Raw genomic sequence first — 190,218 nt, 5'->3', positions numbered from 1 at the left:
AAAAGCGGACCAAACTTGGTTCAAGGTCAAACGAATCTTGACGAGTCGCTTGCCTCGATATGTCGTGACTGGCTGTCACGCGAGAACAAGCGCCCACATCAATTACCTGATCGATTGTTAAAGAGCGCCTTACTTTGCCGTTATCGAACCCAAGTGCTTGTCAGCGCTTGTTTTCTGGGCCGCCGTAAGGAGTGGCGTATTTTAAGGATCTGGGCGAGGATGTCAACGTCTTTCTTGTCGAATCCAGCCTGGCGCCGTTGCTGCTTATCGGTGCCGATCCTTGAAGAACTGGGAAGCGATTTTACTGGCCTCACCGCCTTGCGTCAACCGATTTCTTCAATCAAATCAAACGCTTGGAATTCCTCTTGCCACCTCCGAAAACCTCTCTCGGCGGCAGCGGATGCGTACTTTACGGACCCGCCGCCGAGTTGGCAAGCCCTTCATGACAACTTTTTGACCGCCCGGTCCGGCACGTCATCGCCAGAAACCCGAACGCCCGCGCAGGGCGGGCGTTTCAGCACTGTTCAGCGATTCGGCTCGAGCTGCTCAGCGATTCGGCTCAAGCTAGCTTAGCCAAGCGTGACGCGCGCATAGCGCTTCTTGCCGGCCTGGATCACATAGCTTTTGCCCGTTTCGAGCATTGCATCCTTGGCAGCCACTTCGCCGTCGACCTTGACCCGGCCGTTGCCGAGCATGTCCTTGGCCTGGGCGCTGTTGTTGGCCAGGTTGGCGCGATTGAGCACGGCGGCAATGGGTGCCTGTGCCGCGCCTTCAAAATCGACTTCGACTTCCGGCAAATCATCCGGCAGCTCGCCCTCGGCCAACTGATTACCCGCGGAGCGGTGCGCATTCGCGGCGGCCTCCACGCCGTGATAACGCGTGATCAGCTCTCGCGCCAGGGCCATCTTGATGTCGCGCGGGTTGGCGCCGCCATTGATCTCCTGGCGGATCGCCTCGATCTCCTCGTTAGATTTCAGCGACAGCAGCTCGAAGTAGCGCCACATCAGGCTGTCCGGCATCGACACGATCTTGTTGAACATCACCCCCGGCGTGTCATCGACACCGATATAGTTGTTCAACGACTTCGACATCTTCTGCACACCGTCGAGGCCCTCGAGCAACGGCATGGTGATGACCACCTGCGGTTCCTGGCCGAAGTGCTTCTGGATCTCGCGGCCCATCAGCAGGTTGAACTTCTGATCGGTGCCACCGAGCTCGATGTCCGCCTTCAGTGCCACGGAGTCGTATCCCTGTACCAGCGGATAGAGGAACTCGTGAATGGAGATCGACTGCCCGGCGCGGTAACGCTTCTCGAAATCGTCGCGCTCCAGCATGCGCGCCACGGTGGACTGCGCCGAAAGCTCGATCATGTCGGCCGCCGACATCTCGCCGAACCACTCGGCATTGAAGCGCACCTCGGTCTTGTCGGGATCGAGAATCTTGAAGACCTGCTCCCGATAGGTCTGGGCGTTGGCCTTGACCTCTTCCTCGGTAAGCGGCTTACGCGTCACGTTCTTGCCGGTGGGATCCCCGATTCGGCCGGTGAAGTCGCCAATCAGAAAGATCACCTCGTGACCGAGATCCTGGAACTGGCGCATCTTGGTCAGCAATACGCTATGCCCCAGGTGCAGATCGGGGGCCGTAGGGTCGAAGCCTGCCTTGATGCGGAGCTTGCGACCGGATTCGAGCTTTTTCACCAGCTCATCTTCGATCAGAATCTCCTGCGTACCGCGCTTGATCAACGCCAGCGCCTCATCGACCTCGGCCATCGTATTCGTCTCCCTTACCAACGCTATCGAGCTTGAAAGGCGGCAATCTTAGCACGAGTCTTTGACCCCCGTTGAGCCACGCACCGGCGCAAGTCATCGTGCTACGTTACGGATTCATGCCGCTAATTCGTGCGATCGATTCACGCGATCGATTCACGCGATCGATTCACGCGATCGATTCATGCGATCGATTCACAACAACGAGGGAGAGGGTCATGTCACTGTTCGTGGGCTTGATGTCCGGTACCAGCCTGGACGGCATCGATGCGGCACTGGTAGAGATCGCCGATGACATCGATCAACGCCCGCGGCTGATCGATGCGCTGTGTCTGCCGCTGAGCGACGCACTCGGGAGCGCCCTGCTCGGACTGACGCAGGCATCGCAGGTGAGCTTTGCCGAATTAGGCGCCACCGAAAGCGCATTCTGCGACCGTCAGGCCGAAGCGGTACGCCGGTTGCTGGCACGTCACGACCTGACGCCGGAAGTGATTACCGCCATTGGCAGTCACGGACAGACCATCGAGCACGCTCCCTACGCAGCCGCCCCTTTTACCTACCAGCTCGACAACCCCAGCCGCCTGGCCGAGCTGACCGGATGCCAGGTGGTCGCCGACTTTCGCCGTCGCGACATGGCGGCGGGCGGCCAGGCCGCGCCGCTGGCGCCGATTTTCCATCAGGCGCTGTTTACCGATCCCGTCCGCACCCGGCTGATTCTCAATCTGGGCGGTATCGCCAACCTGACGCGGCTCGGACCTTCGGAAGCATCGCTGCCGGTCGTCGGCTTCGACACCGGCCCGGCGAATCTGCTGATCGATGCCTGGCACGCCCGGCACCGACCAGGCCCGATCGATGAAGACGGTCGCTGGGCCGCCAGCGGCAGCATCGATGAACTCTTGCTCGAACGTCTACTGGACGAGCCGTACTTTGCCGCCGCACCACCCAAGAGCACCGGGCGGGAGCAGTTTCATCTCGGCTGGGTGGAGAAACGCTTGCGCGGGGACGAAGTGCCGGCAGACGTACAGGCCACCTTGGCGGAGCTGACCGCGATCAGCGTGGCGCAGGCCGCGCGTGAGTTCATCGATGACGGCAATACCGACCTGATCGTCTGCGGCGGCGGGGCTCATAACCGCCATCTCATGCAGCGTCTGGCAACGCATCTGCCCGGCGTCACGCTATTGCGTTGCGAAGATTTTGGCTGGTCGGCCGACTGGCTGGAAGCAGGAGCCTTCGCCTGGCTGGCCTGGCGGCGGATTCACCGACTACCAGGCAATCTGCCGGAAGTGACCGGGGCCAGCGGCCCTCGAGTACTGGGCGGCATCTACGCCCCCTGACCGACCTCCGGCGACGGCTGCCGCTACCTTCTACTGCAAGACCCGCTGATTCTGGATCCGGTGGCTCTGAATTCTCTGGTTCTGGACAAGTCAGACCACTATCTATCAGCGTCGTCGATCAGCGAAAACCGGGCACCATCGTCTCCCCGATCTCCGGGACGCCGCCGCTCACCATATCGAATCAGCATGCGCAGATCGTTGGCTGAATCGGCGTGGGCCAGTGCCAGCTCTTCGCCGATATCGCCACGCCGGAACAGCTCATAGAGCGACTGATCGAAGGTCTGCATGCCCTGCTCGCGGGAGCGCCGCATCAGATCCTTCAGTTCAGCCACCTCCCCGCGCCGGATCAGTTCGCTGATCAATGGCGACTTGAGCAGGATCTCGGTCGCCACGCAGCGCCCGGTGCCGTCCAGGCGTGGCAGCAGTCGTTGAGCGACCACCGCACGCAGGTTGAGCGAAAGATCCATCCATATCTGATCCTGCCTCGACGGCGGAAACAGGCTGAGGATGCGTTCGATCGCCTGATCGGCGCTGTTGGCGTGAAGCGTCGCCAGACATAGATGCCCGGTTTCGGCGAAGCTGAGCGCCAGCTCCATGGTATCGCGGCTGCGAATCTCGCCGATCATGATCACATCCGGTGCCTGACGCAGCGCATTTTTCAGCGCAACCTCGTAGGACTCGGTATCGATGCCCACTTCGCGCTGATTGATGATGCCGCGCTGATGCGGATGCATGTACTCGATGGGATCTTCGATACAGATGATATGGCCGCCAACCGTACGATTGCGGTGCTGGATCATCGAGGCCAGCGTCGTCGACTTGCCGCTGCCGGTTCCACCGACCACCAACACCAGTCCGCGCCGAATGGAGGCCAGGGTGCCGGTCACTGGCGGCAGGCCCAGCGATTCGAGATCGGGAATATCGAACGCGATGCGACGAACCACCATGGCCGGCTGGCTGCGCTGGAAGAAGGCGCTGACGCGAAATCGTCCCTTCCCGCTCAGACTCAGGGCGAAATTGGCTTCGTGCTCGTCCTCGAACGCTTCCCGGCGCCCCTGAGGCAAGGCAACGGCCACCAGCTCGCGTACCTGCTCCGGCTGTAGCGGCGCGTCGCCTAACGCTACCAGTTTGCCGTCAAGCTTCAGACAGGGCGGCGCGCCAGTGGAAATCAGCAGATCCGAAGCCTGCTTGGCCAGCATGATGTCGAGTAATTGTTCAAACCATTGAGAGGGAGTCATGACATGTCCTGAAAACCGGAATCGGGGGCCCGATTCACTGATCGAGCCCGGCGCGCGATTTGGCGTGGGCTTCCTGGCGTGTCACCAAGCCTTCGGCCACCAGGTGGGATAACGCCGCATCCAGCGTCTGCATTCCCAGGCTGCCGCCGGTCTGAATCGCCGAATACATCTGCGCGACCTTGCCCTCCCGAATCAGGTTGCGGATCGCCGACGTGGCCACCAGGATTTCGTGGGCGGCGACACGCCCACCGCCGTCGCGCTTGAGTAGTGTCTGAGAAATCACCGCCTGCAGAGACTCGGACAGCATCGAACGCACCATGCCTTTCTCGTCCCCCGGGAACACATCGATGATCCGGTCGATGGTCTTGGCCGCCGACGTCGTGTGCAGGGTACCAAACACCAGGTGGCCGGTCTCCGCCGCGGTCAGCGCCAGTCGAATGGTTTCCAGGTCGCGTAGCTCGCCCACCAGAATCACGTCCGGATCCTCGCGTAGCGCCGAACGCAGGGCGGGCGCGAACCCCTTGGTATCACGATGGACTTCGCGCTGATTGACCAGGCAGCGCTTGCTTTCGTGGACGAATTCGACCGGATCCTCGATGGTCAGAATATGTTCCTGGCGATTGCTGTTGATGTAGTCGATCATCGCCGCCAGCGTCGTCGACTTGCCGCTTCCGGTCGGCCCCGTGACCAGCACCAGGCCCCGCGGCAGCATCGCCAGGCGCCGGAAAACATCGCCCAGCCCGAGGTCGTCGAGCGTCAACACGGTGCTGGGAATGGTCCGAAACACCGCGCCCGCGCCGCGCCCCTGGGTGAAAGCGTTGACCCGAAACCGCGAAACTCCGGTAACCTCGAACGAAAAATCGGTTTCGAATACGGCCTCGAAGTCGCGTCGCTGACGATCGTTCATCACGTCGTAGATCAGACGACGCACCTGGCTGTCGTCCAGCGCCGGAACGTTGAGTCGGCGCATATCGCCGTCAACCCGTATCATGGGCGGCAATCCGGCCGAAAGGTGCAGATCTGAGGCGTCGTGCTTTGCCGAGAACGCCAGCAGTTCGGTAATATCCATGGGCTTTTATTCGCTCCCCTGCGTAAGGTCACTAATCAGTATGGCAGAAGCATCGGTGTCCGAGTCCTTATCCCGTGCCCGCGAGCGCCTCGTAGCGGCGCTGTCTGCTGCCGGTCGTCCGGATGATGCCGCGCATCTGCTTGCTGTCAGCAAAACCAAGCCAGCGGACATGCTGCGCCAAGCCTATATTGCCGGTCAACGCGCGTTCGGCGAGAACTACCTGCAGGAAGCCTTGGACAAGCAGCAAGCACTGGCCGACCTCGACGATATCGAGTGGCATTTCATCGGCGCGCTGCAATCGAACAAGACTCGCGAGGTGGCCGAGCACTTCGATTGGGTGCATGGCGTCGACCGGGAGAAGATCGCACGCCGGCTTTCCGAACAGCGTCCGGCCGAGCGAGGCTCCATCAATATCTGCCTGCAGCTCGATGTCAGCGGCGAAGCCAGCAAGGCGGGTGTCGAGCTGCAGGCGTTGCCGGCGCTTGCCGAGTCGGTTCTGGCGCTGCCCAATCTGCGTCTGCGCGGGCTGATGGCGCTACCCGCGCCCAGTGACGACCCCGAGCAACAGCGCCAGGCCTTCCGCCAGGTCGCCGATGCGTTGGCGATGCTCCGAGAGCGTTTCCCCGAGGCGCCGCTGGACACGCTCTCGATGGGCATGAGCGGCGACCTGGAAGCGGCCGTCGCGGAAGGCGCTACCCTCGTGCGTCTCGGCACCGCCATTTTTGGCAGCCGACCGCCAGCCGGGAGTTGACCTTACCGATGCCTTCCCCTTTTCGCCGCCGGACCCCCGAACGTTTCCATAGGACTCAGCCATGACCGACTCGCCTCAGGCCAGCCGTATCGTCTTTATCGGTGCCGGCAACATGGCCAGCGCCATCTTCGGCGGCATGCTCGACAGCGGTTATCCCGCCGAGGCCATCGTCGCCACGTCGCGCAGCCAGGAGAAGCGCGATGACATCAGCCAACGCTACGGCATCCGCACGATGCAGGATAATCTGGCCGCCGTGCAGGAGGCGGACGTCGTGATTCTGGCGGTCAAGCCACAGATGATGCGCGACCTGTGCCTGTCGCTGAGAGAGGCCGTTCAGGTACGCCGCCCGCTGGTCGTCTCGGTGGCGGCCGGGCTCGATGCCGCGACGCTGGATGGCTGGCTGGGCGGCGGTCTGGCTCTGATTCGCTGCATGCCCAATACGCCCTCGCTGGTCGGCGCCGGCGTCAGCGGTCTCTATGCCAACGATCGCGTCAGCGATGGCGAGCGCCAGCTTGTCACCGAACTTCTGACCTCGGTAGGCCTGGTCGAATGGGTCGATCAGGAAACCCAGATCGAAGCGGTCACGGCCATTTCGGGCAGCGGCCCGGCCTACTTCTTTCTATTCATGGAGTCGCTGGAGGCCGCCGGTATCGAACTGGGCCTGCCGGCGGAAAGCGCCCGCCGCCTGGCATTGCAGACCGCCTTCGGGGCCGCCAAGATGGCGCGGGAGAGCGAGTTCGACCCTGCCGAACTACGCCGTCGCGTCACCTCCCCCAATGGCACTACCGAGCGGGCCATCAACGCTTTCGAGGAAGCGGGCCTGAGGGATATCGTGGGCCGCGCGACACAGGCCTGCGCCGAACGCGCCCGCGAACTGTCTCGTGAATTGTCACGCGAGTGAAACCAAGATCGAACCCAGTCGGACTGGAACCCGCCGAATCACTAGGAGAACGTAATGGGCAGTAATCTCGGAAGCGCCGGCTTGATGCTGGTCAACACGCTAGTCAACGTCTATTTGTTTGTGTTGATGCTGCGCTTTTTGCTGCAATTCTCGCAGGCGGACTTCTACAACCCTCTGAGTCAGGGAATCGTCAAGGCGACGCAGCCAGTCGTCGCCCCGGTACAGAAAATTCTGCGCCCTGTCGGCCGGATCGATATCGCCACCCTGTTCGTGGGGTTTCTGCTGAAAGTGCTCGTGATCATCGCGATCTTCCAGATCGCCGGCTTCGGCATGCCGCCGCTTCAGGGGCTGCTGCTGGCCGGTATCGCCGGTGTTCTCAACGCGATTCTCAAGATCTACTTTTTCGCCCTGATCATCATGATCATCCTGAGCTGGGTGGCACCTCGAGCCAGCCATCCGGGGGCGCTGCTGGTCATGCAGATCGTCGAACCGATCATGGCGCCGGTGCGCCGTGTGATCCCGCCGCTGGGCATGATCGATCTCTCGCCGATCGTGGTGTTCATCATCATCAACCTGCTCGACAGCGTCGTGGTGGGTTCGCTTGCCCGCGCCGCCGGCTTGCCGGGTGCGCTGATCGGTTTCTGAATCGTCGCGATCGCGGCCCCGTGGCTGTTGCGGCGTCAACTGCCGCAGCGCCATCAGGGCCGCGGTTCCATCGCCATGGCGGCGTCGTGATTGCCGCGGCGGCGCTCGGGCGCACCCGAGAACGTCCTCGGTGACGTGCCCCTGCTGAACCTGGAGATTACCCCGCTTCATGTCCGCTTCCTTCCCGTCCGATTCGGTCGGCGTGGTCACACCGCAAATCGCGACGTTCGAGTCGCCGCTGGCGCTGGCCTGCGGCAAGACCCTAGAGCGCTTCGAACTGGTCTACGAGACCTACGGCACGCTGAATGTCGAGCGCAGCAATGCGGTGCTGATCTGCCATGCCCTGTCGGGACATCACCATGCCGCGGGTTACCACACGGCCGATGAACGCAAACCCGGCTGGTGGGACGCCTACATCGGTCCCGGCAAGGTGATCGACACCGATCGCTTCTTCGTCATTTCGCTCAATAATCTGGGCGGCTGCCACGGCAGCACCGGCCCCGCCAGCCTCAATCCGCAGACCGGCCACCAATGGGGCCCGACCTTCCCGGTCATGACCGTGGCGGACTGGGTCCACAGCCAGGCTCGCCTGGCCGATCAGCTGGGCATCGAACGCTTTGCCGCCGTGGTCGGCGGCAGTCTGGGCGGCATGCAGGCGATGCAGTGGACGATTGCCTATCCGGAGCGTGTCGCCAACGTCGCGGTCATCGCCGCCACTCCGCGTCTATCGGCGCAAAACATCGCCTTCAACGAGGTGGCGCGTCAGGCGATCCGTTCGGATCCGGATTTCCACGATGGCTGGTATGCGGATCACGAGGCGATCCCCAAGCTCGGGTTGAAGCTGGCCAGGATGATCGGCCATATCACCTATCTGTCGGAACACTCGATGGGGTCGCGCTTCGGCCGCGACCTGCGCAGCGATCAGCTGAACTTCGGCTACGACGTCGAATTCCAGGTCGAATCCTATCTGCGCCATCAGGGCGATACGTTCTCGACCCGCTTCGATGCCAATACCTATCTGTTGATGACCAAGGCGCTGGATTACTTCGATCCCGCCGGACAGCACGGCGGTGATCTGGCCGCGGCGCTGGCCCCGGTGGCCTGCCCTTATCTGGTGGTCAGCTTCACGACCGACTGGCGTTTCGCCCCGGCACGCTCGCGGGAGCTGGTCAGAGCGCTACTGCGCGCCGGCAAGTCGGTCAGCTATATCAACGTCGACTCGCCCCACGGCCACGACGCCTTTCTGTTGCCCAACGAGCAATATGAAGCCGTATTCGGCAGCTACATGCGGCGCATCCACGCCGATATCACCGGGGAGACAGCCTGATGCGCGCGGATCTCGAACTGATCTACGACTGGATTCCCGAGCATGCCCGTATTCTCGACCTCGGCTGCGGCGATGGCACGCTGCTGGCGGCACTGGCGCGCCACAAGAATGTCACCGGCTACGGCCTCGAGATCGATCCCGACGGCATCGCCGCCTGCCTCGGCCAGGGCGTCAACGTGCTCGAACAGAACCTCGATGACGGGCTCGGCAACTTCGTCGACGATGCCTGCGATCTGGTGATCATGACCCAGGCGCTGCAGGTGTTGCGCCGCCCCGACGCCATGCTCGACGAGATGCTGCGCGTAGCGCCGGAGTGCATCATCGCCTTCCCCAACTTCGCCTACTGGAAGCACCGCCTGCACCTGACGTTCCGCGGTCGCATGCCGGTGTCACGCTCGCTACCGCACGCCTGGTACGACACGCCCAACATTCACCTGTCGACGTTTCAGGACTTCGCCCAGCTGTGCCGCGACAAGGGCGTCACCATCGTCGACGAGGCGGTCGGTAGCGCCGATCACGAAGGCCACTGGACCTCCCGCTGGTGGCCCAACCTGTTCGGTGAAACCGCGATATTCCGGGTTCGCCGCGGACGTTAGCCCTGGGCTTCATCCGAGGATGACCAGCGGCGTTCGATATCCACGTCAAGTTGGCGATCCAGCGTGATCGCCACGGGCCGGTCCGGCGCGAGAGTCACGCGGCAGCCGTAGGCCACTATCTCCACGCCACGCTCGGCCACCGCCTGCAGTGTCCGCGCATAGGCCGGATCGAGATGCGCCGCGGGTGCCACGTCATCGATGCCGGTATGCGCCGCGCAGAACAGCAGCACGCTGCGCTGCCCCCGGTCGGCGAGATCGGCGAGCACATCGAGATGGCGTCGGCCCCGCTCGCTGACGGAGTCGGGGAAATAGCCGTGCCCATCGTTTTCCTTGAGCGTGACCTGTTTGACCTCGACGAACGTGTCGCTTCCTTGCGCGTCTCTCAAGCGGAAATCGAGCCTGGCGCCTTCGACGTTGACCTCGCGCTTGAGCTCGGCGAAACCCGCCAGCTCGGGAATGACGCCCGCGAGCAGGGCTTCCTCGACCAAGGCGTTGGCCCGCCCGGTGTGCACCGAGACCCGATCCACACCTCCCTTTCCGTCTGGCAGTTCGATCAGCTCCCAGGTCCAGCCGAGCTTGCGCGACGGGTTGGTGCTCGGTGAAAGCCAGACCCGGCAACCGGGCGCGTTGACGGCTCGCATCGAGCCGGTATTGGGGCAATGGGCCACGACTTCGCAACCATCCTCGAGCTCGATATCAGCCAGGAAACGTTTATAGCGTCGCAGCAGAATGCCGGGGACGAGAACGGGATAATTCATGCAGTGCCGATCCGTTGAGCGGGAAGTGGGATAGAGACGCGATGCCAACGGTGCGGGCCCGCGCCATGGCGGCCCGATCCACTGTCGATCCGCCGATGACGCGAACGCAAGATGAGAAAAATAAAGTGCCCGTCGGGTTGCAATGCGGCAACTTTTTCGCTAAATAAGCATGGCTTCGGGCAGTGGCAGTCGCTGCCCACGGCCGATACCCGGCCAGATGACACGCGTCACGACACTTGCGTAACGAGGCAGCCCCCATGCCAGTAGCGGAAAAGAAAGCGGAAGCGCCCAGTCAATTCACCCCGTACCAGTCGGCGCCGGGTGAAGAGTATATGAATGAAAAGCAACTTGCGCACTTCCGTGAGATCCTGATGGGCTGGAAGCAGGATCTGATGGAAGAGGTCGACCGCACGGTTCGCCATCTGCAGGAAGAGGCCAACAACTTCGCCGACCCTGCCGATCGCGCCACGCAGGAAGAGGGGTTCAGTCTGGAACTGCGCACGCGCGATCGCGAGCGCAAGCTGCTCAAGAAGATCAACGAAACGATCGAGAAGATCGACGAAGATGACTACGGCTTCTGCGAAGCCTGCGGCGTCGAAATCGGCATTCGCCGTCTCGAAGCCCGCCCCACGGCCACGCTGTGCGTGGACTGCAAGACACTGGCCGAGCTCAAGGAGAAGCAGCTCGGCGGCTGAGCGACCTCGATGGCGGTCGTCACACGGCGGGCACCTTCAGCGGTGCCCGTTTTGCGTTCTGCAGGGCCATTTCCAGAGCCGTTCTCCGTGCGCCGCGCCAGCGGTTTCCCGCCATCAGCATCGCCATGCGTCGAATCACGAGCCATGCCATGACCGTTCCCCTCGCGTCGACTCCCAACTATATCGGCCGCTTCGCCCCCACTCCCTCGGGCCCTCTCCACATGGGTTCGCTGGTGGCGGCGGTAGGCAGCTGGTTGGATGCTCGAGCCGCAGGCGGCCGGTGGCTGCTGCGACTCGAGGATATCGACCCGCCGCGCTGTCCGCCGGGCGCCGCCGATCAGATCCGGCATCAACTGGAAGCCTTCGGCCTGACCTGGGACGGGGAGATTCGCTACCAGAGCGAGCGCAACGACGTCTACCAGGCCGCGCTGGATCGGCTGATCGCTGCCGGCATGGCTTATCCCTGTGGCTGTTCACGTCGGGAGTGGCAGCATGAGGGGTACTACCCTGGCTGGTGCCGGCAAGGCTCGCGACATCCTGCACGGGCGCAAGCCTGGCGCCTGCGTACCGACAGAGGCATCCAGCCCGTAACGTGGCAGGACCGGCTGTTCGGCCACCAGTGCCTCGATCCGACTCGCCAGGGCGATGTGGTCATCAAACGCAAGGAAGGACTCTGGGCGTATCAGTTGGCCGTGGTGGTCGATGATGCGGACCAGAATGTCACCGACATCGTCCGCGGTTTTGATCTGCTCGATAACACGCCATGGCAGCGCCAGCTCCAGGTCGCGCTCGGCTATCCAGAACCGCGCTATCTGCATCTCCCGCTGATTCTTGGCGACGACGGTCAGAAGCTCTCCAAACAGAACCTCGCGACCGCCATCCCCGATGATGGCGAACTCGCTCGGCCGCTGCTTCATCAAGCGTTGCAGCTGCTCGATCAGCGCCCCCCTCGCACACTACGCCTGGCGCCGGTTGCCGATCAGCTCGCCCACGCCTGCCGAAACTGGTCGCCGGAGTCGATGAGCGCAACCTCCGGCCGGGCTCAAGACTGAAACGGCGCGGCAACAACCCGTTTGGAATCTCGCCCTCGCGATGGCGACATCTTATTTTCACCTTGCCCCGAGGCAGACGAAGCCGAGTGAGCCAATGGCTCGAGAGCGCTTTTCCCACTCGGCGGAAAGCCCCTCGCCCATTCGGCTGAAGACTATTGTCTAAGCGCAACCTGCGCCGTTTTGCGTCACCCTGTCGCCATCGCACGGGGTGCACCACAAGCATGCATCGGCGGCTCCGCATGCCCCGTCATGAATCAGCACAATCGGCCACACCAGGAACCAGAGCGAACCTGGCACGACGAAAAAACCGTATCTATTTGTATTTTATTTAAAAAATATGGAGTGGCACGGCAAGTGCAGTAACTAAGACAAGAAAAACAACAGCGGGCGCCGATCAATCCCCAATAACAATCCTCGATCGGATGACCCCTAAGTGCCGACACAATCACAATATGGCACTCAACCTGGAAGGCAGATCGTCAACGGCCCCACAATAAAAATCTTGGCCGAAGGCACGAACGAGAGCGCGAACAACAACAATCGCTCTCGAGCCGAAGCAAAATCAGGACGCGACGCTCTTCATCGACGGGGCAACAATAACAAGCCTCCCCGAGGTCTGAAGACTTCTCGGAACAACGACAACAACCGAGAAAGGGCATTGCCTGTCGTGGTTGGATTATTGTTTTGAATACGAGGTGGTCGCTACACAGCAAGGCTGACAATGACAAGCCAAAAGCTGTAATCGCCGTTAGCGACTGTGTTGCGTATTCAAGGCGATGCGCCATCACGAACAAAAAGAAGCGGCATGGACGTTGCGAAGCATCTTTAGAGGGGAGGCCTACCGGGTCTCCCCTTTTACTATGGCCACTATTCACTATGGCCACTGCGTACTATGGCAACTGAGTACTATTGCCACCTGAGTACTATGGCCACCTGTGGCAATCCCGGTCTCGCGATGACGCCGATATCCGGGCTTTTTCAAGGCCCCAAACCCGCATCAGCCATACCCTTTTCCGCTTCCCCGTCATGACCGTTGCCTTTGCAAGGCTTCGGGGCTCCGCTACACTGGAGTTTTGCTACCTCGCGAGTCGACTTCGCCGCATGTTCAAAGGATTTTCCCGTTTTCTCCAGCGTCCCGGTGAGCGTTTGAAGACCCTCTTCAACCCGGAATCCGCACAGGCTGGCGAAGACGCAACGCCTACCCGAAAAGTCCTGCCTCGCGACGAACACAACGTCTCGCGCCAGAATCTCAGTGAAAGCGCACTCAAGGTACTGTATCGACTGAACGGTGCCGGCTATGACGCCTATCTGGTCGGCGGCTGCATTCGCGACTCGCTGTTGGGCAATCGGCCCAAGGATTTCGATGTCGCCACCAACGCCACCCCCGACGAAGTGCGCCAGCTGTTCCGCAACTCTCGCATCATCGGCCGCCGGTTTCGTATCGTCCACGTGCGCTTCGGACGTGAGGTCATCGAGGTAACGACCTTCCGTGGGCGTCACGGCGAAGAGCACACCGGCAATGTGAGCCAGCAGTCCGACGACGGCCTGCTGCTTCGCGACAACGTCTGGGGCAGCGTCGAAGAAGATGCGATTCGTCGCGACTTCACCGTCAATGCGCTCTACTACAGCGTCACCGACTTCGCCATTCACGACTGGACCGGCGGCCTCCAGGATCTCGATGATCGCGTTCTGCGGATGATCGGCGATCCGGAAACCCGTTACCGCGAGGACCCGGTTCGCATGCTGCGCGCCGCACGCTTTGCCGCCAAGCTCGACTTCCGGATCGCTCCAGAGACCGAAGCACCGATTCGTGAACTGGCACCGCTCCTCTTGCAGATTCCGCCGGCGAGACTGTTCGAGGAAGTGCTCAAGCTATTCCTCTCCGGTCACGCCCTGCAAAGCTTTCGCGTGCTTCGCGAACGTGGGCTGTTCGCCATGCTGTTCCCCGAGAGCGACGAAGCCCTCAACGAGCAGCCGTGGGCGGTCAAGCTCGTCGAGCAGGCGCTGGCCAATACCGATGCGCGAATCGCCCAGGAGCGTCCGGTGACGCCCGCGTTCCTGTTTGGCGCCCTGCTATGGCCTTGCGTCCAGCAACGCACGCCGCGAATCGCCCACGAGCAGGATCTGCCGGAGATTCCGGCACAGCAGGCGGCGGCGCAGCAGGTCATCAGTCGCCAGTTGCAGCACACCTCGATTCCCAAACGCTTCAGCATGCCGATGCGTGACATCTGGGAGCTGCAGCAGCAGCTACCCCGTCGTCGCGGCCGCCGGGTTTTTCAGACGCTGGAGCACCCGCGTTTCCGTGCGGCGTACGATTTCCTGCTGCTGCGAGAGGAATCCGGTGAATTGACGCCGGGCCTCGGTGAATGGTGGACCGAATTTCAGAAAGCCGACGACGACGGCCAGCGTCAACTGATGGCGGATGCCGATGGCGGTCCTCCTGCCGACGGCCCGAACGGCAAGCCTCGTCGACGACGCCCGCGCAAACGCCGGCGCCCGACCAACAAGCCGACTCCCCCGACGTTGGATGACTGAACGCCAGCCTGCTGCCCTGGCCTATATCGGCCTGGGCAGCAACCTCGATGCACCACGCGATCAGCTCGAGCGAGCGCTGGCGACGCTGGCATCGCTACCGTTAAGCGAATGCGTCGCCTGCTCGTCGCTCTATTCGAGCTCCCCGGTCGGCCCTCAGGATCAGCCAGACTTCATCAACGCCGTCGCTGCCATTCTCACCCGCCTCTCGCCATTGGCACTGCTCGATCAACTGCAGGCGCTGGAGCAACGTCATCGGCGGGTACGCGATCGTCATTGGGGCCCGCGAACGCTGGATCTGGATCTACTGTGGTACGACGGTCTCTCTCACCACTCTCCACGCCTGACGCTCCCCCATCCTGGAATATCCCGCCGCCGGTTCGTGCTTGAACCGCTGGCCGAAATCGCTCCGACGCTGACTCTGGACGGCGAGCTGCCACTGACACTGGCAGGCAGGCTCGAGGGCCAGACGTTGACCCGGCTGGGAGAGTGACTCCGGCGTAACGGCATCTCGCGTACCGGGCATGGGAAAAGACCGGGTATGAGAAAGGACCGGGCATGCCGCCAACGTCGAGTTGCGTCTTGTCGACAACCCATTACACTCTGCTCCGCATCGTCTCTTCGGGGGCGACAAACCGGCGTCCGTCGCCCTGCCGCGTCGGGTCCATCGTCGGCGTCTGCGAGCGAGGCTCGCTGTTCTTGGGAGAGAGAGCATGAAGCGCGTCACCCTCAATACGCTACGCGACTGCAAGGCGCGCGGAGAGGCTTTCAGCTGCCTGACGGCCTATGACGCCACCCTGGCACGCTGCGCCGACGCAGCCGGTATCGACGTGCTACTCGTCGGCGATTCGCTGGGCATGGTGCTGCAGGGTCATGCCAGCACCCTGCCGGTAACCCTGGAAGACATCCGTTATCACACCGCCTGCGTGGCGCGCGGCAAGCAGCGCAGCCTGCTGATGGTCGATCTGCCATTCATGAGCAACGCCGATACCGGCCAGCTGCTGCGCGACGCCGGCGAATTGATGCGTGCCGGCGCCGAGCTGATCAAGATCGAAGGCGAAGCGTGGATGGCCGACGGCATCCGTGAACTGTCGCGTCGCGGCGTGCCGGTCTGTGCCCATCTCGGCCTGACGCCGCAGAGTGTCCATCAGCTGGGCGGCTTCAAGGTCCAGGGCAAGGCGGACGACGACGCCCGACGGATCGTCGATGACGCCCGGCAGCTGGTCGAGGCCGGCGCGTCCGTCATCCTGCTCGAGTGCGTGCCCAGAGCGGTCGGCCAGGCGGTGCGCGATGCCGTCGATGCGCCCGTCATCGGTATTGGCGCAGGGCCGGACGTGGACGGACAAATTCTGGTCATGCACGACACGCTGGGCCTGAACAGCGGCTACGTACCGCGCTTCGTGCAGAATTTCCTGAGCGGTCAGGAAAGCATCGAGGCGGCCTTCAGAGCCTATGACGAAGCGGTCAAATCGCGCCGCTTCCCGGCCGAGGAGCACTGTTTCTGATGCAGACGCTCCACGAGATCGCGCCGCTGCGTGAAACCCTGCGTGAGCACCGGATGGCCGGCCGGCGCATCGCGCTGGTGCCGACCATGGGCAATCTGCACGAAGGTCATCTGGCTCTGGTCGATCGAGCACGGCAGTTGGCCGACGTGGTCGTGGCGACGCTGTTCGTCAACCCGCTGCAGTTCGGCGCCGGCGAGGACTTCGGCCAGTATCCGCGCACCCTGGAAAGCGACCGCGACCAGCTGACGGCGCACGGCTGCGATCTGCTGTTCGCTCCCAGCGTCGAGACGCTCTATCCCCGTGGGCTGGCAACCCAGACCCAGGTTCACGTGCCGGACGTCTCCGAGGGACTCTGTGGCGGCAGCCGTATCGGTCACTTCGACGGCGTCGCCACGGTGGTCTCCCTGCTGTTCCATCTGGTCCAGCCGGACATCGCCTGTTTCGGCGAGAAGGACTTCCAGCAGCTGGCGGTGATTCGCAAGCTGGTCGCCGATCTGCACTTCCCCATCGAGATCGTCGGCGTGCCGATCGTGCGCGCCGCGGACGGCCTGGCGCTATCGTCGCGCAACGGCTATCTGACGCCGGATCAACGGGCACTCGCCCCGGTCCTGCAGCAAACGCTGGCGCGCTGTCGGGAGGCCCTGAGTCGCGGCCAACCGCCCAGTGCCGCCCTTCACGAGGCTTCGCAAGCCTTGCAGGAAGCCGGCTTCCGACTCGACTACCTCGAACTGCGTGGTCAGGATCTCTCGCCTTTCGAACTCGGTGGGGATACCCAGGCCCAGCTGCTGGCTGCCGTCTATCTCGGCTCGACACGGCTGATCGATAACGTTGCTGTCGCGCTTCCGTCAACCGGAGCCGATCGTCGACATGGCTGACCTTCGACATGCCTGACAGTCGCTGGCGTCCAGCTCGCCCTGCCGATGTCGCCGCTATCGTTCACTGGATCGAGACGCCAAAGGCGCTCGAACGCTGGGCCGGACCGGGGCTCACCTGGCCCTCCGACGGCACGACGCTGTGGCAGGAGATCGACGCCAGCGAGAACGCCTCGTTCTGTCTCGTCGCCAACGATGCCCCGATCGCGTTCGGCCAACTCGTGGACAAGGGCGAAAGACGCGCGCATCTGGCTCGAATCAGCGTATCGCCCGACCACCGTCGCCAGGGTCTGGGCGAGCGCCTATGCCAGCATCTCATTGCTGAAGCGCATCGGCGTGGCGCTGACACGGTGACGCTCAACGTCTTCGTCGACAATCTCGCCGCGATCGATCTCTATCGCCGGCTGGGTTTCGTCACCCGTGGCCCGATCGACACCCGTGGCATTCAGCCCATGCAGCTGCGACAATTTATCCACGATGTCGACAATATAGATCCATAGCCCTTGGCGGCCTTTCGACCCGCCGCCAGCTCGTCAGCGAAAGAGACCCGATGAATCAATTGAGACCGGACCCGTTCTCTCCGTATCAGTTCTACACGGCCGAGCAGTGGGCCGCATTTCGAGCCGACACGCCGCAGACGCTCTCCGCCGAAGAGCTTCGACGACTGCGTTCGCTCAACGATCCGATCGATCTGGGCGAAGTGCGGCGGATCTACCTGTCCTTGTCCCGGCTGCTCTCTTCCTACGTCGAAGCGAGTCAACGGCTCTACGCCCAGCGCAAGCGATTCCTGGATATCGACGATACTCAGAAGACGCCCTTCATCATCGGCATCGCCGGTTCCGTCGCGGTGGGCAAATCGACCACGTCGCGTATTCTCAAGGAGTTGCTGGCGCGCTGGCCGTCGAGTCCTAAGGTCGATCTGGTCACCACCGACGGCTTTCTCTATCCCAACGCCGTGCTGCGCGACAAGGATCTGATGGCCCGCAAGGGCTTTCCGGAGAGCTACGATATCGGCGCCCTGCTGCGCTTCCTGTCCTGGATCAAGGCCGGCGCTCGCAACGTGCAGGCGCCGCTCTACTCGCACCTGACCTACGATGTGCGCGAGCACGACTATCAGACCGTCGACTGCCCCGACATCCTGATCGTCGAGGGCATCAACGTGCTTCAGGTCCGCGACCTGCCGGAAGACGGCAAGATGGTCCCGTTCGTATCGGACTTCTTCGACTTCTCGATCTACATCGATGCCGAGGAGAACCATATCCACGACTGGTATCTGGAGCGCTTCAAGCTGCTGCGACAGACCGCTTTCCAGGACTTGGATTCGTTCTTCCATCGTTACGCCCAGATCGGGGAGACGGAAGCGGTGGAGATCGCCGAAGGGCTGTGGCGGGACATCAACCGGCGCAATCTGCGCGAGAACATTCTGCCGACTCGCCCCCGCGCCGATCTGATCCTGCGCAAGGGCCGCGATCATCTGGTCGAGCAGGTCGCGTTGCGTAAGGTCTAAAACCCGGTTGGATTCATGGTGGAACGGCCATTGGTCCCATCACGAACAGCGTTTTGTAATTTTTCGTCCAGATGGAGAACTTTTTCCGCCGCTGACCTTCTGAGTGGACTCATCGTTCGTTCACGCTAGGGAAGGCAGCAATGTTGGTATCCGTACAGGCACTGAGAGCCCTGGCGGCATGGATCGTCGTTTTTCACCATTTCATGCAGGTGTTTTTCAGCTTCGATGCCAATAACTGGGTCGAGTATCTGTTCTCCACCCGCGGGCAAGTGGGTGTGGATATCTTCTTCGTCATCAGCGGCTTCGTGATCACTGTCTCGAGCCGCGGCAAAAAGCTGACGATGCCGCAGTTCCTGTTGCATCGCGTCGTCCGGATCGTTCCCGCCTACTGGCTCTACACCGCCATCACCGCGCTGGTCATCTATTTCGCCAGCGATGTCATGCCCGAGTACGGCATGGGCCTGAAGCAGCTGGTTCTGTCGCTGTTCTTCATCCCCACGGAGAACCCGGCCGGTTACGGCTACTATCCGATCCTGCCGGTAGGCTGGACGCTCAATTTCGAGATGCTGTTCTACGTCGTCTTCGCCGCCTCGCTGGTGCTCAAGCGCGAGTGGCGACTATGGGCGGTGGTAGTGGCCATCGTGGTGATCAATACGCTCTTCGCCCACCAGCCCTTCCTCAGCAATTTCTACACGGATCCGATCATTTTCCAGTTCCTTTTGGGGATGGGGATCGCCGTCGTCCATGGTCGTTACGGGATCCCCGGCGGCCGCTGGTGGCCGATCGGCTTGGCACTGGCCAGCCTCGCGACGATTCTCTGCTTCAACGACCCTTCCGGCGCCACGCGCTTCTTTGCCTGGGGCTTGCCCAGCGCGTTGCTGGTGATCGCCTTCATCGGCCTGGAATCGCGCATCGGCGATAATCGTGTCGTCAAGGTGATGGGGGACTGGTCCTACTCCACCTACCTGTTGCACGTGATCGTGCTGTGGTCGGGCAACTACGTCCTGACCGAGCAGTTCGGCCTCAGCCCTTACCTGGCGCTGGCGATCTGTCTGCCGATTATCGCGCTCTGCTCCTGGCTGAGCTTCGAATTCGTGGAGAAGAAATTCTCGCATCGGCTCAAGCGGCATCTACCGGCGCCACGCCCACGAACTACCGCGGCGTGAGCTAATTCATAGAAACGCCCATAAAAAAACGCCCGGCCTGCGTGATGCAGGCCGGGCGTTATTGATGGAGCGCTGGCGGTTACCGCCAGAAAATCACTCTTCGGTGACGAGCGTCGCTTCGAAAGCGGCTTTCTCTTCCGGGGTGATCTCCTTGATCGACAGCTTCACGCGATTGCGGTTGTCGATATCCAGCACCTTGACCGTCAATTCCTGACCTTCGCTCAGGAAGTCTTTCACGTCGTTGACGCGCTCCGGCACGATCTGGGAGATGTGCACGAGACCGTCGGTACCCGGCATGAAGTTGACGAAGGCGCCGAAGTCGGCGAGACGCACGACCTTGCCGCGATAGAGCTTGCCGATCTCGGCTTCGGCGGTGATGCCGAGCACGGTGTCGATGGCGCGCTTAGCCGCGGAGCGGTCTTCGGCGTAGATGCGCACGGTGCCGTCGTCATCGATATCGATCGAGGCGCCAGTCTCCTCGCAGATGCCGCGAATGGTCGCGCCACCCTTGCCGATGACATCGCGGATCTTGTCCGGCGAGATCTTGATCGTCTGCATCGCCGGCGCGTAGTCGGAGACTTCGTTACGGCTCTCGGCGATCACCACGTTCATCTGATCGAGGATATCGATGCGCGCCTGATGTGCCTGCTGCAGCGCGGTCTCCATGATCTCTTCGTTGATGCCTTCGATCTTGATGTCCATCTGTAGCGCGGTCACGCCGTTGACGGAACCCGCCACCTTGAAGTCCATGTCGCCGAGATGATCTTCGTCACCCAGGATATCGGTCAGCACGGCGAAACCATCGTCGTCCTTGACCAGACCCATGGCGATACCCGCTACCGGCGCCTTGATCGGCACGCCGGCATCCATCAGCGCGAGTGACGCGCCACACACGGACGCCATCGAGCTGGAACCGTTGGATTCGGTGATCTCGGAGACGACACGGATGGTGTAGGGAAAGTCGTCATCGTTGGGCAGCATCGCCTGGATGCCGCGACGCGCCAGACGGCCGTGACCGATCTCGCGACGCTTGGGACCGCCCATGAAGCCGGCCTCGCCCACGCTGTACGGCGGGAAGTTGTAGTGCATCAGGAAGCGATCCTTGCGCTCACCTTCCAGCGATTCGATCAGTTGGGCGTCGCGCAGCGTACCCAGCGTGGCGATGACCATCGCCTGCGTCTCGCCGCGGGTGAACAGCGCCGAACCGTGGGTGCGCGGCAGCACGCCGACCTTGATGTCCAGCGGCCGCACGGTCTTGTGATCGCGGCCGTCGATGCGCGGCTCACCGGCGACGACCCGACTGCGCACGGTTTTCTTCTCGAGACTGGCCAGCGCGCCACCGACTTCGTCGGCACTGAACTGCGCCGCGTCACCGCTGGCCAACTGCTCGATAGCCTTGGTGCGGATTTCGGCCAGCGCGTCCTGACGCGCCATCTTGTCGGTGATGCGATAAGCTTCACCCACGGCGGTTCCGAAAGACGCCGCCATGGCCTGCTTGAGCTCGACGTTGTCGGCGGCCGGCTGCCAGTCCCACTTCGGCTTGCCCGCTTCGCTGACCAGCGACTTGATCGCATCGACCGCGACCTGCATTTCCTGATGCGCGAACAGCACGCCGCCCAGCATCTCGTCTTCGGTCAACTCCTTGGCTTCGGACTCGACCATCAGCACGGCCTTGTCGGTACCGGCCACGACCATGTTGAGCTCCGACGTGGCGAGCTCTTCGACGGTCGGGTTGAGGAAGTAGCCGCGTGACTCGGTAAAGCCCACACGAGCCGCGCCGATCGGGCCACTGAACGGCAGACCGGAGATCGCCAGTGCCGCGGACGTGCCGATCATCGCGGCGATGTCGGGATCCTGATTGCGATCGGCGGACAGCACGTTACAGATGACCTGGACTTCGTTCATGAAGCCTTTCGGGAACAGCGGACGAATCGGCCGATCGATCAGACGCGAGGTCAGCGTCTCTTTCTCGGTCGGGCGCCCTTCGCGCTTGAAGAAGCCGCCGGGGATCTTGCCCACGGCATAGGTCTTCTCCTGGTAATGCACGGAGAGCGGGAAGAAATCCTGGCCGGGCTTGAGCGTCTTGCGGCCAACGACGGTACACAGAACGACGGTGTCGTCCATGGTGACCAGCACGGCACCGGTGGCCTGACGAGCGATACGGCCAGTTTCTAGCGTGACGGTACTCGAACCGTACTGGAATGTGGTCTGAACCGGGTTCACGGGCTTTCCTTTACTTGTCGAATTCATTGGGTCGTTTTGACTCGGCGCTTATTCTAGGCGTTCGTCGCGGACAGGGCTACCGATCAGCGACCTTGGTCCCATCCTCTCCATCGGCGAAAACCGCAGCCCAAAACGCAACGACCCCCACTCGAAAGCAGGGGTCGTGGATCTCTTCGGGGTTCAAGACCGCCGAGCGGCGGCCCTGAAATCGCAGGCGGATCAGGCCTCGCGCTTGCCGTCGACCAGACGCTTGAGTTTCAGCGGATTGCTCTGCTTGATCGCTTCCGGCAGCAGCGCGTCCGGCAGGTCCTGATAGCAGACCGGGCGCAGGAAGCGGAAGATCGCCGCCGTACCCACGGAGGTGGTGCGCGAGTCGGAGGTCGCCGGGAACGGACCGCCGTGAACCATCGCATCGCACACTTCCACCCCGGTCGGCCAGCCGTTGACCATCACGCGGCCCGCCTTGCGCTCGAGTACCGGCAGCAACGCCTTGGCGGCGTCGAGATCGGCATCGTCCATCTGCAGCGTCGCGGTCAGCTGACCTTCGAGATGCTCGGCCACCTGCTTGAGCTCGGCGGCATCGGCACATTCGACCACCAACGACGTGGCACCGAAGACTTCGTCCTGCAGCGACTTCTCGTTCAAGAAATCGTTGGCAGAAGTCACGAACAGCGCGGTCTGGCACTGGTTCGAACCATCGCCCTTCTCACCGCGAGCGACTTCCTTCGCCTTGCCGGTACCGGCCAACGCGTCAACGCCGTGCTGATAGGCCTCCGCGATGCCTGGCGTCAGCATGGTCTGGCCTGCGCTGCCCTTGACCGCTTCACCCGCGGCGGCGACGAAGGCATCCAGCTCCGGACCCTTGATCGCGATGACCAGGCCCGGATTGGTGCAGAACTGCCCGGCACCCATGTTGAGCGAGCCCACGAACGCCTTGCCCATCTCTTCGCCGCGTGCCTTGAGTGCTGCCGGCAGCGGGAAAACTGGGTTGATCGAGCTCATCTCGGCATAGAACGGGATCGGCTCGGGACGCGACTGCGCCGCCTTCCACAGAGCCAGACCGCCGCTGCGCGAACCGGTGAAGCCGGCTGCCTTGACCCGCGGATCGGTGACCAGCGCGGTACCGACTTCACGGCCGGAGCCGTACATCAGCGAGAACACGCCTTCCGGCAGGTCGCACTTCTTGACCGCGGCCTGAATGGCACGGCCAACCAGCTCGCTGGTGCCGGGATGCGCACCGTGTGCCTTGACGATGACCGGGCAACCGGCTGCCAACGCGGAAGCCGTGTCGCCGCCGGCCACGGAGAACGCCAGCGGGAAGTTGCTGGCACCGAAGACGACGACCGGGCCCAGCGCGATGTGACGCTGACGCAGGTCGACCCGCGGCATCGGCTGACGATCCGGCAGCGCCGGGTCGACACGCACGTCGAGCCACTCGCCGGCACGCACGGTCTTGGCGAACAGGCGCAGCTGGCCACAGGTCCGGCCACGCTCGCCCTGGATACGCCCCTGGGGCAGACCCGATTCGGCCACGGCACGCTCGATTAGATCATCACCGATCGCTTCGATCTCGTCGGCAATGGTCTCCAGGAACTTGGCACGCTCCTCGAGCGAGGTTTCGCGATAGCTGTCGAAGGCGCTCCACGCCAGTTCGCAGGCACGCCCGACTTCTACCTGGGTGCCGCCAGGATAGGCCGGCTCGAGACGCTCGTTGGTGGCCGGATTGATTGCCTGAATCGGGTCACGGCTGCCTTTCGCGGTCTGCTGACCGATCAGCATTTCACCTGTCAGATTCATCTTGCCTCCTGCAGTGGTGGTGGATACGGATTCTTCTTCAGCCTTGGCCGAGCGCAAATTGCGCTCTACGTGCCACGGACCGAGTCTTGCGAGACATTTCTTTTGTTGCGAAACGTTTTCTGGCAACGCTCTCATGCACAGCGTTGTCTGGCACAGCTCGATTATGTCTTACCCAGCGTAGACCGTAAAAATCGACCTTAGAGATCGACCGTAGAGATCGAGCGTAAAAATCGACCGAGGAAATCGATCGTCGAAATCACGCTCGATCCGATCGGTTCGCGCCAAACCATGAGTAGTAGATGGGGATGCGCCACTCCCGTTTCAACGAACCAGCGCCGGACGATTGGGATCGAACTGCCAATCATCGATCAGATACTGCATGGCCATGGCATCGTTGCGGCCGCCAGCCGGCAGACTGCGATAGAGTGCGTTGGCCTGCTCGATCTGTTCCATATCGATTTCGATCCCGAGCCCCGGGGCATCCGTCACAGCGACCTTGCCATCGACGATCTGTGGCGGATTGCGGGTCAGACGAGCGTCGCCCTCCTGCCAGATCCAGTGCGTATCCAGCGCCGTGGTGCGACCGACGGCGGCGGCACCGACCTGAGCGAACATCGCAAGCGAGATATCGAAATGGTTGTTGGAGTGCGAACCCCAGGTCATGCCGTGATCCTGGCACAGCTGAGAGACCCGCACCGCGCCCGAGAGCGTCCAGAAATGCGGGTCGGCCAGCGGAATGTCGACCGAGCGCAGCATCAGCGCATGGGCCATTTCGCGCCAGTTGGTGGCGACCATGTTGGTGGCCACCGGCAACCCGGTGGCGTGACGGAATTCGGCCAGAATTTCGCGACCCGAGAAACCCTGCTCGGCGCCGCACGGATCTTCTGCGTAGGCGATCACGTCGTGCAGGTTCTTGCAGAGCCGGACCGCCTCGTCGAGCGACCAGGCTCCGTTGGGGTCGATGGTCGTACGCGCCTCGGGAAAGGCCTCGTGAAGCGCGGTAACCGCCTCGATCTCCTGCTCGCCCGGGAGTGCGCCGCCCTTCAACTTGAAGTCCTTGAAGCCATAACGGTCGTGGGCCGCCTCGGCGAGTTCAACGATGCGCTGCGGCGTCATCGCCGCCTCGTCGCGCTGGCGATACCAGTCATGGCTGACGCCGTCGGTACTGTGCCGCCCCGTTTCGCGATGATCCGTACCGCGACGATAGCCGAGCGGCGTCGCATGACCATCGCCAATGAAGAACAGATAACCCAGCACCTCGACGCTGTCGCGCCGTTTGCCGTCGCCTAATAGCTCGGCAACGGGCACGTCGAGGAACTTGCCGAACAGATCGAGCAGCGCCGCCTCGAGCGCCGCTACCGCGTTGACACGCAGTTCGAAGGTCCAGGATCCCTTGCCGAAATCCTCGAAATCGGCACCGCGACCGGCGGAATGCAGCGACGCCACCATCGAACGCAGTTTGCCGATGGGCTGGCCGACGACCCGCGAACGGGCCTGTTCGAGTGACTGCTGGATCGTCTCGCCGCCCGGCGCCTCGCCGACGCCGGTATTACCCGCACTATCCTTGAGGATGATCAGGTTGCGGGTGAACCAGGGAGAGTGCGCGCCACCGATGTTGAGCAGCATGCTATCGCGGCCCGCGACCGGGATGACCTGCATTTCCGTGATGGTGGGCGTAGCGTGGCTCGACATGGGGAGTCTCCGTCAAGGCGATGCACGTTCGACGGCCGAAGTGGCGTCAGCGTACATCCCGCCAGCGTGCAGGGCGGCCAAAAAGCCGCCCACAGGATTGGAATAGCCGGGAAGGCCGGTTTTATAGCGCGCCGGCTTTTTCGATCAGTTGCTTGAGCGTCGCTCGCTCTTTCTCGCTGGGCATGGTCAGCGGGGCGCGCACATCGCCTGCCGGGTAACCGACCAGATCGGCGCCGGCCTTGATCAGGCTGACGGCATAGCCTTTCTGGGTATCGCGCAGGGTGACGAACGGCACGAAGAATTCACGCATCGCCTGACGAATGAACTCGCTGTTGCCCTTTCGCAGTTCCTGATAGAACTTCACCGCCATCTCCGGCACGAAGTTGAACACGGCAGAAGAGTAGGTGCTGACACCAATCGCCAGATAGGCTTCGGCGATGATCTCGGCCGTGGGCACGCCGCCGACGTAGGCGAGGCGGTCGCCCAGCGTCTTGATGATGATATTGAGCGCCTGCATGTCGCCCTTGCCGTCCTTCAGACCGACCAGATTCGGGCAGCGGTCGGCCAGGGCCTGGACCGCATCGACGTTGAGATAGCCGTTGGCGCGGTTGTAGTAGATCACGCTGAGATCGGTGGAATCGCAGACGCTGGCGGCGTACTCGACGATGCCGGACTGCGGACATTCGGTGAGATACGGCGGCATCAGCAGAATGCCGTCGGCGCCGGCTTCCTGAGCGGCCTGGCAATGCGCCTTGGCGAGCTCGGCGCTCTGACCGGCGCTGGCGATGATCGGCACGTGGCCACCGATGGTCTCCACGGCGACTTTGACGATTTCGCGATACTCTTCGATCGTCATGTTGAAAAATTCGCCGGTACCGCCAGCCACGAAAAGAGCGGAGACCTCGTACTCCTTCAGCCACAGCAGACGGCGACGATAGCTCTCGACGTCGAACTTGCCGTTGGCGTCGAAATCGGTCACCGGAAACGACAGCAGACCGTCGGTAATGGAGGCTACAACCGCTTGTTTGGAAAAGTTCACCTAGAGTCCCTCGTCGTGGATTAACGTCAATCTGCCATGCAATCGCTCGACCGCCTGATCTACTGGACAGGCAGGAAAAGGCCGGCATTCTGTCAGCCATGTTGTCATACATCATACTGGAAATGCCGTTAGACCTTAGCCGCATTTCGTGTGACGACCGGCCCAAGACCCTGACACTTCTGATGATGGCCGTCTGCCGGGCCGCGGTGAGCCGAACGCGGGCAACCCGGAAAACCGCAGTGGCGTGCCGGCAACGCTACTGCGGTATGCTAATCGACACTCTCTTTTTGCCGGGACCCTGCCGATGTCCAACGCTTCCGACCACACTTCCGCTCAACGGCCACTGGCCGAGATCGTGACCTGGAACGCCACTACGCTGTCGCGGCGCATCCATGATCGATCGGTCTCCTGCCGCGAGGTGATGAGCGCCTATCTCGACCACATCGACGCCGTGAACCCCATCGTCAACGCCATGGTCTCCCGCCGCGAACGTGTCCCGCTGCTCGACGAGGCCGACGCCGCCGATCACGAGCTCGCCGCCGGGCAGTCGCGTGGCTGGATGCACGGCTTCCCCCAGGCGATCAAGGATCTCTCCGACGCCATGGGGCTGCCGACCGTTCAGGGTTCGCCGCTGCTCGTCGGTCAGATTGCCAGCCATGACAGCCTGATGGTCGAGCGCATGCGCGCGGCCGGCGCGATCGTCATCGGCAAGACCAATACGCCGGAATTCGGCCTGGGTTCGCAATCCTACAATCCGCTATTCGGTGCCACCCGTAACGCCTTCGACCTTTCGCGAACCGCTGGCGGGTCCAGCGGTGGCGCGGCGGCGGCGCTCGCCATGCGAATGCTGCCGGTCGCCGACGGCAGCGACATGATGGGCTCGTTGCGAAACCCCGCGGCGTTCAATCACGTGATTGGCTTTCGCCCTTCGTTCGGTCGAGTGCCAGATCTCGCCGCCGATCCGTTCGGTCAGCAGCTTGCCACCAACGGTCCGATGGGCCGCACCGTCGAAGACGTGGCGAGGCTGCTCGACACGCAATCCGGTTTCGATTCGCGCGTACCGCTGTCGCTGGGAGAACCCCTGTTTCCCGAGGGCAGCGATATTGCTGGCGTACTCGAACGCGACGTTCGCGGTGTGAAGATCGGCTGGCTGGGCGACTGGCAAGGCCATCTGGCCATGGAGTCCGGCGTTCTCGCCCTTTGCGAAGCGGCGCTGGCGCACTTCGGCCGACTTGGCTGCGATGTGGAGGAAGTCGATCTGCCCTTTGCCCCCGAAACGCTGTGGGAGAGCTGGACCACGCTGCGCCACTGGGCCGTCGCCGGCAACCTGGGCGCGCACTACGCCAACCCCGACAGCCGCGCCCGGCTGAAACCCGAAGCCCGGTGGGAAGTCGAACGCGGCTTGCGGCTCTCGGCGCAGGACATTCACGCTGCCAACGTGCAGCGTGGCGAGGCCTACCGCGCCTGGAGCGCCCTGTTCGAGCGCTTCGACTATCTCGCCATGCCCAGCGCCCAGGTCTTTCCCTTCGACGTGGAGACACACTGGCCACGCGACATCGCCGGGCACCCGATGGACAGCTACCATCGCTGGATGGAAGTGGTGGTTCCCGCCTCGATGCTCGGGGCGCCGACGATCAGCCTACCGGCGGGACGCAACGACGCAGGCCTACCGATGGGCTTCCAGCTGATCGGCAGGCCCCGCAACGACCGGGGCGTGCTGCAGCTGGCGCGCGCCTTCGAACAGGCCAGTGGCGATCTGGCGATACTGCCGCCCACGCTTGGCATGTAACCGGGCCCGATTCAGGAGGCCAGAAGCTCATCGGGAAGCGCCTGCAGCGCATCGTAAGCCGCCAGCACCGAGGCCCGCTGAGCTGCCACGCCAGCCTGGAAGGCGGGCCCGTAGATCGTTTCGTCGGGATATTCGGTGATCAACGTCATCGGCACCCGGTGACGATCGTCTTCCGAGATCAGACACGGAAAGCCGTTGATCATTTCAAAGCCGGTGTCACCGGCATGTCTCTCGAACAGCGCGATCTGACGGTCGTTGAACGCGCGCAGGTCCGGCACTTCGTTCAGCGCCAGCGTGACCGCCTCGATCAGCGCCCGTGACGCGTCGGCCCAGCCAGGCGTATGTCGCAACACCAGAAAGAACCCCTTGGGCAGTGTCCACATCTCGAACCCACGTGGAATGTACCCCGACAGCGGCCGCGTCCATTCATGCGCCGGGTAGCCGTGCAGGTTGATATGCAACAACGCGTTGGTCAGGCGCTCGGCCTCGACGCGGATTGCCTTCTCGTGAAGCGCTTCGCCTTCCCGGTACTCCAGATCATCGCCCAGCGCCGTATACCGCGCGGCGTGATGCATGTGCCGGGAGTTATCGGCGATCAGCCGTTGATGAAGCGCATAACCGTCCGGGTTCTCCAGCGGGCAGAGCGTGAAATGCGCCCCGTCTCGTGCCGCGAGAACCGCCGCCGCCTGCAGCGTGCCCGCAGGCGAACTGGTTTCGTTGGCGTGCTGACCCGCCGAGATGATCATGGCGCGATCGCTCCCTGCGAGATAGCGCCCTTCGAGCCGGCGCCCGGCCACGGACATCGCGTGGAACCCGCTACCGCCAAGTGTCGCCAACTCCTCGCCGATCTGAACCTGAGACAACGGACGCGCGACGGCGACCAACGGCTCGCGGTGAGACGAGATCGACTCGCGATCGTATGGCCGGGTTTCCACCTTGACGGCGTACGCCGTACCGAACCGGATCTCCGGCACGATCTGCCCCGGCTGGAGATGACGATCGCCCAGCGGTCGTCCGGACCGCCGCTGGAAGACTTCCAGCAGCGAGAAATAGAACTCCTCGTGCAGGGCTTCCCGAAGCGACAGCACCTCGTCGGCATAGCCGAGAGGCTCATCGGCGATCGGCAGCGTCGCGGTGATATTGAGCTCCTCGAAAAAGGGCTCCTCGAAAAAGGGCTCCTCGAGATAGAGCTCCTCGAGATAGCGCTCCCCGCTCCCATTCCGCGTTTCCCATTCAGCCTCGCGGATGGCCGTCATCGCCTCGGCGAAGAGCTGCTCGTAGACGGTTGTCAGATGGCTGGCGGCACCCTCGACGATCTGCCAGCCGCAGGGGGACAACGCCTGTTCATCCGCGAAGTCGAGATGCAGGCGGTTGGGCGCCAGCACTTCCAGAGGCTCGTCGCGGCCATCGGCGTAGCGTAGTCGCAGGCGATAAATCGGGACGGCTTCGCTGATCTCGCCGGCCTCGAAGTGAAAATCGATGCCGGGGTAGAGCGCCGACAACGGATAGCTCTCCAGCAGGAAACGAGAGGACTTGGCCCCCGGATGTCGGGGATAGACGATCTCGACGCTGGTCAGGCCTTCGGTCGCGATCTCCTCGCGGAAGGCGCAGACCAGCGGCTTGTAGGCCGAGCGACAGCGTGCCGCGATGCCTCGGCTCGCCAGCGCGGCCTCGGCCGCCCGCCGAGTCTCGCGGTCATCGAACGTCCAGGTTTCCAGTCTTCGCCCGGTGAATTCGGCAACGAGCCGATCGAGCGTCGCGGGATAATGTTTTTCGAACAGGATCAACGGTTGGTCCTCCCCGTCGGGTCGAGCAGATCTCGCAACCAGTCACCCAGCAGATTGAGGCCAAGCACGGTGCACAGGATGGCAAGCCCCGGGAAGACCGAGATCCACCAGGCGGTCTGCAGGTAGGTACGGCCTTCGGCAAGCATACCGCCCCAGGAGGGTATCGTTGGATCGACACCCAAGCCCAGAAACGTCAGAGAACTCTCGAGCAGAATGTTGTTGGCAACGTTCAAGGTCATCAGCACGACCACCGGTCCCATCAGGTTGGGCAGGATATGGCGCAGGATAATGGCACCGTTCTTCACGCCGATGGCTCTTGCCGACAGAATGAATTCACGCTCCCGCAGTGTAAGCACCGAACCCCGGACGAGCCTTGCATACTGCACCCACTGACTGACGATCAGCAGAATGATCGTGTTGGTCAAAGAGCCGCCGAGGATGGCGACAAAGGTGATGGCAAGCAGAATGAACGGTAACGCGAGCTGGATATCGGCACAGCGCATCACGATCACATCCCAGATTCCACGGTAGTAACCCGAGACAAGCCCCATCACTACGCCAAACACCACCGACCCGATCACCGAGAAGAAGCCGACCTTCAAGGAAACCCAGCCACCGACGGCGACTCGCGCCAGCACGTCACGCCCCAGCGCATCGGTGCCGAAAAGATGCGCAGCATCCTGGAACGGCATCACCAGCCGCGAGGAGAGACTGATCTGCCCGGGGGGCGCAAACAGCCACGCGGAGAAGACCACACAGAAGACGACCCCGCCCAACAGCAGAAAGCCGAGCACGAACTCCAGCGACGCGAAGCGGTGCAAGCGAGGTGGCGCAGCAAAAGCCATGATTTATTTCGTCCGAATTCGAGGGTCGACAATGCCGTAGGCGATATCGACGAGAAGATTGATGCCGACGATCAGCAACGCCAGGATCATGATCACCGACTGCAATACCGGATAGTCGCGGGCCGCGACCGCGTCGAAGGCCAGCGTGCCCATGCCCGGCCAGTTGAAAACTCTCTCGATCACCACGATTCCACCCAGCAGACCACCGAACTGCAGGCCGAAATAGGTAATCAAGGGGATCGCGCAATTGCGCAGGGCATGCTTGTAGAGCACCTTTCGCTCCGACAGCCCTTTGGCGCGTGCCACCATGATGTACTGTGAGTTCAACGTATCGAGCATCGTGGTCCGCACCAGCCGCACGTTGGTCGCGGTCAGAATCACGCCCATCGTTACGGCGGGCATGATGAAGCTCGCAAAGCCGGACATGCCGGAAGGCGGCAACCATTTCAAGGTGATCGAGAACAGCAGCACCAGCATCGTCGCCAGCCAGAAATTGGGGAAACTCAGGCCCAGCAGCGAAAAGATGCGGATCAGTTGGTCACTGCCACGCCCCCGCGCCACGGCAGCGCGGATACCCAACGGAATCGAGACGGCGATCGAGACGAACATCGAGGCGAATGCCAGCGAAAGCGTCGCGGGCAGCGCCTTGTCGACCAGCAGATTGACGGGGGTACCGCCGACGAAGCTGTTCCCGAGATCCCAGGTGACCAGTCCGCGCAGCGAATCGAGGTACTGGACGAGAAACGGCTGATTGAGCCCAAGCCCTTCACGGATCCTGTCGAGGTCTGCCTGGGTGATGTTGGTCGCACCCTGAGCGATCATCAGCGCGGGATCCCCCGTCATTCGGATCGCCACAGCCACGATCAAGCTCACCGCAATCACGACGAAGATCGCCTGCGCGAAGCGCTTTACGATAAATCCAGTCACATCCTAGCCTCCGTCGAATGAAGAGAGCCTCGCTTTCGTGGAAAGCGAGGCACGAAAAGCGCCTTATTCGACTTCGACGTCATTGAGTCGCATACGATTGTCCGGCGCCGGCACGAAGTGTTTAACGCGTTTATTGACGCCATAGATCGCATTGAGGCTGTAAAGCGGCAGTTCCAGTGCCCGGTCCGCAGCATAGTGAGCGATCTGCTGTAGAATCCGTTCGCGCTCCTTGGGATCAGTCAGCGAGCGTTGGCTCTCCAGCAACTCGTCCATCTTCGGATCGCTATCGTAGGGATTCCATTTCTGACCGCTGTGATACATCGCATAGGCGGTATTGTCGAAATCGAAAGTCCAGCCGCCCCATGACTGCTGGAACATGGCGCCAGTCTTGCCTTGGGGAATGATGTCGTTGAGCAGCGTATTGGTCTCGACCGGATGGATCGAGGCGGTGATCCCGACCATCGACAGATAGGCGGCAACCGCCTGGGTCACCTCGGCGAAAGTGGCATCGTTGCCACGGATATCGATCTGTACCTGCGCCCCCGGCTTGACCCCGGCCTCCTCGAGCAGCTGCTTGGCCTTGTCGGGATCATAGGGCAGCGGCTGCATCCCCGGGTCGAAGCCGAAGGAGCGCTCACCCTGGAACGAGGCGATGACCTGCGCTTGACCACCGAGTATCCCGTCGACGATGGATTTACGGTCGACCGCCATGATCAGAGCCTTGCGCACACGCTCATCGGCGGTAATGCCGTCGGCAGTATTGAAACGCAGCGCATAGACGGTTGGCCCTGAAGTCGTGATCAGATCGAGATTGTCGTCGTCTTCGATCGTCGGGATCATTGCGATCGGGATGGTCGGCGGGATGACGATATCGACGCCACCCGACTGCAGCTCGGCCACGGCGGTCGAGGGCTCGGAGATGAAGCGATAATCCAGCTCGGATAGCTTGGGACCATCGCCCCAGAAGCCATCGTAGGCCTTCAACTTGATATCCACCTTCGGCTCGTAGGAAACGAACTGGAATGGACCGGTGCCGACAGGGTGGGTGTTGAAGTACTTCTCGCCATGCTCCTTGATATATTGCGGCGGCACGATCATCGCGCCATAGCCCGCGAGCTTGGTCAGCAGTACCGGATCAGGCGCCTTGAGATGGAAGTCGACGGTGTTGTCATCGATGATCTCGACGTTCTCGATCGCGGTATAGTTCGACTGTTGCGGCCCCTTGGCTCCCTCCTCCCCTAGCAGACGACCGAAGGTGAACTTGACGGCCTCGGCATTGAACGGCTCGCCGTCATGGAACGTCACCCCTTCGCGCAGCTTGAAGCGAATGCGCATGCCATCGTCCAGAACGTCCCAGCTGGTAGCCAGCGCAGGCACCAGTTTCATATCCGGCCCCCGGTAAGTCAGACCGTCGAACAGATTGGTACCGACGGAAGCCCAGTTAACCAAGAACGTATCTACAGGGTCCCAGGAGCCGGGATCCTGCGGGGATGAGACCGTCAATGTGCCGTCCGCGAAGACCGGCGAGGCAAGAGCGCCGCTGACGAGCAGAAGGCCTAAGGCCGACACAGTGACTGTCTTGAAGGACATCGTTGGCGACATCGAGATATCTCCCTTGCTGGATTGGTGTTGTTTTTGCTGTCGAACACGCTCTTCTTTCAAACGCGTTCCTGCGCGATGAAATGGCCATTGGCGATTTCACGTAACGGGTTTAGCGCTGGCGGAGCACCCACCGGATGAATCGACGAGGGGATTTCGCCGGTCAGCGCCACACGCTGACGTCGAGCCGACGGATCCGCCAGCGGAACGGCGGATAGCAGGCGCTGGGTGTAAGGATGTGCCGTACGTTCGAATACGTCGGCCCGCTTGCCGATCTCCATGATCTGGCCCAGATAGAGTACAGCGACCCGATGACTCATCTTCTCGACGACCGCCATGTCGTGGCTGATAAAGAGATACGCCAGTCCCTCTTCTCGCTGCAGATCCATGAACAAATTGATCACCTGGGCCTGAACCGAGACATCGAGCGCCGACAGTGCCTCGTCGGCGATGATCAGGCGAGGCCTGGAAGCCAGGGCGCGAGCAATACAGACCCGTTGACGCTGGCCTCCCGAAAATTCATGCGGGTAACGGCTCGCCATATCCGCAGACAAGCCGACCCGCTCCAAGAGCTCGCCGACACGGCGACGAGTCGGAGTGCCGCGATCGAGCAGACCATGGGTGAGAATTGGCTCGGCGATGGAGTCACCGACCGTGCGTCTCGGATCGAGGGAAGCGAACGGATCCTGGAAAATGTATTGCACCTCGCGACGCAGACGCTGGCGCTCGGCGAGCTTCATCTTCGACATCGGCTTGCCATCGAACCAGACTTCACCGTTGGCCGACTCCTGCAACTGCTGGATCGTACGTCCGATCGTGGACTTGCCCGAACCACTCTCACCCACCAACGCCAGCGTCTCACCAGGATAGATCTCGAAACCGACTTGGGAGACGGCGAAATTACGATGGGTGGTACGCCCCCAAAAGCTCTTCTTCACGTCGAATTGAATCGACAGATCCTCTACACGCAGCAATGGCGGCACCGTGTAGTCGGCCGTGTCTTGCTGTCGATCGTCACCCTCTTGTACCAGTTCGCCATTTCGCAGCACGGTCAGCGGTGTCCGCCTGGGATGCGTGAAGCCCTGCATCGCCCCCAGCTTGGGCACGGCAGACAGCAGCATTCGCGTATAGGGGTGCTTGGGGCGGGTGAATATCTCCTCGACCGGCCCCGCTTCGACTTTCTCGCCCTGCCACATCACGACGACATCGTCGGCCATCTCGGCGACGACGCCCATGTCATGGGTAATGAAGATCATGGCCATGCCGAGCTCGGCCTGCAGATCTTTCATGATATTGAGGATCTCCGCCTGGACGGTGACGTCCAACGCCGTGGTCGGCTCGTCGGCGATCAACAACTTCGGCCGGCAGGCCAGTGCCATCGCGATCATCACGCGCTGACGCATGCCACCCGAAAGCTGATGGGGATAGCGCGCAAGCAGAGCTCTCGCATCCGGCAGGCGAACCAACGCCAGCAGACGCTCGGCTTCGGCCATGGCTTCGGCGCGCGAGCGTTTCTCATGGAGAATCAACACTTCGCAGAGCTGATCGCCGATGGTAAATACCGGATTGAGCGAGGTCATCGGTTCCTGGAAGATCATGGCGATCTCCTTGCCACGAATCCGACGCATCGCTTCCTGATCGCACTTCAGTAGATCGATGTCTTCGCCAGCCCCCGATGAGAACAGAATACGGCCGCTGGGGAAGCTGGCGCCCGCCATATCGGCAAGCCGCATGATCGACATCGACATCACCGATTTTCCCGAGCCGCTCTCGCCCACGACTGCCGTCGTTCGACCCGGGAACACGTCGAACGACAAGCCTTTGACCACGGAAGCAGTGCCAAAGCTGACACTCAACTCGTCGATCCGAAGGATCGGAGGCAATTCCTGCTTATTCATGGCATCCCTGAAAGTCGAGGTCTCTCACCCAGCCTGGTTGACGAACAACCGGCCGAAGTTTTGGTAGTTGGGTCTGTCGCGAGGGCGTGAAAGCGAAGGCTGGGAGAGAAAGGCGAGCGGAGACGAACGGTTTCCGACTCGGGTAACCGAATATCCGAGGAGAACTTTTTCTCGAGTTCTGACATGGACGCTGCCTGGTTGTTGTTATCGAGCTGTTATCGAGCGGTGCTCCGCCTAGCCACACAATATCCAAAAATTAGCGCCAAATTGCCAACACTGTCTCTCCATCTCATCTTGGTCTCACAGGAGCGCGCGTCGTCGCGCGATGGAAAGGGAGCGCAAAGCGCTCACTTTACGCTCCCTCACCCACCCCGTTCAGAACACGAACGTCAGCAGCAAATTGAACACCAGCGCGGCGATGAAACCCAGCGGCGCGGCGCGGAACAGCAGCTTGGGCAGGAGTCCTGAACGCGCTTCGTCTGTGGGGCAGGAGCCGAGAATCAGGCTGCCACCGGAGGAGAACGGCGAGATCGAGGTGGCCTGCGCGCCGACCACGATGGCGATGAAGATGATCATCGGATCGATCGATAGCGTGCCGGCCAGCGACGGCACCAGCGGGAACAGCGCCGGCGTGACCACGCCCAGGGTGCTGGCGAACAGCGACATGAACGCGGCCACGATGCCGAACGCGACCGGAATCAGCGCCGGCGGAATATTGGTCCCGATCCAGGAGCCGAGCAGATCGATGGTGCCGGCCTTGATCGCCACCGAGATCAGCATGCCGACGCCGCAGATCATGATGACCGTGCCCCACGGCAGCGAGGCGATCGCCTTACGCTCGTCGCCCAGTTTCATTAGCAGCGCGATGACCGAGAACACGCTGGCGATCAGGCCGATATCCACCTTGGAATTGACGAACGTCACGGCGGTGTTGTCGGGCAGAATCAGGCTGGTGATGGGCGGCAGCAGCACGGTGGCCATCATCACCAGGGTCAGAATCAGGGTGGAACGCTGGTCAGGACTCAGCGGGCTGGGACGTTCGACATGCGCCAGCGAGACCATCGCCGTACCGCGCTTGCGGCTGAAAAGAATCAGGCCGGCGAGGACGACGATCGGCACGATCATGGTGCTGGCGAAGATGCCGAAACTGTTGATGAAAGCCTGATTATCGGAGATGCCCGAATTGGTCATCAGCGTGCGGAAGATGATGCCGCTCTGGCTGGAAACGAAGTTGGCGCCTGCCAGCGCGCCGTAGTTGACCGCCATGGCACCGACGATCAGGTTCAACCCGGTGCGGCTGCACAGCAGCAGCGTGATCGGCGCCATGAACGCCAGCACGGTGTAATACCCGGCACCGAGTGCGGAGATCACCACCGCCGCCAGGAAGATGGCGAACGGCAGCAGATGCGGGAAATGGCGGCAGCGATACATCAGATGTTCGGCCAGCTTCTCCAGCGTGCCGTTGACGATCGCGAAACTGTAGAACAGGCACACCGAGAAGATGATGAAGAATATCTTCAGCGGCCACATCGTGATCACTTCCTTAGGACTCAGACCCAGCCCGAAGCAACCGATCAGGTAGGCGAAGGCGATCGCGAACAGCCCGATATTGATCCGGGTGCGATACCCCAGAATGATGGATACGATGATCGCCCCCACCACCAATAGACTCATCATAAGTCGGTTCCCTTTTTCTGCTTGTCGTGCGCACTCGTCATGCGTGCTCGTTCTCTGACCTATCGGCGCTCAGCTCGCGAGCTCGATCTTGAACAGCCTGGCCGGGTTCTCCACCAGAACCTGCCGACGCTCGTCGGCGTTCGGCAGCAGCGTCTGCATCAGCGCGAACTGGGCGTCGTAATCGGTCTGGTCCTCGAATCGCGTATGCGGCCAGTCGCTGCCCCAAAGCAGTCGCTCGCTATGGCCATAGGCATCGCGTAGACGTTCGATCGACCTCGATGCCTGGGCCGGGTTCGAGCGGCTGCGATACGTTGCCGACAGTTTGACCCAGACATCCTCGCTCGAAAGCAGGGATAGCAGCGCTCGATGGTTCGAATTGACCGGATCGATCTCTCCCGCGGGCAAACCGAAATGATCGATCACCACCGCCACGCCGGCTTTCAGAATCTGAGGCACGATCCGGGCCAGATCGTCCATCCCGCGCTGGATTTCCACCGACCATCCCCGGCTCGCCAGTTTGGCGAATAGCGCTTGCCACGGTGCGCTACGATAATCATCCAGGGGCTGACCGATCAGATTGAGCCGAATGCCGACGACCCCCGCCTCGGCCAGCTCGTCGAGTACGTCATCGCTCACCTCGCGCTCCACCACGGCGGTGCCGCGCAGACGCTGAGGGAAGCCGCGTAGTGCAGCCAGCATGTGGCTATTGTCGGTGCCCAGAAAACTGGGCTGTACCAGCACGCCATGGGAGAGGCCGCAGCGATCGAGATGCTCGAGGTATTGCTCGAGAGTCGCGTCGTAATCCGGGCTATAGCGGCGATTCCCGGCCAGCTTCAGGCCCTGATGGAAGATGTGCGCGTGAGTGTCGATGCCGGTCAATCCGGCGTGGGGGAGTTGCGTCATGGACGGCCTTTTCTGATTGGCATGAACACCTCGCGGCGAGCGATACGCTCTATCTTGGCAAAGAACCGCCCCAAAAGAACTATTCATATAGTCGTATAGATACATCGATCATACACGCTTTGGTCGTACGCTTAACTCCGTACGACTAAAGATGAGAAGTTTGGTGATACAGTTGTTTGAAATAACATGGAGGGAACATTCATGAAGGGAATCAGCTCCATGACGGACGAACGTCTGCCGCTCTATCAGCGACTGCGTGACGATATGCTGGCGAAGATCGCCGCCGGAGAATGGACACCTGGCGGCGCGATACCCACCGAAGCCGAGCTGACCAAGCATTACGGGGTTGCCGTCGGCACGCTGAGGAAGGCTGTGGACACCCTGGTCCAGGATGGATTGATGAAGCGCAGCCAGGGGCGAGGCACGTTCATCCTGCGGCCCAACTTCGAAGGTTCGCTATTCCGCTTCTTCCGGCAGGTCGATGCCAGGGGCGATCGCCGAGTTCCCGAGAGCCGGATTCTCGATCGCCAGCTGGAATCACCCGCTCAGGACATCGCGAATGCGCTGGGGCTGGAGCGATCGGAGAAGGTCATTCGGCTGGAGAGAGTCCGGCAGTTCGACGGAGCGCCCCTCTACCACGAGGATATCTGGCTGCCGGCGGCGCGTTTCGAGGCCTTGATCGAGATCGAGATCGACGATTTCGGCAATCTGCTCTACCCGTTCTACGAATCACGGTGCGGTCAGTTGATCGGCTCGGCGCGGGAAACGCTGAGCGTCGAGACCGCCACCCCCGATATCGCCAGGATCCTCGATCTCGAGTCCGGCGAACCCGTAGTGCTGATCGAGCGACTGGCACTCGGTTACGACCGCACGCCGCTGGAATACCGCCGCTCACGGGGCGCCGCCAGCACCTTCCGTTATCAGGTCGATATTTCCTGAACCACCATGGTGGATAGCTATTCCATCGACGGCGTCGAGCGTAAGGGAACGTAACCGACGGTTCGAGGTCGATGAGAGGTCGGGATGGCCGCGGGATCACGCCATCCCGATCTTCATCCCAGCCGCAGGGGCCGTCACCGTGTTCCGATCGTTCTTTCCCAAGCCGTCGCTTTTTTTCCCCAGCGCCCTGATCTGGGCGCTGATCGCCGCCATTGTGTGGGAAACCGGCGCCAGCGCCTGGGGTGCCGCCATCGGCCTGCCGCCTCTGGCGACAGACGCCTCGCTGCCGGTCGGTGTCTCCCGCTTCTGGTCGTCCTCGTTTCTGTGGTTCTACGTCTACTACGCGCTCTGCGTGGGGCTGTTCGCCACGCTGTGGTATCGACTCTGCCCTCATCGCTGGCAGCACTGGTCGATTCTGGGTAGCGCCCTGATCGTTTTCCTGACCTATTTTTCGGTCCAGACCAGCGTTGCCATCAACGCCTGGTATGGCCCCTTCTGGGACATGGTCCAGCAAGCGCTCGGCGGGGGTAGCGACGTGACCGCACTGGATCTCTATCGAGAAATGCTGACCTTCGCGGGGATCGCCTTCGTTGCAGTGACTGTCGGCGTGTTCAATCTGTTTTTCGTCAGCCACTTTATCTTTCGCTGGCGCACGGCGATGAACGACTACTACATGGCCCACTGGCCGCAGCTTCGGCACGTGGAAGGCGCGGCCCAGCGCGTGCAGGAAGACACCATGCGCTTTTCCACCACGCTGGAGGGGCTAGGGGTCAACCTGCTCAAGGCGGTGCTGACCCTGATTGCCTTTTTGCCGCTGCTGGTGACGATGTCATCCCATATCACCCAACTGCCACTGATCGGCCATGTCTCCAACGCTCTGGTCTGGGCAGCGATCGTCTGGTCGGTTTTCGGCACGCTGTTTCTGGCACTGGTGGGAATCAAGCTGCCAGGGCTCGAGTTTCGCAACCAGCGCGTCGAGGCGGCCTATCGCAAGGAGCTGGTCTACGGCGAGGACGACGCGTCACGCGCCGAGCCGGCCACGATGAGTCAGCTCTTCTCGCGGGTGCGTCACAACTATTTCCGGCTTTACTGGCACTACGCCTACTTCAATATTGCCCGTATCTTCTACCTGCAGGCGGACACGCTCTTCGCTTTCGTCGTGCTGACGCCGTCGATCGTCGCCGGCAAGCTGACGCTGGGCCTGTTGCAACAGGTACTCAACGTCTTCGGTCAGGTACGCGAATCGTTCCAGTATCTGGTCAATTCCTGGTCGACGATCATCGAGCTGCTGTCGATCGTCAAACGGCTACGGACTTTCGAATCGGTGATCGACGACCACGAAACGATTCACGTCAGCTCGGTAGCAGGAGACAGCGACTAATCAGGGATGTGCAGCGTGATCACCGGACAGGAAGCAATATGCGATACCTTGTGCGACACGCTGCCGACCATCAGGCTCTTGAGATTGCTCTGGCCGCGACTGCCCATGACGATCATGTCGACGCCAAGATTGGTCGCCAGCTGCACGATCACCTGGGCCGGTCGCCCTTCCTCGACGTGATAGGTCACTTCGTCGGAACCGCCACTGACGGCCCGCCAGGCTTCCGCGAGCAGGCGCTCGCCCGTCAGACGCCCCTTCTCCGGCGTGTAGTCGGCCGGTGATGCACCGACCATGGCGCCCAACGCATCCGTGGCGACCGGTATCTCGGGAACATGCAGCAGGTGAATCCGGGCCTGGGTCGCCTGCTGGACCAGCACAGCGTGTGCCAGGGCCTTGCGCGCGCTGGCGGAGCCGTCGATGGGTACCAGTATCTGCTGAGTCATGATTGCCACCCCTCCGTCGATGATTCGATGCGCGCTGATCGCTGTCGCATCGCCGCTACCTGACTTCAGCGTAGCCGATCTCGGCGGGGGGGTGGTGGTGCTACGGCGCTGGCACGGCGTCTCAGCTCGCCTCGGCTTGCGCGTACTTGGCGGCCGCCTGGTCGACATGGATACACGCCACCTCGACCCGGTCGTTGACGTGCTCCAGCGGCGGATCGATCTGGGTGCACTCCTCGGTTGCCAGATGGCAGCGTGGTGCGAACGGACATCCCGGCGGCGGCGCCAGCGGCGACGGCGGTTCGCCCTTGAGATGCACGCGCTCGCGGCGCCGATTGGGGTCCGCCACCGGCGTGGCCGAAAACAGCGCCTGGGTGTAGGGATGTCGCGGCGTCGTGAAGACCTCCTCCGCCGGCCCGGTTTCCACCGGCTGGCCGAAATACATCACGATCACGTCATCGGCGATGCGTCGAACCACCGACAGATCATGCGAGATGAACACGTAGGCCAACCCGAACTCTTCCTGCAGATCCGCCAGCAGGTTGAGCACCTGGGCCTGAATCGACAGGTCCAGCGCCGAGACCGGCTCGTCGAGCACCAGAATCTTGGGGTTGAGCATCAATGCACGGGCGATGGCGATACGCTGGCGCTGGCCGCCGGAGAACATGTGCGGGTAGCGATCGGCATGTTCCGGGCGCAGCCCGACCTTGGCGATCATCTCCAGCGCCGCCTGGCGCCGCTCTTCCGCGCTCATTTCCTTGCGGTTGAGCCTGAGCGGTTCTTCCAGCATGGTCGCCACGGTCTTGCGCGGATTGAGCGAACCATACGGGTTCTGGAAGATGATCTGCACCTCGCGACGCAGTGCGTCCGGGGGGCGCTGCCCCTCCTTCAACGAGACCTCATGCCCACTGATCGTCAGCTTGCCGCTGGTGGGCGGCTCGATCATCGTCAGCACACGAGCGAGCGTCGACTTGCCACAGCCGGACTCGCCGACCACGGCCAGCGTCTGCCCGGGATAGAGCTCGAAACTCGCTTCGTTGAGCGCCTTGACCGTTGCCGCCTTGGAGAACGGTCCGCCCTTGACCTGATAATAGCGCGTGAGATTGACGGCACTCAGTACGGCATCGCGGCTCATGGGCGCACCTCTCTATGCGGGCTGGATTGCGGGGTGTCTCGCGCCACGCCCGCCGCAGCCGGCGACGGCGAAATCCCATCTTCCAGTGGATAGTGACACAACGTACGGGCGGGATCGTCCGCGGCCGGTACCGGCTCCACCTCGCGGCAGTGCTCGGTGGCGTACTGGCAGCGCGGATTGAACAGGCAGCCGGTCGGGCGATCGTGTTGGCCGGGAACGACGCCGGGAATGGTCGGCAGGCGGTCCTGATTGCCGGCACGCTCCGGCAGCGCCGACAGCAGCGCCTCGGTATACGGATGACGCGGATTGGCGAACAGTGACTTCACATCCTGCTTCTCGACCTGGCGGCCGGCGTACTGCACCACCACGTGCTTGGCGGTTTCCGCGACCACACCCATGTCGTGGGTGATCAGGATCAGCGCCATGCCGGTATCTTCCTGCAGCTTGAGCAGCAGCTCGAGGATCTGCGCCTGGATGGTGACGTCGAGTGCCGTTGTCGGCTCGTCGGCGATCAGCAGCCGCGGATTGCAGGAGATCGCCATGGCAATCATCACGCGCTGGCTCATGCCGCCGGAAAGCTGATGCGGATAGGCCTTGATCCGTCGCGCCGGGTCGGGGATGCCGACCTGCGCCAGCAGATCCAGCGCCCGCTCGTGGCGCTCCTTGCGCGAACCGCCCAGGTGCTGCTTGATCATCTCGTCGATCTGGGTACCGACGGTGAAGCAGGGGTTCAGACTGCTCATCGGTTCCTGAAAGATCATCGACATCTCGCCGCCGACGATGCGCCGGCGCTGGCGCGGACTCAGCTGCTGCAGATCCTGGCCGTCGAAGGTCATCCTGTCGGCGGTGACCTGCGCCGTCCACGGCAGCAGGCCCATGGTGGCGAGCATCGAAACGGACTTGCCCGAGCCGGACTCGCCCACGATCGACCATACTTCGCCGCGGTCGACGTTGATATCGACGTCTTCCACGGCGGCAAACAGGCCGCTACTGGTCTTGAAGCGAACGCTGAGGCCTTCAATATCGAGTAATGCCATAAGTCAGAACCTCCGGCGTTAAGAGCGTTTCATTTTGGGGTCCAGCGCGTCGCGCAAACCGTCACCCATCAGATTGATCATCAACACCGTCAGCAGAATGATCAGCCCTGGGAATGTGACCGCCCAGTAGGCGCTGCCCATGAACTCGCGCGCATTGGCCAGCATCGCGCCCCACTCCGGCGTCGGCGGCTGAACGCCCATGCCGAGGAAGCCCAGTGCCGCGATATCCAGAATCGCGGTAGAGAACGAAAGCGTCGCCTGCACGATCAGCGGGGCCATGCAGTTGGGCAGCAGCGTGTTGAACATCAGGCGCAGATGTCCGGCGCCGGAAAGTCGGCTGGCGATGACGTACTCGCGATCCTTCTCGCCGATCACCGCCGCCCGGGTCAGACGCACGAAATACGGCAGCTGGACCATGGCGATGGCGATCATCGCGCTGGTCAGGCCAGGGCTGAGAATGGCGACAAGGCCCAGCGCCAGCAGCAGACTGGGGAACGCCAGCACCACGTCCATCACGCGGGTGATCACGGTCTCGACCCAACCGCGGAAATAACCGGCCAGCAGACCGAGGAAAATGCCCACGCCCATGGAGAGCACGACCACCATGGCGCTGATCGAAAGCGAATAACGCGCCCCGTAGATCAACCGCGAGAGCACGTCGCGACCGACAGCATCGGTGCCGAGCAGATAGCTCCAGTTGCCTTCGGCATGCCACACCGGCGGGACCAGCAGCGCCGAGCGGTCCTGCATCGCCGGATCGTGCGGCGCGACCCAGGGCGCGAACAGTGCAACCAGCAGGATGAAGACAATGAAAAGCAGGCCGACCAGCGCACCGCGACTGGCACTGAAGTCGCTCCAGAAAGACGCCAGCTGGTAGCGAAAGGTACCGGGCGCGGCGGGGGTAGAAATGGTACTCATGATGAAAGCCCCCTGTTAGTGGCGAATACGCGGATTGATGACGCCATAGGCGAGATCGACCAGCAGATTGACGATCATCACGATGAACGCGATCAGCACCAGGCCACCCTGTACCGAGGGGTAGTCGCGTCGCGAGATCGCATCGATCATCCATTTGCCGATCCCCGGCCACGAGAAGATCGTCTCGGTCAAAATCGCCCCCGCCAGCAGCAGGCCGACCTGAAGGCCGATCACCGTCACCACTGAGATCAGCGCATTGCGCAGGGTGTGCACCATGATCACCCGGAAATTCGACAGCCCCTTGGCGCGTGCGGTGCGCACGTAGTCCTCGCCCAGCACCTCGAGCATCGAGGAACGGGTCTGGCGTGCGATGACCGCCAGCGGAATCGTCCCCAGCACGATCGACGGCAGAATCAGGTAGTGCAGCGCGGAAAGAAACGCGCCCCAGTCCCCGGCGATCAGGCTGTCGATGGTCATGAAGCCGGTTACCGGCTCGATGAAATACATGTACGAGATACGCCCCGACACCGGTGTCCAGCCAAGGATGGTGGAGAACAGCATGATCAGCAGCAGGCCCCACCAGAAGATCGGCATCGAATAGCCGGTCAGACTGATACCCATGATGGTGTGATCGAGCGTCTTGCCGCGCTTGACCGCCGCCAGCACGCCGGCCGGCAGGCCGATGATGACGGCGAATGCCAGTGCGAACAGTGACAGTTCGAGCGTGGCCGGAAAGCGGCTCATGAACTCGTCCATCACCGGGGCGTGAGTCACCAGTGAATTACCCAGATCACCGTGCAGCAAACCCTTGAGGAAATCGAAATACTGGACGATCAGCGAACGATCGAAGCCCATTTGGGACTTGAGCTGGGCGTAGCGCTCGGCGGATATGCCGCGCTCCCCCGCCATCAGCAGAATCGGGTCGCCCGGCAGCAGGCGAATGAAAGAGAACGCAACGATGGTGACGCCAATGAACGTCGGCACCAGCTGCGCCAGTTTGACCAGGAAAAATTTGAACATGTTTGGAGGTCTGACTATTCACGCGATAAGACGCGGGGCGGCTACCAGAGCCGCCCCGCGTCCTCGCTAGGAGAGAATCACTCGATGTCGACGCCTTCGAAGCTATGGCCGCCGAGCGGATCGATCTTGTAGCCGGTCACTTCCTTGCGGATCGGCATGAAGACCGTGGAGTGCGCCAGGGTGTCCCACGGTGCCTGCTCCTTGAAGATCTCCTGCGCCTGCTTGTAGAGCTCGGCGCGATCGTCCTGGTTATCCAGGGTCCGAGCCATCTTGATCAGGTCGTCGAACGGCTTGTAGCACCACTGCGAGCGGTTGGCACCGCCAACGCCATCACAGCCGAGCAGCACGCCCATGAAATTGTCCGGATCGCCATTGTCGCCCGTCCAACCCAGGATCACCGCGCCATCGCGCTTGGTATCAGAGGAGCGCTTGAGGTATTCGCCCCACTCATAGGTGACGATATTGGCATCGACGCCGACCTTGGCCAGATCCGACTGCATCAGCTCGGCGGTACGCCGCGCATTCGGCATGTACGGACGCTGAACCGGCATCGCCCAGATGTTCATCTCGAGGTTCTCGACGCCCGCGTCCTTCAGCATCTGCTTGGCTTTGTCGGGATCGTACTGATCGTCCTTGACCTCGTCGGCGTAGCCCCACATGGAAGGCGGAATCGGGTTCTTGGCCACTTCGCCAGCGCCCTGGAACACTGCATCGATGATCGCCTGCTTGTTGATCGCCATGTTCAACGCCTTGCGCACTTCCGGCTTGTCGAACGGCGCCTGCTGAGTGTTATAGGCCAGATAAGCGACGTTCAGCCCGGCTTCCTGCAGTACGTTGATGTCGTCGTTCTGTTTCATCTCTTCGACATCGGACGGATTCGGGAACGGCATTACCTGGCACTCACCCGCCATCAGCTTCTGGTAGCGAACCTGAGCGTCGGAAGTGATGGCGAAGACCAGATTGTCGATCGGCTGTTGACCACGGAAGTAGTCCGGATTCGCCTTGTAGCGAATGGCCGCATCTTCACGATAATCGACGAACTGGAACGGGCCGGTGCCGATCGGCTGCTGGTTGGCCAGCTCCGGCTTGCCCTCGTCGAGCAGTTGCTGCTCGTACTCCTTGGAATGGATCGAGGCGAAATCCATCGCCAGGTTGGCAACGAACGGGGCTTCCGGCCGGTTTAGCACAAACTTCACGGTATGGTCGTCGACCTTGTCGATCGACTTGATCAGATCGCCCATCGACATCGAGTTGAAATACTCGAAGCTGCCGTTGGCGAGCTTGTAATACGGGTTTTCCTTGTCCATCTGACGCTCGAACGTCCAGATGACGTCGTCGGCGTTGAGCATGCGGCTCGGCGTGAAGAAGTCAGTGGTCTGGAACTTGACGTCATCGCGCAGGTGGAAAGTCACTTCCAGGCCGTCATCCGAGACTTCCCAGCTTTTGGCGATGGCCGGCTCGACTTCGGTGGTACCCGGTTTGAACTGAACCAGACGGTTGTAGATCGTCTTGCTGGACGCGTCGAAGGTGGTGCCAGCAGTGTAGAGGGAAGGATCGAAGCCTTCCGGCGAACCTTCGGAGCAGTAGACCAGCGTTTTGGCCATGACCGGGGTCGCGCCCAGCATCATGGCGGCGATGCCAGCCGCAAGCAGCGTCTTCTTCATCATCAATCTCCTGCACAGCAGCACGCTGTTATTGTGGTGTCGGCTTGTGGCCGATTGTCATTGTATTGCCGGCCGGTCAGGCGGCCAGCAGTCGGCACAGATTAGAGCGTGAAGTAGCGTTTAATCAATTGGGCGATAGCGTGGGACAAGGTGGTTGCACCGACGAGCCGTTCAGTCTAGACGCCTGCCAAGGAGCCGCACCAGCCACCCCGGGCAGGGAGAGACGGCGCTATCGAAGCCCCGGCGCCATCGAAAGCCCGGCGCTATCGTTACTGTTGAATTTGCTCGCCGGCGGCCAGCCATTCGTCGACCTGGTCCTGGTTTTCGTCGAGCCAGGTCTGTGCACCCGCCACCGGATCGTGCTGAGACTCGATCTCCGACATCAGTTCGCCGAGGCTTTCGTCGCTCATGTGCCAGGCATCGAGCACGGCGGTCAGCCACGGATCATCCTTGGAAAAGCCCTCGCGGGAGAACCAGTAGATGGTGTCGCCGTCGCCGTAGACCTTATCGGGATCTTCCAGATACTTCAGATCATAGTCGGCGAACGCCCAGTGCGGGTTCCACAATGTCACCACGATCGGCTTTTTGTTCTGATAGGCGCTATCGAGCGCGGACATCATCGCCGGTTCGGAGCTATTGACCTGATCCAGCGGCAGCTCGTAGGTGTCGATGGCATCGTCGGTCATTCCAGCGATCGCGGAACCGGGGCCGATACCCAGGATCGTCGGGCTACCCTGATATTCGAACTCGTCAGCGTGTTTCGCGAGCTCCGGGATGGTATCGATATCGACATAGCTCGGCACCACCAGCCCCAGCCCGGTCTTGTCGTACCAGGCAGCGTGAACCTCGAGCGTATCTTTGTAGGGCGCCAGGAACTCCTTGTCGGTGTACGGCAGCCAGATCTCCAGGGATAGATCAATATCGTTGCTCGCCATTCCAGCATAGAGTGCACTCTTGCCGACATCGGAAAGCTCGATGTCATACCCCTGATCGTCGAGGATCAATTTCCACAGGTTGGCGACGGCCACGTTTTCCGCCCAGTTGTTGGTACCGATGACCAACGACTTTTCCTGCGCTTGTGCCTGAGCGGTAGATGCCAGGGTGAATAGCGCCGCCGCGAAAGGGTAAAAGGCCTTTCTCATAAATTCGTATCCCTGTTTATTGTCTGAAACCAGAAATCAGCGTTATGAGTATCCGGATATCAGCGGGACAAAGCCACTGCTAACGCCATTCCTCAAGTTTCACGACCGGATGACTGCTAACGCGCCGTGATCATGGCCACCCAGCGGGCTGACTAGGGTGAAAGCCACGCTTGTCCTTGCGGGAGAACTCATGAATATCCAGCTCAAACGACTCTACATCGATGCAGCTCAGAACGACGGCTACCGCGAGCTGGTCGATGGCATGTGGCGGCGAGGCATCCTGCTCGATGCCCCATGACTTTCGTCTAACAGGCGTCAACGAGTCAGGAGTTTATGCTGACCCTCTCTTTGTATGACAAAGGTTTTAGCGCACGTTTAATGTCTTTGCGTGCCTTTGCTTTGTCATCGCCTTACGCACCCGCCGAAGAGCCCGCTCATGGAACAAGACGTCACTCTCTCGCTTCGAGACGCCGAAGCGCTAAGTCTGCGCATTCTCGACAATGCCGGATTCAACGAAGCCCACGCCGGTGCGATAACGCGCAGCGTCGTTGCGGCACAACGCGACGAGTGCCATTCCCACGGCCTCTATCGTCTTGTCAGCTGCGTGGAAACCGCCAGGAAGGGAGGCGTCGATACCCAAGCCGAGCCGGAGGTCATCGACCAGGCGCCCGGCATCGTGAGAATCGACGCCAAGCGCGGCAACTCGCTGCTCTCCTTCGAACGCGGCAAGGCGCTCCTCAAGGAAAAAGCCGAGCGTAACGGCATCGCCGTACTCGCGATCAACAACTGTTTCCACTTCTCCGCGCTATGGCCCGAGGTCGAAGCCCTCGCAGCGATGGGTCTGGTGGGTCTGGCCATGAATCCCACCCACGCCTTCGTCGCCCCGACGGGTGGCAACCGCCCGCTGCTTGGCACCAACCCTATCGCGTTTGCCTGGCCGCGACCGGGCAAGCAGCCTTACACCTTCGATTTCGCCACCAGCGTCGTCGCCCGTGGCGAGATCGAACTGCACAGGCGCGCCGGAGACTCGATTCCCGAAGGCTGGGCGCTGGATGATCGGGGTAACGCGACCACAGACCCGCTGACCGCGCTCGACGGCGCCATGCTCGCCTTCGGTGGCCACAAAGGCTCGGCGCTTTCGACCATGATCGAGCTCCTCGCCGGCCCTTTGATCGGCGACGTGCTGAGCCACGAGACGCAGCCCGCCAACGACGACGGCACCGGCAAGCCCTACCACGGCGAAATCATCCTCGCCCTCTCCCCCGCCACGTTTTTGGGCGACCGCGCCGACGATCACTTGGCCCATGCGGAAGTTCTATTCGAACGCATCATCGATCAGGGCGCCCGCCTGCCCTCGCAGCGCCGTTTCGAAGCGCGGGAACGCAGTCGCGTCAATGGCGTCACCATCCCGGTTCAACTGTATGAAGAGCTGCAGAAGCTGGCCTGAGCCGACATACGCCGAGACGAACGGTAGTAGACAGCCGCAGGCCCGTGTCTGCCGAGATCGATAGCGCACCACGTACGATTTCACCGATGCGTGTGGCTGGCACGCCAATAGAGGTCGCCAAGGCATTCTTGGTCAATCCCAAAGGCTCGATGAATTCTTCCAGCAAAATCTCGCCGGGATGGAGTTTGGGGAGCCGTTCGTCGATCATGATTCATCTCCCTAGTCTTGGTCGAGGCTAGTGATAATCGACAATTTCAACGTTATAGGCGGTACCACTCTCAAACCGAAAGCAGATTCGCCACTGACCATTGACGCGAATACTGTGCTGGCCGCCGCTACCTCCGCACAGCGCCTCCATCCTGGCGCCGGGCGAATGGTTCATCCCGGCCGTTTATCAAGCGCCAGCCACCCTGCCAAAGCGATCATCGCCGTGCCACTCACCCCATCGAGCCAGCGCTGACGAAGAAGACTGATGCTGCCCTGCCCCAGCAGTCGCCCTACGCTGGCATAGATCACCGCGCAGCCGAACTCGATCAGGATGTAGATCAGCCCTGCCAAGATGATCGCCGGGACGAACGAGCCTCCATCGGCGTGTAGAAACTGCGGCAGAAAGAGCGCGAACAGTACGTAGGCCTTGGGGTTGGTAAGGGCGACCAGCGCTTCCCGCCGGATCAACGGCCAAGCCTGTACGGACTCGATACCCTGGCTCGTCGGCACGGCTTTTGGCCGCCATGCCGTCATCAACGCACGCACTCCCAGATAGAGCAGATACACCACGCCCGCCCACTTCAGCACGTTGAAGAAAATCGCCGAGGTCGCCAGCCAGTGACCCAACCCCACCGCCACCCCAATAATCATCAACGTGAAGGCCGCAAAACGTCCGCACGCCGCCGTCATCGCTGGCGCAACGCCGACCCGAAAACCATTGGAGAGCGACAGCAGTTGGTTGGCGCCCGGCGTCATTGCCATCAAAACGGATGCGCCGACCAGCAACGGCCAGTCGATGACGGTTAGCGAGTGGGGAAATAGTGTCGCCGTCACTGCGGCGAGACTGGTCAGCGCTGCAGGAAACCATACTTGTCCAAGCACGACGCGCTCCCATCCAAGAGATGGTTAGCAGCGTCGGTCAATTTCCAGGGGATAACAACTGCGTTTGCTGGCAAGCGGCATGAAGATAACCAAGGTTTGTCGGATACCGAAATGAAAATCGAGCCCGACTTCGAGCGAACTTGAATGTTCGCTATCAAAAATTACGTTATCGCTCGGCATCGCCCCATCACCACCCCAAAACGCGGGTACTGAAAGTCGTCATAGTGCCCCGCGGCGAAGCTTTCCGGCTGCCGCTTACTCCATAGCCGGCTGCAACACCATGATACAAACCGTAAATATTGATGCATTTCTCACGGGTGAAAATCTCGTCGTCGAATCGGCAGAGACCTAACCAGTGGCGCTTCAGGCGATTGCCCGCCACTCATACGATCGGCACGACCATGAAACGAAAGGGTCTCTAATACTTTTTGCCTACTTCAAAATGTTCGATTTCGCGCCACAATGATCTTAACCGAACATTAGTGAGCAGATCCGAACATGGCCAACGAAACCTACGACCTGATTGTCATCGGCGGCGGCATCAACGGCGCCGGTATTGCGCGCGACGCGGCAGGCCGTGGACTTTCGGTGCTGCTCGTCGAGGCGGATGATCTCGCCAGCCATACGTCTTCGGCGTCGACCAAGCTGATCCACGGTGGCCTGCGTTATCTCGAGCAGTACGAATTCAAGCTCGTGGCCAAGGCGCTTTCCGAGCGCGAGATACTGCTCAAGGCTGCACCGCACATCATCTGGCCGATGCGTTTCATCCTGCCTCATCAGAAGCATCTACGGCCGGCCTGGATGATCCGAACCGGGCTTTTCCTGTATGACCACCTGGGCGGACGACAGACGCTGGCTAGCTCACACGGCATCAAGTTCGCCGATCATGCGGCCGGCGCTCCGCTGAAGTCAGAGTTCACGAAGGGCTTCGTCTACTCGGATGCCTGGGTTCAGGATGCTCGGCTGGTAGTGCTCAACTGCATGGATGCGGCCAATCACGGTGCGCGGATCATGACGCACACGCGTGCCGAAACCGCGGTCCGTAACCGTGACGAATGGACCATCACTCTGCGGACCGCCGAGGGCGAGACGATCCAGGTTGCCGCTCGCGGGCTGGTCAATGCGGCCGGCCCCTGGGCCGTGCGTTTTCTCGACGAGGTCGCCTTGCAGGATCACCCGTATTCGCTGCGCCTGATCAAGGGCAGCCACATCGTGGTGAACAAGCTGTTCGACCACGACTACGCCTACATCTTCCAGCAGCCGGATGGCCGCATCGTGTTCGCCATCCCCTACGAGCGCGATTTCACGCTGATCGGCACGACCGACGTCGAGCACGAAGGCGCTCCCGGCGAAATCGCCATCGAGGAAGACGAGATCGGCTACCTCTGCGAATCCGCCAATCGTTATTTCGAACGGTCTATTGGTCCCGACGATATCGTCTGGAGCTACTCGGGCGTGCGCCCCTTGCTCGACGATCGCGAGGACAACGCCAGCGAAATCACCCGCGATTACCGCATCCAGCTCGACACCGCCGGCGGCGCCCCACTGCTCAATGTCTTTGGCGGCAAGCTAACGACCTATCGGCGGCTGGCCGAAGACGCCGTCGACCAACTGGCGCCCGAGCTCGGCAACCAGGCAAAAGCCTGGACCGGCAAAGGCCACCCTCTACCCGGCGGCGAAGAAGCGAAACCCCAGCACCTGTTCGAGTCGCTACAGGCCAGTCATCCCTTCATCCCACTGGGCATGGCCAATCGCATGGTCTTCAACTACGGCACCCGGATCATGAACATCGTCGGTGACGCCAACAGCCTGGACGATCTTGGTGAGCATTTTGGCGCCGACCTGTATGCCGCCGAAGTCGACTATCTGCGCGATCACGAATGGGCACACACGGCCGAGGACATTCTCTGGCGGCGATCCAAGCTCGGGCTGCGCCTCAAGGATAGCGAACGCTCCCGGCTTGCCGATTATCTGGCGCAATCGTTCGCAACGCCGATGGAGATGTCAGCGTACCCGGAGTGATTCCGGTAACCCAGGGAGACGGCCATCGATACAGATGGTGTCACCCAGAAGCAGGAGACGCAGGAGTTGGGCAGTTAGCCACATCGCCTTTGTGGCGCATGCATACCAGGCCTTACCCGGCCATCACATCAACGCAAGTAAGGAATACCATGGGAGTCATAGAAACAATTGTGTTCCATGAGATAGCCGGTACGGCCTGCATGACGCTGCTTGGCTGCGGCGTGGTGGCCAACGTGCTACTCAAGAAGACCGGCGGTCACAATGGCGGCCCGTTACTGATCTTCTTCGGCTGGGGACTCGCGGTTTATTGCGGCGTGTGGATTGCATTCGATACCGGCGCTCACCTCAATCCCACCATTACGCTCGCCCTCTGGCTGGGCCCGGCCACAGAGTATGCGAAGGGTATTCCCATCACCCTGCCCAATACGCTGGCCTACTTCGCTGGCGAATTCATCGGGGCGTGGCTGGGCGCGGTGCTCTGCTACCTTACCTACAAGAAGCAATACGACGACACCGAGGACGCCACCACCATACTGGCGACATTCTCGACCATACCCACGATCCGATCGCGCTTCTGGAATTGCGTGACCGAGGCCATCGGGACGTTCGTACTCGTTTTTGTCATCATCATGTTCGGTCATACGCCCACCGGGTTGGGGCCATTGGCCGTGGCGTTGCTGGTGGTTGCGATCGGCGCATCGCTGGGCGGCCCGACGGGCTACGCGATCAACCCCGCCCGCGACATGGGGCCACGGATTGCCCATGCCATGTTGCCGATCAGGAACAAGGGCTCCAACGACTGGGGCTACGCATGGGTACCCTTCGTGGGCCCGATCATTGGCAGCAGCCTCGCCGCACTCGTTGCAACGGTCTACTGACCCGTTGCCACCGGTCTATCAAGAGGCACGTCGACTCACTATTCAGGACTCACCCTTCAGAAGGATAGATTTCCCATGAGTGACAAGAAGAAATACGTTCTCGCCATCGACCAAGGCACCACCAGTTCCCGCGCCATACTGTTCGACCACGACGGTCGGATTGCCGGCACCGCCCAGCGCGAGTTCGAGCAGATTTTCCCGCGGCCGGGCTGGGTCGAGCATAATCCCCGCGACATCATGACCAGCGTTCTGACCACGCTGACCGAAGTGATCAACAACACCCAGGTCGATGTCGAAGAGATCGCCGGTATCGGCATCACCAATCAACGTGAAACCACGGTGATCTGGGACAAGAACACCGGCCAGCCGGTCTACAACGCCATCGTCTGGCAATCGCGGCACTCGGCCGAGATCTGCGACGAGCTGCGTGAAGCCGGCCACGCCGACATGGTTCGCGACAAGACCGGTCTGGTGATCGATGCCTATTTCTCGGGCACCAAGATCAAATGGATCTTCGATAACGTCGATGGCGTAAAAGAGAAGGCCGAAAAAGGCGAGCTGCTGTTCGGCACCATGGACTCCTGGCTGATCTGGAACCTGACCGGCGGCGCGGAACACGTCACCGACGTGACCAATGCCTCGCGCACGATGATGTTCAACATCCGTGAGCGCCGCTGGGATCCGGAGCTGCTCGAGATGTTCGGCGTGCCGGAATCCATGCTGCCCGAGGTCAAGTCTTCCAGCGAAGTCTACGGTCACGTGCTGCCGAAGTTCTTCTTCGGCACCCAACTGCCGATCGCGGGTATCGCCGGTGACCAGCAGGCAGCTCTGTTCGGCCAGGCCTGCTTCAAGCCCGGCATGGCCAAGAACACCTACGGCACTGGCTGCTTCACGCTGATGAATACCGGTACCGAAGCGACGGCTTCGGAAAACGGACTCCTGACGACGATCGCCTGGGAGATCGACGGCAAGGTCGAATACGCCCTGGAAGGATCGATATTCGTGGCCGGCTCGGTGGTCCAATGGCTGCGCGACGGGCTGCGCATGCTGGGCAAGTCCTCGGATTCCGAAGCGTATGCCGAGCGCGCCGGCGACAACGATGGCGTCTATCTCGTGCCGGCGTTCACCGGTCTTGGAGCGCCCTACTGGAACTCCAACGTGCGCGGGGCGATGTTCGGCCTGTCGCGGGGCACCAGCAAAGAGACCTTCATCCGTGCGGCGGTCGAATCCATGGCCTATCAGAGCGCGGACGTGCTCAAGGCCATGCAAGCCGATGCCGGTCTCGATCTGACCGAGCTGCGTACCGACGGCGGCGCCATCGCCAACAACTTCCTGGCCCAGTTCCAGGCGGACATTCTCAACGTGGACGTGCTGCGTAGCGAGATCAGCGAAACCACGGCGCTCGGCGCCGCCTACCTGGCCGGTCTGGCCCTCGGCTTCTGGGAGTCGCGCGAACAGATCTCCGAGCAATGGGCCATCGAGCGACGCTTCGAACCCGTCATGGGCGATGACCGGCGTAATGCGTTGTATGACGGCTGGAAGCGTGCGGTGCAGGCGACCATGGCCTTTCACGTCGCCTCGTAAAAGTTTTCGCGTCTAACGAACTTTCCCGCGTTTGTTGGGCAAGAGACAAGGCCCGAGCCCTTTGTTTGATAGGGCTCGGGCCTTTTACTTTTATCCCGAGCCTCTAGCTTTCATGACGTGCTCGGCGACGAGAGCTCCCTCAAGACCCCACGTCTCCAAGATATCGCGTTCTCGAGACATCACGCTCTCAAGACACAAGCCCCCAAGACACCTCGCCCTCAAATCCGGATAATGGCCACATCCGCCCCGGCTCAGAACCGGAGGTGCAGCCACTTACCAACGCGGTCCTTCTCCATGGAAATCAAGGTCAACTATCTCGACAACCTGCGCCAGGAAGCGCTGTTCGATGACTTCACCGTCATCACCGATCAGCCGATCCGCTACAAGGGCGATGGTTCCGCGCCGGGGCCGTTCGACTACTTCCTGGCGTCCTCGGCGCTGTGCGCGGCCTACTTCGTGCGGGTCTACTGCAACGCCCGCGAGATACCGACCGAGAACATCAGGCTTTCGCAGAACAACATCGTCGACCCGGAAAACCGCTACAACCAGATCTTCCGGATCCAGGTCGAGCTGCCGGACGATATATCCGAGAAGGATCGCATCGGCATCCTGCGTTCCGTCGAGCGTTGCTCGGTCAAGCGGGTGATCCAGAACAACCCGGAATTCCAGATCGAGACGGTCAAGAGCATCGACGAGGATGCCCAGGCGCTGCTGATGGCGGGGACTCATGTCAAAGACGGCGAGGGCGAATCGACCTGGATCGAGGGCAAGGATCTGCCACTGGAGCAGACCATCGCCAACATGACCCAGATCCTCGCCGATCTCGGCATGAAGATCGAGATCGCCTCCTGGCGCAACATCGTGCCCAACGTGTGGTCGCTGCACATTCGCGACGCCGCCTCGCCGATGTGCTTCACCAACGGCAAGGGTGCGACCAAGGAAGCCGCGCTCTGCTCCGCGCTGGGCGAGTTCATCGAGCGCCTCTCCTGCAACTTTTTCTACAACGATCAGTTCTTCGGCCCGGAGATCGCCGGTAGCGACTTCGTCCACTATCCGACCGAGAAGTGGTTCCAGCCGGGTCCGAATGACGAACTACCGGCCGAAGTTCTCGACGACCATTGCCGGGCGATCTTCGATCCGGAAGGCGAACTGCGCGGATCGCATCTCTTCGACACCAACTCCGGACGCACGGATCGCGGCATCGTCTCGCTGCCCTTCGTGCGCCAGTCGGATGGCGAGACGGTGTGGTTTCCGTCGAACCTGATCGAAAATCTGTACCTGAGCAATGGCATGAGCGCGGGCAACACCATCGCCGAAGCGCAGGTGCAGTGCCTGTCGGAGATCTTCGAGCGCGCGGTGAAGAAGCAGATCATCGAGCAGGAAATCGTGCTGCCGGACGTGCCCGAGACCGTGCTGGCGAAATATCCCGAGATTCAGGAAGGCATCGCCGCCCTGGAGGCACAGGGCTTTCCGGTACTGGTGAAGGATGCCTCTCTCGGCGGCCAGTTCCCGGTCGCCTGCGTGACACTGATGAACCCGCGCACCGGCGGCGTCTTTGCCTCGTTCGGCGCACACCCGAGCCTGCAGGTCGCGATCGAGCGCAGCCTCACCGAGCTATTGCAAGGCCGCAGCTTCGAGGGCATGAACGACCTCCCGCCGCCCACCTTCAACTCCCAGGCAGTGTCCGAGCCCAACAACTTCGTCGAGCACTTCATCGACTCCTCCGGCGTGATCTCGTGGCGTTTCTTCAGCGCCAGCGCGGATGTGGAATTCGTCGAGTGGGGCTTCTCGGGTTCGAATGATGAGGAGGCCGCCAGCCTGTTCGGCATTCTCGAAGCCGAGGGCCTGGAAGCCTACGTGGCGATCCATGAAGACCTGGGCGCGCCGGTCTGCCGGATTCTGGTGCCGGGCTACTCCGAGGTGTACCCGGTGGAGGATCTGGTGTGGGACAACACCAACATGGCGCTGGCTTTTCGCGAGGACATCCTCAACCTGCACGCGCTGGATGATGAACGACTGGCCGACCTGCTGGAGCGCCTGGACGAGAGCGAGCTCGACGAGCAGATGAAGATCATTACGCTGATCGGCATCGAGTTCGACGAGAACACCGTGTGGGGCCAGCTCACGATTCTCGAACTGAAGCTGCTGATCAATCTGGCACTCGGCAGGCAGGAAGACGCCCTGGATCAGGTCGAGATGTTCCTGCAGTTCAACGACAACACCGTCGACCGCGGCCTGTTCTATCAGGCACTACTCGCCGTGCTGCAGATCACCCTCGACGACGATCTCGAGCTGGACGATTACCGTCACAACCTCAAGCGCATGTTCGGCGAGGAAACGATGACGGCAACCGTCGGTTCCGTAGAGGGCTCGGTTCGCTTCGCCGGTCTGACACCAACCAATGTGCAACTGGAAGGCCTGGATCGGCACCAGCGCCTGCTCGAAAGCTACCGGAAACTGCACGTGGCGCGGGCTGCTCGAAGCAACTGAGTAGTGGCAACCCGGCCGTCAGCGATCGGCCGGGTGATTCACGCCGTCGGTGGCCTCGACTTCGCCCAGGTCGTACGGATTGACGCCTTCCAGGCAGCCGATGTTGTAGCCGTACTGGTCGGGATTCGAACGTCGCTGGTGATGAGTGTAGATCCCGCAGTTGCCGCAGAAGTAGTGTTTCGCGGTCATCGTGTTGAACTGATAGCAGCGCAGCACGTCTTCACCGGCGATGACGTGCAACGCGTTCAACGGCACGCCCGAGGTGATAGCTCCCTTGCGTTTGCATAGCGAGCAATTGCAGCGATGCGGCTCGACCACGCCATCGGGTAATTCGAGCTCCAGTACCACCGCACCACAGTGGCAGCTCAAACGATGTCGCGGCTGGATGTCGGTATTGCCGATGCGTTTGATCATGGCCGGTTCTCCTCGTTCCTGGCACGTTCAGCATAGCGCGATTCCATTCCTCGGCCGGCCCACATACGTTCGTTGGATCTTCACATCTTCGTCATTAGCGCCCCCTAATCTGTCGTCACTGGCACTATCGACAGCGACCGAACGGGGACCGACCATGACGACGGATCGAAAGCATTTTTCCAGGCGTGACTTTCTGACGACCAGCAGTCGTCTCGGTATCGGTCTTGGATTGGCCGGCACCGGACTGCTGGGCGCGCCGGCAATCATTCTGGCAGAGGGACGCCGCCCAACCCTCGAAGGTGGCGTGATGAGTGGCGACGTGCTGCCCGATCGCGCGATGCTGTGGGGGCGTGCCAGCATGCCATCGCGGATGCTGATGGAGGTCGCCGACAATCCCGAGTTCCGCGGCGCGCATCAGCTCCCTTGGGTCGATGTGCTGCCCACCACCGACCTGATCGGCAAGATCGACGCGACCGGCCTGACAGGCATGGATACCGTGCACTACCGGGTGCGCTTTGCCGCACTGGGCGATTCACGCGCGATGAGCGAGCCGGTGATCGGGCGGTTGCGACTGCCGCCCTCCCAACCCAGAGACATTCGCTTCGTCTGGTCCGGTGACGTGGTCGGTCAGGGCTGGGGCATCGATGAATCTCGCGGCGGCATGCGCACCTGGGAAACGATGCGTCAGGCCCGGCCGGATTTCTTCATCCACTCCGGCGACACGGTATACGCCGACGGGCCGCTGGAAGCGCAGACCGAGCTCCCCGATGGGAGTGTGTGGCGTAATATCGTCACGCCAGCCAAACAAAAGGTCGCCGAAACCCTCGATGAGTATCGCGGCCAGCACGCCTACAACCATCTCGACGCCAATTTTCGTCGTTTCGCCGCCGAAGTGCCGATGCTGGCGCAGTGGGACGACCACGAGACGCTCAACAACTGGTATCCGCAGGAGCTTCTCGACGACGACCGCTACCGGGAGAAGAACGTGGCGCTGCTCTCCGCCCGCGCGCGCCAGGCCTTTCTGGAATACATGCCGATCCGGATGTCGTCTTCTGCCCCGCAACGGATCTATCGGCGTTTTTCCTACGGGCCAGGGATGGAAGTGTTCATGCTCGACATGCGCAGTTATCGCGGCCCCAACAGCGCCAATCTGCAAGACAAGGAATCATCGGCCGCCGCGTTCCTGGGCGAGAATCAGTTCCGCTGGCTGCGGCGAGCGCTGAACGACTCCACCGCGACCTGGAAGATCATTGCCGCCGACATGCCCATCGGCATGGTGGTGCCGGATGGCGAGTTGTTCGAAGCGATCGCCAACAATGGTCCCGGCCAGCCGCTCGGGCGGGAACTGGAACTCGCCCGACTGTTGCGGGCCATTCGTGACGACGATATCGCCAACGTCGTCTGGTTCACCGCCGACGTTCACTACACCGCTGCGCACCACTACGCTCCGGAGCGCGCGAGTTTCAAGGCGTTCAAGCCGTTCTGGGAATTCGTCAGCGGCCCACTCCACGCCGGCACTTTCGGCCCCAGCGAGATGGACGCCACCTTCGGTCCGGAGGTGACATTCTCCAAGGCCCCGCCGGAGGGCCAGTCGAACTTGCCACCCTCGGCGGGCTATCAGTTCTTCGGCCAGGCCGATCTGGACGCCGAAAGCGAAACGCTGACCGTTCGGCTGAAAGACAGTGACGGCAGGACGCTGCATATCCAGGTGCTGGAGCCCGAGACCCGTTCCGCCAACGCCTGAGGACAGCGGGCGGTCGGCGGCAATGTCACACCAGCTTGCCCGGGTTCATGATCCCGAGCGGATCGAGGGCGGTCTTGATCGCGCGCATCACGGCCCAACCTTCGCCGTGTTCGGCTTCCATATAGGCCCGCTTGCCGGTGCCGATGCCGTGCTCGCCGGTGCAGGTGCCGCCGGCGGCCAGGGCGCGCTCGATCAGGCGCTGGTTGAATGCCGCCAGCGTCTCGAGCTCTTGTTCGCTATGGCGATCCACGGCGACGACCAGATGAAAATTGCCGTCACCGACATGGCCCAGCAGCGGCGCGATCAGGCCACTTTCGGCGACATCCGCCTGGGTCGCTTCGATGCAGTCGGCCAGCTGGGAGATCGGCACGCAGATATCGGTGGCCAGGAACTCCATCCCGGGGCGCAGCGCCTTGGCCGCGTAGGCGGCATCGTGACGCGCCTGCCATAGCGCCTGGCGATCCTCCTCCTTCGTCGCCCAGGCGAAGTCGCTGCCGCCGAACTCCTGGCACAGTTCCGCCATCGCTTCGGCCTGTTCCTTGACGCCGGCGTGGGTGCCGTGGAATTCCAGAAACAGTGTCGGCTTCTCGGCGTAGTCGAGCCGGGAGAACGCGTTCACCGCGCGCATGGCGAGTGCGTCCATCAGTTCGATTCGCGCCATGGGAATGCCGTACTGAATCGAGGCGATCACCGCATCGATGGCGCCGGCAACGTTGTCGAACGCCACCGTCGCCGAGGAGATCGCTTCCGGCAGGCCGTGCAGCTTCACATTGAGTTCGGTGATGATGCCGAGCGTACCTTCGGCGCCAATCATCAGATGGGTGAGATCGTAGCCGGCCGCGGACTTGCGCGCGCGGGTGCCGGTCTCGACGATACGGCCGTCCGGCATCACCACGGTCATCGATAGCAAGTTCTCGCGAATGGTGCCGTAGCGCACGGTATTGGTGCCGCTGGCGCGGGTCGAAGCCATGCCGCCCATGCTGGCATCCGCCCCGGGATCGACGGAGAAGAACAGCCCCGTCGCGCGTAGGTGAGTATTCAACTGGGTGCGCGTCACGCCCGGCTGGACGGTGGCGTCCATGTCTTCCGGGCGAACCTCGATCACCGCATTCATCTGCGAAAGATCGACGCATAGCCCGCCATGATCGGCGATCACCTGGCCTTCGATGGACGTGCCAACGCCGTAGGGAATTACCGGCACCCAATGCGCCGCGCAGGCCCGCACCACGGCGGAGACTTCCTCGGTGGAGTGCGGAAAGCAGACCGCATCCGGCGCGGCCGGATGATGCCAGGACTCGTCATGCCCGTGTTGCTCGCGAATCCCCGCCGCCGTCGTGATGCGATCCCCCAGGATGGGTTCGAGCTCGGCGATCAGTGCCTGAAGCGTTTTGGCATCGGGGCGTGAAGGCAGTTCGGCAGGATTCGCGTCGGGGAAAGACATGAAGAACACCTCAGTAGACCGGGAATGACCGACAGTGAGCAAGCTATCGACCTTCCCAGCATACCGGATTTTATCCGCGCTGCGTGGCGCCCGCTCCTGCCGATGTCAGTTCGTGACGGTGTCCCTGATGGCTTCGGTAGCTGGCGCACCCGCCTTGCCGAACACTTCCCGCAGATGCTCGCGATACTCCGCCGTGTGCCGTTCGACATCCGGCATTTTCATCACATCGTTGGCGATGAAGGTGGGCAACCCTTCCAGGCCGACGAAGGTCTGCGATTTGTGGAATGCGAAGTAGACGCCGTCGACGCCACGCCCTTCGAAGAAGTTGTCCGACTCATCGAACGCTTCCCGCGGCGCGTTCCAGGTCAACGAGAGCATGTAGCGGCGGCCCTGCAGCAGCCCGCCGCTGCCGTACTGCTTGCTCGGGTCGTGACGCGAACGCCCATCGTTGGCGTAGAGCGAACCGTGGCCCGCGGTGAAGACTTCGTCGATGTAGCGCTTCACGCTCCAGGGCGTGCCCATCCACCAGCCGGGCATCTGATAGACGATCACATCCGCCCACAGATAGTTCTGCACTTCGGCGTCGACGTCGTAGCCCTGCTCGATGATCGTCTCGTGGACTTGGTGACCCAGTTCGCGCAGTTGCTCGACGGCAACCTCGTGGAACGTATTGTTGAGCTCACCGCCGGAATGGGCAAAGGGCTTACCGCCATTGATCAACAGTATCTTCATGATATCGCCTCTCGATAAATAATGATGGAGCAGCCTTGCACTGCCACTGATCGATGCAACGATTGTGACGCCTGCCAGCAAAAGAAAAACCCGACTGGCGACAAGTCACTTTTGATTTAAAATCAATAAACATATCGAAAGGCCATCGACGCGCCATGAAAAGTACCCTGGAAGAGCAGCAGGCATTCATCGCCGTGGTCGACAGCGGCTCGATCACCGCCGCCGCCGAGCGGCTGGAGATGACCGTCTCCGGCGTCAGCCGTGCGCTCAACCGGCTGGAGCAGAAACTGGCGACGACACTGCTGCGGCGAACGACGCGCCGGCTGGAGCTGACCGAAGAAGGCGAAACCTTCCTCGCTCATTGTCGGCGCATACTGGCTGCCGTGGAAAACGCGGAAGAGGCGATCGTCGGCCACCATGATCAGCCCAAAGGCCGACTGCGCATCAACGCCGCGCCGAGCTTCATGCAGTTCGTGATCGTGCCGATCATCGGCGAGTTCCGGGCCCGCTATCCCGGCATCACGCTGGAACTCGATACCCACGACCGCTTCATCGATCTGCTCGAGCAGCGCGTCGACCTCGCCATCCGTATCGGCGAACTGACCGACTCTTCGCTGCACGCCCGACCGCTCGGCCATAGCCCGTTACGGCTTCTCGCCAGCCCCCGCTATCTCGAGCGCCATGGCGTGCCTCGCTGCGTCGAGGATCTCGCTCACCACAGTCTGCTCGGTTTCAGCCAGCTCGACCATCTCAACGACTGGCCGCTGCTCGATGCCCACGCCAAGCCGTTTCACGTGAAACCTTCGCTATCCGCTTCCAGCGGTCCGACACTGCTGGAACTGGTGACGGCCGGCGAGGGCATTGCCTGTCTCGCCGACTACATGACCCTTCGCCCCCGCCAGCTCGGCACGCTGATCGACATACTACCCGAGCAGACACAGTTCCAGACTCAACGCATCAACGTCGTCTATTATCGTCAGACCGCGCTCTCCCGGCGCGCTCGGCTGCTGATGGATTTTCTTGCACAGCGGCTGCCGGGAGACTATCTGAATCTCTGATGTTCGTCGTCGAGCACATTGCGATGCCCCTGGCACCTTCTGGCAATTTATATCGATTCCTCCTTAACCTGGATCGAATCCCCGGGCCTTGCTTAAACAGTATCTTGTCGAACATGAGCATGTGATGCGCCAAGGCAGGCGCCACGTTTTACGAAGGAGCGTACGATGCCCCACCCCGATTGGCGGCGCGCGCTACATCGGCTCCGCACCGAGTGGGCAACGCCGGCGGAAGAGCCTCGGACACTCGCGCGGCGCCTTGAACAGTTGATCGAGCTGGAACTCGATCGACTGCCAAGACCGGCCCAAGGCGAGACTTTGTTGCGCTGGGCGACGCTGGCGGAGATCGCCGGGCTGGATCTCGCGCTGATCAAGCTGTTCGAAGGCCACACCGATGCCCTGGCGATACTCGCCGAGCTGAGCGACGCCGATCGTTTCCCTCGAGAGGCCGTGTGGGCCGTGTGGGCGGCGGAACCACCGTTTGCCCGCGTCGAAATCATTCCCGATGAAACGACGACCGGCCCGCTGTCGGACCGCCAGCGCGTGCGTCTGCGCGGACGCAAGGCATGGTGCTCGGGTGCCGCGACGGTTTCTCACGCGATGGTCACCGCCTGGCATGAGCAAACCCCTTATCTGGCCGCCGTCGATATGCGTACGCCCGGCGTTCAGGTGACGCAGACCGGCTGGCACGCCGTGGGCATGGCCGCCACCCAGAGCGTGGACGTGGATTTCGACGCTGCCGAGGCGATTCTCGTCGGTCCCGCCAGAGGCTATCTACAACGCCCCGGTTTCTGGCAGGGCGGTATCGGCATCGCCGCCTGCTGGTGGGGCGCCGCCGCCAGGCTCGGCGAGATACTGCGGGCGAGCGTCGCCAAGCGGGACGACCCGCACGCCCTGGCGCACCTGGGCGCGGTCGATGTCGCCCTGCGCCACGGTGAAGCGCGCCTGCGGGACGCCGCCGGCTGGGTCGACGAGCATCCCCACGCCGACGCCCGCTATCTGGCGTTATCGGTACGTGGCGCCGTCGACGCCGTCGTCGAGGAAGTCATTCATCATGTCGGGCGCGGCGTCGGTGCCGGCCCCTACTGTCGCGATCCGGCCTTTGCCCGGCTGATGGCCGACCTGCCGGTATTCGTCCGCCAGTGCCACGCCGAGCGCGACCTGCAGGCGATCGGAGACTATCGCCGACAGGATCACGAGGAAATATCGGAATGGAATCTATGGCCATGATCGAAGACGAGCGGCGGATCGAAGGGGATGGCACGCCGCTGGACACCTGGCTTGGCTGGCCGGAGCTGGCGACATTGCCCACATTCGATCTGGAAGCGCGAATGGCCAAAGGCCGGCGCGTGGTGGTGGTAGCACCGCACCCCGACGATGAGATCCTCGGTTGCGGCGTCCTGCTGCAGCAGTGTCACGCCCTGGGTCGCGAGCTTCTGATGATCTCGGTGACCGACGGCACCGGCAGCCATCCGGATTCGACACGCTGGCCACCCGAGCGGCTGGCCGCCACGCGCCCCGAGGAGAGCCAGCGCGCGCTGGACCGCCTGGGGCTCGACGACATCGAGACGATTCGCCTGAGACTGCCCGACACGCAAGTCGCCGCGGAAACGGCGGAACTCGCCTTCCGGCTGCACAAGGTGCTGCGTGACGACGACGTCATCGTCACGACATGGCGCGGGGACGGTCATGCCGATCATGAAGCGGTCGGCGAGGTCTGCGCCAAGCTGCTGAAGGAGAGCCAACGTACCCTGCTCGAGATGCCGATCTGGATGTGGCACTGGGCAACGCCGGACGACCCCCGCGTCCCGTGGCATCGCGCATACCGGCTGCCGTCGACACCCGCCGAAATCGAGCGCAAGCAACGCGCCATGCTCGAACACGTCAGCCAGTGCGAGCCCGATCCCTCGACCGGCCGGCCACCGATTCTTTCTGCCCAGGCGCTTGCACGCCTGATGCAGGATCACGAGGTGCTGCTGGTATGAGCGCCCGAGACATGAATGAACCTGGCATGAGCGAACCTGGCATGAACGACGACTTTTCGACCGGCGTTGCCGAAGCCGGCACGAAAGAGGCCGCCAAGGCCGATGCCAGGCTCGAGCTTCACGCGCATTTCGAGCGTCTGCACGCCCATTCCAGCGATCCGTGGCACTACGACGCCTCCTGGTACGAACAGCGCAAGCGCGCCCTGACGTTGGCAATGCTGACGCGCGCGCGTTATCGCCGCGCGTTCGAACCCGGCTGCTCGGTGGGCGTGCTCAGCGCCGACCTGGCGCCGCGTTGCGATGAACTGCTCGGCTGGGACGTCAGCGCCAGCGCCGTCGCTCATGCTCGCCGCCGGCTCGCGCCCTGGCCCCACGTAAGGGTCGAACGACACGAGTTGTCGAGCGCGCCATCCGAGGCGCTTCCCGCTGGAGCATTCGACCTCATCGTCTTCAGTGAACTGGGGTATTACCTGGAACCCGCTGCCCTGCAGGCAACGATCGAGGGTCTCAAGCGCGCTCTGCACCCATCCGGCGAGCTGATAGCGTGCCACTGGCGCCATCCATTGGCTGACGGCCGAATGAGTGGCGATACCGTGCATGAACGATTGCATGAGATCCTCGAACTGCCCCGGGTCAGCACCCTGACAGAGCGCGATTTCCGACTGGACCTGTGGTCTGCCGGGGCCACGCCATGATCGGTGTCGTGGTACCGGCCCATAACGAGGAGACCTTGCTCGACGCTTGCCTGGAGTCGCTGCAGGCCGCGGCGGGGCATCCGGCGGTCATTGGGGAAGGGGTTCGTATCGTCGTGGTGCTGGACGCGTGCAGCGACGGATCCTACGCGGTCGCGCGCCAACGGGGCGTGACGACGCTCGACGTCGACTTCACCAACGTCGGCATGTCGCGCCATGTCGGCGCGCAATGGCTGATCGGCCGCGGCGCGCGCTGGCTGGCCTTCACCGATGCCGACACCATCGTTCAGCCCGACTGGCTCGCCCAGCAGCTCGCCAGTCGCGCCGATGCCGTGTGCGGCGGTATCCGGCTGGAGGGCTGGGATCAGTTGCCACGGGAGCTGCGCCGCCGCTTCGTCGCCTATCGACGCGCGCTGCCCGATGGCCGACACATCCATGGTGCCAATCTCGGCGTCGCCGTCGGCGCCTATCAGGCGGTCGGCGGTTTCGCCCCGCTCGCCTCCCAGGAGGACGTGCATCTCGTCGCCGCCCTGCAGCAACATGGCTACACCATCGACTGGCGCGAGACCCTGAAAGTCCTGACCAGTACGCGCCAGGACGCCCGCGCCCCGGGCGGTCTCGGTGAGCGGCTGCGGGCCCTTCAGCTGTAGCCGTTGCGGGCCGGCCCCGTCACCAAGACAACAATAACGACAACCATGACGACAGCGCCAGGTCGTCGATTCGCCTAATCGTCCAAGGCAGCCCATACTCGAAATGAAGGCACGCCCTGACGGCTTCTACGCGCCGTCATGACTCGTGATACCGATCGTCTCACCGCTCAAGTCTCACTACTTACGTCTCACCCCGCTCGAGCTGGCCACCACCAGCCTCTTTTCGCCCTCGACAGGTTTGCCCGGAGATACCGCTGTGAGAATTCAACTAGGTTGCGAGATGATCTATCAGTTTGCCGCGCCCACGCCGATGATCGCCATGCTCAACGTGCACCACTCGCGGTTTTCGAGCCTGGAGCAGCCCGATCATCTGACGACGACCCCCATCGTTCCGTTATCGAGCTATCGCGATAGCTTCGGCAACTGGTGCACTCGGCTGGTGGCACCTGCGGGCACCTTTTCACTGGGCACCAATACCGTGCTGCACGATGACGGCGGTTACGATGCGGTCGATGTCACGGCGCAGCAGCATCCGGTAGAGACCTTACCGTCGGACGTGCTGCTGTACCTGCTGGGTAGTCGCTACTGCGAAACCGATCTGCTCAGCGAAATCGCCTGGCAGCGCTTCCAGGGTACGCCGCCGGGATGGCAACGCGTCCAGGCGATCTGCGATTTCGTCCACGACCATATCACCTTCGGCTACGAGCACTCGCGGCCTACCCGCACCGCGGCGGAAGCCTACCGGGAACGCGTCGGCGTCTGCCGCGACTACACCCATCTGGCCGTCACGCTGTGCCGCTGCATGAACATCCCCGCCCGCTACTGCACCGGCTATGTCAGCGATATCGGCAACCCGCCGCCCTATGCCGACATGGACTTCGCCGCCTGGATGGAAGTCTATCTCGGCGGACGCTGGTGGACCTTCGACCCGCGCAACAACGCGCCCTGCATCGGCCGCGTGCTGATCGCCCAAGGCCGCGACGCCACCGACGTACCGCTGACCCACACCTTCGGCCCCAATACCCTGGGCGGATTCAGCGTGTGGATCTACCAGCTGGCGGAGTGAGCGAGAAGCCATGGCCTGAGCGGAAACCAAGGAAAGGACTTGGAAAAGAAAGCGGCAGCGCACGGCTTGGTCGGATCTATTCAGAGGTAGGCGCAAGTCTCTTTGCCAAATAAAGCCTCGTAGACCTCAACGGCGCTTTCGTACCTGACGAAGTGTCTCTTAGGGACGCTTCGAATGGCGGGACGCTCCGCTTTGAAGCCTTCCGAATTACCCTTGGTATGTTTCGCCACTTGAAACGTCGAAATATCCGGAAGCGGCTCACCGGGCATACCACTGAACACCAGGAAAGGACCCAGGTCGAGGGTGTCGGAATCGAATTGAACCCACACAACTACACCTGACGGCTTGACTCCCAACGCTGTATGGACATTCTGCTTGGCGGTCTTGGCCGCACGGCTGGAAGCCTTGAGCTGGAGATGTCGAACCACACCATTCTCCTCGATGATCAGATCGTACCCGCTGTTATCAACCTCAGGCTTAGCGACTTCGAGTCGACAGCCGCGCTCGAGCCAGGAATGCTTGAGCAGCTCCCCGACAAACAGATGCTCGATCAGTCGCTCCCGGTATGACGAGTGAAGAAAATGCTGTTCCATTATTTCCAATCCAAGGTTAGCAACCGAGTATTGATAGATACTGCTCTCGCTACCTAAACACCTTGAAACGCCCTGGTGTTATAGATCGCCTGCCGGGTGGCATCTATCAGAATGACTTCATCCCTCCGAGGATGCAGCGGATTGATCACAGCGATATCTTCAAGGCCACCGGGTACGGCGCAACTGGGGAGCAGGAGAACCAGATTGCGATTGGCGCGGAGCCATGCGCTTCCCAGAGTTCTTGTAGAGGCGGGATGCGGGTAGTGGTTCCAGTCGTCCGGTAAATCGGCCAGTGTCCATCGATCGACCGCGTCATCAGGGACTTCGAAGATACCGATACGATAGCTGACCGGCACCAGTCGTGGCGACGGCAGATAATTTCCCATTTCGAGCATCGCCACGCTGACCGAAGTGCCGAGATAGAGAACCGGATCCCCGGGTTCATTCCAGCGCCCGCCCTCTTCGAAGCTAGCGCCGCGCCCGTTGAGAACCGGCAGCCAACGAGCAGGACCGATGCGGTAGAGCCGCATCAGCTGAACTCGCCGAACTCGATGGCACGGAGCGCACCGCGCACCATTTTCCGGCCGTGAAAGGTATCGCAGAGCGCGATCGGCGCATCGCCCGCCAGTGCCGTGATCGGCGTGCGCAACCATTCGAGCGCCATCGCCCGATCTTCGAAAACACGGTGGGCGTAATTCAGAAGGCCCAGAAGATCGAGTACCTCTTCGGATTTGGTGCGCGTCAGGGCCGTGCGCTGATAGGTCCGATGCAGGTTGCCCGATGTCGTCTCGAGTATCGTGATGAACAGCTCGCGAAACTCTGGATGGTCTCCGAGATCGGCAATCGCCTGGCGCACCAGGCTGCCCGGTACACCCTGTCGCACCGTACGAATCACGACCGCTGGCTCTTCCGAGATGCCTTCGAAGAGGGGACGGATTGCCGCCGAGGACCGTTCTTGTCGTTCCATAGCGCACTCCCGGCCGCGAACGGCTAAAACATCATATTGAAGCATTATCAACCTCAAAATGATGCTCGTCAATTCGCAGCGAAGCGGCCCATCCATCGATAGCACTCATTCGACCAACTCTTACTCGACCAACTCTTACTCGACCAACCCCTCCAGCACCTTGCCGTCCAGCGAATCGGGCGAGAGCCCTAGCAGTCGGGCAAAGGTGGCGCCGGCACTATCCATGCGCTGGATGCCGCGAGTGGTATCGAACGGCAGTTCGACACCTGATCGAATCCCGGCGCCGTGGAACAACGCGACACCGTGATTGGAGGCAAACGCGGTGCTGGCGGTGGGTACCTGCGGGCCGTGATTGGCACCGGGCGTGGTGAGTTCGGCCACGGTATCGCCGCGCTGGTTGGTCCCCCAGACGAAGCCCTGCGCATAGGCGAACAGCACGTCGCCCATGCGTTCCCCCCAGTAGCCGAGCGGGCTGGCATCCTGTTTCTTGAGTGCCAGCGCGACCACGTTACGCTCGCCGCTAGCCGTTTCGACATACCAGGTGGTCAGCGCCTTGAGGATTCGCGTCTGTACCTGCTCGATCCCGGCGGCGGCAACCAGGTCGCGATTGACGAATATCTCCAGTCCGCCACGTTCGTCCTTGAGAAACGCCTGGCTCGCGGCAACGTCGGGCCGGCCCTCGGCGTCGATCGTGCACAGGTCGAATTCGGCCAACCGCCTGTGGATATCACAGAGGTGGGAGTTGGGAACGTCACCATGGTCGGAGGCGAGCACCAGCGTGGTATCGTCATCGCAACCGGCCAGCGCGCGTTCCACCGCATCGTCGAGGATCCGGTACGAGCGCCGGATCACCTCGAGATAACGCGCTTGATCGCCGGCTGTGTAGAACTTGGATTCGGGATCGCACTGGGCGAGACAGGTGTGATGCGTCTCGTCGTTGAGCCGGAAGACGGTGGCGAAGAGCGAGAAGCCTTCGTCGTTGAGCAGGGTCAGCGCGCTATCGACCAGCCAGTCGAGCTGGTAGCGCCCCTCTTCGAAGCTGGTTTCGAAGTAGCGGGTATCCGGGTCGGCGGAGACCGCCCACTTGGAGATGAACGGGCCGTGTCGCTCGATCAGCCGGCGCGCCAGGCCCGGCCGGCCGCTGCTGCCTTCCGGCGCGGTAATCTGCGACTGCAGCAGGTCGATCCTGCCGCTGGTGACGTCGAGATCGAGCAGCTTGAAGCGCACCGCCGCCGGTTTGCCCTCAATGGCATGCTCGTCCGCCAGCGCCAGCCAGTCGCTCCATTCGCCGACGCTCAGGCTCGCTTCCGCTTTCGCGATCTCGAGACGCAGATGCTCACCGTCGAGGCGCAACGTTACCGCTACCGGCTCGCCGCGATGGGCGGGAATCAACGCGACGAAGCCGCCATCCGTGCGCTCGATGGCGAAGCGATTGTGCTTCTGGTGGTGAGCCAGCGTGCCGGTGGGCGGCCAGCCCAGCGCTTCGGTCGACGGCATCGTAGTCCACTGATCGAGGTGCGTGCTGTGAAGGCATGCCGGCGCCAGCTCCATCGGCGCGGGGCCGCTGCCGCTCCAGAACGGGGCGAAACAGAGATCATTCTCGCCCGCGGGGACGAGACTTTCCGGGAAATGGACCAGCGCCGCACGCTGGCCGGCATCGCGAATCAGTTCCAGCAGGTGCTGCGTGCCGCTGGGCGGCATGCGCTGGCCGACCCAGCTGGTGCCGGGCGCTTGGCCGGTCAGGAACGTCACGAAGTTGGTATCGCCCCAGGTCGAGATATAGGGCATTAACCGCGTCGAACCGCCTTCGTCGCGCAGGCGCTGAATGTTCGGCAGCACGCCCTCGGCGCAGAAGCGCTCGACGAGTTCGGGGATCAGGCCATCGACGCCCAACAACAGAATTTTCTTGGCTTGATTCATCTAGGACTCCGCTGACGATCGATGGGCGTTCAAGCGATACGGTAGTGATCGATAACCGACCGATCGATCTCGATACCGAGACCGGGTTTGTCGAGCACGTCGACGCAGCCGTTGGCGTTGAGCTGGAACTCACCGCCGATCAATTCCTGACGGAACGGGTGCGCCGATTGATCGTATTCGAGCATCGGTTCGTCCGGCGTCAGCGAGAGCGGCTGCGGCGGCAAGGTGGCGAGCAGTTGAACCGCCGCAGCCAATCCGACACCGGATCCCCACACATGCGGAATCATCGGCACGTGCCAGGCCTGGGCCAGCGCGGCGATCTTGCGCCATTCGGTGAGCCCGCCGGCAGCACCGATGTCCGGCTGAATCACGTCCAGCGCGCCTTCGCTGATCCAGTCGCGATAGCCATATTTGGAGTATTCGTTCTCGCCGGCGGCGATCCAGGTACGCGAAACGCCCTTGAGTTCGCGATAGCCGTGGCGGTTTTCGGGGCTCAACGGCTCCTCGAACAGATGCACCCGCGTCTCTTCGAGCTCCATCAGGATCCGTCGCGCCGCCGGTACGCTGTAGGCGCAGTTGGCGTCCATCATCAGCGCGATGTCCTCGCCCACCGCATCGCGCACCGCACGCATATCGCGAATGTCCGCTTCGATGCCGAAGCCGGTCTTGATCTTCATCGCCCGGTAGCCGTTGGCCTGATGGCGCAATGCCTCCTCGACCACTTCCTCCGGATAGTTCCCGCCCTCGCGACGATAGAAGCCGGTGGCGTAGGGGCGGATCTCGTCGCGGAACGCGCCGCCCATCAGGCGGTGGATCGGCTGACCTAGTGCCTTGCCGGCCAGATCCCACAATGCCGTATCGATCGCGGCGATGCCGAACAGCGCCGCGCCCTTCTGGCCGTAGGGGCGGGTGTGGTTGTACATCGTCTCCCACAGCACTTCGCGCTCGAAGATCGAGCGTCCGATCACCAGCGGCTTGAGCGCATGCTCGACCATCGCCTGGGCGACCTGCGGCGGCTGCAGGCCGTGGTTGACGCACTCGCCCCAACCCACCAACCCTTCGTCGGTGTGGATTTCGACCAGCATGGCGGTGCGCTGATGCACCCAACCCTGAGAGAAGGAGAAAGGCTGCTCCAACGGCGCGGCGAGGACGTGAGTCTTGACTTCGGTGATCTTCATGCAGGATCCCTTATTCGGAAACGGATTGAGTGGAGGAGGCCTCGCGGCGAGCCGCGACCGTCGCCCGCCAGTCGAGCACGCCCGCCGCCACCGTCCAGATCAGAAACAACGCGATCAACACGAACAGCGTGGTGGCGATACCGCTATGGGTGAAGAACGAGAAGAAGTCGCCGCGAGAGATCAGCAGACCTCGGCGCAGCGAACTTTCCAGCGCCGGCCCCAGCACCATGCCGATGACCAGCGGCGCCAGCGGATAGCCACCGCGACGTAATACGTAGGCGAGAATCCCGGTCAGCGCCGCGACCACCAGATCCAGCGGATTGCCGCGCACCGACACCGCACCGATGAAGCTGAACATCACGATGCCGGCCATCACGAAGCCCAATGGCAGCTTGAACAGGTAGCGAAACAGCCCGATGGAGGGCTTGCTGAGGATCAGCATGGCGACGTTGACGATGATCAGCACCACGAACAGCGCGTAGACCGTCTGCGCCTGGTCCGCCATCAGCCGTACCCCCGGCGTGATGCCGTGGATCACCATGGCGCCCATCATCATCGCCGTGACCACGTCGCCGGGAATGCCCAGCGCCAGGGTGGGAATGAAGGCGCTGCCGGTCACCGCGTTGTTGGAAGACTCCGAGGCGATGATGCCATCCGGCTCGCCCTTGCCCAGATTGGCCCGCCGCGGCGACAGCTTCTGGGCCGCGGCATAGCTGATGAAGGCCGCCGCGGCCGCGCCGGTGCCCGGTAGCGCGCCGACGAAGCTGCCGATGAACGAACCCCGCACCAGTTCGATCAGACGCCGGCCGATCTCGCGCAGGCTGGGAAAACGCAGCCGAGCCTCGGGGATAGTAGTGGCCTCCTCGTCACGTGCGGAGAAACGCACGAAGACTTCCGACAGCGCGAAGGCGCCTACCACCACCGGAATCAGATCCAGTCCCGAGCTGAGCGCATAGGTGCCGAAGGTGAAGCGGTCGGCGCCGGTGATCGGGTCACTGCCGACCGTCGAGAAGAAGAAGCCCATCATCCCGCACGCCAGCCCCTTGAGTAGACTGCCGCGGGAAATCCCGACGATGCAGAGCATCGCCAGACAGACCAGCGCGAAGACCTCGATCGAGCCGAAATTGACGGCGAACTTGGCCAGCTGCGGGGCGCAGAAGATCAGCAGTACGCAGGAGAACACGCCGCCGAAGAACGAGGCGAAGGTCGCCCATCCCAGCGCTTCGTCGACCCGGCCCTGCTGGGTCATGGGGTAGCCGTCGAACGTCGTCGCCGCCGACTGCGGCGTGCCTGGCGTATTGATCAGAATCGCCGTGATCGAACCACCGTAGACCGAACCGCAGTAGACGCCGATCAGCAGCGCCATGCTGGTGATGACGTCCATGCCGAAGGTGAACGGCAGAAAGATCGTCAAGCCGACGACCGAGCCCAGCCCGGGCAGCCCGCCGATGATGATGCCGGCCCAGGTGCCGATCACGATGGCGAGCAGCGCCTGCCAGGTGAAGGCGTCGCCGACCGCCGCCAGAATCACGTCCATGTCAGATCACTCCATTCGTGAGCAGCGCCGGCAGCCGGATCAGCAGCACATGGTGGAACAGAAACCACAGCCCGCCACCGATCACGATCGTGCCCACGAGCAGCGGCAACGGCCGTCGGATACGAAACAGCCACAGCGTCAGTGCCACCAGTGGCAGTGCCGGGATCAGGAAGCCGAAGCTGGCCGTGGCGATGGCAGCGATCAGCACCGCCGCCATCAGCAGCGGCAACGACGACAGCGTCACGTTTTTTACCGGCACGCGGCGAACCAGCTCGCCGATCAGTATCGCCAGTGCTATCGCGCACCAGATCGTCAGCACGATGCGTGGCACCAGCATGGCGCTTTCCGGCCCCTGCCATGCCGAGACCGAAAGAGCGCCACCGGCCAACAGCAGCGCCAGCGCGGTCAATACGCGGGGGTGGATCAAGGATGCGAACATGAATCGCGACTCCTGAGAGATCGAGAGAGCCATCGCTCGAGCGAACAATAGAGCGAGAGAACGACTTACTGCGTTAGGCCCGCATCCTTCAGCACCTGCTTGTTGGCCTCGAAGCGCTTTTGCACGAACGCCTCGAAATCATCCGGCCCGAGATAGGCGATACCCGCCTTGGCCTTGTCGGCGAAGGTCTTGAACTTGTCCGACTCCACCGTCGCCTTACACGCATCGGCGTACTGTTGGGCGCGTTCATCCGAGATGCCCTTGGGCGCGACGACACCCTGCCACACGGCGAAATCCAGCGCCGGCAGGCCAAGCTCCTCGATCGTCGGCACGTCGTCGTAGCCCTCGACGCGATGGTCGGCAAACACCGCCAGCGGGCGGAGATCGTAGTTTTCGAGAATGGTTTCGGTATCGGCCATGATCTGGATCTCGTTGCCCGCCAGCGCATTCATCGCCGGACCCGAACCGCTGTAGGGAATGTGCTCGGCTTTGAGGTCGCTGTTGACCACGGTTGCCGCCATGGCGAGATGCGGCAGCGTCCCCGGGCCGGAAGAGCCATAAAGAAACGGCTGATCCTGGGACTCCTTGACCAGCTGCTTGAACGAGGAGATGTCGGAGGATTTCGAGACCATCAGGAACATCGGATTGGAAACGGTGCGGCAGATGTAGGTGAAGCTGTCCGGACCGTAGGGCAGCTTTTTCAGCGAGGGCTGAATCGTCAGCGCCCCGGCCGGCTCGTAGCCGATGATGTTGGGATTGCCCTCGCTCTTGGCGACTTCTGCCGTACCGACCGTAGCGCTGGCCCCGGCGACGTTGCGCACCACCGAGGTAACGCCCAGCTGCTGCGAGAAAGTCGGCTCGAAGCTGCGCGCGACGATGTCAGTGGCGCCACCGGCTGCGAACGGCACGATGATGTCCAGATTGTCGGCGGCCACGGCCGACTGGGTCGCGCCGATCAGCGCGAGTGCGGCCAGCGAATAACGCAATGATGTCATGGTTAGCTCCATTTTTCGTAGCGCTGCGAAAACGGCGGAAAACAAGCGCTTTAGCAGAATTCGATAGACCTCTGAGCGCTGATCTTGATCTTGATCGAGTTGCTGCCTCGCCTAAGCCTTTCGATGCATAACGCCTGCTCTGCGAATCGAGCTAAAATCGTAGCGCTACGATTTTTGACGGACAATCATTGCCATTCGTCCATTCGTCGTAGAATTAGACCAAAAGACGAGAGCCGTTGACGAGACGAAACCTCGCCAATGACCCGGTACACTACCGAGCCAAATCGAAACATCATCGAAACAGCAACGCAGGGAACGTCACGTACCGGCACCAGTTCGCAAACCGATGACGCTGACGTTTTAAGGATCGAAAGTGGCCAGAAACAGACGCAGTTCACAGCGCGTGACCATGGGCGAAGTCGCCCAGTTGGCCAACGTTTCACCGAGCACGGTATCGCTCTACCTGCGCCGACCTGGCGAGGTCTCCCCCCACCGCGCCGACAAGATCCAGGCGGCCATCGACCGGCTCGGCTATCTCCCCAATACCATGGCCGGCGGGCTGGCCTCTTCTCGCTCCAACGTGATTGGCGTACTGGTGCCCACCATCACCAACTCGTTCTTTTCGGAGACGCTCGAGACGCTGGAACGTCATCTGCGCAGCGCCGGTTATCAACTGTTGATCGGCAACACCGAGTTCGACGATTCGCGGGAAGAGGAGCTGATCCGCTCGATCCTGAGCTGGAACCCCGCCGGCCTGGTGCTGACCGGCTTTCTGCATAACCGCAAGTCGCTGTCGCTGCTCGCCCACAACGACACGCCCATCGTCGAGATGTGGGACTACGGTCAGCCGGGACTGGACATGGTGGTGGGGTTTTCGCATCACAGCTGCGGTCGCCTGGTGGCCGAGCACATGCTGCGTCAGGGCCGCCGCCGGATGGCCTTCGTCAGCACCAACTTTCAGCGCGACGTGCGCGCAGGGAATCGTTACCACGGCTTTCGCGACACCGTCGAAGCCGCCGGCGGCACGGTCGAGCTTCGCGAGCTGAGCGGGCGCAGCCATGCCGAAGAGACCGGCCGGCTGACTCAGACGTTGCTCCAGGAACATCCCGAAATCGAAGCCATCGCCTGTTCCAACGACATGGTGGCGCTCGGGGTGATGATGGAATGCCAACGCCAGCACTGGGCCATTCCCGACCGTATTGCCCTTGCCGGCTTCGGCAATCTGGACTTCACCACCAGTACCGTGCCTCCGCTCACCACCATCGAACCGCCGCGCCGGGAAATCGGCCAGCACACCGCCCGATTGCTGCTGTCACGGCTCAAGGGGGAACTGCCGGAGAGCGACAGACGCCTCGATCTCGGGGTGAGGCTGGTGGAAAGGCAAAGTGTCTGAGCGATCTCGGTCCGAAGGCCGCTTCCCGAAGCACCGCCGCAGCGCGAGACGCTCAGCCGGTTGCGAACGGTAGAAGCGATTCGGGCTACTGGGTGGAGAGATGGCCCGTCATCGGCCATGCTGATAGCCTCGAATTCAGCAAGGAGGCCTGCATGAAACCCTACACGCTCTGGACAATAATCGGCACTTCCACGGCCATCCTCTCGGGTGTGGCGACCCGCCAGGCGCTCAAGCAAGCGACCCGTCGTCACGCTTTCGAACCGCCAATCAACCCGGACGATCCCGACGTACGCTGGCGCGAGGCGCTGCTGTGGGGCGCCGCTTCCGGCGTTGCGGTGGGCGTGGGCCGGATCCTGGGCTGGAAGATGGCCTCCAGCGGCCTGCGTCGCGCTCGCCGGACTCGTCGGGGCCAACGCCTACTTTCGCGTATCGAAGACTGAAGGTTTGCCCCACGGCGGGTGCCGCAAGCTCACGATCGTGAGCCGCGAGGACCCGCCATAGTGGCGTCGGGCACTACAACAATACCGCTACAGCAACCACCTAATGTCGGGCGAGCGCCCCCACCAGCGACTCGGTCAGACGTTGGAGCGAAAGCAGTCCGCCAAAAAGCCAGACGGGCTCGATTTCGCTGACGCGGCCTTCGCGAACCGCCGGCAAGTGTTGCCAGATACGATTCCTGGAAAGCTCGGTGCCGACCGATCTCGGAAACGGCTTGATGATCACGATGTGCGCATCCGGTCGGGCCGCGAGGCGATCGAGGGAAATGCTGGCGAAACCCCAGGCGTTGGTCGGCCCGGCCCAGGCGTTCTCGAGCGGCGTCTTTTGGATGATCGTATCCACCATACCGCCTTCGCCGAAGACACGGACGTGCTGAGAATCGCTGAACTGAATCACGTAGACAGGAGTATCGGCGTTCTCGAGGGCCACCGCTGCGGATTCCAGAATGCGTCTGGTGCGACGGATCAGCAGCGCGGCTCGGTCAGTGGTATCCGACACACGAGCGATCTCCCGCGTCATCGCGACCGTCGCTTCGTAGTAGGGCCGCCCGGACGAAAAGTTGTCGATGAGGCGGACCGGCATCATGCGACTCAAGCGCTCGTTGTCGCGCGAGAACAGCGCACTGCTGATCAACAGATCCGGTGGGTTCTGAGCGAGCAGCTCGAGATTGGGCTGGTCACGCAGACCCATATCGAGCGTCTCGGCGGGAATCGCCGGAGACTGGACCCAATCGTTGTAGCTGGAGATATCCGCGACCGCGTAGGGCGTGATCCCCAGTGCGATCAGCGTCTCGGCGACACTCCAGTTGGTGGCGGCAATACGCGGCGTCTCGGGAGCGGCGGTCGCGAGCGCCGGTAGCCAGAGAATGGCTGCCATCACCACCGTCAGGAGGAAGGACAAGCGGCGCCTTCGGCGACCGGACGGCCGCCGAGAACATGCAGGCGTCGACATTTACCAGTGATAGCGCAGCGTGGTCAGTACCGATCGGCCGTCGCCGTAGTAACTGCTGTTACTGAACGTATCGATGTAGGAGACGTACTCGCGATCGAAAAGGTTGGTCGCGTTGACCGCGAGATCGAGGCTCGGCGTCAGCGCGTAATTGGCCATGGCATCGACCAGGGTGTACGAACCGGTCTTCTCGCTGTTGGCATCATCGATGTAGGTGGAGCCGACGAAGCGAGTCCCCAGGCCAAGGGTGACATCGCCACGCCTCATGTTGCCCGGGATCGTGTAGTCCGCCCATACCGATGCGATGTGTTCGGGAACGAGCGAGGGTCGGTTCCCCTTGTTACCCCCAATGCCATCCTCTTCGATCTCGGAATCCCAGTAAGAGTAAGCCGCCGTCATGTTGAGCCGATCGCTCAGCGCCAGCTTGCTCTCCAGTTCGATGCCGCGGACATTGACCTTGCCGATCTGGCGGTAAAGATTCTCGCTCACCTGCGAAGCGACATTGGTCTGCGTCAGGTCGAAGACGGCAAGCGTGAACAACGCATTGGTGTTGGCCGGCCGATATTTCATGCCGACTTCGTACTGTTTGCCTTCCTGCGGATCGGGGCTGCCCGAAATCAGATTGCGACTCGTCGGCGGCTGGAACGATTCGGCGTAATTCGCGTAGAGCGACAGGTCATCCAATGCCTTGTAGGTCAGCCCGGCACGCTTGGTGAAAGCGTAGTCGTTGGCCTCGTCGGAGGCGGTCCGCGTATTGACGTCGTCGTAGCGCCCGCCAAGCGTCAGGATCCAGCGCTCCGCCAGGGTCAGCTCCTCCTGCAGATAGAATCCCTGAGAAGCCTGCTTCTGTCGGAAGTCCGGCTGCTCGGTGAGTTCGACACACGCCTCACCGCAGTATTGCGGGTCGTAGATATCGATGCCCCCGGCAGTGCCGTAGAGACTCGTCTCATGCACGTCGTCATGGGTGTAATCGAAGCCGGCCAAGGTGCGGCTGCCGATGCTGTCGAAATCGGTGTCGTACTGGAGCTGGTTGTCGATCGTGTATTGATCGCGCTCGCCGTCGACCACGAAGGCCGTACGGCCGTTGGCGGGATCGGGATCACTGAGGTAGACGTGGTCGTAGTCGAGATCCAGATGGGTGTAGCGCGCATTCTGCCGGACGGTCACGCCATTACCGAAATCATGCTCGAACAGATAGCCGATATTGCGCTCGATCCGGTCCATATCGTTGTAGTCCGGCTCGCCGAGGAACGTATCCGGATCGATACCCGAGCCGCGCGGAATGGAGTGGGCGGCGTTCGTCTTGCGCTTGTTGAAGTCCGCCAGCAGCGTCAGCGATGTCGCATCATCGGGCCTGTAGGTCACCGCCGGGGCGAAATAGAAGCGGTCATCCTGCGTATGATCAGCGCTGAGCTCCGCATCCTGCCACTTGGTCGTGACCCGATAACTCCACTTACCCGCCTGATCGATCGGGCCGCCGAAATCCGCACCCGTTTCCGTGTGCTCATCGCCGAGCGTGGTGTAGACCTCTCCAAACTCGTAGTCCAGCGGCCGCTTGGTGATCGCGTTGACCATACCGCCGGGGGCATTCAGCCCGAACAGAGTAGAAGTCGATCCCTTGAGAACATCGATCCGCTGCAGGCCGTAGGGTTCGAGCTTGCCCCCGGTGAAATTGACCGTTCTTCGTGACATCCCATCGCGATAAGTTCCCAGCGACGTGGCATTGAAGCCGCGAATCATGAAGTAGTCGTAGCGATCGTCGGATGCATATTGATCGACCGTCACACCGGCCGTATAGGAGAGCGCCTGCTCGAGGTTCTGCACGTTGCGAGTACGCATTTCCTCTTCCGTCACGACCGAGACGGAATTGGATAAGTCGAGGAGCTCGGTGTCGGTCTTGGATCCGGTCGTCGTACGCTCGGCAACGATGGAGGAATCGGGGCCAACGGCGCTATCCGCGATAGCCGCTGCCTCGACCGTCACCGTATCCAGCTGGGTGGAGTCACCGCTGGATTGGGCCAGCGCCGACGATGCCAGCAGCAGGGAACCCGAGGAGAGCAACACGAGCGACAGCGTTCGGCTGGAGACGCAGCAAGATTCGGACAAGACCTGGGCGCGGGCCTTGCTCGATGAGCATGACGACTTTTTCATTATGTTCCCTTAATGACGCGTCGAAGGCGTCGATTTATTAGTCAGTACCGATGACGAATTGTGAAAACCTTAGTCGCGAGTGTCAACGATTATGATAAATATTCGTATTCGCATAAAAGACATGGGTATCCGCGAATCCGACCTCAGAGAACATGCGGACCGGCATGACAGGTTCGGCTTAAGAGGACGTTCGAGACGCGAGCGCCGCGATTCTTGAGACATATCTCCCATGATCGGCCGGGGGCACTGTTGCTGATCGACATCGACAACTTCAAGCCGGTCAACGACCTGCATGGTCATGCGGCGGGGGATCGGCTGCTGGTGACGTTGAGCGAACTGATTCGAGAGATTCTGCCCGAAGGCGCCCTGGCGGCGCGTCTGGGCGGCGACGAATTCGCGATTCTGCTGAGCGACAGCCCTCGCGAGACCGCCACGAGGCTGGGCGAGGAGCTGCGAGCTCGCTTTCATGCAGTCGCCTCGACGACTGTTGTCACCCCCCTGGCCGTGACGCTGAGCATCGGCGGCAGCGTATTCGATCTGCCACCGAATGATCTGGGCGCGCTGATCGATCATGGCGACGCCACGCTATACGAGGCCAAACGCGGCGGCCGGGATCAACTGCGCGTGCTGGACCAGACCAAGGCCACCGGCGCGAGAGCGGACAAATCGACCCCCGCGCGCTTCATGTCGAGCTGACGGCGCCCCGTTACAACGCGCCGTCGGCGATCGCTCTGGCCAGGGTCGGTGACAGCGGCAGACGGGGCAGCAGCGTTGCCTGATAGGCGTGATAGAGATCCGCCTTGCCGCTCCACACTTCGCTGGACGGGTTATTGTGGCGATCGAGCTCCTGCCACCAGCTACCGCGTTCGCGATCGATCAGGAAACGATCGATGTAATCCCAGAAACAGCGATACCAGGTTTCGTAGGTGGCGTCGCCGGTACGCTTGAGCAGCGCCGCCGAGGTCGCGGCGGCTTCGGCGAGCGTCCAGTGCATGCGCTCGTGCACTACCGGCTGGTTATCCCAGTTGTGGGTATAGACCAGGCCCGGTTGGCCATCGACGTGCCAGGCCAATTTGATGGCGCTATGGAAAAGCCCTTGGGCATCCTCGAGCAACCAGCCCGGTGTCTCTTCGCCATGGCGCAACAGCCCGCCTTCAAGGTGCAGCATCAGCCGCGACCACTCGAAGGCATGGCCCGGCGTGGCGCCGTAGGGGCGAAATTTATCCTTGGGGGTATCCTGATTGTAGCCGCGCCACTCGTTCCACTCGCTGTCGAAGTGCTCGACGACGCGATAGTCGTTGGGTCTGGCGTGGGCGTGGATGATCCTGTCGACGATGGAGAGCGCGCGCCTGCGCCATTTCGGCTCGTCGAGAACGTCGGCCAGCTGCAGGAAGGCTTCGGTGGCGTGCATGTTGCTGTTGCCGCCGCGATACGCTTCGTCTTCGCGCCAGTCACGCGAGAACCCCTCGCGCATGCGCCCTTCGTCTTCCGCCCAGAACCGGGTTTCGATCACGTCGACGATGTCGTCGAGCAGCGGCTTGGCCTCTTCGTCACCTGCCTGCCAGGCGCTGGCGGCCGCGAGTGCCACGAACGCGTGGATATAGGCCTGCTTGGTCTGCGTTTCACCCGACTTGGGCCGCTCGCCGTACCAGCCGCCATGCTCGCTATCCCGCAGATCGCCCTTCAGCGCTGCGACGCCGTGCGCCACCAATGGCGCCATACCCGGCTCGCCGCGCATCGCTGCCAGCGCGAAACAGTGCGTCATGCGGGCGGTAATCATGGTGTCGGGGTTGGCATCACCGGGCAGTCGGCCATCTTCATCGAGCGCGGCGAAACCACACTCGGGATGGCGCGAAGCGCGATAGAACGCCAGCAGACGCTGGCCTTCACTTTCCAGCCAATGAAGATGCGCCGGCCGATCCAGCCAGCTGTCCTGGCGTGGCGGCAAATTGGAAGTCGTACCTGGCATGCTTTCTCGAGCCTCCTCAGCCCTGTCGTCTGTCGACGATATCCTCAACGAGGAACCGTATGGATCGTGCGCCTATTCACCCCGCCCGTGACGTAAATGTCCATTCCACCTTCGCCGCTGCTACCCGGGAGAGATCACCCATTGACCACCACCCCGCCGTTGGGGTGAATCGTCTGACCGCTGATGAAGGACGAATCCAGCGAGGCCAAGAAGACGTAGCACGGCCCCAGCTCGGACGGCTGCGCGGCGCGCCCCATCGGGGTATCGGAGCCGAAATCCTCGAGCATCTGCGGGTCGTGGGCGCCTAGCGTGGCGGGCTGTAGCGGTGTCCATACCGGTCCCGGCGCGATCGCATTGACGCGAATGCCACGTCCCACGACCTGATTCGACAGCGACCGGGTAAAGCTGACGATCGCCCCCTTGGTCGCCGTGTAATCCACCAGAAAATCGGGCCCGATATAGGCGTTGACCGAGGTCGTATTGATGATCGCGTCATCTTCGCCCAGATGAGGAAGCGCGGCCTTGGTGAGATAGAACATGCCATGCATGTTGGTGGCGAACGTCTCGCGCCACTGTTCGTCGTCGAGCTCGGTGAGATCGTTACACACCTGCTGCGTGCCGGCGTTATTGACCAGAATATTGAGCCCGCCGAAGGTCTCGACGACACGTTCGAGCGCAGAGCGGCAAAACGCGGCATCGCGGATGTCACCGGCGATCAGCAGACACCGGCGTCCTTCCGCCTCGATCAGGCGCTGCGTTTCCTTGGCATCATCGTCTTCGCTGAGATACATGACCGCGACATCGGCACCTTCGCGGGCGAAATGAATGGCTGCAGAACGGCCGATACCGCTATCGGCGCCGGTAATCAGCGCGATCTTGTTTTCGAGCTTGCCGCTACCGCGATAGCCGGGGCGAATGAATTCCGCTGGCGGCTGCATCAGGCCTTCTTTACCGGGTAGCGACTGTTGCTGCGCATGGATTTCGGTTTTCTTGACCATCGTTGGCCGCTCCTTGGCTCGGGTTGGGTTGTGCACTGGACAAGGCAAACGAACTGAATCGAGTCAGCCGTAAAGCAGACGTCACTCGTTCAGGCCGACTTGGTGCAGATGGCTCGCCTGCCAATGGCTTGTCCACCGATGAATAACAGTCTTAGTTGAAGGGTACGAGCTCGGCAAGTCGTGGCCGGCCGGCCCCCTGCAAGCCTGGCTCGAGACAGCCGAGGCGTGCCCGATCAGGTCCCGGCCACACCAAAGGACCAGCCGACCGCAGCCGTTGCAGCCATGGCCATCAACCCCCATACAGTGACCCGCACCACGGCCACCCGCGGGCGCGAACCACCGACTTTCGCCGACAGTATCCCCAGCAGGCCGAGCGCCACCAACGAACCGGCGGCAACGACCACCGAAATGGCGTGCCGTGGCGCCATCAGCGAAGCGATGATCGGCAACCCCGCGCCGGCGAGAAAGGTCAGTGCCGACGTCAGCGCCGCCTGCATCGGACGTGCCGCGTTGATCGTGCTGAAGCCCAGCTCGTCACGGGCGTGCGCGGCCAGGGCGTCGTGATGCATCAGCTTCTCGGCCACTTCATGCGCCAGCGCGGTGGACAAGCCTCGCGCCTCGTAGATTTCCGCCAGCTCACGGGTTTCGAACTCGTAGTTGGCGTCCAGCTCACGCCTTTCGCGCGCCAGATCGGCATGCTCGGTATCCTTCTGCGAGCTGACCGAGACGTACTCTCCCGCCGCCATCGACATCGCCCCGGCGACCGCCCCGGCGGCGCCCGCGGTCAACACGCCGGCCAGCGTCGCGCCCGCCGCCGCCATGCCGATGATCAGGCTGGCAATGGAGACGATACCATCGTTGGCGCCCAGCACCGCCGCCCGCAGCCAACCCACACGATCAGAATAGTGACGCTCCTTGGGTATGGACATGCCTGGCTCGTGTCCCCGCTCCGGTCTCATGAGTCTCTCGTCACTCCTCTCGTCATCTGCTGGCTTGGCATCTGCTCTTCTCAGTGCTTCATTTCGGTTTCCCATCCTCGCGCTTCCCTGGTTCTCCGCGCTGACTCGATCCTCGAATCGCCACCCTGCCTCTGAAGCTTAGGCCAAGCCAATGGATCGAGGGGCGTCTCTCTAACCCCGGTGCATCGCGATGACCGCTGTGCGTTACCTGATCAGTAGGCACTGCGCTAATCACCCGGCACGGCATCGACCTTTGGATCTCCTGTATTGCGGGGATCCAGCCAGCTTATCGCTGCTTATTCGGCCCGGCACATCAGCGGTCATGCGCATGAGAGCCACCGTCAATATGGCAAAAACTGTTTATCTGCGCATTAGTATCCTGGTCCCGAGCCGGCCCCTTTATCTCATTGCCGACAACAGCATTTTTTAAAAACCCGAATCGCCGTGTCCTGATCACCGTCAAAAAGAGCGCCGCCTTTATCACAGCTGACAGCTAGTAATATTTAATACTTTGGTATGTAGGACAAAGCTTACACAGCAGAGTAAATCTTCATAGGTCATTGTAAAAAATGCGATTTTGAAGAGTAATACCGGAGTTAGTTCAGACCTTTGTCTAACTAGACCATGGTTACAATGAAAGTTTACGAATTAATCGAAATAATGGCGCCCATCGCCGGTGATCAAAAACAACGACTCACGCCTGGCGAGGTGTCGAAGCGAACACATTATTGGCAGCACCGGGTTGCATAGCGTCAGTGAATGCGGATTACGAACTCAGGCTCCCAATGAATCTGGCACTGTTTCAGCGAACGAATAAGTGTTCAGCGCGACATTATCGCCAAGCTATTTTCAAGAAAAAGCCGGCTGCGGATGTTCAATTCACGAGCGGCCAATGCAGCAACAGGTAACAAGGGAACGCAACATCGCCACATCGATAACTGATAAAAACCGGATTCACTCATATCCCTTTCGGGTATCTATCAAGATGTGAGTACGCCGAGCATGACGCTTTGGCAGAGCCTCTCGCGTGTCATGGACACACCGGCGGCAGGTTTCTTCCAGAGCGCCTTGCGTAGCCGAATGATCCATACGGCTGCCAAAAACAGCAATCAACGACAGCAATCAACGACAGCAATAACGATAGCAATCAACGACAAGACCACGAGGGACACCCATAATGATTGCCTCACAATCCGTGCTACGCCGGCCGCTCCTCGCCGCCGTCATCGGCGCTTCCTGCGTCATGCCGGCCCTGGCTCATGCCGATATCAATCCCAACTTTTTCGGCTACGCCCGTTCTGGCATCGGTTCGACCTCCGGCGGCGGCAGCCAGACCTGCTTCAAGTCGGCGGGCGCGCCGGCCAAGTACCGCCTGGGTAACGAATGCGAGACCTATGCTGAGATAGGGCTGGGCGCACAGCTTTACCAGCAACAGGATACGACGTTCGACTTCGCCAGCCGCGTTGCCTATGTCACCGCGCAGGACAACGATGACGAGTCGCTCAAGGACGATGACAACAATATCGCCCTGAGGGAGATGTACGTCTCGGGCACCAACGTCGTCAGCGGGCTACCCGGCGCCTCACTCTGGGCCGGTAAGCGCTTCTACAAGCGCCATGATATCCACATGAACGACTTCTACTACTGGGACGTTTCCGGTCCTGGTGTGGGGATCTCGGATATCGATGTCGGCACCGGCAAGCTGAGCTTCGCCTGGACACGCAGCTCCGGCAGCGATGACGGCGACGGCCTGTTCCCCGATTCCGGCCAGCAGATCTCCGATGACACGATCGATGCGCGCTGGAGCGACATTCCCGTCAATCCCGGCGGCTCGCTGGAGCTCGGCGTCGACTATGGCCGTTCCTCGCTGTCCGATTGGCAGAAAGACTATTACGACGATCAGGGCGTCGATTACGACGACGGTGACAAGGGCTGGATGGGCACCATCGAGCACACCCAGAGCGGCTGGTTCGGCGGCAGCAATACCTTCGCGGTCCAGTACGCCACCGACGGCATCATCACCCGCGATGGCAACGCGGTGGGTCGTGGTAGCGGTGCGCTGCGCCAGGAAGGCAGCATGTGGCGCGTGCTCGACAGCGGCCAGATCTGGCTGGCGCCGGACAAGCTCGACATGCTCTACGCCCTCATTTACGAGGACAAGGACATGGACGACAACACCGGCCGCAAGTGGTTCTCAGCCGGTGTCCGCCCGGTCTACTACTGGAGCGACATCATGAGCACGGCGGTCGAGCTGGGCTATGACCATATCGAGCCGCAGGGTGGCGTGAACGGCTATGACAGCGGTGATCACCATCTGACCAAGCTGACCCTCGCTCAGCAGTGGTCAGCCGGACGCGGTGCGATGATTCGCCCGACCATCCGCCTGTTCGCCACTTACGCCCAGTGGAATGGCGATGCCTACACCGATGCCCGTCAAGCCGACTCGCTCGACACCACCGCCGGTCCCAACAACGTCGACATCGACGACAACAATGGCCTGACCTTCGGTGCGCAGATGGAGGTGTGGTGGGGTAGCTGATCCCCACAATCGCGAGAGCCATGCTCGCGCTGTTTCGATCCTTTGGGCTCCGGCGGCTTACTGCCCCGGAGCCGTTTTCGTCTCCAGCAGGAGTTGCCGAATGTTGCGTTCGTATCGACTGATCGTGCCGTTGAGCACGATACTCATCGCCCTGGCGGGGTGTAGCACACCGCTGATGGCTCCCCACTCTCCGACCCTCCCGGCGCAGGAAGGGCAGCAGGCCCTGGCGCGCACGACGGACTGTTGCAGTTCTCTCGCCAGTTTGCCGTACCGGCCCATCACGGCGCAGGAGACGTTGACGCTGAACTTCACGCCGCAGTCCCCGGCTCATGATTTCGGCGATGGCAAAAGTTTCTTCCAGGCCTTCGAGCTACCCCGGAACAACGGGCCGATAGCCTTGAGCGTCTCCAGCTCGATTCGCGACGGCCAGGTCTTCGCACCGACGATCCTGGTGCTCGACGCGAACTTCCAGCCGGTCAGAAAAGTATCGAGCGATTCACTTAGGGTCCGTCGTCCCACCGGCTTTACTGCCGCGCGCCTGGGGGGAGAATTCAGTTTGACGCCGGGGGCGGATGCCCAGTACGTCGTCATCTATACCAGTACTGAAGATCGCCAGGCATCGACGCCCTACGAGTCGGAAGAGAAAGCCTACGCCCGGGTGAGAGGTCTCGCCGAACCTGCCGGCCCGGACCCTCGCGCCACGCACGCCGCGACTGGCGAAGTGTCGCTCGAGATCGCCTCGCTGACTCGCGACACCGGCATGGCGCCACTGCTTGGCAGCAACCCCGCGCAGATGCCTCAGACGTCCGGCTCCCGCCCGCAGCCCAGCGCGGCCGCGCCGGCCACAGCGACGGCTCCGACCACAACGACCAATGCGCCGGATTTCGATTACCGCCGCATGATCGACGCTGCGCTCAAGGCCGGCGACGTCGAACTCGCGCTGGACCTTGCCGAACGGGCCGAGCGCAGCGGCCATCCCGGCACCCGCGCCTGGCTGGCTGAACGCCTGCAGGCCAAAAAGCCCTGACAGGTTCATGATGGCCTCACGCCGTGGTGCTGCAGGACGCACCACGGCGGATGCGCTTGAAGGCGGTGCGCGAGCCGCAGGCTTAAGTCAGCCCTAAGCTGAAGCCGTCTAGGATGGATGCTGGCTCGTCCATCAGAGGTCACATGTCGTGAGCATCACGCCCACCAACCGATATTCGGCAAAAGCCCGTCACTTTCACTGGACGGTTGCCGCGCTGGTCGTACTGGCCTACACGCTCATCCTGTCGACGGATCTCTTCCCGCGCGATACCGGCATACCGGCTTCTCTGCTCCAGAGCCATTTCTGGGCGGGTATCGGCGTGCTCCTGTTGGCGATCCCCCGATTGCTCGAACGCCTCCGGAATTCTCCGCCACCCGTTTCGCCGCCACTGCACCCGAAGCTCGAACTGCTGTCGCGCATCACCCACTGGGCGCTCTACGTGTTTCTGTTCGCGCAGCCGCTGCTGGGCATCTCGACAGTATGGCTAAGTGAAGGCGCTATCCCGATCCCCGGTACGTCGCTGGCGGTCCCTTCGCCCTTCGGCGTGTTGCCGCATGTGGGCCACTCGCTGGAATCGATCCACAAGACGCTGGGAACGGTGTTCTACTACGTGATCGGCTTGCATATCGCCGCGGTGGTCTGGCATCAGTTCATGCGCAGGGACAACCTGCTCAAGCGGATGTGGTGAAGTGATAGGGTGCAGTGACGTGATGTGATCGAGTGATGGGCGGCGCGAAAGCCCTCGCGCCGCCGTAGCGAATCACTCGAGGATATGAAAACCGTCGAGATAACGCTCGTTGAGGGAAAGACCTAACCCCGGCACGTCGTCGGCAAGGTCGAGATGTCCCTCGACCGGCTCAGGGTCGCCTTCGAACAGGTAGTAAAAAAGCTCGTTGCCGATCTCGACATCATTCACCGGGAAGAACTCCGACATCGGTGATGCCAACGACGACATCGTCAGATGGTAGTTGTGCATCTGCCCGGCATGCGGGACCACCGGCACCTCGAACGCTTCCGCCATGGCGTTGATCTTGCGCGCCACGGTGATGCCGCCTACCCGGTTGGTGTCGTACTGGATCACAGAAACCGCACGCTTCTCCAGCAACTGACGGAAACCGTGCACGGTGAACTCGTGCTCGCCGCCGGAAATCGGCATCGGCGCGATGCGGTTGAGCTCGGCGTATCCGTCGATATCGTCTGCGATGACCGGCTCCTCCAGCCAGCGCAGCTCGAACGGCGCCAGCCTGGGCAACATGCGGCGGGCGTAGTCGAGATTCCAGCCCATGTAGCAGTCGGCCATCAGGTCGATATCCTCGCCGATCACCTCCCGCACCGCCGCGACGCTCTTGAGGTTCTCGCGCATGCCTTTCGGCCCGTCCTTGGGCCCATAGCCGAAACGCATCTTCATCGCCTGGAACCCCTGATCGAGATAGCCCTGCGCCTCGGCCTGCATGACGTCGAGATCGTCATGGTAGAGCTTGGAGGCGTAGCACGGGATCTTCTCCTTGGTGCGCCCGCCGAGCAGCTTGAACACCGGCTTGTCGAGCGCCTTGCCCATCAGATCCCAGAGCGCGATATCGACACCGGAGATCGCCGCCATGCCGATGCCGCGCCGGCCCCAGGCCAGCGTGGCGCGGTACATGCGTTGCCAAAGGTATTCGTAGTCGAACGGATCCTGGCCCACGATCAGCGGCGCCAGATGCTGATCGACGATTGTCTTGGCGACCCTAGGGGCCAGCGCCACGTTGCCGAGCCCGACCAGACCGCTGTCGGTTTCGATCTCGATCACCGCCCAGCCGTGGAAGCGAAAGCTCTGCATCGCATCGCCGCGATCCCACAGCGCTCCATGGCGTTGGTGCAGAAATGCGCTTTGGGCGCCACCGTCTCGCCCTTCCATTCGAATACGCGGGCGCGGACTCGAGTGATTTTCATTGCATGACTCCTGTTCAGGGGATGTCGTTGGCCTTTTTCCCTCAACCCACGAAGGCGTTGGCGATCAGCAGCGCCACCAGCCCGGTGGCCCAGCCCAACGTCGTCGGCACCGATAGCACCAATAGCTGATGCTTGGCGGTCTTGACCCCGAGCAGGCGATTGACGACCCAGAAGTAGCTGTCGTTGAAGTAGCTGAAGAATAGCCCGCCGAGACACGCCGCCTGAGCCGCCAGCACCATGTTGACGTCCGGCATCGAGGCCAGGATCGGCGCTGAGATCGACGCGCCGGTAATCATCGAGACCGTGCCGCTGCCCTGCACGAAGCGCACCAGCGTGGCGATGATGAACGGGATCAGCACCGCCGGCAGCGCCAGTCCGGCAATGCTCTCGCCGATGTAGTCACCGGCACCGCTGGCCCGCAGCACGGCACCCAGCGCGCCCCCGGCACCGGTCACCAGCAGGATGATACCGGCGCTTTCGACGCCTTTTTCCAGATGCGCCAGGACCTGATCCTTGGGCATCTTCGGCACCAGACCGTAGACCGCCACCAGCACGCCGATGCCCACCGCGATCACCGGGTTACCGATGAACTGGACGATCTGAACGACGATACCCGGCGCATCACTGTCGCCCACCACCGCCGTCACCAGCGTGTTGAGGAAGATCAACAAAATCGGCAGCCCGATCGGCAGCACCGATTTGAACAGCGTCGGTAGCTCGCTTTCCTCCAGGTGCGCCGCAAGCGGATCGTCTTCGGTGTCGCGTTTCAGCGATCCCGGCACGTCACGCTCGATCATCGCCTCGATACGCGGCCCCATGAAACGGGCGTAAAGCACCATCACGATCAGCGCCGGCGCGGTGAAGACCAAGCCCCAGGCAATCATCAGGCCGATATCGACACCGAAGATACCGGCGACGCCCAGCGGCCCCGGCGTTGGCGGTACCGCGCTATGGGTGACCGCCAGCCCCGAGGCCAGCGCGATGCCGAGCGTGAGCACCGAGCGCCCGCTGTTGCGCGCCAGTGCCCGCACCAGCGGATTGAGTATCACGTAGGCGGAGTCGCAGAAGATCGGGATCGAGACGATATAGCCGGTAATCGCCATTGCCCAATCCTCGCGATCCTTACCGAGCAGCTTGAGGATCGAATAGGCCATGCGCTGGCCGGCACCGGAGACCTCGAGAATCCTCCCCATCATCACCCCGAAGCCGATGACCAGACCGATGGTGGAAAGCGTCTTGCCGAAGCCGGTGGTGATCGAATCGATTACCGCATTGGGCGACATGCCGCCGATTAGGCCGGCGATCGACGCGGCGATGACCAGGGCGAGTAGCGCATGAACGCGGGTCCTCAGCACCAGCGCGATCATCACGAAGATGGCGATACCCAGGCCGATGATGAAAGGGCCTGGTCTACCCATTTTCACGGCCGCGACTGAGCCGGTTTTTCCGTGAGACCAGGAGCGAGTTTCAGCCTTGGTGGTTCCAAGGGTTATACGAGCGACGACGTATCACGGGAAAATCGGCCAGTCCCTTCGGGTTGCGCTTCAAATACGCTCATGCGGCGTTGCGCGACTGGATAAGGGCAAACCATTGTCTGCGTCCCGCGCCTTGCCTGAACGTATTTGAAGCAGCAACGCGGCTCGTGGGGAATGGGTACACCAGGCCCCATGGGCCAGCGACAGTGGCGTCTGTCATGGCATGAACTCCTTGTGGGCATTATTGAGTGTTGTTGCCTGCTGAAGGAACGGATCTATTCGGGTCCGGCACGTCTTGTCAGAGAACGGATCAGTTATCGAGTTCGTCCTCTAGATAGGCGTGGATGATCGCGTCGAAATCGCTGTCGGCCTGAAAGCCGAGATTCAGCGGCCGTTCCACCGCCAGCCCGCCCGGCCAGCTAGCGACGATGGCATCGATACCGGCATCCGGCTCGAAGCGCACGAGATCGCGGACGGCGGTGCCAGCCTGGCGCTCGAGCGCGTCGAGCATCTCGTTCACCGTCACCGTGATGCCGGGCAGGTTGAGCGTGCGCCAATCGCCCAGCGCCTCTCCCTCGAGCGCCAGCGCATGGACCAGATTGGCCACCACGGCGCGGGGCGAGGAGAGCCACAGCGGCAGGCCGGCATCCACCGGGCAGATCGCCTCGACGCCCGCAAGCGGCTCGCGAATGATCGAGCTGGCAAACGACGAGGCCGCCTGATTGGGTTTGCCGGGGCGCACCACGATGGTCGGCAGGCGACAGACACGGCCATCGACGAAGCCGCGCCGGCTGTAGTCGTTGACCAGCAGCTCGCCTATCGCCTTCTGCGCGCCATAGGAGGAGCGCGGCTGCGGGCCGATCGCCTCCGGCACCGGCTGAGAGAGCCCAGGCCCGAACACCGCCAGCGAGCTGGCGAACAGGAATTTCAGCCGCTTCGGATGGGCCCGGCACGCTTCCAGCAGCGTGCGCGTGGCGTCCAGATTGACCCGCATGCCGAGCTCGAAATCGGCTTCCGCCTGAGAACTCACCACCGCCGCCAGATGGCAGACGTCGCCGGTGTCGTCGCCAAGCGCTTGCTCGATCAGTGCCGGATCGGCGACGTCACCGGTGAGCGACTCGACCCGATCGTCGCCCACCGGGCACGGCGCCAGGTCGATCGATGTCACCCGCGTGATGGCCTGCCCCTCGATCGACGCCCCTCCCGCAAGCAGCTGTTGGATCAGTCTGGCCCCGAGAAAACCGGCGCCTCCCGTTACGATCACATGCATGGCGTTGCTCCTTTGCGGCGCTGCCTTCATTCACTGAACGGCGCTCAATTGACCAAAGGCGAATTGCGCTGACCTTTGCGATTTAACATCTTGTCTGACAAATTAGCCGCACAGGCAATACCGCCATTGGTCGGAGAGCGTCGCCAATCGCCATCATGGCGGCGTCCGCCGAGTCGGATCTTCGACGAACGCATAAGGCGTTTTCAGCGTGAGTGAAAACACATGAGTGAAACCCAGGAACAGCCGTCACGCGGCCCGCAGCTTTCCGAGCAGGTGGCCCAGCGTTTGAGCGATGCCATCCAGGCCGGCGAATGGGGTCGCGGCGCGCGCCTGCCCACCGAAGCGGCACTGGGCGAGCGTTACGGCATCAGCCGCTCGGTGGTGCGCGAGGCAATCTCGATGCTGCGCAACGGCGGCCTGGTCACCTCGCGCCGAGGTAGCGGCAGTTTCGTTGCCGAATCTCCCACGGTGTCGCTGCGCCTGGAGATTCCCGATCCCGACATTCAGTCGGTGATCGAGGTGCTGGAACTGCGCCGACCGCTGGAGGTGGAAGCCGCGCGGCTGGCCGCCGAACGGCGCACGCCTTCTCAGCTGCGCCGAATTCGCAATGCGATGGTGGATATCGACGAAGCCGTCGAAGCGGGGCTTTCCGGGGTCGATCAGGATCTCGCCTTTCATCGCACCATCGCCGAAGCGGCCAACAACACGCATTTCACCGCCGTGCTCGATTTCTACAACCGCTTTCTGCATCACGCGATCCGCGTGACGCGCACCAACGAGTCACTGCGCGAGACCTTCATGCTGCAGGTGGTCGGCGAGCATCAGGCCATACTCGACGCCATTGCCGCTGGCGATGCCGAAGCCGCCGCTCGCGCCGCCGCCATTCATCTGGAACATGCCGAAACGCGCCTGCGTCAGGCGCCTACAGACCTTCTCAAGAGCGTGCTCGAGCGCGTGGAAGCGCAGCGCAGCTCGGTGGCCGTCACGCCCTCGGAATCGGAATCGACAGAACACACGGGAGACAACCCGCAATGAGCATTTCACAACGACCACGGGTCGGGGTCATCGGGCTGGGCTCGATGGGAATGGGCATGGCAACCTCGCTGGTGAACGCCGGCTTCGAAACCTGGGGCTGCGACCTGCGCGAGGAAGCGCGGGCGAGCTTCGGCGAGGCCGGCGGCCATGCCGTGGCCACCCCGGCGGAGATGGCCGCCGAGGTCGAGATCGTGCTGACCGTAGTGGTCAACGCCGAGCAGACCCGAGCGGTGCTGTTCGGCGACGGCGGGCTGCTCCCGGGGCTCGCGCCGGATAGCGTGGTCATCTCGTGTGCAACCTGCGCGCCGGATGACGTGCAGGCGCTGGGCATCGATCTGGCGGCCCACGATATTCACCTGCTCGATGCGCCGATCTCGGGCGGTTCGGTCAAGGCCGCCGCCGGTCAGCTGACGATCATGGCTTCCGGCCCCGCGGCTTTGTTCGAGCGTGCCGAAAACGTGCTCGACGCCCTCGCCGCCAAGGTATTTCGTCTGGGAGACGGGCTGGGTCAGGGTTCGCAGGTCAAGCTGGTCAACCAGCTGCTCGCCGGAGTGCATATCGCCGCCGCCGCCGAGGCGATGGCCTACGGCATTCGCGGCGGCTGCGATCCGCGAACGCTGTACGAGGTGATCACCCAGAGCGCCGGCAATTCATGGATGTTCGAGAATCGCGTGCCGCACATCCTGGCCGGCGACTACACCCCGCACTCGGCGGTGGACATCTTCGTCAAGGATCTCGGCATCGTCCACGATACCGCCCATCGCAACAAATTCCCGCTGCCACTTACCGCCCAGGCCTTGAGCCAGTTCACGCTGGCCTCGGCGCAAGGTCTCGGTCGGGAAGACGACATCGCCGTGGTCAAGGTCTATCCGGGTATCACGCTTCCCGGCACGGCCGCCAACGATGCCGGATTCGATTTCGATGGCGGTCCCAATGACCACGGAGGTGCTTGAGCGATGGCGAACTCTCTTTCAAAAGCGGATGAGCGACGGCCCAGCATGCGGCCCATCTTCGGCTGTATCGCCGATGACTTCACCGGCGCCACGGATCTGGCGAGCATGCTGGTCAGCGCCGGCATGCGCACGCTGCAGACCATCGGCATCCCCGAGGCTCCGCTGGAAGCGGGCGTGGACGCGGTGGTGGTGGCGCTGAAATCACGCACGATTCCTGCCGAAGACGCCATCGAACAGTCGATTCAGGCGCTGGACTGGCTGCGGGAACAGGGCTGCGAGCAGTTCTACTTCAAGTACTGCTCCACCTTCGATTCGACGCCGGCGGGCAATATCGGCCCGGTCACCGAGGCGTTGATGGACGCACTGGGCACCGACTTCACCATCGCCTGCCCGGCGCTGCCGGCCAACCGCCGCAGCGTGTTCAACGGCTATCTGTTCGCCAACGGCGTGCCGCTCAACGAAAGCGGCATGCAGGATCACCCGCTGACGCCCATGACCGATGCCAACCTGGTGCGCGTGCTCGGCGCGCAGACGACGCGCAATGTCGGACTGATCGACTACGCCACGCTGCGCCAGGGCGACGCTGCCTTGAGCGCGCGCATCGACGCGCTCAAGGCCGAAGGCATCGGCATCGCGATCTGCGACGCCATCGATAACGACGACCTGTTCATACTGGCGCGAGCCTGCCGCGATCTGCCGCTGGTGACGGCGGGTTCCGGCCTGGCGCTGGGGTTGCCGGCCAATGTCGCCCAACGCCTCGGCCACACCGAAGATGCGGCTCGACTCGAGCCCGTTGCCGGGCGTGAAGCCGTGTTGAGCGGCAGCTGCTCGCGGGCCACGCTGGCTCAGATCGAACATGCCCGGGCGCACATGCCGAACTTCCACCTCGATGCCCTGGCACTGCACGATGACTATCAAGGCGTCGTCGATGCCGCGCTGGCGCATGCCGAGGCACATTTCGACGCCGATCCCGGTAATCACGACGCGCCCGGCCCGGTGCTGATCTACGCCAGCGCCTCGCCGGAGGAAGTGCGCCGGGCGCAACAACGGCTCGGCGTGCAGCAGGCCGGCGAACTGGTCGAGCGCGCCATGGCCGAGATCGCCGCCAAGCTGGTCGGTCGTCTCGGCGTGCGCCGGCTGCTGGTCGCCGGGGGCGAAACCTCCGGTGCCGTGGTCAGCGCGCTCGACGTTCAGGGGCTGCGGATCGGCGACAGCATCGACCCCGGCGTGCCGTGGACGACCACCCTGGGTACCCAAGAACCGCTGGCGCTGGCGCTCAAGTCGGGCAACTTCGGCGCCCCCGATTTCATGACCAAAGCCTGGAAACTGATGCCATGACCGCGATCCACACCTCGACATCCGCCACCGAAAACCGCCTGCGCGAAGAGATCGCCGAGATCGGCCGCTCTTTTCGCAACCTGGGCATGGCGCCGGGGACGTCCGGCAACATCAGCGCCAAGCTCGAAGACGGCTGGCTGATGACGCCGACCAACGCAAGCCTCGGCGCACTCGATCCGGCGGAGATCTCCAAGCTCGACTGGGACGGCAACCTGCTGGCCGGCAAGCCGCCAACCAAGGAGTCGTTCCTGCATCGGGCCTTCTACGAGCAGCGCCCGGATACCGGCGGGATCATTCACCTCCACGCAACGCACTCGGCGGCGGTCTCGTGTCTCAACGGGCTCGACGAACACTCCTGCCTGCCGCCGATCACACCCTACTTCGTGATGCGGGTCGGCCGTCTGCCGCTGGTGCCCTACTACCGCCCCGGTGACGCGGCGCTGGGTGATGCCGTGCGCGACTACGCCTTGGATCACGCCGCGGTGCTGCTGGCCAATCACGGCCCGGTGGTCGCCGGCAAGACGCTGGAAGCGGCGCGCAACGCCATCGAGGAGCTGGAAGAAACCGCCAAGCTCTATCTGCTGCTGCGCCAGCACGATGTGCGCACGCTGAACGAGAAAGAGATCGACGAACTGCGCGACGCCTTCGGGGCCCAGTGGTAGCCGCGCATTCATCTGCCTATACCGCCACTGTTAACAAGGTCATTGAGGAAATCAGGCCATGCCGCGTTTCGCTGCCAATCTCAGCATGATGTTCAACGAAGTTCCGTTCATGGAGCGCTTCGCCAAGGCCGCCGCCAACGGCTTCGAGGGGGTCGAATTCCTGTTTCCGTACGACTTCGAGCCCGAAGCGATCGCCGCCGAGCTCAAGCGCCACGGGCTCGAGCAGGTGCTGTTCAATCTGCCGCCGGGTGACTGGGCTGCCGGGGAGCGCGGGTTGGCAGCCCTGCCCAGGCGCGAAGCGGAGTTCCGGAATAGCGTTGATACCGCCATTCGCTATGCCAAGGCGTTGAACTGCCCACGCCTGCACGCGATGGCCGGTCTCATTTCCGAATCGGTACAGGAATCAGCAGCTGGCTCAACCTCGGAAAATGTTTCCCGTGAAACATTTTCCAGTAACCATCAGATTTATCTGGAAAATCTTCGCTTTGCCGCACGAAAGCTCGCCGAGCACAACCTGACGCTGCTGATCGAGCCGATCAACACTCGCGACATGCCGGGCTACTTTCTCAACCACCAGGCCGATGGCCACGCGATCGTTGCCGAGCTGAACGAGCCCAACGTCAAAGTGCAAATGGATTTCTACCACACCCAGATCATGGATGGAGATATCTGGAAGACCTACCAGCGCTATCGCGACGGCGTGGGCCATATTCAGATCGCCGGCGTGCCCGAGCGGCACGAACCGGATAGCGGCGAAGTGAACTACCCGTGGCTATTCGAACAGCTCGACCGCGACGGCTATGCCGGCTGGCTCGGCTGCGAGTACAAGCCGCGCGGTGACACGGAGGCAGGATTGGGGTGGTATCGCGCCTGGCAGCAGCGCTGACAGGCGGGGATCAATCGCCCTCGATCAGCCGGATCCCGTCGTCTTCGATGACGATCCGGCGCTGCTTGTAGAGTCGGCCGATGGCCTGCTTGAAGGCGTTCTTGCTGACGCCGAGCCGGGCCTTGATGGCGTCGGCCGAGCTCTTGTCACCGAGGGCCAGGAACCCTTCGTTGGCACTCAGCGCTGCCAACACCTTGTCGCCGACCACGTCCAGACGCGCCTGCCCCGGCGGCAGCAGCGACAGATCCAGACGGGCGTCTTCACGCACACGGCGAACATAGCCATCCATGCGATCCCCCCGGCGTAGCGGGCGCGACATGTCGTCGTGATACAGCAGCCCCCAGAAGCGACTGTTGACCACCGCCTTGGCGCCCAGGTCGGTGAGATCGGCGATGGTCAGCGACACTCGATCGCCCGCCTTCAGGCCTTCCGACTCGTCCTGCAGGAACTTGTCGATCTTCATGCTCGCCACCGGGCGCATGCGATCGTCGACATAGATCATCACCAGCACCCGCTTACCCGCGTCCGGGCGGAAGCGCTGCTCGCCGAACGGCAGCAGCAGATCCTTGGGTCGCCCCCAGTTCAAGAACGCACCGATATCGGTGACCTGCGTCACCCGTAGATACGCGACATCCCCCACGTTGACCTGAGGCTCGGCAGCGCGTGGCGATTCGGCGGGGGTGTCATCCCGAGGCGTGCGGGTCATAGGGCGTTCTCAGCTGGCAAGCGGTGAATGAGGTGGCGCCATTATGGGGTGAGCGACGGAAACGAGCAAAACGCGCTGCAGTGAATGGACCACCGGAGGCGGAGCGCAACCGGCCTTTCTTGCCGAGTCTCCCATCACGCGGGAAGAAGGTTTACACTTCAGCAGCAACGCATACCTTAGACCTTCGTATTAATCCCATCGATAGTCGAATTCACTAGGCGTGATTAGCAGCCTAAAGAGTTGGCTCCCATAATGTCGTCACAGGTTGAGGCCGAGAGGCCATTAAAAAAGACATTATTGGAGGCAACATCATGAAAAATCGTATTCTCGCCGCTATCGCCATCGCCGTCGCTCTGCCCACCGTCGCTCAGGCCAACAGCGTCGTCGAACAGCGTCACTTCGATCAGCAGAGCGAAGCGCTCAGCATCGAGCAGACCGCGCAGTATCACGCGCTGCCGACTCGCTACACCGTCGACACCGTCGATGGCGGCCACAGCAATGCCGCCGATCAGTCTCTGAAGAACGTGGCCGGGTCCACTCAGCTGGGCACCGACGTGCAGCCGTCTCGCAACACCCTGATCGGTGAAGGCCAGAGCGCCGCTGCCGGCCAGGCGCTGCAGAACGCCACGCAGACCGTCAGCAATGACAAGGGCAACGTCGAAGTGAACTTCGCCAGCCTGTAAGTCTTGCCTTCGGGCACCATCACAGCGCTAGACCATCAAGGGAGCCATTGGCTCCCTTCTTGGTTTTATATCCTGCAAAAATGAACTATTTCAGGTGCTACAACCACCATCATTTTTGTCGATAGTTTATTTCGCGCCATTCGATTTTTGTTAGACGGCTAACAGACCGATAATGACATCACCGGTTGAGGCCAAGAGCCCAACACCAAAACAGATGATCATTGGAGGCAACACCATGAAAACTCGCATTCTCGCCGCTATCGCCATCGCCGTTGCTCTACCCACCGTCGCTCAGGCCAACAGCGTCGTTGAACAGCGCCACTTCGACCAGCAGAGCGAAGCGCTCAGCATCGAGCAGACCGCGCAGTATCATGCGCTGCCGACTCGCTACAGCGTCGACACCGTCAACGGTGGCCACAGTGCCGCGGCGGACCAGGCTCTGCAGCAGGTCGCCAACGCTAGTCAGCTGGCAACCGACGTCGAAGCGTCCCACAGCAGCTTGATCGGCCAAGGCCAGAGCGACGCCGCCGCCCAGGCACTGCAGAACGCTACGCAGACCGTCAGCAATGACAACGGCAACGTCGAAGTGAACTTCGCCAGCCTGTAAGTCTTCGCCTCCGGGCACCGTCAAAGCGCTAGACCAAAAAGGGAGCCATCGGCTCCCTTTTGGTTTTATATCCTGCAAAAACGAATGGGTTCAGACGCTACAACCACCATCATTCCTGTCGATAGTTTATTTCGCGCCATTCGATTTTTGTTAGACGGCTAACAGATCAATAATGACATCACCGGTTGAGGCCAAGAGCCCAACACCAAAACAGATGATCATTGGAGGCAACACCATGAAAACTCGCATTCTCGCCGCTATCGCCATTGCCGTCGCTCTACCCACCATCGCCCAGGCCAACAGCCTCGTGACCGAACGTCACTTCGACCAGCAAAGCGAAGCGCTCAATATCGAGCAGACCGCGCAGTATCACGCGCTACCGACTCGCTACAGCGTCGATACCGTCAACGGTGGTCATAGCGCGTCTGCAATTCAAGCGTTGGAGAACGTGGCCGATGCCACTCAGTTGGCTACCAATATCCCGGCGAGCCACAACGCCCTGATCGGCCAAGGCCAGAGTGAAGCCGCCGCCCAGGCGCTGCAGAATGCCACACAGAATGGCGGCAACGACCGCGGCAATGTCGAGATGGACTTTGCCAGCAACAGCTAAGCTGCTGATTGACGGAAAATGAGGGCCTGCGGGCCCTTTTTTGTGGCAGATACACGGCTATCGGCGGATCGTGACATTATCCATTCAGCACATGGCTCTTGTTCGCCCTCGAACTCTCTGCTGGTGGGCGGCTTCGTTCGAGACCGAAAGCACAAGAGAATTCGGCCGGGGCCGAACGGCACTCGAGCCGAACGACACCAGGATTAACGACACAGCCCCGATCGGTATCGCCGATCGGGGCTGTATTATAAGGAACTCACGTATCGTCTTTCTCGCGAGATGGCGACCTCAGGTCGCCAGCGGTTGCTGCGGTCCGAAACACTCGTAGCGCCGGTTCTCGGCCGGTACGCCCTGCGCAGCCAATAGCTGATCGACCTGCTGCATCATCACCATCGGGCCGCAAAAATAGTAAGTCGCCTGCCGATCGCCGACCCAGGCCTTCAGATCCTCGGCTTCGATTAGGCCCCGCTTGTCGAAGTCGGTATCCTCGGCACGAGGTTCATCGAAACAGAGGTGAAGCCGGAAATTGGCGTGCTCTGCCGCCAACGCTTCCAGCTCCGGCCCGAAGGGCCGTACGCCGCCGTGCCGCGACGCCTGGACGAAAATGATGGGGCGAGCCGTAGACTTTTTGAGCGCGGCGTGCGCCATGGAGATCAGCGGCGTAACGCCGACACCACCGGCAATGAGTACCAGCGGTTGCGCCTCCGCCTCCGGCAACTGCAGCGTGAACTCGCCACAGGGCGGAGACAGTTCGACCCGATCCCCGACGGCAAGGAAATCGTGAATCCAATTCGACGCATTGCCGGCCGGTACATCTTCGCCCTCGCCCGCCTCGCGTTTGACGCTGATGCGAAAGGCTGCCTCACCGGGCGCGTTGGAAAGGCTGTAATTGCGCATTGAGAGCCGACCATCCGCGGTATGAAGCCGGATCGAGACATACTGCCCCGGCTGGTGTTCGGCCAGCGGCTGACCATCGACGGGTTCGAAATAGATCGATACGATGTTGTCGCTCTCGACCTGGCGCCGGGCCACCACGAACGGCTTGAACCCCGACCAGCCATAGCGTTCGTCCTGCCCGGCGTAGATGTCTTTTTCCCGCTGAATGAAAACATCCGCCAGTTGCCCGTAAGCCGCTGCCCAAGCATCGATGACGTCATCCGTCGCGGCATCTCCCAGCACTTCACGGATCGAGGCCAGCAGATTTTCGCCCACGATGGGATAGTGCTCCGGCTGAATCGTCAGCGAGGTGTGCTTCTGGGCGATGACCTCGATCGCCTGCCCCAGTACGACGGGATTATCGATATGCTGGGCATAGGCGAGAATCGCACCGGCCAGCGCCCGCTGCTGAGTACCGGAACGCTGGTGCGCCGGATTGAAGTAGGTTTTGACCTCGGGATTGTGTTTGAACATCCGGGCATAGAAATGCCGGGTCAAACTCTCTCCGTGGGCCTGTAGCACGGGAACGGTCTGTTTGATAATAGCGGTCTGTGCGGGGGTGAGCATGGCGTACTCCTGGCGGAAAATGCGATCGAGATGGCTCGGGCACCAAAAGGGTATGTAACATACCTTTTTAAATAGGAGTATCATTTACCAAATTTAACTTGTCAAGGTATCATGAAGCTCACTACGCACACCGACTATGCGCTGCGCCTGCTGATCTATCTGGCAGTGAGAAGCGACGAGATGCCCGCCACGGTCCAGGCGGCGGCAACGCATTACGGTATTTCCAGCAATCACCTGGCCAAGGTCGCCCAGACACTGGTGCAACTGGGCTACGTCACCAGCCTGCGCGGTCGTGGTGGTGGATTACGCCTGCAACGACCCGCCGAGGAAATCAACATCGGGGCGCTCGTCCGTCAAACGGAGAATCTGGAACTGCTCGAATGCTTCGGGCCCAACTCCAGCTGCCCCATCGAACCCGGCTGCCGCCTCAAGAACGTATTGTGGAAGGCACAGCAGGCATTTCTGGAAATTCTCGACGGCTATGTCCTGGCGGATCTGGCCGGTAACGAGCAGGAATTACGAATATTGCTGTCGGCGCGACCTGCGCAAAGCCCCTGACGAAGAAAAGCAGGCACATCTTGCATTGAGAAAGCCCCGAAACAACCGTCAAAGAAAACCGCCGCTCAATCAGTGGCGTGAGGGCGGTTATAGGGTTCTTTAACCACATGTAAATGATTGTTTTCCAAGTATTTTTTATAATGTCGACAATCTAAGTATACCTCCGATATACCTTTCAGCCTCGTAAGCTAACCGTGTGGCTGCTCATCGCACGGCCACTCAGCTACGTTCGTCTATGGGCACTGTGTGCCCCAAAACGATCGCCCATGGGCTTTTCAATCGCTGCCAAGGGTATCGATATATGCCAATTCAAGTAAGAGAAGCTAGCAAGGCGGATATCGGCGAGATCTTCGCCATCCGCACCAGCGTAGCCGAGAACCATCTCTCGCTTGAGCAGCTCGCCGAAATGGGTATCACACTAGAGACCATCGCCGCCATGCTCGACCAGGGCCCTAGTCTCTGGGTTGCGGAGTTTGATCGAGTACCCGTGGGCTTTTCGATGGTTCGCTATGAAACCGGGAGCGTATTTGGTCTTTTCGTCCGAGCCGATTACGAAGGGAGAGGTGTGGGCCGCTTACTTCTTGAGAAAGCCGAGCGCCATCTATTCGCCAAATTCGACGAGATCTGGATGGAAACCGAGATCGGCAGTCGAGCCTATGCATTCTACGAGCGTGCCGGCTGGCTTCCCGTTGAGAAGCGGTGTCGTGGCTTGATGAAGTTCGTCAAAGCCCGATCCGCGGCGGGTGGCCGGTGAGTGACAGTATTCGGTCAAAAGCGGAAATCTCTCTATGGCAACACCTAGCCCCAAGCTGACGTCATCTACTGGATGATGCGTGCTACAGACTCCAAGGCGGTGGGCGTCTCCCATCCCCAAGCCATCTTCTAAAAAACACGACTCTTCCTCGTCACTGGTCCTACGAACTTGTAGCGCCCCGCCTTCTGAGTGACGCGCTGCGGTTGAGTCCATGCTACCGCTCTTCCCTATGCGGCGGTTTTCGTTCGCTTATCGAAATCATTGATCCAATCTCGTAGCTTGCTTGCGTCGGCGATGATCTCGTCGATATCGGGCAGGTGGGTGGGAGTTTCGTCTGGCTGGGAGTGCTCAAAGGCGGAATACTTCGACATTAGATCGTCGATGACGATGCAATCCGCTGGCTCGATGGCTGCCAGTTTCTTGAGTACCCCCATCGTTTTGATCTCGCGGCGGAAGCGCCCAACGATGTTCGCACACAAGTGAACTTCCACTGTGCGCTCCACCAAAATGCGGAAGGTGCTGCAGGCATCCTTCAATGCCATCTGCCTGAGCTTTGGCTCCAGCCGCTTAGCGGCGCCCATCTCACTGATGAGCTGGCCAAGGCCAGGTTTGGGCTTCAGTGAGAACGTGTTGACCAATGACGGTACGCCCGTCTGGTGACCTTCCCGCCCGATCGCAATGACCTTGCAGCGAGCCTTGAAACCTTTCCCGATGCGCTTCTCGTGAGCGTCTTGCAGTAGGGCCAAGAGAGACAAACGATGGGTGAAAACGATGACTTGGCGACTCTCTGCAAGCTCGGCGATCCGCGCGGCCACTGCCTCCTCGAACCGCTGGTCAAGCGATGAGATGGGGTCATCGAATACGATAGGAATGGAACGATCGCTTCCGGTAGCATCGGCTAAGAACGCGGCCAAGGCAATGAGCCGCTGCTCGCCCTCGCTCAACACCTCGCAGTTTTCGACGCGCTGTTTGGGAGCTAGAAGTTCCGCGCAGAACGTGAACCTGCCTTTCCCTTGAGACTTATGTTTCATTACCACGGGCAACCCTTTGCCACCCAACTTCCCCATCTCGGCGTTGAAGCGATCGCAGAAACCTTGGGCCAACTCTGCACTGGCGATCTCGTTGTTCTTCGTTGTTAGCGTTTTCGTTGACGTCAAACGGATGGCCGCATCAAACTTCGCGACCGCAGTCAGGCGCTTGACCTCGGCCTTAATGGCGGAAACGTTTGCAGCTAGCCACTCTTTACCACGTAGGTCGAGCAGCCGCTCCTGACTGGCTCTCCTGCCTTCCACGTCAATTAGCCTAGCAAGCTGATCACGTTCCAGCTCAAGATCTGCGATCCGTTTGGCATGAGCGACGTGCCAAACCGACCAATCCACGCTGGGGACGTCTGCCAAGTCTGACGCTACCTTCAAAGCAGTGGTTCGCGCGTCCACGGCCACTCGCAGTGATTCGCCAACCGCAACGTCCAAGCCAATGGTTTGGCTTACGGTGGCCCACACCTGCTCGTCGGGCACTGACTGCAATGCCTTGACCTGGTCGTTTAGGTACGTTTCGGCGGCCGCTGCATCGGCTTGGAGCTTGTTCTGGATAAACTCGGAGAACCCGAGCATGCGCGCCTTGGCGTCAGCGCCGAGTTCCTGTTGGCACAACACGCACCTCGCTCCTTCTTCGACGTTCGGGTGCTCGTGATCCGGGTAGGCCGAGGCCGTTGAATACGCCTCTGCAGCTACCCATAAGCGGCGCCAAACCTCTTCTCCAACGCCTCTTAGTGGCACCTTGTCGAAGAACGCCATGGCGTGCGTACTAGCGGCCTCTCGCTTGCCGATGGCATCTGCTCGAGCAGCGATGATTGCATTGACTTGGTCGACGGAGGTCGCCGCTTCTCGATCCAGCGCCGATTGCTTGTGCTTGGCGAGCTGATCCAGTTGCTTGACCACCTTGGTATGGAGCACGGACGGGTTGGGCTGTGCCAAGGCCGCCTCCAATGTCACCCGTTCCACGCGTTCCTGATCGGACACGCCGCAAGCCGCGTCAATGGCCGCGTCTTGGGCTTTAAGCTTCAGAAGCTCCCGAAGCGTCGCAGCCGCCTTCGATTGGGACAAATCTGCATTGAGTTGCGGCAGCTGGTTCACCAGCAGATCCGCGCGCTGGCGCAGGTTGGCGCCGACGCGATCGGAAATCTCGATGAGACGCCCCATGAACACCATGGGCCGAGGCATGTGGGTTGCAGATGTCGCTTTGTCACCAAATTCTACGGACGTCGCGGAGTCGAACACAGGGATCGCTTTCAGCTCGGGTAACGGGCCCTTGCCCATGTCCCACGTCAGCTCTGACGCTTGAGACGCTGGCCCTTTTTGATCCATGGCCCTAATTTTCACCGCTGCAGTTGGGTTCTCGGTGGCGTCCAGAAAAACGTGGCCATACATGGGGCCTGCTATGCGCGCCCCGCACAAGTGTTTGGTCAAGCGCGCGTAGCCGGATTTGCCGGATCCGTTGGGGCCATACACGACCGCCAGGTCCGCCTCTCCTAGCTCGAGATGGGCTTGGTCGCCCAACGCGTTGACACCGCGGATGTCGAACAATCGTTCAAGTCGCAGTCCGCCGCGCCCTGGGGTGCCAGCAATTGCGCCGGGTACCAGTGGAGCGGAATCTTGGCTCAACTCCTTTGCGGCTTCTTGCAGGCAGTGATCTGCTAGCGCGTCGATGCCCGTCACGTCTGGCATGCGCCGGTAGGTGATCAGATCATGCGCGGCCGCCCGCAACCAACTGGCTTTGCTGTTCAACCACGCCTCAATCTCAATCGGCGCGGAGTCTTCATTTTGGCTCGTCATTGCTCCCCCCAGAGAAAATTTTCAGGCCAGTGGGCTCAAAGCCTGTCACGGGTTGTTGTTACTATGTTGCACCGCTTTTTGCGGGATTTCCCTGCAGGTCAATCCGGATCTGGGGGTGGGTCTTAAGCCGAGATCCAACTAGCTTGCCATACTCGCCCTTCGATGGCAGTGAGTCGGGTTTTACCGTGTATGACTCACTGGACCGAATGAATTGCATTTAAAATCGAGGGCAGCCCCCTTCCTAAGTCTGCTCTGGGTCGGAACCCGTCAGCCTTCTCAACCCCTGTCAGGAATACCTTTCGTATCAATCTGCCACACTCCGTTTCATTTCTCTATCCAACATCCCCCACCTTTCGTCGGGCTGGTTGCAAAACGCATTATTTCGCATCATTTTTCCGGCCCCATAATCGCCCTGCCGCCCCAGTAGCGGCGCGGCTTGGAGCCACCTGCGACGCTGCATCAAAATCGACCCATTTAGCGCGCAGGCGGGGCGGGGAGTCGACAGCGCGCCGGCAGCTTGCGGCGAGATAAGGGCAGGATGGTGGCCACAGGGACGTGGCCACCCATTCGCCGCTGTTACCGCGACAGCGACTCGATGATTTTGCAGTCGGCCACCGTATCCGCCTGGCAGCATTGCTCGAGCCGGTCGAGTTCCCGTTCCAGCTGCTGTAGATCCTTCAGCCTCGACCTGACCCGCTCCAGTTGCTCGTGGATGATCGAGTCGACCTGTCGGCACGGTGCGTTCTCGTCATCGGCGAGTCCAAGCAGCGATTTCACATCCTCCAGGCTCAGGCCCAAGTGACGCGCGCGCTTGATGAAGATCAGGCGATCTCGCTCACGATCCGTGTAGAGCCGATAACCGCCCTGTGTTCTGGTCACCGGCGAGAGTAGCCCCGCGCTTTCGTAATAGCGGATGGTCACCGCCTTGGTGTCGGTGGCCTTGGCAAGCTGACCTATGGTTATCCGGGACTCCATGATGCTTGACCCTATAGCGGCTAGAACCTTCATGCTATCAGCCAATCATTCGAGGAGGCACTGGCATGGATTCCTGCTGCGAGAACAAGGCTGGCGAGCTGGCGCAATTGCGAGGCGCGCAGGCCAAGGTGCTGTACTGGGTACTCGGTATCAACGGCTCGATGTTCGTGATCGAGTTCGTGGCGGGTTGGCTGATCGGGTCGACGGCGCTATTGGCAGACTCGCTCGATATGTTCGGCGACGCCACCGTCTACATACTGACGCTGTACGCGCTGAACCGAAGTGATCGAACGCGGGCCGGTGCGGCGTTGGTCAAAAGCCTGTTCATGTTCGTCTTTGGTTTGGCGGTCATTGCCGAGGCAGTTCACAAGAGCGTGGTAGGCAGCGTGCCAGAGGCCGGCGCGATGGGGATCATGGGGCTGCTGGCGCTGGCCGCCAACACGGTCTGTTTCATCATGCTGCTGCGCTACCGCTCGGCGGATCTCAATATGCGTTCGACGTGGCTCTGCTCGCGTAACGATCTCATCGCGAATACTAGCGTGGTGCTGGCAGCGGTGGCCGTCGGCATGACCGGCACGGTTTGGCCGGATGTGGTGGTTGGCCTGGCCATCGCTGCGCTCTTCCTGCATTCGGCCTGGCAAGTTTCGACCGAGGCGATTGTCGAATGGCGAGTTACAGGGCAGGCCAAGGCAGATGCTTCTTCGCCGCCTTCTGAAACGGTAAGCACCGGGAATTGCTGTGAATCGAAATCGTCATGCTGTGACTAATGGGGATTCCAACGCGTCACGGAGGGCATCCGATCTGTTGCGAATACCGGGTCGAGACGATGACGGGCGAAAACGACCACTGAATGGAAATCTACTCGATCAGTTTGAGCTCGAGGACATGGCGAATGCGCTCGCCATCCCACTCGTAGCCCAAATGCCGGCCCTGCCGCGTGGCGGACATGACCGGCGGACGTAGCACCGCCGCGCATTCGCCATCGGGGTCGCGCACGCTGGGGTACACGATGCCGTTCCCGCTGGCTTCCCAGACTTGCCGGCCGAACGCCTGCCCTGCGCTCCAATCATCGGGATCTAACAGGGGTGCGGCGCTTGGCTCGCCACGTAGGTCATGCAGCGTGCCAACCAGGTCCGAGAGATAAACTCGCTGCTGTAGCTGCATGGGCGGCTCGCTGGAGTCGTGCAGGAATCGTTCAGCGTGGTAACGCGTCTCGGCGATGGCTGTGGCCTCGCTCAAAGCGCAGTAGTAGACCCCGAAAGCCCCATCGCTGAAACGTGACCCCTGACCCGTGAAGTGGCAAAAAGCTGCCATGACGGGCGTCCAGCCTAGACCGTAGCGGCGATCTTCCTCTCGGACCATGTGAATCGCGCCGGCTTCCTCCCGTAACCGGGTGGAGGTCTGGCCTTCCAGCCGATTGAGAAGATTCCAGTCGCCAGGCGCGGCGACACGCTCGAATAGGTCGATAGGCGGAAACCGGGAAGGCACGACGCGATAGCTTGGCCGCCAATGTACGGTCGAGAGTGGAAACGTCATGCGTGGCTGCCACCGCGTGCGGCATCGAGGTACTGACGCACCACGTAGAGATCGGACACCAACCCGCTACGCAGTCGTTCGAGAGGCGCCTGCCCTGAGAACAGTGGATTGCTGTTCGGCCGGCGCAGCCAGCTATCCGCTGCATCGCTGCGCGGCAAAAGGATCTGCAACGCCTTGTAGATTCCCAGGATCAAAGACATGCGCTCTAGCTGGTTTACGTCCAAGGTGGCCTTGCCGGGCTGCTTCTGCCAGCGGCGATAAGTCGAACCCGGCACGCCAAGCAGCAACGCGGCCTCCTGCTCCTTCAACTGCCAATCTCGAGCGATGTTGGGATAGGTGCGCATGGCCGCCGCGCTCATATCCTGGCGCTGGTCGCGTGACATCTGAGTGATAGCCATATCGCCTCCTCGTGCCATTTGGCGGTTTTTATAGATTATCCGCCACTTGAACACAATTGTCATTATGGAACCATTGCTCGCGCGCCATGCGGCACAATGATCACGGACTGAAACGGCAGGCAAAGAAAAGCCGCCGTTCGAAGCGTTTCGAACGGCGGCTTTCGCAGGATTCTTGGCGCGCCCAGTAGGATTCGAACCTACGACCCCTGCCTTCGGAGGGCAGTACTCTATCCAGCTGAGCTATGGGCGCGTATGACGGGAGTCATGCCGGTTCGCGTCGATGACCTAGGATGGCCCGCAAGCGGCGCGGCCATCCTACCCGCTCGGTCAATGGCTGTCCAGACATGCCACGCCTGGCGGGGTGAGCGATGTTCGAAGCTCTCAATTCGAATGATACCGGTTGGCGGTAATACCCTCACACGTCTCAGCCGATAGGGCGCTGAAGATAGCGTCGGGCCAACCCTAGCCCAGCAGCGATCGCAACCCCGCAATCGCGCTTTGACCACGCTCCTGCTTCCTCTCGGGGTTCTCCTTGTCGGCGCGCCCTTCCCATTCCAGGTCGTCCGCTGGCAGCTCGTCGAGGAATCGGCTCGGCGTGCAGTCGAGCAGCTCGCCGTAGGCCTTGCGCTGGCGGGCGAGCGTCAACGTGAGCGTGCGCCGGGCGCGGGTGATACCGACATACGCCAGGCGACGCTCCTCCTCCACGGTGCCGGATTCGATCGAATTGCGGTGTGGCAGCAGCTCTTCCTCTAGCCCCATCAGATAGACATGAGGGAATTCGAGGCCCTTGGAGGCGTGCATCGTCAGCAGCTGAACGCGGTCGGAGTCGTCCTCTTCGGCCTGCTGCTCGAGAATGTCGCGCAGTACCAGGCGCGAAATCGCCGACTGCACGTCGTCGGTTTCCTCGGAGGCTTCGCCATCCTCGTCGTCGCGATGCATCGATTTCTCGAGCTGGTCGATCAGCGTCCAGACGTTGGCCATGCGACGCTCGGCGATGGTAGGCGCGCTGGCGTTCTGATACAGCCAGGCTTCATAGTCCATGTCGCGGATCATCTCGCGAATCGCGGCGATGGCGTCGCCCTGATCCATGCGTTTGCGCACGCCGTCGATGAAGTGAGCGAAACGCCCTAGCCGCTCGACGGCGCGGGTTGGCAGCACCTGCTCCAGCCCCATCTCATGGCAGGCGGAGAACATCGAGCCGCTGCGTTCGGAGGCGTAGTTGGCGAGCTTTTCCAGCGTGCCGGGGCCGATCTCGCGGCGCGGCACGTTGACGATGCGCAGGAAGGCGTTGTCGTCGTCAGGGTTGATCAACAGCCGCAGGTAGGCCATCGAATCCTTGATCTCGTTACGCGAGAAAAACGAGGTGCCGCCGGAAAGCTTGTAGGGAATCTGATGGTGCTGCAGCTTGAGCTCGAGCAGCCGGGCTTGGAAGTTGCCACGGTAGAGCACGGCGAAGTCGCGCCATTCGGCGCTCTCCTTGATGCGCCGCGTCAGAATCTCGCCGGCCACGCGTTCGGCCTCGGCCTCTTCATGACGATTGACCACCACCCGAATCGGATCGCCCGGCCCCATGTCCGACCACAGCGTCTTCTCGTAGACGTGCGGGTTGTTGGCGATCAGGGTGTTGGCGGCGCGCAGGATCGTGGCGGTGGAACGGTAGTTCTGCTCCAGCTTGATCACGTTGAGCCGCGGGAAATCCTCGCCCAGCGTCACCAGGTTTTCCGGCCGGGCACCGCGCCAGGCGTAGATCGACTGGTCGTCGTCGCCCACCACGGTGAACGTGGCGCGCTCGTCCATCAGCATCTTGACCAGCTGATACTGGCTGACGTTGGTGTCCTGATACTCATCGACCAGCATGTACTGGATCCGCTTGCGCCAGCGCGCCAGCGCGTCGGGATCGGTCTTGAGCAGCACCACCGGCAGCATAATCAAGTCGTCGAAATCGACCGCATTATAGGCCTTGAGATGACGGTTGTAGGCTTCGTAGATGCGCGCGGCGTACTGCTGGTCTTCGTCTTCGGCGTGGGAAATCGCCGGCCCCGGCAGCACCAGATCGTTCTTCCACTGGGATATCTGACTCTGCACCCCGTTGATCTGCTCGGCGTCGGTGTCCGCCTCTTTCTGCATCAGATCGCGCAGTAGCGCCTTGGCATCTTCCGGGTCGAATAGCGAGAATCCCGGCCGGAAACCCAGCGCCTTGAGCTCGCGACGGATGATGTTGAGCCCCAGGTTATGGAAGGTGGAAACGGTCAGGCCATACCCTTCGCGCCCCTTGAGCATCTGCCCGACGCGCTCCTTCATCTCCCGCGCGGCCTTGTTGGTAAAGGTGACGGCGGCGATCTTGCGCGCGCTCATCCCGCACTCCTGAACCAGATAGGCGATCTTGGTGGTGATCACGCTGGTCTTGCCGGAACCGGCGCCCGCCAGCACCAGGCACGGGCCGTCGATGAAGCGCACCGCCTCCTGCTGGCGCGGATTGAGTTTGGCGAGACGTTGGCGAATATCGGACATGAGGGCAGAATCGCAGAGGTGAAGAAAGCTTCGAGAAAGAGAACGTCAAAATCAGAACGACAACATCAGAACGACAGAGCGGGAATGATACACCTCATGCAGATTATACGAGACGATTTACGCGGCCCCGACATTGCCGCCATGCTGGAAGCCCACCTCAGGGAGTTCGAGCCGCACTCCCCGCCGGAGAGCCGCCATGCGCTGGATCTCGATGGCCTGCGCCGCCCGGAAATCCATTTCTATAGCGCGTGGGAAGAGAACCAATTGCTCGGCTGCGGCGCGTTCAAGCGGTTGAGCGACGAGCACGGCGAGATCAAATCGATGCGCACCGATCCCGCTCATCTACGCAAAGGCGTGGCGCGAGCGATTCTCACGCATTTGATCGAGGAAGCGCGGGCGCTCGGGATTCGTCGATTGAGTCTGGAAACCGGCCCGATGGCGCATTTCGCCCCGGCCCGAAAACTTTATCAGGCGTTTGGATTCGCTGTCTGCGAACCCTTTGGCAGTTACCGGGAAGATCCCTACAGCGTGTTCATGACGCGCACGCTCTAAAAGCGGGCCGTAACCGCCGCCCGAACGAAAGCCGCCCATCGTGACGATGGGCGGCGCGCTTTTTGTTGGGCGTTGACCGAAACGGATTCGCCTCGGCCTGCTCAGCGCTAGGCGTAGTCCTTGGCGTAGCGCAGCGCCTGCTCCACCCCGCGAAGCTCCGCCAGCCCCTTGAGCCGGCCGATCGCAGGATAGCCCGGCGTCGATGCCTTGTGATTGTCGTCGAGCACTTTCTGGCCGTGATCGGGCCGCATGGGCAGCGCGCGGTGATCGCCGGCCTGGTGCCGACGGCTCTCGATCGTGAGCAGCTGATCCACGATCTCCACCATGTCGATGTTACCGCCCAGATGATCGTCCTCGAAGAAGCTGATGCCGTCTTCCAGGGTCTTGGTCGCTCGCAGATGGGTGAAATAGATCCGGTCGGCGAAGCGCTCTATCATCCGAGGCAAGTCGTTGTCGAGCCGCGAGCCGTAACTGCCGGTGCAGAACGTCAGCCCATTGGCCGGGCTATCCACCGCGGAGAGTATCCACGCCGCATCTTCCTCGGTGGAAACGATGCGCGGCAGGCCGCAGAGCGAAAACGGCGGATCGTCCGGATGGATCGCCAGGCGCACGCCGCATGCTTCGGCGACAGGCACGATCCGCTCGAGCAGACGCAGGAAATGCTGCCGGAAGGTATCGCGGCTCATCCCGGCATAACGCTGGATGTGACTCTTGAACTCTTCGAGCGAGTAGCTGCCTTCGTTAGCGGGCATGCCAGCGACAAGATTATGAACCAGATGCTGGATCTGCGCTTCGCTCATCGACCGGTAGCGCTGCGCCGCCCGTTCACGCTGTTCGTCGGTGTAGTCAGCGGCGGCATCGGGGCGCTCGACGATGAAGAGATCGAAGGCGCAGTAGTCGACGAAGTCGAACAGCAGCGCCTTACTGCCGCTGGGTCGCTCGTACTCTAGCTCCGTTCGCGTCCAGTTGAGCACCGGCATGAAATTGTAGCAGATCGTGTCGATACCGCAGGCGGCGAGGTTGCGAATCGTTTGGGCGAAATTGTCGATGTACGTCTCCGCCTCTCCCTCGTTGAGCTTGATGTCTTCGTGTACGGAGACGCTCTCCACGACCGACCAGGTCAGGCCATGGGATTCGATCAGCGCCTTGCGTTCCTCGATCTTCTCCACCGGCCATACCTCGCCGATGGGCATCTCATGCAGGGCGCTTACGATCCCCGTTGCCCCCGTCTGACGAACGTCATCGAGAGAGATCGGATCATTCGGGCCGAACCAACGCCAGGTGTGTTCCATCGAGTACTCCATTCGAGTGTCAGTGATTTTCTTCATGACTCGCCTATCGAGTCGCTCATTCACCCATGATCAGATTGGGTAGCCAGAGCGACAGGAACGGCAGATAGGTGACCAATAGCAGGACGCAGAGATTGCAGATGAGAAAGGGAATGATCGCCCGCACCACTTCCATGACCGGCACCTTGCTGATGCTGGAGGCGACGAAGAGACAGATACCCATCGGCGGCGTGGTGAGCCCGATCATCAGGTTGAGCACGGCGATGATGCCGAAATGCACTGGATCGACGTTGACCCCCACGGCAATGGCGAGCAGCGTGGGAAAAAGGATCACGAGTGCGGCGATGGTCTCCATGAACGTCCCCACGATCAGAAGCAGTACGTTCAGGATCAAGAGAATCAGAAACTTGTTCTCGGTAATGGAAAGAATATAGCTCGCGATCGCCTGCGGTATCCGCTCGCTGGTCAGAACCCAGCCGAACAGATTGGAGACTCCGATCAGCAGCATCAGCGATGCCGAAAGCTTGGCGGCATCGAAGATGAGTTCGACGATGCTTTTGAGCGTAAGCCCCTTGTAGACAAAGAGGCCAACGACCAACGCATAGAGCACGGCAACCATCGAGGCTTCGGTCGGTGTGAAAACGCCTCCGGTAATACCGAAGAGAATGATGAAGGTCAGTAGGACGGCCCAAAGCGCGCCCTTAAAGTCGTGGAGTAGCTTAGGAAAGCCGACCCAGCCGTGTCGTGGATAGCCTTTCTTGATCGCAATCAGATAGCACGTGAGCATCATTCCGGCGGCCAATAGCAGCCCAGGAATGGCACCGGCAAGGAACATCCTTCCAATGGAAATTCCTGTCAGCGAACCAGCGATTATCATGGGCAAGCTAGGGGGGATAATCGGCCCAATCGTCGAGGATGCCGCCGTGACGGCCGCAGCAAAGGGCCTGTCGTAACCATTGCGAGCCATTCCCGGGATCATAACCGAGCCGATACTGGCAGTGTCGGCTACCGCCGTTCCCGAAATTCCGCCAAATATGAGTGAGCCTCCGATATTGGCAAAGCCCAGGCCACCGCGAATGTTGCCGAACAGAGAATTGCTAAAGTCTATGATTCGACGGGTGATATCGCCCCCATTCATCAACCCCCCGGCTAGAATAAAGCCTGGCAATGTCAGTAGTACGAAAGAATCCATTCCCGAAAATATTTTCTGCGGCACAACGGCCATCGGTACGCCTGCCATAAAGATATAGAAAGCAGAAGACAGGCCCAAGCAGATGATAATAGGGGCGCCTAGAATCAGAAGCCCGAAGAAAATGGCAAACAGGCCAAGTGTTTCCATTTAAGACGCCCTCCACGTAACCAAACTATAACCTTCCTTGAAAGCTTCTCGCAGGGAATGGAATGCTAGATTGGCCAACAACAAGAACATCGCAAAATAGACATATTTCATTGGCAATCCCAATGCCGGTGAACTTTGAAACCTGCCTATCTGGACTAAGACGAAAACGGTCGTCAATGTGGCTAGAGACACCACGCCAGTCAATGTCGCCATGATCAATCGATGAATCGACTGGCCTCGAGGGCCAAGCCGATGCTGATAAAGATCAAGCGAGATGATATCCCCGTCACGCCATGCCAACCCAATAGCCGATGCCACGAGATAGATAAAGCAGTAACGCGATACCTCTTCTGTCCAGGATGGCGTACTGGGAAGGATAAATCTTGAAAATACCTGTAGAAAGACGCTCAATGCGATTGCGATAAAGCACAAAATACTGAGGTATTTGAAGACTCCATCTAAAGCACCCATCGTGCGTAGAGCGCCACGCACGATGATGTGTTTCGGGACGGTATCATGAGACATCATGGCCGACTCCACGAAGGCGAAAACTCATTTCACTTTCAGCATCTTGTGATACAGCTCAAGCGTCTCTCCTTCGAGATTGGACTCAACAGCTTCTCGAGCCTTATCACGGAAAGCGTCCTGGTCTACTTCGACAAATTCCATTCCGTGCTCTTCAAGACTGTTACGCAGACGCTTCTGATCTTTCTTAAAAAGTTCCTGATAGTCGTCGTGCATAGTATCAGCAGCATCCATGACGATCGTTTGGAGCTCATCAGGCATGCTTTGCAGTTTGTTTTTTCCGATCACAACGTAGATCCAGCTGCGCACGTGGTCGGTCAAATTCACATAATCTTGAACTTCATAGAGGCTCGCGCTTTCGATCAGGCTCAAAGGGTTTTCCTGTGCCTCGATCGTTCCTTGCTGCAGCGAGGAGAACATTTCGCTGAAAGCCATCGGTGTCGCCTTGGCCCCCAAGGCCTGCCACACCTTCACGTGCAACGGTACATTCGGCAGCCGCAGGATGATGCCGTTGAGATCCGATGGCTTTTTGATAGGGCGATTCGAAGTCAATTCTCGGGGGCCCCGCTCGAACCAAGTCAATGGCACCAGCCCGACCTTGTTCTCGATCTGCGCTTCGATCTCCTTCCCGATCTCGCCACCAGCGACCTTTTTCAGTGTTTCTTCATTCTCAATGGCATACGGAACACCCAATAAAGCGGCCTTCGGAGCTCCCCAGTTCTGCAACGGCTCGCCAGTAATCGTCATATCAGCCGTACCCAACTGGATACTGCTTATCATCTCGCTTTCACTGCCAAGCTGTTCATTGGGAAAGATTTGAACGTCGATGCGTCCGTCGGAGCGTGATTCCACCTCCTTTTCGAACGCCAGCGCAGCCTTGTTGTAGATGTGGTTCTCGTTAGCGAGATGCCCGAACTTCAATGTGTAATCCGCAGCGTTTGCCGACGTCGACAAGGCCGCAAGCGAAGCTGTGGCGATCAATCCAGCGATAGCGATCTTCATCGAACCCCCTTCACTCTTTCGTTTGTTAATGACAAACTATATTCTTTAATGGCAAACACAGTTTTAGCCTTGGCTTTCTCGAGATCAATGCTCCGATAGGCAAATAGACGAAGGGCTAAGTCGGGATCAAAGGCGAAAGATGAGATTGTGACCGACAGCTTACTGACCCGGCGGCACGCCGTTGTAGAGCGAGTGTCGGCGACATGGACTGGAGAAAGAATCAGCGTGAGAACATCTAACGGCCCAATGGGCTCATCTCAGGGCTCGGCGATGCCTAGCGTCGATAAAGCGCTACGTGCGCTGCTGACCCTGGCGGGCGCCGGGCCGGCAGGTATGTCACTAAATGAACTAGCCGCGGCGCTCAGCATCAACAAGAGCAGTCTGCACGTGACCTTGTCCGCCCTGAAATTCCGGGGCTTCATCAGTCAGCACAACGAGACAGGGTTTTACGGTCTGGGGAGCTCGATTCACACGCTACATCAGAGCTATATCAATAACTTGGATATCATCGGGATACTGAGACCTGCAGTCCGCCAGCTTTCGGTGACACTAAACGAGGTTTGTCATGTTTCGATTCTGGACGACAAGGAAATCCTCTACCTGGAGCGCATCGAGTCACGCAAACCCATTCAGGCAGGCACGAGCGTCGGCATGCGTATACCGGCGGCCAACACCGCGATGGGACGCATCATGCTTGCGCACCGCTACAGCGGATTCAGCGAGTTCAACGCGCAATTCGGTGAAGGCTATAGCCGACCTTGTGCAAACGCCCCGGAGTCCACCGAAGGAGTTTGGCGACGCGTTTGCGAAGCCAGGCAGGCGGGTTATGGCTTAGATATGGAAGAGAATGTTCCCGGCGTCGTCGCCATTAGTATCGCGGTACTGGATCATACGGGTCCCGTGGCTGCGGTCAGTGTCGCAACACTCGCCAACGAGATAACTCGCGAGGGGTTGTTGGCCTATGAGCCGGCGCTTAGAGAGACGCTTGCTAGCGTCGTTCCGTCACCCTATTGGCTTTCGCAGCCAAAAGTTGATACGTAGTCAAGGATCCACCGCGCCGACGAAATCCATCTGACGCCACGCCTCGTAGACGATGAGCGCGCAGGCGTTGGAAAGGTTGAGACTGCGGCTGTCCGCCAGCATGGGAATGCGCAGACGCTGTGCCGGTGGCAGGGCATTCAGCATTTCTTGCGGCAGCCCGCGGGTTTCGGGTCCGAAGACCAGCGCGTCGCCTTCACGATAATGGATATGGTTGTAACCGTGACGGCCGCGGGTCGAGACACCGAAGACGCGTTCCGGCCCTACGGTTTCGAGAAAGGCAGCCCAGTTGGCATGGACCTGGACTCGCGCCCATTCGTGATAGTCGAGCCCGGCGCGGCGCAGACGCTTGTCGTCGAGTTCGAAAGCCATCGGTTCGATGATATGCAGGCGAAATCCGGTATTGGCGCATAGCCGGATGATGTTGCCGGTATTGGGCGGGATTTCCGGTTCATAGAGCACGATATCAAGCATGGCGGCCGGCTCGGATGCGGGTAACTCTCGCATCATACGCAATCGGCACAGCTTTCTATAGCGCCCCGCTCTCTACAACGCCCGAGAAGGGCGCCGGCATCTTCTGTAACAACTGGGAGACGGCGCCGCTTTCCACCGCGCCTCTAACCCGGCGCGGTCGTAGCTCGTAGCTCGTAGCTCGTAGCTCAGTAAGGTCTAGAAACCGACGCTGACGCCCAGCACCGGACCGCTATCCAGCGTGCGGCCGTTGTCATTGTCGAAATCGGTACGCATGTAGCGGTAGCCGCCGTAGACGTAGGTTTGCGAGATCAGGTTCACCCGCGCCTGGGCGCCGTATTCGTAGCTCTTTTCCACGTCGCCGCTGGTCAGGCCGTCCGGCGTGTAGAAACCGTAGGCACCGATCGAGGTCAACGGGATCGGGGTATCGACGAAGGCGGAACCGCCGAGCCCCAGACCGCCACCGTTACCGTAGTAGGTGTCCTGGTACTGATAACGGCCACCGACGGAGAGATCGATACCCGGCAGCCACGGCGTGAACATCAACGAGCCCGAGTAGGCCTTGGCATTGTGGCCGCTGTCATCGGTATTCAGGTAACCAACCCCGGCCCGCAAGGTGGGAAAGATGGTCTGACTGGCTTCGACACCGAAAGACTCGTCGCCGCCGTTGGCGGAAACGCTCAGCGCCATCGCCTGCTGACTGGCAAAGACGAAGCTCGCCGTGGCAAGGGCAAAGCCCCATGGCTTCATTCCGCGGTTCTTGATCATGATAGGTCTCCCGGCATTCGTGCCAAATCGCGTTGGACTAACGGCGTAAGCGTGGCATAATTTCCGCGTTTATCAAACGGTGTTTTTAAACCATTTGTAACGCCACTCGCCAACGATCTTGCTGCGGCTAATCGTAGCAGGCGCGAGCATCGACCATCAGCGCCGGGAACCGACGGCCGGGTGGAGCGATAGATCAAGGAGTGTTGGTAACGCCGTACCGGTCGCGGTAGGCGCGGATCGCTTCCGCGTGCTGGGCGACGGAAGAGCCGTCTTCGCCGCCGCGGGGTTGGCGGGTTTCCAGGTAGGCAAGCAGTTGATCGAGGTTGACGATGCTCACAACCGGCATATTATACGTCGCCTCGACTTCCTGGATCGCGCTGTGTGGCTTGAGGCCATCGGCGTCCTGGCCCCGTTCCTGACGATCGAGTGCGATCACGACTCCAGCAGCATTGGCACCGGCGTTCTGGATGATCTGCATGACTTCGCGGATCGCCGTCCCGGCGGTGATGACATCATCGATGATCAGGATGTTGCCGCGTAACTCGGCACCGACGATATTGCCGCCCTCGCCGTGAGTCTTGGCTTCCTTGCGGTTGAAAGCAAAGGGCATGTCGCGCTGATGATGGTCGGCCAGTGCAACGGCTGTACTCGCCGCCAGCGGTATACCCTTGTAAGCTGGACCAAATAGTACATCGGCCGCGATGCCGCTGTCGGCAATGGCGCTGGCATAGAACCGTCCCAGGCGGGCCAGGGCACGGCCGGAACGGAACAAACCGGCATTGAAGAAGTAGGGACTGACACGACCGGACTTGAGCGTGAACTCACCGAAGCGCAACACCCCTTCGGCGATGGCGAATTCGATGAACTCCTGTTGATACGGCTGAATCTCGACGCTCACCCCAGGCCTCCCTATTGCCTCATGTTTGATGACGGCCGCTACCGTTTTGATCAAACGCAGCAGTCATTTACCTAAACCTTTCAAGCTCGGGTATCATACACGCGCGACAAAGAAGGAACACTGTATGAAAATCGCCAGCATCAATGTGAACGGAATCCGAGAGGCCGTCGAGCGGGGCTTTCTCGACTGGCTGGCCGAACAGGATGCTGACGTCGTCTGCGTGCAGAACCTGAAGGCCAAGAGCTTCGAGCTCGATGACAGCATTCTCTATCCGGAAGGCTACGAAGGCTACTTCCTGGACGCCGAACAGGATGGCTTTTCCGGGGTCGGGCTCTACTGCCGCAAGATTCCCAAGGCCATCATGTACGGTCTGGGTTTCGAGCAGTGCGACAACGAAGGCCGCTTCCTGCAGGCGGACTACGATCGCTTCAGCATCGCGACATTCCTGATGCCAGACGGTGACGATCCGGCCATCAAGCAGACGTTCATGACCCAGTATCTGGAGTACTTGAACAAGATGGCTCGCAAGCGTCGCGAGTACATCATCTGCGGCACCTGGCACATCGCGCACAAGACTCTCGATCTCGCCAACTGGGCCGACAATCAGACGACGCCCGGCTTCAAGCCCGAAGAACGTGCGTGGATGGATCAGGTGTTCGGTCCGACCGGCTTCATCGATACCTTCCGTGAAGTCAATCGGGATGCCGACCAGTACACCTGGTGGCCCAAGCTCGATCAGGAAGTGCCACGCTCTCGTCAGGAAGGCTGGCGCCTCGATTATCAGATCGTCGGCCCCAACTTCCGGCGCAACGTGAAAAACGCCTGGATCGATACCGACGCGACCTTCAGCGAGTTCGCCCCGCTGATCGTCGAGTACGATCTCGAGCTGTAATCGCCCGACCCAGCCGCACGCCAGCAGCCGTCAGCGATTCGCAACGAAAACACCCCGCCAACCGGATAACGGCTGGCGGGGTGTTTTCGTTGGGCTTTCGGCTGGCGCCATCACCCTATGGGCGATCAACCATCAGCCGACACCGCCTATAGATCGCCGAAATGATGCTGCAGCAGCGTCAGCGCGACCACGGGGGCGGTTTCGGTGCGCAGAATGCGCGGACCGAGGGTGAGCGGCTGAAAGCCGGCATGCCGCGCGGCGTCGACTTCAGCATCGCTGAGCCCGCCTTCGGGACCGATCAACAACGCCGCAGACTCGACTGAATCTGCCTGCTGCCAGCTATCGTCGGTGGCGGGATGCAGCACCAGCCGCAGGCTCTCGTCGCGCTCGCCGAGCCATTCGGACAACGATCGTGGCGGATGAATCACCGGCACGCTGGCGCGCCCGCACTGCTCGCAGGCACTGACCGCGACGCCCTGCCAATGCGCCAGTTTCTTGGCCTCGCGCTCGCCCTTGAGGCGCACGTCACCGTGTTCGACGTAGAGCGGCGTGATCGCGGCCACGCCGAGTTCGACGGATTTCTGGATCGCGTAGTCCATGCGATCGCCCTTGGAGATCGCCTGGCCCAGATGCACGCTCAGCGGGGACTCGCCGCTGCCTTCGATCACCTGCTCGATCCGCGCGACGACCCGCTTGCGGCCGACCTCGATCAGCGTGGCCTGGGCCTCGTGGCCGTTACCGTCGAACAGCGTCAGTGCTGCGCCCTCGCGCAGGCGCAACACCAGCGAGACGTGGCGAGCCGGCCCGTCGGGCAGAACGATGTCGCCGCCAGCGAAGAAGCTGGCGGCGACATGAATACGCGGTTTGGCCATGGCTCGAATTTACTGCGTGGTTTCGCTGGCCTGGGCGGTGCGCTGCTTCTTCTGGGCGTACATCGCTTCGAAGTTGACCGGCGCCAGCATCAGTGGAGGGAAGCTGCCGCGGCTGACCAGGCTGTCGATGCACTCACGCGCGTAGGGAAACAGCACGTTGGGGCAGAACGCGCCCAGGGTGTGGTCGAGCTGATCGCCGGCGAGACCGGAGATGCGGAACAGCCCGGCCTGCTCGACTTCGACCAGAAACGCCGTGGCGCCGTCTTCGTTGTTCGACACCTGCGCCGTCACCTTGACCACGACCTCGTAGAGATCTTCGCCCACCGACTGGCTGGTGGTATCGAGATCCAGACCGACCTTGGGCTTGAACGGCTGCTGGAACACGCTGGGCGCATTGGGTGATTCGAACGAGATGTCCTTGACGTAGATGCGCTGCAGGGAGAACTGCAACTGCGGCTTATCCTGAGAACCCTGCTGATTGTTGTCTTCCGCCATGATGCGTTTCCTGTACGTTCCTGAATGACTAGGAGCGTTCCTGAGTGAATAAGAGCGTTCCTGACTGACTAGCCTGATTGACTATGAGTCTCGATGGCCGGCGCCTAGCGCCGTACCACCGGAAGGCCATCGGCCTGCCACTGCGCCATGCCGCCCTTGAGCTTGTAAACCCGGGAAAATCCGGCCTGGCTGAGCTCGGTGACCGCGGCGGCCGATGTCTGACCCTGCTTGCAGACCACGATGACCGGTGTGTCCTTGTGCTTTTCGATCTGCGGCAGCCGCTCCTTGAGACGCGACTGGGGAATGTTCTTGGCGCCAGCGATGTGGCCCGCCTTGAACTCGTTGCTCTCGCGGATATCGATCACCACACCGTCTTCGCGGTTGATCAGTGACGTGGTCTCGGTGGTGGAGACGCCGGAGGCGCCGCCGCGCTTGGCCTCGAATGCCAGCCATGCCAGCAGCACGACCAGAAAGGCGCTGACCAGCAGCGGATGATTTTCGACGAATTCGAACAACTGATCGATCATGGGTCTGCCGACACTCTAAATCTGGGGCCAATGGGATCGCAAAAACGCCTTATGGCGTGCGACTCCGCCCTTGGCGCGTCTGCATCAAATCGCGTCCGCAACCTGGCATGTGAAGCCTTCGTTGCTCGGGACGCGAGCGGCTGAAATTCCTGGCCCGCTAGCGGGCGCCGGCCATTATACACGAGGCCGCCGTTGAAACGAGGAAGGCGCGGGCGCTCGCGCATTCCAAGGCAGGCGGCTGACCCGACTCACTCGGTGCGCTATCCTTCAGGATTCTGATTCAGAACGCTAGATTCCAGAACGACAGATTCCAGGACGACAGACTTCAGGACGAAGCATTCCGCCGCCGCTGGTTTCGACACGACTCACTCCGTTCATCCGATTTTTCGAGGCTTGTCATGGCAGATACTTCCAGCATCCCGCGTCCCGTCGCACTGTTGATTCTCGATGGCTACGGTCAGAACGACGATACCGCCAATAATGCCGTCGCCGCCGCCGATACCCCGGTGATGGATCGTCTCAAGCGCGATTTCCCCAACACCCTGATTCATACCGATGGCCCTTACGTCGGCCTGCCGGACGGACAGATGGGCAACTCCGAAGTCGGCCACATGAACATCGGCGCCGGGCGGATCGTCTATCAGGACTTCACCCGCGTCACCAAGGCGATCGCCGACGACGCGTTGAAGACGAACGAGGCGCTGACCGCACCCATCGATGACGCCGTCGCCAACCACGGCGCCGTGCATCTGATGGGTCTGCTCTCTCCCGGCGGCGTGCACAGCCACGAGGACCACCTGCTGGCGATGGCGGAACTCGCCGCCAGCCGTGGCGCCAAGCGGATCTACCTCCACGCCTTCACCGACGGCCGCGATACCGCGCCCAAGAGTGCCGGCGCCTCGATCAAGCGAGCCAACGCCAAGCTGGCCGAGCTGGTCGGTGCCGACCATGGCTTCGTCGCGTCGGTGGTGGGTCGTTACTTTGCCATGGACCGCGACAACCGCTGGGATCGTGTCGAGAAGGCCTATCGTGTCGTGCGCTTCGGCGAGGGCGAGTACGTCGCCGACAGTGCCGAAGCCGGGCTGGCAGCGGCGTACGAACGCGGCGAGACCGATGAGTTCGTCGGCGCGACTGCCGTGCGCCCCAACGGCGACAAGATCGTCATGGCCGACGGCGATGCCGCCCTGTTCCTGAATTTCCGCGCCGATCGCGCCCGCGAGCTGACCCGCGCCTTCGTCAATCCGGATTTCGACGACTTCGATCGTGGCGAGCGGATCAAGCTGGCCGGCGGAGGTCTGGTGACGCTGACCCACTACGCCGACGACATCGACACGCCCGCCGCTTTCCCGCCCAACGATCTGGTCAACACCCTGGGCGAGGTCGCGGAGAGTCATGGCCTGACCCAGCTGCGTATTGCCGAGACGGAAAAGTACGCCCACGTGACGTTCTTCTTCTCCGGCGGTCGCGAGGCCGAGTTCAAGGGTGAAGACCGGGCCATGATCCCGTCGCCGAAAGACGTCAAGACCTACGACGAGAAGCCCGAAATGAGCGCTTACGAGCTGACCGAGACGCTGGTCAAGGCGATCGAGGCCGGCAAGTACGACCTGATCGTCTGCAACTACGCCAACGGCGATATGGTCGGCCACTCCGGCGATCTGAAAGCGGCCACCAAGGCGATCGAGACGGTGGACGTATGTCTCGGTCGCGTGGTCGAGGCGATCCAGAAGGCCGGCGGCGAATGCTTGGTCACCGCCGATCATGGCAATGCCGAGATGATGGTCGACCCCAAAACCGGCAATCCGCATACCTCCCACACCACCTTCATGGTGCCGCTGGTCTATGTGGCCCGGAGTCAATCCGCCAAGCTCAAGGCCGATGGGCGTCTGTGCGATCTGGCACCGACCCTGCTGCACATGCTGCAGAAGCCCGCACCCGAAGAGATGACCGGCAATGTGCTGATCGACGATGCGTGACGCTGGCTCGCGAGTCGTCACCGTCCACGCGGGAGTCCGTCCGACGTGAGTCGTAGGCAAGTCAGGCGTCTCTCTCGGTGCGGACTCGGTAGCGGTACGATTTCATTGTTGCTGGCCGGCGGTCTGCTGCTGGCCGGCCCCGCGCTGGGTCAGGCCAATCCGCAGGAAGCCCGGGCCAGGCTGGACAGCCTGGCGACCGACATCCAGGCGCTACAGGGCAAGCTGGAAAATACCCAGGCCGCTCGCGGTGATGCTCAGGACGAGCTGGAACAGGTCGAGACGGCGATCGGCCAGACTCACAAACGCCTGGATACTCTCCAGACCGAGCGCCATCAACTCGATGGCGAAGTCGACAAGCTCCAGCACAAGCGCCAGACCCTGGCAGCCGATCGCGACCAGCAGCGCGAGGCACTGGCACGCCAGTTCGACGCGCTCTATCGTCTCGGCACCACGCCCCAGCTGAAGTTGTTGCTCAATCAGGACGATCCCGCCGAGGTCGATCGGCTCCAGCACTATCTCAATGCGCTCTCCTCGGCGCGGCGCGAGAAGCTCGAGCAGCTGCGCGCGCTCAACCAGCAGTTGGACGACAATCTGGCGGCGATCGATCAGCGTCGTTCGCGCCTGGACGAGGTACAGACCGATCTCGAGCAGCAGCGCCAACGGCTGGCGTCGAACCTCGAGGAACGTCAGGCGCTGGTGGCCAAGCTCAGCGGTCGTTACGACAGCGAGCAGTCTCGACTCGAGGATCTCAACCAGGACAGGGCTCACGTCGAACGTCTGCTGGATCGTATGCAGAAAGAGCTCGCCAACCTGAAGAAGCCGCCGCCCTCGACCGCGATTCGTCAGACCCGCGGCGGCCTGCCCTGGCCGGTACAAGGGTCGATGCTGTCGAGTTACGGCAGCGGTGACGGGGTCAATCGCAACGGTATTCTGATCGGCGCGCCGGAAGGCACCGCGATCAAGGCGGTGCATGCCGGCCGGGTGGTCTTCGCCAACTGGATGCGTGGCTTCGGCAATCTGCTGATCCTCGATCACGGCGACGGCATTCTGACGCTGTACGCCCACCTTCAGCAGATCGACGTCGACCCCGGACAGCAGGTGGACAACGGCCAGACGGTTGGCGCTGTCGGCAATACCGGCGGCCAGTCGCGCTCGGCACTCTATTTCGAGGTGCGCCAGAACGGCAATCCGATCGACCCGAGCCGCTGGATCGGACGCCGCTGATCGGTCCGGCACTGTGTAACCACCGGTTGCGCTGGATCATCGCCCCGCCGAAACGCTATGCTGGGTTATCAAACGCCGTTCCGTCATCGGAGTGGCAAGGTGTCGGGCTCAGCGGCGCCAACCAATCCTTTCTGCTCGAGTCGCGGAGACCGCATGAATTCAAGTCGTCTGAAGACAAGGCCTCTCGCCAGCACGCTCATCGGCTCGTTGCTGCTCGCGCTAATACCCATCATGGGGTTGGCTCCGGCCGCTCAGGCGCAGACCGACAGCGCTGCTGGCGCGCCCGCTCAGACTCAGGGCGATGCTCTCAGCCAGGCCGAACGGGATGCCGCCAACGGCCTGCCGGTGGAGGACGTCCAGACCTTCGCCGAGGTCTTCGAGCGTATCAAGCGCACCTATGTGGAAAAGGTCGACGACAAGACGCTGCTGCGCAACGCCATGCACGGCATGCTCAGCCAGCTCGATCCGCACTCGGAATATCTCGATGCCGATGCCTTCCAGAACCTGCGTGAAACCACCGAAGGCGAGTTCAGCGGCGTCGGGATCGAGGTTGGCCTGCGCGACGATCAGCTCACCGTCATCGCACCGATCGACGATACTCCGGCCGCCCGCGCCGGCGTTCAGCCGGGCGATCGTATCGTCGCCATCGACGGCACCCCGACCAACAATCTGAGCCTGCAGGAAGCCGTGGATCTGATGCGCGGCGATGCCGGCTCCGATATCGAATTGACGCTGTTGCGAGACGGCGAGCAGGAGCCGCGCGACCTGACACTGACGCGCGAGTCGATCCAGTCCGAGAGCGTGTCCAGTCGTCTCGTCGAGCCCGGCTACGGCTATCTGCGGATCAGCCAGTTCCAGAGCCGCACCGGCGAGCAGACCCGCGATGCGCTGGAATCGTTGACGAAATCGGGACCGCTGCAGGGACTGGTGCTCGATCTGCGCAACAACCCGGGCGGCGTACTTTCCAGCGCCGTCGACGTTGCCGATCAGTTCCTCTCCAGCGGGCTGGTGGTTTACACCAAGGGGCGCCTGCCGGACGACGACATGCGCTTTACCGCGCACGCCGCAACCGTGGCTCCAGACGTGCCGCTGGTGGTGCTGATCAACGGCGGCAGCGCGTCCGCGGCCGAGATCGTCGCCGGCGCGCTGCAGGATCAGGGCCGCGGGGTGCTGATGGGCACGCGCAGCTTCGGCAAGGGCTCGGTGCAGCAGGTGATGCCGCTCGGCAACGGCGACGGTCTCAAGCTCACCACCGCGCGTTACTACACCCCCAGCGGACGCTCGATCCAGGCCGAAGGTATCGCCCCGGACGTTCGCGTGGTCAGGGGCCGGCTGGAAGTGGAAGAGAGCAGCGGCCTGCAGCTGCGTGAATCCAGCCTGCGCGGCCATCTGCTGAATGGCGACCCCTCCGCTACCGGCGACAATCCCGAAACGCCGGTCGCCGCCGACGATTACCAACTGAGCGAAGCGCTGAACCTGCTCAAGGCGCTCAACGTGGTTCAGCGGAACCGCTCGGGGGAACCAGCGCCTAAAGCGCAAGCGGATTGAATCGAGACGGCGCTATTCATCGACTCGAGTGCCATGACTGTCTTGGCACTCGAATTGAGAAGGGGTAAATCGGATGAATCGAAAAGAAGTCCTGCGGCGGCTACAAATTCATCTGCCGGCCTTGACGACCGAGTTTCAGGTGAAGTCACTGGCGCTGTTCGGTTCCGTCGCACGTGATCAGGCGAGTCCGGGGAGCGATGTCGACATCCTGGTGAGCTTCGAGGGTCCGGCCACGTCCGCCCGATACTTCGGCGTTCAGTTCTATCTCGAAGACCTGCTGGAGCGCCCCGTCGACCTCGTCACGGAAAAGGCACTGCGGCCGGAATTGAAACCTTTCATCGAACGTGAAGCACTCCATGTCTGATCAACGGCCAGCACGCGAGTGGCGCTTTTACATCGACGACATGATCAGCTTCGCCGAGAAAATTCTGGCCTATACCGAGGGTCTCGACCAAGACACCTTCGTTTCGAGCGACCTCACCTACGATGCCACTCTTCGCAATCTCGCCCTAATTGGCGAAGCCGCAACTCGTGTGCCGGAAGATGTCCGCGCTCATCACGCCGAGATTCCATGGCGGCTGATCATCGCCACTCGCAATCGACTGATACATGCCTATCTGGGCGTGGACAACGACACCGTCTGGAGCATCATTCAGGAGAACATTCCTGAACTCCTGATCATGCTGGAGTCTATCCAGGCCCAGCATCGAGATCCGCCCTCTTCTTAGAATTCAGACGCATCGGCCTGAATTTGTAGCCACAAAGCTCATCAACGACACCGCTCGGGTAGATCGCCGTATTCGCCCAGCGCCTGACGAATCAGCAGCCGCTTGACCGGCATCAAGCGGTCGACACCGCTGAGGCCCCAGTTGCGCGCGAGCCGCAGCGCTGGCTGACGGCTGCCGAACAGCTGCTGGAATCCCTGCATGGCAGCGAGCATGGCCGCATTTTCGCCGCGCCGACGGCGCTCGTAGCGGACCAGGATGCGTCGGTCTTCCGGCGGGGCGCCGCGTTGTCTGGCGCGGATCCACTCCTCGGCGAGTACGGCGGCATCCATCAGCCCCAGGTTGACGCCCTGACCGGCCAGCGGGTGCAGACTGTGCGCGGCGTCACCGACCAGCGCCAATCCTTCGTCGACGTAGCGCTGCGCGTGGCGCTGGGTGATCGGGAAGTGCGGAGCGGCATCGATGACTTCGACGTCGCCCAGCCGGCCACCCAGCCCCTGCGCCAGCTCGATACCCAGCTGCGCTCGGCCCTCGTCAGTTTCGCCCAGCGCCGTCAGCCGCCGGGCCTCGCCGGGCGTGGTCGACCACACGATCGAGCAGTGATCGTCCCGGCCATCGATGGTCAGGGGTAGAAACGCCAGCGGCCCGGTGGATAGGAAAGCCTGCCGTGCGATTCCGCCATGGCCAACGGCGGTACGCACGCTGGTGACCATGGCGGCCTGGCCGGTGTCGCGCTCGTGGACCGGAATCCCGGCCATTCCGCGCAGCGGGGAATTCGCGCCATCGGCACCGACGATCAGCGGCGCGCGGCGCTGTTCACCGTTGTCCAGCGTGATTACGGCACGGCCGGCGGCAGGGTGCTTGGGCTCATGAGACTGTGGTTCATGAGCCTTGGACTCATGACTCTCAGAATCATCGATCCCACTCTCACGCACGTAGCCCGTCAGGCGCACTTCCTGCAGCCATTCCACGTTGGGCAATGCCTGCAACCGCTGTGCCAGCGCCGCCAGCAGCAGATCGTTCTCGACGATATGGCCCAGCGACTCGACGCCGACGTCTTCGGCATCGAACCGGATCTCGCCGCTGCCTTCGGCATCCCAGACCTGCATGCCGCGATAGGCCGCGACGCGACGCGACGCAAGCCAGGGCCAGACGTCCAGCGTGGTCAGCAGCCTGCGGGACGCGGCCGTCAAGGCGCTGACGCGCAGGGCCGGCTTCCCCTGCCCCAGGGTGTCAATCTCCTCGGGTGCCGGCGCCGCATCGACGATCGTCACTCGCCAGTTGGCCTCGCCCAGCAACAGGGCCAGTGTCGAACCGACCACCCCGCCGCCGACGATCAATACATCGCTGTCATCCATTACGCGTCCTCCCTCCTGGGATTTGCCTAGCGTTCGATTCCCATGGCGCGGCGTGCCAACGTCCGACGCAACGGCCCAAGCGCATTGAGTCCGATCAGGCCCGCAGCACGGGCGTGGCCAAGCATCGCATGATCGATACCGAACAGCCGAATCAGGCCGTCGCTGAAGCGCACGATCTTGTGGGTGTCGGCCGTGCGGCTGGCTTCGAATTCCGCCAGCGTACGAGCATCACCGGCCGTGCGACCGTTCGCCCGCGCCGTCTCGATGGCGGCCGCGAGATCCATGACGCCACGCAGCGCCAGATTGAAGCCCTGTCCCGCGACCGGATGCAGGGAATGGGCAGCGTTGCCCAGAATCGCCAGATGCGGGCGGATCGTCTCGCGCGCCGTGATCAACGACAACGGATAGGCATGGCGCTGGCCCACCCGTCGAAAGCGACCGGCGCGATCGCCGAAGTCCTGCTGCAGACGATCGAGGAACAGATTGTCGGGGAGCGCCAGGGCTTCCTCGACGTCGCCCTGTTCATGAGTCCAGACCAGCTCCATGCGGCGCCCGGTCAGCGGCAACAGCGCCATGGGGCCCTCCTGCGTGAAGCGTTCGAATGCCCAGCCGTCATGCGCCCGACTCATTTCGACGTTGGCGATCAGCGCGGTCTGCTGATAGGCATGGTGGTCGCTCTCGATCCCCAGACGCTCCTTGAAACCGGAGCGCCCGCCGTCGGCCAGCACCGTCAGGCCTGCCTGAATGACTTCGCCGGTATCGAGCGTGAGACGATAGCCGCCGTGCTCGGCCTCGAGCGTCTCGACCCGCGCCGGGCAGTGCCAGTCGATCGGCAGCTGATCGAGCCGCGCGTGCAGCGCTCGCCCCATCCAGGCATTGGGAATGACATGGCCCAGCGCCTCGACGCCCAGTTCATCGGCGTGCAGCCGGGTCGCCCCCAGGTGGCCGCGCTCGCTGACATGGATATGCCGGATCGGTGATGCCTGCTCCCGCATCGTCGGCCACACTTTCAACTGCTCGAAATGCCGGCGCGACCCATGGGCGATGGCACTGGCTCGGGCATCGAAGCTGGGCTGATAGGCACCGACCTCGTCGACGCTGGGCAGAGGCTGCGGCTCGATGATCGCGACACGCAACGGCGCTCGCGGCTCACCGCCAGATTCTCGCTCGTCCGCCCGTGCTTGCTCATTCGCCCGTGCTTGCTCATTCGCCCGTGCTTGCTCGGCTTCTATGAGGTCGCCCAGCGCACAGGCGAGGCTGGCGCCCACCAGGCCGCCGCCGATAATTGCCACGTCGACCGTGGTTGGTTGTCGAGTCTGAGCCATCCGTGCCCGCCGCTCCATTACGATTGGAAATTCAAAAACCCGCCCTTGCGCGGCCTACACCGCCTTTACATCAATTACGTAATCTTCGCGCCGTCAATGGCGTCGATCAAAAAACAATCAACCCTGGGCATTCATCAGTGCTTCGATCGCATCCGCTGCCTTGGGTACCCCTGAGGTCAGTACTTCACCGCCAGATTCCGTCACCACCACGTCGTCCTCGATGCGAATCCCGATGCCGCAATATTGTGGCGGAATATCCTCGGCGTCGGGGATATACAGGCCGGGCTCGACCGTCAGTACCATGCCGGGCTCCAGCGGTCGTGGCTCGCCGTCGACCCTATAGCTGCCGACGTCGTGAACGTCCAGACCGAGCCAGTGCGAGGTCGAGTGCAGATAGAATCGACGGAAACTCTGGGATTCGATGCACGCTTCCAACTCACCTTCCAGCAAGCCGAGTTCGATCAGCCCGGCGGTAAGATCTCGTACCACGCCCTGGTGGATGGCTTCCAGCGTGGCGCCGGGTTTGACCGCCGCCACGCCGCGCTCTTCTGCCGCCAGCACGATGTCGTAGAGCGCGCGCTGGGCGTCACTGAAACGGCCGTTGACCGGAAACGTGCGGGTGATATCACCGGCGTAGAGATCGAACTCGCCGCCGGCGTCGATCAGGACTAGATCGCCGTCTGCCAGTGGCGCGGCATTTTCGATGTAATGCAGCACGCAGGCGTTGGCACCGCCGCCGACGATGGTGCCGTAGGCCGGCGCCCGCGCCCCGTGCCAGACGAATTCGTGCTCGATCTCCGCCTGCAGCTGATATTCGAAGCGGCCGGGACGGCTGGCGTGCATGGCCCGGCAGTGCGCCAGCGCGCTGATCTGCGCGGCGTGACGCATCAGCGCCAGTTCGGCCTCGCTCTTGGTCAGGCGGAGTTCGTGAACCAGGGCGCTGACATCGGCAAACCGGGTAGGCGCGACCGCGCCCCGCCGCGCACGGGCACTCAACTGGGCGCGCACGCCCTCGGCAATGCCCATGGCACCGGCATCGGCCAGCGGCAGATACAGGCTTTGGCGACCATCCAGCAGTTCAGTCAGGCTGGGTCGCTGGGTATTGTCGAAAGCCTCATCCATGCCGTAGTCGCTCACGGCTCCTTCGGGGCCGATGCGAATCCCGGTCCAGGCCTCTTTCTCGGGATCCTTCTCCTGGCAGTAGAGAATCGCCTCGCCCGCTTCACGGCCGGGCAACAACAGCAACAGCGCATCGGGTTCGGGGAATCCGCACAGATAATGGAAGTCGCTGTTCTGACGGAACGTGTATTCGCTGTCGTGATTGCGCGTCTTGAGCGCAGCGCCCGGCAGCAGTACGGCGCTGCCTTCCGGCAATTCGGCCATCAGGCGCTCGCGGCGGGCGGCGAACTCTTCCATCGAGATGGCCGCGGGACGCGGTAACGGCTCGGGTAACATGCCTCTCTCCTTGCGCAGTGCGTCTCGAGACTCGAACGGACGCCTGAAAGTTTGACGATCGTGTCTCTCGTTTTCCGTGGCCTGGTTTTCCGGGGCCCGGTTTTCAGGCCCTAGTTTTTCCGAGGTCCTGGTTCTCCGAGGTCCTGGTTCTCCGAGACCCTGGCCTCGAAGCGCGGGCGGATTCAGTGCAGCGACGGCGGCGTTTCACCGTCATTGGCGGCTAGGTCGGCGTCCTCGGCCTCGACCTGTTCCACCTGAGGCTCACCGGGGTGTTGCTCGGTGTAGAGCAGCATCGCCGCCATCCGGGCGTGCTCGGTCAGGGCGAACAGATCGTTCTCGTTTTCGGGGTCGTCGGCGATATCGACATCGATCGCCGATAGCGTACCGAGATCCTCCAGCGCCTCCTTCAGGGGCGAGGACCAGTTCTCGTAGGTTTCGCCATCCACCTCGTTGACGATTTCGAGAAACCCCTGGGTCCACTCCTTGAGCCCTTGAGCCCGTTCGGAGAGCGAGAACAGCTCATCCGGCAGCATCGGCTCGAAGTTCAGCTCGGCCGCGGCCAGCGCATCCAGGGTCTGACGCCGCCAGCCCAGCAGCACATCGGCGTCTTCACGGCTTTCCGGCTGCTCGACGTTGAGCGCCAGGCAGACTTCCTCGAGCCAGCCCTCGGCGCTGATGTCCTTAAGGCCGAGTTCGGCGCACAGGCGGCCGTCGAGGAACGCCGGTGACTGCAGGCTGCCATGCACCAGAAAGACATTGGCGACGGTGGAAAAATCGAGCTGGTCGTTGATGATCGACATGTCGGCATCCAAGATTGGGAAATCACGAGCGTTGATGTACTTTCAGCGCGACAGGCGCCGCGTTGACCGCCCATAATCGGCTCTCTATAGTGACGGATCAATCGCGATACCCCCATCTTACCGCATCGATCTTCACCGCCCACCCCGGAGCGACACCATGAGCGACACGTCTCGCCCGACGACCGAAGTCACCTTGCTGGGCAAATCCTTCGTGATCGCCTGTCCGCCGGAAGAGCAGGAGCAGCTGAAGCGCTCCGCCCGCTATCTGGATCGCGCCATGCACGGCATCCATTCTCGCGGCAAGGTACTCGGCGCCGAGAAGATCGCGATCATGGCCGCCCTCAACATCACCCACGAACTGCTGACGGCGCTGGATTCACACCGCGCCGGCGAACAGAGCCTGAGTGATCTGAGCGAGAGGCTCGAGCGCGCGCTGGCCAAGGCGGGCGAACCCGGCCAGAAGACCCCGGCATCCTGAACCCTTTACCGAGTATCTCAAATCCTTGATTGGGCAACGTGGGCCGCTCTGCTACGATAGTGGTGTTTCCTGGAGTGTGCGCCAGTCATAACAGTCCCTCGAGCCTATGCGCAGTACCCAGGGGGCCAAATGCTAGGCAGGCCCGTGTGCATGTCCGCGCGACGGAAAGCCTGAAGGCTTGCCTGCGGCCACCCACCTTGAACCAGTAGGTTCAGGGCCAGAATGACAGCGGCACTCTGGGGAACTCTCTTGTCTTTCAACGAGACCACCGCAACGATCATCACCGAGTTTGCCCAGCCGACCATGACACCGCCGAACGGCGAGTCGGTCGTCAACAGCAGTCTCGATAGACGCGAACTTCGTCGCCAATTGCGCCGACGTCGACGCGCACTGACCCCGCATCAACGACGCAGCGCCTCCCGCGAACTCTGCCGTCGCCTCAAACGTCTGCCCGCGCTGCAACGCGCTCGTCGCGTGGCGCTCTATCTACCCAATGATGGCGAGATCGATCCGCAGCCGCTGATCGACTGGCTGACCGCACGCCGCGCCAGCGTCTATCTGCCGGTGCTGCGGCCGCTATCGGAGAATCGATTGTGGTTCGTTCGTTATCACACCGGCACCCGGATGACCCGCAATCGTTTCGGCATTGCCGAGCCGGATACGCGTTTCGGCGCCCATCGCGCCAATCGCCTGCCCGCATGGGCGCTGGACACCGTGCTGCTGCCGCTGGTGGGATTCGACGATGAAGGGCAACGGATCGGCATGGGCGGCGGCTTCTACGATCGCACTTTTGCCTTTGCCCGCCGTCAGCGCCCGCGGCCACGTCTGATCGGGCTCGCTCACGACTGCCAGAGAGTAGACGCCTTGCCGGTGGCCGACTGGGATGTACCGCTGGATTCGATCGTCAGCGATCGACGGATCATCCAGCCGCGGCGTTGATCGCCGACTAGGCTCAAAGAGCCAGACCGAGAGCCCAAACGACGACGGCCGGCAGCGTTTCCGCTACCGGCCGTCTCGAGCCACACCCCATTGGCTTTATTCTCTACGTCGTCACTCCATGCTACGCCGGCTGTCACCAGCCCGCTGATCCGGAATGTCGATGGGTCTCAAGCGCCCAGCAGCGTCTGGGCATAGCCCGTAGCCACGACGCCGACGCCGAAGATCAATACCAATGCCATTACCAAGTCGGGCTTGCGTTTCATGTCGACTCCGCTGCGTTGGGTTCGGCCGCTGCCCCCCGCAGCGACGCGCACGACTATAGGGTCAGGCCAAAATCTTGACAAGAGCGTTTCCGGCCCGGATGACACCTTTTTCGTTACCCGACAGTATCGGCCTTTACACAAAAAGGTTTAAGGCGGATTCAGACCCTTTCGAGGCCTATTTCACGCTTTTGTAGTGACGACACCCGGGGCTAGGCCATGAATAGCCGATACGCCATGTTGTCGGTCTCTTTCCAGTAGCGATAACCGATGCGATCGAAGTGCTCCTCGGCATGGGCGCGGTCGCCATTGGGCATCTGTAGCCCCACCAGCACTCGGCCATAGGCGGCACCGTGGTTGCGATAGTGGAACAGCGAGATGTTCCAGTCCGCCGGCAGATGGGTGAGGAAGTTCATCAGTGCCCCGGGGCGTTCGGGAAATTCGAAACGGTAGACCTCTTCCTCGAAGCGCTCCCTGGGCCGACCACCCCCCAGATGGCGAATATGCAGCTTGGCCAGCTCGTTGTCGGTGAGATCCTCGACCGGATAGTCCGCTTCACGCAACCGGCGGATGACCTCTTCACGATCCTCCCCGCCGGGCTTGACCTGCACACCGACGAAGATGTGCGCGCCGTCGGGGTCGGCGTAGCGATAGTTGAACTCGGTCACCATGCGCCGCCCGATCACCCGGCAGAACTGCTTGAAGCTGCCCGGCCGCTCGGGGATCTGCACCGCCAGGATCGCCTCGCGCTGTTCGCCCAGTTCGGTGCGCTCGGCGACATGCTGCAGACGATCGAAGTTGATGTTGGCGCCGGAATTGATGCACATCAGCGTCTGATCCTGCGCACCAGTCTGCTGGATATACTTTTTCAGCCCCGCCAGCGACAGCGCGCCGGAGGTCTCCGCCACCGCCCGCGTGTCGTCGAAGGTGTCCTTCACCGCCGCACACATCTCGTCAGTATTGACCGTGATCACGCCGTCGACGTGATGACGCAGGATCTCGAACGGCGCCTCGCCGATCTGGGCCACCGCGACCCCTTCGGCAAACACCCCGACCTGATCCAGCGTCACCCGCTCCCCGGCTTCGAGCGCCGCCTTGAGACAGGCGGAATCCTCGGCCTCGACACCGAACAGCTTGATCTCCGGGCGTAGATACTTGATGTAGGCGGCGATGCCGGCCAGCAGACCGCCACCGCCGACCGGCACGAAGATCGCATCGAGCGGGCCGGTGTGCTGACGCAAAATCTCCATCGCCACGGTGCCCTGGCCCGCGATCACATCGAAATCGTCGTAGGGCGGGATGTAGGTATAGCCGTGTTCGGCGATCAGCTCCCGGGCGTGGCTCAGCGCCTCGCCGAAGGCATCGCCCCGGAGCACCACCTTGGCGCCCCAGCCGCGTACCGCGGACACCTTGATGTCCGGCGTGACGCGAGGCATCACGATCACCGCCTTGACCCCCATTTGCTTCGCCGCCATCGCCAGGCCCTGGGCGTGGTTGCCGGCGGAGGCGGCGATCACACCCTTGGCCTTCTGCTCTTCGCTCAACTGCGCCATCTTGTTGTAGGCGCCGCGAATCTTGAACGAGAACACCGGCTGCAAGTCTTCGCGCTTGATCAGAATCCGGTTGGAGAAACGGCGGGAGAGCGCGGGCAGCGGGGAAATCGGCGTCTCCCGAGCCGCCTCATAGACGCGGGCCTGGAGGATCTTCTTGACGATGTCTTCGAGTTGCATTCGGGTATGTCCTGGCGAACAGCTGGGGCGCAGCGCTTCCGCCTCGAAACCGGCGGGCACGAGAACGGTGGGTATAGTGGACCCGTATTGTTAGCAGACCCCGGCACCGAGCGTCCAGCGCCATCGGCAGCGCATGCCGCTTGCTTTATAATGACCACCTTCGGTTTCTGTCCGATCACGCGCCCATGCCCGGCTTTCCGACAGAACCTCGATCTTCTCCATCAGCCTGCCGGAACCGACATGACTCAGGACGATCTCAAGCGCGCCGTCGCCGCCGCAGCTCTCGACGACATCGACAATCTGCTGACGCCGGATGCGGTGATCGGCGTGGGCACGGGCTCCACGGCCAACCATTTCATCGACTTGCTGGCCACGCGGCGGCATGATTTCCGCGGCGCGGTGGCGAGCTCGGAAGCCACCGCCGCACGACTGAAATCTCACGGCATCGACGTGTTCGAGCTCAACTACGTCGGCACGGTACCGGTCTATGTCGACGGCGCCGACGAGATCGATTCGAAACTGCGCATGATCAAGGGCGGTGGTGCGGCACTGACCCGCGAGAAGATCCTGGCGGCCTGCGCCGAGCGTTTCATCTGCATCGCCGATGCCAGCAAGCGTGTCGAAGTGCTGGGCGGATTCCCGCTGCCGATCGAGGTGATTCCGATGGCGCGCTCGTACGTCGCCCGCGAGATGGTCAAGCTCGGCATCACGCCGGTCTACCGGGACGGCGTGCTCACCGACAACGGCAACCGCATCCTCGACGGCTACGACAAGCTGTTCGACGAGCCGGAAGCGATGGAAGCGGCACTGGATGCCATCGTCGGCGTGGTCACCAACGGCCTGTTCGCGCGGCGTCCAGCAGATGTCCTGCTGCTCGGCGGCGACAATGGCGTCGAGCGCTTCACGCGCTGAGCGGCGATTGCCCGGTGGCAGACAATGTCGAGCAGATGCCGTGACTCTGCCGATCATTCATCACTCCGGCTACAGCTGCGAGTGGCCCGAACGCCATCCGTTCCCGATAGCGAAATTTCGGGTTCTGCGAGAACGACTGTCGGCGCTGGGCTTCGATGGGCGTGACGATGTCCATGACGACAGCTGCGAAAAGGTTCGCTGGATAACCCCGAGCCCGGCAACCAGCGAGGCGCTGCTGCGCACCCACACCGCAGACTACCTGCAGCGTTTCTATCTGGGCGAAGTCTCGACCACGCGGCGCACGCCGAGCGGCTTCCCTTGGTCACCCGCGCTGGTCGAACGCACACTGCTGGAAGTCGGCGGTACGCTGGCCACCGTCGAAGCGGCACTGGAGAGCGGCCTGGCACTCAATAGCGCCGGGGGTACTCATCATGCCTACGCCGATCGCGCCAGCGGCTACTGTCTGCTCAACGATCTGGCGGTCGCGGCACATTGCCTGCTCGCCGAGCATCGTCTCGAGCGGATTCTGATCGTCGACTGCGACGTCCATCAGGGCGACGGCACCGCCTGGATCTTTCGTGACGAGCCGAGAGTCTTCACCCTGTCGCTCCACGGCGAGGCCAATTTCCCCTTCGAGAAGCGCCGCAGCGACCGTGACGTCGCGCTCCCGCGCGGTACGGATGACAGCGCCTATCTGGCGTGTCTCGAGCGCGAGCTCGACGAGGTTCTGAACGCGTTTCGCCCCCAGTTCGTGCTATTCGACGCCGGCGCCGACGTGCATGAAGGAGATCGACTGGGACATTTCTCGCTGACCACGGATGGACTCTACCGCCGGGACGCTTTCGTGCTGACGCGCTGCCGGCGGTTGGGCATTCCCGTCGCCGGCGTCATCGGCGGCGGCTACGACCGCGATCTCGAGGCGTTGGCGGACCGTCACGCCCAGCTGTTTCTCGCCGCGCTGGCGTTGAATTCCGAGCTCAGAAACGAGGGGCCCGGCTGAGCGGAGAGCTGGCCGGAAAGCTGGAAGTACTTGTGCATGACCAGCAACGAGATCATTCGTTCACGACGCCCGTCACGAAACTGCGCCACATGCGCGTTGGCACGCCGCACGATGGCTTCGGCCTCCTCCGGGCGCGCAGTGTAGTAGTCCATCTTCGCTTCCAGATCGCTGCAGTCTTCGGCCAATGCCACATAGTGGACGTAGGGCTCGAGCGCGCCCTCCATGAACCAGGTCTCATAGCGCGGCGGTGGCATCAGGCAGAGCGAGTTCGACGACAGGATCCACTTCAAATTGGTGGCCACGTCCTTGCCCTCGAGACTCAACACGAACTGGTACTGAAGCTGTTCCCCGATCGACAGATACGGCCGGTAATCGGGCCGGTGGCGACGCTTGGCGTGACTCTGGCCGATGTCCATGCGCGGGTGATGACGGAACTGACGCAGCACCGCCGCCCGATGCTCGTGAAAACACTTGCCGCGCCAGACGACACCCGGCTTCTTGTCGGCAAACGGGAGACGATCATCGGCGAAATGGAAGTGGCGCACGCTGTTGAGTTTCAACAGCAGGTTGTTGGCATTGCCGAAGGGTGCCGACTGACCGGAGGGAATCGCGTTCCCCGGCTGCGTTTCGCGACAGATCGGACGACTCTTGACGATCGTCGGCGTCTCGGCCACACGAGTGACGTCGCCGAACTGGTAGGCAAAGCGTAGATCGGGATCGAAGTGACGCATCACCTGCTTGGCATCGAGAAAATAAGCGCCGCGTTTCTCGTAGCGGAAATCGCCGATGCGCACGGCTGCCTCGCCGGGGTCGAAAGGACTCGCCAGACGGTTGTAATAGTCGACCCGCGCCAGCAGCGCGGCCATCTCTCCGGCGGGTAGTGACGCCATCAATCGATTCAGACGCTGCCGATAGAAACCGTCGGGTACGAGCAGGCTGGCGATACCGCCTGCGTAAAATCGCAACTTGCGGCTCTTGTAACGAAGGTCCATGGCACGATTCCGGGCGATTGGTGGATGTCGCTGGACGGATTGTCAGGGCTATCCATGACAAGCGTCTGACACCTTCGTCCTTCATTCGCTCCGGACGTTCCCTCGATACCGGTTATCGACCGCCATTCATTATCGACAGCTGTCTCGCGGGATCACACCTCGGCTGGCGAAGCGGTCGTGAAGGGCTTTCCCGCGATCCCATTGTTGCCGAACAGATCGATGTGGGCGTCGCCCCATGCCTTTAGCGCCATCAGGATCGGCGTCAGTTCGCGGCCCCGCGCCGTGAGGCTGTATTCCACCTTGGGTGGAACCTGGGCGTAGACCTCGCGATGGATCAATCCATCGGTCTCCAGCTCTCGCAGCTGATTGGTCAGCATCCGCTGGGTGATCGTGGCGATGCGCCGACGGAGCTCGTTGAAGCGCAGCGTCTCCTCCTCGAGCAGATACCACAGCACCACGCATTTCCACTTGCCGCTGATGAGGCTGACCGCGGCTTCCACCGAACAGCCCGGCTGGCAGTCGAAACGCGAGTAGTGAGTCTTGGCCATCACGGTATCCTTTTTGATACTACCGGCGATTTTTGTGCGTATGAGACATTGAAGCCCTTACTTTATGATCGGATAACGAGAGACACAATCGTCAATCAAGAGAGAGAGAGAGTCGAAATGAAAGCTGTCGCTTACGAGACACCGGGCGAAATCCAGCGCGCGGATTCGCTGGTCGATATCGAACGCGAGATGCCCGCGCCCCAAGGCCGCGATCTGCTGGTCGAAATCAAGGCAATATCGGTCAATCCGATCGACACCAAGGTCCGCGCGAGCGCGTCGCCAGAGCCGGGCGAGTGGAAAGTGCTGGGCTGGGACGCGGCGGGCATCGTCAAGGCCGTTGGCGATGACGTCGACGGCTTCGAACCCGGTGACGAGGTGTGGTATGCCGGCGAACTCACCCGCCCCGGCACCAATAGCGAATATCATCTGGTGGACGAGCGCCTGGTCGGCCACAAGCCGAAGACACTGGGGTTCGCCGAAGCCGCCGCTCTGCCGCTGACCACGATAACCGCCTGGGAGATGCTGTTCGATCGGCTGGAGGTCGAGCGTCCGGTCGTCGGCGCCGCCAACGCCATTCTCATCATCGGTGGCGCCGGTGGCGTCGGGTCGATCGCCATTCAACTGCTGCGTGCCCTCACCGACATGACCGTCATCGCCACCGCGTCACGCCCGGAGACCCGAGCCTGGGTCGAAAGCCTCGGCGCACACGCGGTCATCGATCATAGCCAACCGCTCGCCGCTCAGGTCGAGCAGTTGGGTCTGGGCGCACCGGGGTTCGTGTTCTCCACCACCCAGAGCCAGCTCCATCAGGACGAAGTGGTCGAGTTGATGGCGCCGCAGGGCCGATACGGCTTGATCGATGACCCGGAACGCTTCGTCATCAACGATTTCAAGCGCAAGTGCCTCTCGGTTCACTGGGAGCTGATGTACACCCGCTCGCTGTTCCAGACCCCGGACATGGGTGAACAGGGCGCGTTGCTGAATCGCGTCGCCGGACTGATCGACGACGGCCGCATCCGAACCACGCTGACCGAGACGATGGGACCGATCAACGCGGCCAATCTCAAGCAAGCGCACACCCTGATCGAGAGTGGCCGGGCCAGAGGCAAGGTCGTGCTGGAAGGGTTCTAGGGTTTGTACGAAAAGTAGGTTCCGATCGAAAGCGACTCCTGTTGTCCGCCGGCCCGTCCGGTCGGCGGCAAGGGCCATCAGCAAGGGCTGTCTGCAAGGGTCGTCTGTCAGCCCCGGGAGTCGCTCTCGGTGGTTGCCGTCAACTGTGCGCTGATCGCTCGGCGCGTCCGGGCGAGTGCGCCACGGTTGGCGGCTACCACCGCCCGCCCCGCTTCACCCAATCGATGACGGCGCTCGTCGTCGCTCAGCAACGCCACGAGCGCCTCGCCCAGTGCCTGGCCGTCTTCGACCTCGACCCGCGCGTCGCTTTGCGCCAGGGTATCGGCAATCTCGCGCAAGTTGTCCAGATACGGGCCGCTGACCACCGCGACACCCAGCGCCGCCGGTTCGAGCAGATTGTGCCCGCCGATCGGTACCAGCGAGCCGCCGACGAAGGCGACATCGGCACAGCCGTAGAGCGTCATCAGGTCGCCCATGGTGTCGCCCAGCAGCAGTGTCGTGGCGGCGGTCAACGTTGGCTCGACACTCAGGCGCTGAACCTGCTCGCCGACCTCGCAGCAGTAAGCGTTCACTTCGTCGAAACGCTGCGGATGGCGCGGCACCAGAATCAGCAGCGCCTCGGGAAAACGACGCTTGAGCACGGCATGCGCGGCCAGCACCTGCTCGTCCTCGCCGGGATGGGTGGAACCCGCAATCCAGACCGACCGTTCGCCCCAGCTCGCCCGTAGCCGCCGGCTGGCCTCACGTGTGGCCTCGTCGACATCGAGATCGAACTTCAGCGCACCGGTCACCGCCACTCGCGACGGCAAAGCCCCGAGCGTCAGGAAGCGCTCACTATCGACAGCGGATTTGGCGCCGATCCAGGCAATCGTCTCGAGCATGCCGCGGCTCAACGCCCCAAAGCGTCGATAGAGACGAAACGCGCCGGCGCTCAGGCGCCCGTTGGCAACCACCACCGGCACGTTGCGTTGGTGACAGACCGCCAGCAGGTTGGGCCAGAGTTCAGTCTCGGCGATGATCGCCAGACGCGGCCCCAGCCGCTTGATGAATCGCCGCGCACTGCCGGGAAAATCCAGCGGCAGGAAATGGTGGGAAACGCGCTCGCCGAAGGTCTGGCGCACGCGCTCGGCGCCGGTGGCGGTCATGGTGGTGATGACGAGATCGTGATCCGGGTGGTCGTCGAGCAGTGCACGAATCAACGGCGTGGCCGTGACGACTTCGCCCACCGAGGCCGCATGCAGCCAGAGGCGTGGACGATCGCCACGGATCGCGATGAGGCCGAGTCGCTCGCGGCGCGGGTGCGTGGGCGCCCACTCACGCCATACCCGCCACCAGATCAGGGGCGACAGCAGGTAGACCGTCAGCGAATAGAGCCAGCGGGCGAGTCGCGGCGACACTGGGAGCCGAGAGCGCATCGCCATTCAGCGCTCGCGGTCGAGAATGGTGTCGATCATGGTGGTGGTGGACACGCCATCCTCGAAGCCCAGCACCAGGACCTCGCCGCCGTTGGCGATCACCGCCTCGCCACCGGCGATATCCTCGGGCCGGTAGTCGCCGCCCTTGACCAGCCGATCCGGCAACACCGCCTCGATCAGCCGCGCCGGCGTGTCCTCGCCGAAAGGGACGACCCAGTCCACCGCAGCCAGTCCGGCCAGCACCTGCGCCCGGCGGGCCAGCGTATTGATGGGTCGCTTAGGCCCCTTGAGCCTTGCCACCGAGGCGTCGTCGTTGACCGCGACGATCAGCCGGTCGCCAAGCCGCTTGGCCTGTTCGAGATAGGCCACGTGGCCGGCGTGCAGGATGTCGAAGCAGCCGTTGGTCATGACCACCCGCTCGCCGCGCGCCTGCGCCGCACGGACGGCAGCGATGAGTGAGCCTTCCTCGATGACGCCATACTCGGCGAGGCTGTCGCCGTGCAGCGCGGTGTAGAGTTCCGCCACCGACAGCACCGCGGTACCGGGCTTGGCCACCACCAGCCCGGCGGCCAGGTTGGCCAGCATCACCGCCTCGCCGAAGCCGTGCCCGGCCGCCAGCGCCAGGCCCAGCACGCCGATCACGGTGTCGCCGGCGCCGGTCACGTCGAAGACTTCGCGGGCATGCGTCGGCAGATGCAGCGGCGCGTGGCCCTCACGGATCAGCGTCATGCCGCGTTCGCTGCGGGTCACCAGCAGCGCTTCGAGTTCCAGATCGGCACGCAGCCGCTCGCCCTTTTCCGCCAGTTGCGCATCATCGCGGCAAGGCCCGACGATCGCCTCGAATTCGGTCAGGTTGGGAGTGATCACGCTGGCGCCGCGATAGCGGCTGAAATCGCCGCCCTTGGGATCGACCAGCACACGCTTGCCGGCGGCGCGGGCGGCGGCGATCAGCGTCTCGACCCGATTGAGACTGCCCTTGCCATAGTCGGACAGGATTACCACGTCCGCGTCGCCCAGTGCTGCCTGGACCTTCTCGATCAACGGCGCGGTATCGACGTTCCACAGCGACGACTCGAAGTCGAGACGGATCAGCTGCTGGTTGCGACTCATGACTCGCAGCTTGGTGATCGTTGGCACGTCAGGGCTATGCTGAAAGTAAGCACTCACATTGGCCGCTTCCAGCGCCCGCTCCAGATGGCCGGCGTTGTCATCGTCGCCGACGACGCCGGCGAGACTCGCCCGCCCGCCCAGCGAGGCGATATTGAGTGCTACGTTGGCCGCCCCGCCCGGACGATCATCGGCATCTTCCACCTTGACCACCGGCACCGGGGCCTCCGGGGAAATGCGCGACGTACCGCCGTGCCAGTAGCGATCCAGCATCACATCCCCCACCACCAGCAGGCGGGCATGCTCCAGTTGCGAAAGGTCGACCTTCATCCTCGTGACTCCAGCGCGTCGCCGTCGCCAGACGCAGCGGTGTCGGCCAGCAGCCGATCCAGGTGCTCGACCACGTCGTCCAGCGTGATCAGCGCCATGGCATCGGCGTGGCGCACCCGCGTGCCCCAGGTGACGGTCTCGACGGATTTGTTCAGGTAGCGGCGTACGGCGTCAGGGTAACGATTGACGACATGGTCTCGCCAGCAATAGGGCGCCGCGCGGTCCGGATTGGTGGTGGCGTAGAGCCCGAGCGTCGGCGTGTTCAGCGCGTTGGCCATGTGGACCGGGCCGGAATCCGGCGCGATCACGACGCGGGCGCGATCGAGCAGCGCCAGCAAGCCCTTGAGCGAAGTCCGGCCGATGGCATCGATGATCTCGACGTTCGGGCACAGCCGCCGAATCTGCTCGCCCATGTCACGTTCCAGGGGGCTACCGCCGCCACTCATGACGGTCTTCAAGCCGTGGCGTTGCCAGGCGTGCTCGATGACCGCGGCGTACCCCTCCGCCGACCAGTTGCGGAAATTGCGCAGACGCGGATTGGCACACGGGCTGATGACCAGATAAGGCCGATCGCCGGTGAGTTGACGCGCTTCTTCATAGGCGGCGTCGGGGACCGGCAGCGACCACTCGAGATGCGTGTCCTCGACACCCAGCAGCCGCGCGAAATCCATGAAGGATTCGAGCACGTGCGCACGCGGATGCACCGCCAGCTGGCGATGCGTGAACCAGTGCTGCCAATCCTTGGCCCGCGCCTTGTCGTAACCCACGCGCACGTCGCACTTGAGACCCAACGACAGCACACTGGCCCGCAGCGCCTGCTGCATGTGCAGCAGCACGTCGAAGCGAGTGTCCTTGAACTGACGCCATATCTCGCGCATCCCGGCCAAACCGGTGGCCTTGTCATAGATCACCAGATCGACGCCATCGAGCCCGCTCAGCAGGCCGTATTCGGTCTTGCCGACGATCCAGGTAATACGGGCCTCGGGCCACTGGCGCTGCAGCGCGCGCACCGTGGGGACCAGGTTGCAGACGTCGCCCAGCGCGGAAAGGCGCAGGATACCGATGTGTCGCGGGCGCTCTGGCAGAGAATGCTTCATGGGCCTGACCGACTTCCCATTGAGTAAAGCGCTCATTCTAACGGAAGTTGACCGACGATGACCCGCAGCGCCACGAACAAGCGGTATAGTGGCCCCGATCAGGAGGTTCGAAGATCAGAATTCGAAGATCCGAAGTCCACGCATGATGACGAGGAAAGTCATATTACCTCCGCCACCGCTTCCGACAGCGCCCCCGACACCACCCCCTGTCGTATCGCCCATCTGGTCAGCCTCAAGAATCTGGGTGGCGTCGAGCGTTATTTTTCACGTTTTTTCGACTGTAGTGCTCGACGCGACGACAGCCACGTACTGCTGCAGACCAATGGCATCCATCCTTATCTCGATGACTATTTTCGGGGGCTCGAGAACCGGCTGCATGGCATCAAGGGGCCGAAAGGGCTCAAGTTGCCGGCGCTGGGGAACCTTCGCAGTGCCTATCAGCAGCGGTTACTGCGCGAACTGGCGCCCGAGGCCCTGCTGGTCTGGAACAAGATCTCGCGACACCCGCTGACACTACCCCGAGATATCCCCATCTATCATTTCGAGCGCGGTAGCGCCTGGCTGGCGAAGGACGACCCCAGCTTGAGGCGTTACATCGAGAGGCTCTCCGGCGTGCTGGGGATCTCGCGGGCGGCCCACCGCATGCTGCAGCTCAAGTGGGGCCTCGATCCCGATCTGCCCTCGAAGACGCTCAACAACGCTATCGATCTGCCGGCGCTGGCCTCGGAGCACCGCGAGGGCCGTTTTCGCCTCGGCTTCGCCGGGCGCCTTCAGGGACTGAAAGCGCCGATGATCGCCCTCGAGACACTACGGGCGCTCAAGCCACGCTTTCCGGCCGCGGAGCTATGGATCGCGGGTCAGGGGCCTCTCGAGCCGATCCTCAGGGAGTGGGCACACCGCTGGCAGCTCGAGGATAGCGTGACGTTCTGTGGACCGGTGGCCGACATGTCGGGGTTCTACTCGCAGTTGGACGCCTTTGTCTGCCCGTCCTGGCGGGAGCCTTTCGGCAACGTCGTACAAGAGGCCGTGGCCCATGGACTCCCGACCGTGGTGGGCAACATCGATGGCCTGCCGGAGTCCATTCTGGACCCACGCAACGGGGCGATTCTCGAGCCGACGCGCCCGCGCGAAGTGCTGCGGAAGTACGGGGATGCCTGCCTCCTGGGCCCGCGGGAAGTCTACTCACCCGATCAGGATGATCTCGTGCAAGCCAAGTTACTCGACCCGGAAGCCATTGCCGAGACACTACTGGCCTGGGCCGAGAATCCGCTGCTGCGACGCCAGATCGCAACGAGAGCCCGGGAACAGGTGGCACGCGACTACACGCTGGAACGCTACGTCGAGTCGCTGGCCGAATTCTTCAATGCGCAACTACGTTGAGCGAGATCAGTCAGCGGCCGTCAACGTCAGGAAGGAATGCCTCAACTTCTCGTTCTGACAGCGGTAGGAGTAATCACCCACCAACCGCGAGAGCGTCAGCCCCAGGGCTTTGACATCGGACGCTTCCAGCATCCGTTCGAGACGCGTGACCCACGCCTGCGTATCCCGACTCTCCAGAATCAGGTCGGCGTGGTCCGCTTCGAGCAGCTCGGCGGCGCCGGTGGTGGACGAGAGCAATACCGGCGTGCCGCAAGCCATGGCCTCGAGCGAGACGCGGCCGAACTCCTCGATATGGGCCGGCAGCACGAACACGTCCAGCGCGCCGTAGAGTGTCTCGACATCGCTGACCGTGGTCCGCCAGATAAAGCGCTCGGCAACGCCCGCCTGTTCGGCCTGGCGCTGATAGGGCGAAAAATCGTCCTTGCCGACGACCAGAAAGCGGCATTTCCCCGCCAGCCGCCGCTCCAACCCGGCGGCCATCTCGACGAAGCCGGCCACGTTGCGTTTGGTGAAGTTGCCGGAGGTGATCAATCCGATCAGCCAGGTGTCGTCATCGACGCCCAGTTCGCCTCGGCGTGTCGCGCGGCCTGCCGATGCGCGTTCGAGATTGAAGACGTCGGGGTCGTAGCCGGGGTAGCTGATCTCGATTCGCGAGTCGTCGATGCCGTAGCGCGTGCGAAGATCCTGCGCCATCATGCGCGAGTTGACCGCCACTCGGCGAAACTTGCCGCCCTCGAGCACATGATCGTGAATGGCGGCCACTTCGTGCCCCGCGGGCAGATCGCGACCGTGGATGCGCTGGCTGGCGAGATGCACGCAGTTGTGCATGTAGACGACGTCCGGCGTTTCCACGTCACCGTGGCTGACCAGCATCGCCGGCCGGTGCCGACGACACCAGGCCTGCACCCGGCGGTTGAACCAGAAGCGCCGGAACGGCCCCTTGAGCGGCCAGCGTTTCAGCCGGATCAGCTCCGCCCCGGCGGCTTCCGCCAGCTCGCGCCGACCTCGCTCGGCGAGAATCACCACCCGATAGCCCAGCGCTTTCAACGCCGCGGCCTGCTCGAAGGCGTTGCGACTGGCACCGGTGCTTTTCTCCACCTGACGAATGGCAATCACGGCCAGCGGCGCTTGCGAATCTTCAGTCACGAAAGCTTCCTTGATGTTCGATGATGCCCGAATGATCGACGAATCCCCCAATGATCGACGAAGGCGAGCAGCGTGAAGCCCCGACATGCGGCGGCGGGTTTGCCCGGTTACAATGCATCCGCCGGCCAGTCGTCGCCTACCGGCCGGCGACACGTCAATCCCGCTGCGGCCCAACGCCAAGGACCGATCATGACGCTATCGATCCATCATCATCGGGACTCGCACATCTTATACGATGATACGCGTCTCGCTCAGCCCGACCTGCCGATTCTGCCGGCGTTCGGTGAGGCCTGGCTCGAGCCGGCCGCCTGGGCCGAACTGGGTCTGGTGGTCGGCTCGGCACCGGGCCGCGGGGCCAGCCAGTTTCTCGAGATCGACGAGCACCAATGGGTGCTGCGGCCCTATCGTCGCGGCGGCATGGCGGCCAGAGTCAGTCAGGCCGACTATCTGTGGACGGGACTCGAGCGCACTCGCGGGTTTCGCGAGATGCGACTGACCCGCGCCCTGTTCGAACGGGGCCTGCCGGTACCGGCGCCGGTGGCAGCCATCGTGGTGCGTCACGGCCCGAGCTACCGCGCCGCGCTGATCACCGAGCGCCTGCCCCATAGCCAGGCGCTGGCAGAACGCCTGGCCGATGCCTCGCCCGCGCTGCTCGCCGAGATCGGCGCCACCATCCGCCGATTCCATGAGGCCGGTCTCGACCACGTCGACCTCAACGCGCGCAATCTGCTCGTTTCAGCCGACGATAAGGTTTGGCTGATAGATTTCGACCGCTGCCGACTACGCCCGCAAGGTGCCTGGCGTCAGCGCAACCTGTCACGACTCAAGCGCTCTTTCCTGCGTTTCTCGCCCGCGAATGCCCTAGCGTCCTACGATCTCGTCGTCGAGGGTTACCATGGCGCACTCGGCTCCCATTCACGCTAAGGCTCTTCCCGTTCATGCATGACACGCTAAAGCGCCGTTGGCGCGGCACTCTGCTTTTCGCCCTGTTTCAACTCCCGCTGGTCTGGCTGATCGCGCTGCGTTATTCGCCCTACCTCGCCATGCCGCACGATGCCATGGGGATCGCCTATCTGATCCTGACCTGGATCGGTCACTTCGGCATGCTGGTCCTGCTCGGCTGGCTACCGCTCGCCGTGCTGGCGCTGGTGCTCAAGGCCCGCTGGCTATGGTTGCCGGCGACGCTGCTCGGGGCGCTGGGGCTGAGCGCGCTGCTGCTGGACACGATCGTCTACGCTCAGTATCGCTTCCACGTGAATGCGTTCATGGTATCGCTGTTCCTGAACGACAAGGACGGCGAGATCTTCAGCTTCACCACCACCACCTGGTTGGCGGTCGTAGGCTGCGTGGTCGCGGCCCTGGCGCTGGAAGGCTGGCTCGCCCGCCGTCTGATCGTGGGCAACCGCGGCCGCCGCCTGCCGGTGGGGATCGCCTGCGGCGTGATTCTGGTGACCCTGATCGGTAGCCATGGGCTGCATCTCGTCGCCGATGCCCGCTATCAGCGTAGCGTGACCCAGCAGGTCGGCATCTATCCGTTGCTGTTCCCGGCCACCGCCAAGGGCTTCATGGAAGACCATGGTTGGCTCGATCCTCGCGCCGCCCGTGCCGCGCGAGCCGACACCAACGCCAAACAGGCGCAGAATCTCGACTGGCCCAAGAATCCGCTCAGCTGTCAGGCCGACCCTGCCTCCAGTGCCATGCCCAATGTCATGGTGGTGCTGATCGACTCCTGGCGGGCCGACGAATACGGCCCCAAGAACACGCCGAATCTCTATGCCGCGCTGAACGACAGCGGTCGTCGCTATCTCGATCATTACAGCGGTGGCAATGCCACTCGCAACGGTGCCATGAGTCTGTTCTACGGTCTCACCGGCAACTACTACGCCTATCTGGACGATACCCAGACGCCGCCCCTGCTGATCACTCAGCTGCAGAAGCAGGACTACGCGATGGGCATCTTCTCCTCGGCCAGCCTCGATGGGGTCGGCTTCGATCGCACGATCTTCACCTCGGTCGACCCGCTGCGACTGAGCACGCCGGGCGACTCCCCGGCGGGCCGCGACCGGCAGATGACAGAGGACTGGCTAAGCTGGGTCGATCAGCAGGAGCAGGAAGACGATTCGCCCTGGTTCGGCATGCTGTTCTACGACGCGCCCCACGGCTACGACGTGCCGGACGACGCCGAGCAACCGTATCAGCCTTCGGTGAACGGGATGGATTATCTCGATCTGGGCCCGGATACCGACCCGACGCCCTATTTCAACCGCCACCGCAATGCGGTGCACTACGACGACGAACTGCTCGGCCGGGTAATCGACGACCTCAAGGCCAAGGGCGAGTGGGACAACACCATGCTGGTGGTCACCGCCGATCACGGCCAGTCCCTCAACGACTTCGGCAAGAACTACTGGGGTCACAACAGCAACTTCGCGTCGCCACAGACCCACGTGCCGATGGTCGTCAACGGCCCCGGCGTCGAGCCCGGGCAGTTCGAGGGCATGACCAGTCACCTTGATGTCATGCCGATGCTGATGCGTCACGCGCTCGGCTGCCGCAATCCGCTCTCCGACTACGCTCAGGGCGAGGATCTGCTCGCGCCGGACATCGACCACCCGTGGGTCCAGTCCAGCAGCTACATCGATTACGGGATCATCGAGCCGGAGCGCATCACCGTGGTCGACGGCACCGGCCAATGGAATATCGTCGATCGGCAGCTCGATCCCATCGAGGACGCCGAGTTCTCGCCGGCGGTGTTCGACGCCATGCAGTGGTTCCGTCAGTTCTACCGATAGCGTTGCCGATGTCACAATGACTGGCGCTACAATGCGCCAGGCGCTGCCAACATTCTTGGCGGGGCGTCGCGACACTCCGCGACGCCCCGCCATCGTCTGGCACCGGGTACGACCATTCATCCATGACCCTCCATCCACGACCATTCATCGACGACCCAGGACTTGCCCATGGCCGCCATTACCGGCGTGGTGATCACGCTCGACGAAGCCGACAACATCGAAGCCTGCCTGGCGTCGCTCGCCCGGGCCTGCGACGAGCTGATCGTGGTCGATTCCGGCTCCCGGGACGACACCGTCGCCCGCGCCGAGGCGTCGGGCGCCCGCGTGATCCATCAGCCGTATCTGGGCGATGGCCCGCAGAAGCGTGTCGGCCCGCAGGCGGCCAGCCATCGCTGGGTGCTGTCGCTGGACGCCGATGAGCGGCTCACCGACGGCGCCGTGGCGGCGATTCAGGCGCTCGATCTGGACGCCGGTGAAAATGGAGAGGCCAGTCACGACGCCTATGCGCTGCGTCGGCGCAACTTTGTCGGCAGCCGCTGGATCCGCCATTGCGGCTGGTATCCGGACTACTGCCTCCGGCTGTTCGATCGCGAGCGCTGCGGGTTCTCCGACAGCCGCCAGCACGCCTCCGTCCAGGCGCAGAATGCCAAACGGCTCGATGCCGATCTGGAACACTACTCGTTCGCCAATCTCGCCGAGCTGTTCGGCAAGGCCAGCGGTCGTTTTTCCAATCGCGCCGCCAAGATCATGTATCTCAAGGGCAAGCGTGCCAACGCCATGTCGCCGGCGCTGCACGGCGCCAACGCCTTCGTACGCAAATACGTGTTCCAGCGCGGTTTTCTCGGCGGGCTCGACGGCGCTTCCGTGGCGCTGTCGGCGGCGGTCAACGCCTACCTGAAATACGCCAAGCTGCTCGAACTGCAGCGCGATGCCCAGGTTCGCGAGGCCGAAGACTTCGACCGGATCTGGTGAGTCCATGGAAAAACCGACCCTGCATATCCGCCACGTCAATCTGGCCCGCGGCTTTCGCGGCGGCGAGCGCCAGACGCTGCTGCTGATCGAGGCGCTGGCCCGAATCGACGATGACCAGATGACAATAGCGCAGAGCCTCGTCTGTCGGCGCGACTCGCCGATGCGCGAGGCATTGGCCGGTCTCGATATCGGCGTCACGCTGATCGATGCCGATCATGCCCTCGCCGGGCATTCTCATCATGATCGCCATCGGCCGAAGGCGACCCTGACCCATGCCCACGAAGCCAAGGCGGTGCACTGGGCCTGGGTCGAACGCCGCCTGCACGGCACGCCCTATCTTCTGACCCGCCGCGTTCCCCAGCCGGTCAAGAACAAGCGCTTCAATCGCTGGACCTATCGCGGCGCAGCGATGGCCGTGGCGATCTCGTCGGTGATCGAGAACCATCTTCGCGAGAGGAACTGGTGTCCCGTCACTCGCATCCCCAGCGTGCTGTCGGGTCAGCCCAGCGATGCGAGCCGGGTCGAGGCGTTGCGCGAGCGTTTTGCCGGACGGCGCGTGATCGGCCATATCGGCGCGCTGGTGGATCGCCATAAGGGCCAGCGGGTGCTGCTGGAGGCAGCACGACGGCTGCGCGAGACGCATCCGGATGTCTGCTTCCTGCTGCTCGGCGAGGGCGACGACGGCGAGGCGCTGAAGACCGAGAGCGCGGATCTCGACAATGTTATCTGGGAAGGTTTCCAGCCCAACGTCGGCGACTATCTCGAGATCATGACGCTGTTCGCGTTTCCTTCCCGCAACGAAGGCCTCGGATCGACGCTGCTCGATGCCATGGACCACGGCGTGCCGATCGTGGCTAGTGACGTCGACGGCATCCCCGATCTGATCGACAACGACGTCAGCGGGCTGCTGGTGCCGCCCGCTGACCCCGATACGCTGACAGCCGCTCTCACCGCGCTGCTGGAAGATCCGGCGCGCCGGCAGCGATTGACCACCGCTGCCAGTCAGCGCCTGTCGGCGTTCACCCCGGACGCCATGGCCACGGCCTATCTCTGCGTTTATCGGCGGCTCGCCGGCGGCTGATTCTGCGGGCAGGCTCACCCGGTGGCGCGATACTTGCGCGCCGGGAACGTGGCATCATGACGCCCGAGCGGCATAGAGAGTGATAGCGCCCCAGCGGCGTCGAGATCGTTAGCGAAGTGGAGCAGAACTATGAGCAAGATTCGGGTTGGCGTCATCTGTGGCGGGAAATCGGCGGAGCATGAAGTCTCGTTGCAGTCGGCCAAGAACATCGTCGATGCGCTGGATCGCGAGCGTTTCGAGGTCACGGTCATCGGTATCGACAAGCAGGGCCAGTGGCATATCAACGATGCCGCCAACTTCCTGCTTCATGCCGATGATCCGCGGCGCATCGCTCTCAACCCGTCAGCCGGCGATATCGCCCTGGTGCCCGGCCGCGAGCAGCACCAGCTGATCGCCACCGAAGCCTCCCAGGAGGCGCTGGGCCAACTCGACGTGGTCTTCCCCATCGTTCACGGCACGCTCGGCGAGGATGGTTCGCTGCAGGGGCTGCTGCGGATGGCCAATCTGCCTTTCGTCGGCTCCGGCGTGCTCGGCTCGGCCGCCGGGATGGACAAGGATGTCGCCAAGCGCCTGCTGCGCGACGCCGGTATCCCGGTCGCGCCATTCGTCACCCTGACCCGGCGCACGGCCGTCAGCGCCGATTTCGAGACCCTGAGTGCGAAGCTGGGGTCGCCGCTGTTCGTCAAGCCTGCCAATCAGGGCTCTTCGGTGGGGGTCAGCCGGGTGGAGAGCGCTGCCGAGTTCGACCAGGCGTTGACGCTGGCGCTGGCTTTCGATCACAAGGTGCTGGTCGAATCCGCCGTCGTCGGCCGGGAAATCGAGTGTGCCGTACTGGGCAACGACGCCCCGGAAGCGAGCGTCTGCGGCGAGATCGTGGTCGAAAGCGGATTCTATTCCTACGACACCAAATACATCGACGATGACGCGGCTACGGTTGCCGTCCCCGCCGACATCGACGCCGACGCCAGCGAATCGATCCGCCAGCTGGCGGTGCGGACATTTCAGGTCCTGGAGTGCGCCGGTCTGGCTCGTGTCGATGTCTTTCTCACACCCGAGGGAAAGGTCGTCGTCAACGAGATCAATACCCTGCCGGGCTTCACCCGCATCAGCATGTATCCCAAGCTGTGGCAGGCCAGCGGTCTGACCTACCCGGCTCTGGTGACGCGGCTGATCGAACTGGCCATGGCACGCCACGCCGAGGATCTGGCGCTGAGCCACTCTCGCTGAGGGCTGAGAATTTTGCGCCAGGCGCCGGGAAATTCCCGTCTCAGGCCATGGAATCCCGAAGCGCGGCCCGAGTCCCGCTACCCGCGCCGGAACTCTCGGGCAACCTGCTTGTCTTGAATTCGTCATGCTAGAGTCATGACGATTGCTCACCCGGTGCCTGGAAGCGGCATCGACAGAACACGACGTTCACGGATCGAAGCCGGTCATGACCATCTCTCGCGACACACGACGTTGGTGTGCACTCACCTACATCGGCCTCTGCATCGGGTACGCCGTCATGGTGATCTGGGTGCTCCCGTGGTGGACACCCCTCGCCATCTCTCTCGTCTGGCTCGCCGCCGGCTACCATTTTCACTGGGGGCACGTCTCGCAGCGCGCCACGCTGCGCAAGACATGGCCGTGGTCGCTGCTGCCATTGGTGCTGTGGTGGGTCTACATCTATCTCGACGACAGCTTCGGCCAGCTCGACCTGGGCGCGGTGATCTTTCATCTGCAGGCCGGCATCGAGGAGAACGGCAGCACCGACCGCCAGATCGCCGGGGTGCTCTATTCCATCGCCGCGATCATCATGCTGTTCGCGGTGACCTGGATGGTGCGTGCCGATCATCGCTGGCGTCTGTGGGAACGTGTACTGAGTCTGTTCCTGCTGGCCTTCAATCCGCTGCTGTTCGGCCTCTCGTTACGCGGCGCCGCGGTGATCGATGACGATGAAGCCTGGCTCAATGATCGCTACCGGCCACCGGAGATCGTCGCCGCGCCGCAGCAACCGCCCAATCTGATCTATCTCTACATGGAGAGCACCGAGCGCACCTACAGCGATACCCAGCGCTTCGGTGACGCCTACGAGGATCTGGGCCAGCTGGGCAAGGAAGGCGTGGTCTTTCATGGCGTCAAGCAGCTCGACAATAGCGGCTGGACGATGGCCGGCATGGTTGCCAGTCAGTGCGGGGTACCGCTGATGCCGGCAGGTCTGATGCACGACAACCAGTTCGAACCACTATCGGACGTGCTCCCCGGCGTCAGCTGTCTCGGTGATCTGCTGCATGAACGCGGCTACGATCTCACTTACATGGGCGGCGCGAGCACGAAGTTCGCCGGCAAGGCAAAATTCTATCGCGGGCACGGTTTCGATACCGTTCTGGGACGTGACGAGCTGGAGGACAAGGCCCCCGCCGACTATCTCAACGACTGGGGACTTTACGACGATACGCTGTTCGGGCTGGCCGAAAAGCGTATCCGGAATCTACATGACAGCCACACACCCTACGCCTTCTTCGGCCTGACCCTGGCGGCGCACCCTCCGTTCGGCAATCCGTCGCAGTCCTGTATCGACAATCAGGGCCCGTTCGACGGCACCAACATTCTCTATTCGGTCAAATGTACCGGCTGGCTGGTGAAGAATTTCATCGAGCGGCTCCGAAACGAGGGTTTGCTCGACAACACGCTGATCGTGGTGGCCAGTGACCATCTCTCGATGAAAAACTCGGCGTGGGAAGACCTGATCGCCGAAGACCGCGAGAATACGCTGATGATGCTGGGCAATGGTCTGCGCCCGCGGATTGTCGAACGCCCGTCGAGCATGGTCGACGTGCTGCCGACGCTGCTGGAGGCAATGGGTTATACCGTTCCGGATCATCGCGCCGGCCTGGGCGTGTCGCTGTTTTCATCGTCACCCACGCTGGTCGAGCGTTACTCGCTGGAAGAGATGAACCAGCGCATGCGTAGCGAGAACATCCTTCAGGAGCGGCTCTGGAACGGGGTCAACTGAGGGAATGGAGTCAACTGAAGGAAGCGGGGTCAGCCGAGGGAACGAAGACGACCGGGCGCGGAAGGCGCTAGCGTGGCGCCGGCCAATCGATGGGCCCCAGCTCTTCGCCGGGGTCCAGCTCGCCCGGTTCGGTTTCCGGGGTACAGCGCGTCAACGCCTCGGCGACGCGGGACAGCGCTGCCTCGCCGCTCGCATCTTTGACCACTCGTTGCCACCACTGCCGGTGCACCGCGCGCACGACGACGGGGATCGACCGTAGTCCCACGCGTTGCGCCATCGCCAGACGATGGAGGCCGCGATTGACCTTGAGCAGCCGACCGTCGCGGGTGACCGCAACACCCAGATCGTCCTTGCCCAGCTCGCTATCGAAGCCGTCGCGGGCCATGGCATCGAGAAACCCCAGATAGGTCTTCAGATATGCCAGGATCGCCTCTTCGGAATCGAGCAGCAGGCCCTGCCGATGCGAGGACCAGGGATTACCCGACTGAAGCCGCGATCGATACTGGCGAAAGCGTTCGGTCTGGGTGAGATCAGCGCGATGGAGATCGAGATCGCTGATGAAGCGGTAGCGCGAACCGCGACGCAGATCGCCACGGCTCTGATCCCAGTCGCCGTCCCAGATGAACGCCGACGAGAACGGGCGTCTACCCCCGACACCCTTGACGTTGAGATCCCGAATCAACTCGCGCGGGTCGACGTGCACGACCAGCGCCGAGCCTAGCCGAGTCTCGACCGAGCGCCGCGGCAGCCCCCGACGTTCGATCCAGCCACCGCCCGCTTTGCCGTCGGCCCAGCGTCGAAACAGTGCTTCCTCCAACGGTGCGCCAATGTGGCGCTGAAAAGCGTCACGTAGCTCAGCCTGCCAGCGCGCGCGGCGAACGGCGCCCTCCATTCGGCGATCGACGAGGTCGCTGAAAGCGACCTCGTCAGCGGGCAACCGCGGAGAGGAATGAGGCTGAGAGACGCGCGCCATCGGGAAGCCTACACGTTCGGGTAGTGAAAATGCCGTTATCAAACGCTGTTCGATGAGCATAGCATAGCACATTGATAAGCAGGCTATACAGTTAGTCGCCGATAGCCAACGTCACTTTCCCCGTAGCGTCCCGTCCTTCGCGTCTAAGTCGTTGGCAGATCGAGAAACTGCTGCATGATCCGCGTGTCGCGAAAACGCTCGATCAACTCGGGGTCGGCTTCCAATCGAGGCGGATGCGCCAGTCCTTCGCGAATCTTCTGCGAAAGGCCGGATATCGAATTCTCGGCGATCAGTCGCGCCTGGTCGTTGATCAGCACGTTGCGCACGCCGCCCGGACAGTCGACCGCGGCACAAGGCGTGCCACAGATCATGCTTTCGGCCAGCACGATCCCGAAAGCCTCGCTGCGCGAGCTCAGCACGAAGAGCCGGGCGTGTTTCATCCAGGGGTAGGGATTGGGTTGGCTGCCGACGAAATGGATACGCGCGCGGGCCCCGAGTTCATCGACGAGCTGCTCGAGACTTTCACGCTTGGGCCCATCGCCGACAATGACCAGATCTTCCTCGATCGCGGCCTCGAGATAGGCACGAATCAGCCACTCCTGGCGTTTGACATCGGAAAGTCGGGAGACGTGGACAATGAAAGGCCTGGGGGGCAGTTCGACGGGCTCGTCGGCCTGGCGGCGAATGGCCTCGATATCGCACGGATTCATGATGGTCGCCCAGCGGGCGGGGCGAATGCCATGATGGGCGAGCTGCCCTTCCAGTTGGGCGCGGACGTTGGGCGTATTGCAGATGATCTGCTTGCCCTCGTAGAGGCGCTTGAGATAAAAGCCCTTTAGCCGGCTTCCGTACTCGCCGGGCCAGGAGACCGTCACCTGCCACAGGCGCGGATCGCGCCACGACCAGACCGTCTCGAAGGCGCCCTGACCGCGCATGATGACGCGGTCGATGAGACCACGCTCGGCCTCCAGTTTTTCCACGAAGCGATTGAGGTAGTGACCGCCATACCAACCACGCCACAGGAATCCGGAGCCCGGCATGAGGGGCTTCAGAAGTGCTCGCGTTGCCAGATCGTATAGCAACCCGATACCCGTCTTGCGGAAAGACTTGTCGAAATCTACCCGATGGACCGTCACGCCGGCATCCGGCGCCAGCTCGTAGCCGCCCTTGAGCACCAGCACGTGGACCTCGTGACCCTCTCGCGCCAGCACGTTGGCAAGATTCACGGTGACCCGCTCGATGCCGCCGATACTCAGCTTGCGAACAACCAGCAATACCCGTTGGCTCATGTTGTCGTCGCCCGCGTCATCACGTTCTCTCATCATCGATTGGCCGACCAAACATCAGCGGCTTGAGTTCGGGGTAGCGAGCGAGACAATTGGCGAACTGCACATCGTTCCCACCCTGCTTGATGTTCTCTTCATGCAGCGCGGATTCACCCGCCGCCGGCGTCGGCAGAAAATCGACGTTGCGTTGATTGATTCTGACACAGCGCGTACCGGCCTTGAGCGATGCCATCTTGAACCAGATATCGTCCGCATTGGGCGCCAGCGCCTGAAAGGCTTCGGCGTCGAAGACCATCGCATCCAGTACGCCTGACGGGTACAGCACGCCTCCGCTGCCGGTCGGCATCAGGGCGAAATTGGGCTGGGTCGCGCCCGCGGCCTGGCGGTTCTTGACCACGCGGTAGGATATTTCACCCGAGCCCGGCGAGCTCTCGCAGAGCATGTGGCCACGATGGCAGACGATACAACCGGGAAAGCGAGCCGCACCGTCCATCAGGCGTCGTGCCCAATCCGCGGGATAGAGCATATCGTCGTCGGCGGTGATGATCGTCGCTTGCGGATAGGCTTCCAGCGCATGCACCAGCTTGTCATAGGAGCGGTAATCCGCTTCGGTCACCACGATTTTCACCCCACGGCCTTCCAGTCGCCGTAGCGACTTCGGCAGCTCGCCGATTACCTCCTTGTCCCGTCTGGACAGATAGAGATGAACGTCGAAAGCATCGATATCCTGCTCGCAGAGCGACTCCAGCGTGGCAAAGACCTGATGGATACGTCGCGGATGGGTGGTCAAGGAGATGATGAGCCGATCACCGCTGGTCGGAACGCGGCGGGACGCTCGGGGATTTTTCATTCGATAGTGGAAAAAACGCAGCGCCGAGCGCAATTTTCGCTGTCGTTTGGCAGTCATTAACGGCATGGTCGTTCCCGATAAGCATGACAGTGGGGCACCCAGATCGGTTACCGTTTTTCCTAGCTCAGAATCGTCTGTTCGATGCTGCTGGGCGACATCTGTTTGAGGCAGTTGCGATGCCCCAACGGGCAGGTGCGCTCGAAACAGGGCGAGCAGGATAGTGCCAGATAATGGATATCGGCGTTGCCGGTCAGCGGCGGCGTATAGGCCGGCGAAGAGGAGCCGTAGAGCGCCTGAATCCGCGTGCCGACCGCGGCGGCCACGTGCATCAGTCCCGAGTCGTTGGTAACCACCTGTTCGCAGGCGGCGAGCAGGTCGACGGCGTCCGCCAGTCGGGTCTTGCCGCACAGGTTATGGGCGGATTCCAGGCCGTCGGCGATCACGTCGCCGGCCTCGGTATCCTTGGGCCCACCCAGAACCCACACAGCGTAGCCCTTGCCGATCAGTGTCTCGGCCAGTTCGCGGAAATACTCGAGCGGCCACTGCTTGGCCGGGCCATATTCCGCCCCGGGCATCATGCCGATGGCGGGTCGCTCGCCTAGAGACAGCTCGGCGCGCAGCTCAGTCTGACGTCCGCGATCGACGTGCAGTCGTGGATGCGGAATCTCGAAATCCCCACCCGCGGCCTGTTCGACATCGAGCCCTAGCGCCACGAAACGCTTGACGGTTTGATCCAGCACACCTTTGTCGAGCCGGCGGCGATCGTTGAGCAGCACGTAGCGCTGTTCGCCGGTGAAGCCGGTGCGTCGGGGAATGCCGGCCAAAAACGGCACCAGCGCCGACTTCAGCGAACGCGGCAATACGATGGCGCGATCGAAACGGCCTTTCAACGAGCGTGCGACGTCGCGCCGGGTCTTCCAGCCGAATTCGCCGTGTTTCACGTCCAGCGCAATGGCCTCGTCGACTTCCGGCATGCGCTCGAGAATCGGCAGCGACCAGCCCGGCGCCAGCACGCCGATCTTCGCGCCCGGATGGCGTCGCTTGAGCGTGATGAACAGGCTCTGCGCCATCACCATGTCGCCGACCCAGGAAGGGCCGACGACCAGGGTTCGTGGTGCCTCGGCACCGACAGCAGCTTCATCCATTCAGCCATTCCAGATAGGCGGAAACGCCTTCGCGCACGGTCTTGAATTCGGCGCGATAGCCCGCCTCGCGCAGACGGCCGATATCGGCACGGGTGTAGCTCTGGTAACGACCCTTGAGTTCATCGGGGAAGTCGATGTACTCGATCTCGACCTTTGCCCCGTCCTTGTCGGAATAGAAATCGATCGCTGTCTCGGCGATCGCCTTGAACGGCTCCGCGCGGCCGGTGCCCAGGTTGAAGATGCCGGAGACCTCGGGGTTGTCCAGAAACCACAGATTGACGTCGACCACGTCGCCGACGTAGATGAAATCACGGCTCTGCATGCCGGCTTCATAGCCGTCCCAGGCGCCGAACAACTTGGGGTTCTCGCCACGCTGGACCTGGCTGTGGTGATGGTAGGCGACGCTGGCCATTTTGCCCTTGTGCTGTTCGCGAGGGCCATAGACGTTGAAGTAGCGAAAGCCGACGACCTGGCTGTCGAATTCATCCCAGCGAGCGCGCACGTACTGATCGAACAGCAGCTTGGAGTAGCCGTAGACGTTGAGCGGCTTCTCGTGAGCGGGGTCCTCGACGAACACCTCGCTACCGCCATAGGTGGCGGCGGACGAGGCATAGAGAAACGGGATTCGCTTGGCCTGACAGTATTCGAGCAGCACCTTGGAGTACTCGAAGTTGTTCTCCAGCATGAAGCGCCCGTCCCACTCGGTAGTATCCGAGCAGGCGCCCTCGTGGAAGATCGCCTCGATCGGTGGCAGTCCGCCGGCTTCGCCGCGCATCTCACCACCTAGTTCCGCCTTCACGCGGGCCAGGAAATCGTCCTTGTCGAGATAGTCACCCAGCGTGCAGTCCGCCAGGTTGACGAATTTGGTGCCGTCGCTGAGATCGTCGACCACCATAACGTCCAGATGGCCGCGTGCGTTGAGTGCCTTGACCAGATTGGCCCCGATGAAGCCGGCCCCGCCCGTGACAACGATCATGTCGTAACTCCTCTTCGATCGACTCGGTTACCGTGAATGGAGACTCCGACCGCGTGCGTCGCCGGACGTTCGATGACAATGCGCCAACGACACGGCCTGATCGTCGACAGTGCCTATAACCGATTGAGCGCTAATTGTATACTTGGCGGCTCACGAATTCATGGGCAACGGTGCGCAGTCAATGACAGACTCGACGGCAGATGCAAAAACCTTTCAGGGGTTGATACTCGCCCTTCAGCAATACTGGGCGGAAAAGGGCTGTGTCGTGCTGCAGCCACTCGACATGGAAGTGGGCGCCGGCACCTTTCATCCGGCCACCTTCCTGCGCTCGATCGGCCCGGAGAGCTGGAACGCAGCCTATGTCCAGCCGTCGCGCCGGCCCACCGATGGCCGCTACGGGGAGAACCCCAACCGCCTGCAGCACTACTACCAGTTCCAGGTGGTGATGAAGCCCTCCCCCAAGGATCTGCAGGATCTCTATCTCGGATCGCTCGAACGGCTGGGAATCAACCCGCGGGTGCACGATATCCGTTTCGTCGAGGATAACTGGGAATCGCCGACGCTCGGCGCCTGGGGTCTGGGTTGGGAAGTCTGGCTCAACGGCATGGAAGTGACCCAGTTCACCTACTTCCAGCAGGCCGGCGGGATCGAATGCTTCCCGGTGACCGGCGAGCTGACCTACGGTCTCGAGCGCATCGCCATGTACCTACAGGACGTCGACAGCGTCTACGACCTGGTGTGGACGATTGCTCCCGATGGCACCCGCATCACCTATGGCGATGTCTACCTGCAGAACGAGCGGGAACAGTCGACCTACAACTTCGAACACGCCGACGTGCCCTATCTGTTCGAAGCCTTCGACCACTGCGAATCCGAGTGCAACAAGCTGCTCGCGGCCAATCTGCCGTTGCCCGCCTACGAACAGGTACTCAAGGCCTCGCATACGTTCAATCTGCTGGATGCACGACATGCGATCTCGGTCACGGAGCGGCAGCGCTACATCCTGAGAGTGCGCACGCTGGCGCGTGAGGTCGCGCACGCCTATTACGCCTCACGTGAAGCCGCCGGGTTCCCGCTGGCGCCGGAGGCGCTGCGTCGCGAGCTCCTGCAGCAAACCTCAGAAACCACTCAGGGAGACGCATGAGCATGGCAGTCAACACCCTACTGATCGAACTGGGCGTCGAAGAGCTGCCGCCAGGCGCCCTCGCCAACCTGGCGTCCGCCCTGCGTGACGGCGTCGTCAAGGGTCTCGACGACGCCGAGGTTCCCCATGGCGAGGCATACGCCCTCGCCTCCCCGCGGCGTCTGGCCGTGCGCGTTGCGTCGCTCGCCGACAAGCAGCCTGACCGCGAAGTCGAAAAGCGCGGCCCGGCCCTGGCCGCCGCCTTCAAGGATGGCCAGCCCACCAAGGCGGCGGAAGGTTTTGCACGCTCCTGCGGCGTGACGGTGGACGAACTGATTCACCTGGAGACCGACAAGGGCACATGGCTCGGCTACCGTGAACAGCAGCAGGGAGACAACGTCGAGTCGCTGCTGCCGGCAATCCTCAACGCTGCCGTCAACGCCCTGCCGGTGCCCAAGAACATGCGCTGGGGCGCCTCGCGCATCGAATTTTCGCGTCCGGTCCACTGGCTGGTGCTGCTTTACGGCGATCAGATCGTGCCGGCCAGCGTGCTGGGTCTGGAATCCGGCCGCACGACGCTGGGGCACCGCTTTCATGCCCCGGCGCCGATCGAGCTCGCCCACGCCGACGACTATGAAGCCGCACTCGAAAACGCCTACGTGCTGGTGGATCTGGAGCGGCGCCGGGAGCGCATTCGGGAGCAGGTACTGGCCGAGGCCGAAGTTCAAGATGCCCAGGCGGTCATCGACGAGGATCTGCTGGAAGAGGTCAGCGGTCTTGTGGAATGGCCGGTGGCGCTGACGGGTACATTCGATGAACGCTTCCTCGAGGTGCCCGCCGAGTGCCTGATCTCCTCGATGAAGGCCAACCAGAAGTACTTCCACCTGCTGGATGTCGACGGCAAGCTCAGGCCGCAGTTCATCACCGTGGCCAACATCGATAGCGAAGATCCGCAACAGGTCATCTACGGCAACGAAAAGGTCATTCGCCCCCGTCTGGCCGACGCGGCGTTCTTCTTCGAGGTCGATCGCAAGCAGACGCTGGAGGCCCGGCGCGAGTCGCTGGCTAACGTCGTATTCCAGCGCGAACTGGGCTCGCTCGCCGACAAGTCCGCCCGCAGCGAAGTGGTCGCCCGGTTCATCGCCGGCAAGATCGACGGCGACTCCCAGGCGGCAGCCCGCGCGGCCCAATTGGCGAAATGCGATCTGGTCACGGAGATGGTGCTCGAGTTCCCCGAGCTGCAGGGCATCATGGGGACCTATTACGCACGTCACGACGGTGAGCCGGAAGCCGTGGCGGAAGCCATTCACGAGCAGTATTTGCCGCGCTTCGCCGGCGATGTCATTCCCCAGACATCGACCGGTCAGGCACTCGCGCTGGCCGACCGTCTGGATACGTTGACAGGTATCTTCGGTATCGGTCAGCGCCCCACCGGCGCCAAGGACCCGTTTGCCCTCCGCCGCGCCACCATCGGTGTGCTCAACATCCTGATCAAGGGCGAGCGGGATCTCGACCTGCGCGAGTTGCTGGAACTGGCCGCGTCCCAGCACCGCGACCTGCCCAAGGCCGAAGGCCTGGTCGATGACGTGTTGACCTACATGCTCGATCGCTTTCGCGCCTGGTCGCAGGACGAAGGCTTGCCGGTCGACGTTTATCTGGCGGTACGTGCTCGCCCTGTGACGCGGCCGCTGGATTTCGCCCGCCGTCTGCGCGCCGTGCACCGTTTCAGCCAGCGCGAGGAAGCCGCGGCCCTGGCAGCGGCCAACAAGCGCGTTTCCAATATCCTGGCCAAGCAGCAACACGGCGGCAGCACTCAGGTGAAAGGCGACCTCCTCGTTGAGGACGCGGAGATCGCCCTGGCTAACGCGGTAGCCGATTGCTGCGATCAGGTCGAACCGCTGTTCCAGGAAGCAGACTACGCCCAAGCGCTGGATATTCTTGCCACGCTGCGCGCGCCGGTCGATCGCTTCTTCGACGAAGTGATGGTTGCCACTGACGACTCCGCCGTCCGCGCCAACCGTCTCGCGCTGCTCGCCAGTCTGCAGGCGCTATTTCTCGAAGTGGCCGACATCGCCGAACTGCAGTCGTGACTCTTGATCGTTTCACGTGAAACATTAGCCCGGCCTTCAGGCCGGGCTTTTTATTTCAATCTGCATCTCATAGCTACTGGCCGATACCCCAAGCCAAAACTTTGAGCCCCTAGCAGTCGCATAATGTTCCACGTGAAACATCTCAGCCACCACTGAGCGGGTCCAGCCAGCTATCCTGCAGGGATATGCATCATGCGTCGCTAGACCTCGATGTCATGAACCTCGAGAACGAACTCGCTTTTTCCTAATCTAAGGCCAGTAGAAGCTATCGAAGCTTACGATACCGATCCAGTCGTGAAGCGTACCGATCAAGGAGATTTCATTGGAACCCAGCCCGCCAACATCACGCTTATCCGCTTGCCCGCGATTTTACTTCGGCATACCCCTACGCTCTCGGCAGGCCAGCTTCGATTGGCCACTGGTTTGCCGCAATCTTGAGCGAACGCTGCTCTCGCTGAAGCACCAGACGTGCGGCGACTTCGGCATCCTGGTTGCGTGCCATGAAATACCCGATGTAGACACTTTTGATCTCGATATTGAATTCATCGTTGCCGATTTTGATCCGCCGCCCGCGGTTGACGATGAAGGCAGGCCCGGTAATGACAAGCCAAAGAAAAAGAGGATGGTGGGGCTCGCCATGAAAGCGAGAATGGCCGACGACGGATACTACTTACAACTGGATGCCGACGACCTGATACACCCTGATTTAGTGAACTTTACCCTGGCAGACGACAATCGACGCGGGTATCTCATTGAGAGGGGTTACATGTTTGACTGTTGCACGGGTCAATTCGGACAGATGGATCAGGAGCACAGCCCTTTCTGGCGACACTGTGGGTCATGCGCAGTCGTTTACTTCACGAAAGCCGATATGCCCGATCATCTGATGGATAATCGCTGCTACTTCAACCAGTTCAAGCGGCATCGGGAGTACGCAGATATTGCTGCCGCCCGCGGCCAGCCATTGGTGCCCTACCCGGAGCCTATGGCCATCTATCTCGTCAACCATGGTGAAAATGATATTTCGATGTACCGAGGCAAGAAGGGCGTCAAAAGTGAGTATGTTCGACGCTCTCTGGTCGAGGATCCTGACGAAATCTCCAAGCTCGTAGCGGATTACCCTCAGCTCTCCGAATTTCTGAGAGTCAGCGGATAATTTTTCCCGCTATCACATCACAGGCTCGGCCGGCGTGGCAGCAATGAAGGAGTGAAACACGATCGATGAGAATTTCTTTTCGGCGCGCCTTTCCAGTATCTTAATGACAATTTGTTTCACGTGGAACACTCCTCTGCGCACGTGAGATTCGAGTCGGAGTGGTATCGTCCGTTGCCCTGCACCGTTCTTCACCTTCTATTTCAGGATCCCTCCGATGACCGGACTCGTCATACTTGACCGCGATGGCGTCATCAACGAAGACTCCGACGCCTATATCAAATCGCTCGACGAATGGCGCCCCCTGCCCCGTTCGATCGAAGCGATAGCCCGCCTATCCCGCGCCGGCTGGCAGGTGGCGATCGCCACCAACCAGTCCGGCATCGGTCGAGGTTATTACGATCTGACTACGCTGCACGACATTCACCGCCATCTCACGGAGCGTGTTGAACGTGCGGGCGGAAGCATCGCCCTGATCACCTATTGTCCTCATCTGCCCGATGAAGGCTGCGATTGTCGCAAGCCCAAGCCCGGCATGATCTTCGAAATTCAACAGTCTCTGGGTATCGCGTCGCTCGAACAGAGCTGGATGGTCGGTGACAGCCTCCGGGATATCCAGGCCGGTCAGGCCGCAGGCTGTCTCACCGCGTTGGTCGAAACGGGAAAGGGAGCCGATACTCTGGCCAAGCTCCCTCGGTCCATTCGCCCCGACTGGCTCTGCGCGGACCTTGCCGAATTCGCCGAACGCCTGGTCTAGGCGACGGCCATGGCGAAAACGAGCAGAAGCAAAGAACAAGCGCTTTCGCCGCTTTCCAAAATTTCGAGCTGCTCAGTAAGCCGACGACAGCCGAGGCCTCCGAATTGTTTCACGTGAAACACGCACCTACCGCCTCGTGGGGGATGGCGCTCTGTCCTATGAGGCAAGGCGACGTTCTTCCAGCCCTCGACTATCCTTGAATTCTTCACCACGGAACTTGGGATAGCGTGATGACTCGAGGCAAGAGAGTGGGCGTCTGGGTCCTGGCTATTGTCATACTGACGATGGCCGCACTGGTCATCGTGGTCGCGACCTTTGATTGGAATCGGCTCAAGCCGACGATCAACCAGCGCGCCAGCGATGCGCTGAACCGGCAGGTTTCCATCGACGGCGATCTGAGCGTCGATTGGCAGTGGCCTTCCGGAGACGGCGGCTGGCGGCATTGGTTTCCCTGGCCCCAGGTTCATGCCGAAGATATTCACATTGGTAGCCCTGACACTATTACCGATGCCGACCTCGTCCGCCTGAAGACACTCGATATCACGCTATCTCCCCTGCCGTTGCTCGGCAAAACTCTCTCCTTGCCAGCTATCGGCTTGAGCGGCGGCGCGGCGAACCTCACTCGTCTCGAGGATGGCCGCAACAACTGGACTTTCGACCTGGGCGGTAATGATCAGAAGGAACAGGCAAAGGAAGACGGCTCGAAAGAGAACGGCTGGACGGTCGATGTCGGGCAAATCGGCTTCGATCCCATCGATGTTCATTATCAAGATGCAATATTGGCTGCCGACATAGACGCAACGTTCCAGCTACTGGGCCAGCCCATCGCATTCAATGAGCTGACTGACGATGATAGCGCCGTCAGCCAGACAAAAGATCGGCAGATCGGCGACTACCGTTTCGGCTGGAAAGCCGAGGGCACCTATCGCGAGCAGCCCTTCTCGGGTTCGGGAAAGCTGGGTGGACCCGAAGCGCTGAAGCAGCGGAATATCCCGTATCCCGTTCAGGCCAAGCTGGACGCCGGCAATACCCAGGTGGCCGTCAACGGCACGATAACCGACCCGTTATCGCCGAAAACGGTCGATATGGATCTCAGCTTCTCGGGTCAGAACCTGGGCGATCTCTATGGCATCATCGGCGTGACCCTGCCCGACACACCGCCCTATTCCACTCGAGGCCATTTGACCGCCAACCTGAATACCCAGGATGCGCTGTCCTTTCGTTATCGCGACTTCGACGGCCAGATCGGTGATAGCGACATCCACGGTGATCTTACCTATCGCATGGGTGAACCGCGCCCCTCACTCACGGGCGAAGTCGTCTCGCGACAGTTGCGCTTCGCCGACCTTGCGCCTCTGATTGGCGCTGATTCGAATGCCGAAAAAGCCGACCGCGGCGAAACCAGCCGTCAGCCGGACGACAAGTTGTTGCCGGTAGAAGAGTTCGATACGGCCAAGTGGAAAACCATGGACGCCGACGTCAAGTTCACCGCCAAACGTGTCGAGCACGGTGACTCTCTACCGCTCGAGGACATTTATACCCATGTCACGTTGGAGGACGGGGAGATTCTGCTGGATCCGCTGCGGTTCGGCATGGCAGGAGGGAATCTCAATACCACGTTACGCCTCGACGGCAGTCAAAGCCCGATGCAAAGCCGGGTCGATATGCATATTCGTCACCTGATGCTGAGCCGACTGTTTCCCGACGTGGATCTGATGAAAAACAGCCGCGGAGAGCTCAACGGGGACGCCACGCTAAGCGGCACGGGGAATTCCGTTGCGAGCATTCTTGGCAGCAGCAACGGCGACCTGCAGATGCTGATCAATGATGGCCTGATCAGCCAGAATCTGATGGAATTAGCCGGCCTCAATGTGGGCAACTACCTGGTCGGTAAACTATTCGGTGACGAGCAGGTTAAAATCAACTGCGCGGCAGCCAACCTCAATGTCAAAGATGGGTTGGCCAAGACTCGCTTTTTCCTGATCGATACGGAAAATGCCCTGGTCAAGATCGATGGCAACGTCAACTTCGGTAATGAGGCACTGGATTTGACCATTGAGCCGGAGAGCAAGGGAGCCCGCGTCTTCACACTACGCTCACCCCTCTACGTCAAAGGGACCTTCAAGAACCCCTCCCCCGGCGTGGACACGGGATCGCTGCTGGCTCGGGGAGCCATCGGTGCATTTCTGGGCACTGTTGCGACTCCCGCCGCGGCTCTGCTGGCGCTGATATCTCCCAGCGCTGACGAGAAGACTCCCTGTAACGATTTCCTGAGTCAGGTCAAGACTGACGGATAAGCTCATGCCAGGATCCCGGAACTCAGAAGAGCTATCGACTCAAGACGGGAAGCGAATGACCTGGATTGTTCCACGTGAAACATCACCCAATAGTGCATGACGTTGGCGGTTGGCATCTCATGGCGCTCTTGAGATCGAAAGCCGCAAATCAAAAAGCCCGACGCGATACCTGGATCGCGTCGGGCTGGAGATGAAGATGTTGGACACTCTTTCGGTGAGCCAGGTCACGTCTTTCAGTCAGTTCACGTGTTTCTTTCAGTTCACGAGGGGCGTCGCGACTACCGTGATGCGTTGTCGGCGTACTGCTCACCCAGGGATTCGAGCGCACCGATGATCTTCTCGATTTCCGCATCGAATCGATTTTGCTGCTGGGCGTAGAAATGACGCGTATACGATGCGCCCTTGTGCTTATCCACCAGATGAGAAAACTGCGCCTCCAGCTGATCGGTGTGAAAGCGCAAACGCTCGGTAAGGAACGCCGCCTGCCCCTGGTGACAAGCCACGTCCATCAGTGCTCTCACCTGAACCGTCAGCAGATATAGCTGCATGACGTTGCGCTCCTGAACTTCTTTCTGCGTGGAGACGCTGTCATCCAGCAGATTGATCGAACTCATCTGGCAGCAGCCGGTGTCGTCGGTCAGCGGGCGATCCTGAACTGCTTTTTCCTGAGTCTGTAACATGGTCAGACCCTCCTCTAGGTCGCTGAACCCTGTCACTCATAGTAACACTGCGATTTATTGTCACCGTTCGCCATTGGTCGAAGTCACGGGTCCCTGTCTACGGAAGATCGCGAAGCCGGATAGGGTCGCCTAAAGCGTAATGGCAGGCGTCCGCCGGGAAGAGCAGATTGGGAGGGGAAATCCAGCGATCGGTGATCGATCCATCAGGAGAAGCCATCATGCATTACGCCAATCCGAACACCTCGGACGCCATCACTCGGTTCGAGAAGCGCTACGACAACTATATCGGCGGCGAGTGGATACCCCCGGCCGAAGGGCGTTATTTCGACAACATCACGCCGGTTACCGGCGAGGTGTTCTGCGAAGTTGCCCGGTCGAGCCAGAAGGATATCGATACGGCACTGGACGCCGCCCACAAGGCCGCGCCCGGTTGGGGCAAGACCTCTGTTCAGGAACGTTCGACCCTGCTGCTCAGAATCGCGGACCGGATGGAACAGAATCTGGAAATGCTGGCCGTTGCCGAAACCTGGGATAACGGCAAGGCCGTGCGCGAGACCCTGGCCGCCGACATTCCGCTGGCGATCGACCATTTCCGCTACTTCGCCGGCTGTATTCGGGCCCAGGAGGGCACCACCGCCGAAATCGACGAGAACACGGCTTCCTATCATTTTCACGAACCGTTGGGCGTGGTGGGCCAGATCATTCCCTGGAACTTTCCGATCCTGATGGCGACCTGGAAGCTGGCGCCGGCGCTTGCTGCAGGTAACTGTGTCGTACTGAAGCCTGCCGAGCAGACACCGGTCTCGATCTTCAAGGTGATCGAGATCATCCACGACCTGCTGCCCAAGGGCGTCATCAATATCGTCAACGGCTACGGCGAAGAAGCCGGCCAGGCACTGGCCTCCAGCAAACGTATTGCCAAGATCGCCTTCACCGGCTCCACCCCCGTCGGCTCGCACATCATGAAGTGCGCGGCCGAAAACATCATTCCTTCCACCGTGGAGCTGGGAGGCAAGTCACCGAACATCTACTTCGAAGACATCATGTCAGCGGAACCCGAGTTCATCGATAAATGCGCTGAAGGCCTGGTGCTGGGCTTTCTCAACCAGGGCGAAGTGTGTACCTGCCCTTCCCGTGCGCTGATCCAGGAGAGCATCTACGACGACTTCATGGTCAAGGTCATCGAGCGGGTCAAGAAGATCAAGCGCGGCCATCCACTGGATACCGAAACCCAGGTGGGCGCTCAGGCATCGCAGGAGCAGTTCGACAAGATCATGTCCTACATGGACGTCGCGCGCGACGAGGGCGCGGAGTTCCTGTCCGGTGGCGAGCGGGAGTCTCTGGGCGACGATCTTTCGCGGGGCTATTACATCCAGCCGACGCTATTGAAAGGCAACAACAAGATGCGGGTGTTCCAGGAGGAGATCTTCGGCCCGGTGGTCTCGGTGACGACGTTCAAGGACGAAGCGGAAGCCCTGGCCATCGCCAACGATACCGAGTTCGGCCTTGGCGCCGGCGTCTGGACTCGCGACATCAATCGCGCCTACCGCATGGGTCGCGGCATTCAGGCTGGGCGCGTGTGGACCAACTGCTACCATCAGTATCCGGCTCATGCGGCCTTCGGTGGCTACAAGAAATCCGGCGTCGGTCGAGAGACCCACAAAATGGCGCTGGAGCACTATCAGCAGACCAAGAACCTGCTGATCAGCTATGACGTCAACCCCATGGGATTCTTCTAATCACTCGGTCAGGCTACCCATCGCCTCGAAAAATCATCGATAGCGACTGAGCCAACCAACGCGGTGAGGGTGCCCTGATGTCATCGACAACGGGTCATTCTCATCGCGTTTCAGCCGAGCGCTCTCGGTCATTACCGAGAGTCTTGAATCAAGTCGGCAAATCGATTCAGGTCGACGTTACCGCCGGAAAGAACGATCCCCACGCGCTGCCCTTCGATCGGCACCTGTCCACTGAATGCGGCAGCCGCTGCCAGGCACCCGGTCGGTTCGACGAACTGCTTCATGCGTCCGGCCATGAAGCCCATGGCATCAACGAGTTCCGCGTCGGAGACAGTGACGATCTCGTCGACATGCGCCTGGAGTACCGGGAAAGTCAGCGTACCCAGCGCCTGGGTCTGGGCGCCATCGGCGATGGTGCGCGGCGTGTCGATGGAAACGATTTTGCCGCTGACCAGGCTCCGCTGAGCGTCGTTACCGGCTTCCGGCTCGACGCCGATGATTCGACAGTTCGGATAACGTGCCCTGGCAACCGTGGCACAGCCGGACAGTAGCCCGCCGCCACCCAGCGGCACGATCAATGTATCCAGCTCACCGACATCATCGAACAGCTCCTCGGCAACGGTACCCTGCCCCGCCATCACGTGCGGATGGTTGAACGGCGGGATCAAGGTCAGCCCTTCGGCATCGGCCAGTTCCCGGCCCAGCGCCTCGCGATCCTGGGTATAACGGTCATAGAGCACGACTTCGGCGCCATAGCCACGAGTGGCCGCGATCTTGATCGCTGGCGCATCCTCGGGCATCACGATCACGGCGCGAATGCCATGCAGTCTGGCCGAGAGTGCGATTGCCTGAGCATGGTTGCCCGAGGAGAACGCGATGACGCCGGCGGCTCTCTGCTCAGCGTCGAACTGACTGATGGCGTTATAGCCACCCCGGAACTTGAAGGCCCCGACGCGCTGAAGGTGCTCGGCCTTGAAGTGAAGCCTCGCGCCGGTGCGCGCGTCCGCCGTTGCCGAATGCAGCACCGGTGTCCAATGTGCGATGCCTTCCAGCCGGCGATGTGCCGCTACCACGTCATCGTAGTCGATTGCCAGGGTGCTCATGCCGTCATCGTTCTCCCGTTGTCATCGCGTCGTTGTCGCGGTTGTCGCTTCCAGCGCTACATTGAAAGCCTTTCAAAATGCTTAAATAAAGCACTTGGATAAGATCTTCGATCATGATGGCTGAACGGCCGCGAGGAAAGAGACAGATGGCATCATACGACTGGACATGGCAGACAGGCCCCGAGCTCGATCCTGCCGAGCTTTACGCGCTGCTCTCGCTGCGTGAGGCCGTGTTCGTGGTAGAACAGCAGTGTCCCTATCAGGAACTGGATGGTCACGATCTACACGGTTCGACGCACCATCTGAGCGTACTGGCGGCAGACCGTCTCGCGGCGACCCTGCGTCTCAAAGTCCCGGAGGAGATCGACAAGCCCGTCTCCATTGGCCGCGTGGTCATTCATCCCGATTACCGCGGCGGCGGGCTCGGTCACGAGCTGTTGCGCGCCGCACTGACGCGAATCGAATCGCGATGGCCCGGCCGCGAAGCCTCGCTTTCCGCCCAGGCCCATCTACAGGGCTACTATGGCCGCCATGGGTTTGAACCCGTGAGCGATGTCTATGTTGAAGACGATATTCCCCATATCGACATGCGGCGAGTAGCAAGCCTGCAGGGTCAGTAAGCACTCACTTTATCGAGCAGGAAAAAGCCGACGCTGCGGAACAGCGTCGGCTTTGTCAGTGCGATGTCTTCCCCATCAGAGGGAAAAGACATCCGTGCGATCAGGCGCCGAATTCGCTCAGCATCTTCTCGATCAGGTCGAGCCCTTCCTCGAGGACCTCGTCACTGATGGTGACCGGCATCAGGAAGCGAATCGTGTTGGCGTAAAGCCCGCAGGAGAGCAGGATCAACCCGCGCTCGCGCGCCTCGCGACAGAGCTTGCCTGCCAGCTCGGCATTGGGCACGCCGCTCTTCTTGTCGGTGACCAGATCGAAGGCCGCCATGGCACCCAGATTGCGCGCGTTGGCGACACCGGCGTAGTCCTGCTGCCACTTGTCGAAACGCACTCTGAGCTTCTCGCCGAGCGCCTGGCTCTTCTCCAGAATGCGCTCTTCCTCGAACACTTCCATGACCGCGAGCACCGCAGCACAGGAGACCGGGCTGCCGGTGTAGGTGCCGCCCAGCGAGTTGCCGCCGGAGGCGTCCATTACCTTGTCGGTGCCCACCACGGCAGAGATCGGCATGCCATCGGCCATGCTCTTGGCCATGGTGATGATGTCCGGCTCGACGCCGCTGTGCTCGATGGCGAACAGCTTACCGGTCCGCCCGAAGCCGGACTGCACCTCGTCGGCGATGAGCAGGATGCCGTGCTCGTCGCAGATTTCCCGCAGCGCTTTCAGGAAGCTCGCAGGCGCGGCGTGGAAGCCGCCCTCGCCCAGCACCGGCTCGATCACGATCGCGGCGGTGTCGTTGACGTTGGCATCGGTCTTCAGCGTCATCTTGAGATGGCGCAGCGCCTCTTCCTCGCTGACGCCGATGGACGGCACTGGATAGGGCGCGCGGTAGACCTGACCCGGCATCGGGCCGAAGTCGTTACGATACGGTGCCACCTTGCCGTTCATCGCCATGGTCATGAACGTCCGGCCATGGTAGCCGCCGGTAAAGCAGATCACGCTGGAGCGTCCGGTGGCGGCACGCGCTACCTTGACCGCGTTTTCCAGCGCCTCGGCGCCGGAGTTGGCCAGCATCACCTTGGCATGGCCGCGCACCGGCGTCACTTCGCTGAGCTTTTGCGCCACCCGCACGTATCCTTCGTACGGCATGACGGTCTGACAGGTATGCATGACCTTGTCGAGCTGGGCCTTGACCGCTTCGACCACCTTGGGGTGACGGTGGCCTATGTTGAGCACCCCGATACCCCCGGCGAAATCGATGAAGCGCTTGCCGTCCTCGTCCCACAGCTCGGCGTTCTCCGCACGAGCGGCGAACTGGCCGGCCGGGCTGGCCGCACCATTCGCGACGTAGCGCTGCTTGAGTTCATTGAGTTCTGCGTTGGTCATGGATGAACACTCCTCTGACGCGGCACCGGGTGCCGCTAACGTGGATCGCGCGTCGTCGTCGGTTTTGGCAGGCGGCGCGCCATGAAATCGAGATCAGGATTTGTCGTAGGCAGCCCGAATGAGGCGATCGTCCATCTCTCGACCGTAGTGCTGTCGCGCCCATCCGTACAGTGCCAATCCGGCGATCATCCAACTGCCGAAGATCAACCACTCGGTGGATGTCAGCGCCGACGGGCTGCCGGGCAGATACAGACACGTCATGGCCAGCGACAGCAGCACCGCCAGCACGCCGACCAGTTTGCCGGCACCGACATGGTAGGGACGCGGCATGTCCGGCTCACGGTAACGCAGAATCACGAACGACAGCGCCACGAACAGATAGGCGAGAACGATACCCAGGCCGCCGGCATCGACCAGCCATACCAGCGCCGGACGTCCGAAGAATGGTGCCGCGGTGGAGAACACGCCGATCAGGATGATGGCATGGGTCGGGGTCTTGTAACGCGGATGCAGCTTGCCCAGGAACGCCGGCAACATACCGGAGTGAGCCAGCGCATAAATCGCCCGCGAGCCGCCGATGTAAAACGCGTTCCAGCTGGTGATGATGCCGGCTATGCCCGCCAGCACCATCAGATTGCCCGCCCAGGCGCCGTCGAAGACCGCCGTCATCGCATCCGGCACACTGAGCGAGCTGCCCTGCAACGCCTGGTTGTCGAGCATCAGGCTGGTGCCGAGGATGATCAGGGTATACCAGCACACCGCCATGATGACCGAAAGTACCAGCACCTTGCCGATATCCCGGAACGGCAGATCGATCTCTTCCGCTGCCTGCGGAATGACGTCGAAACCGACGAACAGAAACGGCACCAGTACCAGCACTGCCACGATGCCGCCGAAGACGCCGTGCTCGCCGCCGCCGAACAGCGGCTGCATGTTGGCGCTATCGCCGGTGAACAGCGAACCGGTCACGAACATCACCCCCGCCACCAGGATCAAGCCGGTCACGACTTTCTGCAGCAGCGCGGCGGTGGAAATACCCAGATAGTTGACCACCATCATCACGATCGAGCCGAACACGCCGACCGCGACCCAGGTGGCCTTGACCTCCCAGCCGGCGACGGTCCACAGATCGCCGACGGCGTAGCCGGGAAACAGGTGTTCGAACACCGTCGGCAGCGCCACGGCCTCGAACGACGCCACGCTGACGTAGCCCAGCACGATGCTCCAGGTGCAGACGAAAGAGGCGAAATGACCCAGCGCTCGATAGCTGTAGACGTGTTCGCCACCGACCTGGGGCATCGCCGACGCCAGCTCGGCGTAGGTCAGCCCCACCAGCAGTACGGCGATGCCGCCAATGACGAACGCCAGTATCGCGCCCACGCTACCCCCATCGAGAATGGCGCTACCGGTGAGGACGATCCAGCCCCAGCCGATCATGGCGCCGAAAGCCAACGCGAGAACATCGGTACGGGCGAGCACCCGCACGAATTCCGGGGGATGAGGAGCATTCGACATGAGGGTTTCTCTTCAGGTTGTTGTTGAGAAGGCGAGAGCGTTGTCGATAGATCGAGAGCTTCGATCCAGCTGTCACGCTATCACTCCAAGACACGCCCGGGACTAGACCACTTTCCGCTCCAGGTAGACCACCTGGAATGGCCAGCGCATAATCGACGGATTCCTTCCGCCTCCTTTCCGCCTCCCTCACGAGATGTCGCATGGACGACCGTCGCCAGGCGTTGAGTCGCATCGAGCAGGGTTACCTCGCTCAGCCGGTTCATCTGACCAAACATTGTCGACTCGAGCACACCCTGCAGAGCCTGATTGCGCAGCGATGGCAGGATGGCCAGCGACTGCCGGGGCACCGAGCGCTGTGTGCCACGCTTGGCGTTGCCCGCAACACGCTTGCCGGCGTGATCGAGAGCCTGGTCCATCAGGGCCATCTGATCACCGACCATGGTCGAGGTACCTGGGTGTGCAAGCGCTTACCCCCGCGGGAGCGGGAGGCCGTCACCACCGGGCCGGTCTCTCGTCGCGCCAGCGATCTGCTCGGCGATGTCGGTGCCAGTTCGCTCCAGAGCGGCGCTTTCGTGCCCGGCGTTCCCGATATCGTGCACTTCCCCATCGCCCGCTGGCGCCAGCTCTACTCGCGTATCACCGTGCCCCACAACACGCTGCTGCTCTCCTATGCCTCAGGCGGTTACGGGCCGCTGAAGCGCGCCATCGTCGGCTACCTGGCACGGTGGCGGGGCATCGACTGCGAACTCGATCAGATCGTGATTACCGAGGGCGCCCACCACGGCCTGCAGCTATGCGCCCTGACGCTGGCCGACCATGGCGATCGCGCCGTCATGGACTCACCCTTCTACTGGGGGGCCAGGAACGTCTTCCAGGCTGGCGGGCTGGTTATCGAGCACGCCATCTGGGAACCGCGGGAAGGTTATGTAGGTATGCTGCCAGAGGCTCGTCCCAGACTGCTCTACTTCACCGGGTCTCACCATTATCCGTTAGGCATGAAGTCAGTGAGCGCTCACAAACATTCACTCGTTCGACATCTCGAACCGGACTGGATTCTGGAAGACGACTACGAATTCGGCGACGGCTGTCACCGGGAGCTGACGTTCGATCCCGACGCCGGCAACCAGATTCTGATCGGCTCGTTCTCCAAACTGATGTTTCCGGGCCTGCGACTGGGTTATCTGGTGGTTCCAAGAGGGCTGAGTGCCGCGATCAACCGGGTGCGTACCGGCGTCTTTCGCGAAGGGCGGCTGCTCGATCAGGCGGTGCTCGCCACGTTCATCGACGATGGCGATCTGGATGGTTGGTGTCAGCGCATGGCACGCGAGTACCTGCAGCGCCAGCAGCGGCTACATGATCTGCTCATCGGGACGCCAGGTGTCATCGGCATTTCCCCTCCATCTGGCAACATCAGCTTGAGCCTGTCGCTCGCCGCGACTCTGGACGACGAGCGATTGTCACAGCATCTGCTGAACCGACACCAGCTGGTCGCCCGGCCGTTGAGTCGAGTGTGCGCCCCGGGCGACCACCGGCGTGGCCTGATCCTGGGCGTCGGCATGGTCGAAGGCGAGGCGCTGGACCGTCAGGGCCGACGCCTCGCTACCGGCATTCGCGAGTTCGTCGCCTCGCAGCGCTGAACGTGCCGGCAACGCGCCAGCCTCAGGCCGTCTCCAGCACGTCACTGACGTCGGCGGTACGCTCGTCGCGAATCCGGCGCTCGGTCTCGGGATCGAACACCACCATGCGCGAGACATCGAAGGCGAATCGCGTCCGTTCGCCCGGACATAGCGGCGTACCCGGGCGCATGCGGGCGTTGACGTGGGTACCCCCGAGCGACGTCACCACGTAGAGATCGGCGCCGGTCGGCTCGACCAGCTCGACCGGCAGTTCGGCCTCGTGAATGTTGCCCTCGCGGTGATTGGCGCTGGCCGGATCGGTGATCGCCTCGGGCCGCAGCCCTACGATGACATCGCGATCGCACCAGTCACGCAGGGCCTCGCGATCGCGCACGATAGGCAGCGTCAGCGTAGTGTCACCCGACACCGCCTGTGCTACCGGCACGCCATCGCGCTCGACGATGCGCGCCTCGATCAGGTTCATCGACGGCGAGCCCATGAAACCGGCGACGAACAGATTGTTGGGGTCGTCGTAGACCGCCTGCGGCGTCCCCAGTTGCTGGAGCTCGCCACCGCGCATGACGGCGATTCTCGACGCCAGCGTCATCGCCTCGATCTGGTCGTGGGTGACATAGACGATCGTGGTCCCCAGGCGCTGGTGGAGCTGCTTGATTTCGGTACGCATGTCGACGCGCAGCTTGGCATCCAGGTTCGACAGCGGTTCGTCGAACAGGAAGAGTTGCGGATCACGCACCAACGCCCGCCCCATCGCCACGCGCTGGCGCTGCCCGCCGGAAAGTTGCCCCGGTTTGCGATCGAGCAGATTCTCGATCTGCAACAGCTTCGCGACCCGATCGACCGCCTCGCGGCGCTCCTTGCGCGGGACCTTGCGCATCTCCAGCCCGAAGCCGATGTTGCCCGCCACCGTCATGCTCGGGTAGAGCGCGTAGGACTGGAACACCATGGCAATGTCGCGCCGTGACGGATGCACGTCATTGATACACCGGCCGTCGAGCAGCAGCTCGCCCTCGCTGATCGAATCGAGTCCGGCGATCATGTTCAGGAGCGTCGACTTGCCACAGCCCGACGGCCCTACCAGGACCAGAAAGTCACCCTGCTCGATCGAGATATCGATGCCCTTGAGGACATGGGTCTCGCCGAAGCGCTTGTGAACGTTATTGATATGCAGAAAGCTCATGTGATCCTCAGCCCTTGACCGATCCCGACATCAACCCGCGCAGGAAATACTTGCCCGCGAGGATATAGACGATGAGCGTCGGCACGGCCGCCACCATCGCCGCCGCCATGTTGACGTTATAGGCCTTCACTCCCGTGGAGCTATTGACCAGATTATTGAGTGCCACCGTGATCGGTGCGCTGTCGCCGGAGGCGAACGAGACGCCGAACAGGAAGTCGTTCCAGACATTGGTGAACTGCCAGATGATCGTGACCACGATGATCGGCACCGACGCCGGCAGCAGAATCCGGAAGAAGATGACGAAAAATCCGGCACCATCGAGCTGCGCCGCCCGCACCAGTTCATCCGGAAAGCTGGCGTAGAAGTTGCGAAAGAACAGCGTGGTGAATCCGATACCGTAGACGATGTGGACGAGCACCAGGCCCCATGTGCTGTCGGCAAGATGCAGAATTCCCAGCATCCGAGCCATCGGCAGCAGGATGATCTGGAACGGAATGAAGCAGCTGAACAGGATCAGTCCGAACACGATCTTGTGGCCGCGAAACTTCCACTTGGTCAATACGTAACCGTTGAACGCCCCCAGCAGGCCGGAGATCAATACCGCCGGTATCACGATCTTGATGCTGTTGAAGAAGTAGCCATGCACCCCTTCGCATTCGAGACCGATACAGGCGCTTCCCCACGCTTCCCGCCAAGGAGCGAATGTCCATTCGCTGGGCAGCGCCAGCATGTTGCCCTGATGGATCTCGTCCAGCGTCTTGAACGACGTGGTCAGCATCACGTAGAGCGGCAGCAGATAGATGACCGCAAACACCAGCAGAATGGCGTAGAGGATGGCACGCGTGGCAGCGCCCTGGCGTACGGTGGGAAGTGCGGCACTCATGATCGGGGCTCCCGAAGCTCGGAGTAGAGATAGGGGATGATCAGCGCGGCGATCACCGCCAGCATGAACACCGCGCTGGCCGCGGCGATGCCCATCTCGTTGCGCGAAAAGGCGTAGGAGTACATGAAGGTCGCCGGCACCGCCGTGGCATTGCCCGGCCCGCCGCCGGTCATCGCCACGATCAGGTCGAAACTCTTGATCGCCAGATGCGCCAGTACCACGATTGCGCTCATGAAGACCGGTCGCAGCTGGGGAATGATGATGCGCGCATAGATCTTCCAGGCCGGCGCGCCGTCGATCTGGGCGGCCTTGATCATCTCGCCGTCGATACCGCGCAGGCCCGCCAGAAACATCGCCATGACGAAACCCGTCGCCTGCCATACCGCAGCGATCACCACCGTATAGATCGCCATGTTGGAATCGATCAGCCAGTTGAAGCTGAAACTCTGCCAGCCCAGGTCATGCATGGTCTTTTCCAACCCCAGTCCGGGATTGAGAAACCACTGCCAGGCGGTACCGGTGACGATGAAGGAGAGCGCCATCGGGTAGAGATAGATGGTGCGCAGCACGCCCTCGGCGCGGATGCGCTGATCGAGCAGTATCGCCAGCACCAGGCCCAGCACGATACAGCTGACGATGTAGAGAAGCCCGAAGACCCAGATATTGTGCAGCGCGATACCCCAGGTCCAGGAGGTCCACAACCGCGACCACTGATGGAGTCCGACCCAGGTGTAATCCGGCATCATGCCGGAATCGCTGAACGAGATGTAGCTGGTCCAGGCTATGAAGCCGTAGACGAAGAACAGAACCAGGACACAGGAAGGCGACAACACCAGCTTGGGCAGCCAGCGCTGAAGCCATTCCCGCGCTCCACCGTCCCGATCCGGGGAAGCATTGGACATCGGATCACTCTCGATTCGTGAATGAGAAGCCCCGCCAACGGGCGGGGCCGATCATCAGGACGTTGCGCCCTTCACCGCCATCGCCAGCTGCTCGGCGGCAACATCGCTTGGCATGTCACTGTTGACGAAGGAGGAGACGATGTCGAAGACGGCGTTCTTGACCGATGCCGGCGCCGCGTAACCGTGCGCCAGGCTACCCATCAAGGTGTGGTTCTTCGCGGCCGACTTGACCTGCTCATAACCACGCTGAGCGCAGACATCGAGCTTGTCGGCAGAGAGATCCATACGCGCCGGCACCGAGCCCTTGAACTGGCTGAAGGTGATCTGGAACTCGGGTGAGCCGATGATCTTGGCCATGGTCTGCTGCATCTTCTGCTGACCGCTGTCATCGGTATCGAACATGATCATCAGATCGCTGTTGAAGGTCACGGCATCCTGCGTGCCCGGGGTGCGGAAGCACATGAAATCCTTGCCCGGCTCGAGGTTGGCGTTGAGGAACTCACCCTTAGCCCAGTCACCCATGATCTGGTAGAGCGCCTTGCCGTTGATCACCATCGCCGTGGCCAGGTTCCAGTCGCGGCCGGGCGAGTTGTCATCCTTGTACTTCAGCAGTTCACGCAGATGATCGAACGACTGCGTCATGGTGTCGGAATCGAGCGCCTCGGGATCGAGATTGATCAGCGCCTGTCGATAAAAATCGGCACCGCCGGTCGCCAGCACCACGTTCTCGAACACCGTGGTGTCCTGCCACGGCTGACCGCCATAGGCCAGACCGGTATAACCGGCGTCCTTGGCCTTCTTCAACGAGGCAATGAAATCGTCCCAGGTCTTGGGCTGTTCGATGCCCAATTCGTCCATCAAAGATTTATTGGCCCAGACCCAGTTGGTGGAATGGATCTCGAACGGTGCTCCGATCCAGTGGCCTTCGTACTTGGCGAACTCCTGCAGCGGTTGCGGGAAGACTTCGTCCCATTTCCCCGCCTTGGCGACGTCGTCGAGCGAACTCAAGGCGTCACGCTCGGCCCAGTCCTGCGCGTCGTAACCCAACACCTGGGCCGCTGTCGGTGGATTGCCCGAGGTGATACGCGAGCGGAGAACTGCCATTGCATTGGTACCGGCGCCTCCTGCGACCGGCATGTTCTTCCAGCCGATATCCTGGTCCGCCAGACTGTCCTTCAACGCGCCAAGCGCCTTGGCCTCGCCTCCCGACGTCCACCAGTTGAGAACTTCGACCTGATTATCCGTTGAAGTATCAGCCGCCATCGTATTGGTGGATAGCGCCAAAGCGAATGGAAGTAGCGCAAATCCCAGACGATTGGCGAGGGTCCTGTTGTGATTGCTGTGCATCCCTTAATTCCTCTTCTTGTTGGGGCAACATCTAGTTCTTTTACGAAACGACCCACCTCATCTGGCGCACCAAGTGGGATAATTGAGACTATTACCTAACTGCATTTACCTAACAATACAACCATGGACGCACACCCATTCACCCCGCGCTCATTGAAACGACTTGGTGGCGCTGAAAACCCGGTCCGGCGGTAGATAACGCCGGGTTCTACTCCCTAAGTCGCATCGACCAATAGGTAATATCGCAAGGACGCCTCTACTTGTTCTATCCGTGCGCCAATGGCTGAATAATTGATAATAGATAATGAGTCACTCGTCCTTGGCGACCCATAAAAATCGGCAACGTATAAAAAGCGGCGACGCATAAAAACGTCGATGCATAAAAAAGCGGCCCATCCAAAAAGGATGGGCCGCTCTGTTCGCCGAACTTGTCATATCAGGTCGAAGTGGACTCGACGCCATAATCGTCGCTATCCAACTCTCGCCCTTTACATCCAGACTTCCCTACACGTCCAGATTGGCTACCAAGGCAAAACGTTCGATGAAGTCGCGCCGCGGTTCGACCTCGTCGCCCATCAGCGTATTGAACATCTGATCGGCGGCAACCGCATCCTCGATCGAAACGCGCAACATGCGCCGGAATTGCGGATCCATGGTGGTTTCCCACAACTGATCCGGGTTCATCTCGCCCAGCCCCTTGTAGCGCTGGATACTGAGTCCGCGCTGCGCTTCGAGCATCAACCACTCAAGGGCATCGTAGAAGTTGTCGATCGGCTTCTGGCGCTCGCCGCGGGCAATATAGGCGCCCTCCTCGATCAGGCCGTCCAGGGTTTCGCCCAGATCGGCCAGCGCCCGATAGTCGACACTACGGAAGAAGTCGATACCCCAGATATAGTCCGTGGTCACGCCGTGGGCGGTCAACGCCACGCTCGGCAGCCACAGGCCACGCTCGGTATCTTCTTCCAGCTGGAAGGTGTAGCGCGGGCCGCCCTCATGGGCGATCAGCGAGTCCATCTCCACCTGCAGCGCGTCGATCCAGGTCTGCATGGTGCCGCGGTCGTCGAGGTTGCTCTCGTCGAGCTTGACGGCATGCACCATCTTTCGCAGCACGGCGTTCGGGTAGACCCGCGACAGGCGGTCGATGCGCTTCATCACATCACGATACTGGTTGACCAGCGACTCCAGATGTTCACCGCCAATCCCCGGCGCGTCGGCATTGACGTAGAGCCGACCGCCATCCAGCGCCGTGGCGGTCAGGTAGTCGGTCATCGCCTGCTCGTCCTTCAGATACATCTCCTGCTTGCCGCGCTTGATCTTGTAGAGCGGCGGCTGGGCGATGAATACATGGCCCCGCTCGATCAGCTCCGGCATCTGGCGGAAGAAGAAGGTCAGCAGCAGCGTGCGGATGTGCGATCCATCGACGTCGGCATCGGTCATGATGATGATCGAGTGGTAGCGCAGCTTGTCCGGATTGAACTCTTCGCGGCCGATACCGCAGCCCAACGCGGTGATCAGCGTGCCGACCTCGGCGGAAGAGAGCATCTTGTCGAAGCGCGCCTTCTCGACGTTCAAGATCTTGCCTTTCAGCGGCAGGATCGCCTGGGTACGCCGATCGCGACCCTGCTTGGCACTACCGCCGGCCGAATCACCCTCGACCAGGTAGAGTTCGGAAAGGCTCGGATCCTTCTCCTGACAGTCGGCCAGCTTGCCCGGCAACCCGGCGATATCCAGCGCGCCCTTGCGCCGCGTCATGTCGCGGGCCTTGCGCGCGGCTTCACGCGCACGCGCCGCATCGATCATCTTGCTGACGATCGCCTTGGCTTCGTTGGGGTGCTCGATCAGGTAGTCGGAAAACTGTCGGCTCAGCTCCTGGTCGACGGCCGTCTTGACCTCGGAAGAGACCAGCTTGTCCTTGGTCTGCGAGGAGAACTTGGGATCCGGCACCTTGACCGAGATGATCGCGGTCAGCCCCTCACGCGCATCATCGCCCGCGGTGGCGACCTTGGCCTTCTTCTGGATGTCTTCCGCTTCGATGTAGCTGTTGAGCGTTCGTGTCAGCGCCGCGCGGAAACCCGCCATGTGGGTGCCGCCGTCGCGCTGCGGAATGTTGTTGGTATAGCAGAAGACGTTCTCGGTGAAGGTGTCGTTCCACTGCATCGCCACTTCCACGGCAATGCCGTCTTCGCGCTGCATCTCGAAGTGGAAGACCGGATTGATGGCGGTGCGATTGGTATTGAGGTGATCGACGAACGCCTTGAGACCGCCTTCGTAATGGAACAGCTCTTCACGCCCATCGCGCTCGTCGACCAGCCGGATGGCCACGCCGGAGTTCAGAAACGACAGCTCGCGCAGACGCTTGGCGAGAATATCGTAATGAAATTCGATATTGGCGAAGGTGTCGCTCGACGGCTTGAAGCTGATCTGGGTACCGGATTTTTCGGTATCGCCGACGATCGCCAGCGGCGCCTGCGGTACGCCGTGCTTGTAGATCTGCTCGTGAACCTGGTTGTTACGCCAGATGACCAGCTTGAGCTGTTCAGAGAGCGCGTTGACCACCGAAATGCCGACACCGTGCAGGCCGCCGGAGACCTTGTAGGAGTTATCGTCGAACTTACCCCCGGCATGCAGCACGGTCATGATCACTTCGGCGGCAGAAACGCCTTCGTCGTGAATATCCGTGGGAATCCCGCGGCCATCGTCGGAAACGGTGATCGACTCGTCCGGATGGATGACGATCCGGATCTCGCTGCAATGACCGGCCAGCGCTTCGTCGATGGAGTTGTCGACGACTTCGAACACCATGTGGTGCAGCCCGGTGCCGTCATCGGTGTCGCCGATGTACATGCCGGGACGCTTGCGCACCGCGTCCAGTCCCTTGAGGACCTTGATGCTCGATGAATCGTAGGCCTGTTCGCTCATTGCTCACTCCGTGGTGAAATCATTCCGAATGCAGCCGTCCGCCGGCGAGTTGCGACGCCACCACATCCGTGTCTGGCTGCCAGACGTCGGCCAGCGCCTCGCGATCGACGCTGGTGATGAAGACCTGGCAGTTGAGCCGCTCGAGCCATTGGCAGAAGATCCGCCGATGGTCGCCGTCGAGCTCCGCCGGCAGGTCATCGATCAAATAGAGGCAGGTTCGGCCACTCAACTGCTCGAGCAGCTGCCCCTGGGCCAGTTTCAACGCGCTCACGACCAGCTTCTGCTGACCGCGCGACAGCACTTCGACCGCCGCATAACGTCCGACGCGGATTCGCAGGTCGGCGCGCTGCGGCCCCTGTTGGGTAAAACCCATCTGGCGATCGGTGTCGCGTCCCGTCTCGAAGACCTCCAGCAAGGCACGCTGGCGATCCCAACCCCGCGAGTAGCGCAAGGTCAGGTCCGGCAGCGGTAACAGTGCCGCCAGGGTCTCCTCGAAGACCGGTGCGAAGCGCGCCATGTAGTCCTCGCGCAGACTGTCCAGACGCTCGCTCCAGTGCGCCAGTTCGCGCTCCCAGATGCGTATCGACTGAACGTCGATTCTATCATGCCTGAGCAGCGCATTCCGATGTTTCAAGGCCCTTCTGACGCGTTTCCAGGCATCCAGAAAGTCGCGTTCGGCGTGGAATACGCCCCAGTCGAGAAATTCGCGCCGTGAGGCCGGGGAGCCCTCGAGCAGACGAAAGGCATCGGGGTTGATCAACTGCAGCGGCAGCGCTTCGGCCAACTGGGTTATCCGCGCCGCACGCTCTCCGTTGACCCGGATGTCGAGTTCGGCGCTATCACGACGACGTCGCACCCCGATCGGCAGCGGCGGATCACCCGCCAACCGGCCGAACAGCGTGGTCTCTTCAGCGTCGTGATCGATCAGCGACTTGAGTTTCTGTGTCCGAAAGGAGCGCGCCATGCCGAGTACATGAATGCCCTCCAGCAGCGACGTCTTGCCGCTACCGTTGGCACCGCTGATCAGATTGATATGCGGCCCCGGCGACATTTCCAGCGCGCCAAGATTACGCAGGCCTTGGAAGTTCAATCGATCAAGCGGCATGAGTATTCGAAACTCTTGGCAAAGGGCATCGCGATGACATCGCTTCGAGTTTATCGAATCGTGCCAGTCACCGAGGCGGAAGAAACCGGCGAGCGACGATCGGACCCGCCGCCGCTGGCGGGTAATCGGCGAGCGTGATGAAACACGCGGCGCACGACACCCGGCAAGCGAGACATAACAACGGGGTTAGGCGAGCTTGCCGGGGGGCGTGCAACAAAGTGGTTCGCGCGCGCAGGCATTACCTTTCGTCAGAGGCGCATCGGCATGACGACGTACCGGGCATCCCCCCCACCCGGCTCTTCCATCAGCGCGCTGCTGTTGGAGTCCGACAACGTCATCTGCATGCGATCGGCATCCAGCACATTGAGCACATCGATCAGATAGCCGACGTTGAAACCGATCTCCAGCGCATCGCCGGAATATTCGATGCTGACGTTCTCTTCGGCTTCTTCCTGCTCGGGGTTGTTGGCCATCACCTTGAGGTTGTTCTCCTCGAGGTGCAGGCGCACGCCGCGGTATTTCTCGTTGGAGAGAATCGCGGTACGGGCGAGGTTCTGGCGCAGCTCGCCGCGTTCGGCGATGAAGACCTTGTCGCCACCCTTGGGGATGACCCGGTCGTAGTCCGGGAACTTGCCGTCGACCAGCTTGGAGGTGAAGGTGAATTCGCCGGTGTTGGCGCGGATGTGGTTGGAGCCCAGCATCAGTTCGACCGGTTCGTCGCTGCCGTCGAGCAGTCGGGTCAGTTCCAGCACGCCCTTGCGCGGCACGATCAGCTTGCGCGAGGTTTCCATCTCGATATCGGCGCTGCGTTCACACACCGCCAGACGGTGGCCGTCGGTGGCCACCGTACGCACCAGATGATCGGCCAGCTCAAGCAGCATGCCGTTGAGGTAATAGCGCACGTCCTGCTGCGCCATGGCGAACGACGTCGCATCGATCAGATACTTCAACGTGCCCCGCGGCAGCGACAGCGTGGTGTCGTTCTGACCGTCTTCGATATTGGGGAACTCGGCCACCGGCAGCGTGGACAGCGTGAAACGCGAACGCCCGGCGCGCAGCACGACCCGCCCGTCTTCCAGCGAAAAGCTGATGTCCGACTGATCCGGCAGCGACTTGCAGATGTCCATCAGCTTGCGCGCCGGCACGGTCACGGAACCGGGCTCGTCGACCAGCGCCGGCGTCGCGCGGCCGATCAATTCCACCTCGAGATCGGTGCCGGTCAGCGCCAACTGGTTGTCCTGGACTTCGATCAGCACATTGGAGAGCACCGGCAGCGTCTGACGGCGCTCTACCACCCCGGCCACCAGTGTCAGCGGGCGCAGCAGGGCTTCGCGAGAGATGGAAAATTTCATTGGGGCTCCGTAGTTGGAATGAATCTAAGCTGAAGCAATAGTTCCCGGCCGGCTCGATGGACCTGAACGGGAACGATCCCGCATGGGGATCGCCGATGTAAGCTCTCGGACCGCGCCGTCCCATTCTTGCCTCGCCGGACGCCGCCCGCAATCCCTTACGGGCTCGAATTCACGGCGCAGTGGCTCAACTGGTCAACAATCGCATCAGATTCTTGTAGTCCTCGCGAATGTCCGCACTCTCTTCTTTCAGCGCCACGACCTTGCGGCAGGCATGCAGCACGGTCGTGTGATCGCGCCCGCCGAAGGCGTCGCCGATCTCCGGCAGACTGTGATTGGTCAGCTCCTTGGCCAGCGCCATCGCCACCTGACGCGGCCGCGCCACCGAGCGCGAGCGGCGCTTGGAGAGCAGGTCCGCGAGCTTGATCTTGTAGTACTCCGCCACCGTACGCTGGATATTCTCGATACCGACCTGCTTGTCCTGCAGCGCCAGCAGATCCTTGAGCGATTCGCGGATGAAGTCCTGAGTGATCGTCTTGCCCATGAAGTGGGAGTCGGCGATCACCTTCTTGAGCGCGCCTTCCAGCTCGCGCACGTTGGAACGGATCTTCTGGGCGATGAAGAACGCCGCATCGTGGGGAAGATCGACCTTGGCCTGATCGGCCTTTTTCATCAGGATCGCCACGCGCGTCTCGAGCTCCGGCGGCTCGATCGCCACCGTCAGGCCCCAGCCGAAGCGGGATTTCAGCCGCTCTTCGACGCCGCTAATCTCCTTGGGATAACGGTCCGAGGTCAGGATCATCTGCTGCCCGCCTTCCAGCAGAGCGTTGAACGTATGGAAGAACTCCTCCTGGGAACGCTCCTTGCCGGCAAAGAACTGGATATCGTCGATCAGCAGGGCATCGACGCTGCGGTAGAAACGCTTGAAGTCGTTGATCGCGTTGAGCTGCAGCGCCTTGACCATGTCGGCGACGAAACGCTCGGAGTGAAGATAGACGACCTTGGCATTGTCGCGAAGCCCAGCCAGATGATTGCCCACCGCGTGCATCAGGTGGGTCTTGCCCAACCCCACGCCCCCGTAGAGAAACAGCGGGTTGTAGGCACCGCCGGGGTTTTCCGAGACCTGCCGCGAGGCGGCACGCGCCAACTGGTTCGACTTGCCCTCGACGAACGTTTCGAAGGTGAAGTTCGAATTGAGACCATTGCCGTGCTTGAGCCCACCTTCGACCTGGACCTGGCGCTCTCTGCCTCGCCGGCCGCTCTCTTCGCGGGATCGGTCGAGCTGACGCTCCTCCGCCGCCTCGCTCGAACGCGATTCGGTCTGCACGCTGGGCGCGGCCGCCTGTCGCTGGGACGGACGACTGGGCGCGGAAACCGGTGCCCCCAGATCCCGCGGCGATACCGCTGCGGCCCGGCGACTGCCGACCGTCAGCTGCACCTTGGGAGGCTTGCTGCTGGACGTGGATTCACGCAACAGTTCATTGATTCGCTTCAGATACTTGTCGCTGACCCAGTCACGTACGAAGCGATTGGGGGCGAGAAGACAGAGCTCGTCCATTTCGCCGTCCTCTGCCTGCAGAGGACGAATCCAGGTATTGAATTGCTGAGAGCTCAATTCGTCCTGCAGCGAGTTCAGACATTGTTGCCAGAGAGCGACAGACACACGACCTCACCGAACGTTGGGAAATGGAATCGAAAAAACGGCCGCACATTGTAGCGTCGGCCCGTCAGGTTATCCACACGATGTCGAAATCTCGACCAACTGTGGATAACTGAAGGATAGCAAGGTGACAATCCTGTGGATTCTACGGTATAGGATGGGGAAACATCGACGCAGCGTCGTTCGGCCAAGTTTCCCTGAGCGCATTCATCCCCGCGCTATACACCGCCTTCACGCACTTTCCCCACAACCTGAAATAAAGCATAAATCATTGTTTTACATGCTAATAAATGAGTTATTAACAACTGTTATCCCCATTGTTAACCACATGATGTGATTGACAGAGTCGAGAAATCGCGATCTCGCCGCTCGGCCGAGGAATCGAAATCGATCGCTCATCGCGACAACGCCAAGGGCCGCCAGCCGACGAAATCGAGCAGGGCGGGCCGCCATTTGAGCCTGGTCCGGGTGTGGATAATTCACGGAAAAATTGCACCCGAACTACGGATTCACTAGAATTCCCGCTCTTGAGTCGAGTGAGCCCGCTCCCGTTGCGCGTGCCGGGCACCCCGCTTCAACCCGTTTTCTTTAGAAATCAACTAATTGGGAATCAGCAGCTATGAAACGCACCTTCCAGCCCAGCGTTCTGAAGCGTAAGCGCGTCCACGGTTTTCGCGCCCGCATGGCCACCAAGAACGGCCGCCAAGTCCTTGCTCGTCGTCGCGCCAAAGGCCGTAAGCGTCTCAGCGCCTGATCGGACACCGGGTGCCCGATCAGCGTTTTCCCCGGCAGCTGCGTTTGCTGACAGCCGGGGACTACAAGCACGTTTTCGACCACGCTCCCTATAAGGTCCACGGTAAAGGAATACTGGCGTTGGCCCGTCCCAACGCACTGGGCCATCCGCGGATCGGGTTGATCTTCAGCAAGAAGAACGTGCGCCGTGCCGTCGACCGCAATCGCCTCAAGCGTCTTGTGCGCGAGTCCGTTCGCCATCAGCAGCATCGTTTACCGGCAGTGGATATCGTCATACTCGCGCGACGAGGATTGCACGAGCAGGATAACGCCAGCGTCTCTCGTCAGCTCAATGGCATGTGGCGGCGTCTGGAAAAATCCGCTCGTCAGACGCAACAGGACGTTTCGTCTTCTTGATCGGACATCCCCGCGTCAAAGGCCGGGGAGCACCGGCAAATGCTGCCGGTCGTCCGCCGATGCCCGGCGCCCACTGACCCATTCCCCTACCGGGCAGACCCCTATATGGATTTGAAACGCCTCCTTTTCGTGATTCCTCTGGCCGTGCTGGCCTATCTGCTGATCATGCAGTGGAATCAGGACTACGGTCAGAACGTCGTGAACAACCCGGCGCCGGAGATGGCGGCTTCATCGGGTGGCAACAATAGCGGTGAAGACGGCGATGTCGGTGCGCTCTCTGCACCTACCGGCAGCGACGGCAAGGCCAAGCCGATTCAGGACGACATGCCCGCCGACGCCGATACCGCGCAAGGCAGCAACCTGATTCAGGTCCAGAGCGATGTGCTCGATCTGCGCATCAATCCCAATGGCGGCGACATCGTCTATGCCGCGCTGTTCGGACATGATCAGGCCCTCGACTCCGACACCCCTTTCGTACTGCTCAGCGACAACAAGGTGCGCAGTTACGTGGCCAAGTCCGGTCTGCAGATCGAAGGCCATTCGGGGCGCATCGCGTTCACTGCCGACCGCAACAGCTACCAGCTCAGCGAAGGTCAGGATTCGATCAACGTCGACCTGCACGGCAGCGTCAACGGCGTCGACATCGTCAAGCGCTTCGTCATCAATCGCGACGACTACGCCGTCAAGGTCGAGTACCGGATCGACAACGAGAGCCAGCAGCCGGTCACCGCTCGCTTTATCGGCCAGTTGGCACGCGACCAGAGCCCGGATCCGGCCAGCGGTTCCGGCGTCGGCATGCACTCGTTCCTGGGTGCCGCGTTCTCCTCGCCGGACGAGCACTACAGCAAGGTCAAGTTCGACGATATCCGTGACGGCGACTTCCAGAATCGAGACGTGAAAGGTGGCTGGGTCGCGGTGATTCAGCACTACTTCACCTCGGCGTGGGTGCCGAACCCGGATCAGCAGAATCTCTACTACGGCAATGTCGACAACCGCGACCGTACCGTAGCCGCCTTCGCCGGTCCCAATCAGACCATCGAACCCGGGCAGCAGACATCGCTCGACGCCACGCTGTTCGTGGGACCGAAGGTGCAGGAGCGCCTCGAAGCGGTAGCTCCGCATCTAGAGCTGACCGTCGATTTCGGCTGGCTGTGGTTCCTGGCCAACCCGCTGTTCTGGCTGCTGACGAAGATTCATGCCCTGATCGGCAACTGGGGCTGGTCCATCGTCCTGCTGACCGTCTGCGTCAAGATCGTGCTGTTCCCGCTCGCCGCCAAGGCCTACAAGTCGATGGCGCGGATGCGCAAGATGGGCCCGGAGATGAAGCGGCTCAAGGAACAGTACGGCGACGACCGCCAGCGCATGTCGCAGGAGATGATGAAGTTCTACAAGAAGGAGAAGATCAATCCTCTTGGCGGCTGTCTGCCGATGGTCATCCAGATGCCGGTGTTCATCGCGCTCTACTGGATGTTGATGGAGTCGGTCGAGCTGCGCCACGCGCCGTTCATGCTCTGGATTCAGGATCTGTCGGCCAAGGATCCGTACTTCATCCTGCCGATCATCATGGGCGGCACCATGCTGCTCCAGCAGTTCCTGAACCCGACACCGCCGGACCCGATGCAGGCGAAGATCATGAAGATGCTGCCGATCGTCTTCACCTTCTTCTTCCTGTGGTTCCCGGCCGGCCTGGTGATCTACTGGGTCGTGAACAACAGCATCTCGATCCTGCAGCAGTGGTTCATTACCAACAAGGTAATGAAGGACGACGCAGGTGGCGGCAAGGCGGTGAAAGCCAAAGGCTGACGCTCGATCGGAGCCTGCCGCAACGTCCAGACCCTCGCTTCGGCGAGGGTCTGGCGTTTCAGGCTCTGGGTTTCCGCACTGGCATTACACCGAGAGGCCCCGGACAATGCCCGCCAAGCCGGCCACGATATCGATTTTTGGAGAAGCTCATGAACGCCCCGCTCCCCTCTACCGACGCGCCGCTGTACCGCCAGGACACCATCGCCGCCCTGGCGACCCCTCCGGGGCGCGGCGGCGTCGGCATCGTGCGTGTCTCCGGGCCCTCGGCGAGCGCCTTGGCGGAAACCATCCTCGGCCACCAGCCGACGCCTCGCTACGCCCACTACGGGCCTTTCCAGGGTGAAGGCAGCGTCATCGACGAGGGCATCGCGCTCTACTTCCCCGGCCCCCATTCGTTCACCGGTGAAGACGTGCTGGAGCTTCAGGGGCACGGCGGGCCGGTGCTGATGGACATGCTGCTGGAGCGCTGTGTGCAACTCGGCGCGCGGCTGGCCCGCCCGGGTGAATTCTCCGAGCGCGCGTTTCTCAACGACAAGCTCGACCTGGCCCAGGCCGAGGCCATCGCCGATCTGATCGACGCCAGCTCCCGCGCCGCAGCGGAAAACGCCCTGCGCTCGTTGCAGGGCGAATTCTCCCAGCGTGTTTCGCAGCTGGTCGGCGAGTTGATTCAACTGCGTCTCTACGTGGAGGCCGCGATCGATTTTCCCGAGGAAGAGATCGATTTTCTCGCCGACGGCGTGGTCGCCGCCAGGCTGGCTACGCTGCGGCAGACACTGGAAGCCGTCCGTGCCGCTGCCAATCAGGGCTCGCTGATGCGCGAGGGGATGAACGTGGTGATCGCGGGGCGGCCCAACGCCGGCAAGTCCAGCCTGCTCAATCGCCTGACCGAGCGCGATAGCGCCATCGTTACCGAGATCGAAGGCACCACTCGCGATGTCTTGCGCGAGCACATCCATCTCGACGGCATGCCGCTGCACGTGATCGATACCGCCGGCCTGCGCGACACGCCGGATGCGGTGGAGAAGATCG

The 190,218-nt window shown here is 61.8% G+C and carries 168 protein-coding genes, 1 tRNA gene, 1 other RNA gene and 1 pseudogene (1 of these 171 cut by a window edge); 80 read left to right on the top strand and 91 right to left on the bottom strand.

Annotated features, from left to right (window positions below; all coding sequences use genetic code 11):
* Positions 1 to 569: 569 nt before the first annotated feature.
* Positions 570 to 1,769 (bottom strand): tyrosine--tRNA ligase, encoded by a 1,200-nt coding sequence (tyrS, locus tag ACUN9V_RS11615; protein ID WP_445511501.1) that lies wholly within the window; start codon positions 1,767 to 1,769, stop codon positions 570 to 572.
* A gap of 215 nt (positions 1,770 to 1,984) precedes the next feature.
* Here tyrS and ACUN9V_RS11610 point away from each other — a divergent pair, with 215 nt between their 5' ends.
* Positions 1,985 to 3,100 (top strand): anhydro-N-acetylmuramic acid kinase, encoded by a 1,116-nt coding sequence (locus ACUN9V_RS11610; RefSeq protein ID WP_445511500.1) that lies wholly within the window; start codon positions 1,985 to 1,987, stop codon positions 3,098 to 3,100.
* A gap of 98 nt (positions 3,101 to 3,198) precedes the next feature.
* Here ACUN9V_RS11610 and ACUN9V_RS11605 read toward each other — a convergent pair whose 3' ends face one another.
* Together ACUN9V_RS11605 and ACUN9V_RS11600 are read right to left on the bottom strand one after the other, a co-directional pair.
* Entirely contained in the window at positions 3,199 to 4,338 is a 1,140-nt protein-coding gene (locus tag ACUN9V_RS11605; RefSeq protein WP_445511499.1) for a PilT/PilU family type 4a pilus ATPase, read from the bottom strand.
* Between the two features lie 34 nt (positions 4,339 to 4,372).
* Positions 4,373 to 5,407, bottom strand: coding sequence for a type IV pilus twitching motility protein PilT (locus ACUN9V_RS11600; RefSeq protein ID WP_075561847.1), 1,035 nt, complete (start codon positions 5,405 to 5,407; stop codon positions 4,373 to 4,375).
* Positions 5,408 to 5,447: 40 nt separating this feature from the next.
* Here ACUN9V_RS11600 and ACUN9V_RS11595 point away from each other — a divergent pair, with 40 nt between their 5' ends.
* The 5 genes from ACUN9V_RS11595 (at position 5,448) to metW (ending at position 9,627) form a co-directional block, all read left to right on the top strand.
* Entirely contained in the window at positions 5,448 to 6,158 is a 711-nt protein-coding gene (locus ACUN9V_RS11595; RefSeq protein WP_445511498.1) for a YggS family pyridoxal phosphate-dependent enzyme, read from the top strand.
* A 61-nt stretch (positions 6,159 to 6,219) separates the two neighbouring features.
* Positions 6,220 to 7,059: a pyrroline-5-carboxylate reductase gene (proC, locus tag ACUN9V_RS11590; RefSeq protein ID WP_075561849.1), complete on the top strand. Its 840-nt coding sequence runs from the start codon at positions 6,220 to 6,222 to the stop codon at positions 7,057 to 7,059.
* A 54-nt stretch (positions 7,060 to 7,113) separates the two neighbouring features.
* On the top strand, positions 7,114 to 7,704 hold the full coding sequence (locus ACUN9V_RS11585) for a YggT family protein (protein WP_075561850.1): 591 nt from the start codon (positions 7,114 to 7,116) through the stop codon (positions 7,702 to 7,704).
* 169 nt (positions 7,705 to 7,873) lie between these two features.
* Entirely contained in the window at positions 7,874 to 9,031 is a 1,158-nt protein-coding gene (metX, locus tag ACUN9V_RS11580; RefSeq protein WP_445511497.1) for a homoserine O-succinyltransferase MetX, read from the top strand.
* On the top strand, positions 9,031 to 9,627 hold the full coding sequence (gene metW, locus ACUN9V_RS11575) for a methionine biosynthesis protein MetW (RefSeq protein WP_075561852.1): 597 nt from the start codon (positions 9,031 to 9,033) through the stop codon (positions 9,625 to 9,627). The genes metX and metW overlap by 1 nt, the downstream gene beginning before the upstream one ends.
* Here metW and sfsA read toward each other — a convergent pair.
* The gene (gene sfsA / locus ACUN9V_RS11570) at positions 9,624 to 10,385 is read right to left on the bottom strand and encodes a DNA/RNA nuclease SfsA (RefSeq protein ID WP_445511496.1); all 762 of its coding nucleotides are present in this window, start codon (positions 10,383 to 10,385) and stop codon (positions 9,624 to 9,626) included. The genes metW and sfsA overlap by 4 nt on opposite strands.
* Before the next feature lie 257 nt (positions 10,386 to 10,642).
* Here sfsA and dksA point away from each other — a divergent pair, with 257 nt between their 5' ends.
* Positions 10,643 to 11,080: an RNA polymerase-binding protein DksA gene (gene dksA, locus ACUN9V_RS11565; RefSeq protein WP_075561854.1), complete on the top strand. Its 438-nt coding sequence runs from the start codon at positions 10,643 to 10,645 to the stop codon at positions 11,078 to 11,080.
* Between the two features lie 19 nt (positions 11,081 to 11,099).
* On the opposite strand, the gene ACUN9V_RS11560 is transcribed toward dksA, so the two are convergent.
* A complete protein-coding gene (locus ACUN9V_RS11560) occupies positions 11,100 to 11,231 on the bottom strand; it encodes a hypothetical protein (protein WP_445511495.1) in 132 nt (43 codons plus the stop codon).
* Here ACUN9V_RS11560 and gluQRS point away from each other — a divergent pair.
* From gluQRS to ACUN9V_RS11520, 8 genes are all read left to right on the top strand, one after another.
* Entirely contained in the window at positions 11,230 to 12,132 is a 903-nt protein-coding gene (gluQRS, locus tag ACUN9V_RS11555; RefSeq protein WP_445511494.1) for a tRNA glutamyl-Q(34) synthetase GluQRS, read from the top strand. The two genes, ACUN9V_RS11560 and gluQRS, sit on opposite strands and share 2 nt — an antisense overlap.
* A 1,101-nt stretch (positions 12,133 to 13,233) precedes the next feature.
* Complete coding sequence (pcnB, locus tag ACUN9V_RS11550) at positions 13,234 to 14,667, top strand: polynucleotide adenylyltransferase PcnB (protein WP_439285561.1); 1,434 nt, start codon at positions 13,234 to 13,236, stop codon at positions 14,665 to 14,667.
* Positions 14,660 to 15,157 (top strand): 2-amino-4-hydroxy-6-hydroxymethyldihydropteridine diphosphokinase, encoded by a 498-nt coding sequence (gene folK, locus ACUN9V_RS11545; RefSeq protein ID WP_445511493.1) that lies wholly within the window; start codon positions 14,660 to 14,662, stop codon positions 15,155 to 15,157. Before pcnB ends, folK begins: the two co-directional genes overlap by 8 nt.
* Positions 15,158 to 15,377: 220 nt before the next feature.
* On the top strand, positions 15,378 to 16,169 hold the full coding sequence (gene panB / locus ACUN9V_RS11540; RefSeq protein WP_445511492.1) for a 3-methyl-2-oxobutanoate hydroxymethyltransferase: 792 nt from the start codon (positions 15,378 to 15,380) through the stop codon (positions 16,167 to 16,169).
* A complete protein-coding gene (panC, locus tag ACUN9V_RS11535; protein WP_445511491.1) occupies positions 16,169 to 17,044 on the top strand; it encodes a pantoate--beta-alanine ligase in 876 nt (291 codons plus the stop codon). The genes panB and panC overlap by 1 nt, the downstream gene beginning before the upstream one ends.
* An 8-nt stretch (positions 17,045 to 17,052) precedes the next feature.
* Complete coding sequence (locus tag ACUN9V_RS11530; protein ID WP_445511490.1) at positions 17,053 to 17,541, top strand: GNAT family N-acetyltransferase; 489 nt, start codon at positions 17,053 to 17,055, stop codon at positions 17,539 to 17,541.
* Between the two features lie 50 nt (positions 17,542 to 17,591).
* Entirely contained in the window at positions 17,592 to 18,548 is a 957-nt protein-coding gene (gene coaA / locus ACUN9V_RS11525; RefSeq protein ID WP_075561861.1) for a type I pantothenate kinase, read from the top strand.
* Positions 18,549 to 18,688: 140 nt separating this feature from the next.
* The gene (locus ACUN9V_RS11520) at positions 18,689 to 19,714 is read left to right on the top strand and encodes an acyltransferase family protein (RefSeq protein ID WP_445511489.1); all 1,026 of its coding nucleotides are present in this window, start codon (positions 18,689 to 18,691) and stop codon (positions 19,712 to 19,714) included.
* Positions 19,715 to 19,807: 93 nt separating this feature from the next.
* Here the strand turns inward: ACUN9V_RS11520 and pnp are convergent, their stop codons facing one another.
* From pnp to kdgD, 4 genes are all read right to left on the bottom strand, one after another.
* Positions 19,808 to 21,937 (bottom strand): polyribonucleotide nucleotidyltransferase, encoded by a 2,130-nt coding sequence (gene pnp, locus ACUN9V_RS11515; RefSeq protein ID WP_445511488.1) that lies wholly within the window; start codon positions 21,935 to 21,937, stop codon positions 19,808 to 19,810.
* A 219-nt stretch (positions 21,938 to 22,156) separates the two neighbouring features.
* The gene (locus ACUN9V_RS11510; RefSeq protein ID WP_445511487.1) at positions 22,157 to 23,734 is read right to left on the bottom strand and encodes an aldehyde dehydrogenase (NADP(+)); all 1,578 of its coding nucleotides are present in this window, start codon (positions 23,732 to 23,734) and stop codon (positions 22,157 to 22,159) included.
* 321 nt (positions 23,735 to 24,055) lie between these two features.
* The gene (locus ACUN9V_RS11505; RefSeq protein ID WP_445511486.1) at positions 24,056 to 25,426 is read right to left on the bottom strand and encodes an enolase C-terminal domain-like protein; all 1,371 of its coding nucleotides are present in this window, start codon (positions 25,424 to 25,426) and stop codon (positions 24,056 to 24,058) included.
* 121 nt (positions 25,427 to 25,547) lie between these two features.
* Positions 25,548 to 26,465: a 5-dehydro-4-deoxyglucarate dehydratase gene (gene kdgD / locus ACUN9V_RS11500; RefSeq protein WP_075561866.1), complete on the bottom strand. Its 918-nt coding sequence runs from the start codon at positions 26,463 to 26,465 to the stop codon at positions 25,548 to 25,550.
* A 304-nt stretch (positions 26,466 to 26,769) separates the two neighbouring features.
* Here kdgD and ACUN9V_RS11495 point away from each other — a divergent pair, with 304 nt between their 5' ends.
* Positions 26,770 to 28,254, top strand: coding sequence for an amidase (locus ACUN9V_RS11495; protein ID WP_439285546.1), 1,485 nt, complete (start codon positions 26,770 to 26,772; stop codon positions 28,252 to 28,254).
* 11 nt (positions 28,255 to 28,265) lie between these two features.
* On the opposite strand, the gene ACUN9V_RS11490 is transcribed toward ACUN9V_RS11495, so the two are convergent.
* From ACUN9V_RS11490 to ACUN9V_RS11460, 7 genes are all read right to left on the bottom strand, one after another.
* Entirely contained in the window at positions 28,266 to 30,041 is a 1,776-nt protein-coding gene (locus tag ACUN9V_RS11490) for a peptidase M14 (RefSeq protein ID WP_445511485.1), read from the bottom strand.
* The gene (locus ACUN9V_RS11485; protein ID WP_110693891.1) at positions 30,038 to 30,886 is read right to left on the bottom strand and encodes an ABC transporter permease; all 849 of its coding nucleotides are present in this window, start codon (positions 30,884 to 30,886) and stop codon (positions 30,038 to 30,040) included. Before ACUN9V_RS11485 ends, ACUN9V_RS11490 begins: the two co-directional genes overlap by 4 nt.
* 3 nt (positions 30,887 to 30,889) lie before the next feature.
* Positions 30,890 to 31,813 (bottom strand): ABC transporter permease, encoded by a 924-nt coding sequence (locus tag ACUN9V_RS11480; RefSeq protein ID WP_075561870.1) that lies wholly within the window; start codon positions 31,811 to 31,813, stop codon positions 30,890 to 30,892.
* A gap of 63 nt (positions 31,814 to 31,876) precedes the next feature.
* Positions 31,877 to 33,415: an ABC transporter substrate-binding protein gene (locus tag ACUN9V_RS11475; protein WP_445511484.1), complete on the bottom strand. Its 1,539-nt coding sequence runs from the start codon at positions 33,413 to 33,415 to the stop codon at positions 31,877 to 31,879.
* Positions 33,416 to 33,471: 56 nt separating this feature from the next.
* Entirely contained in the window at positions 33,472 to 35,310 is a 1,839-nt protein-coding gene (locus ACUN9V_RS11470) for an ABC transporter ATP-binding protein (protein WP_445511483.1), read from the bottom strand.
* Positions 35,311 to 35,685: 375 nt separating this feature from the next.
* Positions 35,686 to 36,987: an SLC13 family permease gene (locus ACUN9V_RS11465; RefSeq protein ID WP_445511482.1), complete on the bottom strand. Its 1,302-nt coding sequence runs from the start codon at positions 36,985 to 36,987 to the stop codon at positions 35,686 to 35,688.
* Between the two features lie 69 nt (positions 36,988 to 37,056).
* A complete protein-coding gene (locus tag ACUN9V_RS11460) occupies positions 37,057 to 37,890 on the bottom strand; it encodes an amidohydrolase family protein (protein WP_445511481.1) in 834 nt (277 codons plus the stop codon).
* 219 nt (positions 37,891 to 38,109) lie between these two features.
* Here ACUN9V_RS11460 and ACUN9V_RS11455 point away from each other — a divergent pair, with 219 nt between their 5' ends.
* Positions 38,110 to 38,829, top strand: coding sequence for a GntR family transcriptional regulator (locus tag ACUN9V_RS11455; RefSeq protein ID WP_110693910.1), 720 nt, complete (start codon positions 38,110 to 38,112; stop codon positions 38,827 to 38,829).
* 139 nt (positions 38,830 to 38,968) lie between these two features.
* Entirely contained in the window at positions 38,969 to 40,210 is a 1,242-nt protein-coding gene (gene sbmA, locus ACUN9V_RS11450) for a peptide antibiotic transporter SbmA (protein ID WP_445511480.1), read from the top strand.
* Here sbmA and ACUN9V_RS11445 read toward each other — a convergent pair.
* The 7 genes from ACUN9V_RS11445 to ACUN9V_RS11415 all read right to left on the bottom strand — a co-directional run bounded on the left by ACUN9V_RS11445 (position 40,207) and on the right by ACUN9V_RS11415 (position 47,566).
* Positions 40,207 to 40,653, bottom strand: coding sequence for a universal stress protein (locus ACUN9V_RS11445; protein ID WP_445511479.1), 447 nt, complete (start codon positions 40,651 to 40,653; stop codon positions 40,207 to 40,209). The genes sbmA and ACUN9V_RS11445 overlap by 4 nt on opposite strands.
* Before the next feature lie 121 nt (positions 40,654 to 40,774).
* Entirely contained in the window at positions 40,775 to 41,785 is a 1,011-nt protein-coding gene (locus ACUN9V_RS11440) for a dipeptide ABC transporter ATP-binding protein (RefSeq protein ID WP_445511478.1), read from the bottom strand.
* A complete protein-coding gene (locus ACUN9V_RS11435; RefSeq protein WP_439285527.1) occupies positions 41,782 to 42,822 on the bottom strand; it encodes an ABC transporter ATP-binding protein in 1,041 nt (346 codons plus the stop codon). The genes ACUN9V_RS11440 and ACUN9V_RS11435 overlap by 4 nt, the downstream gene beginning before the upstream one ends.
* Before the next feature lie 18 nt (positions 42,823 to 42,840).
* On the bottom strand, positions 42,841 to 43,740 hold the full coding sequence (locus ACUN9V_RS11430) for an ABC transporter permease subunit (RefSeq protein ID WP_445511477.1): 900 nt from the start codon (positions 43,738 to 43,740) through the stop codon (positions 42,841 to 42,843).
* Positions 43,741 to 43,755: 15 nt separating this feature from the next.
* Positions 43,756 to 44,760 carry an ABC transporter permease subunit gene (locus ACUN9V_RS11425; RefSeq protein WP_110693883.1) on the bottom strand — a complete coding sequence of 335 codons (1,005 nt, stop codon included), beginning with the start codon at positions 44,758 to 44,760 and terminating at the stop codon, positions 43,756 to 43,758.
* A gap of 77 nt (positions 44,761 to 44,837) precedes the next feature.
* Positions 44,838 to 46,424 (bottom strand): ABC transporter substrate-binding protein, encoded by a 1,587-nt coding sequence (locus tag ACUN9V_RS11420; RefSeq protein WP_445511476.1) that lies wholly within the window; start codon positions 46,422 to 46,424, stop codon positions 44,838 to 44,840.
* Between the two features lie 269 nt (positions 46,425 to 46,693).
* Positions 46,694 to 47,566: a glycine betaine ABC transporter substrate-binding protein gene (locus tag ACUN9V_RS11415; RefSeq protein WP_445511475.1), complete on the bottom strand. Its 873-nt coding sequence runs from the start codon at positions 47,564 to 47,566 to the stop codon at positions 46,694 to 46,696.
* A 436-nt stretch (positions 47,567 to 48,002) separates the two neighbouring features.
* Between ACUN9V_RS11415 and ACUN9V_RS11410 the strand changes: the two genes are divergently transcribed.
* Positions 48,003 to 49,013, top strand: a complete 1,011-nt coding sequence (locus ACUN9V_RS11410; RefSeq protein ID WP_445511474.1) for an Ldh family oxidoreductase — start codon at positions 48,003 to 48,005, stop codon at positions 49,011 to 49,013.
* Here ACUN9V_RS11410 and ACUN9V_RS11405 read toward each other — a convergent pair.
* Genes ACUN9V_RS11405 through ACUN9V_RS11395 form a run of 3 tightly spaced genes read right to left on the bottom strand, consistent with a single transcriptional unit; the run spans position 48,967 to position 50,102 of the window.
* Positions 48,967 to 49,221 carry a HigA family addiction module antitoxin gene (locus ACUN9V_RS11405; protein WP_445511473.1) on the bottom strand — a complete coding sequence of 85 codons (255 nt, stop codon included), beginning with the start codon at positions 49,219 to 49,221 and terminating at the stop codon, positions 48,967 to 48,969. The two genes, ACUN9V_RS11410 and ACUN9V_RS11405, sit on opposite strands and share 47 nt — an antisense overlap.
* A gap of 27 nt (positions 49,222 to 49,248) precedes the next feature.
* Positions 49,249 to 49,395, bottom strand: a complete 147-nt coding sequence (locus tag ACUN9V_RS11400; protein WP_445511472.1) for a type II toxin-antitoxin system RelE/ParE family toxin — start codon at positions 49,393 to 49,395, stop codon at positions 49,249 to 49,251.
* The gene (locus ACUN9V_RS11395) at positions 49,392 to 50,102 is read right to left on the bottom strand and encodes a LysE family translocator (RefSeq protein WP_445511471.1); all 711 of its coding nucleotides are present in this window, start codon (positions 50,100 to 50,102) and stop codon (positions 49,392 to 49,394) included. The genes ACUN9V_RS11400 and ACUN9V_RS11395 overlap by 4 nt, the downstream gene beginning before the upstream one ends.
* A 498-nt stretch (positions 50,103 to 50,600) precedes the next feature.
* Here ACUN9V_RS11395 and glpD point away from each other — a divergent pair, with 498 nt between their 5' ends.
* From glpD to ACUN9V_RS11375, 4 genes are all read left to right on the top strand, one after another.
* A complete protein-coding gene (gene glpD / locus ACUN9V_RS11390; protein WP_445511470.1) occupies positions 50,601 to 52,124 on the top strand; it encodes a glycerol-3-phosphate dehydrogenase in 1,524 nt (507 codons plus the stop codon).
* A gap of 149 nt (positions 52,125 to 52,273) precedes the next feature.
* A complete protein-coding gene (locus ACUN9V_RS11385) occupies positions 52,274 to 53,002 on the top strand; it encodes an MIP/aquaporin family protein (protein ID WP_445511469.1) in 729 nt (242 codons plus the stop codon).
* A gap of 75 nt (positions 53,003 to 53,077) precedes the next feature.
* On the top strand, positions 53,078 to 54,586 hold the full coding sequence (glpK, locus tag ACUN9V_RS11380; RefSeq protein ID WP_445511468.1) for a glycerol kinase GlpK: 1,509 nt from the start codon (positions 53,078 to 53,080) through the stop codon (positions 54,584 to 54,586).
* Positions 54,587 to 54,880: 294 nt separating this feature from the next.
* Positions 54,881 to 57,076 carry an OsmC domain/YcaO domain-containing protein gene (locus ACUN9V_RS11375; RefSeq protein ID WP_445511467.1) on the top strand — a complete coding sequence of 732 codons (2,196 nt, stop codon included), beginning with the start codon at positions 54,881 to 54,883 and terminating at the stop codon, positions 57,074 to 57,076.
* A gap of 18 nt (positions 57,077 to 57,094) precedes the next feature.
* Here the strand turns inward: ACUN9V_RS11375 and ACUN9V_RS11370 are convergent, their stop codons facing one another.
* Entirely contained in the window at positions 57,095 to 57,490 is a 396-nt protein-coding gene (locus ACUN9V_RS11370; protein ID WP_445511466.1) for a GFA family protein, read from the bottom strand.
* Between the two features lie 154 nt (positions 57,491 to 57,644).
* Here ACUN9V_RS11370 and ACUN9V_RS11365 point away from each other — a divergent pair, with 154 nt between their 5' ends.
* Positions 57,645 to 59,234 (top strand): alkaline phosphatase D family protein, encoded by a 1,590-nt coding sequence (locus ACUN9V_RS11365; protein WP_445511465.1) that lies wholly within the window; start codon positions 57,645 to 57,647, stop codon positions 59,232 to 59,234.
* Positions 59,235 to 59,259: 25 nt separating this feature from the next.
* On the opposite strand, the gene ACUN9V_RS11360 is transcribed toward ACUN9V_RS11365, so the two are convergent.
* Together ACUN9V_RS11360 and ACUN9V_RS11355 are read right to left on the bottom strand one after the other, a co-directional pair.
* Positions 59,260 to 60,675 (bottom strand): FAD-binding oxidoreductase, encoded by a 1,416-nt coding sequence (locus ACUN9V_RS11360; RefSeq protein ID WP_445511464.1) that lies wholly within the window; start codon positions 60,673 to 60,675, stop codon positions 59,260 to 59,262.
* Positions 60,676 to 60,780: 105 nt separating this feature from the next.
* A complete protein-coding gene (locus ACUN9V_RS11355) occupies positions 60,781 to 61,407 on the bottom strand; it encodes an NAD(P)H-dependent oxidoreductase (protein WP_445511463.1) in 627 nt (208 codons plus the stop codon).
* A gap of 155 nt (positions 61,408 to 61,562) precedes the next feature.
* Between ACUN9V_RS11355 and ACUN9V_RS11350 the strand changes: the two genes are divergently transcribed.
* From ACUN9V_RS11350 to ACUN9V_RS11325, 6 genes are all read left to right on the top strand, one after another.
* Complete coding sequence (locus tag ACUN9V_RS11350; protein ID WP_445511462.1) at positions 61,563 to 62,465, top strand: LysR substrate-binding domain-containing protein; 903 nt, start codon at positions 61,563 to 61,565, stop codon at positions 62,463 to 62,465.
* 165 nt (positions 62,466 to 62,630) lie between these two features.
* Complete coding sequence (locus ACUN9V_RS11345; protein ID WP_445511461.1) at positions 62,631 to 63,692, top strand: hypothetical protein; 1,062 nt, start codon at positions 62,631 to 62,633, stop codon at positions 63,690 to 63,692.
* Positions 63,674 to 64,447, top strand: coding sequence for a PIG-L deacetylase family protein (locus ACUN9V_RS11340; RefSeq protein WP_445511460.1), 774 nt, complete (start codon positions 63,674 to 63,676; stop codon positions 64,445 to 64,447). Before ACUN9V_RS11345 ends, ACUN9V_RS11340 begins: the two co-directional genes overlap by 19 nt.
* Positions 64,448 to 64,473: 26 nt before the next feature.
* On the top strand, positions 64,474 to 65,142 hold the full coding sequence (locus tag ACUN9V_RS11335) for an SAM-dependent methyltransferase (protein ID WP_445511459.1): 669 nt from the start codon (positions 64,474 to 64,476) through the stop codon (positions 65,140 to 65,142).
* Positions 65,139 to 65,789 (top strand): glycosyltransferase, encoded by a 651-nt coding sequence (locus tag ACUN9V_RS11330; RefSeq protein ID WP_445511458.1) that lies wholly within the window; start codon positions 65,139 to 65,141, stop codon positions 65,787 to 65,789. Before ACUN9V_RS11335 ends, ACUN9V_RS11330 begins: the two co-directional genes overlap by 4 nt.
* Before the next feature lie 256 nt (positions 65,790 to 66,045).
* Positions 66,046 to 66,855 (top strand): transglutaminase-like domain-containing protein, encoded by an 810-nt coding sequence (locus ACUN9V_RS11325; RefSeq protein WP_445511457.1) that lies wholly within the window; start codon positions 66,046 to 66,048, stop codon positions 66,853 to 66,855.
* 80 nt (positions 66,856 to 66,935) lie between these two features.
* On the opposite strand, the gene ACUN9V_RS11320 is transcribed toward ACUN9V_RS11325, so the two are convergent.
* The 8 genes from ACUN9V_RS11320 to ACUN9V_RS11285 all read right to left on the bottom strand — a co-directional run bounded on the left by ACUN9V_RS11320 (position 66,936) and on the right by ACUN9V_RS11285 (position 74,484).
* On the bottom strand, positions 66,936 to 67,448 hold the full coding sequence (locus ACUN9V_RS11320; RefSeq protein WP_445511456.1) for a hypothetical protein: 513 nt from the start codon (positions 67,446 to 67,448) through the stop codon (positions 66,936 to 66,938).
* A gap of 53 nt (positions 67,449 to 67,501) precedes the next feature.
* On the bottom strand, positions 67,502 to 67,978 hold the full coding sequence (locus ACUN9V_RS11315; RefSeq protein ID WP_445511455.1) for an RES family NAD+ phosphorylase: 477 nt from the start codon (positions 67,976 to 67,978) through the stop codon (positions 67,502 to 67,504).
* Positions 67,978 to 68,415: an antitoxin Xre/MbcA/ParS toxin-binding domain-containing protein gene (locus ACUN9V_RS11310; protein ID WP_445511454.1), complete on the bottom strand. Its 438-nt coding sequence runs from the start codon at positions 68,413 to 68,415 to the stop codon at positions 67,978 to 67,980. The genes ACUN9V_RS11315 and ACUN9V_RS11310 overlap by 1 nt, the downstream gene beginning before the upstream one ends.
* A 135-nt stretch (positions 68,416 to 68,550) precedes the next feature.
* On the bottom strand, positions 68,551 to 70,335 hold the full coding sequence (locus ACUN9V_RS11305; protein WP_445511453.1) for an alkaline phosphatase family protein: 1,785 nt from the start codon (positions 70,333 to 70,335) through the stop codon (positions 68,551 to 68,553).
* A gap of 29 nt (positions 70,336 to 70,364) precedes the next feature.
* On the bottom strand, positions 70,365 to 71,513 hold the full coding sequence (locus ACUN9V_RS11300) for a mandelate racemase/muconate lactonizing enzyme family protein (RefSeq protein WP_445511452.1): 1,149 nt from the start codon (positions 71,511 to 71,513) through the stop codon (positions 70,365 to 70,367).
* A 10-nt stretch (positions 71,514 to 71,523) separates the two neighbouring features.
* Positions 71,524 to 73,050: a tripartite tricarboxylate transporter permease gene (locus tag ACUN9V_RS11295; protein WP_445511451.1), complete on the bottom strand. Its 1,527-nt coding sequence runs from the start codon at positions 73,048 to 73,050 to the stop codon at positions 71,524 to 71,526.
* A gap of 1 nt (position 73,051) precedes the next feature.
* A complete protein-coding gene (locus ACUN9V_RS11290; RefSeq protein ID WP_445511450.1) occupies positions 73,052 to 73,489 on the bottom strand; it encodes a tripartite tricarboxylate transporter TctB family protein in 438 nt (145 codons plus the stop codon).
* A 65-nt stretch (positions 73,490 to 73,554) separates the two neighbouring features.
* Entirely contained in the window at positions 73,555 to 74,484 is a 930-nt protein-coding gene (locus tag ACUN9V_RS11285) for a Bug family tripartite tricarboxylate transporter substrate binding protein (protein WP_445511449.1), read from the bottom strand.
* A gap of 373 nt (positions 74,485 to 74,857) precedes the next feature.
* On the opposite strand from ACUN9V_RS11285, the gene ACUN9V_RS11280 reads away from it, so the two are divergent.
* Both ACUN9V_RS11280 and ACUN9V_RS11275 read left to right on the top strand, forming a co-directional pair.
* Positions 74,858 to 75,877 carry a LacI family DNA-binding transcriptional regulator gene (locus ACUN9V_RS11280; RefSeq protein WP_445511448.1) on the top strand — a complete coding sequence of 340 codons (1,020 nt, stop codon included), beginning with the start codon at positions 74,858 to 74,860 and terminating at the stop codon, positions 75,875 to 75,877.
* Positions 75,878 to 76,029: 152 nt separating this feature from the next.
* Positions 76,030 to 76,317 carry a DUF4235 domain-containing protein gene (locus ACUN9V_RS11275; protein ID WP_075561919.1) on the top strand — a complete coding sequence of 96 codons (288 nt, stop codon included), beginning with the start codon at positions 76,030 to 76,032 and terminating at the stop codon, positions 76,315 to 76,317.
* A gap of 100 nt (positions 76,318 to 76,417) precedes the next feature.
* Here the strand turns inward: ACUN9V_RS11275 and ACUN9V_RS11270 are convergent, their stop codons facing one another.
* Together ACUN9V_RS11270 and ACUN9V_RS11265 are read right to left on the bottom strand one after the other, a co-directional pair.
* Positions 76,418 to 77,275 carry an ABC transporter substrate-binding protein gene (locus ACUN9V_RS11270; RefSeq protein WP_445511447.1) on the bottom strand — a complete coding sequence of 286 codons (858 nt, stop codon included), beginning with the start codon at positions 77,273 to 77,275 and terminating at the stop codon, positions 76,418 to 76,420.
* Between the two features lie 51 nt (positions 77,276 to 77,326).
* Positions 77,327 to 79,474 carry a TonB-dependent siderophore receptor gene (locus ACUN9V_RS11265; protein ID WP_445511446.1) on the bottom strand — a complete coding sequence of 716 codons (2,148 nt, stop codon included), beginning with the start codon at positions 79,472 to 79,474 and terminating at the stop codon, positions 77,327 to 77,329.
* 195 nt (positions 79,475 to 79,669) lie between these two features.
* On the opposite strand from ACUN9V_RS11265, the pseudogene ACUN9V_RS11260 reads away from it, so the two are divergent.
* Positions 79,670 to 80,170, top strand: a pseudogene (locus tag ACUN9V_RS11260) (GGDEF domain-containing protein); the annotation flags it as partial.
* Positions 80,171 to 80,180: 10 nt separating this feature from the next.
* Here the strand turns inward: ACUN9V_RS11260 and ACUN9V_RS11255 are convergent.
* The 3 genes from ACUN9V_RS11255 to ACUN9V_RS11245 form a co-directional block, all read right to left on the bottom strand.
* Positions 80,181 to 81,443, bottom strand: a complete 1,263-nt coding sequence (locus ACUN9V_RS11255; RefSeq protein WP_445511445.1) for a D-mannose isomerase — start codon at positions 81,441 to 81,443, stop codon at positions 80,181 to 80,183.
* A gap of 134 nt (positions 81,444 to 81,577) precedes the next feature.
* Complete coding sequence (locus ACUN9V_RS11250; protein WP_445511444.1) at positions 81,578 to 82,441, bottom strand: SDR family oxidoreductase; 864 nt, start codon at positions 82,439 to 82,441, stop codon at positions 81,578 to 81,580.
* A gap of 233 nt (positions 82,442 to 82,674) precedes the next feature.
* Positions 82,675 to 83,370 carry a VIT1/CCC1 transporter family protein gene (locus ACUN9V_RS11245; protein WP_445511443.1) on the bottom strand — a complete coding sequence of 232 codons (696 nt, stop codon included), beginning with the start codon at positions 83,368 to 83,370 and terminating at the stop codon, positions 82,675 to 82,677.
* Between the two features lie 1,207 nt (positions 83,371 to 84,577).
* Between ACUN9V_RS11245 and ACUN9V_RS11240 the strand changes: the two genes are divergently transcribed.
* The 3 genes from ACUN9V_RS11240 to ACUN9V_RS11230 all read left to right on the top strand — a co-directional run bounded on the left by ACUN9V_RS11240 (position 84,578) and on the right by ACUN9V_RS11230 (position 87,654).
* Positions 84,578 to 85,939: a maltoporin gene (locus tag ACUN9V_RS11240; protein WP_445511442.1), complete on the top strand. Its 1,362-nt coding sequence runs from the start codon at positions 84,578 to 84,580 to the stop codon at positions 85,937 to 85,939.
* Between the two features lie 100 nt (positions 85,940 to 86,039).
* Entirely contained in the window at positions 86,040 to 86,966 is a 927-nt protein-coding gene (locus tag ACUN9V_RS11235) for a MalM family protein (protein ID WP_445511441.1), read from the top strand.
* 148 nt (positions 86,967 to 87,114) lie between these two features.
* On the top strand, positions 87,115 to 87,654 hold the full coding sequence (locus ACUN9V_RS11230) for a cytochrome b (protein ID WP_445511440.1): 540 nt from the start codon (positions 87,115 to 87,117) through the stop codon (positions 87,652 to 87,654).
* Positions 87,655 to 87,726: 72 nt separating this feature from the next.
* On the opposite strand, the gene ACUN9V_RS11225 is transcribed toward ACUN9V_RS11230, so the two are convergent.
* The 3 genes from ACUN9V_RS11225 to denD form a co-directional block, all read right to left on the bottom strand.
* Positions 87,727 to 88,863 carry an L-rhamnonate dehydratase gene (locus ACUN9V_RS11225; protein ID WP_445511439.1) on the bottom strand — a complete coding sequence of 379 codons (1,137 nt, stop codon included), beginning with the start codon at positions 88,861 to 88,863 and terminating at the stop codon, positions 87,727 to 87,729.
* A 76-nt stretch (positions 88,864 to 88,939) separates the two neighbouring features.
* Positions 88,940 to 90,316 carry a GntP family permease gene (locus tag ACUN9V_RS11220; protein WP_445511438.1) on the bottom strand — a complete coding sequence of 459 codons (1,377 nt, stop codon included), beginning with the start codon at positions 90,314 to 90,316 and terminating at the stop codon, positions 88,940 to 88,942.
* 367 nt (positions 90,317 to 90,683) lie between these two features.
* Entirely contained in the window at positions 90,684 to 91,643 is a 960-nt protein-coding gene (gene denD / locus ACUN9V_RS11215) for a D-erythronate dehydrogenase (protein WP_445511437.1), read from the bottom strand.
* A gap of 222 nt (positions 91,644 to 91,865) precedes the next feature.
* On the opposite strand from denD, the gene ACUN9V_RS11210 reads away from it, so the two are divergent.
* Genes ACUN9V_RS11210 through otnI form a run of 5 tightly spaced genes read left to right on the top strand, consistent with a single transcriptional unit; the run spans position 91,866 to position 96,517 of the window.
* A complete protein-coding gene (locus tag ACUN9V_RS11210) occupies positions 91,866 to 92,678 on the top strand; it encodes a FadR/GntR family transcriptional regulator (protein WP_445511436.1) in 813 nt (270 codons plus the stop codon).
* Positions 92,675 to 93,631 carry an L-threonate dehydrogenase gene (gene ltnD / locus ACUN9V_RS11205; protein WP_445511435.1) on the top strand — a complete coding sequence of 319 codons (957 nt, stop codon included), beginning with the start codon at positions 92,675 to 92,677 and terminating at the stop codon, positions 93,629 to 93,631. The genes ACUN9V_RS11210 and ltnD overlap by 4 nt, the downstream gene beginning before the upstream one ends.
* Before the next feature lie 45 nt (positions 93,632 to 93,676).
* Positions 93,677 to 94,969: a 3-oxo-tetronate kinase gene (gene otnK, locus ACUN9V_RS11200; RefSeq protein ID WP_445511434.1), complete on the top strand. Its 1,293-nt coding sequence runs from the start codon at positions 93,677 to 93,679 to the stop codon at positions 94,967 to 94,969.
* The gene (gene otnC / locus ACUN9V_RS11195; RefSeq protein ID WP_445511433.1) at positions 94,966 to 95,631 is read left to right on the top strand and encodes a 3-oxo-tetronate 4-phosphate decarboxylase; all 666 of its coding nucleotides are present in this window, start codon (positions 94,966 to 94,968) and stop codon (positions 95,629 to 95,631) included. The genes otnK and otnC overlap by 4 nt, the downstream gene beginning before the upstream one ends.
* Before the next feature lie 58 nt (positions 95,632 to 95,689).
* Positions 95,690 to 96,517, top strand: coding sequence for a 2-oxo-tetronate isomerase (gene otnI / locus ACUN9V_RS11190; RefSeq protein WP_445511432.1), 828 nt, complete (start codon positions 95,690 to 95,692; stop codon positions 96,515 to 96,517).
* Positions 96,518 to 96,527: 10 nt separating this feature from the next.
* Here otnI and ACUN9V_RS11185 read toward each other — a convergent pair whose 3' ends face one another.
* Positions 96,528 to 97,223: a CvfB family protein gene (locus ACUN9V_RS11185; protein ID WP_439302688.1), complete on the bottom strand. Its 696-nt coding sequence runs from the start codon at positions 97,221 to 97,223 to the stop codon at positions 96,528 to 96,530.
* Positions 97,224 to 97,534: 311 nt separating this feature from the next.
* On the opposite strand from ACUN9V_RS11185, the gene ACUN9V_RS11180 reads away from it, so the two are divergent.
* From ACUN9V_RS11180 to ACUN9V_RS11170, 3 genes are all read left to right on the top strand, one after another.
* Complete coding sequence (locus tag ACUN9V_RS11180; RefSeq protein WP_075561935.1) at positions 97,535 to 97,906, top strand: hypothetical protein; 372 nt, start codon at positions 97,535 to 97,537, stop codon at positions 97,904 to 97,906.
* 235 nt (positions 97,907 to 98,141) lie between these two features.
* A complete protein-coding gene (locus ACUN9V_RS11175; RefSeq protein WP_445511431.1) occupies positions 98,142 to 98,513 on the top strand; it encodes a hypothetical protein in 372 nt (123 codons plus the stop codon).
* Positions 98,514 to 98,748: 235 nt separating this feature from the next.
* Complete coding sequence (locus ACUN9V_RS11170; RefSeq protein ID WP_139313578.1) at positions 98,749 to 99,123, top strand: hypothetical protein; 375 nt, start codon at positions 98,749 to 98,751, stop codon at positions 99,121 to 99,123.
* A 288-nt stretch (positions 99,124 to 99,411) separates the two neighbouring features.
* Here the strand turns inward: ACUN9V_RS11170 and hmpA are convergent, their stop codons facing one another.
* On the bottom strand, positions 99,412 to 100,626 hold the full coding sequence (hmpA, locus tag ACUN9V_RS11165) for an NO-inducible flavohemoprotein (protein ID WP_075561377.1): 1,215 nt from the start codon (positions 100,624 to 100,626) through the stop codon (positions 99,412 to 99,414).
* 111 nt (positions 100,627 to 100,737) lie between these two features.
* On the opposite strand from hmpA, the gene ACUN9V_RS11160 reads away from it, so the two are divergent.
* Positions 100,738 to 101,184, top strand: a complete 447-nt coding sequence (locus ACUN9V_RS11160; RefSeq protein ID WP_075561378.1) for an Rrf2 family transcriptional regulator — start codon at positions 100,738 to 100,740, stop codon at positions 101,182 to 101,184.
* 301 nt (positions 101,185 to 101,485) lie between these two features.
* Positions 101,486 to 101,938 carry a GNAT family N-acetyltransferase gene (locus ACUN9V_RS11155; RefSeq protein WP_075561379.1) on the top strand — a complete coding sequence of 151 codons (453 nt, stop codon included), beginning with the start codon at positions 101,486 to 101,488 and terminating at the stop codon, positions 101,936 to 101,938.
* Positions 101,939 to 102,165: 227 nt separating this feature from the next.
* On the opposite strand, the gene ACUN9V_RS11150 is transcribed toward ACUN9V_RS11155, so the two are convergent.
* Entirely contained in the window at positions 102,166 to 104,772 is a 2,607-nt protein-coding gene (locus ACUN9V_RS11150) for an AAA family ATPase (protein WP_445511430.1), read from the bottom strand.
* Positions 104,773 to 105,348: 576 nt separating this feature from the next.
* Positions 105,349 to 105,747, bottom strand: coding sequence for a MerR family transcriptional regulator (locus ACUN9V_RS11145; RefSeq protein WP_445511429.1), 399 nt, complete (start codon positions 105,745 to 105,747; stop codon positions 105,349 to 105,351).
* Between the two features lie 65 nt (positions 105,748 to 105,812).
* Here ACUN9V_RS11145 and ACUN9V_RS11140 point away from each other — a divergent pair, with 65 nt between their 5' ends.
* The gene (locus tag ACUN9V_RS11140; RefSeq protein WP_075561382.1) at positions 105,813 to 106,514 is read left to right on the top strand and encodes a cation transporter; all 702 of its coding nucleotides are present in this window, start codon (positions 105,813 to 105,815) and stop codon (positions 106,512 to 106,514) included.
* A 91-nt stretch (positions 106,515 to 106,605) separates the two neighbouring features.
* On the opposite strand, the gene ACUN9V_RS11135 is transcribed toward ACUN9V_RS11140, so the two are convergent.
* The 4 genes from ACUN9V_RS11135 to rep all read right to left on the bottom strand — a co-directional run bounded on the left by ACUN9V_RS11135 (position 106,606) and on the right by rep (position 110,192).
* Entirely contained in the window at positions 106,606 to 107,283 is a 678-nt protein-coding gene (locus ACUN9V_RS11135) for an RES family NAD+ phosphorylase (protein WP_075561383.1), read from the bottom strand.
* Positions 107,280 to 107,681: an MbcA/ParS/Xre antitoxin family protein gene (locus ACUN9V_RS11130; RefSeq protein ID WP_075561384.1), complete on the bottom strand. Its 402-nt coding sequence runs from the start codon at positions 107,679 to 107,681 to the stop codon at positions 107,280 to 107,282. The genes ACUN9V_RS11135 and ACUN9V_RS11130 overlap by 4 nt, the downstream gene beginning before the upstream one ends.
* 173 nt (positions 107,682 to 107,854) lie before the next feature.
* Positions 107,855 to 107,931, bottom strand: a tRNA-Arg gene (locus ACUN9V_RS11125).
* 212 nt (positions 107,932 to 108,143) lie between these two features.
* Positions 108,144 to 110,192, bottom strand: coding sequence for a DNA helicase Rep (gene rep / locus ACUN9V_RS11120; RefSeq protein ID WP_445511428.1), 2,049 nt, complete (start codon positions 110,190 to 110,192; stop codon positions 108,144 to 108,146).
* A gap of 96 nt (positions 110,193 to 110,288) precedes the next feature.
* Here rep and ACUN9V_RS11115 point away from each other — a divergent pair, with 96 nt between their 5' ends.
* A complete protein-coding gene (locus ACUN9V_RS11115; protein ID WP_445511427.1) occupies positions 110,289 to 110,744 on the top strand; it encodes a GNAT family N-acetyltransferase in 456 nt (151 codons plus the stop codon).
* A gap of 107 nt (positions 110,745 to 110,851) precedes the next feature.
* Here the strand turns inward: ACUN9V_RS11115 and uxuA are convergent, their stop codons facing one another.
* From uxuA to ACUN9V_RS11095, 4 genes are read right to left on the bottom strand one after another with little or no spacing between them, the layout of a single operon-like run.
* Positions 110,852 to 112,036 (bottom strand): mannonate dehydratase, encoded by a 1,185-nt coding sequence (gene uxuA, locus ACUN9V_RS11110; protein WP_445511426.1) that lies wholly within the window; start codon positions 112,034 to 112,036, stop codon positions 110,852 to 110,854.
* A gap of 55 nt (positions 112,037 to 112,091) precedes the next feature.
* Positions 112,092 to 113,372: a TRAP transporter large permease gene (locus ACUN9V_RS11105; protein ID WP_445511425.1), complete on the bottom strand. Its 1,281-nt coding sequence runs from the start codon at positions 113,370 to 113,372 to the stop codon at positions 112,092 to 112,094.
* Positions 113,373 to 113,900, bottom strand: coding sequence for a TRAP transporter small permease (locus ACUN9V_RS11100; protein ID WP_445511424.1), 528 nt, complete (start codon positions 113,898 to 113,900; stop codon positions 113,373 to 113,375). It abuts the gene before it with no gap.
* Between the two features lie 24 nt (positions 113,901 to 113,924).
* Positions 113,925 to 114,899 (bottom strand): TRAP transporter substrate-binding protein, encoded by a 975-nt coding sequence (locus tag ACUN9V_RS11095; protein WP_445511423.1) that lies wholly within the window; start codon positions 114,897 to 114,899, stop codon positions 113,925 to 113,927.
* A 270-nt stretch (positions 114,900 to 115,169) separates the two neighbouring features.
* On the opposite strand from ACUN9V_RS11095, the gene ACUN9V_RS11090 reads away from it, so the two are divergent.
* Positions 115,170 to 115,940: an IclR family transcriptional regulator gene (locus tag ACUN9V_RS11090; protein WP_445511422.1), complete on the top strand. Its 771-nt coding sequence runs from the start codon at positions 115,170 to 115,172 to the stop codon at positions 115,938 to 115,940.
* On the opposite strand, the gene trmL is transcribed toward ACUN9V_RS11090, so the two are convergent.
* The 3 genes from trmL to pyrE all read right to left on the bottom strand — a co-directional run bounded on the left by trmL (position 115,941) and on the right by pyrE (position 118,074).
* Complete coding sequence (gene trmL, locus ACUN9V_RS11085; RefSeq protein WP_445511421.1) at positions 115,941 to 116,411, bottom strand: tRNA (uridine(34)/cytosine(34)/5-carboxymethylaminomethyluridine(34)-2'-O)-methyltransferase TrmL; 471 nt, start codon at positions 116,409 to 116,411, stop codon at positions 115,941 to 115,943.
* Between the two features lie 195 nt (positions 116,412 to 116,606).
* Complete coding sequence (locus ACUN9V_RS11080; protein ID WP_245392298.1) at positions 116,607 to 117,176, bottom strand: YfaZ family outer membrane protein; 570 nt, start codon at positions 117,174 to 117,176, stop codon at positions 116,607 to 116,609.
* Positions 117,177 to 117,369: 193 nt separating this feature from the next.
* A complete protein-coding gene (pyrE, locus tag ACUN9V_RS11075) occupies positions 117,370 to 118,074 on the bottom strand; it encodes an orotate phosphoribosyltransferase (protein ID WP_075561388.1) in 705 nt (234 codons plus the stop codon).
* A 124-nt stretch (positions 118,075 to 118,198) separates the two neighbouring features.
* Between pyrE and ACUN9V_RS11070 the strand changes: the two genes are divergently transcribed.
* On the top strand, positions 118,199 to 118,966 hold the full coding sequence (locus ACUN9V_RS11070; protein WP_110693620.1) for an exodeoxyribonuclease III: 768 nt from the start codon (positions 118,199 to 118,201) through the stop codon (positions 118,964 to 118,966).
* Positions 118,967 to 119,112: 146 nt separating this feature from the next.
* Here ACUN9V_RS11070 and ACUN9V_RS11065 read toward each other — a convergent pair whose 3' ends face one another.
* From ACUN9V_RS11065 to ACUN9V_RS11055, 3 genes are all read right to left on the bottom strand, one after another.
* Positions 119,113 to 119,838, bottom strand: coding sequence for a 16S rRNA (uracil(1498)-N(3))-methyltransferase (locus ACUN9V_RS11065; protein ID WP_445511420.1), 726 nt, complete (start codon positions 119,836 to 119,838; stop codon positions 119,113 to 119,115).
* A gap of 9 nt (positions 119,839 to 119,847) precedes the next feature.
* Entirely contained in the window at positions 119,848 to 120,333 is a 486-nt protein-coding gene (gene secB / locus ACUN9V_RS11060; RefSeq protein WP_075561391.1) for a protein-export chaperone SecB, read from the bottom strand.
* A gap of 104 nt (positions 120,334 to 120,437) precedes the next feature.
* On the bottom strand, positions 120,438 to 120,860 hold the full coding sequence (locus tag ACUN9V_RS11055) for a rhodanese-like domain-containing protein (protein ID WP_075561392.1): 423 nt from the start codon (positions 120,858 to 120,860) through the stop codon (positions 120,438 to 120,440).
* 398 nt (positions 120,861 to 121,258) lie between these two features.
* Between ACUN9V_RS11055 and gpmI the strand changes: the two genes are divergently transcribed.
* From gpmI to ACUN9V_RS11030, 5 genes are all read left to right on the top strand, one after another.
* On the top strand, positions 121,259 to 122,833 hold the full coding sequence (gene gpmI, locus ACUN9V_RS11050; RefSeq protein ID WP_445511419.1) for a 2,3-bisphosphoglycerate-independent phosphoglycerate mutase: 1,575 nt from the start codon (positions 121,259 to 121,261) through the stop codon (positions 122,831 to 122,833).
* Positions 122,834 to 122,878: 45 nt separating this feature from the next.
* The gene (locus ACUN9V_RS11045) at positions 122,879 to 124,057 is read left to right on the top strand and encodes a murein hydrolase activator EnvC family protein (protein WP_445511418.1); all 1,179 of its coding nucleotides are present in this window, start codon (positions 122,879 to 122,881) and stop codon (positions 124,055 to 124,057) included.
* Between the two features lie 153 nt (positions 124,058 to 124,210).
* Positions 124,211 to 125,605, top strand: coding sequence for a S41 family peptidase (locus ACUN9V_RS11040; RefSeq protein WP_445511417.1), 1,395 nt, complete (start codon positions 124,211 to 124,213; stop codon positions 125,603 to 125,605).
* A 73-nt stretch (positions 125,606 to 125,678) separates the two neighbouring features.
* The gene (locus tag ACUN9V_RS11035; RefSeq protein WP_445511416.1) at positions 125,679 to 125,969 is read left to right on the top strand and encodes a nucleotidyltransferase family protein; all 291 of its coding nucleotides are present in this window, start codon (positions 125,679 to 125,681) and stop codon (positions 125,967 to 125,969) included.
* Positions 125,962 to 126,333, top strand: a complete 372-nt coding sequence (locus ACUN9V_RS11030) for a HepT-like ribonuclease domain-containing protein (RefSeq protein WP_445511415.1) — start codon at positions 125,962 to 125,964, stop codon at positions 126,331 to 126,333. The genes ACUN9V_RS11035 and ACUN9V_RS11030 overlap by 8 nt, the downstream gene beginning before the upstream one ends.
* Before the next feature lie 41 nt (positions 126,334 to 126,374).
* On the opposite strand, the gene ACUN9V_RS11025 is transcribed toward ACUN9V_RS11030, so the two are convergent.
* From ACUN9V_RS11025 to ACUN9V_RS11010, 4 genes are all read right to left on the bottom strand, one after another.
* Positions 126,375 to 127,688: a UbiH/UbiF/VisC/COQ6 family ubiquinone biosynthesis hydroxylase gene (locus tag ACUN9V_RS11025; protein WP_445511414.1), complete on the bottom strand. Its 1,314-nt coding sequence runs from the start codon at positions 127,686 to 127,688 to the stop codon at positions 126,375 to 126,377.
* A gap of 26 nt (positions 127,689 to 127,714) precedes the next feature.
* Complete coding sequence (gene ubiH / locus ACUN9V_RS11020; RefSeq protein WP_445511413.1) at positions 127,715 to 129,013, bottom strand: 2-octaprenyl-6-methoxyphenyl hydroxylase; 1,299 nt, start codon at positions 129,011 to 129,013, stop codon at positions 127,715 to 127,717.
* Positions 129,014 to 129,130: 117 nt separating this feature from the next.
* Complete coding sequence (gene pepP / locus ACUN9V_RS11015) at positions 129,131 to 130,468, bottom strand: Xaa-Pro aminopeptidase (RefSeq protein ID WP_445511412.1); 1,338 nt, start codon at positions 130,466 to 130,468, stop codon at positions 129,131 to 129,133.
* A 182-nt stretch (positions 130,469 to 130,650) separates the two neighbouring features.
* On the bottom strand, positions 130,651 to 131,268 hold the full coding sequence (locus ACUN9V_RS11010) for a UPF0149 family protein (RefSeq protein ID WP_110693611.1): 618 nt from the start codon (positions 131,266 to 131,268) through the stop codon (positions 130,651 to 130,653).
* Positions 131,269 to 131,425: 157 nt separating this feature from the next.
* On the opposite strand from ACUN9V_RS11010, the gene ACUN9V_RS11005 reads away from it, so the two are divergent.
* The 3 genes from ACUN9V_RS11005 (at position 131,426) to ACUN9V_RS10995 (ending at position 132,685) form a co-directional block, all read left to right on the top strand.
* Entirely contained in the window at positions 131,426 to 131,746 is a 321-nt protein-coding gene (locus ACUN9V_RS11005) for a cell division protein ZapA (RefSeq protein WP_110654243.1), read from the top strand.
* Between the two features lie 63 nt (positions 131,747 to 131,809).
* Positions 131,810 to 131,993: non-coding RNA, 6S RNA (gene ssrS / locus ACUN9V_RS11000), on the top strand.
* A 56-nt stretch (positions 131,994 to 132,049) separates the two neighbouring features.
* Positions 132,050 to 132,685: a 5-formyltetrahydrofolate cyclo-ligase gene (locus ACUN9V_RS10995; protein WP_445511502.1), complete on the top strand. Its 636-nt coding sequence runs from the start codon at positions 132,050 to 132,052 to the stop codon at positions 132,683 to 132,685.
* A gap of 472 nt (positions 132,686 to 133,157) precedes the next feature.
* Here ACUN9V_RS10995 and ilvA read toward each other — a convergent pair whose 3' ends face one another.
* A complete protein-coding gene (gene ilvA / locus ACUN9V_RS10990; protein ID WP_075561402.1) occupies positions 133,158 to 134,675 on the bottom strand; it encodes a threonine ammonia-lyase, biosynthetic in 1,518 nt (505 codons plus the stop codon).
* A 240-nt stretch (positions 134,676 to 134,915) separates the two neighbouring features.
* On the opposite strand from ilvA, the gene rpiA reads away from it, so the two are divergent.
* Entirely contained in the window at positions 134,916 to 135,587 is a 672-nt protein-coding gene (gene rpiA / locus ACUN9V_RS10985; RefSeq protein ID WP_445511411.1) for a ribose-5-phosphate isomerase RpiA, read from the top strand.
* A gap of 40 nt (positions 135,588 to 135,627) precedes the next feature.
* Positions 135,628 to 136,587 (top strand): histone deacetylase family protein, encoded by a 960-nt coding sequence (locus ACUN9V_RS10980; protein WP_445511410.1) that lies wholly within the window; start codon positions 135,628 to 135,630, stop codon positions 136,585 to 136,587.
* Here ACUN9V_RS10980 and ACUN9V_RS10975 read toward each other — a convergent pair.
* Complete coding sequence (locus ACUN9V_RS10975) at positions 136,521 to 137,579, bottom strand: glycosyl transferase family 90 (protein WP_445511409.1); 1,059 nt, start codon at positions 137,577 to 137,579, stop codon at positions 136,521 to 136,523. The two genes, ACUN9V_RS10980 and ACUN9V_RS10975, sit on opposite strands and share 67 nt — an antisense overlap.
* Positions 137,580 to 137,731: 152 nt before the next feature.
* Entirely contained in the window at positions 137,732 to 138,127 is a 396-nt protein-coding gene (locus ACUN9V_RS10970) for a winged helix-turn-helix transcriptional regulator (protein WP_445511408.1), read from the bottom strand.
* Positions 138,128 to 138,244: 117 nt separating this feature from the next.
* Between ACUN9V_RS10970 and ACUN9V_RS10965 the strand changes: the two genes are divergently transcribed.
* Positions 138,245 to 139,258 (top strand): zinc-binding alcohol dehydrogenase family protein, encoded by a 1,014-nt coding sequence (locus ACUN9V_RS10965; protein WP_445511407.1) that lies wholly within the window; start codon positions 138,245 to 138,247, stop codon positions 139,256 to 139,258.
* Positions 139,259 to 139,365: 107 nt separating this feature from the next.
* Here ACUN9V_RS10965 and waaA read toward each other — a convergent pair whose 3' ends face one another.
* The 3 genes from waaA to ACUN9V_RS10950 are packed head-to-tail and all read right to left on the bottom strand — an operon-like array spanning position 139,366 to position 143,207.
* A complete protein-coding gene (waaA, locus tag ACUN9V_RS10960) occupies positions 139,366 to 140,679 on the bottom strand; it encodes a lipid IV(A) 3-deoxy-D-manno-octulosonic acid transferase (RefSeq protein ID WP_445511406.1) in 1,314 nt (437 codons plus the stop codon).
* Entirely contained in the window at positions 140,680 to 142,110 is a 1,431-nt protein-coding gene (gene hldE / locus ACUN9V_RS10955) for a bifunctional D-glycero-beta-D-manno-heptose-7-phosphate kinase/D-glycero-beta-D-manno-heptose 1-phosphate adenylyltransferase HldE (protein WP_445511405.1), read from the bottom strand.
* Positions 142,107 to 143,207 carry a glycosyltransferase family 9 protein gene (locus ACUN9V_RS10950; RefSeq protein WP_445511404.1) on the bottom strand — a complete coding sequence of 367 codons (1,101 nt, stop codon included), beginning with the start codon at positions 143,205 to 143,207 and terminating at the stop codon, positions 142,107 to 142,109. Before ACUN9V_RS10950 ends, hldE begins: the two co-directional genes overlap by 4 nt.
* Positions 143,208 to 143,264: 57 nt before the next feature.
* On the opposite strand from ACUN9V_RS10950, the gene ACUN9V_RS10945 reads away from it, so the two are divergent.
* On the top strand, positions 143,265 to 144,587 hold the full coding sequence (locus tag ACUN9V_RS10945; RefSeq protein WP_445511403.1) for a glycosyltransferase family 4 protein: 1,323 nt from the start codon (positions 143,265 to 143,267) through the stop codon (positions 144,585 to 144,587).
* A gap of 6 nt (positions 144,588 to 144,593) precedes the next feature.
* Here the strand turns inward: ACUN9V_RS10945 and ACUN9V_RS10940 are convergent, their stop codons facing one another.
* A complete protein-coding gene (locus ACUN9V_RS10940; RefSeq protein ID WP_445511402.1) occupies positions 144,594 to 145,733 on the bottom strand; it encodes a glycosyltransferase family 4 protein in 1,140 nt (379 codons plus the stop codon).
* A 189-nt stretch (positions 145,734 to 145,922) separates the two neighbouring features.
* On the opposite strand from ACUN9V_RS10940, the gene ACUN9V_RS10935 reads away from it, so the two are divergent.
* The 6 genes from ACUN9V_RS10935 to ACUN9V_RS10910 all read left to right on the top strand — a co-directional run bounded on the left by ACUN9V_RS10935 (position 145,923) and on the right by ACUN9V_RS10910 (position 153,573).
* Positions 145,923 to 146,657, top strand: coding sequence for a 3-deoxy-D-manno-octulosonic acid kinase (locus ACUN9V_RS10935; protein WP_445511401.1), 735 nt, complete (start codon positions 145,923 to 145,925; stop codon positions 146,655 to 146,657).
* Between the two features lie 14 nt (positions 146,658 to 146,671).
* On the top strand, positions 146,672 to 148,525 hold the full coding sequence (locus tag ACUN9V_RS10930; protein ID WP_445511400.1) for a DUF3413 domain-containing protein: 1,854 nt from the start codon (positions 146,672 to 146,674) through the stop codon (positions 148,523 to 148,525).
* Between the two features lie 168 nt (positions 148,526 to 148,693).
* Positions 148,694 to 149,497 carry a glycosyltransferase family 2 protein gene (locus ACUN9V_RS10925; RefSeq protein ID WP_445511399.1) on the top strand — a complete coding sequence of 268 codons (804 nt, stop codon included), beginning with the start codon at positions 148,694 to 148,696 and terminating at the stop codon, positions 149,495 to 149,497.
* A 4-nt stretch (positions 149,498 to 149,501) separates the two neighbouring features.
* Positions 149,502 to 150,578, top strand: coding sequence for a glycosyltransferase (locus ACUN9V_RS10920; protein ID WP_445511398.1), 1,077 nt, complete (start codon positions 149,502 to 149,504; stop codon positions 150,576 to 150,578).
* A 129-nt stretch (positions 150,579 to 150,707) separates the two neighbouring features.
* The gene (gene ddlA / locus ACUN9V_RS10915) at positions 150,708 to 151,805 is read left to right on the top strand and encodes a D-alanine--D-alanine ligase (protein WP_445511397.1); all 1,098 of its coding nucleotides are present in this window, start codon (positions 150,708 to 150,710) and stop codon (positions 151,803 to 151,805) included.
* Between the two features lie 205 nt (positions 151,806 to 152,010).
* Positions 152,011 to 153,573, top strand: a complete 1,563-nt coding sequence (locus ACUN9V_RS10910) for a sulfatase-like hydrolase/transferase (RefSeq protein WP_445511396.1) — start codon at positions 152,011 to 152,013, stop codon at positions 153,571 to 153,573.
* Positions 153,574 to 153,640: 67 nt separating this feature from the next.
* Here ACUN9V_RS10910 and ACUN9V_RS10905 read toward each other — a convergent pair whose 3' ends face one another.
* From ACUN9V_RS10905 to rfaD, 5 genes are all read right to left on the bottom strand, one after another.
* Positions 153,641 to 154,546 (bottom strand): hypothetical protein, encoded by a 906-nt coding sequence (locus tag ACUN9V_RS10905; RefSeq protein WP_445511395.1) that lies wholly within the window; start codon positions 154,544 to 154,546, stop codon positions 153,641 to 153,643.
* A 143-nt stretch (positions 154,547 to 154,689) separates the two neighbouring features.
* Positions 154,690 to 155,871 (bottom strand): glycosyltransferase, encoded by a 1,182-nt coding sequence (locus ACUN9V_RS10900; protein ID WP_445511394.1) that lies wholly within the window; start codon positions 155,869 to 155,871, stop codon positions 154,690 to 154,692.
* Positions 155,855 to 156,748, bottom strand: a complete 894-nt coding sequence (locus tag ACUN9V_RS10895; RefSeq protein ID WP_445511393.1) for a hypothetical protein — start codon at positions 156,746 to 156,748, stop codon at positions 155,855 to 155,857. The genes ACUN9V_RS10900 and ACUN9V_RS10895 overlap by 17 nt, the downstream gene beginning before the upstream one ends.
* A gap of 53 nt (positions 156,749 to 156,801) precedes the next feature.
* The gene (waaF, locus tag ACUN9V_RS10890) at positions 156,802 to 157,827 is read right to left on the bottom strand and encodes a lipopolysaccharide heptosyltransferase II (RefSeq protein WP_445511392.1); all 1,026 of its coding nucleotides are present in this window, start codon (positions 157,825 to 157,827) and stop codon (positions 156,802 to 156,804) included.
* Entirely contained in the window at positions 157,820 to 158,803 is a 984-nt protein-coding gene (gene rfaD / locus ACUN9V_RS10885) for an ADP-glyceromanno-heptose 6-epimerase (protein WP_445511391.1), read from the bottom strand. The genes waaF and rfaD overlap by 8 nt, the downstream gene beginning before the upstream one ends.
* 181 nt (positions 158,804 to 158,984) lie before the next feature.
* Here rfaD and glyQ point away from each other — a divergent pair, with 181 nt between their 5' ends.
* The 5 genes from glyQ (at position 158,985) to ACUN9V_RS10860 (ending at position 166,223) form a co-directional block, all read left to right on the top strand.
* A complete protein-coding gene (gene glyQ, locus ACUN9V_RS10880) occupies positions 158,985 to 159,947 on the top strand; it encodes a glycine--tRNA ligase subunit alpha (protein ID WP_110654891.1) in 963 nt (320 codons plus the stop codon).
* Positions 159,948 to 159,949: 2 nt separating this feature from the next.
* Positions 159,950 to 162,016 carry a glycine--tRNA ligase subunit beta gene (gene glyS, locus ACUN9V_RS10875; protein WP_445511390.1) on the top strand — a complete coding sequence of 689 codons (2,067 nt, stop codon included), beginning with the start codon at positions 159,950 to 159,952 and terminating at the stop codon, positions 162,014 to 162,016.
* A gap of 322 nt (positions 162,017 to 162,338) precedes the next feature.
* Positions 162,339 to 163,172, top strand: coding sequence for a glycosyltransferase family A protein (locus tag ACUN9V_RS10870; protein ID WP_445511389.1), 834 nt, complete (start codon positions 162,339 to 162,341; stop codon positions 163,170 to 163,172).
* Between the two features lie 214 nt (positions 163,173 to 163,386).
* On the top strand, positions 163,387 to 163,926 hold the full coding sequence (gmhB, locus tag ACUN9V_RS10865) for a D-glycero-beta-D-manno-heptose 1,7-bisphosphate 7-phosphatase (RefSeq protein ID WP_445511388.1): 540 nt from the start codon (positions 163,387 to 163,389) through the stop codon (positions 163,924 to 163,926).
* Positions 163,927 to 164,156: 230 nt separating this feature from the next.
* Entirely contained in the window at positions 164,157 to 166,223 is a 2,067-nt protein-coding gene (locus tag ACUN9V_RS10860; RefSeq protein WP_445511387.1) for an AsmA family protein, read from the top strand.
* 278 nt (positions 166,224 to 166,501) lie between these two features.
* Here ACUN9V_RS10860 and ACUN9V_RS10855 read toward each other — a convergent pair whose 3' ends face one another.
* Positions 166,502 to 166,903, bottom strand: a complete 402-nt coding sequence (locus ACUN9V_RS10855) for a hypothetical protein (RefSeq protein ID WP_075561425.1) — start codon at positions 166,901 to 166,903, stop codon at positions 166,502 to 166,504.
* Positions 166,904 to 167,121: 218 nt separating this feature from the next.
* On the opposite strand from ACUN9V_RS10855, the gene exaC reads away from it, so the two are divergent.
* The gene (gene exaC, locus ACUN9V_RS10850; protein ID WP_445511386.1) at positions 167,122 to 168,642 is read left to right on the top strand and encodes an acetaldehyde dehydrogenase ExaC; all 1,521 of its coding nucleotides are present in this window, start codon (positions 167,122 to 167,124) and stop codon (positions 168,640 to 168,642) included.
* Positions 168,643 to 168,773: 131 nt separating this feature from the next.
* Here exaC and ACUN9V_RS10845 read toward each other — a convergent pair whose 3' ends face one another.
* The gene (locus ACUN9V_RS10845) at positions 168,774 to 169,745 is read right to left on the bottom strand and encodes a threo-3-hydroxy-L-aspartate ammonia-lyase (protein WP_445511385.1); all 972 of its coding nucleotides are present in this window, start codon (positions 169,743 to 169,745) and stop codon (positions 168,774 to 168,776) included.
* Positions 169,746 to 169,891: 146 nt separating this feature from the next.
* On the opposite strand from ACUN9V_RS10845, the gene ACUN9V_RS10840 reads away from it, so the two are divergent.
* Entirely contained in the window at positions 169,892 to 170,365 is a 474-nt protein-coding gene (locus tag ACUN9V_RS10840; protein WP_445511384.1) for a GNAT family N-acetyltransferase, read from the top strand.
* A 100-nt stretch (positions 170,366 to 170,465) separates the two neighbouring features.
* Here the strand turns inward: ACUN9V_RS10840 and gabT are convergent, their stop codons facing one another.
* Both gabT and ACUN9V_RS10830 read right to left on the bottom strand, forming a co-directional pair.
* A complete protein-coding gene (gene gabT / locus ACUN9V_RS10835; protein ID WP_445511383.1) occupies positions 170,466 to 171,743 on the bottom strand; it encodes a 4-aminobutyrate--2-oxoglutarate transaminase in 1,278 nt (425 codons plus the stop codon).
* A 93-nt stretch (positions 171,744 to 171,836) separates the two neighbouring features.
* Entirely contained in the window at positions 171,837 to 173,258 is a 1,422-nt protein-coding gene (locus ACUN9V_RS10830; protein WP_445511382.1) for an APC family permease, read from the bottom strand.
* Between the two features lie 200 nt (positions 173,259 to 173,458).
* Here ACUN9V_RS10830 and ACUN9V_RS10825 point away from each other — a divergent pair, with 200 nt between their 5' ends.
* Positions 173,459 to 174,895: an aminotransferase-like domain-containing protein gene (locus ACUN9V_RS10825; protein WP_445511381.1), complete on the top strand. Its 1,437-nt coding sequence runs from the start codon at positions 173,459 to 173,461 to the stop codon at positions 174,893 to 174,895.
* A gap of 22 nt (positions 174,896 to 174,917) precedes the next feature.
* On the opposite strand, the gene ACUN9V_RS10820 is transcribed toward ACUN9V_RS10825, so the two are convergent.
* The 8 genes from ACUN9V_RS10820 to dnaA form a co-directional block, all read right to left on the bottom strand.
* On the bottom strand, positions 174,918 to 176,072 hold the full coding sequence (locus ACUN9V_RS10820) for an ABC transporter ATP-binding protein (RefSeq protein WP_445511380.1): 1,155 nt from the start codon (positions 176,070 to 176,072) through the stop codon (positions 174,918 to 174,920).
* Positions 176,073 to 176,079: 7 nt separating this feature from the next.
* Positions 176,080 to 176,955 carry a carbohydrate ABC transporter permease gene (locus ACUN9V_RS10815; protein WP_445511379.1) on the bottom strand — a complete coding sequence of 292 codons (876 nt, stop codon included), beginning with the start codon at positions 176,953 to 176,955 and terminating at the stop codon, positions 176,080 to 176,082.
* Entirely contained in the window at positions 176,952 to 177,857 is a 906-nt protein-coding gene (locus tag ACUN9V_RS10810; RefSeq protein WP_445511378.1) for a carbohydrate ABC transporter permease, read from the bottom strand. Before ACUN9V_RS10810 ends, ACUN9V_RS10815 begins: the two co-directional genes overlap by 4 nt.
* 54 nt (positions 177,858 to 177,911) lie before the next feature.
* On the bottom strand, positions 177,912 to 179,204 hold the full coding sequence (locus ACUN9V_RS10805; RefSeq protein WP_445511377.1) for an ABC transporter substrate-binding protein: 1,293 nt from the start codon (positions 179,202 to 179,204) through the stop codon (positions 177,912 to 177,914).
* Positions 179,205 to 179,708: 504 nt separating this feature from the next.
* On the bottom strand, positions 179,709 to 182,123 hold the full coding sequence (gene gyrB / locus ACUN9V_RS10800) for a DNA topoisomerase (ATP-hydrolyzing) subunit B (protein ID WP_075561438.1): 2,415 nt from the start codon (positions 182,121 to 182,123) through the stop codon (positions 179,709 to 179,711).
* Positions 182,124 to 182,142: 19 nt separating this feature from the next.
* Positions 182,143 to 183,228: a DNA replication/repair protein RecF gene (gene recF / locus ACUN9V_RS10795; RefSeq protein ID WP_445511376.1), complete on the bottom strand. Its 1,086-nt coding sequence runs from the start codon at positions 183,226 to 183,228 to the stop codon at positions 182,143 to 182,145.
* Positions 183,229 to 183,476: 248 nt separating this feature from the next.
* Positions 183,477 to 184,580 carry a DNA polymerase III subunit beta gene (gene dnaN / locus ACUN9V_RS10790; RefSeq protein ID WP_075561440.1) on the bottom strand — a complete coding sequence of 368 codons (1,104 nt, stop codon included), beginning with the start codon at positions 184,578 to 184,580 and terminating at the stop codon, positions 183,477 to 183,479.
* A gap of 184 nt (positions 184,581 to 184,764) precedes the next feature.
* Entirely contained in the window at positions 184,765 to 186,240 is a 1,476-nt protein-coding gene (gene dnaA / locus ACUN9V_RS10785; protein WP_075561441.1) for a chromosomal replication initiator protein DnaA, read from the bottom strand.
* Positions 186,241 to 186,856: 616 nt separating this feature from the next.
* Here dnaA and rpmH point away from each other — a divergent pair.
* From rpmH to mnmE, 4 genes are all read left to right on the top strand, one after another.
* Entirely contained in the window at positions 186,857 to 186,991 is a 135-nt protein-coding gene (rpmH, locus tag ACUN9V_RS10780) for a 50S ribosomal protein L34 (RefSeq protein ID WP_011508608.1), read from the top strand.
* Positions 186,992 to 187,002: 11 nt separating this feature from the next.
* Positions 187,003 to 187,386: a ribonuclease P protein component gene (gene rnpA, locus ACUN9V_RS10775; RefSeq protein WP_075561442.1), complete on the top strand. Its 384-nt coding sequence runs from the start codon at positions 187,003 to 187,005 to the stop codon at positions 187,384 to 187,386.
* A 105-nt stretch (positions 187,387 to 187,491) separates the two neighbouring features.
* A complete protein-coding gene (gene yidC / locus ACUN9V_RS10770; protein ID WP_110693576.1) occupies positions 187,492 to 189,189 on the top strand; it encodes a membrane protein insertase YidC in 1,698 nt (565 codons plus the stop codon).
* A gap of 149 nt (positions 189,190 to 189,338) precedes the next feature.
* Positions 189,339 to 190,218, top strand: partial view of a tRNA uridine-5-carboxymethylaminomethyl(34) synthesis GTPase MnmE gene (gene mnmE, locus ACUN9V_RS10765; protein WP_439302755.1) — the 5' portion only. It continues 512 nt past the right edge of the window; 880 of the gene's 1,392 nt are visible here — the first part of the coding sequence; the start codon lies at positions 189,339 to 189,341; its stop codon lies beyond the right edge, outside the window.

It is taken from the genome of Salinicola sp. V024 (assembly GCF_052645315.1).
The sequence above is the reverse complement of the archived record's forward strand: the minus strand, read 5'-3'. Positions and strand labels throughout refer to the sequence as shown.

Excerpts from the sequence above, each read along its gene's own strand:
- tyrS (WP_445511501.1), bottom strand. The coding sequence starts at position 1,769 with ATGGCCGAGGTCGATGAGGCGCTGGCGTTGATCAAGCGCGGTACGCAG.
- ACUN9V_RS11610 (WP_445511500.1), top strand. The coding sequence starts at position 1,985 with ATGTCACTGTTCGTGGGCTTGATGTCCGGTACCAGCCTGGACGGCATC.
- ACUN9V_RS11605 (WP_445511499.1), bottom strand. The coding sequence starts at position 4,338 with ATGACTCCCTCTCAATGGTTTGAACAATTACTCGACATCATGCTGGCC.
- ACUN9V_RS11600 (WP_075561847.1), bottom strand. The coding sequence starts at position 5,407 with ATGGATATTACCGAACTGCTGGCGTTCTCGGCAAAGCACGACGCCTCA.
- ACUN9V_RS11595 (WP_445511498.1), top strand. The coding sequence starts at position 5,448 with ATGGCAGAAGCATCGGTGTCCGAGTCCTTATCCCGTGCCCGCGAGCGC.
- proC (WP_075561849.1), top strand. The coding sequence starts at position 6,220 with ATGACCGACTCGCCTCAGGCCAGCCGTATCGTCTTTATCGGTGCCGGC.
- ACUN9V_RS11585 (WP_075561850.1), top strand. The coding sequence starts at position 7,114 with ATGGGCAGTAATCTCGGAAGCGCCGGCTTGATGCTGGTCAACACGCTA.
- metX (WP_445511497.1), top strand. The coding sequence starts at position 7,874 with ATGTCCGCTTCCTTCCCGTCCGATTCGGTCGGCGTGGTCACACCGCAA.
- metW (WP_075561852.1), top strand. The coding sequence starts at position 9,031 with ATGCGCGCGGATCTCGAACTGATCTACGACTGGATTCCCGAGCATGCC.
- sfsA (WP_445511496.1), bottom strand. The coding sequence starts at position 10,385 with ATGAATTATCCCGTTCTCGTCCCCGGCATTCTGCTGCGACGCTATAAA.
- dksA (WP_075561854.1), top strand. The coding sequence starts at position 10,643 with ATGCCAGTAGCGGAAAAGAAAGCGGAAGCGCCCAGTCAATTCACCCCG.
- gluQRS (WP_445511494.1), top strand. The coding sequence starts at position 11,230 with ATGACCGTTCCCCTCGCGTCGACTCCCAACTATATCGGCCGCTTCGCC.
- ACUN9V_RS11560 (WP_445511495.1), bottom strand. The coding sequence starts at position 11,231 with ATGGCATGGCTCGTGATTCGACGCATGGCGATGCTGATGGCGGGAAAC.
- pcnB (WP_439285561.1), top strand. The coding sequence starts at position 13,234 with ATGTTCAAAGGATTTTCCCGTTTTCTCCAGCGTCCCGGTGAGCGTTTG.
- folK (WP_445511493.1), top strand. The coding sequence starts at position 14,660 with ATGACTGAACGCCAGCCTGCTGCCCTGGCCTATATCGGCCTGGGCAGC.
- panB (WP_445511492.1), top strand. The coding sequence starts at position 15,378 with ATGAAGCGCGTCACCCTCAATACGCTACGCGACTGCAAGGCGCGCGGA.
- panC (WP_445511491.1), top strand. The coding sequence starts at position 16,169 with ATGCAGACGCTCCACGAGATCGCGCCGCTGCGTGAAACCCTGCGTGAG.
- ACUN9V_RS11530 (WP_445511490.1), top strand. The coding sequence starts at position 17,053 with ATGCCTGACAGTCGCTGGCGTCCAGCTCGCCCTGCCGATGTCGCCGCT.
- coaA (WP_075561861.1), top strand. The coding sequence starts at position 17,592 with ATGAATCAATTGAGACCGGACCCGTTCTCTCCGTATCAGTTCTACACG.
- ACUN9V_RS11520 (WP_445511489.1), top strand. The coding sequence starts at position 18,689 with ATGTTGGTATCCGTACAGGCACTGAGAGCCCTGGCGGCATGGATCGTC.
- ACUN9V_RS11510 (WP_445511487.1), bottom strand. The coding sequence starts at position 23,734 with ATGAATCTGACAGGTGAAATGCTGATCGGTCAGCAGACCGCGAAAGGC.
- ACUN9V_RS11505 (WP_445511486.1), bottom strand. The coding sequence starts at position 25,426 with ATGTCGAGCCACGCTACGCCCACCATCACGGAAATGCAGGTCATCCCG.
- ACUN9V_RS11495 (WP_439285546.1), top strand. The coding sequence starts at position 26,770 with ATGTCCAACGCTTCCGACCACACTTCCGCTCAACGGCCACTGGCCGAG.
- ACUN9V_RS11485 (WP_110693891.1), bottom strand. The coding sequence starts at position 30,886 with ATGGCTTTTGCTGCGCCACCTCGCTTGCACCGCTTCGCGTCGCTGGAG.
- ACUN9V_RS11475 (WP_445511484.1), bottom strand. The coding sequence starts at position 33,415 with ATGTCGCCAACGATGTCCTTCAAGACAGTCACTGTGTCGGCCTTAGGC.
- ACUN9V_RS11470 (WP_445511483.1), bottom strand. The coding sequence starts at position 35,310 with ATGAATAAGCAGGAATTGCCTCCGATCCTTCGGATCGACGAGTTGAGT.
- ACUN9V_RS11465 (WP_445511482.1), bottom strand. The coding sequence starts at position 36,987 with ATGATGAGTCTATTGGTGGTGGGGGCGATCATCGTATCCATCATTCTG.
- ACUN9V_RS11460 (WP_445511481.1), bottom strand. The coding sequence starts at position 37,890 with ATGACGCAACTCCCCCACGCCGGATTGACCGGCATCGACACTCACGCG.
- ACUN9V_RS11455 (WP_110693910.1), top strand. The coding sequence starts at position 38,110 with ATGACGGACGAACGTCTGCCGCTCTATCAGCGACTGCGTGACGATATG.
- ACUN9V_RS11445 (WP_445511479.1), bottom strand. The coding sequence starts at position 40,653 with ATGACTCAGCAGATACTGGTACCCATCGACGGCTCCGCCAGCGCGCGC.
- ACUN9V_RS11440 (WP_445511478.1), bottom strand. The coding sequence starts at position 41,785 with ATGAGCCGCGATGCCGTACTGAGTGCCGTCAATCTCACGCGCTATTAT.
- ACUN9V_RS11435 (WP_439285527.1), bottom strand. The coding sequence starts at position 42,822 with ATGGCATTACTCGATATTGAAGGCCTCAGCGTTCGCTTCAAGACCAGT.
- ACUN9V_RS11430 (WP_445511477.1), bottom strand. The coding sequence starts at position 43,740 with ATGAGTACCATTTCTACCCCCGCCGCGCCCGGTACCTTTCGCTACCAG.
- ACUN9V_RS11425 (WP_110693883.1), bottom strand. The coding sequence starts at position 44,760 with ATGTTCAAATTTTTCCTGGTCAAACTGGCGCAGCTGGTGCCGACGTTC.
- ACUN9V_RS11420 (WP_445511476.1), bottom strand. The coding sequence starts at position 46,424 with ATGAAGAAGACGCTGCTTGCGGCTGGCATCGCCGCCATGATGCTGGGC.
- ACUN9V_RS11415 (WP_445511475.1), bottom strand. The coding sequence starts at position 47,566 with ATGAGAAAGGCCTTTTACCCTTTCGCGGCGGCGCTATTCACCCTGGCA.
- ACUN9V_RS11410 (WP_445511474.1), top strand. The coding sequence starts at position 48,003 with ATGGAACAAGACGTCACTCTCTCGCTTCGAGACGCCGAAGCGCTAAGT.
- ACUN9V_RS11405 (WP_445511473.1), bottom strand. The coding sequence starts at position 49,221 with ATGATCGACGAACGGCTCCCCAAACTCCATCCCGGCGAGATTTTGCTG.
- ACUN9V_RS11400 (WP_445511472.1), bottom strand. The coding sequence starts at position 49,395 with ATGAACCATTCGCCCGGCGCCAGGATGGAGGCGCTGTGCGGAGGTAGC.
- glpD (WP_445511470.1), top strand. The coding sequence starts at position 50,601 with ATGGCCAACGAAACCTACGACCTGATTGTCATCGGCGGCGGCATCAAC.
- ACUN9V_RS11385 (WP_445511469.1), top strand. The coding sequence starts at position 52,274 with ATGGGAGTCATAGAAACAATTGTGTTCCATGAGATAGCCGGTACGGCC.
- glpK (WP_445511468.1), top strand. The coding sequence starts at position 53,078 with ATGAGTGACAAGAAGAAATACGTTCTCGCCATCGACCAAGGCACCACC.
- ACUN9V_RS11375 (WP_445511467.1), top strand. The coding sequence starts at position 54,881 with ATGGAAATCAAGGTCAACTATCTCGACAACCTGCGCCAGGAAGCGCTG.
- ACUN9V_RS11370 (WP_445511466.1), bottom strand. The coding sequence starts at position 57,490 with ATGATCAAACGCATCGGCAATACCGACATCCAGCCGCGACATCGTTTG.
- ACUN9V_RS11365 (WP_445511465.1), top strand. The coding sequence starts at position 57,645 with ATGACGACGGATCGAAAGCATTTTTCCAGGCGTGACTTTCTGACGACC.
- ACUN9V_RS11360 (WP_445511464.1), bottom strand. The coding sequence starts at position 60,675 with ATGTCTTTCCCCGACGCGAATCCTGCCGAACTGCCTTCACGCCCCGAT.
- ACUN9V_RS11355 (WP_445511463.1), bottom strand. The coding sequence starts at position 61,407 with ATGAAGATACTGTTGATCAATGGCGGTAAGCCCTTTGCCCATTCCGGC.
- ACUN9V_RS11350 (WP_445511462.1), top strand. The coding sequence starts at position 61,563 with ATGAAAAGTACCCTGGAAGAGCAGCAGGCATTCATCGCCGTGGTCGAC.
- ACUN9V_RS11345 (WP_445511461.1), top strand. The coding sequence starts at position 62,631 with ATGCCCCACCCCGATTGGCGGCGCGCGCTACATCGGCTCCGCACCGAG.
- ACUN9V_RS11340 (WP_445511460.1), top strand. The coding sequence starts at position 63,674 with ATGGAATCTATGGCCATGATCGAAGACGAGCGGCGGATCGAAGGGGAT.
- ACUN9V_RS11335 (WP_445511459.1), top strand. The coding sequence starts at position 64,474 with ATGAGCGAACCTGGCATGAACGACGACTTTTCGACCGGCGTTGCCGAA.
- ACUN9V_RS11330 (WP_445511458.1), top strand. The coding sequence starts at position 65,139 with ATGATCGGTGTCGTGGTACCGGCCCATAACGAGGAGACCTTGCTCGAC.
- ACUN9V_RS11320 (WP_445511456.1), bottom strand. The coding sequence starts at position 67,448 with ATGGAACAGCATTTTCTTCACTCGTCATACCGGGAGCGACTGATCGAG.
- ACUN9V_RS11315 (WP_445511455.1), bottom strand. The coding sequence starts at position 67,978 with ATGCGGCTCTACCGCATCGGTCCTGCTCGTTGGCTGCCGGTTCTCAAC.
- ACUN9V_RS11310 (WP_445511454.1), bottom strand. The coding sequence starts at position 68,415 with ATGGAACGACAAGAACGGTCCTCGGCGGCAATCCGTCCCCTCTTCGAA.
- ACUN9V_RS11305 (WP_445511453.1), bottom strand. The coding sequence starts at position 70,335 with ATGAATCAAGCCAAGAAAATTCTGTTGTTGGGCGTCGATGGCCTGATC.
- ACUN9V_RS11300 (WP_445511452.1), bottom strand. The coding sequence starts at position 71,513 with ATGAAGATCACCGAAGTCAAGACTCACGTCCTCGCCGCGCCGTTGGAG.
- ACUN9V_RS11295 (WP_445511451.1), bottom strand. The coding sequence starts at position 73,050 with ATGGACGTGATTCTGGCGGCGGTCGGCGACGCCTTCACCTGGCAGGCG.
- ACUN9V_RS11290 (WP_445511450.1), bottom strand. The coding sequence starts at position 73,489 with ATGTTCGCATCCTTGATCCACCCCCGCGTATTGACCGCGCTGGCGCTG.
- ACUN9V_RS11285 (WP_445511449.1), bottom strand. The coding sequence starts at position 74,484 with ATGACATCATTGCGTTATTCGCTGGCCGCACTCGCGCTGATCGGCGCG.
- ACUN9V_RS11275 (WP_075561919.1), top strand. The coding sequence starts at position 76,030 with ATGAAACCCTACACGCTCTGGACAATAATCGGCACTTCCACGGCCATC.
- ACUN9V_RS11265 (WP_445511446.1), bottom strand. The coding sequence starts at position 79,474 with ATGAAAAAGTCGTCATGCTCATCGAGCAAGGCCCGCGCCCAGGTCTTG.
- ACUN9V_RS11255 (WP_445511445.1), bottom strand. The coding sequence starts at position 81,443 with ATGCCAGGTACGACTTCCAATTTGCCGCCACGCCAGGACAGCTGGCTG.
- ACUN9V_RS11250 (WP_445511444.1), bottom strand. The coding sequence starts at position 82,441 with ATGGTCAAGAAAACCGAAATCCATGCGCAGCAACAGTCGCTACCCGGT.
- ACUN9V_RS11245 (WP_445511443.1), bottom strand. The coding sequence starts at position 83,370 with ATGTCCATACCCAAGGAGCGTCACTATTCTGATCGTGTGGGTTGGCTG.
- ACUN9V_RS11240 (WP_445511442.1), top strand. The coding sequence starts at position 84,578 with ATGATTGCCTCACAATCCGTGCTACGCCGGCCGCTCCTCGCCGCCGTC.
- ACUN9V_RS11235 (WP_445511441.1), top strand. The coding sequence starts at position 86,040 with ATGTTGCGTTCGTATCGACTGATCGTGCCGTTGAGCACGATACTCATC.
- ACUN9V_RS11225 (WP_445511439.1), bottom strand. The coding sequence starts at position 88,863 with ATGGAAGGGCGAGACGGTGGCGCCCAAAGCGCATTTCTGCACCAACGC.
- ACUN9V_RS11220 (WP_445511438.1), bottom strand. The coding sequence starts at position 90,316 with ATGGGTAGACCAGGCCCTTTCATCATCGGCCTGGGTATCGCCATCTTC.
- denD (WP_445511437.1), bottom strand. The coding sequence starts at position 91,643 with ATGCATGTGATCGTAACGGGAGGCGCCGGTTTTCTCGGGGCCAGACTG.
- ACUN9V_RS11210 (WP_445511436.1), top strand. The coding sequence starts at position 91,866 with ATGAGTGAAACCCAGGAACAGCCGTCACGCGGCCCGCAGCTTTCCGAG.
- ltnD (WP_445511435.1), top strand. The coding sequence starts at position 92,675 with ATGAGCATTTCACAACGACCACGGGTCGGGGTCATCGGGCTGGGCTCG.
- otnK (WP_445511434.1), top strand. The coding sequence starts at position 93,677 with ATGCGGCCCATCTTCGGCTGTATCGCCGATGACTTCACCGGCGCCACG.
- otnC (WP_445511433.1), top strand. The coding sequence starts at position 94,966 with ATGACCGCGATCCACACCTCGACATCCGCCACCGAAAACCGCCTGCGC.
- otnI (WP_445511432.1), top strand. The coding sequence starts at position 95,690 with ATGCCGCGTTTCGCTGCCAATCTCAGCATGATGTTCAACGAAGTTCCG.
- ACUN9V_RS11185 (WP_439302688.1), bottom strand. The coding sequence starts at position 97,223 with ATGACCCGCACGCCTCGGGATGACACCCCCGCCGAATCGCCACGCGCT.
- ACUN9V_RS11180 (WP_075561935.1), top strand. The coding sequence starts at position 97,535 with ATGAAAAATCGTATTCTCGCCGCTATCGCCATCGCCGTCGCTCTGCCC.
- ACUN9V_RS11175 (WP_445511431.1), top strand. The coding sequence starts at position 98,142 with ATGAAAACTCGCATTCTCGCCGCTATCGCCATCGCCGTTGCTCTACCC.
- ACUN9V_RS11170 (WP_139313578.1), top strand. The coding sequence starts at position 98,749 with ATGAAAACTCGCATTCTCGCCGCTATCGCCATTGCCGTCGCTCTACCC.
- hmpA (WP_075561377.1), bottom strand. The coding sequence starts at position 100,626 with ATGCTCACCCCCGCACAGACCGCTATTATCAAACAGACCGTTCCCGTG.
- ACUN9V_RS11160 (WP_075561378.1), top strand. The coding sequence starts at position 100,738 with ATGAAGCTCACTACGCACACCGACTATGCGCTGCGCCTGCTGATCTAT.
- ACUN9V_RS11155 (WP_075561379.1), top strand. The coding sequence starts at position 101,486 with ATGCCAATTCAAGTAAGAGAAGCTAGCAAGGCGGATATCGGCGAGATC.
- ACUN9V_RS11150 (WP_445511430.1), bottom strand. The coding sequence starts at position 104,772 with ATGACGAGCCAAAATGAAGACTCCGCGCCGATTGAGATTGAGGCGTGG.
- ACUN9V_RS11145 (WP_445511429.1), bottom strand. The coding sequence starts at position 105,747 with ATGGAGTCCCGGATAACCATAGGTCAGCTTGCCAAGGCCACCGACACC.
- ACUN9V_RS11140 (WP_075561382.1), top strand. The coding sequence starts at position 105,813 with ATGGATTCCTGCTGCGAGAACAAGGCTGGCGAGCTGGCGCAATTGCGA.
- ACUN9V_RS11135 (WP_075561383.1), bottom strand. The coding sequence starts at position 107,283 with ATGACGTTTCCACTCTCGACCGTACATTGGCGGCCAAGCTATCGCGTC.
- ACUN9V_RS11130 (WP_075561384.1), bottom strand. The coding sequence starts at position 107,681 with ATGGCTATCACTCAGATGTCACGCGACCAGCGCCAGGATATGAGCGCG.
- rep (WP_445511428.1), bottom strand. The coding sequence starts at position 110,192 with ATGTCCGATATTCGCCAACGTCTCGCCAAACTCAATCCGCGCCAGCAG.
- ACUN9V_RS11115 (WP_445511427.1), top strand. The coding sequence starts at position 110,289 with ATGCAGATTATACGAGACGATTTACGCGGCCCCGACATTGCCGCCATG.
- uxuA (WP_445511426.1), bottom strand. The coding sequence starts at position 112,036 with ATGGAACACACCTGGCGTTGGTTCGGCCCGAATGATCCGATCTCTCTC.
- ACUN9V_RS11105 (WP_445511425.1), bottom strand. The coding sequence starts at position 113,372 with ATGGAAACACTTGGCCTGTTTGCCATTTTCTTCGGGCTTCTGATTCTA.
- ACUN9V_RS11100 (WP_445511424.1), bottom strand. The coding sequence starts at position 113,900 with ATGATGTCTCATGATACCGTCCCGAAACACATCATCGTGCGTGGCGCT.
- ACUN9V_RS11095 (WP_445511423.1), bottom strand. The coding sequence starts at position 114,899 with ATGAAGATCGCTATCGCTGGATTGATCGCCACAGCTTCGCTTGCGGCC.
- ACUN9V_RS11090 (WP_445511422.1), top strand. The coding sequence starts at position 115,170 with ATGCCTAGCGTCGATAAAGCGCTACGTGCGCTGCTGACCCTGGCGGGC.
- trmL (WP_445511421.1), bottom strand. The coding sequence starts at position 116,411 with ATGCTTGATATCGTGCTCTATGAACCGGAAATCCCGCCCAATACCGGC.
- ACUN9V_RS11080 (WP_245392298.1), bottom strand. The coding sequence starts at position 117,176 with ATGATCAAGAACCGCGGAATGAAGCCATGGGGCTTTGCCCTTGCCACG.
- ACUN9V_RS11070 (WP_110693620.1), top strand. The coding sequence starts at position 118,199 with ATGAAAATCGCCAGCATCAATGTGAACGGAATCCGAGAGGCCGTCGAG.
- ACUN9V_RS11065 (WP_445511420.1), bottom strand. The coding sequence starts at position 119,838 with ATGGCCAAACCGCGTATTCATGTCGCCGCCAGCTTCTTCGCTGGCGGC.
- secB (WP_075561391.1), bottom strand. The coding sequence starts at position 120,333 with ATGGCGGAAGACAACAATCAGCAGGGTTCTCAGGATAAGCCGCAGTTG.
- ACUN9V_RS11055 (WP_075561392.1), bottom strand. The coding sequence starts at position 120,860 with ATGATCGATCAGTTGTTCGAATTCGTCGAAAATCATCCGCTGCTGGTC.
- gpmI (WP_445511419.1), top strand. The coding sequence starts at position 121,259 with ATGGCAGATACTTCCAGCATCCCGCGTCCCGTCGCACTGTTGATTCTC.
- ACUN9V_RS11040 (WP_445511417.1), top strand. The coding sequence starts at position 124,211 with ATGAATTCAAGTCGTCTGAAGACAAGGCCTCTCGCCAGCACGCTCATC.
- ACUN9V_RS11035 (WP_445511416.1), top strand. The coding sequence starts at position 125,679 with ATGAATCGAAAAGAAGTCCTGCGGCGGCTACAAATTCATCTGCCGGCC.
- ACUN9V_RS11030 (WP_445511415.1), top strand. The coding sequence starts at position 125,962 with ATGTCTGATCAACGGCCAGCACGCGAGTGGCGCTTTTACATCGACGAC.
- ACUN9V_RS11025 (WP_445511414.1), bottom strand. The coding sequence starts at position 127,688 with ATGGATGACAGCGATGTATTGATCGTCGGCGGCGGGGTGGTCGGTTCG.
- ubiH (WP_445511413.1), bottom strand. The coding sequence starts at position 129,013 with ATGGCTCAGACTCGACAACCAACCACGGTCGACGTGGCAATTATCGGC.
- pepP (WP_445511412.1), bottom strand. The coding sequence starts at position 130,468 with ATGTTACCCGAGCCGTTACCGCGTCCCGCGGCCATCTCGATGGAAGAG.
- ACUN9V_RS11010 (WP_110693611.1), bottom strand. The coding sequence starts at position 131,268 with ATGTCGATCATCAACGACCAGCTCGATTTTTCCACCGTCGCCAATGTC.
- ACUN9V_RS11005 (WP_110654243.1), top strand. The coding sequence starts at position 131,426 with ATGAGCGACACGTCTCGCCCGACGACCGAAGTCACCTTGCTGGGCAAA.
- ACUN9V_RS10995 (WP_445511502.1), top strand. The coding sequence starts at position 132,050 with ATGACACCGCCGAACGGCGAGTCGGTCGTCAACAGCAGTCTCGATAGA.
- ilvA (WP_075561402.1), bottom strand. The coding sequence starts at position 134,675 with ATGCAACTCGAAGACATCGTCAAGAAGATCCTCCAGGCCCGCGTCTAT.
- rpiA (WP_445511411.1), top strand. The coding sequence starts at position 134,916 with ATGACTCAGGACGATCTCAAGCGCGCCGTCGCCGCCGCAGCTCTCGAC.
- ACUN9V_RS10975 (WP_445511409.1), bottom strand. The coding sequence starts at position 137,579 with ATGGACCTTCGTTACAAGAGCCGCAAGTTGCGATTTTACGCAGGCGGT.
- ACUN9V_RS10970 (WP_445511408.1), bottom strand. The coding sequence starts at position 138,127 with ATGGCCAAGACTCACTACTCGCGTTTCGACTGCCAGCCGGGCTGTTCG.
- ACUN9V_RS10965 (WP_445511407.1), top strand. The coding sequence starts at position 138,245 with ATGAAAGCTGTCGCTTACGAGACACCGGGCGAAATCCAGCGCGCGGAT.
- waaA (WP_445511406.1), bottom strand. The coding sequence starts at position 140,679 with ATGGCGATGCGCTCTCGGCTCCCAGTGTCGCCGCGACTCGCCCGCTGG.
- hldE (WP_445511405.1), bottom strand. The coding sequence starts at position 142,110 with ATGAAGGTCGACCTTTCGCAACTGGAGCATGCCCGCCTGCTGGTGGTG.
- ACUN9V_RS10950 (WP_445511404.1), bottom strand. The coding sequence starts at position 143,207 with ATGAAGCATTCTCTGCCAGAGCGCCCGCGACACATCGGTATCCTGCGC.
- ACUN9V_RS10945 (WP_445511403.1), top strand. The coding sequence starts at position 143,265 with ATGACCCGCAGCGCCACGAACAAGCGGTATAGTGGCCCCGATCAGGAG.
- ACUN9V_RS10935 (WP_445511401.1), top strand. The coding sequence starts at position 145,923 with ATGACGCTATCGATCCATCATCATCGGGACTCGCACATCTTATACGAT.
- ACUN9V_RS10930 (WP_445511400.1), top strand. The coding sequence starts at position 146,672 with ATGCATGACACGCTAAAGCGCCGTTGGCGCGGCACTCTGCTTTTCGCC.
- ACUN9V_RS10925 (WP_445511399.1), top strand. The coding sequence starts at position 148,694 with ATGGCCGCCATTACCGGCGTGGTGATCACGCTCGACGAAGCCGACAAC.
- ACUN9V_RS10920 (WP_445511398.1), top strand. The coding sequence starts at position 149,502 with ATGGAAAAACCGACCCTGCATATCCGCCACGTCAATCTGGCCCGCGGC.
- ddlA (WP_445511397.1), top strand. The coding sequence starts at position 150,708 with ATGAGCAAGATTCGGGTTGGCGTCATCTGTGGCGGGAAATCGGCGGAG.
- ACUN9V_RS10910 (WP_445511396.1), top strand. The coding sequence starts at position 152,011 with ATGACCATCTCTCGCGACACACGACGTTGGTGTGCACTCACCTACATC.
- ACUN9V_RS10905 (WP_445511395.1), bottom strand. The coding sequence starts at position 154,546 with ATGGCGCGCGTCTCTCAGCCTCATTCCTCTCCGCGGTTGCCCGCTGAC.
- ACUN9V_RS10900 (WP_445511394.1), bottom strand. The coding sequence starts at position 155,871 with ATGATGAGAGAACGTGATGACGCGGGCGACGACAACATGAGCCAACGG.
- ACUN9V_RS10895 (WP_445511393.1), bottom strand. The coding sequence starts at position 156,748 with ATGCCGTTAATGACTGCCAAACGACAGCGAAAATTGCGCTCGGCGCTG.
- waaF (WP_445511392.1), bottom strand. The coding sequence starts at position 157,827 with ATGGATGAAGCTGCTGTCGGTGCCGAGGCACCACGAACCCTGGTCGTC.
- rfaD (WP_445511391.1), bottom strand. The coding sequence starts at position 158,803 with ATGATCGTTGTCACGGGCGGGGCCGGCTTCATCGGGGCCAATCTGGTC.
- glyQ (WP_110654891.1), top strand. The coding sequence starts at position 158,985 with ATGACAGACTCGACGGCAGATGCAAAAACCTTTCAGGGGTTGATACTC.
- glyS (WP_445511390.1), top strand. The coding sequence starts at position 159,950 with ATGGCAGTCAACACCCTACTGATCGAACTGGGCGTCGAAGAGCTGCCG.
- gmhB (WP_445511388.1), top strand. The coding sequence starts at position 163,387 with ATGACCGGACTCGTCATACTTGACCGCGATGGCGTCATCAACGAAGAC.
- ACUN9V_RS10860 (WP_445511387.1), top strand. The coding sequence starts at position 164,157 with ATGACTCGAGGCAAGAGAGTGGGCGTCTGGGTCCTGGCTATTGTCATA.
- ACUN9V_RS10855 (WP_075561425.1), bottom strand. The coding sequence starts at position 166,903 with ATGTTACAGACTCAGGAAAAAGCAGTTCAGGATCGCCCGCTGACCGAC.
- exaC (WP_445511386.1), top strand. The coding sequence starts at position 167,122 with ATGCATTACGCCAATCCGAACACCTCGGACGCCATCACTCGGTTCGAG.
- ACUN9V_RS10845 (WP_445511385.1), bottom strand. The coding sequence starts at position 169,745 with ATGAGCACCCTGGCAATCGACTACGATGACGTGGTAGCGGCACATCGC.
- ACUN9V_RS10840 (WP_445511384.1), top strand. The coding sequence starts at position 169,892 with ATGGCATCATACGACTGGACATGGCAGACAGGCCCCGAGCTCGATCCT.
- gabT (WP_445511383.1), bottom strand. The coding sequence starts at position 171,743 with ATGACCAACGCAGAACTCAATGAACTCAAGCAGCGCTACGTCGCGAAT.
- ACUN9V_RS10830 (WP_445511382.1), bottom strand. The coding sequence starts at position 173,258 with ATGTCGAATGCTCCTCATCCCCCGGAATTCGTGCGGGTGCTCGCCCGT.
- ACUN9V_RS10825 (WP_445511381.1), top strand. The coding sequence starts at position 173,459 with ATGGACGACCGTCGCCAGGCGTTGAGTCGCATCGAGCAGGGTTACCTC.
- ACUN9V_RS10820 (WP_445511380.1), bottom strand. The coding sequence starts at position 176,072 with ATGAGCTTTCTGCATATCAATAACGTTCACAAGCGCTTCGGCGAGACC.
- ACUN9V_RS10815 (WP_445511379.1), bottom strand. The coding sequence starts at position 176,955 with ATGAGTGCCGCACTTCCCACCGTACGCCAGGGCGCTGCCACGCGTGCC.
- ACUN9V_RS10810 (WP_445511378.1), bottom strand. The coding sequence starts at position 177,857 with ATGTCCAATGCTTCCCCGGATCGGGACGGTGGAGCGCGGGAATGGCTT.
- ACUN9V_RS10805 (WP_445511377.1), bottom strand. The coding sequence starts at position 179,204 with ATGCACAGCAATCACAACAGGACCCTCGCCAATCGTCTGGGATTTGCG.
- gyrB (WP_075561438.1), bottom strand. The coding sequence starts at position 182,123 with ATGAGCGAACAGGCCTACGATTCATCGAGCATCAAGGTCCTCAAGGGA.
- recF (WP_445511376.1), bottom strand. The coding sequence starts at position 183,228 with ATGCCGCTTGATCGATTGAACTTCCAAGGCCTGCGTAATCTTGGCGCG.
- dnaN (WP_075561440.1), bottom strand. The coding sequence starts at position 184,580 with ATGAAATTTTCCATCTCTCGCGAAGCCCTGCTGCGCCCGCTGACACTG.
- rpmH (WP_011508608.1), top strand. The coding sequence starts at position 186,857 with ATGAAACGCACCTTCCAGCCCAGCGTTCTGAAGCGTAAGCGCGTCCAC.
- yidC (WP_110693576.1), top strand. The coding sequence starts at position 187,492 with ATGGATTTGAAACGCCTCCTTTTCGTGATTCCTCTGGCCGTGCTGGCC.